Origin of the sequence: Bradyrhizobium sp. dw_78 (assembly GCF_018449525.1) — a bacterium.
In the GTDB taxonomy this organism is placed as follows: Bacteria; Pseudomonadota; Alphaproteobacteria; order Rhizobiales; family Xanthobacteraceae; genus Bradyrhizobium.
Genome location: NZ_JAAVUS010000004.1, coordinates 281,833 through 510,141, shown reverse-complemented (window position 1 = coordinate 510,141; position 228,309 = coordinate 281,833). Strand labels below are relative to the sequence as shown.

Genomic DNA, 228,309 nt, shown 5'->3' with positions numbered 1-228,309 from the left:
ATTTGGCGCGGAGCGCCTTTTCAAACGCGTCGGCGGGGGCGTAGCCGAGGTTCGGAATGCCTTCCGCGATCTGGTACACTTGATGGTTGAGGCCGGCCTGCTTGATCGCCGTCGGTCCGCCGGTGCCGCTGGCATAATAGGTGTACCAGTTGACCTTCAATCCGGCGTCGGCCGCGGCCTTCAGCAGCAGGGAGATGTCCTGTCCCCAGTTTCCGGTGATGACGCTGTCGGCGCCGGAGGCCTTGATCTTCGCGATATAGGGCGCGAAGTCCGTGATCTTCAGCAGCGGATGCTTCTCGTCGCCGACGATCTCGATGTCGGGACGCTTGGCCGCGAGCATCTTGCGCGCGGTGGTGCGGACGGATTCGCCGAACGAATAATCCTGGTTGATCAGGTAGACTTTTTTCACGGCCGGCGCCGTCTTGATGTAGTTGGTCAGCGCCTCCATCTTGATGTCGGAATTGGCATCCCAGCGGAAGTGCCAGAAGCTGCACTTTTCATTGGTGAGGACCGGATCGACGGCGGCGTAATTGAAGTAGAGCACTTCATGGCCGGGATTGCGCTCGTTGTACTTGGTCACGAAATCCGAAAGCGCGGCACCGACGGCCGAGCCGTTGCCCTGCGTCAGGAAGCGCACGCCGGAGTCGATGGCCTTTTGCGCCTGGATCAGGCTTTCCTGGGGGTTGGTCTTGTTGTCGTAAGGGACGATTTCGACCTTCTTGCCGAGAATACCGCCCTTGGCGTTCAGTTCATCGGCCAGAAACTCGTAAGTCTTGAAGCCGACTTCGCCGACGCTCGCGCCGCCGCCCGAGAGCGGATCGATATAGCCGATCTTTACGGTATCCTCGGCCAGGGCGGCGCTGCCGAATAACGGAAACGCAATAGCCGCAGCCAACATCGCCTTACGCATCAGGTTTTCCTCCTTGATATCCCCTACCAACGGCCTTTAGCTATGAGCGGCTGCAAGCGACATGCGTCACCCTTGGCCGTTGGCCTCTTTATGAATTGATTTTGGTCCAACGTGTTACAGGCTGCAAGCCCTTCGTTGGTCGTCCTTCGATTAACATGGCCGACTTTTGATAATGCTTAATTTACGCGCAGCGCTGCCGGCGGGGCAGGAGTTTGTCCTGTTTCCAACACGCGAGGCTGGTATACGGGGCGATCGATAGCCATTGGGCCGCTCGATCTGAAAGGCAAAGACGGTCTTCGTCGCCGGGCACGGGGGATGGTCGATCGTGCCTTGGGCTTTGCAAGCGGATTATCTTCCGATCACTTCTCGACGGTTTTTCGATGTGAGAAAATCTGGCGTCGATGGCGTTCGTCCACCTAGAACAGGCGCGGATCGAGTACGAACGGCTCCACCGAAACAAGAGAGATGCTCGCCGTTGCCTTATGATTGTGGTTGATCAGGACATTTACGTCAGGAGACTGATCAATAGGAACGATGGCGGAGGGAACGCGCAGCAAGGGTGTCGATAGCGAACTATGCCATTTATCCCCACGCTGTTGCGTCCAACCTTCCTGTTGCCGCCAGTCAGCGGGCAGATCATTCAAGGCCAGAATCTCGACGGCAAGATCATCGGGCACGTCGTAACGTACCATCATCAGAGCGGGGAAGAGCGTCGGATCCTCGATATGGACGAGTTTCTCCAAAACGCAAAGAGCAGGGGACGTGCTGCAGTAAGTGACGGGTTGTCCGACCGTATTCCAACGCCCGTCGAAAAGAAGGCCGTAGCCACCGTCGAACGTCCTCGCATGTGCTGTGCCGGACAACCGCCAGAGCAGCATCAGGCGGCGGCGCCCCACGCGATCTTGCCCAGAATGGTCTCGACGACGCGCGCGCCGGTCTCGGTTTGGGTCAACGCCAGCGGCGCTTCGCCATGAAGCTCTGCCAACGGGCGTCGAAGCCACGCATTTGCTTTGTCGATATCTCCGAAGGTATCCTCGGCAAGTGTCTGCACCCGCAGCAGTCGTACCGCCCGATCGGATTCGTCGATGGTGAGAGGTTGCTTTTTCTCGGCGCGATGACGGCGTGTACGTTGGGGAATGACGAACTGTTCAATTTCCTGATCGGTAAGGCCTGCCTTCACCAAACCCTGAAGCGCAGAAAGCGGAAGACGCTTTCGCACCGCGAACGCGAGCTCTGCCTGAGAACGCACAATTCCGCCAAGGACTGTGCGTCCGCCAAGCTTCCTCACCACTATCTCGAGGATGGACAAAAGGGCCTCCCTGAATGGAGCGGCAACATGCCGTATAAATAACGGCAAATTGCCGAATTGCAAGAGCTCTGCGTGGTTATCGTCGGCAAGGAGCCGGAGCGGAGGCCAAGCGTAAAACATCGCGTCCGCTATGTGTGTACTCACAAGTAAAAATGGGCTGGAAGGCGGCCACTTTGCGCCAACAAAATCGTAAACGAGGCGGTTTACGATTATAATCCGCCGGCAAAGTTCCTCAGTCCCTTCAATAGGACATTGGGCAGGCTGACAAAGAAAAAGATAAATGAAATGAATGGCTTAGATCGCCGCTTTTCCGTCGCCCCGATGGCGGACTGGACGGACTCCCGAAAATAATGAAGTGATCTCAGCACTTAGTGCTAGTCAGAATCGTCGTGCAGTACCGATTGCCGTACAGCTGAATTTTTTTTCGTATGTTCGCGCAAGTCAGCGTAGTTTAGCGTGCATCAGAGTATTCCGTCGTCGAATCGCGTACTACGCTAAGCTGCGCGATACCGCGCTTCTCCAGGTCCCGCGACCTACGCTATAAGCACTATCTGCTCTATTGCCGGGATGGCAGGAGGTCTTGCGGGGGCCGTCCGTGAAGCACCGAGTGGGAGTCAGATCCACTAGGGAAGAACGCGAGTGGGCGGCGGGGGTGTTTCTAGAAAAAGAGCCGTCAAGAACTTAGCGTCTCGATAGATCTCACCGGCTTTACCGTCAAACGACAGAAGGCCCTGGAAATACGTTGCGTAGGCCGCATACGTGGCATCTACAATATCATTTCGAATCTTCTCCGGCTTTACATTTTTTGCGCCCCCCACCGACATCCATCCCAATGCGACTAGATATCCAGCCAACGCGTAGCGAAAGATGAACGTATAGGGCAGTTCTCGAGCAAGCGGCAGCCCGGCGAAATTCGGAGAGGCTTCGAACAGGAACGCCGCCATCTCAGGAATATGAGTCTGTATCTTATCGAGTATATCATTGGACATTGGCTCATGCTTCCGCAAAGCCTTAAGCTCAGCTTCACTGAAGTTTTTGGCCATCGCGTCTAGGTTCTCTGCGTAGTGATGTTGATCATCTCTCATCCGCTCGAGATGCACATCAGCCTCGTTACCATTTGCAATGAGTTGACGTTGCAAGGCTCTGTCACCTGCTTTGGCGCGCGCGAGGTGCTCGCACCACTCCGAAAAGCCCGCTGTCTGATCTCGATCGATCATCCGTCGCGTAAATCCGCAACGACGCCCCTTAAGCTGAGCGACAATGCTGGTACTCTTGAGGATAATAACTTGCCTTGGAAATTCGCAGAGAATCTCTGTTGCGCTGACGATGTTTGTCAGAGCGTCGCCTTTGAAAGCTTCCATAGCAGCGTAGTCCGTTAAGACGACGCGGTTCCACCGTGACGCGGCGAGATAGTCCCGAAGCTTTGGCGACTGTAGATAATTCCGGTCAACAACTTTGCGCATGGCGCTGTATTGCACCCCCTGCTATGAAATACTTTTGCGGGATAGGGCATTTCCGGCTTTGATCATTACCGACCGAGTCTGCGGAAGAATAAGACATGGGTATTCTCACCGGCACCCATCACGGTGATGCCGCCACCAAGCTGCTGGGATTTTACCAGGATAGGGCTCATGAGCTCGAGCAGGCCGGTCAATACTTCATGGCCGCCATCGCGCTATCTTTCGCTCTTGAAACAGCCGTCCTCGCCTATCTGCTCGTCGAATTCGGTGAAGAAAACGGCGGCGAGCTGGAGATTCCAGACCGAGTCAATATGGCTGAACTTCTTGAGGCCTGCAATGAGATCGATGTTTTAAGTGCTCCGATCAACGAGCCGTCGCACGCCCGCGAGGACGACCAGCGACCCAAGCATATTGCGAGAGACCTGGTCGATAAAATCAGGAGATTTCGTAACCTGATTCACCCGGCTGTCGCGTTGCGGCAAAACTACGATCCCTCGGCGTTCGATCGGGAAGAGTTGGCGGAGTTCAGAACCATGTATGAGTCCGTCATACACAGCTTGCTTTTCTATATCTAGATGTACGGCACGCGGCCGCGGAGTTCTTAGACTGAAGGGAGCCGACGCGCGATGGGCTCATCGGGAGGGGAAGTCGTTGGTTAAAAATCTCGAACTGGACGACTTCCGCGCCGTGCGCCGAGTGCTGGAGCCCGACGATTTTGCACTGACTGACGGCCAACCTGACCCACCTCCGTCGGATCTGATCGAGGAGCAGGCTTGGTGCCATATCATGACGTTGCCCGACGACGTCGCAATCCGAACTACCAGTTTCCAGGGATCGCGCATATCGCTACTGAGCGAAATCGTCAGCGACTGGATTCAAATATTGCCGGAACCAGGCATCATGGCGTCTGCAATGCTCGATGTTTCCGACGCTTTCTATTCGTCAACATTCAATCAAATGCACGGATTTTACAAAGAGTCGATTTCTGCACTCCGAAGCGCGCTGGAGACGATAATGCTGGCGACGCATTGTTCGTTGACCGCGGATGAGGACAAGTGGCGGCGTTGGATGGAGGGGGAAGAGCTTCGCTTCGGTAACATCTGCGATCAAATTCTCACTTTGCCGAATGTCAGGAGCCAGGACACCCAGGTTCTGCAACGATGTGGCGCTGGCCTTTTTCTTGCAAACGAACCGTCTAATAGAACGGCATGGGCGCGTACGTTGTATCGAAGGTTATGTCGATATAGCCACGCCCGAGGCGATGCTACCAATGCCGAGATGTGGAACAGTACCGGACCGATCTACAGTGCGGAAGGCTTCAGAGCGTCGTACCATTTCTTTCTTGAAGTGCATGCACTCTGTCTCATTCTCGCGAAATACGCCGAGTCGACTTTGCAGATTTCGAAGACTGCGGCACTGGTGCTCCGCCCCGACAGCATCGAGTTATATCTTGAGGAGCCGCATCGGAGTGTGTGTTCCGCGCTCTATTCGGCGCTATGGCCGTGAGGGCAATTAATCGTCAACTTGTGTTGCGGGTTCGGACCCGGTCGAACCGGGAGGACGGCACAACCCACGACTACACGAAATAGCGAAATGAAGTCTCGACAGGGTCATCGTCGCCGTACTCATCGAGTATTCCACCCACTCGCCTTGCGAACGATAGAGATACCGGCCATTTCCCACGGATGTCCGCCGTGTTCCAGTTCATGCGGGTGAGGTTGAGTACATCCTGGGCCGCAACAATAGGGCCTTCAGGACCTAAGCAACGGACTTCGAACGGTTGTGGAACATGGGGACCGGGATAGGTGCCCAGTTCGGGCATGAAGCCAGATGTAAACAGGAAGCTGCGGGCATCGTTGATCGCGCAAACCGTGCCAACCTTCGGTGGATATGCGCCATATCGGAGCAGGCGGAAGAGGCTAGGTACGAGCGTGACCATCGAGACGATCGGGATGTCCTTCAGCGCAGCCTCGAAACCGGCCCGCTCGGCTTGATCGAAATACGAAGTCTTGTGCAGCACCACGCGGAGAGGAGCTCCACCAGTCCGCAGCTCGTACTCGGCTAGAACGTCCTTCGCCAGATCAAAAGCCTGCTCTTCGGACAGGTGGACATTTCGGCCCTGATCGGGCTCGACCGGCACGCCTTGTCCCCTGATGGCGAAGCCTTCACCATCGCTGGAAAATGCCTGCGCCAAACTCGAACGCACGATCGCCCGTTGTGTCGTTCGGAAATGGTGGAAGCTGATTCCCACAAAACAGGTATCGGGACCGGTCGGAGGCAGCCGCCAAGGCACGCCGCCGGCTTTGTAATAAAGGCCCACGGAGAAATTCCATGCGCGCGTAGCCGGATCCTGGTTGCGAGCGGAGTCATCGAGCAGCGCATCAGTCACCAATTGGATCGGCAATCGGTTCCTCAGTGCCCGCGCCTTCAGCGCATGACGCAGATCACGTTTCAGAAAGTCCTCGGTGGTCTGCTCGACCTCATCGAACAGATCAAAAAGATCGAGTTGGCTATTGGTCCTCGCGCGCTCGATCACCTTCGCTCGTTTGCGCTCATCCTCGGTCGCCTTGCGCTCGACCGCACCAACCTTGTCAAAAACATTCTCTGGAATGCACATCAAGACAATATCGGGCCGGTTTAGGTCGCGCGCGGCGAGGCGCGCGTGAGCATCAGCATAAAGATCGACCACGCGTTGGAAAGCGCTGTAAGCGTCACCTTGCAGGGCATGCTCAAGGTCGTCGTTTATGTCAGACGAAAGCGCAATTGACGATTGTTCGGGGGCAATCAGCGCCTTGTGAAACGCATCGGGGAAACCGGGAAATGGCTTCCTGAGCAGACTTGCTTCGCCGAGTTCGGGAATTTCGCCGCTGCAACGTTCGAGCCATCTTCTCGCCGCGGCCACTTGTTCCGCGGGGCCGATGATGCCGACATGGACATGATCCTTTCGTGCGGAACCAAAACGCAGATCAAACGGACCGGCCGCTACCAGCCCAGCCTTGGGATCGCTATGTGCGGCGGCCCCTCCAAACTGCAGGCGTGGTGGCTGCAACTCGGTGATCGAAAGATCAATCGCCATCGTCCGCCCCGTCAGTGTCGAGGGGCTCGTCGTTCGTCTCGTCTTCTTCCGGTTCCAGCGCGAGCTCCTCGAGCTCTGCGTCCAGCTTCAACAAGTCTTCGTCTATCTCCTGGTCACGCTGCGATATTTCGTCGAAGGCCGACACGTTGAAAGAAATCGTCGGCGGGCGCGGCGAAAGCAGGACTGTTGGTGCAAAGCGCGCCAGATCGTTATCCGACCGATGCTCAAGCGCAAAGAGTCCATCCGACTCACCCGACAGGACGGCCAGCCAGAACGAGACGTCCTGTAAAACTGTGGGGTTGAAGTCGCGCGCCGCTCGACGTGTCGAAAGAATATTGGTGCGTTCCCGGTTGATCGGCTTGCGAAGCCCGTCACGAGTGAACGCATAGCCTGGTGAAATCACCAACGCCCAATCATCTGCAAAGCGCATCACCGAGAAACTGAACGCCTTGTGCTCATAGTAGACGATGTCGTCCGAATCTCGCCTGGTCCGGGCTTTCACGACTGTGCGCGTAGCCTTTCGCAGACGGCCCCGATAACTCACCTTCAACTCCGGTTCGTCACCGCGCCCAAAATACGCGCGGCGCCGATCAAATTCGATCTGAAGTCCCTTGGTTTTCAAGTGTTCGAACACCAACTCGTGCAGTAGCTTCAAGGCAGTCGCTTCGCCTCCCGGCAATGCAATAAGTTCCGAGAAGCTCATGGTCTCGATGTCGCCCGCATCAAACGGCGAGACCAACGCGTCGGCAAGCTGATCAAGATTGTAGAACGTGTAGAAGCGTCCATCGTTGACATGCCCGGGCGGGACAGCCAAGTCCCTTACGCTCCGATAGAAGCTCGCGTTCGAACTCGCGCTGGTGCCCGAATGCCAAACCTTGTCGGGCATCGACGTGATCGAAATCAAGTTCGTCGAAAAGCGGACCGTCTCCTCGGCAACGGGCAACGCCGTGTTGGTGATCTCGTCAACCGCCTCCGGCCGAGCTTCGATGGTGACAATAAATTGTCGGTTATCCTCTGACGGGCCAAATGCCACCGAGCCGTTGTTATTTACCGTGGCCAGGACCATGTCCGACAAACCGGACCCGCGCCGATCCATCTGTCCGCCTCCGTAGAACAGATCCGAAATGGCGGGATTGCGATAACCTTTGATCGGACTTCTCCGGCCGGCGATGGCCTCTTGAAATGGCTGGTCGCCCACCTGTGCGGCAATCTCTGCGATCAGTCCTCCTGGGCTTATGACCGTAATCGATCTCGGCTGGACCTCGACTTGAATGGCTTCGTCCCGATCATAGTCGCGGTGGACAATCGCATTGACGATCATCTCCTTGATGGCGATGGCATTGTAAGCGCTGACCGTCCGCGACACTTCGGCCTTCAGCCGAAATTGGAAATTCACCAACGCCAAGAGGTCGATAAGTGTGTCCAGTTGGCTCCAGAGATTGCCGGTAATGGTGCGACGGACGACAAAATCGCCTTCTTGCCCACCAGACTCGAGCTCAGCATCGTTTCCAAAGCGGCTCTGGAGCCAGCTCCCGGGTCCCGACGCGCGGAATTCGACACGCGCTTGCTTAAACTCATTCGACGGATTGCGTGCAAAGAGCAACCATCCGGCAAGGGTCGGGGCTTTCGTCGCTCCGATTGGCCGCACCAAGTCCAATCGGTCTGTCATTTCCTCGATCCACCCGGCATCGATCTGCCCCGGGCGCCACAGATCGGTCTTTTCGGCGTATTGAGACAGCCGCGCTTGAAGGAGAGACTGTTCGAAGCCGGACACATCGAACCCCTCGAGCGGCCGCATATCCGCGGGCATGCCCGCGACACTATGGCCGGAGGGCCGCCGCGTCGGGCGAGCGCCCGCGGCGGTCATGCTGGCGAGCAGGTCCTTTTCAAGCAGGTCGTCGAACCCCTTGATCGGTACGAGTTGGAAGTTCGAGCCAATCTGGTTCGCGAGCTTGGTGACGTGCAAGGGGAAGGGGCCGCCGACATTGTTGTCCAGGACACACCAGTAGACACCATGCAAAAAGCCGCCCGAGCCAGCCTGCGCCAGAAACAGATCGTTCATCACGGAGGCTTCGGCGCCCCGGTAACCGATGACGATGATCGGGTGGTCGCGAAGCAGCGGCTTCAACCGATCGACGAGTTGCCCGTCGAGGGACTGGACTTCATCGGTGAGGTTCTTGTCGGTGTAGTGTTTGACCGAGCCGTGCAGGAATATCAGTTGCGGATCTTGCGGTACCGAGCTGAACATAATGTAGTCCGCCGGCGTGCTGATGCTGACCAGCCGGTGGGGGCGGTTGTGCTGAATCGCCGCCCGTTCGAGGCACTGGTCGAAGTTCGTCGTGAGCACGGTTGAGATCCAGCCCTGGTGGAGAATTTGCGTGAGCGCGACATAGCCGCGCGAGGGCGGGATCTCAGAAGGATTGATGAGCTGTTCGAAAAATTCCCGGCGATCACTCTTTACGCCCAGAAGATTGTCGATCGCGTCGGGGTAAAGCTCGGCGGAGTCCACATTCGACTTGTACCACGGTTGCGCCGTCAGCCATGGCCAATAGTCGGAACGCCTGATCGACATGTCGCTCGGATGCCGACCGTTCTCCTTGCACCATGCCCATCTGGCGACTCGCTCGACGGTCTTGTCGGCCGCCGGAATGCCGGATGTGATCGATGTGCCAGCGCCGAGCAACAAGACCGGCTCATGGCCGCCCATCAGAAGGGAGCGCAATCTGCCGGACGAAGAAATCCGTAAGCTGCCCGACGCCGACCCAGCATCGCTTGAGCTCGGCGACGGTTGGCTCATCTCATCCCCCAAGACACACACCAGTCTCGCGCCTCTGGGGTGTTGCGCTCGCGCCCCATCTCAAATGGTCATCGGTGTGTCGGAAAGGCTGGTCATCGGTGTGTCGGAAAGGCACTCGAATAGCATAACTCCCAGTGATTCGGCCCGACCTGACGGGTACGCCCGCATAGATACCAACAGATGATATTTCGAAGGGCACGGCTGGGTCATGCCTGGGTTCTCTGTTTGTTCTATATCTCGTTCTCTTGCATTCGGCAACCACCAAGGGTGGGAGTGCCTGCCATTCCGAGGGGACTTGCTTCGGGACGCAGGCCGGCTCAACTGTCATCTACCTGGGGGCGAGTAGGCGACATCAATCCTGCCGTACAGCGGGTTGTTACCGCTGTATCAAGTGCCATCCCAAAACCGATTCTGGATTTTGCCTGCCACCGCTCAGTCGGCGGCAACGTTCATCAGCGCCGACTGAGCCAGTGCGATGGACGCAGTTATGCCGCAAGAATAACCGATCGAGGACGATGATGGGAGAGACGTTGGGGCGCGGAATTCTCGGGAGCCTCAGAAAGCAAGTCGCATATGACCTCCGCAACCTCTCCCACGACAATCGCGCCTTGCGCCTAGCGCGCTACTCCGCGCCTCGTCGCTGGATGGGTCACCTGGTCAGCAATCGGTCAATCACCCAGTTTCTTGCGTTCTACGTTATCGTCTTGGTGGGCGCGCTGCTCCTCGAATGGGCCGGAAATCAGTATATCCCGTCGCGGCTTCCCGGATATATCGGACAGGCGCCAAGGGATTTTCTCAAAGACATCGGCAGCTACCTGATCGCGGCACAGATCGGCATTCTGGCCATCGTTTCAGTGGCCGTCGGTGTCGTGACGCTTCTCTCTGAGAGAAATGACGGCTCCTCCGTCAATACCGATATCCGTCTCTACTATGTCGAATCTTATTCATACGAGCTCGCGATCAGCGGCGTCGCCTTGTTGGTAGTGCTGACGTTGCAGTTGTTTTGGCCCTCGCAGCATATCCTCCACGTCTTGGGCCTGGGCGGTCGCGATTACACATTCAAGCTCGCCTTGGCGTCTCTGCACGCGTTGTGGTTCACGTTCAATCTCTTTCTCTTTCTCCAATTCATAACGACAACGCTGCGTTTCGTTGAGCCCAACACCCGAGAGCGATTGCGGGAACGCTATTGCGCCAACGAGGTCATTCCGCGCGATGTCGAGAAGCGGATGATGCGGGCTCTGCTCTATAACGCCCCTCGGCGAATGTTCGGCGAAAAGGCGTTAAGCGAAGGTCCGAACATCGGCTTTGGCCATGGCTTGGGATTGGGGGATGCTCCCACGCCAGAAATAGCAACCGTATTTTCGCGTCCGATGCGTCTCGTCGACGTCCGTCTTAAGCCGCTCCGGTGGGTCCTCCGCCGTTGGCGCGGCCGCGTCCAAAAGATCCCGCCAGGCCGGCGGCGGGTCGGACAGCCCGCGTGGAACGAGCAGCTCACAATCGCCGCGAACTTCGACGAGATCTATGAGGGGCGCTCGGAGTGGGTTTTGCGGCGCGGAACGACACCGCTCACCCCGTTTGAGAGATGGGTCATCAGGCGGTGCCTCCGGTTCAGGCGTGTGCCCTCCCGGGAGCAGGACATGCCGACACCGGAGAATTTCCTGGAGCAACTCATCGACAAGGCTGTCAAGCAGATTGAGGAATCGGCCGAAACCGGTTTCCGGGCTGCGCTCGCCGAAACGGTCCAATACCACCAATTCATCTTGGCTGCCCAAAATACCAGGGACGCGGCAGGCAATGCCTTCAATCTGGCGGAGGTTGGCGGTTTCTTCACTCGACCGGACACCGAATGGGTCAGACAATATCGACGTGCCTTTACAGCGGCCGCTGATAAAATCGGCAGCGATACATATTTTATCGACCGCATGAGTTCGCTCGCTGCGCGTCTCGTGCCAGAAGACGCTTCGAATTTCTCATCTCGCGTTCTGCAAAGCCTGCTCGATCTCGGTATCCAGGAGATTGTCGCCCTGGAAGACTGGATCACCAAGCGTGCGGTCATTGGTCATGCGACCGACGAGGCTGGAGCGTCAACCTCGCTCGGTGGATCTGACAAGAGGGCATATGAGGCGGCGCTGATCGAGTTTGTGGGTGGCTGGGAATCTGCGCTCCAAACACTGGTCCTGTCATACGGACTGGAGCGCCGGCCGGCCTCCAGACCGGCCGATCAATCGTGGCGCGCCTTTCGCGCAAGCTTTTCCGTTCTGCAACATCATTTGCACAATGCTGCATACTTTTTTGCGGCTTCTGTTTGGAATGATGACGCTCTCGGTGCGGATCGACTGCGGGATTTGCTTTTGCGGTGGCCGCAACCGTTCTACGCCAACCTACAATCGTCCTATCTCTTCTCGAACACGTTTTTCTTCACGCCAGATTTGATATCGCAAGACTGGTCGACGGTGCAGGCCTACGTCGCGCACCATGTCCAATTCCAGCAAGAGGAAATTCAGCCAGGGCCAGTCTCCGGCATTTTGCTGTGGGAACTGCATGGTGACGTCGTCTGCATTAGCGGCCTGGTTGCTCTCCATTGGTACGCGACGAAACAGCAGCCATCGGAGACCGCTGCGCGGGCTGCCGTTCAGACATTGAACCGAACGTTGCGGTCGTCCGACGGATCAACGCTGACGGAAATGACGCCGAAGACCACGTTCCGTTTGCTGTTCGAATTCTATATCCGGTATGCCCTGACCCCCCGGTTCACCGAAGGCCGTTATAGCGCCACGCTGGATGGCCTGATTCGGCACCTCACGGAACCAGCCAGTCCGCGCATGGTATCCGGACGGATCTACGGCGCTTTTGGACTCGAAGGCGTCGACACCCTCCGGCCAGCCCTGGTCGGAGCGATGCTGGCGAATCTGCCGGAACAGGGAGACGACGGTGTCGCCGTACCGGTTGATGCCATGAAAGGCGATCCAATTCTCCAGGATGACAGGACCGTCGAAACTCTGATCTGGCCGCTTCAGCAGATTGAAAAATTGTTCAACGATCCCGAGTCAATGCAGATCTCCGAGAGAGCCGCTCGGGTTTTCAAGCCCGACGTCGATTTTCCCGCAGGCGCAGAGCGACTGCGAGCGATGTTTGCTGCCGCCGTTTCCGCTTTCCAAACGCTTAGAAAAAATCGATTGCGAACCGCGCCGCTGGATGAACAACGGATGCAGATCGTTCGGCAGCAAATGACGGAAGCCGCATTGGCTCATGGTCCGGCTGTCGCCTGCTTTCAAGGCTATTCCATCCATCGCCGGCCGGGCGGAGTCGCGCCTCCAAGTGAACACATATTTCAATCGATGGATAAAGGGCTTTTTACTGTTCCTGTGTTGTCTCGTATCGACTTCGATGAGATGCCGTCAATGTTCGTCCTGCAGTCGCAGGTGGCGTTCGCCGATTCACTGTGGCAGGAGCTCTATCAACGCGCAAAACTGGATTTCGTAGTTGACGTATCCGATGGATCAGAGCCGTTTTGGCGCCGGGTGATTGAGCAGGCCGCAAGCGTTGGCCCCACACCGATCGCCATCGTCCCTCATTCCGGATGTGGTCAAGATATTACGGCGGCTGTAATGGGAATGCCGGGTGCGCCACTGAGCGATTTTGACGTATGGCATGTCAGAAATATGCCGAGCGGGGGCGGCGTAGGATACCAAGGAACGATCAACGGCGTTCATGTTTATAGCGCCAACGTCATGGTCAATCAGGCGCTGCTCTGCTCCAGCGAGATTATTCGCTCGATCGACTATGATGTCGTTCATGGAGACGGGGACGTCGTGGATTTCTCCTTCATCGATGGTGAGGACCTGTCCCGCAGCAAGGTTCGGTTGCGGTTTTCCCAACACATCGAATGGGCTGATACGCCTGTTGTGAAATTCATGTGGGCGGTTCCGGACGCCTCTCACGTCTGAAGTCGTCCAGACTGGTCTAGTCGGCTTTGCCAATCATTTCTTTCCGGGCGATCTCGACGCGTCTATCGAGATATGCGGCCAGATCCACAAGATGAACGCCTCTCGCGGCCTTCTGGCTTATCTCGATCCGCACGAGCGGCAATACGATTTCTCCGCAAGATATCTTCTGAATGAGCTTGGTTGTCGTCAGGTGCGGAAAATAATTGTCATTCGGCCTGCAATATTGCCCCCCTAAGCCGGGGGATCGGCGTCCAAAATTGACCCCCTACAGGTTGGTCTGTTGCGCTGCCTGCTTCGTAACAAAGCAGGTGGTGGAGGATGCTGGTCGTGGAGACGATTGCGCGGATTCGGCGCGAGCACTTCATCAAGGGCAAGACGATCAAGGAGATCGCACGTGACCTGAATGTGTCGCGGAACACGGTCCGGAAGGTTCTGAGGTCGGGAGAGACCTCCTTCGAGTATGAGCGGCAAGTGCAGCCGCGGCCAAAGCTCGGACGATGGGCAGTAGAACTTGACGGGCTGCTTGCGGCGAACGTGGCTAAATCCGCTCGTGAACAGCTGACGCTGATCCGGATCTTCGAAGAGCTGCGCGGCCGCGGCTATGAGGGCGGCTACGATGCGGTGCGGCGTTACGCCAGGCGGTGGAGCAAAGAACGCGGGCAATCGACCGCGGCCGCTTATGTCCCGCTGAGTTTTGCGCCGGGCGAAGCCTACCAGTTCGACTGGAGCCACGAGGTGGTCTTGCTGAGCGGCACCACGGTGATGGTGAGGGCCGCCCATGTCCGGCTCTGTCACAGCCGCATGCTGTTCGTGCGGGCCTATCCGCGGGAGACGCAAGAGATGGTGTTCGATACCCACGACCGGGCGTTCGCCCTGTTCAAAGGCACCTGCACCCGCGGCATCTACGACAACATGAAGACCGCCGTAGAGACGATCTTCGTCGGTAAAGGGCGTCTCTACAATCGCCGCTTCCTGCAGATGTGCAGCCACTATCTGGTCGATCCGGTCGCCTGCACGCCAGCGTCCGGCTGGGAGAAGGGGCAGGTCGAGAACCAGGTCGGGCTGGTCAGGGAACGCTTCTTCACGCCGCGGCTGCGGTTCAAAAATCTCGACGAGTTAAACGCCTGGCTGCTCGACAAATGCATCGCTTACGCCAAGGCTCATCGCCATCCGGAGCTGGTCGATCAGACGATCTGGGAAGCGTTCGAAGCTGAACGCCCCAAACTCGTTCCCTATGCTGGCCGCTTCGACGGCTTCCATGCGGTGACGGCATCGGTCTCGAAGACCTGCCTGGTGCGCTTCGACAACAACAAGTACTCGGTCGCAGCCAGCGCAGTCGGACGACCGGTCGAGGTTCAAGCCTATGCCGATCGCATCGTGATCCGTCAGGATGGACGCATCGTTGCCGAGCACCCGCGATCCTTTGCCCGCGGCGATACCGTCTACGACCCCTGGCATTATGTGCCAGTGCTCGCCCGCAAACCCGGCGCCTTGCGCAACGGTGCTCCCTTCAAAGACTGGGTGCTGCCGGCCGCGATTGAGCGGATCCGGCGCAAGCTTGCCAGCACCGACGATGGCAATCGGCAGATGGTCGACATCCTCAACGCGGTGCTGACTGACGGTCTGCCCGCGGTGGAAGCGGCTTGTGCCGAAGCGCTCAGTCACAGCGTCCATTCCGCCGATGTCGTGCTCAATATTTTGGCCCGTCAACGTGAACCCGCCCCACCGGCCAACATCATGACGCCGGCCGCACTGACGCTCCGTCATGCACCGATCGCCGATTGTGCCCGCTACGACAACCTCCGGAGGACCATCTGATGGAACGAACCCAAATCTTCGACCTCATGGGCGAACTCAAGCTCTACGGCATGAAGGCTGCCTTCGACGACATCATGGCAACTGCCGTCAAGCGCCAGCACGAACCTCAGCGCATTGTCGGCGACCTGCTCAACGCCGAGATCAACGAGAAGCAAGCCAGGTCGATCAAATACCAGCTCACCATTGCCAAGCTGCCGCTTGCCAAGGACATCGCCGACTTCCAGTTCGACGGCACGCCGATCAATCAGACTCTCGTCAATGATCTCGCTGGCGGCGGCTTCATCGCCCAACAACGCAACGTCGTGCTGGTTGGCGGCACCGGCACCGGCAAAACCCACCTGGCCATTGCCATCGCCAGAAGCTGCATCCGATCCGGTGCCCGCGGCCGCTTCTTCAACGTAGTCGATCTCGTCAATCGCCTCGAGACCGAGACCCGCAACGGACGGCAAGGACGACTCGCCGAGCATCTGACACGGATGGACTTCATTGTGCTGGATGAACTCGGCTATTTGCCCTTCGCCCAGTCGGGTGGCCAGCTTCTCTTCCACCTCGTCAGCCGGCTCTATGAGCGCGCCTCCGTCATCGTAACCACCAATCTCGCCTTCGGCGAATGGCCGAGCGTGTTCGGCGACGCCAAAATGACCACCGCGCTGCTCGACCGATTGACCCATCACTGCGACATTGTCGAGACCGGCAACGATAGCTGGCGGTTCAAGAGCCGAGACGACGATCACGCCACCCGCGCTCGTCTCGCCTCCGCTATCCCGGCCAGCTCCGACGAGACGAGCGCTACCAGCAAAGCTCGCCGCGCAAAGGGGGCAAAATTGGACGCCGATGAGGGATCAAATTTGCAAGCCGATTGACACCGGGAATCCACAGCCGCAGTCCCAGCGCGATCGCAGCAGCCAGCGTGCCGTTGGCGATGGCGACTGTGCGCGGCGCGCCGCCGAGCAGGATCGGGTCGCTCAGCGAGCGGTGCATGGGCGCGCTGAAGCCGGCGACAGGTTCAGTGGGCTCGGCCATCAGATCACCGCCCCGCCGCCGAATGAGAAGAAGCTCAGGAAGAACGAACTCGCCGCGAACGCGATCGACAGCCCGAACACGATCTGGATGAGGCGACGGAAGCCGCCCGCCGTGTCGCCGAAGGCGAGCGAGAGGCCCGTGGTGATGATGATGATCACCGCGACGATCTTGGAGACCGGGCCTTGCACGGAATCGAGGATCTGTTGCAGCGGCTGCTCCCACGGCATGTTTGAGCCGGCCGCATGGACCGGCGAGGTGGCGAGGACGGCGAGAACGACGATGAGGTTGATGGTCTCGGCGATCAGCGCGCGGGGCACGGTGATCACCGCCTCCTGAATCAGTTGCTCCAGCCGCCGCAGCGCGCCGAGCGCGGAGCCCGCGTGGATCGTGCCCACGCCGCCGGGGTGACCCGTCGCCCAAGCTTTCAATAATTCGAGCGCTTCGGCGCCGCGCACCTCGCCGACCGGGATGCGGTCCGGCCGTAACCGCAATGACGAGCGCACCAGATCGGACAGCGAGGCGACGCCGTCCTTGGTGCGCAGCGCCACCAGGTTCGGCGCCGCGCATTGTAGCTCGCGGGTGTCCTCGATCAGCACGACACGGTCGGAGGTCTTGGCGACCTCGGCGAGCAGCGCGTTGACCAGCGTGGTCTTGCCGGTCGAGGTGCCGCCGGCGACCAGCACGTTGCGGCGCTTCTGCACGGCGAGACGCAGCACGTCGGCCTGCCTGGGGTGCATGATGCCGGCGGCGACATAGTCGTCGAGGGTGAAGACGGCGACCGCGGGCTTGCGGATCGCAAAGGTCGCGGCGGCAACGACCGGCGGGATCAGCCCTTCGAAACGTTCGCCGGTTTCGGGAAGCTCGGCTGATACGCGCGGGGAGGAGGGGTGCACCTCGGCCCCGACGTGATGGGCAACGAGGCGAACGATGCGTTCGCCGTCAGCCGGCGAAAGTCGCTCGCCGGTATCCTCAAGGCCGCCCTTCAGCCGGTCGATCCAGAGCCGACCGTCGGGGTTGAGCATCACCTCGACGATCGAGGCATCCTGAAGAAACGAGGCGATGGCCGGGCCGAGCGCCGTGCGCAACATCCGTGCGCCGCGCGAAGCGGTCTCGTTGTGGCGCTCGGTCCCAGCCATCTCCGTCCCCCAAAGCATCGGCGCGAATGCACCGAACGTCGGGGACGAATAGAAAAGGCATCATTGGCGGATGAGCAACAAGCCAATGATGCCCATCGTAGATTAGCGAAGAGAAACTTGCGATCGGCGATGTTGCTGATCGGCTATCGGCGCAAGCCGTTGCAGAAGGGGGGCGCTCTCGGCGCAAAACTAGCGCTCGATCGGTACTTTGTCGCAACGACGTCATAAGCGAGGGCCTGCGCCGACAAAGGGCGGGCCGTTCGCTGAATTGACTTCAATTTCCAGTTGTTTTTTCCCGATACCCAAATACAGTCCCAAGAATTGAGGTCTCGTGTTGCGTTTGGGTTGGGGGAAATGCGCTGTTCTTGCATTGCTTTAGTGATTTCGTTTGCCTTGTTTGCCAGCGGTTGCACGGTGGTACCCGCTTTGGACCAAGCGACGGGTTCGTCGGATAGCGACATTTTCGTCGGCGATGTGGTGAACCGCATCAAATGCGAACTTGTGTACGCGTTCGGCGACAAATTGGTCTTTGATAGGAAAAGGCAATTAGAATTGCCGCCTGACGACGTCCGCCGAAAGCTGCTTTGGTTGAGCGATTGGACCATCAAAGCCGACCTCACGCTCGAGGCCAACGAGCAGGGCGGCATCGCGCCCTCCGGCTCTTACACGGTAACGCAGCGTAGCGCGGTTAACGCCGCGGCCGGGCCAACGTCGGTGCCGGGAACAACGTTGGGAACCGTAGCCCAGTTCTTCACCCTATCAGCGAACGCCAACGCCGGCGCGCAGGCCGTCCGGGCCGAGGTCATTAGCATTTCCTTTTCCCTCAAAGAACTCAGTGAGTGGAGCAGGAGCTTGGGGAACAGTCTTCCAGACCGGTGTGCGATAGAGCAACAAATGGGGTTGGTTGGTCATTTGGGCTTGCGGGAGTGGATCGACGCCACGCTTTATCCGGTGATCAATGGTGATCTGCATGCCGGTCAACATCCCGCACCCGGCGCCGTGGCAAAGCCGTCTTTGCCCGCGACCATCGCAAAACCATCTCCTCTGCCAACCGGCTCGAACGATGCCGTAAGCCTTTCCCCGCAGACAAATCTGCCGCCGCTGAGCCCGGACCAACTGATAGTTACGAATAAAATGCTCGCCAGCATTCAAAGCGACGTAAACGATACAAGCGACGCTGAAAAATTGGCTGCCTCAAGTCTGGCGGCAACGATGTCCTCGCTCGCCGCGGTCGAAAAGGCCCTTGCGCAGTTGAACGAGACCAAAAACAGATTCCAGTCTGTTGCTACCAAGGAGACAAATCAGCAGTTCAGTGCGACGCGGGATGCGTTGTTAAATAGCATATCGAGCTTGCGCGACGTCCGGGATAAAGCACTAAAAGATCTATGCGGAGCAAAAGCCACCTTTGAAGAGTTCACCAAAAACGGAAAGAAATGCGTCCTGCACCAAGACGAAGAGGAAGGCGCGGAAACGGCGCTTACCATCATCAATGCCACGCAGGCGGCGGCAGACAGCGCAAAGCAGAAGAATGATCTCACAGCTCTCACGAAACTCTTTGATCAGGCGGAAGGTGTTAAACGATCGGCCATTCAGTTTTCGAAACGAGCGGAGGGCGAAGCTGACTATGCACAGAAGCTCGCAGCCGCGGCGCCCACCGCTTCTAGTCCCAATCCTCCGTTCGATTCAATCGGTCATACGGTGGAGTTCGTCGTAGCCTATGGTGGCGGGATTTCGCCAAGTTGGACACTCCTTCAGTGGAAGGGGCCGGGGCTCGGTGGCACCCTCGCATCCGTCACGGTCAATCGCACACATCTTCTTCAACTGGCTCTTGGCGAACCCAGTCAACCCTCAGAGCAGAGCAGGATCATCAACAATCAAGCGATCCTGCTCGGTCGCCAATGAAATGGATGTCTTCTCGCTGAAGCTACCAGAGTTCTTCGTAGATCGGGCCGATCACATGAGCAAAATCCTGTTGGCCGCCGTCGTTTTCTGCGCTGTGATTAATCGGCCTTACGCGGCGATGGCGGAATGCGCCAATTCCAGTGCGACCAATATTGCACAGCTGGAATATCCCCGTGGACAGGCGGACTCCGTCGTAGTCGATACCGGAAATGCCAAGAAGGTCGTCTCGTTCGTGAAAGTGGGAACATTGGCAATCGTCGAGGGCGATATTGTCTTGGGCGATGCGAGAATGTTGAAGGATGCTACCAGAGTGGAAGGAGCTATTCGCCTTTTCGATGGTGCTCCCATTACCGACTCGTCGGGAATGCATCCGTTCGGAAAGGTGCTCAAATCGGTATTAAGCGGACCCGACAGGTGGCTTAACGGGCTCATTCCGTTTGAAATCGACCCCGCGCTGACTCCGGATTCGGTTGCTGCGGTTCGGCAGGCAATGGCCGCTTGGACCAAAGTCACTCCCGTGCGTTTCGCCGAACGCACGTTTGATCTGCGAAGCACATATCCAGATTTCGTTTCATTTACGACGGGCGAGGATGCAAACGCGTGCCTGTCAGATCATATCGGAAGACGGGGCGGACGCCAGTCCGTCCGTCTGGTTCGTGGCTGTGGCGTGGGACAGATCATGCACGAAATCGGTCATGTCATTGGCCTTGGACACGAGCAAAACCGGGAAGACAGAGATCAGCGTGTCCAGATCGTGATGTCGAATATCCCGTTACAGTACGAAGGACAGTTCGAAAAATATACGAGCGATTATATGGACCGAGGCGTCTACGACTTCGATTCGATCATGCACTACGAAGCCAACGCCTTTGCCTGTGATCCTTCAAAGCCCACGATCGTTCCGAAGGGGCCGCTACCTGCGAACGTGAGATTGGGGCAACGGGACCACCTTAGCGCCGGCGACATCGAAGCCGTGAAAGGTATCTACAAGTAGAGGCGTCAAGAGCCGAACGGAGTCCTGCAATGAGAGTGGCCCCCGAATTTCTCCTTCTGCTCCTTCTGTCCTGGCTTCCTGCGCAACGGTGTCTGGCCGATGATAAACCGGAGCGGGCCGTTGTCTACATTCAGGTCGGCTATCGAGAGAGCAACGTGTTCGTACCGGTCGAGGACGGCACGGGCTTCTTGATCAACGATCAGGGATGGGTCGCGACCGCGAATCATCTTTTGGAGGTCCAGATTCCGTCGGATAAACAACGTGAGATTCGAGGCGGTTTGGGATCGATTGACGCTGAAATGCATCAGCTTTTTGCAACGCCTGGCCCGGTGGTCTCGGCAGACATTGCTTTGCTACGATTCTCACCGGCGTTAGCGAGTTCGTGGCCTCATCTGAAGATTCTATCGAACTATGCGTTTACGTACCTGCAACCGATCGTCGCTTACGGTTTTCCTAGCGTTCCACAACGACAGGAGCTGTCTGCTCGTCCCGGAAAAGTAACGGGCTTGCTGGGGCCGCATAACTCCATACAGGTGAACGCTGGACTCGCTCCCGGAATGAGCGGGGGCCCGTGGTCCTGGAAGGTACCAACTGCGTGGTCGCAGTCGTCGCAGGCGGCTTGGATTTTCCAAATTACGATTATATCACACCCGTCCAGTACGCTCGGGCGCTACTTGAAATGCCGCCGGCCGATTTCGTGAGTTCGATATCGCAGTCGGGGTCCGCACTAGATGTCGCGCAACTATTTGATCGGAGCTTTCGGGTTGACGAAACCTACGATTATCACGAGCCGTTTTCACCCTCGTCAAAATCCTATGACCTGCCTTTTTCATCCGAGACGGACGCGACGATTGTCGCAGCTAAACTCGCGGAAGAGTCGGCGGCGGCAGCTTCCGACAAGGGTGTCACGATAAGTGGCGACAGAAAGTCGGCGAACTTCCATTTTCGGCTTCAGAGCGGACCCGTTTACGATCAAACCCGAGGATGGTGGCATGGACAAGTGATTCTTACTGAGCAGCGAACCACTCCATCCAAAGGCCCGAGTTGCTAAGAGCGTATGCGCGACAAAGAAATTCCGGTGCCTAAGTGTCCCAACACGATGTCTGGTGCCCGGCCGACTGCTTGAGCTACCTTTCGTCGAGGCGCTAGTCCCGAAGCGTACAGGATCAGTCTAAACGCGCCGATTGCCGCACGATAGCGCAGTAGGACCAGATCATAATCGACGGTGGCGTCCGATAGGTTCGTTGCCCCGGTCATTGCACGCTATCATACGCGATAGCACGATCGCTGCACAAAAGGGATTGTATCCCGGCGCCTTGCCTGTTTTTCGTTGGGCATACCATTTCTGGTGCGGGGAAAAGCGATGCCATATGTCGATGTGTCGGGAACAAAACTGTATTTTGAGGATCACGGCGTCGGATACGCGGTCATCTTTGTCCACGAATTCGGATCGGACCTCCGCCAATGGGAAGATCAGGTCCGTTATTTTTCACGTGCCTATCGTTGTATCGCCTATAACGCCCGCGGTTACCCGCCGAGCGACGTTCCCACGGACGCAGCGGCCTACGGCTGGGAGCGCTCGGTCGGCGATATCGCGGCTTTGATGGACGCGCTCGATATCCAGCGCGCCCACATCGTTGGTCTGAGCATGGGCGCTTACGGAGCTCTCCAGTTCGGGCTGCGATATCCGCACCGTGCCACCGCGATCGTCTCAGCAGCTGCAGGATCGGGCTCGTCGCCGTCTCACCGTCACGCGTGGCTGAGAGAGACATCCGTCCTGGCGCGCGCGTTCGCCGAACGCGGTGCGGCCGCGATGGCAGGACAGGTCGCAAAGAGCGGAACCCGCATCCAGCTCAAATACAAGGATCCAAAGCGTTGGCAGGAGTTCGCCGATCAGCTCCGCGAACAGTCGGGGCCGGGGCTATCGAACACGATCATTCGTTGCCAGGCGCAGCGGCCTTCTCTGCACGAATTGCGCGAAGAGTTTTCAAAAATGGCAGTCCCGGTCCTCCTGATGGTCGGCGACGAGGACGTCGCCTGCCTTGAAACAAATCTGATGCTGAAGGCTACACTGCCGAATGCCGGTCTCTTTATATCGCCAAATACCGGCCACGCGATTAACTTGGAGGAACCCGCGGCATTCAATGCCCAGGTCGAGACCTTTCTCGCGGCGGTGGAACGGCGAAGCTGGCGGCGGTTCTATACAACACCTGCACTTGGAACGAGTCGCGTGAGCCTCGAACAGAACGGGCAAACTCGGGCGCCGCTCCATACCGGCGACGAGCGAAGCGACAGCAACGTGGTGATTTTGCATCAAGCCAATCGCCCCGCCGACGTTTCCCCGAGCGAGCTTCCACGACAAGTCCCGGTTCGGCGGTCACCCGAACTAATTTCAGCACCTCAAATAGGCCCGGTCTGCGCCTTCGCGATCGAATGAGCCGCGTCATGAAGCGAAAAAGCTGTGTCTACATCAATGAGGATCTCGCGTTACGGCTCGGCGCTGCCGCCGATCAGTTGGGTGTCACGAAATCCGGGCTTGTGGCTGCCGCGCTGCACCGCTTTCTCGACGAGGCCGAGGGGCGGGACGCGGCTCCCTCCTTTGAGCAGGAGCTTGCCGGGATGCGCCGCCAGCTCGACCACCTCGATCACGAGCTCAAGATCGTCGGTGAGACCATTGCGATGCACGCGCGTTTCCACCTCGCGGTGACTCCGCCGGTCCCCGAAGCCGCGCAACGGTCCGCATGCACTGTCGGCGTCGCTCGTTTTGACGAATTCGCTGCGCAGATTGGCCGGCGCGTCCACGACGGCAGGCCGCTCATGCGGGAAACCCTCGAGCGGCTCGTCGCGACGAACCCCAACATCTTCTCATCCGAGGAGGTTATTCCGCTCGGCGACCCGTCGATACGGCACGACCGCGTGCCCCATGGCGCGTTGCGTGATGGGACGACCGACATTCGCCGCGCTTCAGTACGTCCTGCTGCCGTCCGGGAGGGCGGCAGCAACGGAGCCTTTCACGAGGCGCCCATCTATCGGCCGCATTCGACCGTCCAGCGCAAGCAGCCCTGACGTTGCCAAGCGTCCGCCCCTTCTCCGACCACCAGGAGCGCAAGTCCCAGTAGCCGACGATCCTTTCCTCGGAGGGCAAGCGCAAGGCCTCGGTCTTATTCTGCGGGTCTTCCTGCCGTTTGCCGCCGGCTACTATCTGTCTTATCTGTTCAGGACCGTCAGCGCATTGATCGCCGCGCCGCTGACGACCGAATTCGCGCTCGAATCCAGCGCGCTCGGTTTGCTCACGTCTTCGTATTTCCTCACATTCGCCGCAGCCCAACTGCCGATCGGGATTTTGCTCGACCGCTATGGTCCGCGACGTGTGCAAGGCTCGCTGCTTCTGGTGGCGGCGATCGGTGCGGCGCTATTTGCCGTTTCAGATGGCTTCGCTTCGCTTGTGCTTGGTCGTGCCATGATCGGCCTTGGCGTCGCGGCAGCTCTTACAGCCGGCCTAAAGGCGACCGTGCTCTGGTTTCCGGCAGACCGTGTCCCGCTCGTCAACGGTTGGATGGTCATGCTCGGGGCACTCGGGTCTGTCACCGCAACGACACCCTCGGAATGGCTTCTCGCTTTGATCGGCTGGCGCGGTTTGTTCGCGTGGCTTGCGGGGGCGACGCTGTTTGCGGCCGCGGCTATCTATCTTCTCGTTCCGGAAGCACCACGATTGCCTTCGATCGGAAACAGCCAGGTTCTCGCCGGCCTGAAACGGATCTACAGCGATCCGCGCTTTTGGCGCTTGGCGCCGTTGTCGGCGACCATGATCGGAACCGCACGGTCTCTCCAGGGACTGTGGGCCGCGCCGTGGTTCAGCGATGTCGAAGGGCTCAACCGCGCTGCGCTCGTCGATCACCCATTTGGGATGGCTGTGGCGCTGAGCCTCGGCGCGCTACTCCTCGGCATGATCGCCACCCGCCTGCGCAAACGCAACGTCGATCCGCGGGTTCTGTTTGCCGCCGTCGCGGCGCTATTCATCACGGTGCAGGCTGCACTTATTCTGCGATGGCCGCTGCCATCCTATATCCTGTGGTGCTTCGTGGCGGCCGTCGGCGCCACCACCGTGCTGAGCTATGCGTCCGTGGCCGAATACTTCCCGAAAGAACTCGCCGGCCGGGCAAACGCCGCGCTCAACGTCTTCCACATCGGGGGCCTTCCTCCTGCAAGGCCTGACCGGTGTGATCATCGACTATTGGCCGCTCGAAGCCGCCCGCCACCCACTCGTCGCTTACCAGGCCGCTTTCGGCGCCAACGTCATTCTGCAAGCCATAACCTGGCTCTGGTTCGTGTGGTCGTGCGCTTGACAAGACCTTTGGCGCCGAGATCGCCCCGCGGTTCGGTCTGTGCGTCGACGGGCGAAATTATTGATGTTTATCATGGCGTTATATCGGTATTTTTGGACGGGTGCGCCTCGTCATTTTGGCGTATAGATGGTTGAAGGCCGAGGAAACGATCGCCATCTTTTGGGTGTCTGGTGGAGCTATCGCCATGATGTGTGGGAAGCCGGCGTCTTGCGCATCCACGACAAATTGCGGCGCCCAAGGCCGGATCCCCCTTGCCCTCGCTCCAAGGTTGCGTTTGGATGGTTCCCTTGCCGGGAATCTCTTTTCGACAATCGGATTTTTTGGTCGTCGATCGCAATGTTCAATGGATGATTAATGCAAATTTCAGAAGAATCAGGGATAAGCCATGGGGGTAAGAAGGAGCAAGGGTTCTTCGTCATGCGAGATCGGCGTTCTTTTCTTTCCGAGATTGCAGAGCACCCTGCAAATTTTGCCAGGACGATTTATTCCGCTCCGACTCGTGCGCCCGAGAAAGCGAATACGATAACGGTCGTGTTCGATCTCGAATGGCCGGAGGAGCGTGGGAAGCCGATAAACTCGCGGCTGATTTACGAATCGACCAAGCTGAAAGCGATCGGTTCTGAGATCTTCCGCGTTAAGGAATTCCTGGAACGCCGACTGCTTGCGACGTTGGATCTTTTGGACATCCGAGTCGGGTGCATCAGGGTTCGCTATGTAATTCGCGAAGGGGTTGACCGTTTCCTTGTGCGCAGCGCGCTCCGATCGCTTGTAGAGAATAAAGACGCCTACAGCGTGACCAGCGTGTCGGGGAATGTTGAAGGACGGGCGGTAAGACCCTAATGAAGAGGGCGAAGGGGGGAAGGGGTTCCTCTGGCGATAAGCCGGACGATACCAGCATAGCCACGATACTTCTCGTCGTGGCGCTTCCGGAAGAGCGAGGCTACTTCCATCGGGCTCTCACAGAGCGTCCGAAATGGGATCCGACGTCCGAACGTCGAAATTATCTTTGCGCCTACGATTCTCCCTTTGGCAAAGTTCGCGTCGTAATCCAGACTCTAGACGGAATGGGCCAAGTTGAATCGGTGCTCGGCACCACATCTGCAATTGTCTCCTTCACGCCAACCTTGGTCTTGATGGTCGGTATTTCAGGATCACTGCATTCCACAGTCGGCTTGGGAGATGTGGTCGTCTCAAATCAAGTCAAATTATACGCCGGCGACAAAGTCATGTCCCTTGCTGCGACCGGAGGCAAGCCTGCGAAATACCGTCTCTGCGATTCCACACAAACGCGGCCGCCGGGAGCCAATGGCCAGATTCTCGTCGATCAGAGAGACAAACTGTTCGACAATTCGTTTCTTCGCTATGCGCGGCACTTTATTGAATCCCTGCCAACGGACGAAATTTTAGCGGGCGTTGAACCTGCGTTGAGGTCGGTCCGTCTTCAACAGCTAAAGACCACCTCGCTGCCGGCAGCATTCCAAGAGCTGCCTTCGACAAAACGAAGCCGGAAGCTTCACATGGGATGGGTTCTTGGAACCCACCACGTTGTCGACAGCGAAGAATACAAGAAATATTTGCAGGAGAAAAACACGCAGCTTCAATTCGACGTCCATCGCCAAAAGGGTGAACAGGATCGCGTCCCTTGGAAGAACGGCGAGTTACTTGCAGTGGACATGGAGAGTTACGGTTTGGTCCGCTCGGTGGAATTGCTGCGGACAACTCCTGCGCCGCAGGGTGGATGTCCCTCCTTGATCGGTGGCATTGTCGTTCGCGGAATATCCGACCTCTGCGCAGGCAAAGGCGACCTTGATGACGAAACGGGAAGCGAAATCCGCAGATTGGCAATAGAAAATGCCACCAACGTTTGCCTGACGTTGATAGAAAACCTGGATTATCCAAAGATCCTCAACTTCTGACGTTATAGATGCCGCTCAAGAGCGGTGTCTACATGCGATGCGATCGCACACAATCGAACAATGCCTGCATCGATCCGCTCCGAATGCGGTTCGTCTCGATACAAAAGCCAGGGGTCGCCCGCGAGCGAACGATCTGCGACGGTAGTACACCAACACCGGGGCAGCAAAAGTGCTACCGGACTTATTCGTCAAGTGAATGTGCCTTGCGCGGCCGCCCGCCCAGGGCGGCGACCGGTGTTGGAACGCGAGGTGCAGGCGTTGTCACCGAAAATAATTCCTGGCGAGTGCTTGTCCCGCGAGCGCCGGACTGCCGGCCCTTTGTAGACTTGTCTCGCCGTCGCCCATCACGCTTGCGGGCGCGTGATCGTGGGCTGAGAGGTTCAGTCGCAACCGACAGCCAATTCCATTCGGCATATTTATCGCCAGTCTGCCGCAAGTGTGTATATCGCGCGAGACTCTTCCAAGACCGATGACCGGAAGTCGCGGCCACGCGCGGGATGTTCCATCCGATTTCGAATAATCGGGAAACGCCATCATGTCGCAAATCGTGGAAGTGTAGATCGTCGATCAGTAAGAACTGACAGGCGCGTGTGAAGCCGGCACCAATGGCGTCGGTGCTGTAGGGAAATATCTCCGCACACACCTTCGGCATAGAAAGGATGATCTGCAACGCTTGCGGTGGAAGATCGCACCAAATGTCGTTCCCGATCTTCTCGCCAGGATTTTTCATGTCGCGAACCAATACGCGACTCCCCTCTACATCAAGGTCTTTCCAAAAAATGCGCGTGATCTCTTCCTGCCGGCGCGTTGAGAAGATAGCGAATGGAACGATTTTGTGCATCGGAACAGAGGATGGCCGCCGGCGATGACGTTCGGTGAAATGAGCCATCACTTTATCGAGTTCATCCAGGGCAGGGCGACGCTCTCGGTCGCGGCTCTTGCTTGAAATGCCAAGTCGCTTGGCGACAACTTGGGCATCCTCCATCGCCGTCTGATTGAGTTCATATCCCCATGCCGGACGCGCGATCGCAAAAATAGCGCCAAGGTGAGACAGATAGTTTCCGACCGTTTGGGGCGTCACCTTTGCAACACGCTGCTGCGCAAACGCGACGATATCTTCGCTTGTTATTGTAGAGCACCGCTTTTGGGCGATGGGGTACTCCTTTATTGCGCGAAGAACTTGAGCCTTTGTCTTTCCGATCTCCTTGATCGATTCCCTGACATATTGATCAATCACAGTCGCCAAGTCTGGGTCCGCATTGTGGAGACGCTCCAGGGCTCCAGGCTTGGCAAGTTTCTTTTCCCTATTGTCGACCCACGCGGCCGCGGCCTGCCGACGCTCGAAGGTCCGGCTTTCCCGATGTACTATCTTCCCGTCCCGCTTGATCAGGAGCTGTCCCTGGAAGCGGGTGGAACCATCTTTTTGCTTGCGTGCTATAACGGTACCCATGATCGTTTACTTCCTCTTCTGCGGTACTGCACGGGCCGAACGGTACTGCGCCGCAGTACCGGGGCCGGAAGAATGTGAGAAAATGCCGTAAAATAAGGGGGCCTCAGTACGGCTTCCGGCGAGCTAAAAATGACAGAAAATGACGAAAAAATACAATAGAACCAAGGCGATGCGGTTCTCCGTCGCCCCCATGATGGACTGGACCGACCGGCATTGCCGCGTGTTCCATCGTCTGCTGACGCGGCGGGCGCGGCTTTATACGGAGATGCTGACGACGGGCGCCGTCATTCATGGCGACCGGCAGCGTCTGCTTGGCTTCGATGCCAGCGAGCATCCGGTCGCGCTCCAGCTTGGCGGCTCCGATCCGTGCGATCTCGCGACCGCGGCCCGGATCGGCGAGGATTTCGGCTACGATGAAATCAACCTCAATGTCGGCTGTCCGTCGGACCGGGTGCAGGACGGCCGTTTCGGCGCCTGCCTGATGGCGGAGCCGGAACTGGTCGCCGAAGGCGTCGCCGCCATGAAGCGCGCGGTGCGGATCCCGGTCACGGTCAAGTGCCGGATCGGCATCGACGACCAGGATCCGGAAACGGCGCTCGATGTGATGGCGCACGATGTGGTCGCCGCCGGCGGCGACGCCTTGATCGTTCACGCCCGCAAGGCCTGGCTCAAGGGACTATCGCCGAAGGAAAATCGCGACATCCCGCCGCTGGATTACGACAGGGTCTATCGGCTGAAGGCTTCGCTGCCGCAGGTACCTATCATCATCAATGGCGGGATCGCGGGCATCGAGCAGGCCAAACTGCATCTTGGCGATGTCGATGGCGTGATGCTGGGCCGCGCGGCCTATCGGGAGCCTTGGCGGTTGCTGGCGGTCGATTCCGAATTGTTCGGCGAGACGCCGCCGCACGCCTCGATGAAGGATGCCTTCGAGGCGATGTCGCCCTATATCGAGCGCGAACTCGCACATGGCATCCGGCTGCATGCGATCACGCGGCATTTCGTCGGCGCGTTTCATGGCGTGCCCGGCGCACGGGCGTTTCGCCGCCATCTGGCCGAGCGCGGCGTCAGGGCCGATGCCGGTCTTGATGTTCTGCGCGAAGCGATCGCGCTGGTCGAGGATCGCATTGCTGCGCCGATCGCGGCGTAACCGCGGGATCTCGGATCAAAACAGAATCCAGGCTGCGGTTCTGATTCAATCGGAACGAAGCCTAGAGCCTTTTCGGTTCTGATGGAATCAGAACCGAGGCTCTACTCTCTTGTTTTGACGCGTTTTCTTAACGCGAACCGGAAGCCACTTCGCTCGAAAACGCTATAGAGCGCGATAGCTTTAGGCCGAATCGCCATCGCGCTCTATTTTATTGTTTGAGCATGATCTCCGCGCAAACGCGTTCCGCGTTTGTCGCGAGGGAAAACCGGTGTCCACTTTTCCGGATCATGCTCTAGGGATAGCCGTGCAGCATCAGCCGGTCGGCGTGGACCTCCCAGCTTTCCAGCCGATCCAGGAAGCTCATGCCGAGCAGATTGGTTTTCATCTGTCCGCGCGGCACCACCAGCGCCGGCACCGAGCGCTCGACCAGCCTGCCGATGGCGAGACGGTCCAGCGTCAGCCGCGCCGCTTTGGCATGTCCGCCCGCGGTTTCGACGTCGACATCGTAGTCGAGCAGTTCGAGCGGCAGTCCCGCGGCCTTGGCCGTCTCATAGGTCAGGACCACCGAGGTCGCGCCGGTATCGATCACCATCGGGGCGTTGACGCCGTTGATCCTGGCTTGCAGCGCGAATTCGCCGCCCTGTCCGCGCGGGATCTGCACCATGCGCGCCGATGGATTCGACCGCATGTGCAGCAGGCCCGAGACGGTGTGGCCCGCATGCGCGAGCTGTTGCGGATCGCCATAGGCGACCACGGCGCCGGCGGTTGCGGCGAGCACGACCAGCACGAGCAGGATGCGGATCACGGCAGACCTCCGGTGCGGAAGGCTGCGTTCGGAAGGGGTGCGTTGCTCAGTCCGCTTCCGGAGCGGCGGCGGTCCCGAGCCGGACCATTCCGGCCTCGGCCATGCGTCCCGGCAACAGCGCCATCACGGCCTGCCGCTCGGCGCTGTCCATCCGGTGCCAGCGCGCGATCTCCGGAAGCGTGCGGCCGCAACCGAAGCAGAGGCTGGTTTTGGGGTCGATCATGCAAACCGCGATGCACGGCGTTTCTTTGCTCATCGGGGCATAGTGAAATGGTTCTGGTCGCTCGCGCAAGCATCCCGGTTACAATCCTGTGCCGGCGCTCATGATCGGCTTGTTGCGGGGCCTGCGCTTCTCGTCGGCGGCGGTGGTCGGCGCGGTTTCCGGTTGCAGCGGCGGCGCTTCCTCGGCCATCGGCGCCAAGGCCGACATCACGCGCTCCGGCGGGAAGGTCACGATGACCTCGGTGCCGATGCGAAGCTTGGATTTCAGCGTGAAGGTGCCGCCATGCATGTCGATCAGGCTCTTGGCGATCGGCAGCCCCAGGCCGGCGCCTTGCTCGGCGGACTTGATCGAATTGGAGCCCTGGCCGAACGAGGCCAGCACGATCGGGATTTCGTCCTCGGCGATGCCGGAGCCGGTGTCCTTGACGCTGAGATATTGTCCGCCGGAGGCGGTCCAGCCGACCTTGAGCCAGATCTCGCCGCCCTGCGGCGTGAACTTGATGGCGTTGGACAGCAGGTTGAGGACGATCTGGCGGGTCGCGCGCTCATCGCCCCAGATCCGCGGCATGTCCTGCTCGAACACCTCGTGAATGGTGATGTTGCGGCTCGATGCGCGCAGCTTCAGCAGATGATGGCAGTCGGCGACGACATGCACCAGCGACACCGCTTCTTCGTTGAGCTCGTAGCGTCCGGCCTCGATCCGCGACAGGTCGAGGATCTCGTTGATGAGGTTGAGCAAGTGTACGCCGGAATTATGAATATCCGCCGAATATTCCTTGTAGACCGGCACGGCATGGCCGCCGAAGATCTCGCTTTTCATCACCTCGGAGAAGCCGAGGATTGCATTGAGCGGCGTGCGCAATTCGTGGCTCATCTGCGCCAGGAACCGCGACTTGGCGACGTTGGCGGATTCGGCGCGATGCCGCGCTTCGTCGGAGATCGCCTTGGCCTGTTCGAGCTCGCCGATCAGTGCGTCCTTTTCGGCCCGCGCCTCCAGCGTCGCCAGCGTGATGGAGTGCAGGCGGCGCGCCAGCAGCGCGAAATAGCCTTCGGCGGCGAGCGCGAGCAACGCCATGACGTAACTGTCGAACGTGCCGCTGAGCGCGAAATTCAGCGCGATCGCCGCCGTGACCGGAGCGGTGGCCGCGAGTGCGGCGATCGGCAGATTGGCCGCGAGCATGCTCGATACCGCGATCACCAGCAGCATCAGGAACATCATCAGCGTGTTCGAGGTGATGTCGCGGCTGGCGGGATGGACCAGGATCGCCATCCAGCACAGGCCGTAGATCAGATCGAGCGCGACAAACCGCGTTCGCCATTTGCGGGTCGTGGTGAGGGACGCGGGCTCGGCGAGGAACCTGACGCAATTGCGGACGATGACGACATGGATGCAGAGCATGCCGCAGGTCCATGCCGCCGCCGAGAATGGCTGGATCCAGAGCCCGAACAAGAGGCCGGTTGCAACCACCAGCAGCATGACGACATAGGACGCCGAGATCCGGGTCTGGGCGTATTGGCGCAGCAATTCGCGATCGAACGCGGGACGGGTTCCGCTGGTCGACGTTAACCGGTCGCGGGCTTCGCGCACCCGCTGGGCGGCGGCGCGGCGCGTGCTCGCCGGCACGGCCGCCGGCGTTTCGGCCGGAAGCTCAACGACCTCTGGCTTTTCAGCGGGGTTACTCATCGAACAGCACAAATCCTGCCCGCGAACCGCGCGGGCTTTGCATGGTCTATCTGTGGCTCCAAATCATTAAGAGCAGCCTTAAAGAGCGATAGAATCTCGTTAACGGGAGGTTAATTACGCTCCCATGGGGACCAGCCGGGCGGATCGATTCCGGCGTGATCCGCCATCGTCTGCGGCACGTCATTCCGGAGCACCCGAAGCATGGACCTCAGAGGCGCAATTGCGCACCGGGGAATCCATCCTACAGCAGCGTAGGTGGCGGCATAGATTCCGGGGGCGCGCTATTGCGCGCGCCCGAATGACGGAGAACTTTCGCGCCGAAATCAGTGTTCCAGCCGCGCCAGCAGGCTCGACGTGTCCCAGCGCTTGCCGCCGATTTTCTCGACTTCCGCATAGAACGCATCGACCAGCGCCGTGACCGGCAGGCTGGCCCCGTTGCGCCGCGATTCAGCGAGGCAGATCGACAGATCCTTGCGCATCCATTCGACCGCGAAGCCGAAATCATATTTGCCTTCGTTCATGGTCTTGTAGCGGTTCTCCATCTGCCAGGATTGCGCGGCGCCCTTGGCGATGGTGTCGATCACGGCCTGGACGTCGAGCCCCGATTTCTTGGCGAAATGAATGCCTTCCGACAGCCCCTGGACCAGGCCGGCGATGCAGATCTGGTTGACCATCTTGGTGAGCTGTCCGGAGCCCGCGGGGCCGAGCCGCTTGCACATCCGCGCATAGGCGGCGATCACGGGTTCGACGCCGGCATAGGCGTCCTCGCTGCCGCCGCACATCACCGTCAATACGCCGTTTTCGGCGCCGGCCTGACCGCCGGAGACCGGCGCGTCGACGAATTTGAAGCCGCGTTTGGCTGCTTCCGCATCGAGTTCGCGGGCGACTTCGGCGGACGCCGTGGTGTGGTCGACGAAGGTCGCGCCCTTCCTGATCCCGGCAAATGCGCCGTCCGCGCCGATCGTGACCGCGCGCAGATCATTGTCGTTGCCGACGCAGCACATGACGAAATCCTGGCCCTCGGCGGCGGCTTTCGGCGTCGGCGCGGTGCGTCCGCCGAATTGGTCGGCCCATTGCTTCGCCTTGGACGCGGTCCGGTTGTAGACCGTGACCTCGTGGCCTCCCTTTTTCACCAGATGACCTGCCATCGGGAAGCCCATGACGCCGAGACCGATAAAAGCGACTTTAGCCATGTTTACAACCTTGGGGTTTGCCGGCGGCGTTGGTTCGGCCGGCGTTATGCTGGGGCAGGGCGATGGACCGTCCGGTCCTCGAAACAGGCTCGCCCTGCGTTGAGATACGAATGAGCACACAATAAACCCCCTGGCATGGAGGGCAACCATCTCCATCTGACAGGGCAGGGCGCGCGACCGGGAGGCGTTCCCCTCGCGCGAGGCCTGATTGCGCAGGGAGGCGGGTATCCTTTTCCGCCGGATCGCCCTATGTGTCGCGTCGAGAGACAGGCCGGAGGAGATACGCATTGAGCGTGACGCAGCAGCAGGTTCTTGACAGTCTGGCCAAGGTGAAGTCGCCGCGCGGCGTCGGCCTCGCCAATGCCGGGGTGCTCTCGGCCATTTCGGTCAGCGACGGCAAGGTCTTTTTCTCGATCAATGTCGAGGCGTCGGAAGCGCGTGCCTGGGAAAGCGCGCGGGCCGAGGCCGAAGCCGCCGTGCGCGCCATTCCCGGCGTCGCCACCGTCATGGTCGCGCTGACCGCCGAACGCAAGGCCGGAGCCGCGCCGCCACCGCCGCCGCACCGTCATGCGCCGGGCGTGGCGCCCGTGTCATCCCATCAGCCGCCGCAAGGCGCGGGCGGCTCGCCGATGGCGAAGCAGGCGGAAATCCCCGGCATCTCCGCGGTCATCGCGGTCGCCTCCGGCAAGGGCGGCGTCGGAAAGTCGACCACGGCGCTCAATCTCGCGCTCGGCCTGCGCGATCTCGGTCTGCGCGTCGGCCTGCTCGACGCCGACATCTACGGACCTTCGGTGCCGCGGCTGACCGGCATTCACGAGAAGCCGCAACTGAACGACGACAAGAAGATGATTCCGATCGTGCGCTTCGGCCTTGCGATCATGTCGATCGGTTTTCTGGTCGAGGAGGATACCGCGATGATCTGGCGCGGCCCGATGGTGATGTCGGCGATCACCCAGATGCTGCGGGATGTCGCCTGGGGCACCCTCGACGTGCTGGTGGTCGACATGCCGCCCGGCACCGGCGACGCACAGCTCACACTGGCGCAGAACGTGCCGCTCAGGGGCGCGGTCATCGTCTCGACGCCGCAGGATCTTTCCCTGATCGATGCGCGGCGCGGGCTTGCGATGTTCAAGAAGGTCAACGTGCCGGTGTTCGGCATTGTCGAGAACATGAGCTATTTCCAGTGCCCGCATTGCGGCACGCGATCGGATATCTTCGGTCACGGCGGCGCGCGGCACGAGGCCGAGCGGCTCGGCGTGCCGTTCCTCGGCGAAATTCCGCTGCACATGTCGATTCGTGTCACATCCGATTCCGGAACGCCGGTGGTGGACAGCGAACCCGACGGTCCGCATGCCGCGATCTACCGCGCGATCGCCGCCAAGGTTCGCGACCAGCTTCAAGGCAGTATCGCGGCCGCCTGAAATTTCTTTGCAGGAAACGGCCGCGACATATTCAACTTTCGTTTAATTCCTTCTGTCATGGCTTTGTTGCGTTTTCGCGAGGCAGGCTTCCGTGTTAAAGGCCCCCGCCAGGATGCGCGCGGTCGGAGCAAAGACCGCTCCGCCTCAAGTAATTACGCCAGGAAATCTGGGAAACGGCCACTCAAGGAGATGCCTGAATGAAGCGTCGTGATTTTTTGAAAGTTTCAGCCGCCGGAGCCGCCGCCACCGCGATTGCCTCGCCGGCGATTGCGCAGTCCTCGCCCGAGATCAAATGGCGCATGACGTCGAGCTTCCCGAAGTCGCTCGACACCATTTACGACGGCGCGGTGGAATTTGCGAAATACGTCGCTGAAATGACCGACAACAAATTTCAGATTCAGGTGTTCTCGGCGGGCGAAATCGTTCCGGGGTTGCAGGCGCTCGATGCGACCTCCAACGGCACGATCGAGTTGAGCCACACCGTTGCGTATTATTACGTCGGCAAGGATCCGACCTTTGCGATCTACGCGTCGGTACCGTTCGGCCTCAATGCGCGGATGCAGAACTCCTGGTGGTACCAGGGCGGCGGCCGCGAGCTCGGCAACGAGTTCTTCAAGAAATACGGCGTCATCGGCTTTCCCTGCGGCAACACCGGCACCCAGATGGGCGGCTGGTTCCGCAAGGAGATCAAGACCGTCGCCGATCTCTCGGGGTTGAAATTCCGCATCGGCGGCATCGCCGGCCAGGTGCTGCAGAAGGTCGGCGTCGTGCCGCAACAGCTTGCCGGCGGCGACATCTATCCCGCGCTGGAGAAGGGCACGATCGATGCGGCGGAATGGGTCGGACCCTATGACGACGAGAAGCTCGGCTTCTCGAAGGTCGCCAAATATTATTATTATCCGGGCTTCTGGGAAGGCGGTCCGACGGTTCACGCGTTCTGCAATCTCGAGAAGTGGAATTCGCTGCCCAAGAGCTATCAGGCCGTGATCGAGAATGCGGCCGCCAACGCCAACGCCTGGATGGCGGCGCGTTACGACATGCAGAACCCGACCGCGCTGAAGCGTCTCGTCGCCGGCGGCACCCAGCTTCGTCCCTTCACCAATGAAGTGCTGGAAGCCTGCCTGAAGGCGACCAACGAATTGTGGATGGAAATCTCGGCGAACAACCCCGACTTCAAGAAGTCGATCGAGGCGATGCAGGCCTATCGTTCCGACGAATATCTGTGGTGGCAGGTCGCGGAATATACTTTCGACAGCTTCATGATCCGCTCACGCACGCGCGGCTGATTTTTCCCGATCGGCACAACGAAGCCCGGTCTCCGACAGGAGGCCGGGCTTTTTGCGTTGCGGCAGGCCGGTTCGCGATGGCAATCTCGAACCGGATGCTTCATGCTCGATTCCAAGCTTCGAAAAAGAAGCTGCTCATAATCATCGGGAGGGAATAGCATGAAGCGAAGGGACTTTATCAAGGTCACCGGCATCGGCGCCGCTGGCGCCGCGACCATGGCAGCGCCGGCCATCGCGCAATCGATGCCGGAAATCAAATGGCGGATGACGACGAGCTGGCCGAAATCGCTCGATACCCTGCAAGGCGCCGCCGAGCAGATGGCGAAAGCGGTCGCCGAGGCGACCGACAATAAATTCCAGATCCAGACCTTTGCCGCCGGTGAAATCGTCCCGGGCCTGCAGGTGCTCGACGCCGTCCAGAACGGCACCGTCGAACTCGGTCACACCGCGTCCTATTATTATTTCGGCAAGGACCCCACCTTCACCTTTGGCGCGTGCATTCCGTTCGGACCCGACGCGCGGCTGAACCAGGCCTGGTACATGCTGGGTGGCGGCCGGGAAGTCCTGAACGAGTTCTACAAGAACTACAACGTAATCTCGCTGCTCGCGGGCAACACCACCTGCCAGATGGGCGGCTGGTTCCGCAAGGAGATCAATACCGTCGAGGATTTGCAGGGGCTGAAATTCCGTATCGCCGGCTTCGCCGGTCGCGTGATGCAGAAACTCGGCTGCGTGCCGCAGCAGCTCGCCGGCGGCGACATCTATCCGGCGCTCGAAAAAGGCACGATCGACGCGGCGGAATGGGTCGGGCCCTATGACGACGAGAAGCTCGGCCTCTACAAGGTCGCACCTCATTATTATTATCCCGGCTGGTGGGAGGGCGGCCCGATGCTGCTGGTCATGGTCAATCTCGACAAATGGAATGCGCTGCCGAAATTTTATCAAAGCGTTCTCGAACAGGCCGGTCATTTCTCCAACAACTGGATGATGGCCAAATACGACACGGTGAATCCGCTGGCGCTGAAGAAGCTGTTGGCCGGTGGCGCCAAGCTGCACGCGTTCTCGCCGCAAATCATGGAGGCCAGCCTCAAGGCGACCAAGGAGCTCAACAACGAAGTCGCCGCAACCAATGCGAATTTCAAGAAGGTCTACGAATCGCTGATGGCGTTCTCGAGCACCGGCTATCAGTGGTTCCAGGTCGCGGAAGTCGGCTACGACAATTTCATGGCGCGTCACGCCCAGGGCTGAAGCATCGTCCGCTACAAATCGGGTGAAGGGAGCGCGGCACCGACGGGAGACCGTAATCCCTCATCCGGCTGTCGCTCTTGACCCGACAGGAGTGCAGGTTCCCACATGTGTCATATCTGCCGCACTGTGGACGGATTCCTCATGCCTGTGCTGTCTGCCGTACTGTAGACGTATTCCGGCGTTCATGCTCCCAGTGTATCTTTAAGGGACAGGTCAGCAGATTCCGGCCTTGTTTCTTCTAACCTCAAGGAGAATTACCGTGATGAAAGTTATGATGATTGCCGGTGCGACGCTTGCCATGGTGACTGTCGCTGGCGCGGCCGACCTCCCGCACCCGCAGCCCGTCTATCAGCAGGCTCCGCTCGGTAAGGCTCCGATTGGCAAAGCCCCGATCGGGAAGAACCCGGTGGGCAAGGCGCCCGTCTCGGCGCGGTATTGATTCGGGTCTCGTTGAATCCGACCTTTAGAATCTGAATATTGTCGGCGGTTGAAGGGCGAAGCGTGACAACTAAGCCAAAGAAACTGGGACTATGCCTGCTTGCGGGATTCGCATTCGCTGTCTTGTTCCGATGCGAAGTCCAGCCGGCATCTGCGGATGAGAGTGACACGCACGCCGGTTCGGACCGTGTCATTTCCCAGCAGAAGCGGGAGCCCCACAAGCGCATCGCTGACGCGAATGCGCTTGTTTCCAGCGGGGCTTCCACCGAATCCAACCCGGCGCCCTTGCCAACTCGAAAGCCGGTATCGGGATCGGCAAAGGGGCCGTATTACGTCGATTTCAGAGCCAGAACGGCGGCGAGCTGGGGACACGCCTTCGTCTGGTTCGGAAAGACCAGCGAGCGGGAAGTTGAAGTCGCGGGCCTTACCCCCGCGGGAGACACCTTGGCCTATATGCTCGGCTATGTGACGTGGGTGCCATCCGAGACCGGGGCGAGCTATGGCGATCTCGATCCGGAATATCTGACCGCCAGTTACCGGGTTTACTTGAACGAGCCGGATGCGAAACGGGTTTTCGCCTACATCAAGAAATTGCAGGCGAGTTCACCGGTCTGGAGCGCCGAGATATCCAACTGTACGGCCTTCATCGGCGACATCGCAAACTTTATGGGATTGAAAGTCCCTTATCGCTGGCAGCGCCCCGAGGAGTACGTCAACAATCTCAAGGCGATGAATGACGGGCGCCAGATCATCCGGCTGTCGTCGGATCAATAGCCCGCATTCGTCGTTGGACCCTGTAGCGGTTTGATTCGAAGATAAAGTCAGCCCGCTCCGGGCTGCGAAGAGTTTCGCACTCGGATTTGAATGGCCCTCCCGCAGCCGACTGTCTATGGTGCGCTTATGTCGCGCCTTATGTGTCTATCCATTGCTGCCGTGCTCTCGCTGCTGTCGGTCGTCGCGATGGCTGCGCCGCTTCATAAGCGGCCGGCGCCTCGCTGGCATGGCTATGGCTTCCTGCCGGGCTACCATCAGCCGCTAAGCAACAGCCTGCCGCTTTACGACCAGAAAGATGCGATGCGGCGTTTTGCGCGCGGCAACCGGCGTCCTTGGTATATTGACCCGGTCCCCAGTTACTACGGGTATGATGGCGACTGGCACTATTTCGGCCGGCCCGGCTTTTACGGCGGCCACTACAATGGCGGCAGCTTCGGACCGTGCTGGACGCGGACACCGATCGGACCGGTCTGGAATTGCGGCTGATCAGCCTGTCGCTCAAGGGCCGCGCTTCATTGACCTGACGGCCTGCGTCGCCGCTTTAGCGACTTCCAATGCGCGCCATCGATTGACGCAGACCACCTTTTTGGCCCGGAGCCGAAGAAGCGCGAGGTTGCTCGCGAGTCTGCTGCTGGAGGTGGACCGGAATTTCTCTCAAGCGGATCTCAACAGCCGCTCCTGACCCAACGCGGACATCTCGCCCGATGCGATCAGCATTCGCTTTTGCCGCGTCAAGCGCGGTCATTTTACTTCTGAACAATAGTAGCATTCTCTGACGTCCAGTGCAGGAAGCGTTCTTCCCACCCTCGCCAAAACTGGTTTGCTTTCTTCAGCGTTTCATAGTTGGCATCGTTCAATTTGCCCGCTTGGTGAGAGTCTTCAATCCGCTCGTCCGAAAATGAAGAGCTCATCAGGCTTTGGGGGACAAAGTAGGTAATATGAACACCGTCAAAATCGTGCAAACTCAAAGCAACTGAAGATTTGCTTCCGATTTCAACAGCTAGATGCTGACTATCGGACCAGCGCGCTACTGCCGAGCCACCCATATCGATCACAAAAACCTTGGCGCTGTCGCTCCCGCCAGCCTTAGCCAACTCGATATACTGAGTGGCCATAACATCCGGACCGAAATATCGGCAGTAATGTATGACGCTGCGAGCGATGTACTCTGAATCCGGGGATGCTGAATCTGTTCGTTCGTCCCAGCACGATCCCCTGAGTGCCTGGACAATGAAAATTATAACCAGCGCAGGGCAGGCGATGATGACCCATACGGCAATTCGCCAACCTAATCTCTTCTTGGATTGGATAGAGGGCTTGTCCGGCATTTATGTTTGTTGAGCTGTTCGCCCAAATGGCCCTAATGTTATTCTGTTACGCGGATCGGCAGCGAGTACGTTGAGCAGACGGTACTCGTCAACGGGCGTTTTCTCAATGTCTCTTGTTGGCCCTTTTCGGACCTCGCGCGATACCCGACTCGAGTCCGTCGTGCGTCTCAAAGCGGACATCCGCCGGCGCCGTTGAAATTATGGGCTCACGCCCGGAAAAACCCGGAACGATGTTCCTGGGTTTTGTTTATGGCATTTCACGGCAGCCGAATTGTTACTGCTTGGTGGGCGGGCCGAAATCCAGCGGCGGCAGATCCATCTGCGGGACGTCGATCTTGACCTTGTCGAGATCGACATTCACGGGCTTGTCGAGCAGGCCGGTCACGGTGATCGGGAAGGCGATCACCAGAAAGACCATGAACGCCTGCAATCCCACCCAGGGCAGGGCGCCCCAGTAGATGTCGGAGCTCTTGACTTCCTTGGGCGCGACGCCGCGCAGATAGAACAGCGCGAAGCCGAACGGCGGGTGCATGAACGAGGTCTGCATGTTGACGCAGAGCATGACGCCGAACCAGATCAAAGCGGGTTCGGCGCCGACCTCGGGCGCCAGCACTTTCTGCGCGATCGGCGCGATCATCGGCAGGATGATGAAGGCGATCTCGAAGAAGTCGAGGAAGAACGCCAGGAAGAAGATGAAGAGGTTGATGAAGATCAAAAATCCCCAGACGCCGCCGGGCAGGGAGGTCAGCAGGTTCTCCAGCCAGACGCCGCCGGAGACGCCAAGGAACACCACCGAGAAACAGGTCGAGCCGATCAGGATGAAGGTGACCATGGTGGTGATGCGCATGGTGGTCTCGTAGCCTTGCTTGATCAGGTCGCGCAGTTCGGGAATCCGAACCGCCTCGAGGCAGATCCACACCACCGCGAGATAGGTGATGGCAAAGGCGGTCTTGAAGACAATGCCCTCGGTCACGAACATGCCGACGATGGTGCCGATGCCGCCGGCGATGATGCCGGCGATCAGCACCTTCTTGCCGGTCGAGCTGAAATCCTTGCTGTGAATCGCCGCCAGCACGATGGCGCCGACCGCGCCCATGGCGCCGGCTTCGGTCGGGGTCGCAAGACCCATCATCATGGTGCCGAGCACGACGAAGATCAGCACCGCCGAGGGGATGATGCCGAGCAGGCATTTCTTCCACAGCGCCCATCCGGTCAGCGTCAATTCGGTCTTCGGCACCGGCGGCAGATAATCGGGTTTGAAGATGCCGAGCACGAAGGTGTAGCCGGCAAACAGTAGGATCTGGAACAGCGACGGACCCCAGGCGCCGAGATACATGTCGCCGACGGATTTGCCGAGCTGGTCGGCGAGCACGATCAGCACGAGCGACGGCGGCACCAATTGGGTGATGGTGCCCGACGCCGCCAGCACCCCGGTGATGTAGCGGATGTTGTAGCCGTAGCGCATCATCACCGGCATCGAGATCAGCGCCATGGCGATGACCTGCGCCGCCACCGTGCCGGTGATGGCGCCGAGAATGAAGCCGACCAGAATGACCGAATAGCCGAGGCCGCCGCGGATCGGTCCGAACAGCTGGCCCATCGAATCCAGCATGTCTTCGGCAAGGCCGCACCGTTCCAGGACCGCGCCCATGAAGGTGAAGAAGGGGATCGCGAGCAGCAGATCGTTGGACAGCACGCTGCCGAACACACGGCCGGGGATGGCCTGAAGAAAGTTAAGGTCGAAGAATCCGAGGTGGATGGCGAGGAAGCCGAACGACAATCCGACTGCGGCGAGCGTGAACGCCACCGGGAAGCCGATCAGCATGGCGATCACCAGGCCGCCGAACATCATCGGCGGCATCATTCCCAGCGTGATCATTGCGTCGGCCTCTCGTATTTCGCGTCGATCGTCACCTCGCCCTGCAAGGCGGCGATGCGCTTGATCACTTCCGAGACGCCTTGCAACGCCAGCATCACGAAGCCGGACGGAATCACGAATTTGATCGGCCAGCGGATCAGGCCGCCGGCGTTACCCGACATCTCTCCGACGGCGTAGGATTGATAGAAAAACGGCCACGACAGGTAGCTGAGCAGCAGACAGGACGGGATCAGGAACAACAGCGTGCAGACCAGATCGAGCCAGAGCTGGCCGCGCTCCGACAGAAACAGGTAGAAGATCTCGACGCGGACGTGTTCGTTGCGCTTGAACGTATAGGAGGCGCCGAACATCACCAGGATCGCGAACATGTACCATTGCAGTTCGAGCCAGCCGTTCGAGCTGTAGTCGAATGCGTAGCGGATCATGGCATTGCCGGCGCTGACCAGGCAGGCGGCCAGCACCAGCAGGTTGCAGATGTATCCTATTTTTTCATTGATCTGGTCGATCGCCGCGCTGATAGCCAATAATGGCCGCATCGTTCTTTCCCCCCGGCGCTTGCCATCAGGCTGCGCTGATCGTTTCAACCGTCGTTGCGCTGCCCGCGCGCAGCGAACGCGCGGAGCCATGATTCAATCTTGGCGGGCGATTGCAACGTTGGTCCTCCCCCCGGTTTTGCTTCTGCTGTTCTTGGCTGAGCGTCAGGCGCAGCGGCTTGTCCAGCCGGGCTTAGCTTGAAGCGGTCGCACCATTTCAGCGCAGGGGAGCTGCGTCAATTGGAAAATGGGCAAATTGTGGCGGGGGTTACTCTGTCATTCCCGGGGTGCGCGTAAATCCGGAATCTCGAGATTGCGGCGCGAGATTCCGGATTCAGCCCTGCGGGCTGCCCCGGAACGACGAGACTTCTGACGGCGGCGGCATACGGGATAGCTATGGCCAGTTCAGCCGCCGGTGACGCTCATGTGGCGGCTGACGCTCGGCCGGTTGTGCCGGCGATCGATGATGAAATCGTGGCCCTTGGGTTTCAGGCCGATCGCGCGATCGATCGCCGCGCTGAGCAGTTCGTTGTCGGCGGAGGCGCGCAATGGCCTGCGCAGATCGGAGGCGTCTTCGTGGCCGAGGCAGGTGTGCAGCGTGCCGGTACAGGTGATCCGCACCCGGTTGCAGGCCTCGCAGAAATTATGGGTCATCGGCGTGATGAAGCCGAGCTTGCCGCCGGTCTCGCTGACGCGAACATAACGCGCCGGCCCGCCGGTATCGTCGTCGAGGTCGGTCAGGGTATATTGCTGGGCGAGGCGGGCGCGAAGCAGGGACAGCGGCACATACTGGTCGATGCGTCCTTCGCCGATGTCGCCCATCGGCATCACCTCGATCAGCGTCAGCGCCATGCCCTTGCCGTGTACCCATTGCATCAGCGCGGGGATTTCATCCTCGTTCATGTTCTTCAGCGCCACCGCGTTGATCTTCACAGCAAGGCCTGCGGATCGTGCGGCCTCGATGCCGGCCAGAACCTTGTCGAGATCGCCCCAGCGGGTGATGGCCCGGAATTTCGCAGGGTCCAGCGTATCGAGCGAGACGTTGATGCGGCGTACGCCGCAGTCGCGCAACTCGACGGCGAAGCGCGCCAGTTGCGAGCCGTTGGTCGTCAGCGTCAGTTCATCGAGCGCGCCGGTGCCAAGGTGGCGCGAGAGCGAATGCAGCAGCGACATCACGTTGCGCCGGACCAGCGGTTCGCCGCCGGTCAGGCGCAGCTTGCGCACGCCCTTGGCGATGAAGACCGAGCACAGCCGGTCGAGCTCCTCGAGCGTGAGCAGATCGGCCTTGGGCAGGAACGTCATGTCTTCCGACATGCAATAAAAACAGCGCAGGTCGCAGCGGTCGGTCACCGACACCCGCAAATAACGGATCGTCCGGCCGAACGGATCGGTCATCGGCTGGGACAGCAATTCGGGAGGACTTAAGAGGGGTCCGTTCATTCAACCGGCCTTGTCCGGCAACCGTCGCCCTGGCAACGGCCGCCAACTTCATGGCCCCAATCTATGCGTCATCTTAACCGCATACAATCAGGGGCTTGTCCTGAAGTCCGGCTTATTGGCGCGGAGGCGGCGCGGATTGACCGGGATCCGGGAACGTTCCATCGGCCGGAGCCGGGGCCGCGCCGGTCGGCGGCTTTGGACTTCTCGGCCGTATGGCCCTCCTGCGGGACGCCTTGGGCGGCGGGCCGGCCGGCTGAAGTTCCGCGACCACCGGATTGGGGTCGATATTGGTCGAGGCCGGGGTCGAGAAGTCGGCGGGAATATGGACAACCGTCACCGGGACGGTGGCCGGCACGAACTTGTCCATCGAATAGGTGACGGAGAAACCGGTGTCCGGCGGCGAAACGGAGACCGTACACGGGGTTTTGCAGCCCGGTCCCAGCGAGGTCTTGGCGTCGGCGCCTTGCGGCGTCGAATCGAGCTGAACCTGGACCGTCGGTGGCGTCGACTTGAACATGTCCATGGAAAAGGAAGAGCAGCCGGCCAAGCCGAAACCGGCCGCGGCAATCACGATGATTCGACGCATCATAAACCCGTCACTCTCTCTGCGGCCGATTGCCACAATCCCCGTCGCGGACCATAAGAGTGTCCGCACAGCCGCGCAACCGTGCGGACCCTTATCGTTAATTAATGGTTAATTCCGCAGCGTGACCGATAAATAATATGAGTGATATCAATTATTTAATAGGGTCGCGTTGAAGCGTCAGGCTATCCACAGCCCCCGGCAGATCGCGCATGTGACCGATCAGCCGGTCGGGCTTGAGATCGGCGATCGGTATCTCGGTATATCCAAATTCGACACCGATCACCGGAATACCGGCGCGGCGGGCCGCCCCGATATCCGGCCCGGCATCGCCCACCATGATCGCCGTCGCAAGCTCGCCGCCCGCCCGCGCCACCGTTTGCCGCAGGATGGCCGGATCGGGTTTTGAGATCCCGAACGTATCGGCGCCGCAAATCGCGGAAAACCGCCCGCTCAAGCCAAGCCGGTCGAGCAGCCTCTTGGACAGCCACTCCAGCTTGTTGGTGCAGACCGCAAACCGGTATCCGCGCGCGCCGAGCGCGTCGAGCGCGCCGTCCAGCCCCTCGAAGGGTTTTGAGAAATCGGCGATATGGGCCGCATAATGGTCGATGAAATCAGCGGTCAGCCGGGCGATCTCGTCGGCACCGGCGGTGCGGCCCTCGAGCTCCAGGCCGCGCTCGATCAACCGCCGGGCGCCGGCGCCGATCATGGTACGGGCGGAATCGAGCGGAACGGGCGGCAAGCCCTCGCGATCCAGCACGAAATTGAGCGCATTGATCAGGTCGGGCGCGGTGTCCACCAGCGTGCCGTCGAGATCGAAGACAATTGTGCCAATAGTAGCGGTCATTCGAAAGCGCTACCGGTCCCGCGGCCGGCGCGCAAGTAGGGGCTCAAGCAGCGCCTTGGGCTCATCTGGAAGTCATCAATTACGGCTATGACGGGCGCGCATGGCGCTGTTCCTCGCGGTCAAACGACGCTAGATATGCGGCCGCCGGACAGGCCGATCGCCCGATCGGCCGCGGTTTTTGAGGCAAGCCCGAACGTGACCATGGACCAATTGAAACGGCAAGCGGCGGCGCGCGCGCTCGATGAGGTGCGCGACGGCATGAAGCTCGGCCTCGGCACCGGTTCGACGGCCAAGCATTTCGTCGAATTGCTCGGCGAGCGCGTCCGCGCCGGCCTTAACGTTATCGGCGTGCCGACCTCGGAATCGACCCGAACTGATGCGGAGCGCTGCGGCATTCGCCTGACCACGCTGGATGAGGTCGACCGGCTGGATCTGACGGTCGACGGCGCCGACGAAATCGATCCCGCGCTTAATCTGATCAAGGGCGGCGGCGGCGCGCTGCTGCGGGAGAAGATCGTCGCCACCGCGTCCGACCGCATGATCGTGATCGCCGACGATTCCAAATGGGTCGACGCGCTCGGCCGTTTTCCGTTGCCGGTGGAGGTCATTCCGTTCGGGCTGGCGGCGACGCAGCGCGCGATCGGCAGGGCGTTTGCGCAAAGCGGCGTTTCCGGGCAAATGGTGGTCCGCAAGGGCAAAGACGGCCACGTTTTTGTCACCGATGGCGGCCACTGGATTGTCGATGCCCATCTCGGACGAATAGAAGACGCGCCCCGCCTGGCAGGATTGCTGAGCGCCATACCGGGCGTGGTCGAGCACGGCCTGTTTATCGGGATCGCCAGCATCGCCGTGCTGGCCGGTGCCCACGGAATTCGCGTTGTAGAACAGCGGTAAAGCCGCAATCGAGGAGAAGTTGAATGAAGAGCCTTTCGAGGATTTTGTCGGCCGCGGGCCTCGTGCTGGGGCTGGTTCTTGCCGGCGCTCCGGCCCAGGCTCAGACCCAGGCGCAGCCTTCTCCGGCCGCCGTCGCCGCCGCCAAGGAAATCCTGGCGATGAAGCATGCGAGCGCGATGTATGCCGCAGCGGTGCCCAACCTCGTGCAGCAGACCAAGGATCAATTGCTGCAGAGCAACCTGAACTACCAGAAAGACCTCAACGAGGTGGCCGTGATCGTCGCGCAGAAGCTGGCCGGCCGCGAGCAGGAAATCGGCGAGGGGATGGCCAAGGTCTATGCCAGCGAGTTCACCGAACAGGAGCTGAAGGATCTCGTCACCTTCTACAAGTCGCCGCTCGGCCAGAAGCTGTTGGGTTCCGAGCCCAAGGCAATTCAGGAAAGCATGGCCTATATGAACCAGTGGGCGCAGCAGTTCGCGGAAATCGTCAATGGCGAGTTCCGCGCCGAGATGCGCAAGCGCGGGAAGCAGATCTGATTCCCTGAACCGACCACGGGCAGGAGCGGACATGGCTGAATTCGACGTCGATCTTTTCGTGATCGGAGGCGGTTCAGGCGGCGTGCGTGCCGCCCGGATCGCCGCCGGACATGGCGCGCGGGTCATGGTGGCCGAAGAGTACCGGATGGGCGGCACCTGCGTGATCCGCGGCTGCGTCCCAAAGAAGCTGTTCGTTCTCGGCTCGCACGTTCACCAGGAGATCGAGGACGCCGCGGGCTTTGGCTGGTCCATTGCTGCGGCGACCTTCGACTGGCCGACCCTGGTCGCCAACAAGGACAAGGAGATCGCGCGGCTCGAGGGCATCTACACCGCCAATGTCGAGAAGTCCGGCGGCGAGGTGGTCAAGACCCGGGCGGTGCTCGAGGACGCCCACACCATTCGCCTCGGCACCGGCCAGACGGTGAGGGCGGGCACGATCCTGATCGCCACCGGAAGCGCGCCCAATCACGGCGCGATGATTCCCGGAATCGAGCATGTGATCTCGTCGAACGAAGCTTTTCATCTGCCGGAATTGCCCAAACGCGTGGTGATCCAGGGCGGCGGCTATATCGCGCTGGAGTTCGCCGGCATTTTTGCTGGCTTCGGCTCCGACGTGACCGTGATCTATCGCGGCGACAACATCCTGCGCGGCTTCGACGAGGATGTCCGCAGCCACGTCCGGGCCGAGATGGAAAAAGCCGGCATCACCGTTCTCACCGGCTGCACCGTCAGCAAGGTCGACCGGCACGGCAAGGAATTCACCACCCATCTGTCGGGCGGGTCGAGCATCGCTTCCGACCTCGTGATGTTCGCGATCGGGCGGCATCCGAACGTCGCCAATCTCGGGTTGGAGAAGGCGGGTGTCGCGCTCAATCCGGCCAATGGCGGCATCGCGGTCGATGCCTGGTCGCGCACCTCGACACCGAACATCTATGCCATCGGCGACGTCACCCATCGCATCAACCTGACGCCGGTCGCGATCCGCGAAGGCCACGCCTTCGCCGACACGGTATTCGGCAAACGTCCGGTTCAGGTCGATTATGCGACCATTCCGACCGCGGTGTTTTCGCAGCCGGAGGTCGGCACGGTCGGGCTGACCGAGGCCGAGGCCCGCGCGCAGTTCAGCCACGTCGACATCTACAAGACCGATTTCCGGCCGATCAAGGCGACAATGTCCGGCCGCGATACCCGTGTGCTGATGAAACTCGTGGTCGACGGCAGTTCCGACCGCGTGGTCGGCTGCCACATCGTCGGCGATGCCGCCGCCGAAATCGTCCAGGCACTCGCCATCGCCGTCAAGATGAAGGCGACCAAGGCCGATTTCGACGCGACGTTTGCGCTGCATCCGACCGCGGCCGAAGAACTCGTGACCATGCGCACGCCGAGCGCGCGCTATGTGCGCGACGCCGCAGCGGAGTAGGGCAGGACTTTGTAGGGCGGGACTTTATTTGCCGACATGCGCGACCGAGGCGATCTCGACCAGCGCCTCCGGCTTCACCAGCCCGCATTGAATGCAGTAGCGCGCCGGCTTGTCGCCCGGGAAGAACTCGGCATACACCGCGTTGATCGCGGCATAATTGGTCCAATCGGTCAGAAAGATCGAATTGAAGGTCACGTCGTCCATCGTTCCGCCCGCGGTCTCGACCACGGATTTGATGATGGTGAGAACGTGGCGGGTCTGCGCGGCGGCGTCGCCGACATGCACGACATTGGCGTCCTTATCGAGCGGCAGCGTTCCCGATACATAGACCACGCCGTCCGCCTTCACGCCCGGCAGATAGGGCGCCAGCGGCTTGCCTGTTCCGGGCGGCACGATAGCTGTCTTCGGCATTCATTTGCTCCATGGCAAGTTGGGACGTAGGGGGTTATCCGGCGGCGAACGCGCTGTGTTCGGATAGAAAATCCAGCACCGTCTTGTTGAATACATCCATCATCGTGCGGCTGCACGCATGACCGCCGGTTTCCAGCAGATCGAGTTTCGCGTTCGGGATCAGCGAGGCGAGCTCCTTGCTGAAATAGGAGGGTGTCAGCAGATCGTCCTTGGCGCAGATGACCAAGGTCGGAATATCAAGCCTCTTCAGCTCGCTGCGCCGGTCGAACGCCAGGATCGCGTCCAGCCTGCTTTCCTGCACCTCCGGAGCACCGAGCGAGGCGGCGGCGCGGGCCTCTTCGGTCTCGAGCAGGGCTGCGTTCTGGTTGATCCACCACGGCGGATACAGCAGAAGCGAGGTGAATGCGGCGTAGGCCTCCGGTCCGACCCGGGAATGCAGCAGCCTGCGGACCGAGAACAGCTTGCGGCGGTAGGCGTCGCCGCAACTCGTGCTGCTGTTGATGATGAGGCGGCCGATGCGGCCGGGGTAATCCAGCGCCAGCGATACGCCGATCGCGCCTCCGGTCGAATGACCGAGCCAGGCGACATCGCGCAGGCCGAGATGATCGATCAGCGCGGCTGCGTCCGCGGCCATCTGCTCGATGCTGGCGACCCGCGTCCGCGAGCTCTTGCCGGTGCCGCGCTGGTCGTGGCGGATCACCCGGTAGCGCGAAGCGAAAGCGGGGATGTTGGGATTCCAGTAGCCGCCGACGCCGCCGAGGCCGGCCACCATCATCAGGGGCGGACCCTCGCCGCACTCTTCCCACCAGAGATCGCCATCGCTCAGATGAAGATGTGGCATCAGCTTGCGACCTTCGCGCCGAGTTCGCTCCAGATTTGCTTGAAGCAGGCGTTGTAATGGGGATTCTCCCGGATATTGACGGGATCGCGGTCCTCTTGTCCCAATTCGACGTCGTGAACCGCGAGAACGCGCGCCGGGCGGTGAGTCATGACGATGATGCGGTCGGCCATGGTGATGGCCTCGCCGATATCGTGGGTGACGAGGATCGCGCTCTTGTTCTGCTCGCGGATGATCGACATCGTCTCGATCTGCAACAGAAGCCGGGTCTGGAAATCGAGCGCGCTGAAGGGTTCGTCGAGCAGGATGACGTCCGGATCGAGCGCCAGGGTCCGCATGAAGGCGACGCGCTGGCGCATGCCGCCGGACAATTGCGACGGCTTGGCCGCCTCGAAGCCGGCAAGGCCGTAGCTGCGGATCAGGTCTTTCGCTTTCGCTTCCGAAGCCCGCCGCGGCGTGCCGCGGACCTCGAGACCGAGCACGACATTCTCGAGCACCGTGCGCCACGGCAGCAGCAGGTCTTTCTGCAGCATGTAGCCGACGTGGCCCGCCGTATCGCCGACCCGGTTTCCGCCGACGAAGATCGATCCGCTGGTGGGGCGAAGCAGTCCGGCGATGCAATTGAACAGGGTCGATTTTCCGCAGCCTGAGGGACCGACGATCGCCAGCGTTTCGCGCGGCGCAACCGTGAAACTGACGTCGCGAAAAGCCTCGACGGCGTCGGGCGTGCCCGGATTGAACACCATGCCGGCGTTGCGGGCCTCGAGAACCGGAGCTGTTGGGGTCATTGCGTCCATCGCTCTCATTCCCACCGCAGCGTGCGTTCCAGCACGGTGACCGCCCCGTCGAGGACGAGCGCCATCACCATCAACGCAAAGATGCCGAGCCAGACGCTGTTGAGGTCGTAAAGCGTGCCGGCGTAGTACACGAGATAGCCGAGCCCTTCCTTGGCCGCGATGTATTCGCCGACCACGGCGCCGATCAGGGCGAACCCGACATTGAGACGAAGCCCGGCCATGATCCACGGCACGGTGGCCGGCATCACGACTTTCCGGAACGTCTGCCAGCGGTTGGCGCCAAGCGAGCGCATCAGGGTCAGCAAATCGGCGTCGACGCGCGACGTTCCGCTTTGCGCGGTGATCAGCGAGACGATGAAGGTGAGGATTGCCGCGCTCGCGATCTTCGATCCGATATCGATGCCGAACCAGATGATGATCAGCGGCGCCAGCGCGATCTTGGGAACGCCGTTCAGCGCCACGATGATCGGCCGCGCCACCTTGCCCGCCAGCGGCGAGATCCAGAGCGCCAGGCCGGCCGCCGTTCCCAGCACGCCGCCTATCAGGAAGCCTGCCACCGATTCCTCGAACGTCACCCAGCTGTCGCGAAGCAGCGACCCGCTGGCGATGCTGTTGACGGCCTTCAGCCAGATGCCGCTGGGCTGACCGTACAAATACGCCGGCGCGAAGCCGCTGCGGACGGCGGCCTCCCATGCCAAAAGAAGGCCGGCCACGACAGCGCATTGCAGGATGAGGACGCGGGGATCCCAGCGGTTGGCCGGCCATACCTTCTTGAGCGCCGGGCCGTTTTCCGAAGCGGCTGGACCACCGGCACCTGCAAGCGCCGGGCCGGGCGGCGGACTTGCGGCGGAATTGTTCGGCGGCGCAGCCATCTCAGCCCTTCAATCCGAAGGCGTCGGTGGCCTTTTCCGCAAAGCTGTTGTCGACCATCTGTTCGAACGGCAGGCTTTGCTTCAGGCCGGTTCCGAGTTCCATCGTCATCACGCGATCCCAGGATTCTTTCGAGATGATCGGATTGCGCGGCACCACCGAGTGCATGCCCAACAGCCGCTTCGACCCCAGCGCGATCGCTTCCTTCGGCACCGTCGGAAAGGCGGTGGCGCTGGCGGTCTCATAGGCGCCGGGCTCGGTGTGGATGATCTTCATCGCTTCGGCGATCGCGTTGACGAGCCTTTGCGCGGTGTCGGCGTTGGCGTCGAGATATTGCTGGGTGGCGAAAATCGCCGAGGAAGCGTTCGGGCCGATCACGTCGGCGAAGCCGTAAACGACTTCGAGGCCGTATTGGGTGGCGCCGATGCTGGCGTCCCATTCGAACACCACGGCGAGATCGGCGCGGCCATCCTTGACCGCAGCCATCTGCGCGCCCGGCGGCAATTCGAGGAACGAGATCTTGCTCTGGTCCAGATCCAGCTTTCCGATCTGGGTCAGCGCATATTTGGGGGTCGCATTGGTGTTCGACGGAAAGCGAAGCGTCGCGATCGTCTTGCCCTTGAAGTCCTCAAGCGACCTGATGCTGGTTCCTGGCCGCGCCAGAACCAGCAATGACGTACCGCCGGCGATATTGGCGATGCATTTGGTCGCCCCGCCGCCCAGGGTCGCGTTGACCGCAGGCGCGGTGCCCGACAGCGCGAACTGCGCCCGCTTGGACAAAATGATCGGGACCACGGTGGCGATGCCGCCGGCGGTCGAGATCGAGACGTCCAGCCCCTGCCTGGCGAACAGGCCGCGCTGCTGCGCCAGATAGACCGGCGTGTAATTCGCAATCAGCAGCGCCTGGCTGATCTCGACCGGTGTCAGCGTCTGCGCCAAGGCCGGGGTGACGAACGCGGCTGCCGCGCCCGCAAGCAGGCTGCGCCGGGAGATGTCCGAGGTTGTTGATGGCAAGGCCGTGTTCTCCGTCGAAATCATGGGATCGCGCACGCCCGAGCGAAATGCGCGCTCGCGGCGTCGATTGTCTAACCCATCTGGTACCCGGCGCCAGGATGTTGCCATTCCCGCCGCGAGCGGAGTAGATCAATCTTGGCTGGCAAGCGTTGCTGATCCGGCAACGCTTGAATTGTCGACAAAGATATAAGTAATTGAAAAGGTAAATATATTTGGATTTCACGGCGCTGCGCTATTTCCTGGAAACGGCGGAATGCCGATCAATTCGGCAGGCATCCGACCGGCTCCATGTGGCGCCGTCGGCGGTCAGCCGGAAGATCGCGAAGCTCGAGCACGACCTGAAGGCGAAGCTGTTCGAGCGCCGCGCCAAGGGAATGAAGCTCACCGCCGCCGGCCTTGTCCTGGTCGAACAATTGCACGGCACGGTGCGCGACCTGGATCGCGCGCGCTGGCGGATCGCGGAACTGGAAGGGCTGAAACGGGGCGAGGTGATCGTTCACTGCATCGAGGGCGTGGTGGAGAACTGGCTGCCCCGCCACATCGCGCGTTTCAAGACCATCTATCCCGAGATCAACTTCCGCGTTGCCGTGATGAGCACCGACCGCATCATCGAAGCGCTGATGGCCGGCGACAGCGACATCGGCATCGTCTTCATCACCTCGGCGCGTCCGGAAATCCGGGTGCAAAGCTCGCAGGTCGAATCCTTGAGCCTGGTGGTGGCGCCCCAGCATCCGTTGGCCCGTCGCCGGCAGGTCGCGCTCGCCGATGTCGTCCAGCACACGCTGGTCATGCCCGATCAATCGTTCGGCATCCGCCGGATCGTGGATCGCCATCTGAGCGCGGTCAAACTGGTTGCGGCCGATGTGCTGGAGACCAATTCCGTCCAGCTGGTGCGGAGCCTGGTACGGCACGGCGTGGGCTGCACCTTGCTGCCGCATTTTTCGGTCGAACGGGATCTGGCGGCGGGTCTGCTGGTCAGCGTGAAGCTCCGGGACTCCCATCTGCTCGCCACCGGAATTCAGGTTTGCGTGCATCGGCAAAGAGCGCTATCCGCCGCCGCCCAGGCCTTTCTGAACACGATCAGCCCGGCTTCGCCGGCTGCGTTCTGACGCCGCGTCGATTTCGCTTCGTGATCCATTGCGGGATTTCGTGTATGTCAATTGGTGAAGCCACGTTATTCCCCGCGCAAGCACGTAGCGCTTGTCGCTGAGGGCGCGCGTAAAACGCGCGAACCCGGAATCCATCGGGCCACATGCGCCAGCGGCGAAATGGATTCCGGGCTCGCGCCAAAATGGCGCGCCCCGGAATCCGAGGAGGCGGTGGCACGCCCCAAACAGCCCGACGGGCAAATCACCAAAAGTCTGACCAGTCCCTTGCGCGAAAATATTTCCGTTCCGGCCCGACCCAAATCAACTTAACAACCCTCGCCATCCCGCACCCGCAAGAGGGGCGTATCGCGATCGTCACGGACGTTGGGCGCGGGAAGCGGTGGATGCGGCAGCGGCGAGAGACGAACGCCGGTGAACGCGGACGGCGAAGCCGTGTGGTCCTGACGCCCCGACGCTGGCGTCAAGTTGGTGACAATGCTTCGCATTGCACTGATGACGGTGACAATAAAGCCCGGTCACCGGGGAGAGCGCGGAGTAAGCCGTTAAAACCATTGCGCAGGGAAGGCCGGGTTGTCCCGGTATACCTGTGGTGACGAACTCGTGTGCTTATCTATTTTGCACGCGAGGCTGCGGGTGCAACGGGCACCCGGCCTTCCCCGCGCCCTCTCTTGAGGGTCGCCTGCGCCCTCTGTTTTCAGAGGGAGAAGGATTCTTGCAAAAGCTCGGACGCACTCTGCGCCGCGGGAAGGCGGACGTGCGTTTTCCGTCATTCCGGGATGGTGCGTTCGCACCAGGCCTCAGATGCGCAATTGCGCATCGGGGAATCTTGTCATTCCGGGTTCGACGCTTCGCATCGCCCCGGAATGACAATCACAAGTGGCTGTTCGAAAGTTGAATCAGAATCATCCTCGTCGTCCCGGCTAAGCCAACGGGTTCGCGCAAAGCGCGGCCCGATGACAGGCTCCGCGTCCGCGGGGACGACGAGTTGATTGAGTGGAGGCCTCGGCGATTACACCGGCTTGCCCGCATAGGGCATCGAGGCGGTGAGGCCGCCGTCGACCGGGAAAGCCTGGCCGTTGACATAGGACGCCTCGTCGCTGGCCAGGAACAGTCCCATCGCCGCGATCTCGTGCGGCTGGCCGGCGCGCTTCAACGGATTGAGCTGGCCGATCTTGTCCCCGGTGCCGCGTTCTTTCGCCCGCTCGAACACCGGCCTGGTCATGCCGGTCTCGATCAGGCCCGGACAGACCGCGTTGATGCGAACGCCGGTGCCGGACAGCGAATAGGCCGTGGTCTGCACCAGGCTGATGACGCCGGCCTTGCTGGCTGCGTAAGGATGGCCGCTGGCGCCTGACTTCAAGCCGGCGACCGAGGCGGTGCAGACGATCGCGCCGTGCCCCTGTTTGATCATATGCGGCATGGCATGTTTGATCGCGAGGAACGGGCCGATCAGGTTGATGCGCAGGATCTCCTGCCAATGTTCGACGGTCTGCTCGGGGATCGGAACCAGGCCGCCGCTGATGCCGGCATTGGCCCAGATCGCATCGAGTTGACCGTATTTCGACACCGCTCTGGCGATGAAAGCCTTGACGTCCTGCTCCGATCCGGCATCGGCGGTCACCGCTTCGACCGTTCCGCCCGCGGCGCTGACGAGCCCCGCGGTTTCCTTCACGCTGTCGCTGCGGTCGACCGCGATCAGTTTGGCACCTTCCTTGCTGAACAACAGCGATGCTGCGCGGCCGATGCCGCTTCCCGCGCCGGTGATGATGACGGATTTGCCTTCGAGGCGGCCCATGAGGTTTCTCCCTGTTTATCTTTCTACAGCGTTTTCAAGCGAAAGCCTGCCCCGGACTTTGATAGCGGACTTGGATAACGGGGGTGATCCCGGTTCGCGCGAGGAAAACGCATCGAAACGACAAAATAGAGCCCCGGTTCTGATGCACCAGAATCGAAAAGCTCCAGGCGCTTGCGGCCATGCGAAATTCGCGGTCTCCTGAGACGAGGCAAACTCTGACGAACATCAAACAATATTGAAGGGTTTTTCCGATGTCCAATCCAGACAAACCGTTCGTTCACCAGCATGCCGTTCCCTCTGGCGTGGTCGCAACCCGGTGGTGGTGGGTGCGCCACGCGCCGGTGCGCGAGGACGGCGGCTGCATCTACGGGCAGAAGGATATCGCCTGCGACACCAGCGATCGCGACGTCTTCCAGGCGGTCGCAAAAATCCTGCCGCGCACGGCGGTCTGGTTTGCGAGCAATCTGAAGCGCACCCATCAGACGGCGGATGCGATCTGGGCGGCGGGATTTCCCAGACCTGAAAGCATGATGCACGAGGCAGCCTTCGCCGAACAGCATCTCGGCGAATGGCAGGGCCTCAATCGCGCGGCGTTCTTCGCCAGCCGGCCGACCTCGGTCGGCAGCTACTGGTTCGCGCCGATCGACGATCAGGCGCCGGGCGGCGAAAGTTTCATGGATCTCTACAACCGCACCCGCGGCGCGGTCGAACGGATCAGTCAGGAGCATCGCGGCAAGGACATCATCGCGGTGGCGCATGGCGGCACCATCAAGGCCGCGGTCGGGTTGGCGCTCGGCAATCAGCCGGAGCGGGGCCTCGCCTTCACCATCGACAATTGTTCGGTGACGCGGCTCGACCATCTCGCGGGCGACGGCCATAGCGGCTGGCGCATTCCGATGGTCAATCAGCAGCCGTGGCTGGCGGATGCGGCCCATAAGGCCATGCATCAGCCGGCCGGTCCGGAGGCCGCCAGCGCCAGCAAACTGGCCTGAGGGCGAAACAGGGAGTGTTGCGCCGCGCATCGGACGTCATCGTCCGCGAAGGCGGACGATCCGGTAAGCCCTGCGGGCTGCGCCGGAATGACGGTCGATGAGTGCGGAAATATTCGCGCTGGCCGGGGCCCTGCGTCATCAACACGGCGAACAGATGCCTTCCGGCGCAGTTCTCACCGTTACAGCAAGTATTGCTTTACGGTTTGTCCGTTAGGTTAGCGGGTTCTCTTTCAGGAGGCTCCATGACAACCCTGGATTTATCCGTCGTCCGCACCCGGACGCGCCTCCCGATATGGACCAGAATTCTCTGCGCCTTGTTCTTTTTCTCGGGCTTTCCGGCGCTGATTTATCAGCTGACCTGGCAGCGAGAGCTTTTCCGCATCTTTGGCGTCAATTCAGAATCGGTGACCATCGTCGTCACGGCGTTCATGCTTGGGTTGGGACTTGGCAGCCTCGCCGGCGGCTGGGTGTCAAAGCAACGGGGGATCAGCTTACTGCCCTTGCTGGCAGCGATCGAAATAGCCACCGCCGCCTTCGGCCTCGTGTCGCTGAGCGTCTTCGAACAGATCGGTGCGCTAATCGTCAATTGGCCGCTGCCGGCTATGGCCGCTGTAAATCTGGTGCTTGTCATCGTCCCGACGTTGCTGATGGGTGCCACCCTGCCGATCTTGGTTTCACACCTCGTTCGGCGTTCCGGGCAGGTCGGTGGCGCCGTCGGCTTGCTCTATTACGTCAACACGCTCGGCGCGGGTGCCGCCTGCCTGCTCTGCTGCACTGTGCTATTCCCATTTTTCGGCATGCATACAGCGGTCTTTACCGCCGTCGGTATCAACGTCGCGGTCGCCGCTGGCGCAATGGTCGCGCACGCATTTCCATACAGCGAGGCGCGTCCGGCACCTGCGATAACGGTCAATGACGCCCGCCAGTCCATCCTCGGCATGCGACGGGTGCTGCTATTGGCGGCGCTTGGCGGTTTCATCTCCCTATCTTACGAAATATTCTTGTTCCGGACGATCTCTTACGCTTCGGGATCCAGTGCAACGACATTTGCCATTACGTTGTCCTGCTTTCTCGTCGGGATTGCAGGCGGGGCACGAAGTGCAGGAAAAACATGTGAAACCCTGCGGCCGGCCGACGCCATGCGTAAAGCTGCCGATGAACTCGTTTTTGCAAATCTCATTGGTTTGCTGTTTCTCCCGTTAATGGCTCATTTTGCCTGGCTTAGTAACGTTGTTCTCGGTCTTGCCATGCTGATGGTTTATTTGATCGCCCGCCGCTGGGGTTCGTTCTTGCCGTATCTCGCCCAATTCAGCGTCGCCGCCGACGACCACGCCGGAATGCGGACATCGCTGCTTTATTTCTCGAACATCCTCGGGTCGGCGGCGGGAGCCATTGTTACAGGCTTCGTTTTGACGGAATACCTGACCTTGGTGCAAATCGCGCTGGCGCTGGTGGTTGCCGGCACGGTTTGCGCTCTGTCCTTGATCGCCATGCTCGATGTCGAGCGTCCGGAACGGCTAAGACGCATGGCCGATGCCGTCGGCGTGCTGGTTGTTGCGGTGATCGTCATTCCCTTGATGTCTCATCGCGTCCTCGAAAACCTGCTGTTCAGGGGCAATGTCGATCACGCCTTCGCCAGCGTCGTGGAGAATCGCAGCGGCATCATCACCGTCGATACGGACGGCACGGTGTTTGGCAACGGGATGTACGACGGACGATTCAACACTCGACTAAGTAGCGATCGAAACGGAATCATCCGGCCCTACGCGTTGAGCTTGTTTCACGGCGCGCCGCGTGACGTTCTTATGATCGGACTGTCGTCCGGTTCGTGGGCGCAGGTGATCGCCAGCAATCCCGCCGTGACTTCGCTTACGATCGTGGAGATCAATCCGGGGTATCTTGCCCTGATCGCGCAGCAGCCGGAGGTCGCATCGGTGCTGCACAACCCAAAAGTCAATATCATCACCGACGATGGCAGACGCTGGTTGAGTCATCATCCCGAAAAGCGCTTTGACGCAATCGTATCAAATACGACCTGGAATTTTCGCGCCAATATCACAAACTTGCTGTCGACCGAGTTTCTTGAACTCGCACGGCAGCACCTCAATCCACGTGGCATTGTTTTCTACAATACGACCGATTCCGCCCGTGTGCAGCGAACCGCTTGTTTGGCGTTTCCCTACGGGGCACGTTTCACCAACCATATGGTCGTTTCAGAAACTCCAATCGACTGGAATTTTGCCCGCTGGCGTCGAACTCTCGAATCTTACGTCATAGATGGCGAGAAGCAGTTCGATGTCCAACGCGCGGATGACCGCGCGCTGCTCGATTCACTCACGTCGGCCGATCAACGCTCGCAGCCCATGATCGAGGGGTGTCCGGAAGTTCTCGCCCGCACGGCAGGCGCAACGCCTGTTACGGACGACAACATGGGAACGGAGTGGCGTCATTACTTTGGCCTGGAATGACGCCAAACCTGTCACTCCACCGCCGCGTAAACGAGACTTCGCACCATGGTGCGGAAATATTCGCGCTGGCCGGGGCCCTGCGTCATCAACACGGCGAACAGATCCTCCTTCGGATCGATCCAGAAGAAGGTGCCGGCGATCCCGCTCCAGAAGAACTGCCCGGCCGAACCCGCAAACGGCGCCATGCCCTGATGCGTGCGCACCGCGAAACCAAGACCAAAGCCGTGGCCGGCCGGCAGCATGCCGCCCTGGACCTTGACGTGGGGGCCGAGATGATCGGAGGCCATCAGCTCCAGAGTCTTGCGGCCGATGATCCGGGTGCCGTCGAGCGAACCGCCGTTGAGTAGCATCTGGCAGAACCGGGCATAATCCATCGTGGTCGAGACCAGCCCGCCGCCGCCGGATTCCATCGCGGGCTTCTCCAGCATGTTGAAAAGCTGCACCTTCTCGCCGTTCCACGGATCGGCGGGGAATGGCTCGGCCAGACGTCCGGCGTTCTCTTCGCCGGTGTGGAAGGCGGTCTCGGTCATCTGCAATGGCGCGAGGATGCGTTCGGTCAGGAATGCGCCCAGCGTTTTGCCCGAAACGACCTCGATGAGGCGGCCGAGGATGTCGGTGGAGCGGCTGTAATTCCATTCCGCGCCCGGCTGGCAGACCAGCGGCAGGCTCGCGACGATGGCCGCATGTTCGGCATTGGTGATCTTGCGGCTGCGCAGCCGCGACTGCTGATAAAGCTGATGCACCAGGCTGTTGCCGGTGTGGTCGTAGGTGATGCCGGAGGTGTGCCGCAACAGGTCCTGGACCGTCATCGGCCGCTCGACCGGAACGAGATCGAGCTTGCCGTTGTTCTCGACGCCGACCTTCTGATCGGCGAATTCCGGGATGAATTTGGCGACGGGATCGCTGAGCAGGAGGTGACCGTCCTCGAGCAGCATCATGATGCCGGTCGAGACGATCGGCTTGGTCATCGAGAAGATGCGGAAGATCGAATTATGCGCCATCGGCGCAGCGGCGGCCGGGCTTTGCCGGCCGATCGCGTCGAACCAGCCGACCTGGCCGCGGCGCGCGACCAGCACGGTCACGCCGGGGATGTTTCCGGTGTCGATTTCGCGCTTGAAGGCGTCCGACATCTTCTGCAAGCGGATGGAGGAGAGCCCGATCGATTCCGGCTTGGCCTGCGGCAGCGGCGGCGTTTGCGGAGCGGTGGCTGGCCTGGCGGCAGTCTGCGCGTTCATGATCTCTCCCATGTGCTCTTGTCGTATGCCGGATTGGCAATATCCGTTGTTGGGGTGGCGGAAGTCTGGCGCAGAACCCCGGTCTTGAACAGGGCGTTTGCGGCAGGGCGCTGCGGCGGTTTGCAGCCGCGAAGATGTGCCGCGCGGCGGAGGCGCGAAATGGCCGGATCGACGCGGTCAGCCGCTTCGCCCTTGCAATCGGGGCGTCGCTTATGCTTGAAACGGCGCGGATCAGCGGCGACGTTTGGTTCCCGTAGGGGTGTAGCTCAGTTGGTAGAGTACCGGTCTCCAAAACCGGTTGTCGCAGGTTCGAGCCCTGCCGCCCCTGCCAGTTACGCCGTTGATTTTGGCCAATCCGGCCGGCCTCGCGCAGGGAATGTCGATCGCAAGCCTGCCGCTCACGCCACTCAGCCTCAATCAAACTCAGCCTCAATCAAAAAGGACACGCTTCATGCGACATTGGATCTACGCCACCGCAACCGCAGTTTCGCTCGCCTTGCTGGGCGCAGCCGGGCAGGCCAGCGCCATGCCGGTCGATCGCTTTACGCCGGCGGCCATCCCGTCCGATGTGGAACAGACCCAATTCATTTTCGGCGGCCGAAACTATTGCTGGTATGACGATGGCTGGCACGGTCCCGGTTACTATTGGTGCGGCTACGCCATGCGCCGCGGCTTCGGCTGGGGCGGCGGCGAGGGCTGGCGAGGCTGGCACCGCGGCGGGCCGGGCGGCCGGCCGATGGGGCGCCCGGGACGCGGTCCTGGCGGCCATCCGGGTGGGCATGGCGGCCACCCCCATCACTAACCGGGCCATACCATAACCTGAGCAATTGCGGCCCCGGCGCGAAAAACGCCGGGGCCGTTTGTTCGGGGCGCGCGCGCGGCCTCCCGGATACCTTGACCTTTTGCCGTTCCGGCAGTAGATACGCCGCACCTGCTGTCGGCCCGCTTTTGGCGGATATCCGGCGCGGCTTTGAATTCCCCGAACAATCGAGCCCGCTTGCCGGCTCATCCTCAACAGAGGGTTGGGCAAATGTCGGCTGTTCGGATTTCTTAAAACCAGACAATCGTCTCACGACGGACGCGGACCACCAAGAATGGCTTTCAGCCCGTTCAAATTCCTGCAGGAAGTGCGCTCGGAGACCGCCAAGGTCACCTGGCCGACCCGCCGCGAGACGATGATCACCACCATGATGGTGTTCGTCATGGTCGCGCTGGCTTCGATCTTTTTCTTCGCCGCGGACCAGATCATCCGTTATCTCGTTACCTTTTTGCTCGGCATCCACTGATGGCAAGCGCCGGAACTCATATGATGGACAAGCGCTGGTATATCGTTCACGCCTATTCGAACTTTGAAAAGAAGGTCTCGGAATCGATCCGCGAGCAGGCCAAGCAGCGCGGGCTCGAGGATTTGTTCGAGCAGGTGCTGGTGCCGACCGAAAAGGTCACCGAAGTGCGCCGCGGCCGCAAGATCGACGCCGAACGCAAGTTCTTCCCGGGCTATGTGCTGGTGAAGATGCAACTGACCGACGAGGCGTTTCATCTCATCAAGAACACCCCGAAGGTGACGGGCTTCCTCGGCGCGGAAAACAAGCCGATGCCGATTTCGGAGGCCGAAGCGATGCGGATCCTGCACCAGGTGCAGGAAGGCGTCGAACGCCCGAAGGCGTCGGTCTCGTTCGAGATCGGCGAGAATGTGCGCGTCGCCGACGGGCCGTTCGCTTCGTTCTCGGGCGTGGTCGAGGAAATCGACGAGGCGCGCTCGCGCGTGAAGGTCGCGGTGTCGATCTTCGGACGTGCGACGCCGGTCGAACTGGAATTCGGTCAGGTCGAGAAGGTCTGATCGGACTAAGCGCGAAGCGCGTCTTCGCGTAACGTAAGGCCGTGGGAGGAAGAGGGCGGTCGCCAACCGCTCCCGATCCGAACCACGAAACCTGAAACCGCCGGCATCGTCCGGCACAACAGGAGTGATACATGGCAAAGAAAGTGACCGGATACCTGAAGCTTCAGGTCCCGGCGGGAGCTGCGAATCCGTCGCCCCCGATCGGTCCCGCGCTTGGTCAGCGCGGTCTCAACATCATGGAATTCTGCAAGGCGTTCAACGCCCAGACGCAGAAGGAAGAAAAGAACACCCCGATCCCGGTGGTCATCACCATCTATGCGGACCGTTCCTTCACCTTCGAGATGAAGACGCCGCCGATGTCGTTCTTCATCAAGAAGGCGGCCAAGCTGACGTCCGGATCGAAGGCGCCGGGCCGCGACAAGGCCGGTGCGGTGACCAAGGCGCAGGTGCGCGAGATCGCCGAAGCCAAGATGAAGGATCTCAATTGCGACACCATCGAGTCGGCCATGAAGATGGTCGAGGGCTCAGCCCGTTCGATGGGCGTCGAGGTGGCGGGGTAACGATCATGGCAGTCGGAAAGCGTTTGAAGAAGGCCCGCGAGGGCGTCGACCGCGAGAAGCTCTATCCGCTCGCGGATGCCATCAAGATGGTCAAGGAGCGCGCCAAGTCGAAATTCGACGAGACCATCGAGATCGCGATCAATCTCGGCGTCGATCCGCGCCACGCCGACCAGATGGTCCGTGGCGTCGTCACGCTGCCGAACGGCACCGGCCGCACCTTGCGCGTCGGCGTGTTCGCACGCGGCGCCAAGGCTGACGAGGCCAAGGCCGCAGGCGCTGACGTCGTCGGCGCCGAAGACCTGGTCGAGAAGGTGCAGGGCGGCACGATCGATTTCGACCGCTGTATCGCAACCCCGGACATGATGCCTCTGGTCGGCCGCCTCGGTAAGGTGCTCGGCCCGCGCGGCATGATGCCGAACCCGAAGATCGGCACCGTGACGATGGATGTCACCACCGCCGTGAAGGGCGCCAAGGGCGGCTCGGTCGAGTTCCGCGTCGAGAAGGCCGGCATCGTGCAGGCCGGCATCGGCAAGGCGTCGTTCTCGGAAGAAAAGCTGGTGCAGAACGTCAAGGCGCTGGCGGACGCGGTGTCCAAGGCGAAGCCCGCGGGCTCCAAGGGCACCTACATTCAGCGTGTCGCCGTTTCCTCGACGATGGGGCCGGGCGTGAAGGTTGAGCCGGGCACAGTGCTCGGCTAAGGTTCCCGTAACACGAATAAGAACAGGGGTGGGATTGGGCAACCGATTCCACCCCTGTTTCGTTTGGCGAGGCTTTAACCGCGATCGTCATGTCCGGCACAAGGCGGGGCATGGTGGGAAAGAACAACAAGATGCCCGAACAGGTTCTGGTCTATTCGCGGTTTCCCAAGACGTTGATGGCGCGGATCGGCGAGCGATTTGAACTCCTCGACGCCGGCGGCAAGCCGCCGAACGAAACGTTCTCGGCCGACCAGCTCGCCGCCGTTCGCGCCATGATCACGGCGGGCGGCACGCCGCTCGGCGGCGACATGATGGACATGATGCCGAAACTGGGCGCGATCGTCTGCTACGGCACCGGTTACGACGGCGTCGATCTGGTCGCCGCGGCCAAGCGGAAGATCACGGTCGGCCATAGCCCGGGCGCCAATGCCGCGTCGGTCGCCGATATCGCGGTGACGTTGATGCTGGCGGCGACGCGGCGTCTTCTGGTGGCGGACAATTATGTCAGGAGCGGCGACTGGGCGGCGGCGAAGCCGTCGCCGATGATGCGGCCGCAACCGGGCATGCCGGGCCGCCGCGTCGGCATCTACGGCATGGGCGAAATCGGCCGCAAGATCGCCGCCCGGGTCGCGGCGTTCGAGAGCGAGGTCGGCTATTTCAGCCGCAGCCGGCACGACGTCCCGTATCAATATTTCCCGAGCCTTGCGGCGCTCGCCGAATGGGGCAGCGTGCTGATGATCGCGGTTCGTGCCGGCGCCGATACCCATCACGCCGTCGATGCCAATATCCTGAAGAAACTCGGCGAGGACGGCTATGTCGTCAACATCGCGCGCGGCTCGGTGATCGATCAGGACGCGCTGGTCGCCGCGCTGACGGACAAGACCATCGCCGGCGCGGGTCTCGACGTCTATGCCAGGGAGCCGCACGCGCCGGATGCGTTGACCGCCTTGCCGAATGTGGTGCTGAGCCCGCATATCGGCGGCCACACGCTGGAGTCCCACGTCGCGATGCAGGACTGCGTGATCGCCAATTTGAGCGCCTATTTCGCCGGCCAGCAGTTGCCCTATGGGGTGAAGGGCGGCTGAAAGCCGGTTCCCGGTCTGGTTTCGAGGCAGAATCCGCTAAATGACGCATCATTCGCGCCAATTTTGCGTTTCAAAAGTTTGTCCTTGGCAAGCCGGGCAAGACCGGTTAAATAATTTCTTCCGGACGTGCTGGCTCTCGCTGGCGCGTCCGTGTTCGCATTCCGAAAGCCATACGCAGGAGATCATCCCTTTCAGGACATCCGCATGGATTGCTCGAAAGGGAGGGAAGCCCGTCGTTTGGTGGAATGAGAGCAGGGGTGGTCCGGCGTGCCGGATGCCTCGATCCTGTCCAAGACTGCAGGCGCCGGCGGCTAAACGCAAGTTTTTCCAATGGCTTAATCGCATGGCCTGCATAGACGGGTGAAGACCGGATTTCGCATTGCGCAGCCTTATGGGCGGCGCGGGGCTGATTTGGTTCGAACCTCGACACCCCGTGCCATCGGTTCGGGAGGGCAGGCTTTAGATGTCGTCTTGCCCGGTGTGTCCTTTGGACTGGTGTCTTGAGGTCAGGTGTCGGGCGGGACGATGGGTGTAACCCGGCGATCCCCGCCTCTTAAAGGCTGAGATCGCCAACCGGAGAGAGCTTGCTGTGGAAAGAGCGGCAAAAAAGGACGCGGTCGAGGCGCTGAATCAGGTCTTCAAGACCACCAGCGTTGCGGTCGTCGCCCACTATTCCGGCCTTACCGTGGCCCAGATGCAGAAGCTGCGCATGCAGATGAAGCAGGCGGGCGCAACGGTGAAGGTCTCGAAGAACCGTCTCGCCAAAATTGCTCTTGAAGGCACTGACGTCGCAGCCATCGGCTCCCTGTTGAAGGGGCCGACCGTGATCGCAACTTCGAACGATCCGGTCGCGGCGCCAAAGGTTGCCATCGAATTCGCCAAGGCGAACGAGCAGTTCGTCATTCTTGGCGGCTCGATGGGTAAAACCGTCCTGAATGTCGACAGCGTGAAGGCTCTCGCCTCCCTGCCGTCGCTGGACGAACTGCGCGGCAAGATTGTCGGCCTCCTGGTGGCGCCGGCGACCAAGCTTGCTCAGCTCTCCAACGCGCCCGCGGCCAAGCTCGCGCGCGTCGTTCAGGCCTATGCCTCAAAGAGCGAAGCGGCCTGACCCTTCGCAAATCAACCTGGTTCGAACCAAACTGTTTAAGGAAATAGACAATGGCTGACCTACAGAAAATCGTCGACGACCTCTCGAGCCTCACCGTGCTCGAAGCCGCCGAGCTCGCTAAGCTTCTTGAAGAAAAGTGGGGCGTGTCCGCCGCTGCCGCCGTTGCGGTGGCTGGCCCGGCCGCTGCCGCCGCTGCTCCGGCTGAAGAAAAGACCGAGTTCTCGGTCGTTCTCGCCGCCGCGGGCGACAAGAAGATCGAAGTCATCAAGGAAGTCCGCGCCATCACCGGCCTCGGCCTCAAGGAAGCCAAGGACCTCGTCGAAGGCGCGCCCAAGCCGGTCAAGGAAGGCGTCAACAAGGACGAGGCCGACAAGATCAAGGCCCAGCTCGAGAAGGCTGGCGCCAAGGTGGAATTGAAGTAAGCGAAGCTTGCTTCAATCCCATCCCGGACACGCGAAGCGCGATCCGGGGATCTGTGTGCCAAAGAAGTGGATGGCCAGGTATTTGAGCGAAGGCGCCGTTTCGGTCTTTGCCCCGGCTGTGACGAAGAAAAAGAAGACAAAGACGTGGTCCGGAACCGCCCGGACCACGTTGTACACAGGAAAGTGTGTGGATTCGGGAACTTACCCCTCGAATCTCCACGATTGCCATCCCATATCGGGACGGCAGCACGAAAGCACGGTTGGCAGGGGGAGCGGCGGCGTTCCCCGCGCAAGCCGTTGGGAGATTGGCGATTTCGGGCTTTTGCAGTCCGTGACGAAAGAGTTTGAACGGGCGGGAGCGTTCATGCGCCCCGCACGTCGTTTTGCGTTTTGAAGGTCTGGAGAACAAATTCAGGACTTGAACCCTGAAAATGCGCTCCCAGCCCAGCGAAATGGATCGAAATTCAACCCGGGGGCGATGGCAGTCGCGCTCCGGAAGCATCGCCCCTTCAGGGCGACGAAATGAGAGGCCACGATGGCGCAGCAGACATTCACCGGTCGCAAACGCGTTCGCAAGTTCTTCGGACATATCAAGGAAGTCGCGGAAATGCCGAACCTCATCGAGGTTCAGAAGGCGTCCTACGACCAGTTCCTGATGGTCGACGAACCGCCGGGCGGCCGGCTGGACGAGGGGCTGCAGGCGGTGTTCCGTTCGGTGTTCCCGATCTCGGATTTCTCGGGCACCTCGATGCTCGAATTCGTCCGTTATGAATTCGAGCCGCCGAAATACGACGTCGACGAGTGCCGCCAGCGCGGCATGACCTTTGCCGCGCCGCTGAAGGTGACATTGCGCCTGATCGTATTCGATATCGACGAGGAAACCGGCGCGAAGTCGGTCAAGGACATCAAGGAGCAGGACGTCTACATGGGCGACATCCCGCTCATGACCATGAACGGCACTTTCGTCGTCAACGGCACCGAGCGCGTCATCGTTTCCCAGATGCACCGTTCGCCCGGCGTGTTCTTCGACCACGACAAGGGCAAGACTCACTCCTCGGGCAAGCTGCTGTTCGCCGCGCGCGTGATTCCCTATCGCGGTTCCTGGCTCGACATCGAGTTTGACGCCAAGGACATCGTGTTCGCGCGCATCGACCGCCGCCGCAAGATTCCGGTGACGTCGCTGATGTTCGCGCTCGGTCTCGATGGCGAGACCATCCTGAGCACCTTCTACAAGAAGATCATCTACAAGCGCGGCAAGGAAGGCTGGCGCGTGCCGTTCGACGCCACCCGTTTCCGCGGCTACAGCACCATCAACGACCTGATCGACGCCGACACCGGCAAGGTGGTGCTCGAGGCCGGCAAGAAGCTCACCGTGCGCGGCGCGCGCCAGCTTCAGGAAAAGGGCCTCAAGGCGCTGCGGATGTCGGATGAGGAACTGGTCGGCAATTACATCGCCGAGGACCTCGTCAATCCGAAGACCGGCGAGATCTACGCCGAAGCCGGCGAGGAAATCACCGAGAAGCTGCTGAAGGGGCTCAACGAGCAGGGCTACAAGGACCTGCCGCTGCTCGACATCGACCACGTCAATGTCGGCGCCTATATCCGCAACACGCTGCATGCCGACAAGAACATGACGCGCGAGGACGCGCTGTTCGACATCTATCGCGTGATGCGTCCGGGCGAGCCGCCGACGCTGGAATCGGCGCAGGCTATGTTCCAGTCGCTGTTCTTCGATTCCGAGCGCTACGACCTGTCCGCGGTCGGCCGCGTCAAGATGAACATGCGCCTCGAACTCGACGCGCCCGATACCCATCGCACGCTGCGCAAGGAAGACATTCTCGCGGTCATCAAGACGCTGGTCGATCTGCGCGACGGCAAGGGCGAGATCGACGACATCGATCACCTCGGCAACCGCCGGGTGCGTTCGGTCGGCGAACTGATGGAGAACCAGTACCGTATCGGCCTGTTGCGCATGGAGCGTGCGATCAAGGAGCGGATGTCGAGTGTCGACATCGACACGGTGATGCCGCAGGATCTGATCAACGCCAAGCCGGCGGCGGCGGCGGTGCGCGAATTCTTCGGCTCCTCGCAGCTGTCGCAATTCATGGACCAGACCAATCCGTTGTCGGAGATCACCCACAAGCGCCGCCTCTCGGCGCTTGGCCCGGGCGGTCTGACCCGCGAGCGCGCCGGCTTCGAGGTGCGCGACGTGCATCCGACGCATTACGGCCGCATCTGCCCGATCGAGACGCCGGAAGGTCCGAATATCGGCCTGATCAACTCGCTCGCGACGTTCGCGCGCGTGAACAAATACGGCTTCGTCGAAACGCCCTATCGCAAGGTCAAGGACAGCCGCGTCACCGACGAGGTGGTCTACCTCTCGGCGATGGAGGAGGGCCGCTATCGCGTCGCCCAGGCCAACGTGCCGCTGGATGCCAAGGGTCGCTTCACCGAAGACCTGATCGTCTGCCGTCACGCCGGCGAAGTGCTGCCGGTTACGCCGGACAAGGTCGATTACATGGACGTGTCGCCCAAGCAGCTGGTTTCGGTCGCCGCGGCGCTGATCCCGTTCCTTGAGAACGACGACGCCAACCGCGCGCTGATGGGCTCGAACATGCAGCGCCAGGCGGTGCCGCTGGTGCGTGCCGAAGCGCCGTTCGTCGGCACCGGCATGGAAGGCGTGGTCGCCCGCGACTCCGGGGCGGCGATCGCCGCCCGCCGGACCGGCGTGATCGACCAGATCGACGCCACCCGTATCGTCATCCGCGCTACCGAAGATCTCGACCCCACCAAGTCGGGCGTCGATATCTACCGGCTGATGAAGTACCAGCGCTCGAACCAGTCGACCTGCATCAACCAGCGTCCGCTGGTGAAGGTCGGCGACCTCGTGAGCAAGGGCGACATCATTGCCGACGGTCCGTCGACCGATCTCGGCGAACTCGCGCTTGGCCGCAACGTGCTGGTCGCGTTCATGCCGTGGAACGGTTACAACTTCGAAGACTCGATTTTGCTCTCCGAGCGGATCGTGAAGGAAGATGTCTTCACCTCGATCCATATCGAGGAGTTCGAGGTGATGGCCCGCGACACCAAGCTCGGACCTGAGGAAATCACCCGCGACATTCCAAATGTCTCGGAAGAAGCGCTGAAGAACCTCGACGAAGCCGGCATCGTCTATATCGGCGCCGAAGTCCGCGCCGGCGACATCCTGGTCGGCAAGATCACGCCGAAGGGCGAGAGCCCGATGACGCCGGAAGAAAAGCTGCTGCGCGCCATTTTCGGTGAAAAGGCTTCCGACGTCCGCGATACGTCGCTGCGCGTGCCTCCGGGCGTGCAGGGCACGATCGTCGAAGTCCGCGTCTTCAACCGGCACGGCGTCGACAAGGACGAGCGTGCCTTGGCGATCGAGCGGGAAGAGATCGAGCGTCTGGCCAAGGACCGCGACGACGAGCAGGCCATTCTGGACCGCAACGTCTACAACCGTCTGGCGGAGCTTCTGGAAAACCGCCAGGGCATCGCCGGTCCGAAGGGCTTCAAGAAGGACACCAAGATCACGCGTGCCGTGCTCGACGAGCATCCGCGGTCGCAATGGTGGATGTTTGCTTCGCCGAACGACAAGCTGATGGCCGAAATCGAGGCGATGCGGAAGCAGTACGACGAGTCGAAGAAGGGGCTTGAACAGCGCTTCCTCGACAAGGTCGAAAAGCTGCAACGCGGCGATGAATTGCCGCCCGGCGTGATGAAGATGGTCAAGGTCTTCGTCGCGGTGAAGCGCAAGATTCAGCCCGGCGACAAGATGGCCGGCCGTCACGGCAACAAGGGCGTGGTGTCGAAGATCGTTCCGATCGAGGACATGCCGTTCCTGGAGGACGGCACCCATGCGGATATCGTGCTCAATCCGCTGGGTGTGCCGAGCCGCATGAATGTCGGCCAGATTCTCGAGACCCATCTCGGTTGGGCCTGCGCCGGCCTCGGCCGGCGCATCGGCCAGGCTGTCGATGCCTATCTGGCTGGCGCCAAGCAGGACACCAGGCCGCTGAAGGAGACCTTGAAGAAAATCTACGGCGACGACGAGACCATCAAATCACTCAACGACAACGAGTTGATGGAGCTCGGCCGTAATCTCTCCCACGGCGTGCCGATCGCAACCCCGGTGTTCGACGGCGCCAAGGAAGCCGACATCGAGGAGATGCTGAAGCTTGCGGGTCTCGACGCCTCCGGACAGTCGACCGTCTATGACGGCCGGACCGGGGACGCCTTCGATCGCAAGGTGACGGTTGGGTATATCTACATGCTCAAGCTGCACCATCTGGTGGACGACAAGATCCACGCGCGTTCGATCGGACCGTACTCGCTCGTCACCCAGCAGCCGCTGGGCGGCAAGGCGCAGTTCGGCGGCCAGCGTTTCGGCGAAATGGAAGTGTGGGCGCTGGAAGCCTACGGCGCCGCCTACACGTTGCAGGAAATGCTGACCGTGAAGTCGGACGACGTCGCCGGCCGTACCAAGGTGTACGAGGCGATCGTGCGCGGCGACGACACGTTCGAGGCAGGTATTCCTGAATCGTTCAACGTGCTGGTCAAGGAAATGCGCTCGCTCGGCCTCAACGTCGACCTGCACAATTCCAAGGTCGGTCCGACGCCGACGTCCGAGGCGGCCGAGTAAGTCAAGCCTTTGTGCCCGACCCAAAAGCGCGAAGCGCGTCTTCGCTCAGATGGGCCGGGCATCAGCGCGGTGTCCGGGGGCCGGGCAGCGCGCGCCGACCAAGAGATTTTCGAATTTGCTGCCGGCCATGACCGGCACGCGAGGAGAAGACCATGAACCAAGAAATTATGAATCTCTTTAACCCGACGACGCCGGCTCAGGTCTTCGACCAGATCCGGATCTCGATCGCGTCCCCTGAGAAGATTCTGTCGTGGTCCTACGGCGAGATCAAGAAGCCGGAGACCATCAACTACCGTACCTTCAAGCCCGAGCGCGACGGCCTGTTCTGCGCCCGCATCTTCGGGCCGATCAAGGACTATGAGTGCCTGTGCGGCAAGTACAAGCGGATGAAGTACAAGGGCATCATCTGCGAGAAGTGCTCGGTCGAAGTGACGCTGTCGCGGGTCCGGCGCGAGCGCATGGGCCATATCGAACTGGCCGCGCCGGTCGCCCACATCTGGTTCCTGAAGTCGCTGCCGTCCCGTATCGGCCTTCTGCTCGACATGACGCTGAAGGATCTCGAGCGGATTCTGTACTTCGAATATTACGTCGTGCTTGAGCCGGGCCTGACCGCGCTCAAGGACCGCCAGCTGTTGTCGGAAGACGAGTATCTGAAGGCGCAGGACGAATACGGCCAGGACAGCTTCACCGCCATGATCGGCGCCGAGGCGATCCGCGAACTGCTCAAGGGACTCGAGCTCGAGAAGCTTGAGTCGAGCTTGCGCGCCGAGATGCAGGAGACCGACTCCGACATCAAGCACAAGAAGCTCGCCAAGCGCCTGAAGATCGTCGAGGCCTTCCGCTATTCCGGCAACAAGCCGGAATGGATGATCCTCACCGTTGTGCCGGTAATTCCGCCGGACCTGCGTCCGCTGGTGCCACTCGATGGCGGCCGCTTCGCGACCTCCGACCTTAACGATCTCTACCGCCGCGTCATCAACCGCAACAACCGTTTGAAGCGGCTGATGGAGCTGCGCGCGCCTGACATCATCATCCGCAACGAAAAGCGCATGTTGCAGGAGGCCGTCGACGCTCTGTTCGACAACGGCCGCCGCGGCCGCGTCATCACCGGCGCCAACAAGCGTCCGCTGAAGTCGCTCGCCGACATGCTCAAGGGCAAGCAGGGACGCTTCCGGCAGAACCTGCTCGGCAAGCGCGTCGACTATTCCGGCCGTTCGGTGATCGTGGTCGGTCCCGAGCTGCGCCTGCACCAGTGCGGCCTGCCGAAGAAGATGGCGCTCGAGCTGTTCAAGCCGTTCATCTATTCGCGGCTTGACGCCAAGGGCCTGTCGACCACGGTGAAGCAGGCCAAGAAGCTGGTCGAAAAAGAGCGTCCCGAGGTCTGGGACATTCTCGACGAGGTGATCCGCGAGCATCCGGTGCTGCTGAACCGCGCGCCGACGCTGCATCGTCTCGGCATCCAGGCCTTCGAGCCGGTGCTGATCGAGGGCAAGGCGATCCAGCTGCATCCGCTGGTCTGCGCGGCGTTCAACGCCGACTTCGACGGCGACCAGATGGCCGTGCATGTTCCGCTGTCGCTCGAAGCCCAGCTGGAAGCGCGCGTGCTGATGATGTCGACCAACAACATCCTGCATCCGGCCAATGGTCAGCCGATCATCGTGCCGTCGCAGGATATCGTGCTCGGCCTCTATTACGTGTCGATCATGCGGGAAGGCCTGCCCGGCGAGGGCAAGATCTTCGGTGAGATGGCCGAACTCGAGCACGCCCTGCATTCGAAGGTCATCCACCTCCACACCAAGATCAAGTACCGGTGGAACGGCATCGACGAGACCGGCAAGCAGGGCAGGCGCTGGATCGAGACCACCGCGGGCCGCGTGATGCTCGGCAATCTGCTGCCGAAATCACCGAAGATTTCGTACGACATCATCAACAAGCTGATGACCAAGCGCGAAATCTCGGGCGTGATCGACCAAGTCTATCGCCACTGCGGTCAGAAGGAGACGGTGATCTTCTGCGACCGGATCATGGCGCTCGGCTTCTACAACGCGTTCAAGGCCGGCATCTCGTTCGGCAAGGACGACATGGTCGTGCCGCACGGCAAGTGGAAGATCGTCGACACCACGCGCGCGCTCGCAAAGGATTTCGAGCAGCAGTACAATGACGGTCTGATCACCCACGGTGAAAAGTACAACAAGGTGGTCGACGCCTGGTCGAAGGCGACGGAAGAAATCGCCAAGGAGATGATGAAGGAAATCTCCTCGACCAAGAAGAACGCCAAGGGCGCCGACGCCGACATCAACTCGATCTACATGATGGCGCATTCCGGCGCGCGCGGTTCGCCGGCGCAGATGCGTCAGCTGGCCGGCATGCGCGGCCTGATGGCGAAGCCGTCGGGCGAGATCATCGAGACGCCGATCATTTCCAACTTCAAGGAAGGTCTGTCGGTGCTCGAATACTTCAACTCGACCCACGGCGCCCGCAAGGGCCTCGCGGACACCGCGTTGAAGACCGCGAACTCGGGCTATCTGACGCGTCGTCTGGTCGACGTCGCGCAGGATTGCATCATCACGCAGGATGACTGCGGCACCAAGCTCGGCATCAAGATGCGCGCCATCATCGATGCCGGCACGGTGGTCGCATCGCTGGGTTCGCGCATCCTCGGCCGCGTGGCCTGCGATGACGTTCGCGATACCGCGAGCAACAAGGTCATCGTCAAGCGCGGCACGCTGATGGAGGAGAGTCATGTCGACGCCATCCAGCAGGCCGGCGTCCAGGAAGTGAAGATCCGTTCTGCGCTGACCTGCGAACTCGTCAACGGCATCTGCGGCAAGTGCTACGGCCGCGATCTCGCCCGCGGCACGCCGGTCAACCACGGCGAAGCGGTCGGCGTCATCGCGGCGCAGTCGATCGGCGAGCCCGGCACGCAGTTGACGATGCGCACGTTCCACATCGGCGGCGCGGCGCAGCTCAACGAGCAGTCGTTCGTGGAGTCGAACTTCGAAGGCAAGGTCGTCATCAGGAACAAGGCGATCGCCAGGAACAGCGAGGGTCATTTGGCCGCGATGGTCCGCAACATGGTCGTTGCGATCGTCGACTCCGATGGCACCGAGCGTGCGACTCACCGCATCCAGTACGGTTCGCGGATGCATGTCGACGACGGCGATCTGGTCAAGCGCGGCCAGCGTATCGCGGAATGGGATCCGTATTCGCGGCCCGTTCTCACCGAAGTCGAGGGCACGATCGGGTTCGAGGATCTGGTCGAAGGCCAGTCGATCTCGGAGACGCTGGACGAATCCACCGGTATCGCCAAGCGCGTCGTCATCGACTGGCGTTCGACGCGGGGCGGAGCGGATCTGCGTCCGGCGATCGTCGTCAAGGGCAAGGACGGCAAGATCCTCAAGCTCGCGCGTGGCGGCGATGCCCGCTACATGCTGTCGGTCGACGCGATCCTCTCGGTCGACGTCGGCGCCAAGGTGAAGCCGGGCGATATCCTGGCGCGTATCTCGACGGAGAGCGCCAAGACCCGCGACATCACCGGCGGTCTGCCGCGGGTTGCGGAACTGTTCGAGGCCCGCAAGCCAAAGGATGCGGCGATCATCGCGGAAATCGCCGGCACGATTCGTTTCGGCCGCGACTACAAGAACAAGCGCCGCATCTCGATCGAGCCGGTCGAGAAGACCGAGGAGCCGCGCGAGTACCTGATCCCGAAGGGCAAGCACATCCACTTGCAGGACGGCGACATCGTCGAAAAGGGCGATTTCATCGTCGAGGGCAATCCGGCGCCGCACGACATTCTGGCGATCAAGGGCATCGAGGAACTCGCTGCCTATCTGGTCAACGAAATCCAGGAGGTCTACCGGCTCCAGGGCGTGCTCATCAACGACAAGCACATCGAGGTGATTGTCCGTCAGATGCTGCAGAAGGTGGAGATCACCGATCAGGGCGAGACCGACATGATCTCGGGCGAGCAGGTCGACAAGATCGAGTTCGACGTGCTCAACGCCAAGGCCAAGGAAGAGGGCAAGAAGATCGCCACGGGAACGCCGGTGCTGCTCGGCATCACCAAGGCGAGCTTGCAAACCCGCTCGTTCTTCTCGGCGGCCTCGTTCCAGGAGACCACCCGCGTGCTCACCGAAGCCGCCGTCAACGGCAAGGTGGACCCGCTGGAAGGCCTCAAGGAGAATGTCATTGTCGGCCGGCTGATCCCGGCGGGCACCGGTGCCTCGATGGCCAAGATCCGCGAAGTCGCCATGAAGCGCGACAAGCTGATCCTCGACGAACGGGAGAAGCAGGCCGCGATCGTGCCTGCGGCCCCCGAAATCGAACCCCTGGCGCTGCCGCCGGCGGAATAAACCGTCGCAAATTCATCACGTTGCGGAGAAAAGGCCGGCGCAAGCCGGCCTTTTGCTCGTCTGCCCATGTTTTCGGCAGCCTTCGCCGGTTCTGTTCATCTTTCCTTCAGGGTGAAAAGCGCTGTTGTTCATGGGGCTTAAGGCATGATCTCGCCCCGAAGGGCCTGTATTTGCGCAACGCGGGAACCGGTTTTCGGGAAGGATCGTGCCTGAACAAGACGATAAACCACGGGCCGGGCCGCGCTCCTCACCATGAGGGTCTAAGGGAGCCTCATCCTGGGGAGGCGTGAAAGTGCCGTCTCGAAGGATGAAGCCGAGGCCACAGAACTGGAAAATGCGCTGGACCGGGTTGCCCATGCGGGGCGGCCGGAGAACGACGGAACGATGATGTTGGATCTTGCAATCGTTGGTGGCGGCCCCGGCGGCCTGATGAGCGCCTGGTATCTGAAAAAGAAGCTGGGCGAACTGTGCCGCATCACCATCTTCGAGGCGTCCGACCGGCTCGGCGGCAAGATCGTGACGCGCAAATTCGATTCCGCACCGGCGATGTACGAGGCCGGCGTCGCCGAGATCTACGACTACTCGATGACGGGTCCCGATCCGCTGCGCGAACTGATCCAGCATTTCGGCCTGCAGACCATCCCGATGGATGCCGAGCAGGTCCAGCTCGACGGCGAACTCCTGAACGACGTGCCGGGGATGCGCCGCAAATACGGCGCCAAAACCGCGGCCGCGATCGAGGCGTTCCGCAAGCGCTGCACCGAGATGGTTTCGCCGATCGAATATTACGAAGGCGTCGGCGCCCACGACAACGAGCATCCCTGGGCCTACATCACGGCCGAGGAATTGCTCGATCGGGAAGTCGACGATCCGATCGCCAGGCGCTTCTTCAAGGTGATGGCGCGCTCCGATATCGCGACCGAAGCCCACAACACCAACGGGCTGAACGCGCTCAAGAACTTCGTGATGGATGTCGACGGCTATATCGGCCTCTATTCGATCCAGAACGGCAATGAGCAGCTGATCGAGTGCCTGCAGTCGGAGGTCGATGCCGACATCCAGCTCAATCACCGGGTGCTCAAGGTCGGCAAGACCGCGGACGGCCGCTACCAGCTCAACATGATGAACGGCAAGGGGCCGGAGACACGGGATTTCGATCTCGTGCTGATGTGCCTGCCGCACTCCTGGCTCGCGACCATGCGCTGGGATGGCGAGCAGTTGCGCAAGTCGATGGTCAAGCACGTCGCCTATTTCGATCGTCCCGCGCATTATCTGCGGGTCTCGATCCTGTTCGATGAGCCGTTCTGGGGCGGGAAGATTCCAGGCGCGTGGTTCATGTCGGAGGCGTTCGGCGGCTGCTGCGTCTACAACGAAGGCGCGCGTCACGATGTCGGCCGGCACGGGGTGCTGAACTGGCTGATCGCCGGTTCCGACGCGCTGGCATTCGCCAATCTGAGCGACCAGGAATTGATCGACGCCGCCCTGAAGTCGCTGCCGGCCTCGTTCGGCGACGCGCGGGCGCATTTCATGGAAGGCAGGATCCACCGCTGGCTGTCGTCGGTGAATGCGCTGCCCGGCGGCCTGCCGGCGCGCGACGTCATGACCAACCACCGGCCGGAGCCGAAGCAGCATCCGGGCATCGTCGTGGTCGGCGACTATCTGTTCGACTCGACGCTGAACGGGCTGCTGGATTCTTCCGACGCCGCCACCGACATCATCCTGACCGAGATGATGCGGCTGCGCCGCGCGCGCGGCGAGGGCCGTGACAAGGTATCCGACAGGATCGACCGGGATTATTTCGAGAATTACCGCGGGCTCGGGCCCTATAGCGAGGTCTGGAGCCGGTTCACGGATCCCGCCTATCTGACCGACCTCATCAAGATCGTCTGGAACAGGGCCAGGGGCTACAAGCTGCTGGTCGCGGGTTCGGCCAGCGGCGAACTGGTGGGGGCGTTGCGGGCGCGCGGGATCGACGCCTGGGGCATCGAGAACAACCGCTTCATCCATGCCAGGACGCCGAAGGCGCTGAAGAAATTCAACAAGCTCGGCTCGATCGCCGACATGCCGTTCAAGGACGGCGAGTTCGATTTCGTGTTCGAGACCAGCCTGTGCCATGTCTCGGAAAAGCAGGTGGCCCGCGCCGTTCGCGAATTGAACCGCGTGGTGAAGACGGGGCTGGTGTTCGGCTCGGTGACGTCGGACATGGCGCCAGCGGTGATCGACCGCTACGATCTGTTGCGCGGGGTCAAGAAGCTCGGCACCTGGTGGGAATGGTCCGAACTGTTCTTCAACAACGGCTTCGACCTGTCGATGCACCGGCACGACTGCACCGACGCGCTGTGGACCGCGACGCTCGCCGCCAACAAGGGGCCCGGGCAGTGGTACGCGGATTCCGACAGCCTGCGCTATTCGTTTTTCGACAAGGTTGCGGACGAAGATTAGAGCCTGATCGGTTCTGATTGAATCAGAGCCGCGCTTCCGTCTTTTGTTTGGACGCGTTTTCCTGACGCGAGCCGGTGGCCGCCCTGCTATCCAGGTCCGGGTCAGGCTTTCGCCGGAAAACGCTATGGTCTCGTCCTGTTGTTCCGGTTATTTTGCCGGGCCCGCGCGGATCGCATCGGATTGGCGCGGGTGGCGCTGTCGCGCATTTCCCTCAAATTTGCGGTCATGCCGGCCGTACAGCATCGGTTGGTCTCATGGCGCCCAAGCCTTCATCGCCGGATCGTCTGACGGAATCCGGCACCGACGATTCGGCTGCGCCGGAGCTCGACAAGAAGGCGGCCGCCGGCAAGCCGGCTGCGCCTGACGACGATGAGGACGAGGAGAACGAAGACGACGACCTCGATCTGGAGGACGAGGAGGACGACGACCTCCTGGTCTTCACCGCGAAAGAAGCCGCCGGCGCGCTGGCGACGGTCTATGCCTTCGTCAAGCCGTTCCTGAAAAACTACAAGAAGGTTCTGGCGTTTGTCGGCCTCGGCGTTCTGGTCGAGACCCTGTTCAACGTTATCATGCCGCTGAGCCTGAAATTCCTGATCGACGACGCGCTGGGCGAGGAGGATTTCGACGCGCTGGTGCGAATTCTGTCGGTGCTGGGGGCGGCGGGTATTCTGACCTCGATCGTCGCCGTCTGGTACGAGCGATGGGATGCCAGGCTCGCGGCGTCGGTGATTTCGGACGTGCGGGTGAGCCTGTTCGAGCATGTCCAGAATTTGCCGGCGGCTTATTTCGGACGCACCAAGCGCGGCGAGATCCTGTCGCGCTTCTCGATCGATCTGTCCGCCTTCGAGGGTTCGATCAACAGTTTTACCAGTAGCGCGGCGCTGCCGTTCTTTGAATTGATCGCCGGCATCGTCCTGATGCTGTTTCTGAACTGGCAACTCGCCGCGGTGGCGCTGCTGGTGTTTCCGATCACGCTGATCGGGCCGCGCATGCTGACGCCGAAGGCGGTGCAGGCGAATTACGAACAAAAGCTTAACGAATCGGCGTTGCTCGGCATGGTGCAGGAGAACGTCGCGGCGCAGGCGGTGGTCAAGGCGTTCAACCTGCAACGGCGAACGCTCGGCTGGTTCACCTTGCGCAACGACGAGGCGCGGCGGAAGATCGCCTCCGCGGCGTTTCTTTCCACGATGGTCGAGCGCACGGTCACGATCTCGGTGCTGCTGCTGCATCTCGTCGTGCTCGCGCTCGGCGCCTATCTCGCCACCAAGGGCCAGATCACCGTCGGAACCTTCGTGACATTCGAGAGCGCATTCTGGGAGGTGTCCTACAACATCGCCCATGTCATGCATTTCATCCCGGTCTCGATCCAGTCCGCGGCGGCGGTGCGTCACATCCAGGAACTGCTGGACGAGCCGACCCGCGGCGCCGACCGGCCCGGCGCTCCCGACCTGCCGCGCATCACCCACGACATCACCTTCGACCATGTCACCTTCCAGTATGAAGGCAGTCAGACGCCGGTGCTCGACAATCTCAGCCTCAAGCTCAATGTCGGCAAGCGCATCGCCATTGTCGGCCCGAGCGGCTCCGGTAAGAGCACGCTGCTCAACCTGATCCTTCGCCTTTACGTGCCGGACGAAGGGCGCGTGACCATCGACGGCGTCGATATCCGCAAGGTGACGCGCGAGTCGTTGCGCCGGAGCATGGCGGTGGTGTTTCAGGAAAACATGCTGTTCAACATGTCGATCCGCGAGAACATCCGGCTCGGCAAGGAAGGGGCGAGCGACGAAGAGGTGGTGCAGGCGGCGCGCAAGGCCGAGATCCACCGCTACATCATGAGCCTGCCGCAGAAATACGACACCCAGGTCGGCGAGCGCGGCGACACGCTGTCGGGCGGGCAGCGCCAGCGCATCGCGATCGCGCGCGCGATCGTCCGCGATCCTTCGGTTCTGCTGCTGGACGAGGCCACCTCGGCGCTGGACCAGACCACCGAGGCCGCGATCAACCGAACGCTGCTCAAGGTCGCCAAAGGCCGCACCATGATCAGTTCGACCCACCGGCTGACATCGGTGGTCGATATGGACGAAATCATCGTGATATCGGACGGCCGGGCGATCGAGCGCGGTTCACATGCGGAATTGCTCGCCGCCAATGGCGTCTATCGCAAGCTGTGGGACGACCAGAACCACACGCCGCATCATGGGGCCGGTCAGGCCGACGACGACAGCGATGACGACGATGAGGAGGAGGATTGAAGCTGGAGGGCGGGAGCGGCGCCGGAGCGCTGCCGCATCCGCCGCAACAGGCCTTCGCCCCACCACGCAAAGAACCGCGCCCAACGCTGGGCGCTCCAGTACATGCCGGGTTCGATCGACAGCAACCGGAAATTGTGCGCCTTCGCGATCGACCAGGCATCGCAGGCTTGCTTGACCGGATCGTCGTAAAACGCGGCGATCTTGTCTTCGTCCATGCCGTCGGTCGCGAGCCAGGCCGGGATATGGACATTGCACAGCCGCTCGACATCGGTGAACACCTTGTCGGTGCCGGTGCCCGAGACGGGGCAGGTGGTTGCGAAGGCGTCGCCGACCAGCACGATTCCGGCCTGCAGGTAATTCGTGCTGGCATAAAGATCGGCGGGCCTGATCTTGATGTCACCGCGCACCTCGAACTCGCCGGTGAGGCGGCGCAGCCTGGGCAGCGCTGCATTCAATGTGTCGACGGGCGCGTTGCGGATCTGTTGCAGCCACGGATCGTCGATCGGGCGATAGCTGAACAGATTTGCTCGCATCCGGTTTCCGATCGGAAACAGCGTCAGATAGGGGATGCGGTCGCTCGGCCGCTCCGAAAAATAGGTCAGCGCCGGAAAGTCGAACGCCGCGCGGCCCTTTGGGGCGATATCGAATCCGATGGTGATGGAATGGCCGGCGCTGACGACGTGGCGCTCGATGCCGAGGCTGCGGCGCAGGCCGAAATTCAATCCGTTGGCCAGCACCGCAAGCCGCGCCGAGATCACTTCGCCATCGGACAGCGTGATCTTCTGCCGGTTGGTGCTGGTCTGGACGGCAACAACCTTTGCGTGGAGGCGTTCGACGCTGGACGGAATTTCGTCGCGGACGGCGTTGACCAGCGAATCATAGAGGATGCCGAATTGCTGGCTGGGCCGCTTGTCGAGCAGATAGCCGAATCGGGCGACCCAGTTCTCGCCGTCATGGGTGGCCGACCGCAGCACCGGTTCGGCAATGCCGGTTTTGCGGAACCGCTCGATCTGACCGCCGCCGCTCAGTTTTTCAACGCGGAAGTCGGGCGGATAGACCGGATGCGGATCGATCAGGACGGCGGCGATTCCGGCGCGCCCGAGCATGGCGGCCGCAATCGAGCCCGCAAGGCCGCCGCCAATGATCGCAATGTCGGTATATTTCATGGCTGCATTTCCGCTGGAAACACAGATGATTGCGCCGGAAAAGGCAAATAAACCTTTAGCTTCAAGGCGCGTTTTTGTAGAACGAAACGGAGAGCGGGTCAGGCATATAATATCCGGGTAAAATAGGGGCGGTTCGTGGGGGAGGGGCCAGCCCGAGGCTGGCCGCCGGCATGGCTCCGGGTGAGGTGCGGTTCTGGCGAGAGACCGATTCCACAGATACGAGAAGCGCTTCTCCCATGGTGTTTCATCTTGACTTGACTATTTAGCGCCGATACAACGCGCCCACTTAACGACAGGCGGTGAGCGTCGCCAGAGTCGGAACGGGACACCCTGATCGGCCCTTCGGGCGAAAAAGGGCACCAACCTCGACGAATGCCGCTCAAACGCTGTCGGTTATAGCTAGGCAATGCCAGGACGATTTTAGGTCTCTTGAGCGCGTTCTCTCGAGATTGAATTCGGATGCATGACCTCGGTGTCTGAAACCGAACGGCTTTAAGGCCGCTCGGCTTTTGCTCGCGGTCCTCTGTGGCGTCGAAGCGCTTTCCGCTCAGCGATGGGTGGTTGGCGTGATTTCGTTTTGCGTGGATCGTTTTTGTAGAACGGTCAAACGGGACGGTGGTCCCAACGGAATTTGCGGAGCCGATGACCGGCTTCGCGTGAACTAAAGGGTGAAGGCTGACATGCCGACGATCAATCAACTGATCGCAAATCCGCGGGTGGTCCAGAAGTCGCGCAAGAAGGTGCCGGCGCTGCAGCAGTCGCCGCAAAAGCGCGGCGTTTGCACGCGCGTCTACACCACGACCCCGAAGAAGCCGAACTCGGCGCTTCGTAAGGTCGCCAAGGTGCGCCTGACCAACGGCTTCGAAGTGATTGGCTACATCCCGGGTGAGGGCCATAACCTGCAGGAGCACTCGGTGGTCATGATCCGCGGCGGCCGCGTCAAGGACTTGCCCGGCGTGCGCTACCATATCCTCCGCGGCGTGCTGGATACCCAGGGCGTCAAGAACCGTAAGCAGCGTCGTTCGAAGTACGGCGCCAAGCGTCCGAAATAAGCGGGAAATTGATCGATGTCTCGTCGCCATTCTGCTGAAAAGCGTGAAGTGCTTCCGGATCCCAAGTTCGGAAACATCATCATTACGAAATTCATGAACTCGGTGATGTATGCCGGGAAGAAGTCGGTCGCCGAAGGCATCGTCTACGGCGCGCTCGAAATGATCGAGGCCAAGACCAAGCAGGGTCCGTTGCCGATCTTCGAGCAGGCTTTGGAAAATGTGATGCCGACCATCGAGGTGCGTTCCCGCCGCGTCGGCGGCGCCACCTACCAGGTGCCGGTCGAAGTGCGCTCGGTGCGCCGTCAGGCGCTGGGGATTCGCTGGCTGATCTCGGCTGCGCGCGAGCGCAACGAAAAGACGATGACGGAGCGGCTCTCAGCGGAGTTGCTCGATGCGTCAAATAACCGGGGGAACGCTGTCAAGAAGCGTGAAGACGTACACCGGATGGCGGAAGCCAACCGCGCCTTCTCGCATTATCGCTGGTAACGGCGAAACAACGGACCTTTTAAGGAACATCCCATGCCACGCCTCCATGCCATCGAGGACTACCGTAATTTCGGTATTATGGCGCATATCGACGCCGGCAAAACCACGACCACCGAGCGCATCCTCTATTATACCGGCAAGAGCCACAAAATCGGCGAAGTGCATGAAGGTGCCGCGACGATGGACTGGATGGAGCAGGAGCAGGAGCGCGGCATCACCATCACGTCGGCCGCGACCACCGCGTTCTGGAACGGCAAGCGTCTGAACATCATCGACACCCCCGGCCACGTCGACTTCACCATTGAAGTCGAGCGCAGCTTGCGTGTGCTTGATGGTGCGGTGTGCGTGCTGGATTCCAACCAGGGCGTCGAGCCGCAGACCGAAACCGTCTGGCGTCAGGGCGACAAGTACAACGTGCCGCGCATCGTTTTCGCCAACAAGATGGACAAGACCGGCGCCGACTTCTTCAAATGCCTTTCCGATATCGTCGATCGCCTCGGCGCCAAGCCGATTGCGATCCAGCTTCCGATCGGTGCCGAGAACAACTTCAAGGGTCTCGTCGATCTGGTGCTGATGAAGGGCATCGTCTGGAACGACGAATCGCTCGGTGCGAAATTCGACTATGTCGATATTCCCGCCGACCTGGTCGATCAGGCCAAGGAATATCGCGAGAAGATGATCGAGGCTGCCGTCGAGCTCGATGACGACGCCATGGCCGCCTATCTCGACGGCAAGGAGCCGGACGAGGCGACGCTGAAGCGGCTGATCCGCAAGGCGGTGCTGACCGGCGCGTTTTATCCCGTGCTGTGCGGTTCGGCGTTCAAGAACAAGGGCGTGCAGCCGCTGCTCGACGCCGTCGTCGACTATCTGCCGTCGCCGATCGATGTGCCCGCGATCAAGGGTTCCGACGAAGACGGCAACGAAATCGTCCGCAAGGCCGACGACAAGGAGCCGCTGGCGCTGCTCGCGTTCAAGATCATGGACGACCCGTTCGTCGGCACCATCACCTTCTGCCGCATCTATTCCGGCGTGCTGGCCTCCGGCACCGGCGTCGTCAACTCGACCCGCGACAAGAAAGAGCGGATCGGCCGCATGCTTCTGATGCACGCGAATAACCGCGAGGACATCAAGGAAGCCTATGCCGGCGACATCGTCGCGCTGGCGGGTCTGAAGGAAGCGCGCACCGGCGACACGCTGTGCGATCCCGCTCATCCAGTGATCCTGGAACGGATGGAATTCCCGGAGCCGGTGATCGAAATCGCGATCGAGCCGAAGTCGAAGGCCGACCAGGAAAAGCTCGGTGTCGCGCTGGCGAAGCTCGCCGCCGAAGATCCGTCGTTCCGGGTGTCGACCGATCAGGAATCCGGCCAGACCATCCTCAAGGGCATGGGCGAACTGCATCTCGACATCAAGGTCGATATCCTGAAGCGCACCTACAAGGTCGATGCCAATATCGGCGCGCCGCAGGTGGCGTTCCGCGAGCGCGTCACCAAGCGCGCCGAAGTGAAGTACACCCACAAGAAGCAGACCGGCGGTACCGGCCAGTTCGCGGAAGTGTCGATCGTGGTCGAGCCGAACGAGCCCGGCAAGGGCTATGAGTTCGAGTCCAAGATCGTCGGCGGAGCGGTGCCGAAGGAATACATCCCCGGCGTCGAAAAGGGCCTCAACAGCGTCATGAATTCCGGCGTCGTCGCGGGCTTCCCGGTGGTCGACGTCAAGGTGCAGCTGGTCGACGGCAAGTATCACGACGTCGACTCGTCGGCGCTGGCCTTCGAAATCGCATCCCGCGCGGCCTTCCGCGAAGCGCTGCAGAAGGGCAAGTCCGTTCTGCTCGAGCCGATCATGAAGGTCGAAGTGGTGACCCCGGAAGACTACACCGGTTCGGTCATCGGCGACCTGAATTCGCGGCGCGGCCAGATCCAGGGCCAGGACATGCGCGGCAACGCCAACGTCATCAACGCGATGGTGCCGCTCATGAACATGTTCGGCTACGTGAATAACCTGCGCTCGATGAGCCAGGGACGCGCGACCTTTACGATGCAATTCGACCACTACGCTGAAGCGCCGGCGAACGTGTCGGCAGAAGTCCAGAAGAAGTTTGCCTGATTGTCGTTGGCGACAACTAACGACTGAACGGAGAGTCAAATGGCCAAAGCAAAGTTTGAACGTAATAAACCGCACTGCAACATCGGAACCATCGGTCACGTCGACCATGGCAAGACCTCGTTGACCGCAGCGATCACCAAGATCCTGGCGGAAACCGGCGGTGCGACGTTCACGGCGTACGACCAGATCGACAAGGCGCCGGAAGAGAAGGCGCGCGGCATCACGATCTCGACTGCGCACGTCGAATACGAAACCCAGAATCGGCACTACGCCCACGTCGATTGCCCGGGCCACGCCGACTATGTGAAGAACATGATCACCGGCGCCGCGCAGATGGACGGCGCGATCCTGGTGGTGTCGGCCGCCGACGGCCCGATGCCGCAGACCCGCGAACACATCCTGCTGGCCCGTCAGGTCGGCGTGCCCGCGCTGGTCGTGTTCCTGAACAAGTGCGACATGGTCGACGATCCGGAACTGCTTGAGCTGGTCGAACTCGAAGTTCGCGAGCTGCTCTCGAAGTACGACTTCCCGGGCGACAAGATTCCGATCGTCAAGGGGTCGGCGCTCGCCGCCCTCGAAGACACCGACAAGAAGCTCGGCCACGACGCGATCCTCGAGCTGATGAAGAATGTCGACGAGTACATTCCGCAGCCGGAGCGTCCGATCGACCAGCCGTTCCTGATGCCGGTGGAAGACGTGTTCTCGATCTCCGGCCGCGGTACCGTGGTGACCGGCCGTGTCGAGCGCGGCATCATCAAGGTCGGCGAGGAAATCGAAATCGTCGGTCTGCGCGACACGCAGAAGACCATCGTCACCGGCGTCGAGATGTTCCGCAAGCTGCTCGATCAGGGCCAGGCCGGCGACAACATCGGCGCGCTGCTGCGTGGCACCAAGCGCGAGGAAGTCGAGCGCGGCCAGGTGCTGTGCAAGCCGGGTTCGGTCAAGCCGCACACCAAGTTCAAGGCTGAGGCTTACATCCTCACCAAGGAAGAGGGCGGCCGTCACACCCCGTTCTTCACCAACTACCGTCCGCAGTTCTACTTCCGCACCACCGACGTGACCGGCGTCGTGCATCTGCCCGAAGGCACCGAAATGGTGATGCCGGGCGACAACATCGCGATGGAAGTTCATCTGATCGTGCCGATCGCGATGGAAGAAAAGCTGCGCTTCGCCATTCGCGAAGGCGGACGTACCGTCGGTGCCGGCGTCGTCGCCGCCATCATCGAGTAAACAAGCGAATAGGGATTGGCGAGTGGCGAATGGCAGCATTCGCTGTTCGCTACTCGCCACCCAATAAAGAGAGATAGCGGCAATGAACGGCCAGAATATTCGCATCCGACTCAAGGCGTTCGACCATCGAATCCTCGATACGTCGACCCGCGAGATCGTGAATACGGCGAAGCGGACCGGTGCTCAGGTGCGCGGACCCATTCCGCTGCCGACCCGCATCGAGAAGTTCACCGTCAACCGTTCGCCGCACGTTGACAAGAAGAGCCGCGAGCAATTCGAGATGCGCACGCACAAGCGTCTTCTCGATATTGTCGATCCGACCCCGCAGACCGTCGATGCCCTCATGAAGCTCGACCTCGCCGCTGGTGTTGACGTCGAAATCAAGCTCTGAGCACGACCCCGAAGAGTGAGCGCCGGTTTTCGGATCGGGCGAGCTCACAAAGAAGATCAGTTAGTCCCTCGGGACAGAAAGAACAGGAAGCACGCCGATGCGCTCCGGAGTGATCGCACAAAAGGTCGGGATGACGCGGGTCTTTACGGAGGCCGGCGAACATATCCCTGTGACCGTGCTGAAGCTGGGCAATTGCCAGGTGTTGGGTCACCGCACGACCGAGAAGAACGGCTATGTCGCCCTTCAGCTCGGTTCCGGCGCCCGCAAGACCGTTTATCTGCCGAAGGCGGAACGCGGTCAGTTCGCGGTCGCCAAGGTCGAGCCGAAACGCAAGGTCGCCGAGTTTCGCGTCACGGAAGATGCGCTGATCCCGGTCGGTGCCGAGATTCAGGCCGATCATTTCGTGGTCGGACAGTTCGTGGACGTCACGGGCACTTCCGAGGGTAAGGGATTTGCCGGCGGCATGAAGCGCTGGAATTTCGGCGGTCTGCGCGCCACCCACGGCGTGTCGATCTCGCACCGTTCGATCGGTTCGACCGGTGGCCGTCAGGATCCCGGCAAGACGTTCAAGAACAAGAAGATGCCCGGCCATATGGGCGTCGACCGCATCACCACGCTCAATCTGCGTGTGGTGCAGACCGACGTCGAGCGCGGCCTGATCCTGGTCGAGGGCGCCGTTCCCGGCTCCAAGGGCGGATGGATCTCGGTGCGTGACGCCATCAAGAAGCCGTTGCCGAAGGATGCTCCGAAGCCCGGCAAGTTCAAGGTCGCTGGCGGCAGCGAGCAGGCGGCCGAAGCGCCGGCTGAGCAGGAGGGCGCGTGAGATGGAACTGAAAGTCACGACCCTTGAAGGCAAGGACGCTGGTTCGGTCCAGCTCTCGGACGCGATCTTCGGCCTCGAGCCGCGCGCCGACATCATCGCGCGTTGCGTGCAGTGGCAGCTCAACAAGCGCCAGGCCGGAACGCACAAGACGCAGGGCCGCGCCGATGTCTGGCGTACCGGCAAGAAGATGTACAAGCAGAAGGGCACCGGTGGCGCCCGTCACGGTTCTGCCCGCGTGCCTCAGTTCCGCGGCGGCGGCCGTGCTTTCGGTCCGGTGGTGCGTTCCCATGCCACCGACCTGCCGAAGAAGGTGCGCGCGCTGGCGTTGAAGCATGCGCTGTCGGCCAAGGCCAAGGACGGCGGTCTGATCGTGCTCGACAACGCGCAGGTGCAGGATGCCAAGACCAAGGCGCTGGTCGGACATTTCTCCGGCCTCGGCCTGACCAACGCGCTGATTATCGACGGTGCCGAGTTGCACAACGGTTTTGCGGCCGCTGCCCGCAACATTCCGAATATCGACGTGCTGCCGATTCAGGGCATCAACGTCTATGACATTCTCCGCCGCCACAAGCTGGTGTTGACCAAGGCGGCGCTCGATGCGTTGGAGGCGCGCTTCAAATGAAGAATATCGATCCGCGCCATTACGACATCATCGTCGCTCCGGTTGTGACCGAAAAGGCCACCTTGGCCTCCGAGCATAACAAGGTTCTGTTCAAGGTCGCGAGCAAGGCGACCAAGCCGCAGATCAAGGAAGCCGTCGAGAAACTGTTCGACGTCAAGGTCAAGCGCGTGAATACGCTGGTGCGCAAGGGCAAGACCAAGGTGTTCCGCGGCAATTTAGGTTCGCAGTCGGATGTGAAGCGGGCGATCGTGACCCTCGAAGAGGGCCACCGCATCGACGTCACCACCGGGCTATAAGGCGCACAGCGATGGCATTGAAAACATTCAACCCCACGACACCGGGCCAGCGCCAGCTGGTGATGGTCGATCGTTCGGCGCTCTACAAGGGCAAGCCGGTCAAGTCATTGACCGAAGGCAAGCTCGGCAACGGCGGCCGCAACAATACCGGCCGCATCACCGTGCGCTTCCGCGGCGGCGGCCACAAGAAGTCGTACCGCATGGTCGACTTCAAGCGCGACAAGATCGACGTTCCCGCTGTTGTCGAGCGGCTGGAATATGATCCGAACCGTACCGCCTTCATCGCGCTGATCAAGTATCAGGATGGCGAGCAGGCCTATATTCTGGCGCCGCAGCGACTCGCCGTGGGCGATACGGTCGTCGCCGGCAACTATGTCGACGTGAAGCCGGGCAACGTGATGCCGCTCGGCAACATGCCGGTCGGCACCATCGTCCACAATGTCGAGCTGAAGATCGGCAAGGGCGGTCAGCTGGCGCGTTCCGCCGGCACCTACGCCCAGGTCGTCGGCCGCGACCATGACTACGTCATCCTGCGCATGAATTCGGGCGAGCAGCGCCTGGTGCATGGTCGTTGCCGTGGCTCCATCGGCGCGGTCTCCAACCCGGATCACATGAACATCTCGATCGGCAAGGCCGGACGTACCCGCTGGCTGGGCTGGCGCCCGCATAACCGCGGCGTCGTCATGAACCCGATCGACCATCCGCATGGCGGCGGCGAAGGCCGCACCTCGGGCGGCCGTCACCCGGTGACCCCGTGGGGCAAGCCGACCAAGGGCAAGAAGACGCGCTCGAACAAATCGACCAACAGATTCATTCTCATCAGCCGCCACAAGCGGAAGAAGTAAGGAACGCCGGACATGGTTCGTTCAGTCTGGAAAGGCCCGTTCGTTGAAGGCTCCCTGCTCAAGAAGGCAGATGCCGCACGCGCGTCCGGCCGTCATGACGTGATCAAGATTTGGAGCCGCCGCTCGACCATCCTGCCGCAATTCGTCGGTCTGGTGTTCGGCGTCTACAACGGACAGAAGCACGTGCCGGTATCGGTCAATGAGGAAATGGTGGGTCACAAGTTCGGCGAGTTCTCGCCGACCCGGACTTTCCATGGCCATTCGGGCGACAAGAAAGCCAAGAAGGCTTAACGGGTTAGGCTTGAGGATTAAGCGATGAGCAAACCAAAGCGCGAACGGAGCCTCCCGGATAACGAGGCCAAGGCGGTCGCCCGGATGCTGCGGGTGAGCCCGCAGAAGCTCAACCTGGTTGCGCAGTTGATTCGCGGCAGGAAGGCTTCGGCTGCGCTCGCCGATCTGCAGTTCTCGCGCAAGCGGATCGCCGTCGACGTCAAGAAGTGTCTGGAATCGGCAATCGCCAACGCTGAGAACAATCATGATCTCGAAGTCGACGATCTGATCGTGTCGGAAGCGCATGTCGGCAACGGCATCGTGATGAAGCGTTTCGCACCGCGCGGCCGTGGCCGTTCGGGCCGTATCTTTAAACCGTTCTCGCAGCTGACGATCGTGGTTCGTCAGGTCGAGGCCGAGGCGAGCGCTTAAAGCAAGCGCAGGAGAAAACGATGGGTCAAAAGATCAATCCAATCGGACTGCGTCTCGGTATCAACCGGACCTGGGATTCCCGTTGGTTCGCAGGCAAGGCCGAATACGGCAAGCTGCTGCATGAGGATGTGAAGATCCGCGAGATCCTGCACAAGGAGCTCAAGCAGGCCGCTGTCGCCAAGATCGTGATCGAGCGTCCGCACAAGAAGTGCCGCGTCACCATCCACTCGGCGCGTCCGGGCGTGGTGATCGGCAAGAAGGGCGCCGACATCGACAAGCTGCGCAAGCGCGTCGCCGATATCACGGCTTCCGACGTCGTCATCAACATCGTCGAAATCCGCAAGCCCGAACTCGACGCCACCCTGGTCGCCGAATCGATTGCGCAGCAGCTCGAGCGCCGCGTCGCGTTCCGCCGCGCCATGAAGCGGGCGGTGCAGTCGGCGATGCGTCTTGGCGCCGAGGGCATCCGGATCAACTGTTCGGGCCGTCTCGGCGGCGCCGAAATCGCGCGGATGGAATGGTACCGCGAAGGCCGCGTGCCGTTGCACACGCTGCGCGCCGACATCGACTACGGCGTTGCGACCGCGTTCACCACCTTCGGCACCTGCGGCGTCAAGGTCTGGATCTTCAAGGGCGAAATCCTCGAGCACGATCCGATGGCCCAGGACAAGAAAATGGCCGAGGGCGAAACCGCCCGGCCGCGACGCGACGCTGCCTGAGCGAAACGAGAAAAGGTTTGAGGGCGTAAGCCATGATGCAACCAAAGAAAACGAAGTTTCGAAAGGCGCATAAGGGCCGTATCCACGGCGTTGCGACTTCGGGCGCGACGTTGTCGTTCGGCCAGTTCGGCCTGAAGGCGATGGCGCCCGAGCGCGTCACCGCCCGCCAGATCGAAGCCGCGCGCCGGGCGCTGACCCGTCACATGAAGCGCGCCGGCCGGGTCTGGATCCGCGTGTTTCCGGACGTGCCGGTGTCGAAGAAGCCTGCCGAAGTACGCATGGGTTCGGGCAAGGGTACGCCGGAACTGTGGGTGGCGCGGGTCAAGCCGGGCCGGGTGCTGTTCGAGATCGACGGCGTTACCGTGCAGACCGCGAAGGAAGCCCTGACGCTCGCCGCCGCCAAGCTGCCGATCAAGACGCGCTTCGTCGCGCGCATCGCGGAGTAATGATCATGGCCGAGATGAAAACCGCCGACATCCGCGCGATGAGCCCCGACCAGATGGATGACGCCGTCCTCAATCTGAAGAAGGAGCGCTTCAACCTGCGCTTCCAGCGCGCCACCGGGCAGCTCGAGAACACCTCGCGGATGCGTGAAGCCCGCCGCGACATCGCCCGCATCAAGACCGTCGCCGCGCAGCAGCGCGCGAAGAAGAAGTAAGGGGCCCGATATGCCGAAACGTACGCTTCAGGGCGTGGTCGTCAGCGACAAGCAATCCAAGACGGTGGTGGTGCGCGTCGATCGCCGCTTCACCCATCCGATCTACAAGAAGACGATCCGGACGTCGAAGAACTACCACGCGCATGACGAGAACGGCGAGTTCAAGCCGGGCGACATGGTGTGGATCGAGGAAAGCAAGCCGATCTCGAAATTGAAGCGCTGGATCGTGGTCCGGGGCGAGCAGAAGAAAACGGCCTGAAGCTGTCCGGCGTCGCCGGACGAGATTTCGGGAAAATTTTAGGCGCAACATTGCGCATCAGAAAGAGGACGAGGTGCATCAATGATTCAGATGCAGACCAACCTCGACGTGGCCGATAATTCAGGCGCACGCCGTGTCATGTGTATCAAGGTGCTTGGAGGCTCCAAGCGCCGCTATGCCACCGTGGGCGACATTATCGTTGTGTCGATCAAGGACGCGATCCCGCGCGGCAAGGTGAAGAAGGGCGACGTGATGAAGGCTGTCGTGGTGCGGGTCCGCAAGGATATCCGCCGTGCCGACGGTTCGGTGATCCGGTTCGACCGCAACGCCGCGGTGCTGATCAATAACCAGTCGGAGCCGGTCGGCACCCGTATCTTCGGGCCGGTGCCGCGCGAACTGCGCGCCAAGAACCACATGAAGATCATTTCGCTCGCGCCGGAGGTGCTGTGATGGCTGCCAAGATCCGGAAAGGCGACAAGGTCGTCGTGCTGAGCGGCCGCGACAAGGGCCGCACCGGCGAGGTGTTCGAGGTGCGTCCGTCCGAAGGCAAGGCGCTGGTTCGCGGGGTCAATCTGGTGAAGCGTCACCAGAAGCAGACCCAGAACCAGGAAGGCGGCATCATCTCCAAGGAGTCGCCGATCGATTTGTCCAACGTCGCCTATGTCGGCAAGGACGGCAAACCGACCCGTATTGGTTTCAAGATTCAGGCGGACGGCAAGAAAGTACGCATCGCCAAGAGCTCGGGAGCAGAGATCGATGGCTGAGACCGCTTATGTGCCGCGCCTGCGCGCGGAATATGACAGCAGCATCCGCAGCAAGCTGACGGAACAGTTCGGCTATGCCAACGTCATGCAGGTGCCGCGGCTCGATAAGGTCGTGCTCAACATGGGCGTCGGCGAGGCCGTGAACGACCGCAAGAAGGCGGAAATGGCGGCAGGCGATCTTTCGCTGATCGCCGGCCAGAAGGCGGTAGTGACCTATTCGCGGGTTGCGATCGCGACCTTCAAGCTGCGCGAGAACCAGCCGATCGGCTGCAAGGTGACGCTGCGCAAGGCCAAGATGTACGAGTTCATCGACCGGCTCGTGAACGTCGCGTTGCCGCGCGTGCGCGACTTCCGCGGCCTCAATCCGAAGAGCTTCGACGGCCGCGGCAATTACTCGCTCGGTATTAAGGAGCATATCATTTTCCCCGAAATCGACTTCGACAAGACCGGGGAGACATGGGGCATGGACGTCACGGTATGCACCACCGCTGCTACTGACGACGAGGCCCGCGCCCTGTTGACCGCATTCAATTTCCCGTTCCGGCAGTGAGACGCAGATAAAGCCTCTCAAACGCGGAAACCCAGGAGCCAAGCATGGCAAAGAAGAGTTCGATCGAGAAGAATAACCGGCGGATGCGGATGACCAAGAACGCCGCCGCCAAGCGCGCCCGGCTGAAGGCCGTGATCGCCGACAAGCAGAAGCCGATGGAAGAGCGCTTCGCGGCGACGCTGAAGCTGGCCGAAATGCCGCGCAATTCTTCCGCGACCCGGATTCGCAACCGCTGCGAAATCACCGGCCGTCCGCGCTCGGTCTACCGCAAGAACAAGCTCTCCCGCATCGCGCTGCGTGAACTCGGCTCCAAGGGCCTGGTTCCCGGGCTCGTGAAGTCAAGCTGGTAAGGAGGGTCGTCAGATGTCAACGCACGATCCGATCAGCGATCTCATCACCCGCATCCGCAACGCGCAGATGCGTGCCAAGTCCAAGGTCTCGACTCCGGGCTCGAAGATGCGCGCCAGCGTGCTCGAAGTGCTCAAGACCGAAGGCTATATCCGCGGCTACGCCAGCGTCGAACACGCCAGCGGCCGCAGCGAGCTCGAGATCGAGCTGAAATATTTCGACGGCGAGCCGGTCATTCGCGAGATCGAACGGGTGTCGAAGCCGGGACGGCGGGTTTACGCCTCGGTGAAGAACCTGCCGCGGGTGAACAACGGACTCGGCATTTCGGTGTTGTCGACGCCGAAGGGAATCATGGCTGACCACGACGCACGCGAAGCGAATGTGGGCGGCGAAATTCTCTTCACGGTGTTCTGAGAAGGGATAGAACGATGTCACGCATTGGCAAAAGGCCGGTGACGATCCCGTCCGGTGTTACCGCGACGGTCGAGGGTCAGACCGTGAAAATGAAGGGGCCGAAGGGCCAGCTTCAGTTCGTCGTCCATGACGACGTCGAGGTGAAGTTCGAGGACGGCGCGATCAAGGTAGCGCCGCGGGTCAAGACCAACCGCGCGCAGGCGATGTACGGCACGGCGCGGGCGCAGGTCGCCAATCTCGTCGACGGCGTCACCAAGGGCTTTGAAAAGAAGCTCGAGATTACCGGCGTCGGTTACCGCGCCGCGATGCAGGGCAAGAACCTGCAGCTCGCGCTCGGCTACAGCCACGACGTCGTCTATGCGATCCCGGAAGGCATCACCATCACGGTGCCGAAGCCGACCGAGATCACGGTTGCGGGCAACGATTCCCAGCGTGTCGGCCAGGTCGCGGCCGAGATCCGCGCCTATCGTCCGCCGGAGCCCTATAAGGGCAAGGGCGTGAAATACGCCAACGAATTCATCTTCCGCAAGGAAGGCAAGAAGAAGTAACGGAGCCGGTCATGTCACTCAAGGTTACAAATGCCCGGCGCAAGCAACGCGTGAGGCTGTCGTTGCGCCGTATTTCCAACGGACGTCCCCGCCTGTCGGTGTTTCGCTCGTCGAAACACATCTACGCGCAGGTGATCGACGATCTGAAGGGCGAGACGCTGGCCTCGGCCTCGTCGCTGGAAAAGACGATGCGCGACGGCGGCAAGACCGGCGCCGACATCGATGCCGCCAAGGCCGTCGGCAAGCTGGTGGCGGAGCGCGCGGTGAAGAACGGCGTCACCGAAGTGGTGTTCGATCGCGGCGGCTACCTCTATCACGGCCGCGTCAAGGCGCTGGCGGATGCCGCGCGCGAAGGCGGGTTGAGCTTCTAACAGACTGATTTGAACGGATACGGGAACAGAGGCGAAAGCCTCCTAGAGATTGGAAAACACCATGGCAGGTGAACGCGAACGCGGCGGACGCGAACGGAGCAGGGATCGCGAGGAGCGCGACAGCGAGTTCGTCGACAAGCTCGTCCACATCAATCGCGTGGCGAAGGTCGTCAAGGGCGGCAAGCGCTTCGGTTTTGCGGCGCTGGTCGTGATCGGCGACCAGAAGGGCCGGGTCGGATTCGGCCACGGCAAGGCGCGCGAAGTTCCCGAGGCGATCCGCAAGGCGACCGAATCGGCCAAGCGAAATCTGACGCGTGTGGCGCTGCGCGAAGGCCGCACCCTGCATCACGATATCGCCGGCCGTCACGGCGCCGGCCGCGTCTATCTGCGCGCCGCACCGGCCGGCACCGGCATCATCGCCGGCGGCCCGATGCGCGCGGTGTTCGAGACGCTCGGCATCCAGGACGTGGTGGCGAAGTCGATCGGTTCGTCGAACCCCTACAACATGGTTCGCGCTACCTTCGACGCGCTGAAGCACCAGGATTCGCCGCGTTCGGTGGCGGCACGCCGCAACATCAAGGTGTCCACGCTGCAGTCGCGCCGCGTCGGCGGCGACGCTGAAGTGGTGGCGGAATAAACCAGGGCATGATCCGGAAAAGTGGGTACCGGTTTTCCGACAAGATCATGCCAAACTAGGACTTTCGGAGTTATCACGATGGCCAAGGCCGCAAAGATGATCAAGGTCGAGCAGACCGGCAGCGCGATCCGCCGCCACCACTCGCAGCGCGAGACGCTGATCGGCCTCAAGCTCAACAAGATCGGCCGCGTCACCGAGCTGCAGGACACGCCTGCAATTCGCGGTATGATCGCAAAAGTTCAACATCTCGTCCGCATCGTCGGCGAAGGTTAAGAGAAACAGAGGAGAAGGGCGATGAAGCTCAGCGATATCGCCGACAATGCCGGCTCGCGCAAGAAGCGCATGCGCGTCGGCCGTGGCATCGGTTCCGGCAAGGGCAAGACCGCGGGCCGCGGCGGCAAGGGCCAGACCGCGCGTTCCGGCGTGCGCATCAAGGGCTTCGAAGGCGGCCAGATGCCGCTGCATCGGCGCCTGCCGAAGCGCGGCTTCAACAACATCTTCCGGCTCGACTTCGCCGAGATCAATCTCGACCGGTTGCAGCAGGCGATCGACGCCAAGACGATCGACGCCAAGGAAATCATCAACGCCGAATCGCTGGTGAAAGCCCGCGTGCTGCGGCGCGCCAAGGACGGCGTGCGGCTGCTGGGCCGCGGCGAGATCAAGGCCAAGCTCACGATCGAGGTTCACGGCGCGTCGAAATCGGCCATTGCGGCGGTCGAGAAGGCCGGCGGCACGGTGAAGATCCTGGCCCCGGCCAAGACCGAAGCAGGCGAGGCGGCATAACATCTGCGTCATCGCCCGCTTGCTGCGGGCGATCGGCACGATAGGACAATGGACTTATCGGGGCCGAGTGCCAAATAATGTCCGGCGTCTGCCGAATGTCCCCGCCGGGGCGTCGGTGTGAGGGCGGCGGGAGAAAGCCAAACATGGTTTCAGCAGCGGAACAACTGGCGGCAAACCTCAATTTCGGGGCGTTTGCCAAGGCTGACGAACTGAAGAAGCGCATCTGGTTCACGCTGGGTGCGCTGCTTGTTTACCGGCTGGGCACCTATATCCCGCTGCCGGGCATTGATCCCAATATCTGGGAACAGGTGTTCAATACCCAGGCCGGCGGCATCCTCGGCATGTTCAACATGTTCTCCGGCGGTGGCATTCACCGCATGGCGATCTTTGCCTTGAACATCATGCCGTATATTTCGGCCTCGATCATCATCCAGCTTCTAACCACGGTATCGCCGCAGCTCGAGGCCCTGAAGAAGGAAGGCGAGGCCGGCCGCAAGACGCTGAACCAGTACACCCGCTATCTCACCGTGATCCTCGCCGCGTTCCAGTCCTATGGCATCGCGGTCGGCCTGGAGGGCGCCGGCAACGTCGTCAGCGATCCCGGCATGTTCTTCCGCGTCTCGACCGCGATCACGCTGACCGGCGGCACCATGTTCCTGATGTGGCTCGGCGAGCAGATCACCTCGCGCGGCATCGGCAACGGTATTTCGCTGATCATTCTTTCCGGTATTGTCGCCGAATTGCCGTCGGCGCTGGCGAACATGCTGGAACTGGGCCGCCAGGGCGCGCTGTCCACCGGCCTGATCCTGGTCGTGATCGTGATGGCGGTCGCGGTGATCGCTTTCATCGTGTTCATGGAGCGGGCGCAGCGCAGGCTGCTGATCCAGTATCCGAAGCGCCAGGTCGGCAACAAGATGTTCGAGGGCCAGTCCTCGCATCTGCCGCTCAAGCTGAACACTTCGGGCGTGATTCCGCCGATCTTCGCGTCCTCGCTGCTGCTGTTGCCGACGACGGTTGCGAATTTCAACGCCGGCAAGGGGCCGGAATGGTTCCAGTGGATCACGACGCAGCTCGGCCACGGCCGTCCGCTGTTCCTCGTGCTTTATCTGGCGCTGATCGTGTTCTTCGCCTTTTTCTATACCGCGATCGTGTTCAATCCGACCGAGACCGCCGACAACCTCAAGAAGCATGGCGGCTTCATTCCGGGCATCCGGCCGGGCGAGCGCACCGCCGAATATATCGACTATGTGCTCTCGCGCATCACCGTGATCGGTGCGATCTATCTGGCGATCGTCTGCCTGATTCCCGAAATCATGATTTCCTATGCGGCGGTGCCGTTCTATTTTGGCGGAACGTCGCTGTTGATCGTCGTCAGCGTGACCATGGATACGGTCGCGCAGGTTCAGGGCTATTTGCTCGCGCACCAGTACGAGGGACTGATCAGGAAGTCGAAATTGCGAGGGCGTCGCCGCTAAAGGCAACGCCTGGCGTTGATTTGAAATCCAGAACAAAGGGTGCGCGGCCGGTTCGCTCACCGAGCCGGGGGGCGAACATAGATGAGACTGATTCTTCTCGGGCCGCCGGGGGCGGGCAAGGGGACCCAGGCGCAACGGCTGGTCCAGAAATACGGCATCGTTCAGCTTTCGACCGGTGAGATGTTGCGCGCGGCGGTTGCCGCCGAGACCCCGGTCGGTCTTCAGGCCAAGGATATCATGGCCAGCGGCTCGCTGGTGCCGGACGAGATCGTGATCGGGATCATTTCCGATCGGCTCGACCAGCCGGACATGAAGAACGGCTTCATCCTCGACGGCTTTCCGCGCACCGTGCCGCAGGCCGAGGCGCTCGACGAACTGCTCAAGCACAAGCACATCAAGCTGGATGCCGTGATCGAACTGCGGGTCAATGAAAGCGCGCTGCTCGATCGCGTCGAGACGCGCGTGGCCGAGATGCGCGCGCGGGGCGAGGTGGTGCGTGTCGACGACACGCCGGAGGTGCTGTCGAAGCGTCTGGCGAGCTATCGCGCGTTGACCGAACCGCTGATTCACTATTATTCAGAACGGCGCAAGCTGGCGACGGTCGACGGCATGATGACCATCGAGCACGTCACGCGCGAGATCAACCACATCCTCGCCGCCATGGGAGCGGTGGAACCGCAGGAAAAGAAGGCGGCCTCCGCCAAACGGGTCGTGAAGGGGAACACGAAAACGGGCGCTGGATCGCCAGGCAAGGCCGCCAAGGCTGCGGCCCGCAAAGCCCCCAAAAAGGCCGCCAGGACAGCCCGGAAGGTGGCTGCCCGGAAGGCCGGAAAATCGGCGGGCAAGGGAGCCAAAACGGGAACCGGCAAGACTGCCAAGAAATCGGCCCGCCGGGCGGCTGGCGCCCCCAAGGCGACTTCCAAGGCTGGTCTCAAGGCCCGGCGGTTTGGCAAACCCAGCAAGGCAGTGAAGAAAACGGCGAAGAAAGCCGTCAAAAAGGTCACGAAAAAGCGAGCTAAAGCATAGTGGCGGTTGACGAAACCAGGTTGAATCCTTTAATAGAACGGAATCAGGTCGGATAGTTTCCAGACGATGCCGGGCCCCGAGGTAACCGAGGGGGCAGGGCGTCGTGTTCGTGTTTGCAGGATACCTGCCCGAAATAAACCAGAGCATGATCCGGAAAAGCGGGAAGCGGTTTTCCGAAATGTCGTGCTCAAACAAAGAGATGAGATCGCTGTTCGATTTGATCGGATCGTGATCCAGACAACAGCCGGTCCGAGAGCGATTGGCGACAGGAGAGAAGTCCGTGGCCCGTATTGCCGGCGTGAATATTCCGACCAACAAGCGCGTCCTGATCGCGCTTCAGTACATCCATGGCATCGGCCAGAAGAACGCGGCCGATATCCTGGAGAAGGTCAAGATCCCGACCGATCGTCGCGTCAATCAATTGTCCGACCAGGAAGTGTTGCAGATCCGCGAAGTGATCGACCGCGACTATCTGGTCGAGGGCGACCTGCGCCGCGAGACCGGCATGAACATCAAGCGTCTGATGGATCTCGGTTGCTATCGCGGCCTGCGTCATCGTCGCGGGTTGCCGGTGCGCGGTCAGCGCACCCATACCAATGCCCGCACGCGCAAGGGGCCGGCCAAGTCGATCGCCGGCAAGAAGAAGTAACAAGCGAATTGAGAATGGGAAGTGGCGGGTAACGATTGCTCGCCGCTTGCTTTTTTAGGTGTAGCCGCTGGCATTACGGCGGCGTTTGAGATCACAGGAAAGGTTTTGGAATGGGCAAGGAAGCCACCCGCGTACGCCGCCGCGAACGCAAGAACATCGCATCCGGCATCGCGCATGTGAATTCGTCGTTCAACAACACGACCATCACCATCACCGACGCGCAGGGCAACACCATTGCCTGGTCGTCGGCCGGCACGATGGGTTTCAAGGGCTCCCGCAAATCGACCCCCTATGCGGCGCAGGTCGCGGCGGAGGACGTCTCCAAGAAGGCGCAGGAACACGGCATGCGCACGCTGGAGGTTGAGGTGGCTGGTCCCGGTTCGGGCCGTGAATCGGCGCTTCGCGCGCTGCAGGCTGCGGGCTTCACCGTCACATCGATCCGCGACGTGACGACGATCCCGCATAATGGTTGCCGTCCGCGCAAACGCCGGCGGGTTTGATGTTCGATCGCGGGCGGCCGGTCCGCCTGCGATGGTTTTTATATTTTAAAGCCGCGGGCTGATCCGCGATCTCTCCAACGCCGGTTATCTGGTTGGCAAGATAACCGGCCCGTATGGGTGAAACAGTGACGATCCAGAAAAATTGGCAAGAACTTATCCGGCCGAACAAGCTCCAGGTAACTCCCGGCACCGACGCGAGCCGTTTCGCGACGCTGGTCGCGGAGCCGCTGGAGCGCGGCTTCGGTCAAACCCTCGGCAACGCGTTGCGCCGCATCCTGTTGTCGTCGCTGCAAGGCGCGGCGGTGCAGTCGGTGCATATCGACGGCGTGCTGCACGAGTTCTCCTCGATCGCGGGCGTTCGCGAGGACGTCACCGACATCGTGCTGAACATCAAGGACATTTCGATCAAGATGCAGGGCGAAGGCCCCAAGCGCATGGTCGTGAAGAAGCAGGGTCCGGGCGTCGTCACCGCCGGTGACATCCAGACCGTCGGCGATGTCGTCGTGCTCAATCCGGACCTGCAGATCTGCACGCTGGACGAGGGCGCGGAAATCCGCATGGAATTCACGGTCGCCTCCGGCAAGGGCTATGTCGCCGCCGAGCGCAACCGCCCCGAGGATGCGCCGATCGGCCTGATCCCGGTCGACAGTCTGTTCTCGCCGGTGCGCAAGGTCTCGTACAAGGTCGAGAACACCCGCGAGGGCCAGATCCTCGACTACGACAAGCTGACCATGGTGATCGAGACCAACGGCGCGATCAGCCCGGAGGATTCGGTGGCCTATGCCGCCCGCATCCTGCAGGATCAGCTCAACGTGTTCGTCAATTTCGAAGAGCCGCGCAAGGAAGTGGCGCAGGAGATCATCCCCGATCTCGCGTTCAACCCGGCGTTCCTCAAGAAGGTCGACGAACTCGAATTGTCGGTTCGTTCGGCGAACTGCCTGAAGAACGACAACATCGTCTATATCGGCGACCTCGTGCAGAAGTCGGAAGCGGAAATGCTCCGCACCCCGAACTTCGGCCGCAAGTCGCTGAACGAAATCAAGGAAGTGTTGGCCCAGATGGGTCTGCATCTCGGCATGGAAGTGCCGGGCTGGCCGCCGGAGAATATCGACGAACTGGCCAAGCGCTTCGAGGATCATTACTGATTTCGTCATTCCGGGATGGTGCGTCAGCACCAGACCCGGAATCTCGAGATTCCGGATCGCCGCTTCGCGACGTCCGGAATGACTGACCGGGGCGAACGCAGGCGGCCCACCTGAGCAAGATGTCCGACGAACCGTCGTGGCAAACAGAAACGAAGGAATAAAATCATGCGTCACGGCAAGGTTCATCGGAAGCTCAATCGTACCGCCGAGCATCGGCGCGCGATGTTCGCCAATATGTGCGCGGCGCTGATCAAGCACGAGCAGATCGTCACCACGCTGCCGAAGGCCAAGGAATTGCGCCCGATCGTCGAGAAGCTGGTCACGCTCGGCAAGAAGGGCGGTCTTTCGATGCGCCGTCAGGCGATCAGCGAAATGCGCGATCTCGATCAGACCAGGAAATTGTTCGACGTGCTCGCGGTTCGTTACAAGGATCGCCAGGGCGGCTACACCCGTATCATCAAGGCCGGCTTCCGCTATGGCGACAACGCGCCGATGGCCGTGATCGAATTCGTCGATCGCGATGTCGACGCCAAGGGCAAGGATTCCGGTCCGGTACAGGAGAAGGCAGCGGAAGCGGCCTGACGTACCCCAGCCCTATCGGGGCTATCACATCAAAAGCGGCGCTCTGTGCGCCGCTTTTTTATTGGGCATCGCTTCCTGCGCCAACGCGTTCAGCGTTTGTCGCGAGGGAAACCGGTTTCCACTTTTCCGGACCATGCTCCAGCTTGAAAGCGATTGCGGACGGGCGGCCCGCACCCGATATCCAGCGCATCAACGTTGGAGATATCAGTCATGAAAATCGATCTTTCGGGAAAAACCGCACTGGTGACGGGCTCGACCGCCGGCATCGGCCACGCCATCGCCAAGGGGCTTGCCGCGGCGGGTGCCAGTGTCGTGGTCAACGGCCGGACCCAAGCCAAGGTCGATGCGGCGGCTGCCGCGATCACCAAGGCCGTGCCCGGCAGCAAGGTCCGCGGCATCGCCGCCGATGTGTCCACGGGCGCGGGCTGCGACAGCCTGGTCGCGGCGCTGCCGGAGGTCGACATCCTCATCAACAATGCCGGGATCTTCGAGCCCAAGGCGTTCACCGAGATTCCCGACGAAGACTGGAGCCGCTTCTTCGAGACCAACGTGATGTCGGGCGTGCGGCTGTCGCGGGTCTATCTGCCGGGCATGCTGAAGCGCAACTGGGGCCGCGTCGTTTTCATCTCATCGGAATCCGCGCTCAACATCCCGAAGGAGATGATCCATTACGGCATGACCAAGACCGCGCAGCTTGCGATCTCGCGCGGCCTGGCCGAGATGACCCGCGGCACGGCGGTGACCGTCAATTCGGTGCTGCCGGGGCCGACGATGTCGGAGGGCGTGGAAACCTTCGTCAAGGACCTCGCGAAACAGAACGGCCAGTCGGAAGCAGAGGCGGCCGCCAATTTCGTCAAGCAGCATCGCCCGACCTCGCTGCTGCAGCGCTTTGCCAGCGTCGAGGAAGTCGCCAACATGGTGGTCTATGTCAGCTCGAAGCAAGCTTCCGCCACCAATGGCGCGGCGCTGCGGGCCGAGGGCGGCATCGTCCAGACCATCGCATAGCAGAGCCTGTGTCATCGTTGCGGGCGGGCGCCCCGTGAAAAGGCGGCGATGGACACCCTTCGCCGCCTGCGCTGGCCGGAGTTTTTCTTTCCCAGCCGCAGGCGATCGACTAAAAGTTCGCTCATGACGTTCGCCCTTTCGCTCCGCCGCAAACGGTGGATCAGGATCACATCCCGGCAGTGGCAGCGGCGCGGCATCTTCCTCCTTGGCGGCATCGGGGTCGGTGCGGCTGCCGTGGCGCTGGCGCAGCTTGCGGACCTGGCGCAAATCGCCTTTGCGGATTTGCTGTCAATATCCCGCTATATTTCGCTCGTGGTCACGCCGCTCGGTTTTGCGCTGGCGGTGTACCTGACCAATCGCTTCTTTCCGAATGCGCAGGGCAGCGGCATTCCGCAGGCCATCGCCGCGCGTCACCTGACCGACCCGAAGGCCCGCGAGAATCTGGTCTCGCTCCGCATTGCATTCGGGAAGGTCATCCTGACCCTGTTCGGCCTGTTATGCGGTGCTTCGGTGGGACGCGAGGGACCGACGGTTCAGATCGGCGCCTCCATCATGTTCGCGCTGGGCCGTTTCTCGCCCCGGCGTCAGCCTGGCCTGATCCTGGCGGGTGCCGCGGCCGGCGTCGCCGCCGCTTTCAACACGCCTCTTGCGGGAATCGTGTTCGGGATCGAGGAGATGAGCCGTGCCTTCGAGACCCGGACCAGCAGCCTTATCATTGGCGCGGTGGTTGCAGCCGGCCTGACCTCGATCGCGTTGATGGGCAATTATGCTTATTTCGGCAGCAGCGCGATGACGTTGCGTAATGGCATCGACTGGCTTGCGATTCCCGTGTGCGGTGTCGTTGGCGGGCTGGCAGGCGGCCTTTTCAGCCGTATGGTCATCATGATGGCGCGCGGATTTTCGGGCCCGGTCGGGCGCGCGATCAAGCGCTATTCGCTTGGGTTCGCTTTGATCTGCGGTTTTGCCGTCGCGATCTGCGGCATCGTGTCCGGCGATACTGTCTATGGCACGGGCTATTCGCAGGTGAAGTCAGCACTTGAAAGCGGGACGCCGTTGCCGGCGAACTTCGCCATCCTGAAATTCCTGGCGACGACGTTCGCCTCGATTAGCGGGATTCCGGGCGGCATTTTTGCGCCTTCGCTCGCGGTCGGTGCCGGAATCGGCACCAATGTCGCTTCGCTGTTTCCGGGGGCGCCGCTCGCTGCGATCATGCTGCTTGGAATGGTGTCCTATTTTGCCGGCGTGGTTCAGGCGCCGATTACGGCCTTTGTCATCGTGACCGAGATGACGGACAACCACACCATGGTCGTGCCGCTGATGGCCGCCGCCATGATCGCCTACGCCACCTCGCGCTGGGTGTGCAAGGAGGGAATCTATCATGCGCTCGCGCAGGGGTTTATCGCGCGGGCGACGCCGCATCTGCCCGACAACGGCGTGCGGTCCCCGGACTAAGCAGCAGCCGGAGCCCGCACGCCACGCAGCGCGTTTACCAGCCCTCGAGCACGATCTTGCCGCGCGACTTGCCGCTTTCCAACAACGCATGGGCGCGCTTCAGATTGGCGGCGTTGATCGTCCCGAAACTCTGATCGAGCGTGGTGCGCAGCACGCCTTTGTCGATCAGATCGGAAACGTCGTTCAGAAGATCGTGCTGGCCGATCATGTCCGCCGTCTGGAACGACGAGCGGGTGAACATCGATTCCCAGTGGATCGAGATCGCCTTGCCCTTGAAGGCGCTGACGTTGAATTCCTGGGGATCGTCGATCAGGCTGTACTTGCCTTGCGGCGCCATGAAGTCCGCGATCGCCTTGTAGTGCTGCTCGGTGAAGGTGAGGCTTGCGACCAGTTCGACCGGCGGCAGCTTCAGTTTCTCGATCTGCTCCTTCATCGGCTTGCCGTGATCGATGACCGCGTGGGCGCCGAGATCGAGGCACCATTCTCGCGATTCCGGCCGGGTCGCGGTGGCGACCACGGTCAGGCCGGTGAGGCGGCGGGCCAGCTGGATGAGGATCGAGCCGACGCCGCCGGCGCCGCCCGTGATCAGCAGCGTGCGCGGATCGACGCTCTTGCCGGGCGCGACGCCGAGGCGGTCGAACAGCAATTCCCAGGCGGTGATCGAGGTCAGCGGCAGTGCGGCGGCCTGCGCGAAGGAAAGGCTTTTCGGCTTCTTGCCGACGATGCGCTCGTCGACCAGATGAAATTCCGAATTGGTGCCCTGGCGCAGGACCGAGCCGGCATAGAAGACCTCGTCGCCGGACTTGAACAGCGTGACTTCGGGACCGATCGCGTCCACGACGCCGGCGGCGTCGTAGCCGAGGATCTTGGTTTCGCCCGCGGGCGGGGCGGCGCGCTTGCGCACCTTGTAATCGACCGGATTGGCCGAGATCGCCTTCACGGCAACCCGAATGTCGCGGCCGCGCGGCTCCGGCTTGGAGGTCTCGAAATCGATCAACGCCTCCGGATCTTCGATCGGAAGCGACTTTTTATACCCGACAGCCTTCATGTCCGTGGTCTCCATCAGATGGGGCGAGCGTTGTTTTGACGCGTTCTCTTCGCGCGAACCGGCTCCCACTTCGCTCGAAAAAGCTACAACTGTCGCGCTGGCGCTCATTTGGCAAGTACTGTAAATACAGGGATATAGTCCCTGTTTGGATACTATGGGAAAATCGCCGATGAAACGACGGGATTTTGGACACCGGCCCGGCTGCGCGGTCGAAACGACGCTGGATCTGATCGACGGCAAATGGAAGGGCGTCATCCTCTACCACCTGCAAGGCGGCACCCAGCGTTTCGGCGAATTACGTCGGCGGATGCCCGGCATTACCCAGCGCATGCTGACCAAGCAGCTTCGCGCGCTGGAGGAGGACAATCTCGTGGTCCGCAAGGTCTATGCCGAGGTCCCGCCGCGGGTCGAATATCGGCTGTCGGAAATCGGCGAGAGCCTGCGTCCGGTGATCGATATCCTCAAGGCCTGGGGCGAAGGCCATCAGGGCAGATTGTCCTGCGCGGTGCCGGACGTCGTCGAAGCGCCCGATCGCGCCGCTTAATAGCGCTATCGCGTCCCGTTTCCCTTCTTTCCCCGGTCTCTCAAGCCTATATCCAAACGATGACTTCAGGATTCTCCCGCATGATCTCGATCCGCTTTTTGGCCGTGCTGTTCATCGCAACGCTGATTGCCGTACCGGCATCGGCGCAGGAGCGCCGGGTGCCGGCATCGCCGGCGGAGCTACGGTTGTCCTACGCGCCGATCGTGCAGCGCGTTCAGCCGGCGGTGGTCAACGTCTATGCCGCCAAGGTGGTGCAGAACCACAATCCGCTGCTCGACGATCCGATCTTCCGCCGCTTCTTCGGCGTCCCCGGCGGCGATCAGCCCGAGCAGATGCAGCGTTCGCTGGGGTCCGGCGTGATGGTGGACCCTTCCGGCCTGGTCGTCACCAACGTTCACGTCATCGAAGGCGCCGACCAGGTCAAGGTGTCGCTGTCGGACAAGCGCGAATTCGAGGCCGAGATCGTGCTCAAGGATACCCGCAGCGATCTCGCCGTGCTGCGCCTGAAGGATGTCCATGAAAAATTCCCGACGCTCGACTTCGCCAATTCCGACGAGTTGATGGTCGGCGATGTCGTGCTGGCGATCGGAAACCCCTTTGGCGTCGGGCAGACTGTGACGCACGGCATCATTTCCGCGCTGGCGCGCACGCAAGTCGGCATCACCGACTACCAGTTCTTCATCCAGACCGACGCGGCCATCAATCCCGGCAATTCCGGCGGCGCGCTGGTTGACATGACCGGCCGGCTAGCCGGCATCAACACCGCGATCTTCTCGCGCTCCGGCGGCTCGCAGGGCATCGGCTTTGCGATCCCCTCCAACATGGTGCGCGTCGTCGTCGCTTCCGCCAAGAGCGGCGGCAAGGCCGTGAAGCGGCCGTGGCTGGGCGCGCGGCTGCAGGCGGTCACGCCCGAGATCGCGGAGACATTGGGACTGAAGCTTCCCGACGGCGCGCTGGTTTCCAGCGTCGTTCCGAACAGTCCGGCGGAGCGGGCCGGGCTGAAAGTGGCCGATCTGATCGTCGCCATCGACGGTCAAACGATCGAGGATCCGAACGCCTTCGATTATCGTTTCGCCACCCGTCCGCTCGGCGGCTCTGCGGAAATCGATGTGCAGCGCGCCGGAAAGAAGATCAAGCTGGCGGTGCCGCTTGAGTCCGCGCCGGATACCGGCCGCAACGAAATCGTCCTGACCTCGCGCTCGCCGTTCCAGGGCGCCAGGGTTGCGAATATCTCGCCGGCGGTGGCTGACGAACTGCATCTGGATGCGGACACCGAAGGCGTCGTGGTGATCGATCTCGCCGACGGCGGAACGGCCGCCGATGTCGGCTTCCAGAAGGGCGACATTATCGTTTCCGTCAACAACCAGAAGATCAGCAAGACCTCCGATCTCGAAAAGGTGACGCGGGATTCCTCGCGGTTCTGGCGCATCACGCTGTTGCGCGGCGGTCAGCAGATCAACGTCACGCTGGGCGGATGAGCCCGAAACGACCACGCGAAGCCGCAAACCTGTTCGCCGCCGCAGGGATGGAACGCGATGCGCCGCATCCGCTGCCTGACCGGTTGCGTCCGCGCACGCTGTCCGAGGTGGTCGGACAGGACCATATCCTGGGGCCGGACGGCGCGCTGACGCGGATGCTGGAAACCCGCACGCTGGGCTCGCTGATCTTCTGGGGACCGCCCGGTACCGGCAAGACCACCGTGGCGCGGCTATTGGCCGACGCGACCGAACTGCATTTCGAGCAAATCTCGGCGGTGTTCTCCGGCGTCGCCGACCTGAAGAAAGTATTCGACGCGGCCCGCGCCCGGCGCGAGACCGGCAAGGGCACGCTGCTGTTCGTCGACGAGGTGCATCGCTTCAACCGGGCGCAGCAGGATTCGTTCCTGCCGGTCATGGAAGACGGCACCGTGGTGCTGGTCGGCGCCACCACCGAAAATCCGTCCTTCGAGCTGAACGCCGCGTTGCTGTCGCGGGCGCGCGTGCTGGTGTTTCATTCGCTCGACGCCGCCGCGATCGAGAAGCTGTTCGTCCATGCCGAGGCGATCGAGGGCAAGAATCTGCCGCTCGATGCGGAGGCGCGCGCGGTGCTGGTGCGGATGGCCGACGGCGACGGCCGCGCCGCGCTGACGCTGGCCGAAGAGGTCTGGCGCGCCGCGCGGGCCGGCGAGACGTTCAATGCCGTGCAGTTGCAGGACATCCTGCAGCGCCGCGCGCCGATCTACGACAAGTCCGCCGACGGCCATTACAACCTGATCTCGGCGCTGCATAAATCGGTGCGCGGCTCCGATCCGGACGCGGCCCTGTATTATCTCGCGCGCATGCTGGATGCCGGCGAGGATCCGCTGTTCCTGGCCCGCCGGGTGGTGCGGATGGCGGTCGAGGATATCGGCCTTGCCGATCCGCAGGCGCTGGTGATCGCCAACGCCGCCAAGGACGCCTTCGATTTCCTGGGGTCTCCGGAAGGCGAACTCGCGATCGCGCAGGCCGTGATCTATGTCGCCACCGCGCCGAAATCGAACGCCGCCTACACCGCGTTCGGCGCGGCGATGCAGGCGGCCAAGCAGAACGGCTCGCTGCTGCCGCCGAAACATATCCTGAATTCGCCGACCAAGCTGATGAAACAGGAAGGCTATGGCGGCGGTTACCAATACGATCACGACACGCCGGAAGGTTTTTCAGGGCAGGATTATTTCCCGGAGGCGCTGGGACGCCAGACCTTTTACGACCCGCCCGACCGCGGCTTCGAGCGCGAGATCCGCAAGCGGCTCGACTACTGGGCGAAGCTCAGGCGCGAGCGGGGCGGGGCATAGCCGCGCCGCCATCGGCGGGCCGTTTCCCTGCCTTCATGCCTGTCGTCAACGGTGCTGCTATTTGCCGATGGAAGCGGCTTCGGCCGCCGCGCGCTGCATGTTCGTCGACATTTCGCCGGTCACGGTGCTCTGCTCTTCGACCGCGGCCGCGGTGGCGGTGACATATTCACTGACGTTCTGAATTTCCTGCTTGATCTCGTTGAGCGCCGCGACGACCCCGGCGGAAATGCCGTTCATGCCCTCGATCTCGCTGGTAATCTTGTCGGTGGCCTGTTTGGCCTGATTGGCGAGGCTCTTGACCTCAGATGCCACGACAGCAAAACCGCGGCCGGCTTCGCCTGCGCGAGCGGATTCAATGGTCGCGTTGAGGGCGAGCAGATTGATCTGTCCGGTGATGTTTCCGATCAATTCAACGATGCCGCCCATCGACTGGGCGGCCGTGCTCAGGCGTTGAGCCCGTGCATCCGCAGCCTCGACCTTGCCCACGGCCGATACCGCGGTGTTCTTCGACTTGACCATCGCTTCCGAGATTTCGCGTACCGAGGTGTTCAATTCTTCGGCGCCCGCGGCGACGGACTCCATCATTCCGCGCACGCGCTCGCTCTTCATGCGCGCAATCACCTGGGTCGTGGTGTCGGTTGCGTATTTCACGACCTTGAACGGCTTGCCGTTGAGATCGAGGATCGGATTGTAGGAGGCCTGTATCCAGACTTCCTTGCCGCCCTTGCCGATCCGCTTGTATTCCGCCGCCTGATACTGGCCGCGATTGAGGCTCGCCCAGAATTCACGGTATTCGGCGCTGTCGCGTTCCGACGGGTCGACGAACATGCTGTGACGCTTGCCCCTGATTTCATCCAGCGAGTAGCCCAGCGCTTTCAGAAAATTGGCGTTCGCGGTGAGAACGATCCCGTCCATGCTGAACTCGATCACCGCCTGCGACTTGCCGATCGCGGCGAGCTGGCCGGCGGCGTCGGCCGCCTTGAGTTTTTGCTCGGTCACGTCCGTTGCGAACTTGACCACCTTGAACGGCTTGCCCTTCTCGTCGAGGATCGGGTTGTAGGACGCAAGGATCCAGACCTCCTTGCCGCCTTTGCCGATCCGCTTGAACTCGGCCGCCTCGTATTCGCCGCGGTTGAGCTTTGCCCAGAATTCACGATATGCCGCGCTGTCGCGCATCGCGGGCTCGATGAACATGCTGTGGTGCTTGCCCTGAATTTCCGGGAGCGAGTAGCCCAGCGCCTTGAGGAAATTCTCGTTCGCGGTCAGGACGGTTCCGTCCATGCTGAACTCGATCACCGCCTGCGCCCTGCCGATGGCGGCGACCACCGCCGAATATTCCAAATTCTGCAGACGGAGCGCGGCGTCGGCCCATTCGACCGCCACGCCGGCGCGCTTGCCGGTCCCGTCCTTCAACGGCGTCGCAATCAGGTCGAAAGTCCGCCCGCCGACATTGATCGTCGCGCGATGCGTCGTGTTCAGGCTCTCAAGCATCCGGCGCTGGTGATTCGGATTTTTGTGGAACACGCCGATATCGCTGCCGATCAGGTCTGCGACCCTGAAATTCGGCAAGTCTTTCCGGATCTCGGCCTCGGCGCCTTTCAAAAGGTCGACCACCGCCCGGTTCATGTAGACAATTGTCAAATCTGCATCCGCGATCATGACATTGCTGGTGATCGCATCGATTGCAAGGGATCTGGCAAGGTCGTTCTTGTTCCGACGGCGGGCGAACATCAACCATTATACCTTCTATTGGATGCTTAGCCTCGCGACGCCCGAGAACAGATATGACCGGGCGTCAGAACCGCGCAGCAAGTTGACCGAATAATTCAATTAAAAATTGCGCATACATATCAATTCAACTTTTGCGCAATTTATACTCAAAAGATACTTAACAGGCCGGAAGAAATACTTAACGGAGCTCAGGTGCCGATGCGGCTCCCTTATCTCGCGGCTTGCGTATGAGGGCGCGGTCTTGGGCGGATCTGGCACGATCCCGCGGCGAATCCGTCCCGATTAGCCGTGACGGAAAGCTGCTTTTGCGCTACCCAGCGGCGATGAGCCGTCGCTTCAGAAAACCACTGGAAAAATCCGCGTCCTCCGCCGAGCGCAGGGACGGGCGCACCAAGCCGAAATTTCCGCAAGGCGATCGCGGGCAAGGCGAGCGCAAGCCGGGCTTTCGCGGCGAGGCGAGACCGCCCCGCTTTGCGGCCAAGCCCCCCGAGAAGCGAGCCGATGCGGCGCCGGAACCCGCGAAGGCTGTCGCCGAGCCGCCGCCGTTGCCGACCAAGGTTCAAACCGTGGTCGTGACTGCGGACGAGAACAACATGCGGGTCGATCGCTTTCTCGAGGCGCGCTTTCCCGGCCTGTCATTCTCGCATATCCAGCGCATCGTCCGTAAGGGCGAGCTGCGCGTCAACGGCAAGCGCGCCGACAGCAAGGACCGGCTCGAGGAAGGGCAGAACGTCCGAATTCCGCCGCTGAAGCTGGATGCGCCGAAGATCGTCGGCCAGCTTTCGGAAGCGGCGACCAAGACCCTCGACGCGCTCAAGGCGATGACGTTGTACGAGGATGTCGACGTCATGGTGCTGAACAAGCCGGCAGGGCTTGCGGTGCAGGGCGGCTCCGGCACCACGCGCCATGTCGATCAGATGCTGGAAGTGATGCGCGACGCCAAGGGGCAGAAGCCGCGGCTGGTGCATCGGCTCGACAAGGAAACCGCGGGCTGCCTCTTGATCGCCAAGACGCGTTTTGCAGCGACTGCGCTGACCGGATCGTTCCGCCACCGCTCGGCGCGCAAGATCTATTGGGCGCTGGTCGCCGGCGTGCCGAAGCCGAAACAGGGCCGGATCTCGACCTATCTCGCCAAGGAGGAGAGCGAGGACGACACCATCATGCGGATCGCCGCCCATGGCGACGAGGGCGCGAGCCATGCCGTGACCTATTATGCCGTGGTCGAGACATCGGCGCAAAAACTCGCCTGGGTGTCGCTGAAGCCGGTGACCGGCCGGACCCATCAATTGCGCGCGCATATGGCGCATATCGACCACGCCATCGTCGGCGACCCCAAATATTTCAACAAGGAAAACTGGGACCTGCCGGGCGGAATCCAGAACCGGCTGCATCTGCTGGCGCGGCGGATCATGATCCCGCATCCGCGTGGCGGGGTGATCGACGCCACCGCGCCGCTGCCGCCGCATATGCTGCAATCCTGGAACCTGCTGGGTCTCGAGGCCGACCGGTTCGATCCGATCGAGAACGCGCCGGAAGAGTGATCGCCTTGCGGTCGCTTGAGGCAATCACGACATAGAGGCGATGAAACGCCTGTCACTTTCGATTGCCGTCGCCGTCTGGATGTTGGTCTCCGGCGCCGCCTTCGGCCAGCAGATGATCCCGCCGGGCTGGTCTCGATTCAGTCCGCCGCCACCGGCGCCGCCGCCATCGCCCAGGATCGAAGTCCCGGCCATCCCGCACTTCGACGCGCCGCCGCGGCAGCCGCAAATCCGGTCCTCGCGGCGCGGCTCGTTCAGCGACCGGATCAGCCGCTGTCTCGATGACGCCGCCGCAGCCGGGCTTGGCCCAAACGCACGCACGGCCTATTCGCGCGCCTGCGCCAACCGGTGATCGGGAGCGATCGCCTTATTTAGAGCCTTATCGGTTCTGATTGAATCAGAACCGGGCTCTCTCTTTTGGTTTGATACGTTTTCTTTACGCGAACCGGAAACCACTTCGCTCGAAAACGCCATGGTGTGCTCATTTATTATATTCGGCGAGAAACAGCCGCAGTGAATCGTTCGGGCTTTCGACATCGGCGATAACCCAGCCATCGGGGCCGTTGACCACGATGAAATTCAAGGTGACTGCGCGGCCCTTGTTGTCGAAGGCGACCCCGACATAGGTCTTGTCGAACTGCTTGCGCAGGATGGCGATCGAAATGCCGCCGAGCTTCCAGGTCGGACTCTGGACCAGGAAGTCATAGGGCGGGTTCCTCGACGCCGTCCACGCGCCGCGCAGGCTCGGATCGAAGAATTGCCCAGCGGTGGCGGCGTCGTGCGGCAGGCCGTTCGAGAGTTCGGGCGATCCGTTGCCGTAATGGGCATAGACGTTGCGGACCAGCGATTCCGGCGAACGAAACCCGGCCCCGGCCGTCGAGAGGCCAAGGCCGGTCACAAGGCCGGCCAACAGACCGACCAGGTTAGCGAAGATTTTCGCCATCGGCGGCTCGCTTTATGGACGTCAAAGTTTATCATATCCCGTAGCCAATCGATTACCCGCAGACCGATGAAAACCTCATGCGCGAACTGTTCGACGAAGTAACCGGTCATTCGCCGCTCGATCCGGAGGAGGCGGTCCGCCGCACCACGCGCACGCCGCAGCGCCGGCGGTTTTATGTGCAAGCCGCCATCGCCGAAACGCCGGACGGTTTTGCCATCACGCTCGACGGCAAGCCGGTTCGCACGCCGTCGGGGCGTCCGCTGGCGGTGCCGGGGCGGCAGATGGCCGAGGGCATCGTCGCGGAATGGAACGCGCAAGCGGAGACCATCGATCCCCTGACGATGCCGTTGACGCGGCTCGCCAACAGCGTGATCGAGGGCGTGATCGGCCGGGTCGACGCGGTCAGTGAGGACGTGGCGAAATATCTCGGCTCGGATCTGTTGTTTTACCGCGCCGGCCATCCCGAGGCGCTGGTGGCCCGCGAATCCGCGCTGTGGGATCCGGTGTTGTTCTGGGCCGCGGACCGCCTCGGTGCGCATTTCATGATGGCCGAAGGCGTCATGCATGTCGCCCAGCCGGAAACCGCGATCAAGGCGGCGCGGGCCGCGTTCCCGAGCGATCCCTGGTCGGTGGCCGCGTTGCATGTGGTCACCACCATCACCGGCTCGGCGCTGCTGGCGCTGGCGCTCCGGCACGGCGTGCTCGATCCCGATCAGGTCTGGGCCGCTGCCCATGTCGACGAGGACTGGAACAGCGAAAAATGGGGTGTGGACGAGGAGGTCGCGGCGCGCCGCGCGGCCAGGCTGGTCGATTTCAGGGCTGCGGCCGGCATTCTCACGGCGCCGGAATCCTGAACGGGCGGATTTTCGCACCGGTTAACGAGAGGTTCAGGACAGGCGGGGTAGCCTTGGCCGGGAATGATCCGGTGAAGCCAAGCTGAGCCAGGCCTGCATCCATGTCGATTGCCATCAACCCGAGTTTGCCGCTTGTCGCCGTGCAGGGCGCGACGGCGGATGTCGTGTTGCAGCCGGGGACGGTGATCAAGGCCCAGGTGCTGCAAGTCCTCGGTGGCGATCAGGTGCAGATTTCGATTGGTGGCCAGCCGGTCGAGGTGACCTCGCAGGTGCCGCTGCAACCCGGCCAGACCTTGCAGCTTGCGGTGTCGCAGGCGCCCGACGGCAGCATCCAGCTCGCGGTGGTCAACCAGCAGGCCGGCGCGGCGGCAGGGCAGGCCATCGCCGATCTCGCCACCGCGCCGCTCGCCTCCGACATCGTGACGCTGGGGCCGGGCGCGCTCGCCAGTATCGCCGCGCCGCTGACATCGGCGGTTGCCGCGCCGCAAAATCAGCTTTCGCCGCTGGAGACGCTGGCGGTGTCGGCCGCGGCGCAGACCGCGGCGACCCAGCAGACGGGGCTGGCGCCGTTGTTTGCCAATCTCGGCGTCGCCGCCAATGTCAGCGGCCTGCCGCCGCAGGTCCAGCAGGCGGTGGCGCAGGTGCTGGCGCAGCGCACCAGCCTCACACCGGACCTGACCGGTGACGACATCCGGCAGGCGTTCCAGGGCTCCGGCCTGTTCCTGGAGGCCTCACTGGCGTCCGGCTCGGTTTCGCCATCCGCGACGCCGGACCTCAAGGCGGCGCTGATCGTGTTGCGCCAGGTTCTGACGACCTCACTGACGACTTCGCTCACGCCCTCGCTCGGTGGCACGACGCAGGTAGCGAGCCTGCCGACGGCTATGGCGACAACGGTGCCGCAAGCCGCGACGCCCGAAACCCTCGTGACGGGGCAGGGTGCGCAGCCTTCCATACCGATACCCATACCCGTTTCCATTCGCGTTTCATCGTTGCCGGTCACGATCACGTCCGAACCCGCAATGCCCGTGACGACGACCTCACCCGCGCTGGCGCCATCGCTCGCGCCTGAAATCGCCGTGACCGAAGTTTTATCTCAGGGGAGCACGCCGTCGATTCCACCGACGGTTCTCGAATTCAGCGCGTCGAACGCGGCGATGATGGCCGCGGCGGCGCCGGCGGACGAACTCGCGCGCGCGGCCGCCAGCGGCGCCGCCCTCACTTTGTTGCAGGAAGCCGTTCAGGCCGGTCCGCTGGCGGCGGCAAATCCGTTGGGGCTTGCGTCAAGCGACAGCGCCATGCTGTCGCTGCTGCCGGTGGTGGCCGGGATTCGCCTTGCCGGTGCCGATGACGCCGAGTTCACGCGCAGCAATGTGCCGCCGCCACCGCTCAGCGGCGCGTTGCCCGCGGCGCAGCCGGTGATGCCTGCGGCGTTGGTGTCGAACGCATCGCCTGAGACGGTCATGCACCATCTGCTTGCGGACACCGACGGCGCCATCGCGCGGCAGACGCTGTTGCAGGTGGCTTCGCTGCCGGATCAGGTCGACACCCCGGCAAGCCGGATCGATCCGACGATACCGCGATGGAATTTCGAAATCCCGTTCGCGACGCCGCAGGGAACGGCGATGGCGCAGTTCGAGATCTCGCGCGATGGCGGCGGCAACGAGAGCGAGGCGGCCCAGCGGGTCTGGCGCGCGCGGTTCTCGCTCGATGTCGAGCCGGCAGGTCCGGTCCATGCGCTGATCTCGCTGAGCGGCGACCGCACTTCGGTGCGGATGTGGGCGGAGCGGCCCGCGACCGCCGACCAGTTGCGGGCCGGCGTCTCGCAACTCAGCCAGGCCTTGAGCCGGGCTGATTTGCAGCCCGGAGATATCATGATCCGCGACGGCGCGCCGGTGCAGCCAGCGGCGGCGCGGGCCGGGCATTTCCTGGACCGGGCGCTATGAGCGGACAGACCAAAAACCAGCTTGCGGTCGCGCTGCATTATGATCATTCGGGCGCGCCGCGGGTCGTCGCCAAGGGCCGGGGCAGTCTCGGCGAGAAGATCATCGAAGTCGCCAAGGCCAATGGTGTCCCGATCGAGGAGAATGAGGTGCTGGCCGGCGCGCTGTCGCATATCGAACTCGGCGACGAGATTCCGGCCGAACTTTACACCGCGGTGGCGGAAGTGCTGATCTTCGTGCTGCGGCTGTCGGGCCGTGTGCGCTGAGGCTCGTTTACAATCGCGATTGCCAAAGCGATGGTAACAACCATTAAACACGACCGTCATTCCGGGGCGCATCGAAGATGCGAACTACGATGTGCAATTGCACATCGGAGAATCTCGAGATTCCCCGATGCGCAATGCGCATCTGAGGTCTGGTGCTTACGCACCATCCCGGAATGACGAATAATGTTGAATTCGTGGGTCAGCGTAACCCACCCTTGCTTGTGGACTCTTCAACGGATCGGAAGTTCGCCGTGATCAATCGACGTCATGCGCTTGGTCTTGTCGCCGCAGCGGCCATTCGGCCGTCGCGTGTTCTGGCCGATGTGGCGCCCCAGCGCAGCGAGATTCGGCAGGATCTCAGCAAGCGGTTTATCGACGAGGGCACGGCCGGGACCTTCGTCGGCTACAAGGTCGAGGATTACCTGGTCATCGCCAGCGACAGGGATCGCTCCGGGGAGGGCAGGCTGCCGGCGTCGACCTTCAAGGTGCCGAACTCGCTGATCGCGCTGGAGACCGGCGTGGTGCAGGACCCGGACAAGGACGTCTTCAAATGGGACGGCGTGACGCGCCTGATCGAAGCCTGGAATCGCGACCATACCATGCGCTCGGCGATCGCGGCTTCCGCCGTGCCGGTCTATCAGGAAATCGCGCGCCGCATCGGGCAAGAGCGGATGCAGAAATATGTCGACCTGCTCGACTACGGCAATCGCAATATCGGCGGTGGCATCGACCAGTTCTGGCTCACCGGGGATTTGCGGATCGATCCCGTGCAGCAGATCGACTTTCTCGACCGGCTGCGCCGCCGCGTGCTGCCGATCTCGAAACGAAGCCAGGATCTGGTGTGCGACATCCTGCCGGTCACGAAGATCGGCGACTCCATGATCCGCGCCAAGAGCGGCTTGATCGGCGCGGAGACCGGCCAGCCCTCGCTGGGCTGGATGGTCGGCTGGGTCGAAAAGGGCGATACGCCGTCCGTGTTCGCGCTGAACATGGATTGCAAGGAGCCGCGCCATATCGCCGACCGCATGCCGCTGACGCAAGCCTGCCTGCACGATATCGGCGCGATCTGATCCAGCGGGAACGACAGTGAAAACCGCCAAAAGCGGCCACGGAACTTAAGTTGTTCGGCGCCATTGTCGTAAATGCCAAAGGAGGGTCCGATGTCGAACAACAAGAATCCGAACGAGCGGCAACGCGGTGAAAAATCGCCCGGAAAATACCACTTCAACCCCGGCAACATGTCCGGCAAAGAGACCGAAATCGGCAAGGATGAGGCCGAACAGAAAAACAACGTCGACAAGATAGACAGCCGCGGCAAGCCGCCTCATGAGCGATCATAGAGATTAGTGCAGTTGTTTCGGAGCCGCCCTGTCCGGGGCGGCTCCATGCCGACACCGTCCGCTGTGCTGAACCCCCGGCGCGCGCAGATGCCGCGCGCGTGCGAGGCGTCAAGCCGGTTCAAAACGACGTGGCCTTGCCGATCCGGCCGAGATGGGTGAAGCCGAAGCCGGCCGAATATTTCAGGCCATAACCGAGCGCGCGGTCGAAGCCGATATGGGCGAGCCAGATCATCGCGATCGACAGCGTCAGCGGCGAGGCGGTGGCGAAGCCGGTCGTCATCAGGGCCATCGGCGCCATATAGCTGTGGGCCGCGTTATAGATCATGGCGCCGAACTTCGGGCCTGAGAGATAGGCCAGAAAGCTCAGATCGGGCGCGAAGAACAGGATGACATAGACCCACCACGAGCCGCCCCACACCGCATATAGCAGTGTCATCCCGATAAACAGCGTCAGTCCTTCCAGCCGCAGCATGATGCGCAATCCGCCGGTGACGGCGCCGGTCGCCTCGGTCGCGGTTGTCGTCTCGGTCATGGTTTGCCTCCCTCGGATTCCACGGTCATTGTAGCCTGTCTTGCCCGCCTGAATACGATGTCTGTGCCCACAAAGCCGGTTTCCGGTTCGGAAAAGGCCGTGTTAGAAGGCGGTCACAATCGACGGGAAATGCTGACATGAAAGAGATCCTGGATACCCTTGAGGAACGGCGCGCCGGCGCCAAGCTCGGCGGCGGCGAAAAGCGCATCGCTGCGCAGCACGCCCGCGGCAAGCTGACCGCGCGGGAGCGCATCGAACTGCTGCTCGACAAGGGCTCGTTCGAGGAATTCGACATGTTCGTCGAACACCGCTCGACCGAATTCGGGATGGAGAAATCCAGAGTACCGGGCGATGGCGTCGTCACCGGCTGGGGCACCGTCAACGGCCGCAAGACCTTCGTGTTCGCGAAAGACTTCACGGTGTTCGGCGGCTCGTTGTCCGAAACCCATGCGCAGAAGATCGTGAAAATCCAGGACATGGCGATGAAGGCGAGGGCGCCGATCATCGGGCTTTACGACGCGGGCGGCGCGCGGATTCAGGAAGGCGTCGCGGCGCTGGCCGGCTATTCCTATGTATTCCGCCGCAACGTCATCGCCTCCGGCGTGATCCCGCAGATCTCCGTCATCATGGGGCCCTGCGCCGGCGGCGATGTCTATTCGCCGGCGATGACCGACTTCATCTTCATGGTGAAGAACACCAGCTACATGTTCGTCACCGGGCCCGATGTTGTGAAGACCGTCACCAACGAGGTCGTCACGGCGGAGGAACTCGGCGGCGCTTCGGTGCATGCCACGCGCTCCTCGATCGCCGACGGCGCCTTCGAGAACGATGTCGAGACGCTGTTGCAGATGCGCCGGCTGATCGACTTTCTGCCATCCAACAACACCGATGGCGTGCCGGAATGGCCGAGCTTCGACGATATCGGCCGCGTCGAGATGTCGCTGGACACGCTGATCCCCGACAATCCCAACAAGCCCTACGACATGAAGGAGTTGGTCCAGAAAGTCGTGGACGAGGGCGACTTCTTCGAAATCTCCGAGACCTTCGCCAAGAACATCATCACCGGTTTCGGCCGCATCGCCGGCCGCACGGTGGGCTTCGTCGCCAACCAGCCGATGGTGCTGGCCGGCGTGCTCGACTCCGACGCCTCGCGCAAGGCGGCGCGCTTTGTCCGTTTTTGTGACGCCTTCAATATCCCGATCGTCACCTTCGTCGACGTGCCCGGATTTCTGCCGGGCACCGCGCAGGAATATGGCGGGTTGATCAAGCACGGCGCGAAACTGCTGTTCGCCTATTCGCAATGCACGGTGCCGCTGGTCACGATCATCACGCGCAAGGCCTATGGCGGCGCGTTCGACGTGATGGCGTCCAAGGAGATCGGCGCCGACATGAACTACGCCTGGCCGACCGCGCAGATCGCGGTGATGGGCGCCAAGGGGGCGGTCGAGATCATCTTCCGCGGCGACATCGGCGATGCCGACAAGATCGCCGCCCGCACCAAGGAATATGAGGACCGCTTCCTGTCACCCTTCATCGCCGCCGAGCGCGGCTATATCGACGACGTCATCATGCCGCACTCGACCCGCCGCCGCATCGCCCGCGCGCTGGCGATGCTGAAAGACAAGAAGGTGGAGATGCCGGCGAAGAAGCACGACAATCTGCCGCTGTGAGGATGTTTACTCGCGTAATAGTTGTGGCTATCCTTCGATTTAAGTTTTCGAAGGCACAGTCAAAATGGTCAAAGCCCCGCCGATTGATGAACGAAGATTCTTGGAGCTGACTAGAAACTTCAGCAAAGTCAGCAACGACATGAACGCCCTGGGATTTTCCCAGACCTCAGCTGATTTAACTGAGTTCGGTCACCACGTAGGTCTTTGTTGGCTCAAGCTTGCTATCAGACATTTGGCTGATGCCTCGGCCAGCCAGAAGAAGAAAGGCTCCCGGCGTGCTGTGTTTTCTAGGTCCTATTATGCGGTTTATAACGCGTCCAAAGCCGTTCGCTACGTTGTGAATGGAACAGTAAGCTTGCGCGGCGACGATCACCAAAAGGCCGTAGAACTCCCAGACGATTTTCCCAATGTCGACAATTGGTCAGTCGATATAAGTCGATTGCGAGAACATCGGTTGATGGCGGACTATGATGGATGGGAGGCGACCGCTAGTGAGTTTTCACTTACTTCTAAGCAATCACTAAGCCTAGCAAGGTCATTTATCGCGGAAGCTAGAAAATATTTGGAGAACAAATACGGGATCCGTATATGAGTGATCTGTTTTCACAAGACAAAGACGTGGCCGAACTTGAAGCCATTAGAGCGTTTGAGCATCAAATTGGGGCTGGGGGCATTGAAGCGTTTCGGATAGCTGCCGGCAACGAAGAGTTTCTAAAGTTTTGCGTCGGTCGGGATGCGCCTATCTACAGATATGCCATCAGGGAAACTCAGAAAGCTCTTCCTGCTTCCAACCCATTTCGAGGCTCGCTAAGTCTCGAACTTAGACGTCAAGATCGTTTTCCGGAATCTCTAGAGGCCACGGTTCTTCTTAGTTTGCTTGCTCGGTCGACTCGTGCCGTAGCGGAAAACGACCCTGGAACTGGATTTTCTATCCCTTACGTACCATTTCAAAATCACGAAGACTATCAGCTAGCGCAGGCCGCAACTCATGTGGTCGTTGGTCGGCGGGGGGTAGGAAAATCGACTCTAATTCGAAGGGCGACCGAAATACTGCGGGCGTCTCAGAAAGTAGTTGTCGTTATTGATTCCCAACCTTATGCGACAGTGTCAAAAGACGAGGTTTCGCGGGAGCTTTTAGAGGACGTTGTAGAAGGGATTTTGGAGTCTTCAGCGAAAATGGCGCAAACCATGCAGAAGCAAATCGATTTACGAGATTTGCAGCAGATACGTGACGATCTCGCATCGGGGGAGCGAAAGCCAGAACAGTTAGTTCCAAGTATAAAACGTTGTCTGAAGTCAATTACTTCAGGTCTTCAGACCGATGTTTTTGTTTTTTTGGATGATTTTCACGTTGTACAATGGGACGATCAGCCTCGCTTGCTTCATCTGATACATGGTGTCCTAAAGGGCGCGCGTGGGTGGTTGAAGGTGGCTGGGATACGATCGCTATTGAACTACTATTCACCGGCGACTCGTGAGGGTCTTCAGATACCAGGGGATGCCCAGCTTATTTCACTGGATCTCACGCTTGTTAATCCGGTGGCGGCGCAATCGCACCTGCAAGCCATTTTAGAAGGCTTTTTGCAGGCCGTGGGTTACTCCTTGTCGACGTCCGTGATTCCGGATCGTGCATTCCAAAGGTTAGCGTGGGCAAATGCTGGCGTTCCACGGGATTTCCTACAAATGTTTGCTAAGTCGGTCGAACATGCTCGAAGGAACAAACACGCTGCCGTAACCGTCTCCGACGTGAACATTGCGATTGGCGAATCAGGTCAAGGAAAAATGGACGAACTCACTCAGGATGCTAGGAACGCCGAGGGTGACCTGCGGCGGATGCTCACGGCACTTGAGGATTTTTGTTTAGACGAGAAAGGAATTAACGCATTCCTGCTTTCCAGCGAAGAATCTAAGGAACGTAAGCTAACTCACATTCTGAACGATCTTCGGTTGGTTCATCTGATTAGCCAGTCAATCACGCCAGACCGCGCAGGCAAACGATTTGAAGCGTATATTTTGGATTATTCGTTGTTTACGGGGTTCCGAAGGCGGCAAGGGATCAAAGAAATGATTCCGAAGGAAGGGCAATTCAAAGCGTCGGAATTGAGAAGCTTGCCGAAGGTCACCGGTGGATTCTTGGCTGGGCAAGTGGAAGCGCAACAGGTGTAGGGGACTAGCGTACGCATAACCCGCCATTTTCGTTCCACGCGATCGGCAGTTACAGCTTCTGCCTTCTCTCCTTGAATTACCGTGGAAAAATCGCCCGCTCTCCCAGCTTGTATCCATGACCGACGACGAACCGACCGACGAGATTGCAGAAATCGAGCGGCGGATCGAGGCGCTTGCCGAGGCCGCCGAACAATGCCGGAAGTTCATTCTGGCGTCCAAGATAGCCATCGCCAGCGGCGTTGCATTGCTGTTGATTGCAATCCTCGGCCTGTTCGGGGCGAGCCTGTCCGCCTTGCTCGGGTCGATTGCGTTGATACTCGGCGGAATCGTGTCGCTCGGATCGAATGTCAGCACGTTGCGGCAGACCCACGACGCCATCGCCGCCGCCGAGGCGCTTCGGTTGCGCCTGATCGGCAGGATCGACCTTCGCGTGGTTCACGATGCACCGGTGAAGCTGATGTGACAGGCCGCGACGTTCAGGTTGCGAGCCGCGCCGGCGGATTCCACTGACGGTCTTGCGGCGCGCCAACGTGCCGGATGATAATCCCGCCGGGTCCATCAGAAGGTCCATGCGGAGGAAACCATGCCCAGAGCCTATTTCGTGGTGCGCGCCACTGTCACCGATCCCGCCAAGCGCGGGGCTTTCGATAAATGGTATGCGGCCGAGCATTTGCCGGATGCAGCGAAATCCTTCGGCATAAAGAAGGCGTGGCGGTGCTGGAGCCTCACCGATCCCACCCTGCATGAGGCGACGTATGAGTTCGCCGACGAAGCCGCGCTGGAGCGCGCGGTAGACGGCGCGGAGCTGAAGCGGCTGATCGCCGATTTCAACCGCGACTGGCCTGGCGTGACCCGCACGCGCGAGACTTTCGTGCTGGCGGAGGAATTCGGCGCGGCGTGACAGGCTGCATCGTCATTCCGGATTCGGCCCAGCGGGCCGCTCCGGAATGACGGCTATATGACGTCCGTCGAAACCATAAAAGATATTTGAGCCCCTGCTTGCGGTTCAGCGGGCGTTCATATTTTTGCAGCCAAACTCTGTTCGTTCAACCACGTTTGCGCCGTTTGGCGTTACCGGTTTGCAACCATTGTTTGCGTAAATCATTCTGCCGCGTTGCGGCGAAACCAGAGGAAGGGAAATTTCGATGAAAATGCTTGCTGCATCCGCTTTCGCCGTCGGCCTCGGCCTGATGACGGTGTCCGCCCAGGCGATGCCGATCGCCCCGGTCGAGAAGTCGGGCTCCAACGAGATCATCCGCGTGGCGCAGGGCTGCGGCCCCGGCATGCATCGTGGCCCGGCCGGCATGTGCCGTCCGCTCTATACCTGCCCTCCCGGCTGGCACACCGGCCCCTACGGCAAGCGTTGCTTCAGGAACTGATGTCATTGGCAGGGCAGGGACCGCCTACCGGTCCCTGCTTTGCCTTCCCGATGATTTTCCGAGAGAGCCGAGTCCCAAAACCGCCAGGCATGGGCTCGTGAATTTCATCTCATAAATTTCCTGCGGGCAATTCGAGGCGAATTATTCGCTCTTGCCGAACAGCGCCGCGAACCGCTTCTCGCCGTTGCGGGTGAAATTGACGACGCGGCTGCCCGGCGCGGCATCGCGCGCAGCCCATTTCAGTTCCGTGAACCGGTTCAGGATCGCGGCTCCGAGCGTGCCGGCGAGATGATGGCGACGCTCGCTCCAGTCGAGGCAGGCCTTGCATAGCGGCCGGCGCGGATGGGCAAGGGCCTCCGCCGAAATCTGCAAGGCTGTGTTCAGGAAGCGCTGGCCTTCCGCCGTCAGTTCGATGTCCTGCTTCTTCTGCCGTAACAGTTTCTGCTTTTTCATGCTGTCGAGCATCTGTACGCCGAGATCGCCGGCGAGATGATCGTAACAAACCCGCGCGCGCCGCAGCGCCGGGTCTTTCGGCCCGGTGCGCACCCGCAAATGGCCGGCCCGCGCCGCCAGCCCCTCGAGGCCCTCCAGCACGGCGGCGACATCGGGATCGGAGAGGCGGTAATAGCGGTGGCGGCCCTGCTTCTCCTGTTCGATCAGGCCGCCGGCCTCGAGCTTTGAGAGATGCGAACTCGCGGTCTGCGGCGTGACGCCGGCCTGATGCGCCAGTTCGCTTGCGGTCAGCGCGCGGCCGCTCATCAGCGCCGTCAGCATGTTGGCGCGCGCGGGATCGCCGACCAGCGCGGCGACCATCGCGATATCGGGGCCTGCTTTCATAGTTCGACGCTAGACGAAGTATTGATGCCCGGCAAGGCGCTAGCATTCGAAGTGGTCCTAACAATGCCGGAGGTTCCCATGACCGTGACCGTTTTCATCCGCTACCAGATCGACCCGTTCAAGCGCGCGTTGTTCGAGCAATATGCCAGGCGCTGGCTTGCCGTCATTCCGAAGGCCGGCGGCGACCTTCTGGGGTATTGGATGCCGCATGAAGGCACCAACAACATCGCTTTCGCGCTGATCTCGTTCGAAAATCTCGCGGCCTATGAGGGCTATCGCGCGCGGCTTCGCGCCGACAGCGAGGGGGCCGCCAACTTCGATTTCGCCGAAGAGCACAAATTCATCCTGGCGGAAGAACGGACTTTTCTGCGCAAGGTGGCATGATAGGTCATCAGGGCATGGATATATCGATGCCTCAGGGAGCCCCAGAATGATCGCCGTCATCTTCGAAGTCTGGCCGAAGCCGGAACACAAGCAGGACTATCTCGACCTCGCGGCTGGACTGAGGCCGATCCTCGAGACCATCGACGGCTTCATCTCGATCGAAAGATTCGAGAGCCTGACGGAGAAGGGCAAGCTGCTGTCGCTGTCGTTCTTCCGCGACGAAGCCGCCATCGCGGCGTGGCGCAACATATCGGAGCATCGCCGGAGCCAGGCCAAGGGCCGTGCGAACATCTTCGCAAATTACCGGATCCGTATTGCCGGCGTGGTCCGCGACTACGGCATGAACGAGCGCGACGAGGCGCCCAAGGACAGCCTTGCGCTTCACGACGCGCGTTAGGTTGGCGCGACGCCATGCGTGCCGTAACGTTTCGCGGTCAACGGCTAAAAAAGCGCGGCGGGCAGAGGCCCGCCGCGTAAGTTCACGTCACGATCTTAACGGTTGTCGTTGTTCTGGCCGGCCGCCGGATTGGCCGACCGGTCGAGTTCGGAGCCGGTCGGGCCGGGTGGCGGCGTCGGACGGTCGGTTGCGGCGCCCGTGGTCATGCCGGGCTGGCTATTCGGCTGACCATTCGCGTCAGGGTTTGCGTTGCGCATGCCGGGAGCAGGCGCCGCCGGTTGCGTCTGCGCGGTCTGGGCCGCCGGCGTGGTGCTGGCCTGATCGACGTTCGAATTGTTCAAGCCATAGAACACCGCGGCCAGGATTACCGCGACGCCGACCGCAAACAGTGCGATTCGGCCGCCGCTGGACCGGCCCTCGGCAAGCTCGGGATCGGGTTGCAAGTCATTGTCCATTTGCGCCGGGCTGCGAATGTCGTCGCTGTCCAACGCCGGGCGATAAGGATCGTTCGGAATGCGTTCATTGGCCATGAAGGTTGCTCCGTTGGCCCCCAAGGGTTCCTCAGCATTCAGCCCACAAGACAATGGCTGGCGCTTGCCGCGGTTCCCGCAATCCGTTCGTTTCCGGGCCTGTTCAGGATGGAACCTGCTCCAAGCTGGCGGCGCAAGCTTCTTCAGTTTCTGCGCGCCTTCGCGACCTCGCCGGACGTCACCGCGGGCGCGGCATTGCCCCAGGCATTGCGGATATAGGTCGCGATGTCGGCGACCTCCTGATCCGACAATTTGCCGCCATAGGCCGGCATTGATCCGGTATTCGGCGCGCGCGGCGTCGTCACGGTCTCGGCGCCATCGAGGATGATGCGCAGCGTGCTCGAAGGATCGGCCGATTGCAGGTTGGCGTTGCCCGGCAGCGGCGGATAGATCCGCGGCGCGCCGCTGCCGTCGGCCTCGTGGCAGGCGATACAGGCGCCTTTATAGATTTTCTCGCCGTCGGCCATTTGCGCCGGCGGTGGCGGCGAGACGATGGGTTCAGCCATACGGGTTCGCAGATCCTTCAGGTACACGGCCATGGCGTGGACATCGGCGTCGCTCATTTTCGAGGTCGAATGGACGACGATTTCGGCCATCAATCCATCGGCGTGGCTGCGCCCGTTGCGGCCGCTTTGCAGATATTCGACGATGTCGTCGACGCTCCAGGACTTCAATCCGCTGCGTTCCGCGCCGTCGAGCCGTGGCGCGAACCAGCCCTGCACCGCGGCGCCGCTGTAAGCCCGGCCGCGCTTGTTGGCGCCGAACAGGTTTTTCGGCGTATGGCATGCGCTGCAATGCGCCGGGCCCCTGACCAGATAGGCGCCGCGATTCCATTCCGCGCTCTTCTGCGGCTTGGGAACGAAAGTGCGGGGCCGGAAGAACAGCCAGTCCCAGGCCCGCATCAGGACGCGGTGGTTCAAGGGCCAGCGCAACTCCGGCGGCGGCGGCGTGTTCCGGATCGGCGCCAGCGTCGCCAGATAGGCCCGGATCGCCACCACGTCGTCCCGCGTCATCCTGGTGAAGTTGGGATAGGGGAAGGCCGGATAATAGCGCGAGCCGTCGGGCGCCACGCCCTCATGGAGCGCGCGGTAGAAATCATTGTCGCTCCAGGCGCCGAGGCCGGTCTCGCGGTCGGGGGTCAGGTTGGGCGAATAAATCCCGCCGAACGGGGTGTCGATGCGTTTGCCGCCGGCAAACGGCCTGGCGGGGTCGGCGGTATGGCAGCCCGCGCAATCGGCCGTCTCGGTGAGGGCCTTGCCGCGGGCGATGGTCTCCGGCGACGGTTGCGCCTGTAGCGGGTTGCGGGAGAATGCACTGCACAAAAACAGAATCGCAACAAGAACAACAAGAATCGCCCGCATTGTGCAATGCCGTATCCGCACCGATCATCTTCCCCCAGCCTTTATAACGCGAAAACCGGGACAATGCTTACGCCACGGCATTTCGCGGCCGGGCTCTCCCACGACACAAACCGAAAAGACAGGCCGGTATTCCCGCCACGAAATTGCGATCTGCAAAAGCAGGGGTGCAGTCGTCGAGATTTGTGATGCGTTATTCGCGCAAACCGACATAGACTGTTTCTAAATGATTTGAATGACTAGCTAAAAAGAGCCGGATCGCTAAGCGGATTTGGCCGCAAAGAGGGTGGAATGGGAATCAATCAGGGTCTGATCAGTCTCGACCAAAAATACACCCAAGGCTCCGGTCATATCTTCCTGACCGGCATTCAGGCGCTGGTCCGGCTGCCGATGGCGCAGATCCGCCGCGACCGCGCCGCCGGCCTCAACACCGCCGGCTTCATTTCGGGCTATCGCGGTTCGCCGCTCGGCGGTTACGACCAGCAGCTGTTCGCGGCCCGCAAGCACCTCGAACAATACAACATCAAATTCCAGCCCGGCGTGAACGAGGACCTGGCCGCCACCGCGATCTGGGGTTCGCAGCAGCTCAACCTTTCGCCCGGCGCCAAGCATGACGGCGTGGTCGGCATCTGGTACGGCAAGGGCCCCGGCGTCGACCGTTGCGGCGACGTGTTCCGCCACGGCAATGCGGCGGGCTCGGCCAAGAACGGCGGCGTGCTGTGTCTTGCGGGCGACGACCACGGCGCCAAATCCTCCACCGTCCCGCATCAATCCGACCACGCCTTCATCTCCGCGCTGATGCCCTATCTCTATCCGTCCAGCATCCACGAGATGATCGAGATGGGCCTTCTGGGCATCGCGATGTCGCGCTATTCCGGCTGCTGGGTCGGCATGAAGGTGATCACCGAGACCGTGGAGACCACGGCCGAGATCGACCTCACCGACGAGATGAAGCCCTTCATCATTCCTCCCGATTTCGAGATGCCGCCGGGCGGCCTCAATCTGCGCTGGCCCGATGACCGCTACGACCAGGACCGGCGGTTGCAGGACTACAAGGGCTTTGCCGCGATCGCGTTCGCGCGCGCCAACAAGGTCAACCGCATCACCATGGATTCGCCGAACGCCCGCTTCGGCATCATGGCCTCGGGCAAGAGCTATGAGGACATCCGCCAGGCGCTGCGCGAACTCGGCGTCACGCCGGACGTCGCCGCCAAGATCGGCCTGCGGCTTTACAAGATCGGCATGCCGTGGCCGCTGGAGCCGGAAGGCGTGCGGCAATTCGCGGTCGGCCTCGAAGAGATCATGATCGTCGAGGAACGCCGCGAGATCGTCGAGAACCAGGTCAAGCAGGAGCTGTTCAACTGGCGCGACGACGTGCGCCCGCGCATCGTCGGCAAGATGGACGACCACGACAAGCGTTTCCTTCCCTTTGCCGAGGAACTGAGCGTGGCGTCGCTGGCCTCTTCGCTCACCGAGCGGCTGCTGCGGCTTAATCTCAATCCCGAAATCGCCGCGATGCTGCGCGCCAAGGCCGACTGGTTCAACGGCCGGCAGGCGAGCCAGATGCAGCCGGTGGCGCCGATCACGCGCACGCCGTATTTCTGCTCCGGCTGTCCGCACAATACGTCGACCAAAGTGCCGGAAGGTAGCCGTGCGATGGCCGGCATCGGCTGCCATTTCATGGCGCTGTGGATGGATCGCAACACCGAGACCTTCACCCATATGGGCGGCGAGGGCGTGCCCTGGGTCGGCGTGGCGCCGTTCACCAAGGAAGAGCATGTGTTCGCCAATCTCGGCGACGGCACCTATTTCCACTCCGGCAGCCTGGCGATCCGCCAGGCGGTTTCGTCCGGCGCCAACATCACCTACAAGATCCTCTATAATGACGCGACCGCGATGACCGGCGGCCAGCATGTCGACGGCGAATTGTCGCCGCAGCAGATCACCTTCCAGCTTCATGCCGAAGGCATTCGTGCGATCTACCTGGTGTCGGAAAATCCCGACGCCTATCCGGCTTCCGACATCGCGCCCGGCGTCAAGACCGCGCATCGCGATGAACTCGACGCCGTCATGAAGACTTGCCGCACCTTGAAGGGCACCTCGGCCATCGTGTTCGTGCAGACCTGTGCGGCCGAAAAACGCCGCCGCCGCAAGCGCGGTCTGATGGAGGATCCGAAGCGCCGCGTGTTCATCAATCCCGCGGTGTGCGAGGGCTGCGGCGATTGCTCGGTGCAGTCGAACTGCATTTCGGTCGAACCTCTGGAAACCGAGCTCGGGCGCAAGCGCGTCATCAACCAGTCCGCCTGCAACAAGGACTATTCCTGCCTCAAGGGTTTCTGCCCGTCCTTTGTCACGGTCGACGGCGGCAAGCCCCGCAGCCGCGCGCCCGCCGAACTCGGCGCGATCGGCGACCTGCCGGAGCCGGCCTCGCGGCCTTCGCTCGACCGGCCCTATAACGTCGCGGTCGGCGGCGTCGGCGGCACCGGCGTCCTGACCATCGGCGCGCTGCTCGGCATGGCCGCCCATATCGAGGGCAAGGCCAGCATGATCCTCGACATGTCGGGCCTGGCGCAGAAGGGCGGCGCGGTGCTGAGCCATGTCCGGCTGTCGGAGCATACCGCCGACGTCACCTGTTCGCGCATCGTCACCGGCACCGCCGATCTGGTGCTGGCCGCCGACGAGGTCGTCGCGGCATCGAAGGAAACCATTTCGCTGTGCGAATCCGGCCGCACCACCGGTGTCATCAACAGCCACGTGATTCCGACCGCCGATTTCATCCTCAACCGCGATTTCAGTTTCCAGACCCGCAAGGTCAACAACGTGCTGGAAACCGCGCTGCGCAAGGATTCCGCGTTCTTCGATTTCACCAAGCCGGCTGAAGGCCTGCTGGGCGATGCGATCGCGACCAACATCATGATGATGGGCTACGCCTATCAGAAGGGGCTGTTGCCGCTTTCGGCCGAGGCGATCGAGCGCGCGATCGAGGTCAATGGCGTCGCGGTCAAGATGAATACGCAGGCCTTCCAGCTTGGACGTCTGGCGGCTTTCGATCCGGCGCGTTTGGCCGCGATGATGAAGGGCCAGGACGACGTGGTCGCGCCGAAGGCGCTGGAGACGATGTCGCTCGACGAGATCGTCGCGCACCGCAGCGCGCTGCTGACCGACTACCAGAACGCAAAACTCGCCAGGCGTTACCGCGACTTGGTGGCGAAGGTGCGCAACGCGGCGATCGATCGCGGTTTCGGCGAAGAGCTGCCGCGCGCGGTTGCGGTCAACTACGCCAGGCTGCTCGCCTACAAGGACGAGTACGAAGTGGCGCGGCTGTTTACCGACGGCAGGTTCGAGCAGCAGATCCGCGACCAGTTCGACGGCGATTTCAAGATCAGCTTCAATCTGGCGCCGCCGATCCTGGCCAGCGGCACCGACGCGCTGGGTCGGCCGAAAAAGCGCGCGTTCGGCGCGTGGATGATGCCGGTGTTCAAGCTGTTGGCACGCCTGCGTTTCCTGCGCGGCACGCCGTTCGATATTTTCGGACGCAACGCCGACCGCAAGCTGGAACGCGAGCTGATCACGGCCTATGAAAACGATGTCGCTGCCGTGCTCGGCACGCTGTCGCCGATCACGCTCGACACCGCGATCGAATTGTTGTCGCTGCCGGATCGCATCCGCGGCTACGGACCGGTCAAGGAGAAGGCGGCGAAAGAAGCGCAAGCCCGTCACGCGCAGCTGGTCGCCGATCTCGCCAACCCGCCGCCCGCGCCGCGGCAGATCGCGGCGGAGTAGTTTTTTCAAACCGCGGGTGGAGAATGTAGGGTGGTTAGCGAAGCGTAACCCACTACTTCGCTCCCGCCGTGTGGTCCTGCCGGCCTTTATTCGACCTCCGGCATCGGTGATTTCGGTTTTTGAAGTTCCAATGCGACGCCTGCAAGGGTGAGCGCCATGGCCAGCGCCTCGCGAATCCCGAGCGGCTCGCCGAGCAGGATCGCGGCGGCGATGACGCTGATGATGGGGACCGCCAGCGTGCCGATGGCGGCGGTCGCGGCCGGCAGTCGCCGCAAGGCGGCGAACCATGTGAGATAGCAGATGCCCATCGGGCCGACCGCCATATAAATCAGCACCGTCCATCCGTTGGCCGTGATGGCGCCGAGATGTGGGTGCTCGAAGAGCAGCCCGAGAAGGACCATCGGAGAGCAACCCAGCCCGACCTGCCAAGCCACGAGGGCGGTCGGCGCAACCGGCAATGGCGATTTCATCATCACGCCGCCGAGCGCAAACAGCACGGCCGAAGCCAGCGCCAGCGCGACCCCGATCAGCTTGTCCGGCCCCAGCGCAATGCCGTGGGCGCTCAGCAATACGATCAAACCGGAAAGCCCGAGCAAGAGGGCGGCGATATCGCGCAAGTGCGGGCGCTCGCCGAGGATCGGCCACGAGAACAGCGTCGCCCAGATTGGCATCGTGTAGACGAGCAGGATCGCTTCGCTGACCGCAAGATAGTTCAGCGCCATGGTGGAGAAGCTCATCCACGCGAAAACATTGGTGAAGGCTGCAAAAAGCAACGGCACGATCGCGCGCCGGGGAATTCTCAGGCTTTCACCCAACGCGACAGCGACCCCCGCCAGAATGATGGCGGCGGCAACGCCGGCGACGCCGCGCGAGAACAGCGGCGGCCATTCGCGCAGCAGGATTTTGATCGCGGCGTAATTCACCGCCCAACCGATCGAAGTGACAGCAAGGAAGAGAAAGCCGGTCCATCTGGCGGAAAACGAGTCAGGCATCATTCTCAATCGGTGGCGGGTGCTGATCGCGCGCCCGCGCGAGGCAAAAGTCTGCGAAGGACTGACAGACAAGGAGGGCTAATAGACAAAGCGCTCCGCCCCATCAAGCACGCCCACGATGTGGCGCACGGTGGCAGCTACCTGGCGGGCTGGTTTGCGATTCCGATGTTCCGCCCTTCGCCGTCGGGCCGCAAACGCCGCATGGCAACTGCGGACTGAGCGGTGTTTTAAGTCAAACCTACACATGCATGTCACCGAGATTTCCTATCGGTCTTCGCGCACGACTCAAAATTTTTTTGAGAGGCAAGGGGAAAACGATGAGAAATCGAAAGCTGAAAAGCATTCTGCTATCTACGGCTGCGCTGATCGCCGTCGCGGCCACCGTCGCATCAACCGCTTCGATGGCTGGCAAGAGCGCCCCGGTTGTCAGCGGTCCGGACGCGTTGCCGACCAAGACCCCGATCAAGCATCTCGTGGTCGTCTTCAACGAGAACCGCTCGTTCGATCATTACTTTGGCGCCTATCCAAAAGCGTTGAACGTGGACGGCGAACCGGCATTCATACCCGCCAACAATACACCGACCGACATCAACAACCTGCGATCGACCCCGGGCTTGCTCGACAACAATCCCAACCTGAACCCGGCCAACGGCGCGGCGGCCTCCAACCCGTTCCGCCTCGACCGCACCCAGGCCAACACCGCCGACCAGAACCACGGCTACACGCCCGAGCAGCAAGCCTATGACGGCGGCAAGAACGACCTGTTCCCGCTGGACGTGGGCAAGGGCAGCAGCGGCGGCGCCGGCGCCTTCGGCACCAATGCCCAGGTGATGGGCTATTTCGACGGCAACACCGTCACCGCGCTGTGGAACTATGCCCAGAATTACGCGATGAGCGACAACGCCTGGGACGACCATTTCGGTCCGTCGACGCCCGGCGCGCTCAACATGTTCGCCGGCCAGACCAACGGCTTCACGGTTCCCGTCGGTGTCCCTCCCGGTACGCCTGCCTCGGCGGTCGGTCAGCTTCTGCTGCAAGCCGATGCCGGGGTCCCGAACAGCGATGGCAGCTTCACGCTGATCGGCGATATCGATCCCGCCGGTGACGTGTGCTCAAGTCCGAGCGTTCAGGTCCAGATGACGGCCAAGAACATCGGCGACATGCTGAATACGGCGAACATTCCCTGGGGTTCGTTTGTCGGCGGCTTCAACCTGCAAGCCGTCAATGCCAATGGCAGCACCGGTTGTCACCGCAGCTCCGTCAGCCCGGTCACCGGCGGCTCTCCCGGCGACTATGTCCCGCATCATATCTGGTTCCAGTATTACGCGTCGACCTCCAATCCGACCCACGTCCGTCCGGCCTCGACCGCCGCGATCGGCCATACGATGGTGCCGGGCACGCAAAAGGTCGATCCGGCCAACCATGCCTACGACTACAACGATTTCTCCGCCGCGGTCAGAGCGGGCAATTACCCGGCGGTTTCCTTCATCAAGATGCCATCCTACCAGGACTCTCACCCGGGCAACTCCAATCCGCTCGATGAGCAGACCGGACTGGTCAACCTGATCAACTTCCTTCAGCAGCAGCCGGATTGGGACTCCACGGCCGTGATCGTCACCTACGACGACTCGGACGGCTGGTACGACCACGCCGCCGCCCCGATCTCGCGCGGGTCGTTCTCGCCCGCGGATGTGTTGAACGGCACCGGCAATTGCGGCATTCCGGGCCAGACTTCCGAACCCACCGGTCTCAGCGGTCAGCCTGTCGCGGGTCGCTGCGGTCCGGGTACGCGCCTGCCGTTCATGGTGATCTCGCCCTATGCGAAGAAGAACTACGTTAGCCACGTGCAGATCACGCAGGCCTCGATCCCGCGTTTCATCGAGGACAACTGGCTGAATGGTCAGCGTATCGGCGGCGGCTCCTTCGATGCCACGAGCGGTGCGATCGACGACATGTTCAACTTCGACACCGCCAACGCGACGCCGCTGATCCTGGATCCGACTCTCGGTACCGTCGTTACCAAGACCACGAGCAGGAACTGAGCTAAATCAGCATGTTCAATCGCACAATCGTGTGGTTTCTCGGCGCCGGCCTGTTGGCCGGCGCCGTCTTCGCCGCCGAACCGAAAGGTCTGCCCGGCGAAAACCCAAATCCGGTTCATCTCATTCGCCCGCCCGTGCAGCCGTTCTCCGCCATGGCGAAGCTTGGCCGGGAACTGTTTTTCGACAAGAGCCTGTCATCGTCGGGCAAGATGGCCTGCGCGTCATGTCACAGCCCGGACCATGCCTATGGCCCGCCGAACGATGCGCCGGTGATGCTCGGCGGCCCGGACCTGACGGTGCAGGGCGCCCGGGCGGTTCCGTCGCTGACCTATCTGGAGCGGCAGCCGGAGTTCAGTGTCGGCCCCGATGACCTGTCGAGCGAGAACGTCAACGTGGCGCAGCAGGCCGAGCTCGGCAAGACCGCGCTACGCGTGGAGAAGATCGCGACACAGACGGCGCAAAGCGCCAATATCGTTCCGCAGGGAGGGATGTTCTGGGACGGCCGCGCCGACACCCTTCAGATCCAGGCGGCGGGTCCTCTGCTCGATCCGCGCGAGATGGATGGCGGCAGCATGGAGATCGTCGCCGGGAAACTTCGTCAAGCGCCTTATGCCGGGAGGTTCGCGGAATTGTTCGGCCCGAGCATTTTACGGGACTCGAAACTGCTGGCCGCCGAGGCGCTGTTTGCCATCGGGCGCTATCAGATCGAGGAGCCCAGCTTCCATCCCTATACCAGCAAGTATGACTACTGGCTGGAGGGCAAGGTGCGCCTGAGCGAGGCCGAGATGCGCGGGCTTCGCCTGTTCAACGATCCGGAAAAAGCCAATTGCGCCGGTTGCCATACCGCGCAGCCAACCCGGGAAGGCTACCCGCCGCACTTCACCGATTTTCAGTATGAAGCCCTGGGAGCGCCGCGCAACGTTGCGCTCGCCGATACCAGGGACCCGAACTATTTCGACCTCGGCGTTTGCGGACCGATCCGCAAGGACATCGCCGACCAGACGCAATTCTGCGGCATGTTCAAGACGCCGACCTTGCGCAACACCGCCATGCGCCGCGCGTTCTTCCACAACGGGATTTTCCACACCCTGCAGGAGGTGATGGATTTCTACGATTTCCGCGACACCGACCCGGAGAAGGTCTATCCGGCCGGCGCGGACGGCAAGGTGCAGAAATACAACGACATCCCGGCGCAGTATCACGCCAATGTCGATGTCGCCGATCCGCCCCTCAACCGCCATCCCGGCGAGACGCCGGCGATGACGGCGCAGGACGAGGCCGACATCATCGCGTTCCTGCAGACCCTGAACGATGGATACAAGCCCGGGCGGTGAGGCGGACGGTTGTGTGGCTCGCCATCGGATATCCTTGGCCGTAGCGCGTGGATGGGTTTTCTCGCGGTTCCAAAAAGCTTGCCGAACTGTAACTTGATCTCGATATATCGAGATGTATATCGAAAAATATGCACCACAAACAAGACGACGACGCGAGCAGCCCTTTCAGAGGTGATCCTGATGAACCGCGCCGGCATCACCATCACAAGCGCCGAGGTAGCCACGGCGACCGGCATGGCGGGAGGGTCTTCGATTACGGCGATCTTCGCCTTCTTGTGCTCGCCATGACCGCCGAGCAGCCACGCCATGGCTATGAACTGATGCGGGCAATCGAGGAAAGCATGGGGGGCAGCTACAGCCCGAGCCCGGGCGTCATCTATCCGACGCTCTCGTGGCTTGAGGATATGGGCTATGCCCACGTCGAAGCCGAAGGCGGCGGACGTAAACGCTACGCGATCACAGTCGGGGGCCAAGCCTTCCTCACCGCGAACCGCGCGGCAGTCGACAACTTGCTCTCGCGCATGGGATCGATCAGCCAGAGTGGCCGCCATGAAGGCGTTCCCGCACCGGTAACGCGGGGCATGGAAAACCTGAAGCTCGCGCTTAGGCTGCGCCTGAGACGGGGACCCCTCGATCAAACGACCGCAGAGATCATAGCCGCTGCGCTGGATGCGGCGGCCCAAGCCGTGGAGCGTAGCTGATGGATGAGAAGGTTGCGGCGGTACTTGACGCGTACCACCACTTGATCCGGGAAGAACGGCAAAAGCCCCGTGAGATACCACAGGGCGGGCAGGATCGTCGTATGCGCGCCGTAGGGCCGCACACGGGCCAACTCATCAATATCCTGGCTCGGAGTCTGGCAACGCCGACCATTCTCGAACTTGGTACCTCATTCGGTTATTCCGGCATTTGGCTCGGAGAGGCCGCGCGAGCAGCGGGCGGCCGCCTCATCACCATGGAGTTGCACGACTACACATCCGCTTTCGCGCGCGACATGGCCGACAAGGCCGGTCTTGCGGACCATATCGACTTCATGGTGGGCGACGCGGTGCAAATGATCGCCGAGTTGCGAACCGGAGTAGACTTTGTGCTCGTCGATCTGTGGAAGGACCTCTATCTGCCATGCCTGAAGGCTTTCCATTCCAAGCTCAATCCCGGAGCGATCGTCGTCGCGGACAACATCAGTCCAGGCAGGCAGGACGTGCTCGATTACGTGAAGGCCGTCCGCGTCATGCCAGACATGGCGAGTATCTCCGTGCCTGTGGGACAGGGCCTTGAGATCAGCCGCTACAAGGCCAGCCCGAATGAAACTCCGGTGACGCGCCAAGTCACCGGCTAGCGATCTCATGTCGGTTGTAGGAGAAAACGATTGGATAGACGCATGATCCTCGCCCTGACCTCATCCGTCGCCCTGGGTGCGCTCCTCCGTGGCACCGGAAACGGCTTCGCTGCCTCCGCGCGAGCCACGGCCGAAATTCAGACGCAGGCCATCGTTGCTGCCACAATGGCCTTCCTTGACGCGCTCAGCCCCGAGCAGCGTGAGAAAGTGCGGTTTCCCTTCCCCTCGCAGCCAAGGGCGACCGCCGCTCACTTCAAAGGCGGTCTGGACGGCAACATGACCTTTGTCGGAGAGCAGTACGGCCAGGCCATGTGGTCGAATTTCCCGGTCAGCGACGTGCCTCGGCCTGGTCTGCGCTTTGGTGATCTGAGCGAGCCCCAGCGCGACGCCGTTATGCAAATGCTGCGGGTGTTGTTGAGCTCCAAAGGCTATCGGAAGGTTCTCGAGATCATGGGCTCCGATCAGGCTCTGTCCGAGGGCGGCACCAACTTTGCTGCTGGTAGCGCTTACTACACGCTAGGCATCTTCGGGGCTCCGAGCGCTACCACGCCGTGGCTGGTGCAGTTCGGCGGGCATCATCTCGCGCTCAACATCACAATGGCTGGCGCACGCGGCGTGCTTGCGCCGGTCCTCACCGGCGCTCAACCGGCCTTCTACACGTCGAACGGCAAGACGGTGCGCGCGCTCGCTCAAGAGAACGATAAGGCCTTCGCCTTGCTGGATGCGCTGGACGAAAGCCAGCGCAAGCAGGTAATCCTGAACGACTATCCGGGTAATCTGGTGCTCGGTCCGGGGCATGACGGGGAAACGATCCCGCCCGAAGGGTTGAAAGCGTCAGCAATGACTGAGCGGCAACGGACGATGCTGTTCGATCTGATTTCGGAATGGGCCGGCATCGTCAACGATGCCTACGCGGCGCCCCGCATAGCCGAAATCAAGGCCGGTTTGGACGATACCTACTTCGCCTGGAACGGCCCTGCGACGCATGAGCCCGGAAGAAACGGCGCGGCTTACTTCCGGGTTCAGGGCCCAAAGCTCGTTATTGAATTCGCACCCCAGGCGCCCGGGGGAGATCTGACCATGCACGTTCACACGATCTATCGCGATTCCACGAACGCCTATGGACGCGCGTTCTTGGAGCATCCAGTCTAGCTGGATGGCGCTGCGCAGCAGGGTCGGCTGATTTGCCCGGCGGGCTGGTTGGTGATTCCGCTGTCCAGCCCCCGCTGCAAAAATATAACGCTTCGCCGATTGGTAGAAACAGGAATAGGGCGAATGGGTCTCGCGCCCGCAAGAGGGGCGTATCGCGATCGTCACGGACGTTGGGCGCGGGATGTGATGGACGCGGCAGCGCGCGAGAGACGAACGGCGCTGGTTGCGGACGGCGAAGTCGTGTGGTCCTGACGCCCCGACGCTGGCGTCAAATTGGCGATGATGCCTGCGCATCACGTAAGTGATGTCGCCTGCGCATCACGCTGGTGATGGTGACAACAAAGCCCGGTCACCAGGGAGAGCACGAAGGAAACCGTTAAAACCATTGCGCAGGGAATGCCGGATGTTCCGGTACACCTGTAGTGGCTAACTCGTGTGCTTATCTACTTTGCACGCGAGGCTATGGGTGCATCGCGCACTCGGCATTCCCTGCGCCCTCTTTTTTCGAGGGTCGCCTACGCCCTCTATGTTCGAGGGACATCGTTGATGCAGAACTCGGGAAAATCGTGCCGCGGGAACGCTGAGTCACATCTCCTCCGCTGTCATGCCCCCGCCTCGAGCGGGGCATTCCAGAGGCGCCGGGAGTGAGTATTGCCGTCTCTGGAATACTGGATCGCCCGATCAAGTCGGGCGATGACGGAGGAGTGAGCGGCAGCCGCTCAGCGTGAGTCCCCATCGCTCCGTCTCGCCGGACGGAATATTTCCGCGCTTGCCAAGGCAGGCCCGACAGGCGAGAAAACTGCTGGAAAAGAAACGCCAGCGGAGAATGATTTGACCATCAAGGGCAAGGCCTACATTGCCGGGATCTACGAACATCCGACCCGGCACGCACCCGATAAATCCACCGCGCAGCTCCATGCCGAGGTCGCCAGGGGTGCCCTTGAGGATGCCGGCCTCACCAAGCACGATATCGACGGCTATTTCTGCGCCGGAGACGCGCCGGGCGGCCTGTGGCCGATGGTCGATTATCTAGGCCTCGACCTCAACAAGCTGCGCCATGTCGATTCCACCGAGACCGGCGGCTGTTCCTATCTGATCCATCTCGGCCATGCTGCGGAGGCGATCGCGGCCGGCAAGTGCTCGGTCGCGCTGATCACACTGGCCGGCAAGCCGCGCACCGGCCCGATGCCGCCGCGCGTCACCGGCGCCGAGGTGGATTTCGAGGCCGCCTATGGCGCCACCACCCACAATGCCTATGGCATGTGTGCCATGCGCCATATGCACGACTATGGCACCACCAGCGAACAGCTCGCCTGGATCAAGGTCGCGGCCTCGCATCACGCGCAATATAATCCGAACGCGATGCTGAAGGACGTCGTCACCGTCGAGGACGTGCTGAACTCGCCGATGATTTCCGATCCGCTGCACCGGATGGACTGCTGCGTCGTCACCGACGGCGGCGGCGCGCTGATCGTCACCACGCCGGAAATCGCCAAAAGCCTGAAGAAGCCGCTGGTGCGGCTGATCGGCCACGGCGAGGCGATGAAAGGGCCGCGCGGCGGCAAGGATCTCGATCTCACCCATTCGGCGGGCCTGTGGTCCGGGCCGCGCGCGTTCGAAGAGGCAGGCGTGACGCCAAAGGACATCAAATACGCCTCGATCTACGACAGCTTCACCATCACGGTCCTGATGCAGCTCGAGGATCTCGGCTTCTGCAAGAAGGGCGAGGGCGGCAAGTTCGTCGCCGACGGCAATCTGATCTCCGGTGTCGGCAAATTGCCGTTCAACACCGATGGCGGCGGGTTGTGCAGCAACCATCCGGTCAATCGCGGCGGCATGACCAAGATCCTCGAAGCGGTGCGCCAGCTTCGCGGGCAAGCGCATCCGAAGGTCCAGGTGCCGAATTGCGACCTCGCGATCGCCCATGGCACCGGCGGCCTGCTGGGCGTCCGCCATGCCGCCTCAACCTGCATTCTGGAGCGCGTGTGATGACCGAGGCCAAGAAATATCCGACGCCGCAGGGCAATCCCGAAACCAAACCGTTCTGGGACGCCGCCACCGAAGGCAAGTTCATGATCAAGCGCTGCACCGCCTGCGGCGAGCCGCATTACTTTCCGCGCTCGATCTGCCCGTTCTGCTTCTCCGACAAGACGGTGTGGGAACACAGCTCGGGCGAGGCCACGATCTACACCTTCAGCCTGATGCGCAAATCACCGACCGGGCCTTACGCGATCGCCTATGTCACGTTGAAGGAAGGGCCGTCGCTGCAAACCAATATCGTCGATTGCGACATCGACACGCTGAAGATCGGGCAGAAGGTCAAGGTGGTGTTCAAGCCGACCGACGGCGCGCCGCTGCCTTTCTTCACGCCGGCGTAATTTTTTCCCTCTCCCCTTGTGGGGAGGGTGCCTTCGCAAAGCGAAGGCGGGTGAGGGGTCTCCAACCGCGGAGGAGATTTGTTTGTAGCGCAAACCCCTCACCGCAGCGAATGCGTGGCACCACCAGCGTAGCCCTCTCCCACAAGGGGAGAGGGCGCAGCAACGGGCGCCGCTAAAAAGAAAATTCGGGAGGAAGGACAAAAATGCCGATCGACTACGACGCGCTGATGGCCCTGAAAAATCTCGGCCAGCAATACGCCTACACTGATCGCGAGGTGATGCTCTATGCCTATGGCATCGGGCTCGGCGCGGACCCGATGGACGAGAGAGAACTGTCCTTCGTCAATGAAGCCACCGCCACGCCGCGCGCGCTGAAGGTGGTGCCGACCTTTGCGTCTGTCGCGGCCTGGGGTGCGGGCCCCGGCGAGATGAATCTCAACCGCGTGCTGGTGGTTGACGGCGAGCGCGACATTACCTTCCACAAGCCGCTCGCCACCTCAGCCCATATCACCGCAGACTCCACCGTGCTCGACGTCTTCGACAAGGGCAAGGACAAGGGCGCGGTGATCCGGCACCAGACGGTGCTGAAGGATAGTAACGGCGCGAAGCTGGCGACGCTGGTGGCGTCGCGTTTCGCGCGCGGCGACGGCGGTTTCGGCGGGCCCTCGGAAGGCCAGCCCGAACCGCATAAGGTGCCGGCGCGTGCGCCCGACAGGATCGTCGATATTCCGACCCGGCCGGACCAGGCGCTGGTCTATCGCCTCTGCGGCGACCGCAACCCGCTGCATTCCGATCCCGAATTCGCCAAGCGCGCCGGCTTTCCGCGCCCGATCCTGCACGGCATGTGTACCTATGGCATTACCTGCCGTGGCGTGCTGCAGACCTATGCCGATTACGATCCCTCGGCATTCAAACAGCACGCCGCGCGGTTTTCGTCGCCGGTCTATCCGGGCGAGACCGTGACGATGGAGTTGTGGAAGGACGGCAATGTGATTTCGTTCGAGGCCAAGGTGAAGGCGCGCGGCGTCACGGTGATCAAGAGCGGCAGGACGGTGCTGGGTTAGCACCATCGTCATTCCGGGGCGCGCGAAGCGCGAACCCGGAATCCATTTCGCCAGCACGCGAATGGTTAGATGGATTCCGGGTTCAGCCCTGCGGGCTGCCCCGGAATGACGAAGATGAAGGGAGAAACGCCATGGGACTACTCGACGGCAAGGTGGCGCTGATCACCGGCGCGGGCGGCGGGCTCGGCGAAGCCTATGCGAAACTGTTCGCGCGTGAAGGTGCCGCCGTGGTGGTCAACGATCTCGGCGGCCCGCGCGACGGTTCCGGCGCCGACAGGTCGATGGCGCAAAAGGTGGTCGACGCGATCAAGGCCGAAGGCGGCCGGGCGGTGGCCAACGGCGCCGATATCTCGACCCTGGCCGGCGGCCAGTCGGTGTTCGACGACGCGATCCGGAATTTCGGCCGCGCCGATATCCTGGTCAACAATGCCGGCATCCTGCTCGACCAGACCTTCGCCAAGGCGAAGGAGGACGACTGGGACAGGGTCATCAAGGTACACTTGAAAGGCACCTTCTGCTGTACCCAGCCGGTGTTCCGCTGGATGCGCGAGAACGGCGGCGGCGTCATCGTCAATACATCGTCGACCTCCGGGCTGATCGGCAATTTCGGCCAGAGCAATTACGGCGCCGCCAAAGGCGGTATCTGGGGATTGTCGAATGTGCTGGCGATCGAGGGCCGCAAATACAACATCCGGATCTGGACGCTGGCCCCGGGCGCTCTGACCCGCATGACCGCCGATTTGCCGCGCTATATCGAAAATCCCGGCGCGGCGCTGGGACCGGACGGGATTGCGCCGGCCGTGCTATACATGGTCAGCGATTTGTCGGGCGATCAGACCGGCAAGGTGCTCGGCGTTTCCGGCCCGCGCGGGGTTCGGGAGATGCGGATGATGGAAATGGAAGGCTGGAAGCCGCCGCATACCGGTTGGAAGGCGCAGGATATTGTCGAACATGCCAGCGACATCTTCTTCACCGAAGAACAGATCAAGATGGGCGCGCGGCGGTTCTAAGTGTAGTAACCCGTCATTCCGGGATGGTCCGAAGGACCAGACCCGGAATCTCGAGATTCTCAGGTGCGCAATTGCGCACCATAGTTCGATGCTTTGCATCGCCCCGGAATGACGACAGAGAAAGATGAGATACGAATGACAAAACTTACCGCCAAAGCCGCCGGCACCTTTGCCATTGCACCGACGCCGTTTCACGACGATGGCCGGATCGACGAGAAGTCCATCGACCGGCTGACCGACTTCTACACCGAAGTTGGCTGCGACGGCGTGACCGTGCTCGGCATCCTCGGCGAGGCGCCGAAGCTGGACGCCGCCGAGGCCGAACAGGTGGCGGTCCGCTTCGTCAAGCGCGCCAAGAACATGCAGATCATCGTCGGCGTCTCCGCGCCGGGATTTGCCTCGATGCGCTCGCTGGCGCGGGCCTCGATGGATGCCGGCGCCGCCGGCGTCATGATCGCGCCGCCGCCGCATTTGCGCACAGACGACCAGATCGTCAGCTATTTCAAGCAGGCGCAGGAAGCGATCGGCGACGATATTCCCTGGGTGCTGCAGGACTATCCGCTGACATTGACGGTGGTGTTCACGCCCGCGGTGATCCGCAAGATCGTGATGGACAGCCCGTCCTGCGTGATGCTCAAGCACGAGGACTGGCCGGGGCTGGAAAAGATTTCCGCGCTCCGTGCTTTCCAGAAGGATGGCTCGCTGCGGCCGCTGTCGATCTTGTGCGGCAATGGCGGGCTGTTCCTCGATTTCGAGATGGAGCGCGGCGCCGACGGCGCGATGACCGGCTACGCCTTCCCGGAATTGCTGATCGACGTCGTGAAGCTCTCCAAGGAGGGCCGCCGCGACGCCGCGCACGATCTGTTCGATGCCCATCTGCCGCTGATCCGCTATGAGCAGCAGCCCGGCGCGGGCCTGGCGGTGCGCAAATATGTGTTGCAGAAGCGCGGCGTGATCGTCTCGAGCGCGCAGCGCAAGCCGGGCGCGGGCATCACACCGGGCGCGCGGGCGGAAGTGGATTACCTGTTGTCGCGGGTCGCCCGTTTCGACAAGCGCGCCAATTTGCAGCCGCAATCCAGTGCCGCGGGCTGAACTGATGGCTGACATTGTCGCGCCGCGCCCGGCGTCCACGGTCCTGCTGTTGCGTGACAGTGTCGCCGGCGTCGGCGGCAAGGGCCGCGATGCCGACGACAGGGGTCGCGACGCCGACGGCGAGGGCCGCGGCGAGATCGAAGTCTTCATGATGGTGCGGCACCATCAGATCGAGTTCAATTCGGGCGCGCTGGTGTTTCCCGGCGGCAGCGTCGATGCCGCCGACAAGGAGATCATCGCGGAACCCGAACTCTATTCCGGCGCCGGGGGGCTTGATGCGGCGGAGTTGAGTTTCCGTATCGCCGCGATCCGCGAAACCTTTGAGGAGAGCGGTATCCTGCTGGCGCGGCCGCGCGGCTCGAACGCGCTCATCGATGCCGGGCGCGCCGCCGGGATCGAGTCCGCTTATCGTGCGGCCCTATGTGATCGCAAGATCACGTTCGCAACAATCCTTGCCGACAGCGGACTGTCGCTGGCGCTCGACGAACTCGTGCCCTATGCGCACTGGATCACGCCGGAGGGCATGCCGAAGCGGTTTGACACCTGGTTCTTTCTGGCCGCCGCTCCGCCGGAGCAGATCGGCGCCCATGACGGCAAGGAATCCACCGACTCGATCTGGCTATCGCCGCGCGAGGCGCTCGCTGGCGGCGAGAGCGGGCGGTTCAAGCTGCCGTTTCCGACCACGCGCAATTTGATCCGGCTCGGCAAGCAGCCGAACGTGCATGCGGCGCTCGATGACATCAAGGGCAAGCCGATCGTCACGGTGATGCCGGTGATGACAAGGCTCAATGGCGGCCGCCAGCTCCGAATCCCCGCGGAGGCCGGCTACGACGGCGAATTGTTCGAGGTCGGCACGGTTGGCTAGGCCGCTACGGCAAGGGCCTCCTTGCGGAGATCATCTATTCCCGGCATCCTGCGCCCATAAAAACAACCAGGGCGGGATGCATGAGGATCGGGCGCATCGGCGTAATGATCGGCGCGTGGCTGGCTGCTGCTGTGCCCGGGGCCAGTGTCGCACAGCAGAACTTTCCCGATCATCCGATCCGCCTGATCAATCCTTATTCGGTCGGCAGCGTGGCGGACGTGTTCGGGCGGATCGTCGCGCAGAGCATGGCCGAGCAGTGGAAGGGGACGATCCTCATCGAGTCCAGATCCGGCGGCAACGGGTCGATCGCGGCGGCGGAGGTCGCGCATGCCGCGCCCGACGGGTATACATGGCTGCTGGTGACGACGTTCTTTGCCGCCAGCCCCTCATTGAACGTTTCGCTGCATTGGGACCCGGTGCGCGATTTCACGCCGATCGGCCAGATTTGCCGAGCGCCGAATTTCTTCGTCGTCCCGAATGCGCTGCCGGCGAACAACGTGGCCGAGTATGTCGCGCTGGCCAAGGCCATGCCCGGCAAGCTGAACTACAGCCACCCCGGCAAGGGATCGAGCGGACATCTGGGATTCGAATTGTTCAAGCGGCTGGCCGGCATCGACGTCGCCGGCATCGGTTATCGCGGTTATCCGCAGATGGTGGTGGACATTTCGAGCGGGCTGATCACCTCGACCCTTCTTTCCGCCAACCAGGCGCTGGCGCAGATGCAGACCGGCACGATCCGGATCATCGGCGCGGTCAGCGATGGCCGCTCCAAATATTTTCCCGACGTGCCGACCCTGGCGGAGCAGGGCTATGCCGAAGCCCAGGTGATGCCGTGGTTCAGCATCGTCGTCCCCGCCGCAACCCCCGATCCGGTCGCCGACCGGATCAGCAAGGCGCTCGACACCGCGCTGGCGACGCCGGATGTGCAGCACAAGCTCGATCTCGCGGGATGCGAGCCGAAGGCGGCGCCGCGAGCCGAGTTCGCGGGCATCATCAGGGCCGATGTGGCGCTGTGGGCGAAGGTCGTCAAGGACGCCGGAATCCCGCCGGATTGAGGCTGGGCTGGGGGCGTCGCGATCGCCCTCCGGCGTTTGCCGGGCCGGTTCCCCTGGGAGCCGATTCCGGCCTATAAAGCGGGCTGTCTGGAGCTGGTCCGGAAACCCCATGCCTTTTGCCGCCATTGTCCAACGGATACGGTCGTTCCCGCTTTCGATCGGTCAATTGACCTTTGGCGGTTTCCTTTTGGTGCTGGCGGTCATCACCGCGACCAGCCTGGCGAGCGTCATCGCCATCCGCCATATCGACGCGACCTTTGCCGAATTGCAGCGGTTGCAGGACGTCGGCGACCTCGCCGAGGAGATCGACCGGCGCACCAATGAACTGCGCCTTGCCGCGCGCGATTTCGTGACCGATCCGGGCGCGCAATCCGACCGGGTCGCCGCGGCGGCTTCGGAACTGAGCGCGCTCCTGAAGAAGACGCGGCTTGAGCTCGCGCCCGAGCAGCAGGACATGATCGACGGCGTGGTCCAGCGCCTTGCCAATTATCGCGAGGGGATCGAGCGCGTCACCGCGTTGATCGCGCGCCGTTCCGAGCAGATCGCGGCATTGCCGTCATTGCGCGAGCAGTTCGAATCCGCAGTCGCGTCCGCGGCCGATCGGCCGGCGCGCAGGGAGCTGTTTCGGGCCCAGAACCAGATTGCCGAAGCCCTGCTGGCGCGCAATCCGGCGGCGGCCGAGCAGGCCGCCCAGCGCATGCAGGCGATCCCGATCGAAGACGGTGTGCTTCGTACGGCGGTGAATGCCTACACCAATGCGGTCATCGCGGTATCCAGCACCGAGAGCCAGATTGCGGATATCGACAAGGATGTTCTGGGCACCGAAGGCCGGCAGATCGGACGGGTGACAGATCTATTGCGTGACCTCAGCGCCCGCCGCGGCCGCGTGCTGGCCAACGATTTCGCCAGGACGTTGCGCGACGATAAATGGCAAAGCATCATTCTCGGCATCGGAGGCGTGCTGGCCGGACTGCTGGCGTCGGTATTCGTGGTGCGCCGGACCGTTCGTCCCCTCAAGGCGATTGCGAAATCGATCCGCACGCTGGCGGCGGGGGAGAAGCATGCCTCTATCCCCGCGACCGGCGTGCGCAACGAAATCGGTGACATCGCCCGAGCCGCCGAGGTGTTCCGCCGCTCGCTGGTCGATGCCGATACCGCGCGGGAGGCCGCCATTCACGCGTTGGCCGAGCAGCGTCTCGCCGAGGAGAGCTATCGCAAGCTGTTCGAGGGCTCGGTCGACGGGATCTATGTGACGACGCCGGCCGGCGTGCTGCTCAACGCCAATCCGGCACTGGCGCGGATGATGGGGTATGAGACGCCGGAGGATCTGATCAACAGCATCAGCGATATCGCATGCACGATCTACCTGGATCCGGAGGTGCGCGCCGAATATCAGGCGCTGATGCGGCGCGACGGTATGGTCCGCGAGTTCGAATATCAGGTGCGCCGGCGCGGGGGAGCGATCCTGTGGCTCTCCGACAGCGCGACCGCCGTGCGCGACGAAACCGGCGCGGTCGTCCGCTACGAGGGGACGGTCCGCGATATCACCGATCAGAAGCGCGCCGAGGATGCGATCGCCGAGGGCCGGCGGCTGTTACAACAGGTGATCGACACCGTGCCCGCGGTCATCAACGTCAAGGACAGGCAGCTCCGTTATGTGCTGATGAACCACTACATGGCCGGCATTTTCGGGATCGAGCCGGCAGATGCGATCGGCCGCACCACCTCCGACCTGATGTCGCGCTATGGCTCGCAAAAGACCGACGACAACGACAGGCGGGTGCTGGCAACCCGCAAAGGGCTTGGCTTCTACGAGGAGGAATACATGGATTTCTCCGGCCATCAGCGGCAATGGCTGGTGAACAAGCTGCCGCTGCTCGACACCGACGGCGGTGTCGAAAGCATCGTCACCGTCGCGCTCGATATCGGCGAGCGCAAGCGCGGCGAGTTGGAGATGCGCAAGGCCAAGGATTCGGCGGAAGCCGCGTTGCGAAACCTGCGGGAGACCCAGAACTCGCTGATCGAGGCGGAGAAGCTCGCAGCCCTCGGCCGCCTGGTGGCCGGCGTCGCCCATGAGGTCAACAACCCCGTCGGCATCAGCCTGACGGTTGCCTCGGCGCTGGAACGCAAGACCGCGATATTCACCGCCGAGGTGGAGCGGGGCGATCTGCGGCGGTCCCGCCTGAACGAATTCCTGGAAACCAGCCGCGACGCGGCGTCACAGCTGGTGGCCAACCTCAATCGCGCCGCCGAACTGATCCAGTCGTTCAAGCAGGTCGCCGCCGACCGCAATTATTCCGATCAGCGCCTGTTCGATCTTGGCGATCTCACCGAGCAGGTGGTGATGAGCCTGCGGCCCGGCTTGCGGAAGCACCATCTGACGCTGGCCGTCAATTGCCAGCCCAATCTCACCATGAACAGCTACCCCGGTCCGTACGGGCAGGTGCTCACCAACCTCTTCCTCAATGCGGTGGCGCATGCCTTTCCCGACGGCCGGCCCGGCACGGTCGATATTCAGGCCCGTGAATACGGCAAGGACAATGTCGAGATCGTTTTTTCCGACGATGGCTGTGGCATGAGTCTCGATGTGCGGCGCCGGGCGTTCGATCCGTTCTTCACGACGCGGCGCGATCAGGGCGGTACCGGGCTCGGCCTGCATATCGTCTACAGCATCGTCACCACGCGCCTGGGCGGCCGGCTCAATCTGGATTCCGAGCCCGGCAAGGGAACCCGGATCCAGATGATCCTGCCGAGGGTGGCTCCGCTGGAACAGGCGGCCGAATAGCCGTCAGGGACGGACTGTCAGGCCTGCCTGTTCCTGATGCTTCTCAGCGGCGGCGGGCGTCGAGGCTGAAACGGCCGGCGCCGAAGGCAACGACTTGCAGAAGTCCGCCGGTCATCGAGATATTCTTGAAGAAATTGATGAACTGGTTCTGATCGGCGAGATGGTTGTGAAAGGCCAGCGCCGCCACGATCGTGAAGACGGCGAGGATTCCAGCGGCCCATTTGGTTTGATAGCCGGTGATCAACGCGATCGAACCGCCGACCTCGATGATCACGGAGATCGCCAGCGCGACCTGCGGTAGCGGCAATCCGGCGGAGGTGATGTATCCGATGGTCGCTGTGGGCGCCGCCAGCTTCGAAAGGCCCGAAAGCAGGAAGATGACGGCGATCAGAATCCGGCCAACCAGCGATGTCACGTCTGCGGTGGTGTTCGTGCCGGCAAGGGATTGTACCGCATTGGCGTCCGTATATTGAGACATGGTGATTGATATCCTTCTGTGCGGTCATCAGGACCGCTTTCGCGACAAAGGCTACCGGCAGGTCCGGGCATCGAACAGTTGGATAATTTTGGCGATTACATTCGAAATTATCGAACGTCGGGACCGTCGACGCGCGGTGCCGATCGTTTCCGGGACGCATGGTCCGGGCTTGTCTGGTCGCGGAAGCGGGCGATGAGCCAATTCGCGGCCGGCCCCGGCGGCGCGTCGGTCCGGTAAATCGCCTGGAAGCGATAGGTGTCTTCCTTGGCTTCAGGCAGATCGAGTTGGACCAGACGGCCTGAATCGAGGTCTTCCTGCACCATCGGTTTCGGCATATTTCCCCAGCCGATGCCGGCCTTTAGCAGCATGTGCTTCGATCCCATGTCGGCCAGCCGCCAGGTCCGCGGGCTCACGACGGCGAAATCCCTCGATTGCGTGAGCGGCGAGCGGTCGCTCAGCACCAGTTGAATGTGGTCACGAACCTCGCCGATTTTTCGTTTGCCGGGACGCGCCAGCGGATGCATCGGTGAAGCGACCGGCGCCAGCGTCACTTCGCCAACCCCGATCCTCTCGATGCCCTTCATGGCGGCAAGGCCAGTCAGCGGTCCGCTCACGCCGACCGTGGCCACCCGGTTCAGCACGAGCTGGGTGACGGCCCCCAGGGCCTCCACATGCAGGCGAAGGGCGACGGTCGGAAATTCCGATCGGAAGGCGGTGAGTGCGTCCGCGACGCGCTCGGTGGGCAGCATCACGTCGAGCACGAGATGAACTTCGGCCTCCAACCCCTGGAGCAGGCCTTTGACCTTGGCGCGAAGACCGTCGATCCCATCCGACACGTTGCGCGCTTCCGCGACGACCGTACGTCCCGCATCGGTCAATTGCGGCTTTCGGGTCGCTTCCCGGTCGAACAGGGTGACGCCGAGTTGCGTTTCGAGATTGGCGATCGTGTAGCTCACGACCGAGGTGGCGCGATTGAGGTGCCGCGCGGCCGCGGCGAAGCTGCCGGCGTCGACGACCGTCAGGAAAACCCTCAATTGGTCCAGCGTCGGCGTGCCCGGATCGGACGGCATATCGAGTTCCTCGAACGTTCAGGCCCGATATATTGCTGTTTGATCGGCAAGCAAGGTGGCCGGAAGCGATGGCTGTATCAAGATACCGAAACCGACATCTTGATACTCCCGCCCGTGAGGGGACAGGCCGCCTCTAATCGGCGTGGAGGAAACGCAGCGTCGCGGTGAAGATCTGGCTGGCTTTGCCGACCAGCGCGGTTCCGTTCATGACCGCCGCGGTATCGGTGAAGGTGCCGGAAACGCCGATGCCGACCGGTTCCGGGCCCCCAAACAGCGGGTTGACGTCGGGATTGCGGGTATGGCGCTGGACCAGCACCTCGCCCTTGAAGGTGTCGCCCTTCACGAGGTAGCTGCCGACATAAAACAGGTAGGCGTCCCCCCCGAGAATCCTGCCATCCCGGAACATGACCACGCCGCTGCCTTTGCCTGATCGACCATCCTGCAGCGTCACATGGATCGAATACAGACCGTTTTTCATAATGTCCCGATGTCGGTATTCGTCGCCCAACGAACCCCGTAGTTGTCAGTTATTCCAAAGTCGTACGCAGCGTCAACGCGGCAGGTTGACCACAAGCCAACACGGCAGGAGAGGCTGCTCACCCTGCGGAATATAACGGGGAAAGCCAGACCCCGAGGGCCGGCTAACAAAGTCGCCCGGAAGCCGAACGGCAAGGTTGCGGAGACGATCGGCCTTGTGCCGCCGGCGAACCCTCTCAGGCGTATTTCTTGTCCCTCTCGAGCAGCTCGATCGAGATGCCCTGCGGGCCACGGATAAAGCAGATGCGGACGCCCGGCCGGATCGTGGTGGGCTCCTTGGTGAACTCCACGCCCTTGGCCTTGATCTCGGCGGCCACCGCGTCGATGTCCTTTACCGTCAGCCCGAAATGGTCGAGCCCCTGATAGGGAGTCTCCGGAGGGGAGTTGACGCCGTCGCCCGGTGCGACCGGAGCGATGAACACGCTGGCGCCACCGAGATTCACATCAATCCGACCGGGACCGCGGATGATCTCGCCGCCCAGGATGTTTTCGAGCCAGGCGGCCATTGCCTCCGGGTCCGGGGTGCGCAGATGGACATGGTCCCAGGTGACGATCGGCATTGTTGGCTCTCCTTGCTGGTTTCCGCGCCGCCGTGCGTTGGCTTTTGCCCGCGCCTGCTGGCGCCGTAGTTTTAGCGGGTGCATTTCCGGCTGGCCATCCCCTTGCCATTCTCTTGCACTTGGCCGTTCCTACGGGCCGCCGACGCCAACATGTTGCCCATTCCTGCAACTATTTTCAATTTTACGGATTAGGGTGTCGGCGGCGAAGAGCCATAATCGGCAGTCGTTTCTGAAGCCGCAACCGCAACGCGATGGCGTGACCATGAGCACCGGGCTGTATGGCATCGAATGGATCAGGTTCGCCGCATTGGGTAGCCATTTCGCGGACCGGCCGGCGGCCAACTATTTCAGAACCGGGCTGATCGCGCTCATCGCCGTTGTTGCGGCCGGATGCGGAGGGTGGCTGCTGTTGTCAGGCCAAATTGACAGCACGGCCGGCGGCGAACCGGCGCCGGTGGCGATGGTTGCCGAGTCCGAATCCGTTCCGGCTGCGACGGCCTCGCAAGGTGAGCCGGCGGCCGGGCCCGGAATGATACCCGAGCAGGCAACGCCGGTGGATGGACTGAAGATTTCATCGCAACACTGGCGACGGGGAGGGCTAGGATCAAACGCGCTCGTCAGCTTCACGCTCCGCAACACCAATGATTATGCGGTCAAGGATATCGAGATTTCCTGCTCGTTCAGCCGCAGGGATGGCAGCCATCAGACCGACCGGACGCGGATGATTCACGACACGATCGGGAAGAAAAGCCGCAAGACCTTCGCGCGCATGCATATCGGCTTTGTCAATGTTAACGCTGATCGCATTCGGTGCTCGCCAGTTAGCGCAAGCCAAATCTAAGCGGGCTTGATTTGAGTCAAATCGAGCCAGGCAGCACAGGATAGCGTTCACAAAGACGCGATGATCCGTGTTGAACCCTACCGATCCGGCAGGAACCAATTATCTCCCGGCAGGTTTGTGAGTAAAGCCGCGTAATCGCGGGGGCGGAGCACCGCGAAATGCCTGTGGCGCGTTATTTTCTGTTTGTCGGCGGCGCGTTGCTTGCGTTGCTTTTGGTCGTGAGCGCGTTGTCGCCGCAGATGCCGGTTGCCGAGACGGCGAACACCGCCGCCGATTTGCCCGCGATACGGATACACAGCGATCGCAAATGGCCGGAAAAGGTCGTTTTCGATACCAACGCTGCGACGATCGTTCCGATTCAGACCGCGAATACCGATGCCGCCATGGCGGCTCCGGTGAAAGTCGCCGAAACCGCACCAAAGGAAACGGCGCGGGATGCATTTGCGCAGGCCGCAGCTTCTGACCTGAAAACCGCAAGCCTGAAGAAGACGGCGTCGAAGCCGCAGAAGCGCAAGATTGCGAGGCGGCGCGTTGGCCCGCCTGCGATCATGGTGGCGCAACAGCCGCCATTCGGATTTGGATTTTTCGGCAATCGAATCTGGTAGGCCAGCAAATCTGATGGGCTGATTGTCAGGCAGGTTGCCTGACACCGGACGATCCGGTGGATTCCCGGCGATTGGGTTTATGAAGTCCTCAACAGCCGCAGCAGATGCTTCTAGTGGGCGTATCGGGCTATCTGTGGCGCGTTTTCAACGCCGCTTGATCTGCGCGTCGTTGTCGTAGTGTGCGCCGGCGGCCTGTCCACGCTCCCCCCGGGTGGCGAAGGTCGCACCGACGTTTATCGGCGTCAGAAAAATCCAAGGCTGAGATCGACGCCGTAGGTCATCATGAGCAGCGACACCAATAGTCCGGCGCCGCAAAGCAGCGCGATCTGCTTGAGTATTTCGCTTTCGAGCGATGCTTTGGGCAGAGCGCGCGCGAGGACTCGTGCGATGGCGGCCATGCAAGATCTCCAAATCCAGAATCCCCGAAGCGGGACCGGTCCAACATAGATGTAGCTCTGCCGGCGCGCCGCCGATGTGAAGCAGCTCACATTATGGCATTTTCGAATTTTGCGGATCATGCTCTAATAAGCGGACTGCACGATGCAGTTCGAGCACAGCGATACTTCACCTGATTTCAGGGTTGTTTTTTCCAGTTTCACGGTCGCTGGCGACGCGGCGGATGCGTCCGCTGATGCGGCCCGCAGCGTGGCCAGAAGCTGCGCCTCCCAGGACAGGCGATTGATGTGCAGGCGTGGTGAAGGTTCAAACGTGTCGGCACCGAGATTGATGGTGAGATCGTTCGACTTCGCCCAATCAGCCGCGTCATGTCCGGTGATGATGCGAACGTAATTTATGGTCTCTTGCGGCAATTGGCTTTGCCCGGCGAGCCATTTGCGGATCCGATCCGGACCGGCATTGTAGGCGGCCGCCGCCAAACCCAGATTGCCAAAACGATCCTTGAGTTCGCTCAGGAGTTCGGCGGATTTCGGCAAGGCCTCGGATGGATCGAACGGATCTTTCAAACCTCTGTCGCCTGCCGTGGCGGGCATGAATTGGGCAATGCCTTGTGCGCCGGCTGGGCTTATGGAGTCCGGGTTGAATCCGCTCTCTTGCCGGATCAATCGCAGGAAATAATTGACCGGCAGGGTATGCGCCGTGGCGGCGTCCTCGGCCATTTTCTTCAGGGTTGCGGAGGACGTTTCGGAACGGGGATGGAGCGTCGCAGCCGCTTGCCGGCGCTTGACGTAATGCAGCGTGGTTCCAGGCGTCATCTGCGCGATGGAAGTTTCGCTGATTGCGGTTTGCGTCGACGCCGCCGGCAACGGGCTGGACAGGGTGGGCGCTGCAAATCCGATTACCGGGAGCAGGGCGCAAAGCATCGCCAACAATGCGCGCATGGTAAAATGATTTCGCCGCGCATGATTGCGGCCGGACCAGATTGCGCTATCGCCGCCGCCGCCATTTCGTGTAAAGACGCGCCTTACGACGATGCATCTTTCGAACAGAGAGCCGTACGATGAGCACACGAGCATGGATATGGATCGCCGTTGCGACGTCGTCGGCTGCTTTTTCGGATCAAGCGATTTCACAATCTGCACCGTCCGCAACGCTTACCTCGTCAGATGTCTACATTCAGCAGTCCCGCGGCCGCGTCGCACCGGGCGCGACAGCCCAGAAGCCGCCACCCGAAGCGACGAGTGCTCCGATCCAAAATACCGGACCGACGGCTCCGGTAACCTGCAACGCGCAGAATGCATCCTCATCGCAAGCCTGTTACACGGCGACCCAGCAAGCGCGGCCGGCGACGAAATAATTTTTCGGTCCGCGCCTAGCTCTTTTTCGGGGTATCCTGCGAATTGGCTTGAATGAATGTAGCCTTGCGCTGCTTTTCGAGCTCGAGCATGAATGCGTCTCCCGCAGCCTTATCCTTGAACTGCCATAGATTGTTTTTCACGCCTTCGAAAATAAGCGAATAGACGGCGAGCTGTACGCCCTCGCGAACGCCCAGCGTGGCCGGGGAGTTTTTGGTGAAGCCGAGCTCCGCCTGCAGAATCTGATCGACGGCAGCGTACAGGAACGCGGAACCTTGAATCTGCAATGAATAGATCGTCTTGGTGGTCGTGACCGAGGCCAATACACGGCCGCTTTGCACGCTGACGGCCCGCAGCGCGACGGTGATGATGTCTTGGCGATATTGGATGTTCGGGCCAACGCCCAGATAGTTCGCGCCGATCCCGCCGGTGGTCTCGTCGCTGTCGTAGCCGATGATGCCGCCCTCCATCAAAATGCCGGCAAAGCGCAGCGGCGGAAGACTCGGCGCCTTGTCGCCCTCCGCTGCGGTGCGGGTATTCTGGATGATCTGGCGTTCCTGCAGCAGCGGTTGCAGGTCGTTGCGTTCGACGACGTTGAACCAGGCGCCGCCGCCGGCTTTGGTCAATACGTCGATCAGGACAGCGCTGCCGCCTTGCGTAAGGGCTCGCGAAAACTCCGCGAAATTATCGTTCGGTTTGTTCTGTCCGGTCAGATCCGGAAAGTTGTAGACGGTGACATCCAGCTGTCGCCGCGGCGGGGGCAGGTGTTCGAGAACGACACCCGTTTTGGTGTCGGGAACAAGCATGGCTGGATGAGCCATCGGATCGTCGGCCGATCCGGTGATGCAACCGCCCAAGCTGAGAGAGAGCATCGCCATTGCAGCGATGCCCCGGAAAGGTCTGTTCATTGTTCTGAAATCCAGTGAGCTTCGAGGCGGCCGAGGTTCGTGTCTCAGGGGACTGAGTTGCCTAGAAGCCCGTTTGCAGTTGAAGTGCTCGTGAGCGGTTGCGCAGTACGCAAAGCGCGAAGCGAGTTAGTTTGAACCGAGTTAGATTGGACAGTTCCGTTGCTGGCGCTGCCCGAACCGCTGTTGCTGCCCGACCCGTTGGTGCCGTTGGGGGACACGATCGTAGTAGAGCCGAGACCATTCGCCAGGGCAGCGTCGAGGCCGGAGAGATCTGGACCCTGGTTGCCGGACTTGGTGCCTTCGCCCTGACCCTGAGCCGTTGACATCAGGAAACTGCCGTTCAGTGGATTACCGCCGAATGTCGGATTGACCGGGTGATAAACCATTTCGGATGCGAAGGCGGGTGCTGCAACACTGATGCCGATGACGGTGATCGCCGCGATTGCCAAATGATTTTTACTCATGTCACTACCTCGTTTGAATTTTCCGTGGCCCTCATCGCTTGATCAGCAGGTTGCCGTTCGGCAAGCGTGCGATCAGTTCGTTGACAGGCGGCGCGTTGCGTGGCTGCAGCACCCAGACCGAATAGCCCTGCATGTTGACAAGTTGGAGATTCGAAAAGTCCTTGCCGCCCTGCAACACGCCGACATTAGTCGAGTTGCCGCCGATGATGCCGACGTTGGAGTAATTGTTTCCGCCGAATTGACCCTGGTAAACTTGGTTGTTTTTTCCAATCTCAAGCGTTTGGGCAACGTTTCCGTTGTGCGGGGTTGCCATTTCCGGTGTCGGAACGAAAGCCGTTTGGCTCGGCGTGTATTGAGAGACCGGTACCATCGGTGTCGATAGGGAGGTCGTCATCGATTGAAGGCCGGAAGAGCGGGGGGAGACCTGCGTGATATATGCGGACTGCGCGAACGCCGCCGGGCATGCGGCCAGCAACAGTGCGCCGGCCAATCCTGCTCGCAGCGACATGATGCCTTTCATGGCGAAGTGCATGTAAATCTCCCGAGGTCTGATTGAAGTGAAAGTTCGGCGCGGTAGTGCCCTATCGCCGAGCGGTCCAGGATGACGGTCGTCAAAACCTGTTCCGGCGCATTCTGCAAGGCGAACGTTCCGCTCTGCGTATTGTTGCTGCTGCCGGTCGAACTCTGCTTGGCGATGACGAAACTGTATTGTCCGGCAACCGGTGCGTCGGATCGCACCACGGCCTCGAGCCGAAGGAAATCCCTGTCCGGCTGAGCACGAATCACACATTCTATTCCAACGGTTGCAGCTATCGGCATTTGAGTAATTTAGTCCGTTCATCGCGAATGATCGCTTTGCTGTGATCATTCGGTGGAGTCATGAATACGGGCGTATCAATACAGGCGCATCCTTGTCCTTTTTTGACAGTTGGCCGCGCTTATTGATTATTTAACCGAACATCTAGAGAGCCTTCATGACACTTGTGTAACGGTGCGGATCACAACAAAATCGCGTAAGAGCTTGCTTCAGCGGACGTCGTATTTTTCCCGGAACCGTTGCTCGTTCAGCACATGCCGACCATCGCAGATCTCGTGGACCGTGGATCGATTATAAAAATCGACGTCGAGCTTGCGCCTCGCGATCAACCGCTGCGATTGCTTTACGGTACGCCACAATTTATCGGATGGTTGCGGGAGCTTCTTGACGGGGCTCGGCCGCCGCAATTTCTCGGCAATACTTCTCCCGCGGAGCAAATTGACGATCTCTTCCATTCGTTCTTGAGTGGCGAGCCTCTGGTCTTTACAAGGCAATTCCGGGTGGTCCGTGCGGAGGACAACGCGGTCTGGGAGTTGAAGACGCCGGATATCCGTATCTTCGGTTGGTTCATGGCCAAGGATTGTTTCGTTGCGGTGTTTGGCAATTGGGCTGACACAATCAAGGATCATGATCTGTATCGAGGCTATCGCATTGCCATCCGGCGGCTGCGTCGTGAATTGGGTATCGACGCGACGCTGTGTGTAAAGGGGATTATGCCTGATGACGTTCTTTCGGTTTGATATCGATGCACGATCTCGAACCGCCGGCCGATTCATCGGCCGGGTTCGCCGGGAACTGCTCAGGGCCGTCGTGGAACAGAGAGGGGCCGGGCTGACCCAGCAGGAGCTGGCGCGCCGGCTTGAGAGCCGCCGTTCGAACATCAATCGTCAATTGTCGGGAGAGGCCGAGATCACCCTGCGGTCGCTGGCTGATCTCGCCTGGGCGCTCGACCGTGAGATCACGTTTGAATTGCGCCGTCCGGACGATGAGCCGGGACAGAATATCGCACCGGTGACATCGACGATCGGCCACAAGCCGATCAGGATCATCGCACCGAAGACGGCGAAAGAATAATCCGTCGCGTCCCAATCTTTTTTATAGCGTTTCGAGCGTAGTGAGAGATCGGTTCGCGTGAAGAAGACGCGTCAAAAAAGAATCCAGCACATGAATAAATAAAAGAGCAGGCGGCGGGCCATGGCCCGCCGCCTGTCGTTGTTACTTCTGCGAAACGACCGCGGTGTTGTGTACGCCGTACTGCGCGGTGAACGAGGTGTTGGTCACGCTCGCGGCAGTCGACTGGGTAACCGTGGCCGAGTTGCCGTAGCCAACCTGCAGCGCAACCTGCGTGTTGTTGGCGGCGCTCGCCTGCTGACCGGTGGTCTGCGCGGAGTTGACCACGTTGGAGCCGCCGATCTGGCTGATGAACGAGTTGTTGTTTCCGGTCGCGAGCGGCACGGCCACCATCGACTGGGTGACATTCGCCTGGTTGTAGGCGCCGTACTGGGAAGTCACGGCGTTGTTGGCGCCGCTGCCGGTGCCGAAGACCTGGGTCTTCTGGCCGACAATCACGCTGTTGCCGTAGCCGGTCTGGAACGATGCCTGGGTGTTGCCGCCGTTCGTCTGGGTGATTCCGGCGCCGTTGTTCGCGCCGACCTGGCCCACGAACGAGGCGTTGGTCTGCGGGGCAAGAGAAGCGACGTCGTCGCCGATGCTTCCACCCTGCTTGGTCACGGCGATATTGCCGTAGCCGGCCTGGACGGTGGCCGCCTGATTGTAGGCGCCCAATGCTGTTCCGGCCACCGAGTTCTGCGTGGTGGAAGCTTCGTTCTTTTCGCCGAACTGCAACGTGGAGGCCGCGTTGCTATGACCGTTTTCGAACGAACCGAAATCGGAGGTGCCGTCCGCGCTCTTCTGCGAAGTGGCGGCGGTGTTGTTGACGCCAAACTGGCCAGTGAACGAGGTGTTCGCGGCTCCCGCGGACACGCTCGCGTCGGACTGACCGACGACCGACTCGTTGTTCCTGCCGGCCTGGATCGCGCCCTGGGTGTTCTGACCGCCGGTCTGGGTGACCGTGCTGTCGTTCTTGACGCCGTACTGGGCGCTGAACGAGTTGTTGGTGTAGGTCGCCGTCGTGAACTGATCGTTCGGCGGAGTGTTGGTCTGGGCGGTGGTGGCTGTGTTGTGGTTGCCGACCTGGACGTTGCCCGAGGTGTTGTTGCCGGTCGCGAGCTTGCTGACCTGGCTGGTGGTCACGGCGTTGCCCTTGCCGGCCTGGAACGTGGCCTGGCCGTTGTTGCCATTCTTCTGCGAGACGGTCGCGTTGTTGTACGCGCCGACCTGATCGATGAACGACTCGTTTTCGAGCGGGCTGGCGGCGTAGGCAGCCGGTACGCTCGCGAGGACGAGCGCCAAAGCGGTCATCGTTTTCATGGAGAAGCTTCCTTCGTTTTCCAATGCGGGGCTGGCGGGTATCGCCGCCCTCGGCGCGCGTTAAAACATTTTTAACCTAACGATCAGATGACAGTTTTGATTTACTCTTCGTTAAGGTTTATGCGCGCGCGAAAATACGCGCGCAGACAAGCGCGTGTATTCGCGAAAATGCCTCGTGTATTCGCGGAATAATGATGGAGTTACGGAATCAGGCGGCGTGTTCGATGCGGAGCGAGCCGAGACGGATTTCCTGACCGGAGTCGATGACGGCCCGAACACGCATCAGGCCTGAACTGCGCAGCTCGAGCGGCGTGAAGATCAGGCTCGTGGCCGCGACGATAAAGAGCGGCGCGCCGGTATCGGTCTTCAGATTCGCGACCAGTTCGGTCTGGTCGTGATGCTCTGGCGTTTCGACCGGCTCCTCGAAAAATGGTTCCTCGTCGCCGGGCAGGTAGCAACGTACGGCGATTGAACCGAACGGCTGCGAGGCCGGCGATAGAATATGCGTATGCACGCATAATTTCGGAAGCACCAGCGGAAACCGGCCCGAAATGAAAATGACGCCGTTGTAGCAACCGATGAAGCTGAGCTTGCCGCCCGCCTCGTTGCGAATATCGTCACAGAAGATCGAATATCCGTACCGGTTCATTCACCCACGCCGTCGCTTCCATGCAATCCGCTCGACAGAACTGTCTCAAGTGGGTGTTGTCTTGTCTGACGATTGTGACAGCAACATTACAGTGAATTCTTTGTGTTGTTGATAGGATTTCCGCGACCGAACCGATCCTTCGCCGGGAAAACCGGTTGTGAGCGGGAGCACTTCGGCATGGTCGACGTCATGCCTGAGACGATGTCTTGGAGACACTGCAAATGCAGCATGTTTTGCCGGAATTATTGCGGCCTGAACTTTCAGTGATCTTTTGCGGTACGGCCGCCGGAACGGTGTCGGCCAAAGCAGGCGCCTATTATGCCAACCCCCGCAACAAATTCTGGAGCATTCTCCACGAGAGCGGCCTCACGCCGGTCAAGCTCAATCCCCAGGAGTTTGGCCGGCTTCTCGATTACAATATCGGGCTGACCGACCTGGTGAAGGACGCCCACGGCAATGACGGGGTGGTTCGAAGAGCAACGGCCGACGATCGCGAGGCGCTACGGATGAAGATCGAGAGATTCAAGCCATCCTTCCTGGCGTTCACGAGCAAGAATGCCGGCAAGCAATTCCTTGGCAGTTCGATCTCTCTTGGCCCGCAACCGCCGATCAGGGAGACGAAGGTTTTCGTGCTGCCTTCCACGTCGCCCGCGGCGAGATGGCAATGGGACGAGACGTACAAGCACTGGCACATGTTTGCGGAAGAGGTCGCCGGCGCACGGCTGAAGCCTTGAGACCCCATCACCCAAGGCTTCAAAGGCTTCATCCAAGGTTTCGAATCTTTCGCGGATCAGTGGAAAAGGGTCCGGCCCATGAGAGGTTGTCCCGCAGTTTCCCTCGCGCGAAGGGAACACGTCAGAATGTCCAGACAACCCTTTGATTTCATGGAGGGCCCGGATTTTACTGGCGCGCTCGGAGAGATTCGAACTCCCGACCCTCGGAATCGAAATCCGATGCTCTATCCAGCTGAGCTACGAGCGCCTGCGGTTCGATTACCAGACTTGGCGGGGCAGGGCCAGACGCTGCGGTTGATCCCGCAACGTCGGGAAAGGGGCTGAGATTCGGCCCGGAAAGGCGGATTTTCGCCTGGATTCCAGTGCTTAACGGATTCCCAACACAGTGCGGCCAAGGTTGTGCCGTTGGGTCCGGGGGACGGACTTAACGCATCCCTTGGTCTGACAGGGTCTCTCAGGTTTCCGGCCGGTCCATGCGCATCACGCCTCTTGCCCTGCTGCTGTTCGTGTCGCTGGCGGTTACGCCGGCCCGCGCCAGCCTGCATATCACCAACGATCACGGCGGCTATGTCGAGGAGTACAAGGCCAGGTACAAGCGGATCCGCGACAGCCGCGAGCGCGTCATCATCGACGGTGTCTGCAATTCGGCCTGCACGCTGGTATTCGGCATCGTGCCGCTGAACAAGATTTGCGTGACGCCACGGGCCAGCGTCGGTTTTCACCAAGCCTATTACGACAAGGCGTTCACGTTCGGCATCAAGGTCACCAGCGCCGAGGGCACGGCCGACCTGATGTCCTATTATCCCGACACGGTAAAGGACTGGATCCGCCGCAATGGCGGGCTGACCACCGAGATGAAGAAGATCAGGAACGGCGTCGATCTCTGGAAGATCGTCGATCCCTGTCCGGAAGAATTTTAGGGCAAAGGACCAGGCGACGAGTCTGATTCAGCGAAACTGAATCAGACTCAAAGCGCCGGCGGCGTTACTTCGGCTGCGGCACAATCCGCAGATAGGGTTTTGGCGCTTTCCAGCCCTGCGGGTAGATCGTCTTGGCCTCGTCGTCACTGACGGAGCCCGCGATGATGACGTCATCGCCCTGTTTCCAGTCGGCCGGCGTCGCGACGCGGTGCTTGGCGGTCAATTGCAGTGAATCGATCACGCGCAGTATTTCCTGGAAGTTGCGGCCGGTGGTCATCGGATAGACCAGCACCAGCTTGATCTTCTTGTCGGGACCGATGACGAAGACGTTGCGGACGGTCTGGTTGTCGGCCGCGGTGCGGACGTTGGCATCGCCGGAGGTCGCGGCCGGCAGCATGTCGTAGAGCTTGGACACGTTGAAGTCGGTGTCGCCGATCAGCGGATAGTTCGGCGCGGCGCCCTGGGTTTCCTTGATGTCCTCCGACCATTTGGCATGCTTGTCGACAGGATCGACGCTCAGGCCGATCAGCTTGACGCCGCGCTTGTCGAATTCCGGCTTCAGCCTGGCGAGTGCCCCGAGTTCGGTGGTGCAGACCGGGGTAAAATCTTTGGGATGCGAGAACAGAAGCGCCCAGTGATCGCCGATCCAGTCATGGAATTTGATTTTTCCTTCGGTGGTTTCGGCCTCGAAGTCCGGGGCAACAGCGCCAATCTGGAGTGTCATGTTTCGACCTCATGTTATTCTAGTTACAAGGAAATTCGTCTTCAAGGTATAGCGCCCGGCGCGGTTCAAGTGAACGGGGAGCGGTAAAAGGCGATATCCTTCTCCGGCGAAGGCGGACTCCTAGCATTTTCTTTTGATCCTGGGCCTGCGACGGAAAGATCACATATGCTTCAAAAGCCGTTTATTGCCCCGATATCGCCTCTTATGGCTCCCAACACGCTTTGGTGGCCTGCTATAGCCGTGAACCGTGACAGACGTCATCGCGACCAATCAGCAACCATTCGAAAAACTCGTGACGCGAGTTTCGAATCATTAATCACTCGTTTACGCCGGCATGAAATTGCTGGCCCGGAACAAAAACTCAGAAGAGTAACTACCGATGTCCGCCCCGCTTGCTACCCTCGTTGAACCGATCGGCGTGCTGGAACCCTCCGATATTTCCTGCCAGGATAGCGCCGCACAAGCCCTCGCCATCGTGCGCGATGGCGTGATCACCGGCGAGGGACCCACCGCCAAGGGCCGTGTTCATTTTTCCCGCGAGCTCGATGCCGACGACGCCGCCTGGTGCGCGCGCATTTTGACTGCCGCGGCCGTCGAGCATCAGCCGGTCAGCCGCGCCGAAGCCGAAGCCCTGTTTGAAATCGATGAGGCCGCCACCGAGCGCAGCGATTCCGGCCGCTTCGAGGATCTGCTGGCGAAGGCGGTCGTGCATCACGCCGCCTCCGCGTCCGGCCTTTCGGTGCCGCCGCGCACGGTTGCGCTGTCGCCTGAAACTTCGATCGAGAGCTGGGCGCCTGCGCAGGCGGTAGGCGTCAATACCGAAGTGCTGGAGTGGATCGCCAGCCAGATGCGCGGCAAGCGTCGCAGCAATCGCACGCTGACGGCGCTGGCCGCCACCATCGTCGGCGTGGCGGCGCTGCCGCTCGTTCACTTGCCGAATGTGTTCGATATCGGAATGTAGAATTCGCCCGACAGCGGCATTATTGGAGACGGCGGGGGTTATTTCCCCGCCGTTTTTTGTTTGCCGTTGTCCTCATCGAGTCCGACCGTCCGGCCCGGGAAGCCCGCAGCGTCGAAATAACGCTGCGACAGCACGCGCTGGTACTTCACCACGGTCCGGAGCCCGTTTGCAGCGGGCTTGGAGGTGAGGGTGCCGTCGGCCGCCTTGGGGATGATGCCGCCCGGCAGGGCTTCGGATATCACGCGGCCCATCAGGCCGCCGGCGCCGGTCGGGTGCAGATTCATCAGCTCCGCAATGGTCATGCCGACATCGGCATTGCTGACCGGCAGCGGATCGACATAGCCGGTCTTGAAGTCCGGTCCGATCGCCGCCATGAAGTTCATGGTGTCGCCGCGGCCAAAACTGCCGTGCATGCCCTGACCCTGCCGCAGCACGGTATCGGCGACCTCGACCGAGCAATTGGCCGGCTCTTCGCATCCGGTCGTGTAGGAGCGGAAATTGACCACGACCGACGGATTCGGCGTCACCGCCTTGCCCTTGAGCTCGAGCTGCGACATTTCCAGCGTGCCGGGATAGCGTCCGAGCTTGTCGTCGACGAACAGGCCGCTGACGTAATCCTGTTCGAGCAGCGCCTTGACCGTGCGCTCCGCCAGCTTCTTGTCCCGCTTCGGCAAATAGATCAGGTCCGAGCCGCCATTGGTGGCGACGACGAGATCGGGCTTCGCGGGATCGTTGCCGATCAGGCCGTTGCCGGCTTTGGGATGGGCATTGTCTGCCACGCGCGCGTTCTTGTTGTTCGGATCGAACAGCGGCAATTCGAGCGCCTTGGCCAGATCGATGGCGAGAAAGCCCATCGGCAGGAAATCCTTCGGCGTGTCGTCATAGGCGATCTTCGCCGAGGGACTGGTCTTGCTCTCCTTCGAGATCGTCGAGAAGCCGTGATCGGAAGTGACGATGATGTTGGTGCTGGCCGTGAGCCCGAGGTCGTCGAGCGCTTTGCGCAATTGCGCCAGATTGTCGTCGGCGTTCTTGATGCCGGCCATCGAGGTCGGGCCATTGATGCCGGGGGTCACGGCATTGAGGCTGTCGCCGTTGTTATGCTGGCTGCCGTCCGGGTCGCGCGACCAGAACACCAGCACGAACGGCTTGTTGCGCGCCTTGAACATCGGTAGCACCGCCTTGGTGGCGACATCGGCGAAATAGGCCTGCTGTGCGATATTGGCGACCGTGGTGCCCGGCGTCTTGGCGTCGCCGATCTTGCCGTTTTCGCCGCGTGACGGCGCAGCCAGCGGAAGATCGGCCTTGGTCAATGCCGCCTTCATCTCGTCCGAAAGCGGCACGCCATTGTTGCCGCCAGTCGAGTCGTCGACCACGATCGAATGCAGGCCGTTCGCGCCGATCTTGTCGGTATGATCGAAAATCAGGGTCGGGCCGAGCTTGCCGATCGCGGCGGTGCTGTAGCCCTTGGCGCGCGCCATCTTCAGGATGGTTTCTTCATTCAGGTAATCGCCGCCGAAATGCTCGTCGGCGTCGTGCAGCACCGGATCGGCTTCCAGGAACGGCGTCACGGTGCCGTCAGCTCCGCCGACCGGATAGCCGGTATAAATCGTGTTGCTGAAATCGCCGGTATCGCCGAGATAATGGCCGGTCGCCATCGCCGACGCGTTGGCGGTGGTGAAGGTCGGAAACAGCGAGTGCGAATTTTTGAAACTGACGCCCTTGTCGCGGATCTCGGCCATCGCGGGCGCGGTTTGCGGCGAGACGATCCGCCCGCGTAGACCATCCGGCACGAACAGGATGAGATTATGTGGTGCGCTGCTTTGCGCCGACGCGAAGCCCGTGGACAGCATGACCAGACCCGCGGATAGCGGCACGAGTGAGCGGCGCATTGGAATCTCCCGGAAGGCAATTTGGCGGCGCGTCGGCCGCCGCCTTTGTCTAGTTTTGCTCTACGACAGAATTGTTACAGCCGGCCCCGACGTCGTCGGAAGCTTGGGAAAACGGCGGCCATAGCGGTCCAGGCTGACGCGGGGGGCGTCGCGGCTATCAATCGTGGTGACGCGGAAATTCAGACGAGGGTCTTGTTCGTCGCCCGCAGCCGCTCCGCCAGGACCCGCATGACCTTTAATGCAAAGTAGGGGGTCTGGCTGACCAGAAACAGGAATTGCTTTTCGGCGACCGGGACAAGCTCGACGTCGGTGATGGCGATGGCCGTGGCGCTGCGCGGCTCGTTGTCGATCAGCGCCATCTCGCCGAAAATGCTCTCGGCGGAAAGTTCTCTGACCGTGCGGTTGCCGATCTGGATGCGCACCTCGCCGCTCTTGATGACGAAAAGCTCGTGCGCCTCGTCGCCTTCCCGGAAAATGACGCTTCCGGCCTTGAAGGATCGCGTATCGATGGTGTTGCCGGTCAATACGCTAAAGCTGGTATCGTGCTTCATCCTCGGCCCCATCTGACAATAACATGACATGCTAGGGGGCCGGAGGCGGTTCGGCAACTATTGTTCTTGAGGTTTTGGGCGGTTATGACGCCGTCATTCGGACTGTGCCGTCCCGCTTCCGGCATTCGGCCCCGGCAGATTTGGGAGGCTCCGGGCCGACATATACCGTTGCCTTGGGCGCGTTTTGCTGTACGACGGAATTGTTACGTCCGTCCGCCCATGCCAGATTGGAAGGGAGGATCCTGCCCCATAGGCTCGCAAGTAAAAAAGAGCATGTTCAAACGAATTCTGATCGCGAATCGCGGCGAGATTGCCTGCCGGGTCATCAAGACTGCCCGCCGCATGGGAATTGAAACCGTAGCCGTCTACTCCGAGGCCGACCGCGACGCGCTCCATGTCGAGATGGCCGACGAAGCCGTGCTGATCGGGCCGCCGCCCGCCGCCGAAAGCTACCTGCTGATCGACAGGATCGTCGAGGCCTGCCGCAAGACCGGCGCGGAAGCCGTGCATCCCGGTTATGGATTCTTGTCCGAGCGCGAGGCGTTTCCGCGAGCCCTGAGCCAGGCCGGCATCGTCTTCATCGGCCCCAACGCCGGCGCGATCGCCGCGATGGGCGACAAGATCGAATCCAAGAAGGCCGCCGCAAAGGCCAAGGTCTCGACCGTTCCCGGCCATCTCGGCGTCATCGAGGACGAAAAGCATGCGGTAAGGATCGCCGACGAGATCGGCTATCCCGTGATGATCAAGGCTTCCGCCGGTGGCGGCGGCAAGGGCATGCGGATCGCGCATTCGACATCGGAAGTCGCCGAAGGTTTCACCCTCGCCAAGGCCGAAGCCAAATCCTCCTTCGGTGACGATCGTGTCTTCATCGAGAAATTCATCGTCGAGCCCCGCCACATCGAAATCCAGGTGCTGGGGGACAAGCATGGCAACGTGATCTATCTCGGCGAGCGCGAATGCTCGATCCAGCGCCGCAACCAGAAAGTGATCGAGGAGGCGCCGTCGCCGCTGCTCGACGAGACCACCCGCCGCAAGATGGGCGAACAGGCGGTCGCGCTGGCGAAAGCGGTCAAATACGATTCCGCCGGCACGGTCGAATTCGTCGCCGGCCAGGACAAGAGCTTCTATTTCCTCGAAATGAACACGCGGTTGCAGGTCGAGCATCCCGTGACCGAACTGGTCACCGGCATCGATCTGGTCGAGCAGATGATCCGTGTCGCCGCGGGCGAGAAGCTTGCGCTCGCACAGAAGGACGTCACCTTGACCGGATGGGCGGTGGAGTCGCGGGTCTATGCGGAGGATCCGTTCCGCAATTTCCTGCCCTCGATCGGGCGGTTGGTGAAGTATCGTCCGCCGGCGGAAGGCTATGCCGATGGCGTCACCATCCGCAACGATACCGGCGTGCAGGAAGGCGGCGAGATCTCGATCTATTACGATCCGATGATCGCCAAGCTCGTGACCCATGCGCCATCGCGCGCCGCCGCCATCGAGGCGCAGTCGCACGCGCTCGATGCGTTTTATGTCGACGGCATCCGCCACAACATCCCGTTCCTGTCGGCGCTGATGCACCATCCGCGCTGGCGCGAAGGCAATCTGTCGACCGGCTTCATCGCCGAGGAATTTCCCGGCGGATTCATCGCGCGGACGCCGGAGGGCGAGGTCGCGCGAAGGCTCGCCGCGGTCGGTGCCGCGATCGATCATGTGCTGGGCGAACGCAAGCGCCAGATTTCCGGCCAGATGGACGGCCGGCTGGTGCAGCGCGAGCGCCGCCGGGCGGTCTGGTTGGAGCGCAACGAGATCGCACTGGATGTCGCGCGCGAAGCCGACGGGATCGCGGTGCGTTTTATCGGCGCCGACGGCACAGCCGGCCCTGCGCATCGCCTGGTCTCGCCGTGGAAGCCGGGTGAACCGGTCTGGCAGGGCGCCATCGACGGGCAATTGGTGGCCATGCAGGTGCGTCCGATCAACAACGGCGTTCGCCTGGGGTATCAGGGATTTGAAGTCCCGGTCCATGTTTTCACCGAGACCGAGGCGGCCTCGGCGCGCATCATGCCGGTCGTGACCGCGGCCGATACCGGTAAGAAATTGCTGTGCCCGATGCCGGGGCTCGTGATCTCGATCGCGGTGGCGGAAGGGCAGGAGGTCAAGGCCGGCGAGACGCTGGCCGTGATCGAAGCCATGAAGATGCAGAACGTGCTGCGCGCCGAACGCGACGGCACGGTCAAGAAAATCCATGCGGCCGCCGGCGCGACGCTGGCGGTGGACGCGCTGATTCTCGAGTTCGCTTAAGAAAAACAATTTGTCATTGCGAGGAGCGAAGCGACGAAGCAGTCCAGGCTATTGCCGCGGTCGCATCTCTGGATTGCTTCGCGGAGCCTATCATCGGGTGCGCATTCGCGCGACCCGTTGGCTTGCAATGACGGTGGAGGAAAGCCATGGCCTTCGGTCAACGTCGAGAGAAATTACGCGCGATCCTGTCGGGATCGTCCTGCGTTCATCCCGGATCGGTCTATGATGCGACCTCGGTCCGCATTGCCCAGGATATCGGTTTCGAGGTCGGCATGTTCGGCGGATCGGTGGCGTCGCTTGCGGTGCTCGGCGATCCCGATATCGCCCTCATCACGCTGACCGAACTGGCCGAACAGATGCGGCGAATGTCGCGCGCGGCGTCGCTGCCGGTGCTGGTCGATGCCGACCACGGCTACGGCAATGCGTTGAATGTGCGCCGCACCGTGCAGGAACTGGAAGCGGCCGGCGCCGCCGGCCTCACCATCGAAGACACCCTGCTGCCGCAGGTCTTCGGCGCGGCGAAGGCGCAACTGATCTCGATCGAGGAGGGCGTCGGCAAGATGAAAGCGGCGCTCGACGGGCGCAGCGAACCTTCGCTGGTGATCGTCGGACGCACCGGCGCCGCATCGATCACCTCGCTCGACGACGCGATCGACCGTGCCAGGGCCTACGAAGCCGCCGGCGTCGATGCGCTGTTCTTCACCGGCATCAAAAGCCGCGCGGAACTGGAGGCCATCGCTGCGGCGACACGGCTGCCGATCGTGCTCGGCGGCGCGCCCGAGGAGATGAACTTGCTCGATGATCTCGCGGGCCAGCGGGTGCGCATCGCGTTACAGAGTCACGCGCCGTTCGCGGCCGCAACGCAGGCCGTTTACGAGACGCTCAAGGCGCTGCGCGAAGGCCATTCATCGAAAAGCCTGAAGGGCCTCGCATCGCCGGAATTGACGGGCCGGCTGACGCGCGAGGCGGATGTGAAGGCGCGCATCACTGAATTCCTCGGCTTGAAGCGATAGGCGCCGGATGAGCGCCGCGATCCGCCGGGTGATGATCTGCGGCCGGGTGCAGGGCGTCGGCTACCGGGCCTGGGTCGAGCGCGAGGCGATGATGAGGCGCGGTCTCGAAGGCTGGGTGCGCAACCGCCGCGACGGCGGCGTGGAGGCGTTGTTTTACGGGCCGGCGGATATCGTGTCGGAGATGGTTGCGCTGTGCCGGCGAGGACCATCCTCGGCGCGCGTCGATGATGTGACCGATGAGCCGGCCGGTCCAGACAGCTTGAATCTGCGGCACGCAGGCGAGGGGTTTTCGGTGCTGCCGACTGTGTAGAGCATGATAGAGCGGGAATCGGTCTTCCCTCGCGGTAGACGCGAAGCACTCGCGCGGTTCGCACTTCGCTTGAAACGTGATCGCATTACCGCGGCAGCTTCGCGATCGCCTGGCTCAATTGGTGGATTTCATAGGGCTTGCGCAGGATAGGGAAATCGCCGCGCGCGTTCACCGCCGCGTCGCTATAGCCGGTCGCCAGCAGGACGGGCAGGTTGGGGCGGAGTTCTCTTAGGCGATGCGCGAGGCCGAGACCGTCCATCTTTCCGGGCATGACGATGTCGGAAAAAACCAGATCGACGGCGCTGCGTTCGATTTCGCGCAACGCCGTCTCCGCGTCGGATACTTTGCGGACGGTGTAGCCGAGCTGTTCAAGCAGGCTCGTGCTGACCGAGGCGACATCCGGATTGTCTTCCACCAGCAGCACCGTTCCGCTTCCCCTGGTATCCGTGGAGCGATGGCGCGGAGCCTGCGGTTTGCTTTTGGCGCGCGGCAGCAGGATCATGATCCTGGTGCCCTTGCCGAGTTCGCTTTCGACCCGGACCGTACCGCCGGCCTGGTGCGTGAAACCGTGAACCTGCGACAGGCCGAGGCCGGTACCCTTGCCGACAGGTTTGGTCGTGAAAAAAGGGTCGAATATCCTGCTCATCACGTCCGGGGGAATGCCGACGCCGGTGTCCTCGACGCTGATGACGACGTAATCGCCGGAATCCGGTTGATCGGCGGGCGCATGGTTGTGCGCGCGGACGGTGATCGTTCCGCCGTTCGGCATGGCGTCGCGGGCGTTGATGACGAGGTTGACCAACGCGGTCTCGAATTCGGAGATGTCGATGGTGACCGGCCAGACGTCGCGATCAATGTCGAACGCCAGCGTGACCGCGCCGCTGACGCCGGTACCCAGAACCTCGCGCACGGATTCGATTCGCTCGGCGAGATCGACGGGCTGCGGATTGACGCTTTGCCGCCGCGCGAATGTCAGGAGCTGGCTAGTCAGGGCCGCGCCGCGCTTTGCCGCCGCCTCGATCGCGGATACCGCGCGCTGAAGTCTGGCATCGTCGGCCATGCCCTTTTTCAAGGTATGGAGGCTGCCGCTGATGATCATCAGCAGGTTGTTGAAGTCGTGGGCCACGCCGCCGGTAAGCTGGCCGAGCGCATCGAGCTTCTGCGCTTCCGAGAGCTGTTTTTGTATTTGCTCGAGCCGGAGCTGGGTTTCGCGCCGCTCGGTGATGTCGCGGGTGATCTTGGCAAAGCCGACCACCCTGCCGTCCTCGCGGATCGCGTCGATGACGACGCTGGCCCAGAAGAAGCTGCCGTCCTTGCGGACCCGCCAGCTCTCCTCTTCGTAGCGGCCCTGTTCCGCCGCGATTCTGAGCGCGCGAGCAGGCTTGCCGCTGGCGCGGTCGCCCTCGGTGTAAAATCGGGAAAAGTGCTGCCCGATGATCTCATCGGCAGCATAGCCCTTGATCCGTTGGCCCCCGATATTCCAGCTGGTCACGATGCCGGTGGAATCCAGCATGTAGAGAGCGTAATCGGCGACGTTTTCGACGAGAAGGCGGAAGCTGCGTTCGCTTTCCTGTAAATCCTTCTGTTGCCTGTCTTTTTGAGCCATCAGGACCCCGCCTCAACGTACCCAAACGCGCGGTGGCCGAATTTGTTCCGGTAGGTATGGAACTTTTGTGCCGTATCATCCTGGATGGGCCGGTCGGACCGTGCGGCGTGACTAGGTCATCGTTTCCGGCAGGCTGGCCCTGGTCGGGCCGAACACCTCGGCGAAGGCCTGCCGGAGCGCGATATCGACATCGGCCAGGGAGGCGGGATGGCCGAGGTCGGCGAGGCTGGTGACGCCGTAGCGCGGGTCCACCACGCCGCAGGGCACAATCGCTTTGAAATGCGAAAGGTCCGGCTCGACATTGAGGGAGATGCCGTGGAACGTGACCCAGCGCCGCAACCGCACACCGATCGCCCCGATCTTGTCCTCGAAGCCCGCCCCCTTGTCGGGGCGCTTCACCCAGACCCCGACGCGATCCTCGCGCCGCTCGCCGCGTACGTTGAACGCCGCCAGCGTGCCGATGATCCAGGCCTCCAGGCTCGCCACATAGGCCCGCACGTCCGGGCGGCGCCGTTTCAGGTCGAGCATGACATAGGCCACCCGCTGGCCAGGTCCGTGGTAGGTGAGCTGGCCGCCACGCCCGGTTGCGAATAACGGGAAACGGTCCTCGAGCAGGTCGTCCGTTTTGCCGCTGGTGCCGGACGTATAGAGCGGGGGATGTTCCAGCAGCCAGACCAGTTCGGGGGCCTCGCCGGCTGCGATGGCCGCGACCCGTGATTCCATCAGCGCGACCGCTTCAGGATAGGGCACCAGCGCGTCGGATATCCGCCATTCGACCGTGCTATCGGCCGAAAACTGGGAAAAATTCGTCAAATCGAGGTTTTCGCGGTCATTAACCATTGGCTAACCATAACGTGGTGATCTGGAACCGTGCAATTCCGCATTCGTCAGTTCGGGTTCCAGTGGCAACGATTGATAAAGTCACCGTCGATCTCATGGTCGTCCTCGGGACAACGACCATGCCCATCCATCAGGTAATGCGTCTGAGCCGCGGTGCCATCATCGAATTGGATGCCACCGAGGCGGACGAGGTCAAGATCCTCGCCAACAACCTGCCGATCGCCAGCGGCGTGGTGCTCGTCGATCGCAACCGTATCGCGGTCGAAGTCAAGCAGATGCTGCCGAAATCACCCGGCGTCCGCTAAGCCCCGCGCTTGCGGGACTTTTGAGGGCAGGGCGATGAAGCCAAACCATCCACCGGCAGGCCTTGTCGACCCATTGCTGATTTGTTACATCGCGCCGTCAATCCGGTCGGCATGATCTCTCGCCGATCCCATAAAGCGCTCGTGGCGGAATTGGTAGACGCGCTGCCTTGAGGTGGCAGTGAGTAAAATCGTGGGGGTTCGAGTCCCTCCGAGCGCACCACCGTTTAATCTTGAAATCGCTAGCTTTTTTGAATGTTATTCAAGGTGGCAACCGCTGCTGCCTCGTTGGCGACGAAATCATCGACTGACACGCTCTGGTCGAACGCGACAACCTTGTCCATGCCGCTAAAGCCGAGCTTCTTACGGTTGGTTTGCGCGATATAGAGCAACGGCATCTTCGGATCGATCCATCCGAACATCGGCATCATCTGGCTCTCGGTGAAGTCGGCATGAGCGGCGACCTCGGCACGCGCTTTAGCGTTCGTTGCTGGAGACGTACCAGGACGCGACCCGACGGATATTTTGGACCAGGCACATCATGGGAATCGAGCCGATGGATCATCCGAGCGATGACGGGGTCTCCGCCGTCGCCGGATACCGCCTCTGCTTTTCCGCGCCGAGTTCCGTGTCGACGCCGCTGGCATGGCGGCAAACCCTCATTGCGCGGCCTGAAGCACCTCCGTGGAGGTGTGTCGGATCAGATAATCAAACGCCGAGAGCGAGGCCTTGGCACCTTCTCCCATGGCCACGATGATCTGCTTGTAGGGTACGGTCGTGGCATCACCGGCGGCGAACACGCCGGATACCGTGGTCAGGCCCCGCATATCGATTTCGATCTCGCCGCGTGGGTTCATTGCAACAGTGCCTTTCAGCCAGTCGGTGTTGGGCACGAGACCGATCTGAACGAACACGCCGTCGAGATCCAGACGATGCGACTGGTCACTGTTGCGCCTGACATAAGATAGGCCCGTGACCTTCTGGCCGTCGCCGTGAATTTCCGATGTCCGGGTCGAGGTGATGACGGTCACGTTGTGCAGCGAATAGAGCTTGCTCTGCAGCACGGCATCGGCGCGCAGGTTGGCATCAAATTCGATCAGGGTGACATGCGCAACGATGCCCGCCAGATCAATCGCAGCTTCCACTCCGGAATTGCCGCCGCCGACTACAGCCACGCGCTTGCCCTTGAATAGGGGGCCGTCGCAATGCGGGCAATAGGCGACTCCCTTGTTGCGGTACTCGTCCTCACCCGGAACGTTCAACTGACGCCAGCTTGCGCCGGGCGACAGGATGACCGTGCGCGACCTCAGCACCGCGCCGTTTGCCAGTTCGACCTGCATCGGATCGCCGGGTCCGGCAGCCGGAATCAGACGCACGGCGGTCTGCGCCCCCATGATATCGACGTCATGGGATTTCACCTGCTGCTCCAGTGACGCGGCGAGCTTCGGTCCTTCGGTGTGCGGGACCGAGATCAGATTCTCGATCGCCATCGTATCCAGCACTTGCCCGCCCAGACGTTCGGCGACGATGCCAGTGCGGATTCCCTTGCGCGCGGCATAGATGGCGGCCGCGGCGCCCGCGGGGCCGCCGCCGACGACGAGGACATCGAATGCGGCCTTCCCGGCGATCTTATGGGCCGTGCGCTCGCCACTGCGGGTGTCGAGCTTCGCCACGATCTCCTCGAGACTCATGCGCCCCTGCGCGAAGGGTTCGCCGTTGAGGAAGACTGAGGGCACGGCCATGATCTGGCGTTTCTCGACCTCGTCCTGGAAGAGCGCCCCGTCGATCGCGACGTGCTTGATCCTCGAGTTCAATACGCTCATCACATTGAGCGCCTGCACGACGTCAGGGCAGTTCTGGCACGACAGGGAGAAATACGTTTCGAAATTGAAGTCGCCGTCGAGCCCCCTGATCGTCTCGACGAGTTCGGGCGCTTCCTTTGGCGGATGACCGCCGGCCTGCAGCAAAGCCAGAATCAGCGAGTTGAATTCGTGCCCCATCGGTAATCCGGCGAAGCGTACGCCGATGTCCGTCCCGATCCGATGGATGGCGAACGACGGTGTGTGGTTGTCGTGCTGATCGGGGGCCAGGGTGATCTTGTCCGAAAGCGACGCGAGTTCCTCAAGCAGGCTTCGCAGTTCGCCCGATTTCGCGCCATCATCGAGAGAGGGAACGAGCTCGATCGGCAGCGTAATCCGTTCGAAGTAGGCCCGGACCTGATTCTTCAACGATGCGTCCAACATGTAGCGACTCCAAGGAAAGTTCTGAAAGCTCCTGACGTCATCCGACCGGATGAGCGACTCAGGAAGGAACGTGACGCACATGGGCACCACGCCTGTTTCGTTTCGGGCTGGCCTGTCGGCCAGCCCGAATTCCTGGACTGGAGGAAAAATCCGCTCCCGTCAGATCTTGCCGACGAGCTCCAGCGACGGCGCGAGAGTCTGTTCACCCTCCTGCCACTTCGCCGGGCAGACCTCGCCCGGGTGCGCCGCGACGTACTGGGCGGCCTTGATCTTCCGAAGGAGCTCCTGTGCATCGCGGCCGATGCCGCCGGCCGTGATTTCGACGATCTGGATCTTGCCGTGGGGGTCGACCACAAACGTGCCGCGGTCGGCAAGACCGACCTCTTCGATCATGACTTCGAAGTTGCGGGAGATCGTGCCGGTCGGATCTCCGACCATCGGGTATTGGATCTTTTGGATCGCCGGCGAGGTGTCGTGCCAGGCCTTGTGGGAAAAATGTGTGTCGGTGGAGACGCTGTAGATCTCAACGCCCAGTTTCTTGAATACCGTGTAGTTGTCGGCGAGGTCTTCGAGTTCCGTCGGGCAGACGAAGGTGAAGTCGGCTGGATAGAAAAAGACTACCGACCACTTGCCCTTGAGCGTTGCTTCGGTGATTTCGATGAACTTGCCGTTCTGGTAAGCCGTTGCCTTGAATGGCTTAATTTCCTTGTCGATCAAAGACATGCATTTTTCCTTTCGCACCTGCGAATGTGACCACCGTGGTCACGCGGCAACTTTTCCGCACATGCGGTTCGCAATTGCACAATCATACCTAAACCGCTTCGCTGATCTGTTAAAGGACAAAATATCCATTGTAGTGATCGATTATTCCGATAATTGTCCCTGCATGCAGATGCCCGCTCCCACATTCCGCCAGCTTCGTTTTCTGGTTGCAGTCACCGACCGCCGCCATTTCGGCCAAGCGGCGCGGGACTGCCTTGTAACGCAATCGACACTGAGCGCCGGCATCCAGGAACTGGAAGATCTGCTCGGCGTCCGCCTGCTGGAGCGCACGCGCAGGTCGGTGGTTCCCACGTCCATCGGGAAAGAGATCGCCGAACGGGCGCGCGACGTTCTCAGGCATGTCGAGGATCTGACCCATGCCGCCAGGGCGGCCCAGGCTCCCATGTCCGGACCATTGATGCTTGGGGTGATTCCGACGATCGGCCCCTTTTTAGTCCCGCGTGTCATGCCTCGCTTGCGCGAGGCCTTTCCAAGACTGAAGCTCTATCTCAAAGAGGAGCAGACAGCGCGACTTTTGGCGCAGCTCGACACGGGCGAAATCGACGCGGTAATCCTCGCGCTGCCTTACCCTGTCGATGGCGTGGAGATCGCGGAAATCGGACAGGATCGTTTTTGGGTGGTGTGCCCGTCCGGCCATCGGCTGGTACCGGCGGGCGTCGTCGGCTTGGGCGACATCGCCGCGGAGGATCTGCTTCTGCTGGAGGAAGGACATTGCATGCGTGACCACGCGCTGGCAGCCTGCTCGCTGGAGGGCGCGCGTAGGAACGTCGCCTTCCAGGGCACCAGCCTTTATACCCTTGTGCAGATGGTTGCGAACGGACTTGGCGTCACCCTTCTGCCCCAGATGGCGCTCGATGCCGGCATCCTGAATGGCCTCTCGCTTTCGGCTCTGCCGTTCGAAGGAGATATGCCGTTTCGGCAGATCTGCTTGGTCTGGCGCCGTACGGCAGGACGCAACGAAACATTCCGGAGTCTGGCCGAGATCCTGGAAGACTGCCTGTCCCCGGCCGCGGTTCGTGGCCTCCACGGACAGCAATCGTAGGCGACCGATCTTTCTCAATCTCGCGAATGGCGTCACGAGCAGGGAAGATCCGCCGCGGCATCTGAAAGCGCCTCGCGCGTCATGTCTCGAAGATCGAGGACCGGTTGATCGCGCGTCTTGATCCAACGCTTGCTATTGAACTTCGCCGCCCATGTCTTCTTCATCGGCGGTACTACGCAGGTGATCGATCCCAAGGCGGTGTGCCGCCAAAGCTTGCGATGAGATGATCGACGAAGCTGCGTAGTTTCAGCGAGACATGCCGCTTTGTCGGGTAAACGGCCTGTATGGTGAGTTCGGATGTTTTGTAGTGAGGTAAAAGAGCGACCAGCTCGCCGGCTGCAATGGATTCGCCGAAGACAAAACTGGGACCATAAGCCACACCGGCGCCGGCGAGTGCGGCAGTAAGCAGCATCTGAGTATTGTTCGCGGCCATGAGGACCGGCCCGTCGATCACGTGAGCTTGGCCGTCCGCATCTGTTAGCGTCCAATCTCCCGATGAAACGGCCTCGCTGAAGGCCAGTCGAGGAGCCTGACGAAGATCCTCCACATTGCTCAAAGCACCATGCCGTTCCAGAAATTTTGGAGACGCGCAGATCAACATGCGGCAAGGCGCAAGGCGTCGGGCCACGAGGTCGGAGTCGAGCAAGCGCCCGATCCGAATCGCGACGTCGATCCCCTCGGTCAGAAGATCGACGTATCGATCGTTGAGCATGATCTCCAACGCCACGCCAGGGTGACGATCCAGATAGCCGGCCACCACGTCACCGAGATGCATGGCGCCGAAAGTCACCGGCGCGGCGACACGCAAAACTCCGCGAATGGAATGTTGCGCGTCGCCTGCTTCCCTGTTGGCGTCCTCGTATTCCTCCAGGATGCGCTTGCAGCGGGTATAATATGCCTGGCCTACATCAGTCAGACTTAGCTTGCGCGTGGTGCGTTGCATGAGGCGGACGTTTAGTTCTTCCTCGATCGCAGAGACGTGCTTTCCGGCCATCGAAACCGACAAGCCAAAGCGCCGCGCCGCGCCGCTAAGACTTCCTTCCTCCACCGCCGCGACGAATACCGCCATGCTTGTCAACCGATCCATAGCCACCTAACTCGATAATCTGTTTATCGACTAATGATACTGAGATGGAGATTATAGATCCATAATAGATAATCTACCTACGCTCCAAGCCTGATCGGACACGACTTGGTTAGGAGCGAAGGAACATGAAAATCGCATCGAACGGAATTCGGATCCATGTCGAGGAGCGGGGGAGCGGAGACCTTCCGCTCGTCTTTCTGCACTATTGGGGCGGCTCATCGCGTACCTGGAGCCATGTCGCGGAAATCCTGTCGAAGTTTCATCGAACCTTCGCGACCGACCATCGCGGCTGGGGCGAGTCCGACGCGCCTCCAAGCGGCTATGGCCTAACCGATCTCGCCGCCGACGCACAAGGCGTCATCGACGCGTTGAACCTACAGCACTACGTGCTGGTCGGTCATTCGATGGGCGGCAAGGTCGCCCAGCTGATGGCCTCGCGCCAGCCGTCGGGCCTCGACGGCCTCGTTCTGGTCGCGCCTTCGCCGCCTCAGCCTATGAGCATGTCTGCGGAAGCGCGGGAGATGATGGCGAAAGCCTACGCTACTCGTGAAGCAGTTGAGATTACGATCGACAAGGTGCTGACGGCGAAGCCGCTTAGCGCCGCCGACAGAAAACAGGTCATCGAAGACAGCCTGCGGGGCTCGCCGCAAGCGAAGGCGGCATGGCCGAGAGCGACGAGTTTGGAAGACATCGCGAACGAGGTCACGGCCATCACGGCCCCCACGCTCGTCATTGCCGGCGAAGAGGACCGTGTCGATAGCGTCGACTTGCTGAAGGCGGAACTGCTCTCGCGTGTTCCACACGCTGTTTTGCGCGTGTTGCCGGCGACCGGGCACCTTTCGATGCTCGAGTCCCCTGAAGAGCTTGCTCAGATCATCGCTGATTTCACGGCCGTCTTGCGAATGCCGACAAACTCCATCGCGGCGGCATAATCGCGACTGAATTGCCCATCAACTTAAAGGAGAACTTCCATGTCTGAACTTCTTGCCGAATCCGAGTGCAAGGCCACTATCAACGCCCCGATTGAGACTCTGGACCTTACCACGTGGGTTTTCACGCTCGCCGACGAAGAATATCAACGATGCTCGAAGGCGCACATCGCGGCAGGTGCGAGCACGGATCCATCGGGTAAACGTGTCTCGATCAACGTGGAAAAGGTTGGGAATCTGATCATCTCCCACTACAATGAAGACGTGTCGGAAAGAGATCATTGCCGGGTCGTCTCGATCAGCGATGTCTTGACTCCGCAGGGCGGACGCACGACGTCCCGCATTACTTGGGAGTTGAAGGCGATCGCTTCAGAAGATGGACGTTGCGTGTTTCTCAACCGAGTAGCAGTGCATGCGACGCCTGAATTCTACAAATTCCTTGCGGAAAACAAGGTTGGTATCGAACAGGCAAAAGCCGCGATGGTGAAAGACCTCGAAGCCCACAACGCCGAAGAAACGCCTCTGTTCGCCAAAAGCATCGAACGAATGGTGCGTCACGGATAAGCACAACGGCTGCTGACAAAGATAGAAATCCATAAAAGGCACCTTTAGGACTGATAAGTGCCTTAGATTACGGGCGCTTGGATAGGCCATTGAAGTCGCAGCAAATGTGACCGCCCTCCGAGCGCACCATTTGACGTATAAGAATTTGAAATTACCGTAGTTTTTATGGTCTTATCTCGGTAGGTAAGACCTCATACATTCGTGAAACGTTCGTGCTTTGAGCCTCGTCATCGATTGGGCGGCGGCGTCACCCGGCGGATGACATCAGCCTGGGTGAAGCTGTCTGCTCGGTGGCTCATTCGAGCACAAGCTCGCGCGGAGATAGTTCGCCGGAGTATGACTGGTACTCAGGACACCAACAGCCCCCCACCCAGTGGACACGATAGGCGTACCAGGCTTGTTAGGTCCAATGGCCCGGCCGATCAGAAGTGCGCGATGAAGCAAATCGCGGGCGCCACGATTATCCTCGCCGTGAAATCGAAGTTCGCCCACATCAACTTTTGCGACGATGTCCGCGTAGGCTTCGGCAGCTAAGCGCGACCGCCGAGGGGAGGGTGCATCGTCATCGCTCTGAAAATGCTCGTCCCAGCGTTGTCGTATCAACGGCCTGCCTTGTCACTGCGCTGAATCTGAACCGAAATCGCCTCTGTTCGGGCCAGCAACGCCCGCACGATGGTCATTTCGGCCTGGTCCATGGCCAGGAGCGCGATCTCGACCGCAACGGCCGCGCAGCGTTCACAACGATCGGCGCGCGCGTGCAACTGATCGCTTTGCCGCTTCTGTTTCCATTCGGCGAGCGTTTCGGCCGATTCGTTGCTCTCCTCGTCCATCCAGCGTTCTAACTCGCTGTGTGCGGCGATGGTTCGCGCGCGGTTTTGCTCTGCGGCATCCTCTATTTGGCTCAATCGCTCGCGCAGTTGCGCCTCGTCGTTGCTTTCGCTCTCATAGATCAGAAAATTGAAGCGATCGAAGCTTGCTGCAATCCCGGAAACGTTCAGCCAGAGATCCTCGCGAAGTTTTTCGATATTGCCGTTCATGGCCTATCCGCCTTCGGTGTGCGTCTTCCGCACGGCAGTCTCGATCATTGCGGCAGTCCCGCCGAATAAATCGCGCCAAATCGTTGCAAAGGCCGTCGCATTTCGGTCCAAGCACGCGGCAATTGCGCAGCCGTAGAGGTTCGAGCTTGCGGCCAGGCTGGCTGCTCGGTTGCTGCCAGCAATGAGACGATCTGCTCTCTCTTAGAGAGCCCATTGCGGCCGGAAGCATGGTTCAGCAGCATTTGGGGCGATTTGGCGATCTTTGGCTGGCTTAACTCGAAGCGATGCATTCCGGATTGTAGCAAGGCAATGGCAAGCGGCGAATTGGGGACATATGAGCGGCATTGAGGTGTTCGTCGGCCTGCTCCAATCCGAGAGTTTGCCGCTCTGGGCCGGACGCCCGCCCGGTCCCAGTTGACGGGTATTGAAGCTTCTTGTGTTTCGTTGGAACCGAAGAGCAACCGGATGATCAGTAATACCTTCCAGAAGATCGCGTTCGATTCAGTCGCAGAAGCGCTCCCGTTTGCTGTCGACCCCACAAAAATCACCGTCGAACCCGGTCTGTCCTATACGATCAGTCCGATCAAGGCGCATGATTTTGCAGCCGGCGTCATGGCTGTTTTTGGCTCCGTAGTCGAGTACATCGGCATCCTGCGCGGTCTGCCGGCGCAAACGATGAAACTGAACCGTCGTCGGTGTGGGCTGCTTCTCAACTCAGGCCAGCTGCAATTCCTAAACGGCTATGGATGCCTGATGGACACTTGGCCCGTGGGGCCGGACAACGGAACCTATCGCGCCAAAGACGGCCGGTATGTCACGGTTATCGGACTCCATCCGCATTTGCGCGACGCCTTGCTAGAATATTTTCAATGTCCGAACTCGGCACGCGCGTTGCAATCTGCCGTCGAGAAAAAGCCGGCGCAGCAAATCGAAGACGAGATGGCGGCGCTCCGGCTTCCGGCAGGAGTCGTGCGCAGCCCGGACGAGTGGCTGGCGCATCCGCAAGGTACGGCGACGGCGAAGCATCCCATGATCGATATCGAGCAACGTGGAAACGCGGGCAATCGACGCCTCGGCAAGGCGAAGCGCCGGCCGCTCGAGGGCGTTCGTGTGGTCGAACTCGCGCATCTCGTCGCCGGTCCCACGGTTGGACGCCTGCTGGCCGAGCAGGGTGCGGACGTGATCAAGGTACAACCCCCGATCGGCGACTGGGTGCTTCCGCTGTGGCTTGATGTCAACTGGGGCAAGAAGAGCATTCTGCTGGATATCAAGAGCCGTCGAGGTAAATCACGCCTGATCGAGCTGCTCAGTGGTGCCGACGTGTTGGTCAACAGCAATTCGCCGGGCGCTCTGGAACGCATTGGTCTGGACGAAGCGGCGCTACGCCAGATCAACCCCGGCTTGATCTATGCCAATGCGTCGTATGCCTCCGCCTCGACACCCTGGCACGAGCGAAAAGGGTTTGAACAGATTGCTCAGGCCGTTTCCGGCTTGATGCACGCCAATTCTGAGGACATGCCCGCGCCGACGCTGATTTCCGTGCTGATTAACGACTATATGACCGGATATCTCGCCGCCACCGGCGCGATTGCTGCACTCGCCGAGCGAGAAGAGAAGGGCGGCTACTGGAATGTGGGCGCTTCACTGACGCGCTGCGCCATGATGGCCACTACCCTTGTCGAGCCGCGCGACGGCGAACCCTACGCGCCGGTGTCGGTACAGGATATGATCGATCACGGCGTGGATCAGGTGACGCCGCTGGGGACGTTCACCCGGCTCGCAGCGGCTGTCGAATTCAGCCACACGCCTTCGATGGCGACGCTGCCCACGGGCATTCCCGGGAGCCATCCGGATACAACGACTTGGTCGGAAGCCACTGACGGCGATGCGCCGGGTGACCTACCGCATCACCCGTCTCGTATCGCCCGGCTCGGAGCCATCAGAAATCTGGTGCCAGGACACGGCATCGAGGATCGCGGCGACGGTGGAGGTGGGCTTAGCCTAGCCTCCAAACGGTTGTTCGAAATTGTTGCGGCGAGCCGGGCCTGAAGGGGGCTGTGACTGCCATGAGAAACACGGGCGTTCAGTTTTCTCAGCACAGCCCGATCCGCTTTATGCCCTCATTCTCTTGCCCATCGTGCGAGGAGCCCCCTCGCTCGCTGTAGGTCGGTGGTGTCGAATCCTTCAGTGAATTTCGCGTAGACGCAAGCAAGCAAGTCCCGGGCATCACCCAAACGGCCTTGGGCATGATACAAGCCGCCGAGGCTCATGGCTCCTCGCAGTTCCCAGAACAGAGCGCCTTGCTGCTTTGACAGATCGAGCGAGCGATGAAAGCAATCTTCGATCGTGGCTGTTTCGGCACATCTCGAAGCAAGTAGGATTTCTCCCTTGATCCGCAATGCCTCGGGTTTCCACCACAAGACGTCATTGCGCTCGGTTCGTAAAATGGCATCTTCAGCGATCGCAAGGCCTTCCTCAAAACGGCCTTGGGCGGCCAGGATCCCCGCAAGGCCCCCCAAGAATGGCGTGTAATGGACTTCGAACTGGGCTTCTTTCAATCCGGCTAAGCCACCACGAAGCTGTCGCTCGGCCGATACAAGGTCGCCGAGTTTCGCCGATAGCCAGCCCTCATACGCCAGGGTGCAGGCTCGATAGCTTGGCAGGTCGTGCTTTTCGGACCAGTCCTTGAGCAAGGCGATCGAATGCTTGGAACTCACCAGGTCTCCGGCCCTTAGCGAAATCGCACAGCCGCCCCAGGCCAGCGCAAAACATAGTGTCATGGCGTGGCCGCCAGCCTCCGCGTCGTCAACGATTACTCGGGTAGCCTGGACGGCTTGATCCTCCAGACCTGCAGCCAGAGGATATTGGCGAAGACAACGCGAGCCTGGATTCCACGGTCCATTCCGGAACGCAGGACCGGAGTCGGCCGTTGCACCGACTTCATCCGCGTAAAGGCCTGTTTCGCATAATTCATGGAGCGGGCATACTCACCGAGATAGACCAGTGCGCCGCTGAGCAGGAATTCCGCCGTCGAGACCTGGACTGGGTCCGCCATGGAGTTCGCAACCGGCTCGGCGCGTTGAGCCAAGGACAACGCTCCCCGGAAGTCTTCGAGGCGAAGACAAAGATTGGTCAGCCCGGCGAGCGCGCGCAAGAGATAACCGACATCTCCAAGGCTTTCGGCGAGCTCGCTTGCCCGCATGAGCGCCGCGCGCGCGGGAGCGCTGACGCCGAGCGTATACATGAGGGCGAGGCCGAATTCCATTTGCAGGACCATTTCCAAGCGGCTTCCACGATCTGCCTCCTCCAGAAGGTCGAGTGCCTTCCCGGTCCACGAATGACATTCAGCAAGCAACGACATTTCAAGCAGGAGTGGTGCTGACGCGGCGGCCAGAGCCACCGCAATCGACGGGTCACCTTCGCGCGTGAACGCCCAGCCGAGTGCAGCACGTACATTATCGATCTCCGGCTTTCCGGCAGCCATGGCCGAGCGAATGTCGACGCCCCGCGCGGATTCAAGAAGATCCCGATAGCAGGCGGCGTGCCGCCGACGAAGAGCGTCGATCCTGTCACTCTCCAGCTCCAGGAGTTTTCCGAAGGCGTAAGCCCGAGTGGCTACGAGCAGGTGAAAGCGAATCCCGCCTTCGCCGATTCCCGCCGTGACCAATGACTTTGTCACCAGGCTGGCGACAGTATCAGCGATATCGGGTGATGATCCGCCCGTGTCCGCGACAACCGCTCGCGCGGCTTCCAGCGTGAAGCTGCCGACGAAGATCGCGAGCCGCCGGAACACTTTCTGTTCATCGGGATCGAGCAGGCGATAACTCCAGTCGAGCGCTGCGGAGATCGTATGATGCCGCGGCATCGCTCCGCGATGGCCACCGCCCAACGCCGGCAAGCGATCGTCGAGCCGCGCCGCGAGACCGTTGACGCCGAAAATATCGACGCGCGGGGCCGCGAATTCGATAGCCAGCGGAATGCCATCGAGCGTGCGACAGATGTAAGCCGCGCTCGAAGCGTCCGAGTCAGCAAGCTGAAAGTCGTTCATCGCCGCAGCCGCACGTTCAACAAACAGTTGAACCGCGGAAAAGCCGAGGGCTTCGTCCGCGCTCAGTTCCCGCGATTCGGGGGGACTTTGGAGCGGCGATAGACGGCAGACCTGCTCACCGTCAATCCGCAGCGGCTCTCGGCTGGTTGCAAGGATACGAACGCCGCCCGCGCCCCTCAGGATAGCCGCCGCAACGGCGGAGGCCTCTTCGATCAGGTGCTCGCAATTGTCGAATATGAGCAGCATCTGCTTATCGCTCAGGGCACCGACCATGCTCGGCAGCGGATTGTCCGACCTTATCTCCAGCTTCAGCGAGGATGCCAGAACCGTCTGCACGAATAGAGGATTGTCCAATGGCGCGAGATCGACCAGCCAAATGCCATGTTCGAACGTGCCGATCAGACGTTCGCCCACCTCAAGTGCGACAGCGGTTTTGCCGATGCCCGCAGGTCCAGCGAGCGTTAGCAGCCGAGCCGTCGATAGACGATCCACAAGGTCGTCCACGATATCCGCCCGTCCAATCAGCCGGGTAAGTTGGATCGGCAGATTGTGCCGGCGTGCCGGCGCATCTCGGCTGAGAGTGGCCGTTTCCGGTTCTTCGGCGAATGTGACAGACGCGATAAAGCGATATCCGCGGCCCGGAACATTGACGATATAGCGGTTGCCGTGCTGTCCGTCGCCGAGTGCGCGCCGCAGAGCCGCGACGTGAACGGTGAGATTGGCCTCTACAACGACCGTGTCGGGCCAAACAACGCGGATGAGTTCCCGCTTGTTCACCAGTTCGCCCGCGCGCTCTACCAGAGCGATCAGAATGTCGAGGGCACGGCTGCCCAAACGAACAGGTTTGTCCCCCTCCAACAATACACGTTCTACCGGCAGCAAGCGGAATGGGCCGAATAAGAAGTCGCGATCTCCCGGAAGGAAAGTCCGCTCAGCCACGTATCATCTCGACGGTTAAACCGTAAAACCACGACAATATGCGTCCGAAGCGGGCGTGTCCATGCTGTCGAGGAGCCGACGCGCCGGACAAGGCGTCATATCGAGGAAGACGAAAATAGCGCCACGCAGCCGCGCTTTTCGTTTCTCATGCGATTAGGTTTGCCATGCCGCTGTTTGCAACATTTTGCTGCGCTTTGGCGCCCTTGACTCGGAGCGTCGGTCGCTCCGCTGTAGCACAATAAGTGTACCTGGTATCAGTAAGGGCAGCGCCGACGGTGACCACGATTTCCACAAGCAGGAGGGCGCTCGCAGCAAGCTCGGCGGCCCGGCTTCGGGTCCAGCTATCGCATCCGACGCCGTGAAATTGCCGTGAGGCCAGCCGCGATGCCGCGCGTGGGCTCGAGGTGGGGAATAGTCGTACTCGCTTGTTCTTTCATCGCAGGCTGCGCATCTCTCAATTATCCTGTCAATACGCCACTTTCGGTCGAGCATGGTGCAGGGCTGCCGTCGATTCCTGACGTCGGCGGTGAAACTGCGATAGCACTCTCGTTCTCCGGCGGAGGTACGCGTGCTGCGGCCTTCGCCTTCGGCGTGCTTCGCGGGCTCGACGAAATGCCGGTGGCGGGCGGCAGCAAGCGCCTCGACCAAATCGCCTTCGTTTCGGGCGTATCCGGCGGTTCGGTGACGGCAGCCTATTTCGGGCTCAAAGGCAGGGCAGCGCTTGCCGACTTCCGCGAGCGCTTCCTGGTTCGGAACGCTGAAGAGGGCTTGAGAACGAATATTGACTTGAACAATCTCGCCGCAGGATTTGGCGGTGGCGTCAACGACGCGAGCAGATTTCCGGCCTGGCTCGACGCCAACCTGTTCGATAAAGCGACGATGGGCGACCTGATGCGGTTCGGCAAGCCGATTGTCTGGATCAATGCGTCCGACCTTTTCAATAGAACGCCGTTCGTATTCTCGCAGACGACGTTCTCGGCGCTGTGCAGCGATCTCCGGACTTTCCCGTTGTCGCAGGCCGTGGCGGCTTCCGCTGCTGTGCCTGTCGCTTTCGTCCCAATCGTGATCGAAAGTTTTCCGGAAGCCTGCAGCCCGGCTCCCTCGGCATGGGCCGGTCGCGTGCTGGCCGATCGAAATAGCGGAGCGCAGGTGCGGGCCTTCGCCCAAGCGCTGGCACGTTACCGCAATCCCGATCAAATGCGCTACCTGAAGCTCGCCGACGGCGGCATCACCGACAATTTCGGCCTGTCGGGGCTCGTCATCGCCCGCGCGGCGGCTTCTCAACCCTATATGCCGCTGACAGCGGACAAGGCTGTGCAATTGCGGCGCGTCATATTCATGGTCGTCAACGCAGGCCAGGCTCCGAACGGCAATTGGTCAGGCACCCTCGAGGGTCCTTCCGGTACGGACCTGCTCGACGCCGTGACGGACACGGCGATCAGCTCCGCGGTTCGCAGCGGCTTTGATGCCTTTCGCCTGAGTATCCGCGAATGGGAGGCGGCGACACGAAAATGGCGGTGCGCGCTTCCGCACGCCGAGGCGCGCCGGCTCGGCGCGCCGCTCAACTGGCGCTGCAGCGATATCAGCTTCGAGATCACCGAGCTCTCGTTCGACCGGCTCGAGCCCAAACTGGCTGCCAGGCTATCGGCTGTGGAGACGCGCTTCAAATTGCCTGCCGAAGAGGTCGATCTGGTGAGCCAGGCGGGGTTCGAGGAGGTTCTCGACGATCCGATCCTCGCTGCCGCCCGACCGCGTCCGCGCCAAAGCCGTTGAAATCACGGGACCTTTGGAATGATTTATTGAAATTTGTAGCTCTTGATTCAGACCGAGGCTCCGCGCGCAGTAGACCAAAAAAAGCGAAGGCAGTGTTGAGCGGGCGGCGTCATGACAGTAAGAAATATCGGGCTTGGCATTTCGATTGGCATGCTGTTGTGCGCAACGGCGGCTCATGCCGACGAGGGGCTGGTCGGGTTTGGTCGTCTCGCCGGCGAAACGCCTGCTCAACCTCGGAAGTCGCCGGCGACACCTCGCAAAACCAGGAAGCCCACGGTGTCTTCCGGCAAGACTGTCCCGGCTGCGGCGGACCCGTTTGGGCCGGTCCCGACGGACAAGATATCGTTGGCGAACGTGGCGCCTGGCCTGATCGCTTATTTCAACAATGGGCCTGTTTTCGGGTTGCCGGGAACGGTCACGGGCGACATCTGGAATCGCACGCAACTGCTTGGTGATTGGGGTGGTGTACGAACGGATTTGGCGCGCAACGGCTTTTTCTTCGACATCTACTCGACGAGCTACTATCAGGATGTCACGTCCGGTGGCCTCAAGACCGGCGGCGCGTTCGTCCAGAGTACCCAGGTTTCAGTCAATGTTGACACCGGCCGTGCAGGCCTCTGGTCCGGCGGATTGATCCATTTCACGGCGCAGGCCCGCACCGGCGATAACCTGCCGAATACATTTACGGCCGGTACGGTCGTGCCTCAATACGCGGGCCTGGTGTTGCCCGACCCGACGCTCGGCAACAGCATTCTTCCATCCGAATATTTTCTGGTCCAGGCGTTGAGCAAGCAATTCAGCGTCGTATTGGGAAAAATCAGCGACGTTTTCATTCCGGATCAAACGGCATTCGGGAACAGCTACAAATATTATTTCTCTAATTTCAATTTCAATAAAAACCCGATGACGACCAATTTCTACGATCCGACAGCGCTCGCCGCGCTTGGGGTTTGGGCCTTTAGTCCGAAATTCGCGATCGCCGGCGGCGTACTCGATCCCAACAGCAAGGCCGACAATCTCGCGTCGAATGCATTTGACCGGGTCAACCTGTATTTGACTTCGGTCATGTCCTACGACGTTGGGGGATTGCCTGGTCAATTCTCCCCGGCGGTCAACTGGTCCAACAAGCCAAAGTTGGATCTGGAAATGCCATTGGGGCGCTTGACGTCCGTGTCGGCGGTGACCCAGGCCGTCGGCGGACTGCTCGGGGCGAATTCACTCGATGGCCTGCCCACTTACTACAGGAGCGAGAGCTGGTTCGCGATCGCCAACGTCTCGCAGTATCTTTTTGTAAAAGACGATCCGGCAACCGTCGCGGCAAAGTTGAAGAGCGGCCAGGTGGTCAACGGCATCGGCGTCTTTGCGCGGGTCGGATACGCCCCCGAAGAAACCAACACGATTACGCGCGATGCAAGTATCGCGCTGTTTGCGCACGGAATGTTTGACGTGCGGCCATACGACAGCTTCGGCGTCGGTGTTTACTACAATCAGATCAGCAGTGAATTCAAGACAGATATTGTGCAGCTTACCAACGGGACATCATCCGCGAACGACGAGACCGGGATGGAAGTTTTCTACGATTTCGCCATTACCCCGGCGGTCCGACTGATCCCGAGCTATCAGCACATTTGGCATCCGCTGAACGCTGAAGTCGCCGAGCATCACACCAGCTCCGATATTGTCCAGACTCGCCTTACCGTGGCGTGGTGATCCTGCGGATCATCACGAACGACTCTGCAGATACTTGTAAAGGAGATCAGGATGAAACGAGCGGTAATTGTCATGACCGCGTGCGTCGCGCTGGCGCTTCCGATCGTCGCGAAGGCTCAGGTCGCGGGCTCGACCCTCATCGGGGTCGCCGCAGCCGAATTGCGCGCCGTCGCACTCGGATGGAGCGCGAAGCGTCAAGTGCTTGGCCAATCGGTCTTCAACGAGAAGGCCGAGCGCGTTGGTGCAATTGACGATATCCTGATTTCTCCCGACAGGGCGGTGTCCTACGCCATCATCAACGCCGGCGGGTTTCTCGGCGTCGCAAAGCACGATGTCGCCGTTCCCGTGGATCAGCTCAAGTTGGTCGGCCACAAGCTGATACTGGCGGGCGCCACGCGCGACGCGCTCAAGGAGACGCCGCCCTTCGAATATTCCGTGAAATAAGTCCCGCTAGCGCGTCCTGCATGGTGCGCAAGTCATCCCGACGTTCATCAGACAGGAGAGATCGATGGCCTTCGTCAATCCAATTCTCGGGACTATGCAACGAGCGGTAAGAGAGGCGCTGGGCGCGCACTGGAAACTGTTTATGTTTCAGGGCGGGGCGATGATCGTACTGGGAATCCTCGCCATCGCCGCTCCTGTGGCGGCTACGGTCGCAGTCGATCTTTACGTCGGATGGCTGTTCCTGATCAGCGGACTGTTCGGCTTGATCGCGCTTTTCTCGATCAAGGATGTGCCGGCGTTTCTCTGGAGTCTGCTTACGGCCGCATTGTCCCTCGTGGTGGGGATATTGTTGATTGGCAAGCCGGCGAGCGGGGCGCTGTCGCTTACGATAGTCCTCACGGCGTTCTTTGCCGCCGAGGGTGTCTTTCAGATCGCGACCTCGATCGCTTACCGCCATATCATTGTCGGCTCGTGGATCTGGATGCTGATCAGCGGCCTGGCCGATCTCGCGTTGGCCGGGGTCATCATCGCGGCATGGCCGGTGAGTGCGGCCTGGACGCTGGGGCTTCTGGCCGGCATCAATCTGATCACGTCGGGCTACGCGATCTTCATGGTCGGGTTGGCTGGGCGAAGCTTCGCCCGTGAGGCGCTCCCGGGCGTTGCGGCGGCAGGCTGATGCGCATTGCGGCCACGCTCCCCGCAAAGGGCCGAGACCTCCGCCTCGACCTTTTTCGCGGATTGGCCAATTGGGGGATTTTCCTCGACCACATCCCCAACAACGTGGCCAACTGGATAACGACACGTAATTACGGGTTCAGCGACGCTGCGGATCTGTTCATCTTTATATCCGGCTATACGGTGGCGTTCGTGTTTGCTAGGACGATGATCGAGCGCGGGTTTATCGTCGGAGCGTCGAGGCTGATCAAGCGCGTCTGGCAGATCTATGTCGCTCATGTTTTCTTGTTCGTGTTCTATCTCGCGGAGATAGGTTATCTCGCGCAAAAATACGGGAAAGCCAGCTTCGCCGATGAGTTCAACATCCGGGGCTTCCTGAGCAATCCCGCTCAAACCTTGTTCGAGGGGCTGATCCTCAGGTTCAAGCCCGTCAACATGGACGTATTGCCGCTGTACATCGTTTTGATGGGAATATTTCCGCCCGTTCTTTGGGTGATGCTGCGAAAGCCGAATCTGACGCTGCTGATCTCCGCGCTGCTTTATGTTTTGGCGCGCCAGTTCGGCTGGAACCTTCCTGCCTATCCGACCGGCGTCTGGTATTTCAATCCTTTCGCCTGGCAATTCCTGTTCGTGTTCGGGGCCTGGTTCGCGCTCGGAGGCGCCGGCTCGTCGATGCGTCTTATCCGTTCGAAGTCTCTTCTTGTGCTCGGTGCGGGCTATCTGCTGTTTGCGCTGATCATCACGATGGCGGCGCGGTATCCGGGGCTCAGGGACCTGATTCCGGCCAACGCCTACGGCTTCTTCATTCCCAACGACAAGACGAACCTCGCGCCGTATCGGCTGATACATTTCGTGGTCTTCGCATTCCTGGTCGTCCGGCTGCTGCCACGCGACTGGGCGGGTCTCGAATGGCCGCTATTCCAGCCTGCAATCAAGTGTGGCCAGCAATCCCTGGAGGTTTTTTGCGTTGGAATTTATCTTTCATTTATCGCGCACTTCGTTCTGGTGGAAGTGTCCGGCGCAATATGGATGCAGCTCTTGGTCAGTGTTGCCGGCATCGCGGCCATGACGGCGGTGGCGTATTATCGGTCGTGGTCGAAAAATCTCGACAAGGTTTCGAGGACGGTACCGGCAACGTCGTCGTCTGTCGCGGGATGATGCAGGCATTTGCGGCGATTTGGAACGTTTAATTGGGGTTGACGCAACAGCTCTGCCAAGTTGCCGCACAGGGCAACCAACAGCAGCGGGAAATAGACGTTATGGACGAAGTAAAACCGTCGCAGGTGATTTCTGCTTCCGGGAGCGAATTTGACGTCAGCGGCGCGCTCGATCGATTCCTGGACGGAATTGGTCTGGCCTCCGCCAACACCGGGGGAGCTATCGAGTTCATCGGCGCCGATCCGATCTACGAAAGCCGCCATCGCATTGGCGCCTGCATGGCCATCCCGATGATGGGGGCAGCCGTCGGCGCAGCGACGGTCTGGGAAATGCGGACCGGACGCGGTCAGGACCTGTCGCTTGATTTGCGAAAGGCGATCCACGGCGTCAATCCTCTTTACAGGTTCAAGCCGACGGTCAACGGCTACGCCTATCAAATGCCCTACAGCCAGGGCAACCATATGATGTTCGACCTGTATCTCACCAAGGACGGACGCTGGGTGCTGCCGACCGGTATCTATCCGCACATGACGAACGAATGGTGCGCGTTGCTTCGCTGTTCACACGAGAAAAACAGCGTCGCCAACGCGATCCTGAAATGGGACGCGCTCGACCTGGACGACGCGGCGGCCGAAAACAACATGATCTTCGCGGTCTGCCGCTCCGAGGACGAATGGGCCCGCCATCCGCAAGGCGAATTGCTGGCGTCCAAGCCGCTGATCGAGATCGAAAAGATAGCTGACAGCGATCCAGAGCCTTTTGCTCCGGCCGATCGTCCTTTTTCCGGGCTGCGCGTATTGTCGGCGACGCACGTCATCGCTGGCAATGTCGTCTCGCGGACTTTGGCCGAACAGGGCGCCGAGGTCCTGCAAATTGCGCGTCCGCAGGAGTTCGAACACGAGGTCCTGGCGATCGACCCGACGGCCGGGCACCGGTCGGCATGGCTCGATCTCAAGTCTCCCGAGGGGAACAAAAGAGGCCATGCGTTGGCTGCCGCGACGGATGTGTTCGTCGACAGCTATCGCGGGCGAAGCCTGAGCAATCTCGGTTTCTCGCCGCAGGAACTGGCTGCGAGGCGTCCGGGCATCATTTATTGTTCGGTCCGCTGTTACGGCTATGAGGGGCCGTGGGCCAATCGCGGTGGCTTCGATATGGAAGCGTTGTGCGTGAGCGGTTTCACCTTCAATGAGGGTACTCCCGACCGGCCCAAGATGCCGCCGACCTTTGTGATGAACGATTATATTGCCGGCTATATGGGGGCGGCTGGCGTGACGGCGGCGCTGATCCGCCGCGCCCGTGAGGGCGGCAGCTATCACGTCAAGATTTGTCTGACCCGCAATTCGATGTGGTATCCGACTCTTGGCCTGCTGGAGCGTGGCGATCACGACTTCACAGGCGAGCAGCACAAATTGCTGGCGCCGGACGCGATCACGCGGCAGACGCCGTATGGCGAGATCGTTCGATTGGCACCTGCAGTGCAGTTCTCGGAAACGCCGGGCGGCTGGAATGATCCAATCGTGACGGTGCGTGGCTCGTGCAGGCCCGAATGGTTGCCTGTCCGATAAGCCAACATAAGGAATCCTGTCGTAACCTCGGCCGTTCATTCCTCAAGCAGGGAAGGGGTTCTGGCAGAATACTTCAGACGGGTGGGCGCGCACGCTACGATCCGGCTCGGCGCGTGCTAGGCCCATTCGTCGAGAAGGAATTTGGCCGATTGGAGATCCGCGTTTCCGAAGCCCTCGGTAAATCTGCGATAGATGGAGCGTAGCAGATCGCGCGCGTCGCCAACGCGCCCTTGAGACCGCCGCAAGCGCGCGAGCCGCATGGCGGTTTGCAACTCCCACCACAAATTCCCTTGACTGTGTGCCATTTCCAGCGACCGAAGAAACTGATCCTCTGCAATGGCCATGTCCGCTCGCTCTAAGAAAATCTCGCCCTTGATCCGCATCGCGTCGGGCACCCACCCGAAAGCATGGTTGCGCCCGGTTTGCTCGATTGCCTCGTTGATGGCAGCAAGGCCGTCGTCGAGACGATTAGCTTTCGTGAGAATCTCGGCCAGGCTGCCGAGGAACGCGGCGTAGAGAACTTCGTATTGGGTCTGGCGAAGCCCATCGAGGCTGGCAAGCAGCAGCCGTTCTCCATCCGCGAGCGCGCCTCGTTTGGCCGCCAATTGTCCCTCGAATCCGAGCGCGCAGGCATAATAGCTGCGGAAGCCATGCACTTCGGCCAGCTCTTTGAGGTGCATGATCGAATATTCGGCCGTCTCGATATCGCCGCGGCCAAGCGAAACGATGCAGCCACCCCAAACCAGCGAGAAACACAACGAGACCGGATGGCTGCGGGCCCGTGCGTCGGCCAGAACGGTGCGCGTTAACTTGGCCGACTGATCGAGCAAGCCCTGGTACCAAAGAGCGTGGGCCAAGACGCAGCCGGCCTGTACCGATTGGTCAATGCCGAGACGCGCGATTTGAGCCCGGCGTATGAGGGGGGAACTGCGGTCGCGCGCCCGCTTGGCATGGAGCACGGTTCCGGCGCAGTCGCCCAGGGCAAGAAGCGTGGAACTCAGCATGCAATCCGCTGTCGAAAGCGCAACCGGATCGGCAAGGGTATGGGCAATCGCCTCGGATCGACGCGCGAGCGCGAGCGCGGCCTGGGTATCTCCCAGACGAATACGAAAGAGAGTGAGACCATTGAGCGCGCGGAGTTGATAGTCGGGATTCTGATGCCTTTCCGCAAGCTCGCTTGCCCGCGTCAGCGCGGCGCGCGCGGCAGTGCTCATACCCTGAGCGAACATGAGTGAAATGCCAAAGACGGTTTGCAGTACCATCTCCTGGGGAGTTCCCCGGTCCGCGTCATCGAACGCGTCAATGGCCTTCCCCATCCAGTCGTGACATTCCGTCAGCAATGACATGTCGAGCCAGATGGGCGCCGAAGCTGCCGCCATCGCCACGGCGAGCGATCTGTCGCCGTTCGGTGCGAATGCCCAATCGAGCGCGGCACGAACGTTGTCTATTTCAATCTCAAAGCGGGCAAGGCCGGCTTCCGGATCGCCACTTCCGGCCGTTTCGAGCAGGTCTCGGTAGTACTTCGCGTGGCGACGGGAAACCGCGTTTCGCTCGCCGCTTTGCTCGAGCTTTGAAAGGGCATAGACCCGCGTGATTTCAAACAGCCGGAAGCGGACCGTTCCTGAACCGACGTCGGTTGCGATCAGGGATTTCGTGACCAGGCTCGCTATTCTGTCCGCGATATCCGAGGCGATCCAGTCCGTGTCGGCCGCTACCGCAAGTGCGGCATCGAGCGTGAAACCGCCGACAAAAATCGAAAGCCGCAGGAACAGCATCTGCTCTTCCTCGCCGAGCAGGTGGTAGCTCCAGTCGAGCGCTGCGCTGATGGTTTGGTGCCTCGATGCGGTAGCGCGACGGCTTCCCGTCAGCAGCTGCAATCGGTCATCGAGGAGAGCGGCCAATCCGCGAACGCCGAAAGTATCGACCCGGGCGGCTGCGAACTCGATGGCCAGCGGGATCCCGTCCAGCTTGCGACAGATGTCGATGGCGCTGGCGACGTCGTCGTCAATCAACTCAAAGTTGTTCATCGTCGCTGCGGCGCGTTCAACGAAGAGCTGAATAGCCGGAAACGCCAGAGCCTCGCCGGCGCCAAGCAGGGCAGATGGAGATGGGCTCTCCAGTGCGGATAGTCGATATACCTGCTCACCTTCGACGCGCAGAGGCTCGCGGCTGGTCGCCAGAATCTTCAGGCCGCGCGCGCCTTGCAGAATTTCCATGGTGAGAATGGCGGACGCCTCGATCAAATGCTCGCAATTGTCGAGCACGAGCAGCATCTGCTTGTGCTTCAAGGCCGTGATCAGGCCGGGGTAGGGGTTGTCAGACCGGATCTCGAGTCCGAGGGCAGATGCCAGGGCGGTTGGCACGAGGCGGGGCTCGGTTATCCTCGCCAGATCTATCAGCCAGACTCCGTGCTCGTAATCCGGTATCAGTTTCTCCGCGACATCGAGGGCGACAGCGGTTTTGCCGATGCCGGCTGGGCCGGTGACGGAGATCAGGCGGTTTAGGGAAAGCCTGGCGTCGATCGAACCGAGCACATCGGATCGGCCGATAAGCGGGGTCAGGCAAGCAGGTAAATTGTGCTGGTTGTTCGACGCCGGGGGGGCGGCGGCGGGGGCTTGTAAGACGGTGACCGGCGCCACGAAGCGGTAACCCCGGCCCGGGATGTTGACCAGATATCTGTTGCCCGCGCGGCCATCGCTGAGCGCTCGTCGCAAAGCGGCAATATGGACCGTAAGGTTGGCAGGCTCCACGTTGGTGTCGGGCCAGACCCGAGCCATCAGTTCGTTCTTGCTGATGAGTTCACCCGCGGCCTCGACGAGGACGATCAGGATATCCAGAGCTCGACTGCCGAGACGGACCGGTTTGTCGCCTTCCAGAAGCAGTCCTTGCTTGGTGAACAGCCGGAAGGGGCCGAACAAAAGCGCAAAATCACCATTGAGGTTCTCAGGTGTGAGTGTTTCTGTCAGATTCACAGGCAAGTTGTATCCATTGGATTTTGAACGAACGGTGGATTTGTTTGCGGAGACGACCATGGTCCATCCATAGTCCAGGTAGCTCACACCAGTTGTGTGGGGAGGACGATGCTGACCCGCATCAGGTCATGCTTTATCTTCCTCGACGGCGGCTGAGGCGATGCGCTCCGGGTGGATGTCGCCATGAGAAGCAGGCAATCTGCGCTCCGTCGTCTCCCGATGCTGAAGGGGCGCATCGCTCCAAAGAAGCCTTGGACCGGAAATTTTGCAACACCCTTGATGCCCGCAAGATGCTGTCCAATGAGAGCTATACCGGACGCTCGTTAGATTGACTGCGGCAAACGAGTCATGATCGAAAACAATCACCATCTGGGGTTCCACGCCATTCTTGTCTATTCGTCTCACCGTTTGATCGATCGGCTCACGATCGACCGTTGCGACATCACCCCGGGCGGCTGGAGATATGACATTGTGCATTACCGTTCGACCATGCTGATCTGAATTCGGAATTTATGGGAAAAAAGCTATCGTTACTTCGATCGCCATCAGTTTTGGCAAAGCGCCGTTGCTTCGCAAGGCCGGATCGCCTTGACGAGGTTAGATCGATCACGTCGGTGACTTTCCCTCGGGGCGAGGTTTCGGTTGGGCAGTACCACGTCGGAACGAATCTTCAGTTGCAGCTCGGAGGCTAGTGCGGCGGGCATGAGCGACGAGCTGACGACCGGCGCCAGATCGATAAACCAGACTCCATGATCATAGGCAGGGAGCAACTCCTCGGCCGCGGTGAGGGCGACCGCGGTCTTCCCGATGCCGGCCGTGCCGGTCAGGGTGAGCAGTCGCTGCGTCGAAAGCCGATGCGTAACCTCTTTCAGAATCGTGGCTCGGCCGATCAGGCGTGTCAGTTGCACGGGCAGGTTATTTGGCGCCGCCGTCACTTGCAGCTCGGCTGGCGCCGGTGCATCGGAAAATGTGATGGGGCGACGAACCGATAGCCTCGACCGGCGCCGTTGACGATGTACCGGGCGGCGGCCCGTCCGTCGCCAAGCGTGCGACGCAAGGCGGCGATGTGCATGGTAAGGTTGGCTTCCACCACCAGCGTATCGGGCCAGACGATGTTCACGAGGTCGCGTTTGCTGACCAGATCACCGGCCCGATCTGTCAGCGCGACCAACAGGTCCAGCGTCCTGCCGCCGAGGCGTACGGGCTTGTCGCCTTCGAACAGCAACCTTTCGGAGGCAAACAAGCGAAATGGCCCAAGCAGGAGAGCACGTCCCTCGGGAGCCGCAGCTCGGTCGCTAACGCCTGCCTCGCTCTCGGTATGTCCAAGTCGCGTGGTTTCTGCAGGCGTTCCTCGCGCGGGCTGGGTGAACCGCAAGGTCATGGGCATCTCCGATGGCGCATCGGTAGCGACCGTCCCTGCTTGGGTCTTTTACGATTCGAGCCGATTTTGTTCAGGATTGATCAATAGGGGAGACATTCGAGCGATCCGCGCTGGGGCTATAACAAGCTGTAGGCACCAGGGGATCTCGGTCAGGAGCGGCGCAGGCGCCGCCATTCGCCGGGCGGTATATGGACATTAGCGGCAAATACTTTTGTAAAATGGCTTTGGTCCGAAAAGCCGCAGCGGCCCGCGATCTCCGCGAGCGGCAAATCAGAATTCAAGAGCATGTCTTTGGCCCGCTCAATGCGCTGCTCCACAAGCCAGCGGTGAGGCGGGCGACCTGTTGTCTTGCGAAACGCACGGGCAAAATGGCCGCGTGAGAGCTGACACTCGTCTGCAAGCGCCTCCAGCGTGATCTCGCCATCGAGATGCGCCATAAGCATTTCCTTTGCTCGGCGCACTTGCCACGGCGCGAGCCCCCCGCGCACCATCATGGGCGCCGTAGCCGATCCTCCATAAGCCTGCACCATGTGTGCGAGTAAGGCCGCAGCGATATGGTCCATGAACAGCCTGTTGGCTCGCTCCGGGTGTTCAAACGCGGGTAGAAGGCAGCGGCCCAGACTCCGGACGACGACGTCGTTATATGCATTTAAAAAATCCAAGTCGAGCGTGTCTATTTCGCGCGCTCCCTGTTCCACCGCGATCGCGTTAAGAGCCGCGCGGGTGAAGTACATATGCATGCTGTCGAACGGGACTTTCATCTCGGCAACCAATTCGACATTGAAGTTGACGAAGGTAAAGTTATCCGCATTGGTCCGGGGCTTGAGATGGTGGCGTCCGTTGAGCCATATATTGAACTCTGGGAGGGGTTGCAGTTCCAAGGCTACGAGGAAAGCATCCGTGATTGGGTTGGGCACAGTCCCGTTATCGGTACGTTGCGAAGTAATTCTCGAAAACTCTACCAGCGATTTTCGCAACGGGCGCGCCTTGATCGTAGGCGATGCTTCAATCTCCATAGATTCGCAAATCCGTTCGGCATAACTACGCTCCACCATTTGTAACCCCGTCTCATTCTCAATGCTGCGTCGCGGCTTGAATTATTGAAACTGCCGGCGCGCACCAAACGCCCGACCTGCCAAATCTGATTGCGTTATATGGTACACCATAGCCGTGCTACCGACAGCCGTATCTCGCTGCTGCGCGGCAGACCTCGTCAGCCTGCAGGTTTTGCTTCTTGATTAAGTTTTGAGCAGGCTTGCAACCGTCATCGCATTCGGATGACCATAACCCCATCAGGCGTCGCGCGATCCTATCTGTGCGCCACAACACCGGCGTTCTGCGCGCCGCAGATGGATAGCGACGTCGCTCTCGCAGTTATCGGCGGATCATTTCGGTTTGGCCCCGAAGACCGCCTTGCAATCGGGGTTGAGGTGGGCCGCGTTGCGCTGAAGGCAAGCGGTGATCGCCGCATGATCTGGAATGAATTGCTGGCAAAGGCGAAACACATCGGGCTCGCAGGCATGGCGCTGCGCCAATGTGCCTTCCTCGGCTAGCAGCGTTGCACTCGTGGCGAAGAGAATAATGGCGGCCGAAAAGCAGCAAATCGAAGCCGCGCGTGACGGTCTGGCGTGCGATTTCATGGAATGTCTTCTCGTTGATGGAATCAGCCAACACAGCGTGCGGACGAAACGTGAGCGTGATGGTTTGTCCGATTGCCGGTCTGCCCTGTACAGTGACAATGCTCCCCGGCGACCGATACGGCCAATAAATCCCGGCAAAGTACTGCTAATCCTTACGAACGGCCGGAATCCGCCGGCGGTGAAGCTCCAGAGCCGGACCGCTCAGGGGCGACTTTTGCCCAGTGGGCAGACAGGCCGCGCCGGCCTCGGCGCGCTAGTGGAAGGTCGCCGGGATTTCAACAGCGGATATATGCTATTTCTCCGGAAGACCGGCTTTACGCAGACCGTCTAGAAAGCGTTCACGGTCGGTCGGGCGGCGAAACGGCCGTATCAGGCGCTCATCTCCCAGCGTCAGCCCGGGCATCAGACGCATGAATTCGTCGAGACCGGCACGCGCGTCGGCTTCGTTCCCCAGGTGAGCCGAGGCCGCAGCAAACGTGCCGTGGGCGTCTGGAAACGCCGGATTGCAGTCGATCGCGCGATTCCCACACTCCGCCGCTTGTTCGAATTTGCCGGCGCTCAAATACGCCCAGGCGCTTACGGTGAACCACACGACCATCAGGAAATCGCGTGGGCTAAGTCGTATGGCCTCCTGCAGATTTTGAATCGCTGGATCGCATTCCCCGGCAAATGCGTAAGCGGTACCCAGGTATCCGCGCGCGAAGGTCGAGTTCGGCTCGAGGTCGATCGCCCGCAGCAACCGCCGCATGGCGTTGTCGTGCTGGCCCGAGAACAGCTCATGAATGCCGAGCGACGTATGAGCCGCCGCGTTCTGTTCGTCGGATGCTACGGCGCGGCGCGCCGTCTCGCTCATCCGCGTCCTAGCTTCAGCGGGGGAATCCGTCCATCCGAAGAGTGCGGCGAAGTGCAGCGAAAAGGCGAGATCGGCGAGTGCCAACGCGTGTTCGGGCTGCTGCCGTAGCAATTCGTCGAGCAAGCCAATCGCCTCTTTGGAGTCGTCGCGTGTAAACCGCCGGATATGCCAATGGGCGCGCATCAGGCGCTCCCATTGGCCGAGTTCAGCCGTTTCCTTGCCTTGCGAACGCTGGATTTCGGCGGCCAGGATACCCGGCGCGATAGCGCCGATGATGCTGTGGGTGATCTCGTCCTGAACCGCGAAAACGTCTTCGAGGGCACGGTCGTATCGCTCTGCCCACAAATGAGTCCCGGTGGCGGCCTCAATAAGCTGTCCGGTGACGCGAAGGCGATTGCCGGCCTTTCGGACGCTACCTTCGAGCACATAACGCACTCCGAGTTCACAGCCGACCTGCTTGATATCGACGGCGTGGCCCTTGTAGGTGAAGCTGGAATTCCGAGCGATCACGAAGAGCCAACGCGATTTGGAAAGCGCAGTGATGATGTCCTCGGAAATCCCATCGGCAAAGTATTCCTGCTCGACGTCACCACTCATGTTCTGAAATGCAAGAACAGCAATCGAAGGTTTATCGGGAAGGGCGAGAGCTTGAACTGGTGCCGCGAAAGAATCCAATGGAAGCAGTGAACCGGCGTCACTTCCAAGCTGCATACGCCAGGCGCGCATTGGCTCGATGATGTTTTTCAGTGCCTGCAGGCCCATATCATTGTAGGAGAAATCGACCTTGCCGCGGATTTGCCGGTGTGCGTCATCCGAGATGCAGACGCAGCCCGGCTCCGCGATTCCCTCGAGGCGGGCTGCGATGTTGACGCCGTCGCCGAAAATATCATCGTCATCGATGATGATGTCGCCGACATGAACGCCGATACGAAATTCGATCCGGGTGTCTTGGGGCACATCGATATTTTGCAGGGCCATATCGCGCTGAATCTCGACCGCGCACCTCGCTGCGTCCACCGCGCTGGCGAATTCAACCAGCATGCCATCGCCCGTGGTCTTGACGACGCGACCTCGATGCTCAACGATCTTGGGATCGACGAGCGCTTTTCTGAGTGCTTTCAACTTGCTGAGGGTACCCTCTTCATCGGCGCCCATGAGCCGACTATAACCGGCGACATCCGTTGCCATTACGGCGGCCAGCCGCCTTTCCACCCGCCTGTCGATCAAAGGGTTCTCCAAATCTTGAACTTTCAAGCCAAAATCTATCAAAGCATCCAGACTGCGCGCGGGCTCGACCAATGTTGGAATTGGGTCCAGGTAGCTGGTGACAATGCTTCCCGGTGACCGACGCGGCCAATAAATCCCAGCAAAGTATTGCTAATCCTTACAAACGGCTGGGAGCCGTCGCCGGCGTGAAGCTGCGGAGCCTACCTGACGCTGACCGGCGCGGGATCGAATATGTCGATGCGGGCTATCACATTTCGGAGTGACGAAATGCACGCATCGGTCCGCCGATATCGAGCTGGGCGACGCGGCAAGCCTGGTCCGAACGGCTCACCCGCAGGGATATCGAACTGTTCGCGATCATGTCGGGAGACGTCAATTCGACCCATCTGGACAATATGTTTGCCAGAAGCGACATGTTTCACAAGGTGGTGGCGCATGGCATATGGGGCAGTGCGGTGCGCTGCTGATCTCGATCGTGCTGGGAACCCAGCTGCCCCGCACCGATCATCGTCGTTTCTTGCCAAGTGTGGGAAGGATATCACCGCAGCCGTGCTGCGGCTGCGTTGGCCGTGATGCCTGGTAGCTAGAGCGGGATGACTTTTCTTCGAATCGTCATCCCTCTCTGGCTTTTTGTTTGGGCATGATCTTCCTGCGCAAGCACGTTCCGCGTTTGTCGCGAGGGAAAGCCGGTTTCCACTTTGCGCTGACGCGGCCCTTCGGGTCCGAATCGTGCTCTAGCGCATGATGTCTCCCGCCTTGGCGCGCTCGAAATCGTTCTCCCAAAGCGCGACGACGATGGTACCAAGACTGTTGCCGATCACGTTGATAAGTGCGCGTGGCGGGTTCACGAAGCGGTCCACGCCAAGCAGCAGAACGATACCGGCGAGCGGGATCGTGTTCATTGTCGCAAGCGTCGCCGCCAGCGTGACGAAGCCCGCGCCGGCGACCCCGGCCGAGCCCTTGGAGGTGAGCATCAGCACCAGCAGGATGACAATTTCCTGCGTATAGGTCAGCGACGTGCCGGTGGCCTGTGCGATGAACAGGGCGGCAAGCGAGAGATAGATCGCGGTGCCGTCCGCGTTGAAGGTAATGCCCGCCGGAACGACAAGCCCGACGATGGAGCGTGGACACCCGATTGCCTCGAGCTTCTCCATAACTTGCGGTAGCACCGCCTCGGACGACGAGGTGCTGAACACGATCAGCAGTTCCTCGCGCAGATAGCGAAGGAGAGAGAACAGCCTGACGCCGACGGCGCGCGCCACAAGACCGAGCACGACAATGACGAACAGTGCGGACGCCGCGTAACAGCAGAGCACGAACTCGCCGAGCGCCACGACGCTGCCGAGACCGTATTTGCCGATGGTGAAGGCCATGCCGCCGAAAGCCGCGATCGGTGCAAGATACATGACGACACGCACGACACCGAACAGTGCGATCATGAGTTGGTCGAAGATGTTCAGCAGCGGCTGCACTTTCTGCTGGATCTGCGACAAAACGATGCCGAACAACACGGCGAAAACGATGATTTGCAGCATGTTGTTCTGCGCGAAGGCCTGGGTGATGCTGGAGGGAATGAGGTTGAGCAGGAAGCTCTGCAAGGTCATCTGTTCCGCCGAATGCGCGTAGCCTGCGACCAGATCCGCGTTGAGCGAGTGCGGGTCGACATGTAATCCGGCCCCCGGCTTCACGATCTCCGCTGCAAGCACACCAATGACGAGCGAGACCGTGGACAGAACCTCGAAATAGATGATCGCCTTGATGCCGACGCGCCCGACCTCGCGCAAATTGCCCATGCGCGCGATGCCGACGACGACGGTGAGGAAGATAACCGGCGCGAGAAGCATCCGGATAAGCTTTACAAAACCCTCTGCCAGAAATGCGGTTTCTGCGGCAGCCTGTGGAGCGACGACGCCGAATACGATACCGAGAATGGCGCCGATGAGAACCTGCAGCCAGAGCGGGCCGAGGATGGGTTTGCGCGCCACTGCGTTTTCAACTGGTATCGCCGACATGGCGTTTCCTTCCTGTGATTTGGTATTTTTATGAGCGGACGTGGGAGCCGGCGCCGCGGAATGCGGCGCCGGGATATTATGAAGCGTATGTTTCAGGCGCTGAGTTCGGACATCACCTTATAGAGATCGGCTTTGCCCTCGAAGCCGATGCCGGGCAGCGGCGGTAAGGTGACGTGGCCGTTCTCCACCCGGACGCTGTCCGGGAAGCCGCCAAAGGGTTGGAACAGGTCGGGATAGGATTCGTTGCCGCCGAGGCCGAGTCCGGCTGCAATCGCGAGCGACATCTGATGTCCGCCATGCGGGATGCAGCGCGACGCCGACCAGCCATAGGAATCGAGCATCTTGAGCGTGCGGAGATATTCGACCAGCCCGTAGCTCAAGGCGCAATCAAACTGCAGCCAGTCGATGTCCTTGCGCATGCCGCCGTAGCGGATGAGATTGCGGGCATCCTGATGGCTGAACAAGTTTTCGCCCGTCGCCATCGGCTTTGCGTAATGCTGCGCGAGCTCGGCTTGCAATTCGTAATCGAGCGGATCGCCGGCTTCTTCGTACCAGAACAGATCGTAAGCCGAAAGCGCCTTGGCGTAGTCGATGGCGGTCTTGGTGTCGAACCGGCCGTTGGCGTCCACCGCCAGCCTGCAGCCGGCGGGCAGCATGCCGAGCACGGCTTCGATACGGCCAAGATCGTCCTTCAGCGGCACGCCGCCGATTTTCATCTTCACCACCGTATAGCCGCGGTCGAGGTAACCCTTCATCTCGTCCTTGAGCTTGGTGTTGTCCTTGCCGGGGTAGTAGTAGCCGCCGGCGGCGTAGACGAAGACCCTGGGGTTGGCCGTGCGGCCATGTGTATCGGCCAAATATTGGAACAGCGGCTGGCCGGCGATCTTCGCCGTCGCATCCCATACCGCCATGTCGATCGTGCCGATTGCCACCGAACGCTCGCCATGGCCGCCCGGTTTCTCGTTGCGAAACATGGTGGCCCAGATCTTGTGCGGGTCCAGATTGCTGCCGGCGTCGTTCAGAAGGCTCGCCGGCTCGGCCTCCATGAGCCGGGGGATGAAGCGCTCGCGCATCAGCGCGCCCTGGCCGTAGCGGCCGTTGGAGTTAAAGCCGTACCCTACTACCGGCTTGCCATCCCGGATGACATCCGTGACGATCGCCACAAGACTCAGCGTCATCTTGCTGAAATCGATGTAGGCATTGGCGATGGGCGAGGCGATGGGGTAAGTCCGTTCACGGATTTCAACGATACGCAAGGTGACCCTCCAAATTTGGGATGCGGATGTGGCGCCCGATCCGCAAGCGATGCCAATGCCGATTTCGTATCATCCAAGGCGTAAACGGCATGGGCTTTGTCATGTGCTTGGGAACGGACCATGGAACTGATCTGGCTTGAGGATTATCTTGAGCTGTGCCGCACCGGGAATTTCTCACGCGCCGCCGAGGTCCGAAATCTCACGCAGCCAGCCTTCAGCCGCCGCATCCGCGCGCTGGAGAAGTGGGCCGGGGTCACGTTGTTTGATCGCGCCGCACAGCCTGTCCAGTTAACAGCGGCCGGGCGGGAATTTCAGCCGCTGGCGGCGATGCTGATCCGGCGTATCGCCGATGCACGCGCACATATACGGGAGGTTGCGGCGGCGGAGGTGGCGACGATCCGAATTGCGGCAACGCATGCGCTCTCGCTGATCTTTTTTCCCGGCTGGCTGAAGCGGCTGGAGGCCGATGGACTCATCTGCTGCGTACACCTCGCTTCTGACACGCTAAACGCAGTCGAAACGCTGCTGTTGGACGGGCGGGCGCATTTCCTGCTCTGCCATGTGCATGACGAGATTCCGCTCCGTCTGCCGACCACCGAGTTTGAATCTACTCTGGTCGCGAAAGACCGGCTGATTCCGTGCGTCGCACCGAGCCTGATGGCAACGCAGGCCGCGCTGCTCGCGGAGGCGCCGCTGCTCGCCTATGGCAGCGGCTCGGGACTCGGACGTATCCTGCGCGGCGTGATCGGCGCGCGACTGCCTCGGCTGCTTACCGCGCCGGTACTGACGGCGGATCTGGCAGGCTCGCTGCGGGCGTTGTGTCTGGACGGGCGTGGTGTGGCTTGGCTCCCCGCGACGCTGGTTGAGGACGATCTGATTTCCGGCCGGCTCCTGCCTTTTGCAGATGCGTCCTGGGAGGTGCCGATCGAAGTGCAGCTATTCAGGCCGCAGATGCGGCTCACGCCGAAGGCGGAGGAGATGTGGAGGCTCGCGCAGCGGCGGGGCAGCTGACCCGTACCAAATGCGATCGCGCTCCGAACGCACCATTCGCCCATGGTCTGCCGAAGTCGAACAAGTTCGAAGGTGGTGGGGTAGGGGGCTGCTGCCTGTTGTGCTATGGCTCGGCGTCTCTCTGCGCTCGGTCAGGTCTATTATAGGTTGCGGCTGTGGCCGCTGCGCTACAGGCATATGGCCGGGAGTCACGCTATATGCAGCGGTCCGTCGGACAAGGCGCACCCGCCGATGGTCTAAGCTTTAGCGGGGCGCGCGGCAGGGGAATTAGATGAAGAAAAATTTTTTGCTTGTTGCGCTCGGCGGGATGACGCTGGGACTTTCGATGCCGGCCAGCGCGGCCGACTTGGCCGCGCGGCCCTATACCAAGGCGCCGGCGCTAGTTCAGGCCGCGTATGATTGGAGTGGTTTCTACATCGGTATCAATGGCGGCGGCGGCACCAGCCACACGTCTTGGGATCTCGCCGGCTTTGGTTCGGAAGGCAGCCATGACGCGACCGGCGGGACCGTTGGTGGCCAGATCGGCTATCGCTGGCAGTCGGCCAATTTTGTGTTCGGCCTCGAAGGCCAGGGCAACTGGGCCGACTTTTCCGGCAGCAACACTACCCCGATTGGTGGCAATCCGCTCGGCGGCCTGACCGACCGTACCCGTATCGATGCGTTTGGGCTTATCACCGGACAGGTCGGCTATGCCTGGAACAACGTCCTCGTTTATGTGAAGGGCGGTGCCGCAGTCGTGGACGACAAGTATGACGCATATGACCCACTCGCCGGTACGACCTTTGGGTCCGCCACTGAAGCGCGCTGGGGTGCGACGGTCGGGGCTGGTCTTGAAGTTGGCTTCGCGCCGAACTGGTCGATTGGCGCCGAATATAACCATATCTTCTTGGATAACCACGACGCTACGTTGAACGACGCCTTTGGCGGCATCGCGGATACCGTTCGTGTTCATCAGGATGTCGATATCGGCTTGGTCCGCCTGAACTATCGTTGGGGTGGCCCGGTGATTGCCAAATACTGAGTAATTCGGAACAGCACGCTGCAAGGGCCGGCTCTTTGAGTCGGCCCTTTTTTGTTCGGGCTTCCTTTGCAGCGTCGACGAGATGGGTAAGAATCACCCTCGCAGGCGCGATCCAATCCCTAGATTGCATGATTCGCTTGAGAGGCTGTCAACCAGACTGCTCTCGGATCAGATCTTGGGGCTGATGAAATGACTTCGTGTTTGATCACGAATGGCGGCGCTTGCGTCGGCGGCAGGCGGGAATCCTATAACGATGAGCTGGAGCAGGCGCAGTGCCGGGCGATCTGCCTCGCCAAAGAATGTGACCTCGACAAGGGCACTGCGCTGATCGAACGCGACAACGGGTGCAAGCCTGCGCACTGACGCGGCCGTTCTTCCGTCGTCAGCAGAAGCCTGGTCATCGCGCCCAGATTTTCTCGTGCAACAAGATCGACATCGCCAGGACAGGGCACAGGATCAGCCGGAGCGCTGCTTTTGCTCGATTCCAGTCGCGTCATTAAGATGTTTGAACTCAACTTCCGTTACGGTCCCCTTGAGGATTCCTGGCGGTACCCCAAGGAGACTTCATGACGTTGTTCCCGCAGATGCCGAACTTCCCGGCTTTGCCCCGCCATAGGCGGGGCCCAGCAAGAGGTTGGTCAGGCGGGATCAGGCTCATGCATAACGCGCGGAGTTTGTTTGACGACGGTATCCGAGAAAACCAAGTCCGAGGAAACCGAGGATCATCATCGCCCACGTCGAAGCTTCGGGAACCGCGGAAATCGTGCCGACACCGAGAGTTTCCTCAAAAGAGCCGAATGGTCCAGCGTTAGGATCCGAAGTCAGCATCGCATTGTTGAGGCCGTAAAACGAGTCACTGAACAGGTTGTACACATAGTCCGACGGGCCAGCGGTAATGGCGAGGCCGTCGCCGGTCCACTGCAATACACCGCCGACATTGCTGATGACGTTATCAAAGGAGAAAGTGTTGCCAGACGTCTGGACATTGCCGGCGGTGCCGGTGACGCCAAGAAGTCCGTCGACCGTATAGGTGTTAGCGCCGGACAGCACCGTGCCACTGACATTGGTGATGTCGTAGTCAACGCCGTTCGCGTCGAGCGTCGCATTGGCAACCAAGTCCAACGTCACGTTGCTCGAAGTGTAGGTGATGTCGAAAACCGAAGCCTCGGCTTTCGACGCTAGCGTGCCGACGGAAAGAGCGGCGGCAACAGCAATTCCAAAAAACTTAACAGACATTAGAGCTCCAAGTTTGTTAGAGGCCCGCGCGACTTTTGACCAATGCTCGCCCGATTGAGCGATACCAAGTCAACTCACCATGCGTTTTGCTGACTCCTTTGCGGGCCATCAACGTATTGTTAAGGATGTTTCAAGACCGTGTTGCGACATCGACTTGTCGGCAGCGTGACGACGGTGGAATTGATAATGCTGTCACTACACGCGAGGTGTGAAGCCAGACCGCCGACGCGCCGGAAGTCTCACTTCAACGGCACAGCTCTCGAGTCCTTTGCCGGGTCAACCCAGACGTCGCTGTGTTTCACCATCTCCATAAGTTGGGCCGGATCGAATTTTCGCAAACTCCCGGGAATCATGAACGCGCTATCGGGCTGCGGCGCCTCTTGCACATTTATCAATTCGGTCGTGCTGCCATCATAGGCCTCGATCCGCACTACGTATCGGAGTCGCGGGTCGATCCAACTTGAATAGCGCCTGCCGCGCGGCGAGGTCATATCGTATTTCACGATGGTACGGCCATCGTGCGTCTCGGCGCCGATGCGATCGCATCGCCACGCCGCACCGCCAGCTGCACTCCCCGAGACCTGGGCCATCTCCTGCCATTGCAGACACGGTGCATCCGGGTCGATCGGCACCAGAAGTTCGGTCAAAACGCTGGATTGCCGCGCATCCATGAAGACCCGTCGGTCCGGCTGCACAAAATAAGAAGTCTTGGCATCGGTACGGACGAGGAAAAAGCCGGTTTGCAGGTCGGGCGCCTCGATGCGGATCTTGTCGTCCGCGACCAACAGCCGTCCCTTGCCGATCTGGCCGTCGGCGTCCCGCCGCGAGAGTTCCGCGGAAAATTGCTGCGCTGATGCAACGTTCGCGACCAGCACGGCGACGAACATTGCGGTGGTCAGACTGATAGCCGTCGAAGTCGTTCTCGATATGCGGCTGCGAGACTTGTGAATTGAAATCATGCACGTCTACCTTGATCAATTTCGGTCGCTCACGCAGTCGGCGCTGGGTCATGCCGTAAGGCTTGACCCAGCGCCGTAGCGTTGGTGTCGTCGGGACCGTTTCAATGATCCCGACGATATGTCGGTAATGTCCGCTTACGGCAGATAGTTCGGCACCGTCGGCGGAACGTTGAAGTTGAACGCATCGAACAAGTCGTCAATGGCCGGCATGTTGGTGGGCACGTACGGATTGGCCGGAGTGCTCACCGGGTTCGGCAGGTTGTCACGGCTACGGTTGGTCACCGGCGTCATGTACCAGTTGCGCTCGATGAACTTCATCAGCGATACATGATCACCGTAGGCGTGGTGGACAATGCCGCCGGCCGAATAGGGCGACAGGATCAGCAACGGAATGCGAGATCCGTCGCCGAAGAAGTCGATCGGCTGCACGAAGCCCGAGTCGTATTCGGCACCAGCTTCATCCCAGGTGATGAACACGGCAGTTTCCGCCAGCATGCGCGGGTTCTTCTGAAGTTCGGCGAGAATGTTCTGCACATAGACTTCGAACAGATCGATCTTCGACGATTGCGGGTGACCGTCCAAATAGCCGTCCGGCTTGCCGAATGACACCGAGGGCAACGTGTTGGTCTGGATACCGGTGATCAGATCACGAGTGTCCTTCATGTGTGCGGCCCGTTGCGCCGGGTCGCTCATGACTGAACTCAGGTACTGGAACGGATTACAGATCGCGCAATAGACTTGGCCCCACGCATGCGCAGGATCGGTATAAGGCTGCTCGTTCAAGTCCGCCGCCGCGGCGGCGTCCTTCAAGCCCGCACCGAACCAGGCCCAGGTGAGGTTATGCTCGTTCAGTTCGTCACCGATGCTGCGCAACGGCGACGGCGGAACACTGCCGCTTAGGGTGCCGTTCGCATTATACCCTGGGTTGGAGTTGTTCATCAGGTAGTAGTGACCAGCTTCGCAATTCGATTTTACGCGGTACGGCAAGCTCGTCAGATAATTGACGATCGGTGCCACACCCGGCTGGGTGGTGTCGGCGCAGTTCACCAAGTTCTGGTCGCTGATGAAGTTATTGATCGCAAACGCATCTGTTGGTTTCGACTGCGGATTCGGATTGGCGACCAAGCTCGGATCCGGAGTCGTCGCATTGCCTTTGCCATCGGTCCAGTAGAGCGCGTCGCCGGTGACGAGCATCATGTGGTTCGGGTAGGTGCCGCCGAGGAACGACTGATGAAAATTGTCGCTCAGCGTAAAGCGGTCGGCGAGGCTCTTGAAGTATGGCACTTGCCCTTGAGCCATGTTGAAGAAGCCCATCGGGTTGCCCAGAGCCCAGGTCTGGTCCGTCGCGAGCTCCGTGAACGGGAACAGGTCGTTCAGACAGCCGGTGGGGTTGGCGGCGGTGGCATTCTCCATGCTGCAATCCTGCTGCTGAGCAGCCTGGAAGAAGCGGTGAGTCATGTCGCCAGCGTAGTCATGCTCGCTGATGTTCGGTCCCTGGAGGGGGAAAGGTCCAGAGAGCGAGCCTGCGCCGGGGATGCGGGTGTCGAGTACGCCTTGGGGCAGGTTGGTCGCCCCCTCGCTCAGCAAATTAAACTGGCTGGCCTTGATGTCGGGATCCTCCGAGGAGACCAGCTGCGCTTCGAGGTTCCAATTCGAATCCTGGTCCGGTCCATAGAACGGCGCGGAGTATCCCACTCCGTAAGGATAAAAGGCGTTCGGACCTGAGGGCGCGCCGCCAGTGGTCGGCTGCGGCATCGGGTTGGAGGAATTGTTGTACGGGGTCTTGGCGATATTCGGCGCACCGAAATAGTAAGTCGGCTGCGGCGCGACCGAATATTGTTGGGCGAGCGAGTAGTTCGGGCCCGGGCTGCCGTCAGCGTTGACGATGCCTTTCGACAGCAGGTTGCTGATGGTCTGCCCCTGGCCCTTGGGCGTGTAGGTGGCGAAGGTGTGGTCAAAGCCACGGTTCTCGCCGACCAGGATGATGACGCGCTTGATCGGAGTTGCGGTGTTCACCGCCGCGACCGAATCAACTGCGCCGCCCATGGCGGCAGGTGCGATGCAAAGCAACGATCCCGTCAACACCGACGTGCAGAGGGTAGTAGTCAGCTGCCAGTTTTGGCGGCGACCTAAATTCAAGAGGTTCATGTTATTTTATCCCTGCGAAAAAAATTTTCGACAGTGACCTCATTGCAGGTCAATATGACGCAGGCCCTTGGTTTTTGTAAAATTTGGAAGACGAATTTATTTTGTTGGGGAAATTCTAAAACTGCAGCTTAGTCACAGTGACTTTCGTTTCTTTTTTTGCGTTCTTTCTTAGATCCGTCCTCCGACTAGTGGGTCGTTGCCCTGCGATCGTTCGAAACGCGGCTTTCCACATGGCAAGAGCAAAGCCGTTCGCGACGAGTGACAATCCTGCGCTGCGCAGTACGGATCGCATTCATCAGTGCGTGTAAATATGATTCGGCCCGCCAATCGCTTGGGTGGGAATCATGCTCAAGCCGAGAGTCGCAGCGCGATAACTGAAGCGCGATGGGGTCGCGATAGGACCAGGAGAATAATTATCGCACTTCAGCTGATTGAGCATGATCTCCGCGCAAACGTGTTCCGCGTTTGTCGCGAGGGAAACCCGCTGCACTCTTCTCCGGACCATGCTCCAATTATCTCGGCCTCAACGCGCTTGGAGCGTTTTCGAGCGAAAACCTGCCCCAGACTTGGATAGCGGGGTGGATATCGGTTCGCGTCAGGAAAACGCGCCAAAAAACATTGGGGCTTCGGCTCTGATTCCGTCAGAACGGGAAGGCTCCGGTGCCGTGCCGACCAGTGATCGGCCTGAGCCGAGCCTATTTGGTCGTGGTTTCGGTCGCTGCATTGGCCGGCACAGCCGAAACTTGCGTCGGCTTTTGGGTTTGCCGGAGTCTTTGCCACAGTGCCGTGTAGTGTGCCCTGTGAACCGCCGGATTGAAGAGCGACCATTGTTGAGCGGTCGCCAGCAGTGTCGGCAAGGCAATGACGGACAGCTGACGATAGACATTATATTCCGCTTCCGCTTCGTCGAAACGACCCGCCGCTGCCGCAATCCCGATGTGCCGGAATCGGATCACCACATCCTTCAGCACCGCGCGCGCGGCGAGGCGCTCCTTCAAACCATCGGTTACGGTCGGGTCTCGGCGATCCGGGAATTTCTCGGTCAGATCGCGGAGCTCCTGGCCAATGGTGCTGACCGCGAGATCGATGACGGCGGAATCGTGGGCCGGAATGGCGAAATCGAGCACGGAAGCAAAGTCATTGATCTCCTTGAGCTGTCCCGTCACGCCCTCGCGGTCGAAGGGCACCACGCCGTCACCAACGGCCGTGATATAGGCGATGAGGTCGGAACGATCCTGTGGCGTCAGCCCGAGTTCGAATAGCCGATCGAAATGCGCTACCGCCTGATCCAATCTGTCATAGCGTGCATCGTGAAAGTATGGCCCGTTAAAATCGGCGTTCAGCAGCGTTGGCGTCTTGAACAGACCTCCAGAGCCGACATCGTGCTGCTTGTGATCGACGAATCCTGCTGATGGGATGTGGCACGTAGCGCAGCTCATGCTCGCGTCTCGCGGAAATGGCCGGGAAAAAATCGCCTCACCGCGCCGCTCAGCCGCGTTCGATTGTGCCGTCAGCCGGCCGTTGGAGTCGAGGCTCGGGTTCTTCAGGAAATCTATATCCTCGATATAAGCGACTAAAGCATCGAGAATCGTCGGGGATGGTTCGGGACCGGAGAACTCGTTGACGATGACGTTGCGGACGAAGTCGCGTAGCGAGGCGATGCGTCCGTCATTGCCGTAAGGGGCGAGAAAGCGCTCGCCACGCAGGCTAGGGATGCGGACCGGATCAAGCACACCGTTGTGCGCTTTGGGATTGAACAGCGGACCGGTTGTGTCGAAATTTCCCGGCCGGGTCGACATGCCAGGAATAAATAACCTCGGATTGCCGGCACCATTGACGTGACAGGTACCGCAGCTCATCCCCGCCCGCGCCGCAGTGCCGCCCAATATATCCGGTGAGTTGAACGCCAGATCGCCGAGATCGATCATGTAGGATTTGAAGCCGCCGCGCGTCTCGGAGTGGAATACTTCAGACGGGCGTAAGAACGAGTCCTCGGCGAGTTCGGTCCCCGCCGGCAAGATGGTCTGATCGCCGCTAAGCGGGAAAGCGCCGATCTCGCCGGGCTGCAGTGCCATGAACACTATCGCAATCGCCCAAAACCCTCGCCGTATCATCACCGAACCTGCCCTTGAATCACGTTATTCCTACTGCGTCGGAGGTGCCGCGCGACGGCGTGGCGCCTCTGGAGCCGGGTGACTTTTCTTCGTATCGTCATCCATCTCTGTTTTTGTTTGAGCATGATCTCCGCGCTAGCGCGGCCCTCCCGGTCTGGATCATGCTGTAGCTCACCGCCGAGCAAGACCGGCCTATTGAAGTTCGAGCGTCGGCCGAGCCAGAGCGATCGCGGGAGCTGTCATTTGCAACGTGAGAACGAGCTCCTCGCTAAGTGCGCGCAGCCTTTCCTGGTCTATTTTCCGAAGGTCACGCTCGGCCAGCATGGTTTTCAGCTCGGTGATCAGGTGCAGAACTTGAGCGTGGTGATCCCAGTCGCGACTTTCAATCGCGGGGGCGAAGATCATGCTGTAGGCCAGTTCAATGCCGTCGACATTGTGGCGCATGTCGTCAATCGAGGTTCCGCTAAGGTACGACTCACCACCATCGAGTTTGCTTTCGCCAACTTCGTAAGCCAGCCGGGTCAAGCCGTCGAACAACCCTTGGGAGGTCAGTGTGATGTTGCGGGCTGTCGCTGCCATGTCCGACAAGTTGTGTAGCAATGCGTCGACCTCGCTCTCAACGTCGGTCCGGCCGGTGCCAAATAGCTTGGTTTCGATCGCGTGAAAGCCGGTGGCGCCGTTTGGCCAGGCATCGATTTCGCGGTCGAGTTCGGGGGCAAAGCCGCTGGTGAAGACCTCGGAGCGCTCCCAGCCGGCTCGGGCATCGATCCAAGCCTGTTTTGCCGCGACGACGTCACCGCTCGAAACGTTGTCGCGCAGCTTCTTCACGCTTGCAATGCTTTTGTCGATGTCCTCGACAAGCCGCGAACGATAGAGCTCAATCGCAGTGTCGAACGTCGCCGTGGGGATGGTGTCGGCCTTGGCGCCGATTGGTCCGAGCCCGACGAGTGCTGCGCATAACGTAGCCGCCAATGCGATCGAAAGCGCAATTGCCCATCGAGCCGAATCACGGCGATGACGGTGCGTCATCAACATACCTAGTTGCCCCGAATGCCGCTTGCCGGCACTCATGGCACCGTTGCGAAAGTTTCTAAACTTGCAGCAAGCTACTGCATCGATCCTAACGGTAATATGTCAGCTTTAATTTGTGTCCCGTCGAATGGCGCAACGCGGCGTCTGCGCGGTACTAGAGCTCGGTTCTGATGGAATCCGAACGGGGCTCACCTCGTTGTTTTGACGCTTTTTCTTCACGCGAACCGGAATCCACTTCGCTCGAAAACGCTATAGTGGCCGTTTCAACCCGCTTCGCTTCCGCAAGGTGCCACCGTTAGGCAGATGTTGTGGAGGACGGAAGTCCTTGGCTGACGCTGGGTTGCCGATAGCCGGCTCTGAAACGCGAAGTCACAGATCGAGCGCTAGCAATGCCGGTCTCAGGAAGGCTGCGCGCCTCGCATCATGACATGACCAGAATCATTGGAGCCATCATCGTCATCATCGATGCGATGAGGATGATCAACTGATTTTCTTATGTGAGTAGCCCGGACGTTATCTTCCTCATCCGACGTCATATTTCGGATCGATGAGCGGCCCCAAGTAATCCGCGATCTATATTTCCAGTCACGCTGGGCTGTTGCGCCAGCGGACGCGCCATGTCTCGGTCAGCATGGGCGATGTGTCTGGCAGAAAATTCATGGCGCGCTTTGCGCGCATCTTGTGCGGGCGCTGGTCGGACGAAGCGGCCCGAATGCGCCGGCGTTCTGGTCTGGTTTTTGCTGGGCAAGGTCCGGCACCAGCGGTCGGGCTGCGAGAGGCTCGCGCGGTGGCCGTAAAATCCAGGGGAGACAAGCGCTTGCCGCTCTACAGCTACCATTGTGCGAAATGCGACAAGGATTTCGAGCTCCTTGTCCAGTCCGGCGACACGCCGCTCTGTCCCACCTGTGGAGGCAACAAGCTCGACCGCCTGATGTCGCGCGTGGCGGCGCCGGGAACCAGCCGCGATCTTGCCAGGGCGGCCCGCGCCCAAGCCGGCAGCGAAGGGCATCTGAGCAACTTCAGCCGCTCTGAGCGCCGGCGCTGAACTGCCGCTCAGTCAGGCCCCTTGTTCTCGGGCCCCTTGTTCAAGGAAATGCACGCCGAATTTTTCCCGCTCGCCTGCGCGATGTAACGCGCTGGCAGCTTCGGATCGGCCCAGCCGAACATCACGCTCGACCTTGGCTATGAGAGCCCGGCAGTTTCGTCACCATATCAATAAAGTCTTGGGCAAGCCGCCGAGCCGCTAGCTTCGAAGCGAGGCCTGAAGCCGGCCTTTGAGACGGCAATCAGAAGTTCGCTTTTCCGATCTGGCCATGGTCTGCCACTCTGGTGGGGCGGTGTTGAGAGCCTTATCGGCTTCAATTGTATCAGAACCCCGAATGCCTCGGGAATTCCTTGAATAGAAACAGCATTGATCCAGATCAATGAACGCATCGCGCTTCGATATATTCGATGACATACGCCGAGACGCGACGATGTTTGTCGGTAATGGCTGTGAGAAGATACTCAGCCTGAGCAGGAGAAGTTTAAGATGGCGAAGGAAGTATTGGCTCGGATTCAGCCCGTTGAAGACGACGTGGAGCGGCAGAATCCCGCGGTGGTAGACGAGGTGCTCGTGCATGTCCGCTTCCATCCGAATGCCGAGATTTCTTCGATCGGCGAAAAGCCCGGCAATTTGAGCGAGAACGAGTGGTTCAAACGTTTGCTCGATGGAGCGTCGGCGCATTATCAAGTGCTTGCCGGCGGACGCGGCTTCTTCCGTATTCCGCGTGCGAGCTTTGAGACGATCTTAGAGGGCGTGCAGGGCTGACGCGAAGGTGAACAGAAGCGGCTTCAGGGATTTGCATGCGATGTTCGTCCGCATTCTGGCGGAGAACCCGAGATCGCCGTACACATTCGAAATGCTGATCGACTACGTATTCGAGTTGTTCGAGGCGAATATCGGCCTGCAAACCCAGCATCTGCCGCCGCTAGCCTGTCAAAAAGGATGCCCCTCCTGCTGTAGTTTGCGGGTGACGGTTACCGCGCCGGAAATCTTCCTGTTGGCGGATTACGTGCGGCAAATCGATGCCGCGCCAAGTGGCGCGGCGATCGGACTTGGACGGCGTATCGCCCACGTAAACCGCTCCACGCGTGGATTAAGCGAGACCGAAAGGTTGGCGCTGCGCAAGCCTTGTCCCTTCATTGTCCGTGGTGTCTGCATCGTTCATCCGGTTCGTCCGCTTGCCTGTCGCGGGCTTGCCTCCTTCGACCGCCAAGCCTGCGCCCGCGCTGTAGCGGGCAGGGACGTCGAGGTCCCGCTTTCCGAACCGCATCTGGCGCTGCGGGGATTGATGCAGAGCGCGCTGCAATCGGCCTTGCGGAGCGCTGGGCTTTCCTGGGGCCTTTATGAGATGAATCATGGTCTTGCGCTCGCTCTCGACCGCAAGGGCCGCGACGCGGCGTGGCTCGTCGGCAGCGATAGCCTCGCTCAGGCCGCGATCGAGTTCGACTGGACGGGAGCGGGGGATCAATTTGATGCCCTGCTCGCAACGTAGGTTTACGTAACGTAGGTTTACCTGCAGCATCGTGCGTTGTGATATCTGGTTTTGGCGCCGCGCCAAATTGTCACCATTCAGAACAAAGCCGGAAAGCCCGACGGCCGCGGCATGGACCGCCGTCGTTCTGAAGGCTGGTCAAGCCCCCAGCGGATAAGGTGCTATCCCGTGAATTTGGGATAGAATGCCGCGGTCGGATTTCCGCAATGACGGTGCAGCCGCGGCTTGCTCGCAGGCGAGCGTTTCTCCGGGACGAACGCAGACCGGTGTCACATAACGTTCACAAGGCGTTTTTATCGAGGCGCAGCGGCGTTTGCCAGGCCACTGGATCGAAATCATGATCAGCGTTGACGTCAGATCGGTGACCAAGACGTGGGGTGAAACGCTCGCAGTCGATGACGTCTCGTTCGCCGTCAGGAAGGGCGATCTCGTCGTCTTGCTCGGGCCGTCCGGATGCGGCAAGTCGACCATGCTGCGCCTGATCGCCGGGCTTGAGGAGCCGGCGGCCGGCTCGATCGAGATCGAAGGCCGCGATGTTCGCGGCCTGACCGGTTCCGCGCGCGGCGTCGCCATGGTGTTTCAGTCCTATGCGCTGTTCCCGCATCTTGATGTCGCCGACAACATCACCTTCGGTCTGTCGGTGCGTGGCATTCCGAGGCAGGAGATGGCACGGCGGCTTGACAAGATCGCGGCGCTGCTCGGGCTGGAAGCGTTGTTGCGGCGCAAGCCTGCTCAGCTTTCCGGCGGGCAGCAGCAACGCGTCGCGCTTGGCCGGGCGCTGATTGCCGAGGCGCCGGTCTGCCTGCTCGACGAGCCGTTGTCCAATCTGGACGCCCAGTTGCGGCAGGAGTTGCGCCGCGAGATTCGCGCTCTACAGCAACGGCTCGGTATCACCATGATCTACGTGACGCATGACCAGACCGAAGCCATGAGCATGGCCGACCGCGTCATCCTGATGCGGGCCGGCCGCATCGAGCAGAACGGCACGCCGGCCGACCTCTACGAGCGGCCGGCGACTTTGTTCACCGCCCGTTTCGTCGGCGCCGCGCCGATGAGCTTGCTCGATCTCGATGACGGTCCCTCTGGCGCGGTGGTTGCCGGCACCACGGGACCCGCGCTTTTCCTAGGCTCCGGGCGTGGCCGCGTGCTCGGGCTGCGGCCGGAAGACGTGACGGTGGATATCGCGAACCGGCCCGGCCGATTTCATGTGGCTGTCACGGCGGTCGAATATCTCGGCGCCGAAGCCCTTGTCACCTGCATGATCGGGGAGCGACCGATCATGGCCCGAACGCGGGGCGGCAGTGCTCCGGCGGTAGGCGCCACGGTAGGTCTCGTTTGGGATGCTTCGGCTGGGCATGTGTTCGATGCCGCGAGCGGGGCGCGCCTTGCCATCGAAACTGGCGCGGGACCGCTGTCGACGCGTCTGCACACAACTGCAAATCAGGGGAGCACTCGCGCATGAACATATTGACCCGGCTGACGATCGCCGCGACGCTGGCAGTTACGGCTCTCGGTGCCTCGGACGCATCCGCGACCGACATCACCTTCTATTATCCGATCGCCGTCGGCGGCCCGATCACGAAAGTCGTCGACGATTATGTCGCCGAGTTCAGCAAGACCCATCCCGATATCACCGTGAAGCCGGTCTATACCGGCAGCTATCAGGACTCGATCGTCAAGGCGATGACCGCCGCCAAGGCCGGCAACGCCCCCGACGTGGCGGTGTTGCTGTCGACCGACATGTTCACGCTGATCGACGATGAACTAATCGAGCCTTATGACGCGATCGCCAAGTCGGAGAGCGACCAGGCCTGGATCAAGTCCTTTTACCCGGCGTTCATGGAGAACAGCCAGGCCGACGGCCATACCTGGGGCATTCCGTTCCAGCGTTCGACGATTGTGCAATACTGGAACAAGGATGCCTTCAAGGCCGCCGGCCTCGACCCGGAAAAGCCACCGGCCAACTGGGACGAAATGGTCGCGTTCGGAAAGAAGCTGACCAAGCGCGATGCGTCCGGCGCGGTTACCCAATGGGGCCTGGAAATCCCGTCCTCCGGTTTCCCCTATTGGCTGTTTCAGGCGTTGACCACCCAGAACGGCGCCATTCTCGCCAATCAGGACGGCACCAAGGTCGCCTACAACGATCCCAAGGTGGTCGAGGCTTTGCAATTCTTCGCCGACCTCAGTCAGAAACATGAAGTGATGCCGAAGGGCGTCATCGATTGGGGAACGACCCCGAAGGATTTCTTCGAGGGCAAAACCGCGATGATGTGGACCACCACCGGCAACCTGACCAATGTCCGCAGCAACGCCAAGTTCGCGTTCGGCGTGGCGGCATTGCCGTCGAAAGTACGCGGCGGCTCACCCACCGGCGGCGGCAACATCTATATCTTCAAGAGCGGCGACAAGGCCAGACAGGCGGCGGCGCTGGAATTTGCCCGCTTCCTCTCCACGCCGGAGCGCGCGGCCGATTGGGGCATCGCGACCGGTTACGTTGCGACGCGGCCGGATGCGTGGCAGACCGACGCGATGAAGAAATATGTCTCCGGGTTCGCGTCGGCCGCAGTGGCGCGCGACCAGCTCAAGGAGGCGGTCGCCGAATTGTCGACGCACGACAATCAGCGTGTCACCAAGGCGCTCAACGATGCCTTGCAGGCCGTTCTGACCGGCGTGAAGCCAGCCAAGCCCGCGCTCGATGAGGCTCAGGCGGAAGCCACCCGCATCCTCGCCCGCTATCAGCCCTAGCCGGCGCTCCAGCCGGGGGCTATCACCCGGCTGGATGTGTCCCCCGCGATGCCGGAACGGCGCAGACCGCAACTGAACGTCCATGTGCAAGGCTGGCTGCTGGCGCTGCCGGCTGTCGTGCTGTTGGCGGCGTTCACGCATGTGCCTGCGGTCGCAACCGTCATCGATAGTTTCTTCTCGACCCCGCATGGGCGTCGGCCGGCTGCCTTTGTCGGCCTCGATCAGTACCGCACCATGATGGCTGATCCGATCTTCCGGCTGGCTCTCAAGAACAACCTGCTCTATGCGCTGATCACGGTGCCGGTCTCGATCGGCCTGGCGCTGGCGATGGCGCTCTGGGTCAAGGGCAGCATCCAGGGCCGCACCGCGCTGCGGCTTGCGTTCTTCACGCCGACCATCCTGCCGATGGTCGCGGCCGCCAATATCTGGCTGTTCTTCTACACACCGGATTACGGCCTGCTCAATCAGGTCCTCCGCGCCCTCGGCTTCAGCAGCGTCAATTGGCTCGGCAGCCCCGCAACCGCGTTGCCGGCGCTGATGGCGCTGACGATCTGGAAGGAGGCCGGCTTTTTCATGGTCTTCTTCCTGGCGGCGCTGCAACAGGTGTCGCCGGTGCTTTACGAAGCGGCGCGCATGGAAAACGCCAGCGGTTGGCTCGTCTTTCGCCGCATTACCTGGCCGCTGGTGATGCCGACAACGCTGTTCGTCGCGATCAACGCGCTCATCAACGCCTTTCGCGTCGTCGATCAGGTGATCGCGATGACCGGCGGCGGCCCGAACAACGCAACGACATTGCTGCTGTATTACGTGTTTCAGGTCGCCTTCAATTTCTGGGATAGTGCCTACGCAGCCGCTCTGTCGACCGTGCTTCTGTTGGTGCTTGCGATCGTCGCGTTCCTGCAATTCTTTCTGCTCGATCGCAAGATTCACTATCGCTGAGGGAACAGGACATCGATGCTCAACCGACTGGGAGAGTTCGCATCGACCGTCATTGCCTGGCTGTTCGGGCTGATCTGGGCGTTGCCGCTTCTGTATGCGATATGGGCCGCGGTTCATCCATCCGCATTCGCAACCCGTTTCGATCTTCTCGCACCGCTCACCCTGCAGAACTTCGGGCGCGCCTGGGCCGCGGCACCCTTCGCCCGCTATTTCCTCAATACCGCCCTGCTTGTGCTCGGCGTCATGGCCGCGCAGTTCGTGATTTGCACGCTGGCTGCCTTCGGGCTGGCGCGCTGGAAGTTCTTCGGCAGCGGAGTCCTTTTCGCGCTGATCCTGGTGCAGCTAATGGTCACGCCGGACGTGCTCATCATGGAGAATTACCGGACGCTGCAGAAGCTCGGGTTGATCGATACGCTGACCGGAGTCGGTCTGCCCTATGTCGCTTCGGCTTTCGGCATCTTCCTTCTGCGCCAGAGTTTCAAGTCGATTCCGAAAGAGCTCGACGACGCGGCCCGAATGGAAGGTGCCAGCACGTTGCAGACGATCCGGCGCGTCTATCTTCCCTTGGCCCGCCCGGTCTACGTGGCCTATGGCCTCGTCTCGGTCAGCTATCACTGGAATAATTTCCTGTGGCCGCTGATCGTAACCAATTCCGTCGAGACCCGGCCGCTGACGGTCGGCTTGCAGGTTTTCGCTTCGGTCGATCAGGGGATCGACTGGTCGGTGATTTGCGCCGCCGCGCTGATGACCTCGGCGCCGCTGATGATCGCGTTCCTGTTGTTTCAGCGCGCCTTTATCCAGAGCTTCCTGCGCGCCGGCATCCGTTAGTGCATGATCCGGAGAAGGGGGGGGCCAGGTTTTCCTGGCCGGCGTAACGCCATGCATTCTATAAGTTAGTACAATGCGTCGATTGAACTATACTTTACGTCGGAATTGACTCGCAAATCATGCAATTCGGATTTGCAATCACCATTTTAACCGATACAAATAAGAAAAAATACGCCGGATTGAACCAGCGTGATCGCTTAGACCCTTGCGAGGGCGATAAGCGAACCGCGCAGACGAGCCGGCCCGAGAAAAACAAAAGAGCCCTCAACCAGAGGGCGGAGTCCAAGGGGAGGAATATCATGCAGGCCACCGGCAGCATTGACGTTGAGAATTTCATAGACGAGCAGCCCATCTCGCCTGTGCAGTGGTTTTTGTTCGGGCTTTGCTTCACGGCGATCCTGCTGGACGGTTTCGACACCGCGGTGATCGGCTATATCGCTCCGTCCCTGATATCCGAATGGAACGTGTCGCGACCGGATCTGGCGCCGGTGCTCAGCGCCGCGTTATTCGGACTTGCAGCCGGTGCTCTTGTCGCCGGGCCGATAGCGGATCGATTTGGCCGCAAGACCATGCTCATTGCCTCTGTAACAGTGATGGGCATCGCGACGCTCGCGTCGTCCTTCTCTGGCAGTCTGGATCAACTCGTCATTTGGCGGTTTGTCAGCGGACTCGGGCTCGGCGCGGCAATGCCAAGCTCTGTGACATTGATGAGCGAGTTATGTCCGGCGTCGCGTCGCGCAACCCTGACCAACGCGTCGTTCTGCGGCTTTCCGGTCGGGGCTGCGTTCGGCGGCTTCCTGGCCGCATGGATGATTCCCGCGTTCGGCTGGCGCAGTGTTCTCGTTCTCGGCGGCGTCGTGCCGCTTGCCCTGGCTGTGTTGATGTTCCTGGCCCCGGAATCACCGCGCTATATGGTGGCGAGGAGATTTCCGGTCGAGCGCATTCGTGCGGTGTTACGCCGTATATCCTCGACGCTCTCCCCCTCGGCATCGATCACGATGACGGAGGCGCGGGCGGAAACGGCTGGCGGCGGTCTTCGTCTGGTGCTTTCTCCTCGCTACATCGTCGGTTCGATGATGCTGCTATTGGCTTATTTTTTCGCGCTGATCGTCTTCTATGCCGTCGTGAACTGGATGCCGACCTTGTTCAAGGATGCTGGCATCAGCGGCAGCACCGCAGCCCTCATATCCAGCCTGTTCACATTGGGCGGATGCGGTGCCGTGCTATCGGGATGGCTCATGGACAGGGTCAATGCCAAACTGGTCATTGCCGCCGGATTTGTTCTGGCTGCGATCGGAATCTATGCGATCGGGCATAGCGTCGATAATCTTGGCCTGCTGACGGCTTCGGTCTTCATCGGCGGAGCATTTTTGACGACCTCCCTGACGTCGCTTCCGGCGCTTGCGGCATCGTTCTACCCGACGGCAGGGCGCACCACAGGGGTCGCGTGGATGCTCGGGTTTGGCAGATTCGGAGGTGTGGCGGGATCGTATCTCGTCGCTGAATTGAGTCGACGGCACATGACCTTCGCCGATACCTTCCTCATCGTGGCCATCGCCAGCTTGGCCTCGGCCGCTTCTGTCATCGTAATGCAACTGGTGTATTCGGACTCCAAGCGCGCGGTTGAGGCGACCGCCGCAAGCGAGGCGGTTGCGCATTAGATCAGCTGGCGCGCCGATTGGGTGAGGCGCGCCATCGCTTCGAACAAGGAAAGTCGAATGTACGATTTGGTTGTGGTCGGTCACGGAGCCGCGGGTCTGTCTGCGGCCATAGCGGCCGCCGAAATAGCTAAAGATTCCTGTATTCTGGTTCTGGAGCATCTGTCCGAGCAAGACGGTGGCGGCAACACGAAATGGAGTCCCGCCAACACAAGGATGAAGTCGGTCGATGAAATGCCGGCCGGCTTCGAGCGGGACATGATGGCGACGACAGGCGGCCGGGGTGATCCCGCCTATTTTGCCAGATTGACGCGTGAAGCTCCCGACACGATGCGATGGCTGGAAAAACAAGGCGTCAAATTCGAATCCCTGGACTACCTCTTGAGCGCCGAGCACAAACGCATTCATCCGGTGGGTGGCGGAGCCGCTATCGTCCAGTCGCTGTCATCACAGGCAAAAAGATTGGGCGTGTCGATTCTTTATGATGCGAGAGCGGTACGGCTTTATCTTGGTCAAGAGGCGCATGGTGTTGAACTTGCCGACGGGCGACGGTTCGAGGCCAGGAGCATCGTTCTCGCGAGCGGCGGATTCGAGGGAAGTCCGGCGCTGCTACGCGAGCATTTTGGCCCGCGGGGCGAAACCCTCCGGCCCATCTCGCCTGGATCAGGCAGCAACGCCGGCGACGGCATAAGAATGGCGATCGAAGCCGGCGCAAGCATGAGCGGCGATTGGTCGGGAATGCACAGCGAACCGGTCGACCCGCGGAGCGATCGCGCGGCAGCGCTCATTCTGATTTACCCATATGGGATTGTTGTCGATACGCAAGGCAATCGCTTTTTTGATGAAGGCGCCGGGCTCGTCCACGACACGTGGGAGCGTTTTTCGCGGGCCGTTCATTTTGACACCCCGGACAGTTCGGGCTGGATTGTTTCAGACGCCAGGCTGTGGGATTTGCCCGGGACCAGGAACGCGATCCGGACCGATGCGCCGCCGATACAGGCGCCGACGCTCTCCGAACTGGCAAAAGCGATGAATGTTGATCCGAAGGCATTCGCGTACACGGTTGATAAGTACAATGCAGCTTGCGGGAATGACCTTTCGGGGTTTGACCCGGGGCGTCTTGATGGCCTCGCCACCGCCGACGGCTTGTTTCCGCGAAAATCGAATTGGGCGCGTCCTTTGGAGAAGCCGCCATTTGTCGCTTTTCCTGTCGTCTGCGGGATTGTCTACACGTTCGGCGGGATAGCCACCGACGCCGACGCGCGGGTGATCGGACAAAACGGTCCGATTGAACGCCTTTTCGCGGCTGGGGAAATGACGGGGCATTTCTACGGGACGGCTCCCAATTCGGTGGCGGTGATGCGGTCGCTCGTTTTTGGACGCATTGCAGGGCAGGGGGCCGCTGCTCACTTTTGAGCGTTCAGCCTTTCGGCGGCGGTCACCGACGGCGCCGGAAGGCGCTGACCAAACGGAATACAGCGACCAAAGCGCATCGATGCTGCGTGCCCCTTGTCGATTTGCGCCCGTCCTGCCAGCCTGTGGTCCAAAAAGGGATGCGGCAATCGCCAGTCGCGACGCCGCTGTCGATTCCCTGAGGCAAACGGATTCGATTTAGATTAGGGTGCCCAGGGGCTGAATTCTTCGTTGTCTTGCTGTAACAGCATTGGCGTAGGTCGGCGGACGCTACATTCAGGTCCGGTGCATCGATCTTGCCGCCGGATCGCTTTGGATCGAGCGGGATAGAATGACTGGCTGGCGGATGATCGATCGGAGCGGGGCATGAGATTTCTGGGCTTTGCCTATCGATTCCTGTCCAATTTCGTTTTTCTGGTCGTGGTCTATTACAGCCTGAACTTCATGGATAAATATCCGCAGCGCGCCACGCTTGCGATCCTGGTGCTGATCCATTCGCTGATGCGCGCGGTGTCGTCGTTTCATTCGTTTTTTTTCTTCCGGCGCATCGAGCGTCTTGAGGCCGAGTCGCGCCGTCTGACGGCCATGGTCGGAGACGGTCCCGCCGCGACGGGCGCGCGCAAGCAACTCGTCAATGATGTCGCCGCTCTGCGGCGCGACGGCGAGATGAAGGTCTATATCGACCTGTTATTTCTCGTGCTGGTCGTGTTGCTGTGTATTTCGAAGATCATGACGGATTGAGTCGGTCACACGTTCCTTCGCTTGGCCTGGACCAGATGCTTGAGCCGGACCGGGCGGGCATGCGCCGTGGCCGGCGTTCCGCGCGGAGGCTTTTGAGACGAAGGCGCCTGGGACGAAGGCTCCTGAGTTGAAGGCTCCGGGGATGAAAGCTCCTGCGATGCGGTCAGTCGCTTGCCGCGGCCGGATTTGCCGCGGATGGCGCGTCGGGAGTTGCCGCCGTTTGCGGCCGCGGGCGGCGATTTGGGCTCGGGCAGGGGCGTCGGTTCCGAACGGGGCGCCAGCAGGGCGACCGTCTCGGCGGTCGGATGCGGCAGTTCCGGAATCTCGAAAACGGTCAGTGCCGGAACGGGCAGGGTAGCGGCGGCGCTATCGGTGAAAAGTGGCGCTGCCGGCCACGGCGTAGCCCGGGACAGCGGGCGGTGGCTTGAACGATCGAAGGGTTCGGCCAGCGGCACCAGTTCTCCGCCTTTGCCGGTGAAATCGGACAGCGCGGGTGCGGCCAGCGCGTCAGCGTCGGCAACAGCGAAATTGGGCACTTTGGGCCAATGCGAGATCGCCACGGTTTCCAGCGGCGGATGCATCAGCCATTGCTGCGGCTCGGTCGGCGTGGCCGGTCGGTCCGGCGTCGCCGCCACCACATGGACGATGTGATAACCGCGCGCCTTCAGGGTCGCCAGGATTCTCGGCAATGCCGCGACGGTCCGAGCCTGGATGTCGTGAAGCAGGAGAATCCCCTTTCCCTTGGCCTCGATCCGCTGGATCGCGAGATCGTAAACCCGCTGCGACGAAATATGCCGCCAGTCGTCGGCCGGAAAATCGGCGCTCCAGGTCTGGATGCCCTGCGAGGCGAGATAATCCTCGACGGCGGTGGCGCGCTCCAGGCCGGGGATCCGGAAGAACGGCGCGAGCGTTTTGTCGGCGTCATCCCCAAGCGCGGCCTTGACCGAAGCGATGCCATCGTCGATTTCCGCCTTGGCTCGCTCGATCGGCATTCTGTTCATGGTGAGCGGATGATTTTGGGTATGGGTGCCGATGGTGTGGCCGGCGTCGCGGAGTTTGCGGATGCCTTCCGGATAGACCCGGGCCATCTGGCCGATGGCAAAAAAATTCGCCTTGATGCACTGCGCGGCGAGGATGGCCAGAATCTGATTGCTGTTGCGCGGCAGCGGGCCATCATCGAATGACAGCACCACCTCATGGTCCCGCAGCGGCAGGGTTTCGGCATATTGCATGGTGCCGATCCGGGGATGCTGCCGGGGATCGACCACGATCGTCCGCGAGGTGCCGAGCGCGTCAGGATTGCCGGGGCAATCGGCGGCGGACACGGCCTGCGCGGCGATGCAGGTAAACAGCGCCAACGACAGCGCCGCGCTTGAAACGGCCCATTGCCGCATCCGGGGGCCGACGAGAGCCTTGCGGATCATGAAGTACCGTCACTTTCGTTTATGAAATCGTCATACAGGCCGCGCCGTGAACGGAAGCTTAATCGTTCGATCTTCATTGGCGGCTTTGGGGGTCAGGGCAGGCGGGCGATGCCGGTCGGGGGAACTGCCGGCACCAGATGGACCACGCGGTAGTGGTTTTCCTTGAGGTAGCGCAAGAAAGCCGGCAGCATCGCGGCGGTATGCGCCTTCGGATCGTGCAGCAGGATGATGCCCCTGCCGGCGGCTTCCAGCCGGCCGGTGAGCAGCTTCAGCTCTTCCGCGGGGGTCATCGGATTCCAGTCGCTGGCCCAAAGGTCGGCGCCGAACACGACGATACCGCGCGACTGCAGCAGGTCGAGCGTCGCTGGCGTGCTCTCGAAGCCTGGAAAGCGAAAAAACGGTGTGCTCGGCTTGGTGGTGGCCACGCCATGCAGCACCCTTTCCACTGCCGAGATGCCGTGATCGATTTGCGCGACGGCTTGGTCCGGCTTGATTTGGGCGAGGCTGGGATGCGTCCAGCTATGGGTTCCGATCGTATGACCTTCGGCCGCGATCCTTCGCACCAGATCCGGGTGTTCCGATGCGGGCTTGCCGATCAGAAAGAACGTCGCATGCACGCATTCATGGGCCAGCGCCGCCAGCACTTTCGGCGTGGTGGCGGGCCAGGGGCCATCGTCGAAGGTCAGCACCACCTCGTGATCTTCCAGCGGCAGGGTCTGCGGAAAGCTTTTGAGGCCGACCCGCGGCGTCGTGACGGCATCGACGGCGAGAATGCGTGAGGTGCCGAGCGCGTCCTTGTTGGAACACTCCGCCGCCTGAGCCGTTGCGATCAACGCCATCGAGACCGCGACCGCAAGGCCGGCGCCCAGCGCGTGCGCGAGCCTGAAAGTCCGTTTTCGCCAGAGCATGTTTTTCATTGCGCTCGGTATAGCCCATTGGGTAATGCGTGAAGCCGTAGCTCAGACGAATTCAGTAATCCAGTCAAACCGGTGAGGCACGGCATGGCCGAAGACATGGACATCGCCAGACCCGCCGATGCGATCCTCGGCCACCTTCCGATGCGCGACGAAAATGGCGAAATTCGCCCGGAATTCGTCGCTGAAATCACGCGCGCCATTCATGAGGCGGACACGGCGCCGCTGCGCGAAATCGTGGCCGAATTACATGAGGCCGATCTCGGCGATCTGGTCGCGGCGCTCGCCCCCGACGACCGCGTCAGCCTCGTGGAACTGACCGGCGCGGATTTCGACTTCTCGGCGCTCAACGAGGTCGATGACGCGGTCCGCGAGGAAATCCTCGAGGAGCTCGAACCGGAGACGGTTGCAGAGGGCGTTCGCGAACTGGAATCCGATGACGCCGTCGAACTGCTCGAGGCGCTGGACGAGAAGGATCAGGAAGAGATCCTGGAGAAGCTGCCGCAGGAAGAGCGCGACACGCTTGAGCGCAGCCTGCTTTACCCGGAGAATTCCGCCGGCCGCCGGATGCAGTCCGAGTTCATCACCGTGCCGCCGGACTGGAACGTGGGGCAGGCGATCGACTACATGCGCAACACGCCGGACCTGCCGCATCGCTTCTATGAAATCTACGCGGTCGATAAGGCGCAGCACTGGCAGGGCGCCATATCGCTCGACGCGCTGCTGCGTTCGCGCCGGCCGGTGCCGCTCGCCGATTTAATTGACGAAGACCGCCGCCGCGTCTCGGCCCTGGACGACCAGGAAGAGGTGGCGCGGATGTTCGGCAAATATAATCTGGTCGCCGCACCCGTCGTCGATACCACCAACCGGCTGGTCGGCGTCATCACCATCGACGACGTGGTCGACGTGATCGAGGAAGAGGCCGACGAGGACCTGAAGGCGCTGGGTGGCGTGACCAGCGACGAAGAACTGTCCGACAGCGTCCTCACCACCGCCAAAGGCCGTTTCAACTGGCTTCTGGTCAATCTCGCCACCGCTTTCCTGGCGTCTTCGGTGCTGGGCCTGTTTGAAGGTCAGCTCGAAAAGATGGTGGCGCTCGCGGTGCTGGCGCCGATCGTGGCGAGCCAGGGCGGCAATGCCGCGACCCAGACCATGACGGTCGCGGTGCGCGCGCTGGCGACCCGTGAGCTTGGTTCGAACAATGCATTCCGCGTGGTGGTGCGCGAGGCCCTGGTCGGCCTCGTCAACGGCGTTGCGTTCGCCCTCATCACCGGCGTTGCCGCGGTCGCCTGGTTCAAGATTCCCGGACTGGGAATTGTCATCGGCCTCGCCATCATCTGCAATCTTGTGGCCGGGGCGCTCGGCGGCATCCTGATCCCGATCGTGCTGGAACGGGTGCGGGCCGACCCGGCGGTGGCGTCAGGCACCTTCGTCACGACGATTACCGATGTTGTCGGTTTCTTCTCGTTTCTCGGGATCGCGACGCTGTGGTTCGGGCTGAACTAGGCCGGCTCCAAGGACCGGCTTATCGTTAATCCGAACTTAATGTGCATGGCTGATACTGTCTCAAGCGTGGGGTGGAACATGCAACGCTTGCGGTTAAAGGCGGACGGACGGATCGTCGAATTGCGGGACGGGCAGGAGTTTCCGCTCGCCCCGGTGGCGCCTTTCGTCGCACCGCTGCCGACATCGACCGCTCCGCGGGAGACGGTGCCGCCGGCCGGTGTTCGCGACCTTCGCCGCCGGGCCAGGCTGACCCAGCTTGAATTTGCCGCGCGGCTCGGCGTCCCCGTCGAGACCATTCGCAATTGGGAGCAGGGCAAGCGCATGCCGCGCGGACCGGCGCGGGCTTTGTTGGCCGTGATTGCGCACGCGCCCGATACCGTTTTTGCCGCGCTGGCGACGGAGCCGTCGGCGGTCTGAGTTGGCAGCGCGGGCTCCAAGTATCATAATGGGACTCGATCGAGTATCCGCCCATGCAATTCGTCGAGGCCAATGACGCAAAAATCCCGGCAATCGGACTGGGCACCTGGGAGTTGCGCGGGCGAATCTGCGCGCGCCTGGTCGAGCAGGCGTTGCGGCTCGGCTATCGCCATATCGACACCGCGCAGATCTATGAGAACGAACGCGAGGTCGGCGAGGGGCTGCGCGCGTCCGGGGTGAAGCGCGACGAGGTGTTCGTGACCACCAAGGTCTGGACCACCCATTTCGCGCCGATCGATCTCGAACGCTCCACCAAGGAAAGCCTGAGCAAGCTGCATCTTTCCGAAGTCGATCTGCTGCTGCTGCACTGGCCCAATCCGCGGGTGCCGCTGCAGGAGACCCTGGGCGGGCTCGCCCATGTCAAGAAACTCGGTTTGACGCGGCACATCGGCGTCTCGAATTTCACCGTGGCTCTGATCGAAGAGGCGGTCGCGGCCTGTCCGGAGCCGCTGGTATGCGATCAGGTCGAATTCCATCCCTATCTCGATCAGGCCAAGGTACGGGATGCCTGTGCCCGAAACGGCCTCGCCGTCGTTGCCTATAGCCCGGTCGCCAAGGGCCGGATCAAGAACGACCAGATGCTGGCCCGGATCGGGCAGGGCCACGGCAAGACCGCAGCCCAGGTCTGCCTGCGCTGGCTGGTGCAACAGAATGTTGCCGCGATACCGCGGACCTCGCGGATCGAGCGGCTGTCGGAAAACATCGATATTTTCGACTTCGAACTGTCGGAGGCGGAGATGCGGCGGATATCTGCGATGGGGACGCCAAAGGGACGGCTCACCGATTTCGGTTTCGCGCCGAAATGGGATTGAGATATGCTCGCCGCGGCTGGGACGAGCGTGTGATCGGGTACGGTGGACTTTCGGCGGATTATAGGCTCAGGCATCGCGGCATCGGCGATTGTGCATCTGTCGTTTCTGATGCTGGTGATCTTCTTTACCGAGGTTCGTCCTCTCGGTTCGGTCACGGCTGAGCCGATCGCGGTCGACATCGTTGCGCCCGATGAGGTGAAACCCGACCCGCCGCCGACGCCAAAAGACGCCAGCGCCTTCGATATTCCCGGGAAGTCGGTCGATTCCAGTCCGCCGTCGGCCGCCGCGGCACCGGCCGCCCCGTCACAGGCCGCTTCATCACAGGCTGCACAGGCTGCTTCGCCACAGGCCGCCACGCCGCAACAACAACAGGCCGCAGTGGAGCAGGCCATGCCATCCCCGCCCGAGCCGGATCCCGCACCCAATGCGGCACAAAGCCCGGTACCGGAGCCGGTGACGAGTCCCAGTCCTCCGCAGCAGGCTGCGGCGCAACCGTCGGCGCCGGCTTCGCCACAGCAGGCCTATGTTCCGGCGCAACCCGATCTTTCCATCAAATATCATGTGATGCTGGGGTTGCCGCAGGACAAGCCCGGCGACGGCTTCGACACCGTGGCGATCCAGAAGGCCGACGTCGCATCCGGTCCCGTCGCGGAGTTTCGGCGGCATCTGAAGACCTGTTCGACGTTGCCCAAATCGGTGACGCCGTCAGACAAGGTCGCGATCAAATTACGCGTGTTCATGACGCCCAATGGAAGGCTCGCCGCGCCGCCGCTTCTGATCGAGGCCAGCGCGTCCGCCAAGGGGCCGGCCTTGATGCAGAGCGCCATCAGCGCCCTGCAGGCGTGCCAGCCCTATGAGATGCTGCCGGCCGACAAATATGGCGAGTGGAAAGTGCTCGATCTCAGCTTCACCCCGGAAGACTTCACCGGCGCATCCTGACGTCCCGCCGCGGCCGGCTCATGTTTGGCCCGGTTGAGTTTGGCGGGTTGAGCGCGTTCCGGGCGATGTGGCATGATGGCGGGCAATCAATGCAAGGATTTCCACGCATGGCGCTGAAGCTTGTCGTCGGCAACAAGAACTATTCGTCGTGGTCGATGCGGCCCTGGCTCGCGCTGCGGGCCAGCAACATTGCTTTCGACGAGGTGTTCATCCCGATTTACAACGGCGAAGCCGACAAGAAGCGGATCCTTGGCTTCACGCGTTCGGGCAAGGTGCCGGTGCTGGTCGATGGCGACATCACGGTCTGGGATTCGCTCGCTATCATCGAATATGCCGCGGAGAGGTTTCCAGAAGCGCATCTGTGGCCGGAGGATCGCGCCAGCCGCGCCCAGGCGCGTTCGATTTCGGCGGAAATGCATTCGGGTTTCATGGCGTTACGCAACGAATGCGGGATGAATCTGCACCGCCCGGTCGGAGCGATTCCGCTGTCGGACGACGCGCGCGCCAACATCGCCCGCATCCAGGATATCTGGATCGGATGCCGGGAACGCCACGCCAAAGCGGGGCCCTTCCTGTTCGGCACCTTCAGCGGCGCGGATGCGATGTACGCGCCGGTGGTACACCGTTTTCGCACCTACGCGATCAAGCTGGCGCCCGAGGCGGAAGACTACATGGCTGCGATGATGGCGCTGCCGGCCTTTCAGGAATGGACGCGCGCAGGCCTGGCCGAGACGCTCGTGATCGAGAAGTTCGAAACGGTATGATGCCCCTGCCACGGCCTTTGCTCACGTCATGATAACTTGACGGGTCGCGGGTAAAGCGTCTCAATCTCGAACCCGATTAACGCGAAAGGCTTTTGATCATGGGAATTCTTGATTCACTGGAAAATTCGCCGGCGTTCAGGGGCGCGCTTGGCCAGCTCGGAAGTGCCGTGCTTCCGGTCGTCTTGAGCGAAGTTCTCGGCAATGGCAGCCAGGGCGGCCTTTCCGCTGTCGTCGCCAAGTTGCAGCAAGCGGGTTTGGGCGATCAGGTCAAATCCTGGCTTGGCAACGGCCAGAACCTGCCGATCACGGCCGAGCAGCTCCAGGAAGTGCTGGGCAGCGATACGGTCAAGCAGCTGGCTGCGCGGTTCAACATTCCTGTGGACCAATTGTCCCAGATTTTGGCGCAGGAACTTCCGAAATCGGTCGACGGCGCCAGCCCGAACGGTCATCTGCCGGCCTCGGCCTGACCGGGCTGATTTGACGGTTCCGGAGCTCGGCTCCCGGATTTCCGGAAAACCGGCAGAAAATCACTTATCGCACTGAAAAACCTGCAAAATCCGCGCACTTGCCATGCCCGGATGATGCTGGCCAAAGAGACTTGCGCTGTGCTAGATTTTATTAAGGATTTTCGGATGGCCGTTGCTGCGGGGACCGCGAGCATGGCCTGTGTTCAGAGTACAGGGAGAAGGGCGTTGAAGCATAAATTCAGCGTTGGAGAGACCGTTTATTTCACCGCCAGCAACGTTGCCCGTCCGGCCGCCAGTGGCACCTATGAAGTGATTCGTCTGCTTCCGACCGATGGCGATGACTGTCAGTATCGGATCAAAAGTTCGACCGAGGCGTTCGAGCGCGTGGCCAAGGAAAGCCAGCTCGCCATTTCCTGAACGACCACGCGCCTGATCGCGTGAAACGGCAAGGGAACCGTTTCAACCGTCGTCAAAAGGCCCCGTTCCCAACAGCATTTTGCACAGACTGAAGCAAGAATCGTGTTCACCTTCGGTGAAGGCGTTCTATGCTGCGTCGAAGGACA

Annotated in this window: 218 protein-coding genes, 3 tRNA genes and 3 pseudogenes (1 of these 224 only partly in view); 148 read left to right on the top strand and 76 right to left on the bottom strand. The window is 61.2% G+C overall.

The features are described 5' to 3' along the window. The 4 genes from HB630_RS14325 to HB630_RS14310 form a co-directional block, all read right to left on the bottom strand. A protein-coding gene (locus HB630_RS14325; protein ID WP_213772883.1) for a branched-chain amino acid ABC transporter substrate-binding protein crosses the window boundary here: on the bottom strand, positions 1-910 show its 5' portion. It extends 323 nt beyond the left edge of the window; only the first 910 of its 1,233 coding nucleotides appear in the window; it begins with the start codon at positions 908-910; its stop codon lies beyond the left edge, outside the window. 416 nt (positions 911-1,326) lie between these two features. Next, on the bottom strand, positions 1,327-1,788 hold the full coding sequence (locus HB630_RS14320) for an RES family NAD+ phosphorylase (RefSeq protein ID WP_213772882.1): 462 nt from the start codon (positions 1,786-1,788) through the stop codon (positions 1,327-1,329). Beyond that, the gene (locus tag HB630_RS14315) at positions 1,788-2,219 is read right to left on the bottom strand and encodes an antitoxin Xre/MbcA/ParS toxin-binding domain-containing protein (RefSeq protein WP_249780849.1); all 432 of its coding nucleotides are present in this window, start codon (positions 2,217-2,219) and stop codon (positions 1,788-1,790) included. Before HB630_RS14315 ends, HB630_RS14320 begins: the two co-directional genes overlap by 1 nt. A 623-nt stretch (positions 2,220-2,842) precedes the next feature. Further along, positions 2,843-3,682 carry a hypothetical protein gene (locus HB630_RS14310; RefSeq protein WP_213772880.1) on the bottom strand — a complete coding sequence of 280 codons (840 nt, stop codon included), beginning with the start codon at positions 3,680-3,682 and terminating at the stop codon, positions 2,843-2,845. Between the two features lie 95 nt (positions 3,683-3,777). Between HB630_RS14310 and HB630_RS14305 the strand changes: the two genes are divergently transcribed. Both HB630_RS14305 and HB630_RS14300 read left to right on the top strand, forming a co-directional pair. Then, positions 3,778-4,254 carry a hypothetical protein gene (locus HB630_RS14305; RefSeq protein ID WP_213772879.1) on the top strand — a complete coding sequence of 159 codons (477 nt, stop codon included), beginning with the start codon at positions 3,778-3,780 and terminating at the stop codon, positions 4,252-4,254. A gap of 76 nt (positions 4,255-4,330) precedes the next feature. Further along, complete coding sequence (locus HB630_RS14300) at positions 4,331-5,185, top strand: hypothetical protein (protein ID WP_213772878.1); 855 nt, start codon at positions 4,331-4,333, stop codon at positions 5,183-5,185. A gap of 70 nt (positions 5,186-5,255) precedes the next feature. Here the strand turns inward: HB630_RS14300 and HB630_RS14295 are convergent, their stop codons facing one another. Next, on the bottom strand, positions 5,256-6,755 hold the full coding sequence (locus HB630_RS14295) for a hypothetical protein (protein WP_213772877.1): 1,500 nt from the start codon (positions 6,753-6,755) through the stop codon (positions 5,256-5,258). Further along, positions 6,745-9,552: an SIR2 family protein gene (locus HB630_RS14290; protein ID WP_213772876.1), complete on the bottom strand. Its 2,808-nt coding sequence runs from the start codon at positions 9,550-9,552 to the stop codon at positions 6,745-6,747. Before HB630_RS14290 ends, HB630_RS14295 begins: the two co-directional genes overlap by 11 nt. Positions 9,553-10,070: 518 nt before the next feature. On the opposite strand from HB630_RS14290, the gene HB630_RS14285 reads away from it, so the two are divergent. After that, positions 10,071-13,499: a hypothetical protein gene (locus tag HB630_RS14285; protein ID WP_213772875.1), complete on the top strand. Its 3,429-nt coding sequence runs from the start codon at positions 10,071-10,073 to the stop codon at positions 13,497-13,499. 16 nt (positions 13,500-13,515) lie between these two features. Here the strand turns inward: HB630_RS14285 and HB630_RS14280 are convergent. Next, positions 13,516-13,695 (bottom strand): annotated as a pseudogene (locus tag HB630_RS14280) (pyocin activator PrtN family protein); the annotation flags it as partial. Positions 13,696-13,817: 122 nt separating this feature from the next. Here HB630_RS14280 and istA point away from each other — a divergent pair. Together istA and istB are read left to right on the top strand one after the other, a co-directional pair. Beyond that, positions 13,818-15,308, top strand: a pseudogene (gene istA, locus HB630_RS14275) (IS21 family transposase); the annotation flags it as partial. An 8-nt stretch (positions 15,309-15,316) separates the two neighbouring features. Beyond that, positions 15,317-16,180: an IS21-like element helper ATPase IstB gene (gene istB / locus HB630_RS14270; RefSeq protein ID WP_213772873.1), complete on the top strand. Its 864-nt coding sequence runs from the start codon at positions 15,317-15,319 to the stop codon at positions 16,178-16,180. On the opposite strand, the pseudogene HB630_RS28380 reads toward istB, so the two are convergent. Further along, a pseudogene (locus HB630_RS28380) lies at positions 16,179-16,340 on the bottom strand (conjugal transfer protein); the annotation flags it as partial. The gene istB and the pseudogene HB630_RS28380 overlap by 2 nt on opposite strands. Further along, a complete protein-coding gene (gene trbB / locus HB630_RS14265) occupies positions 16,340-17,476 on the bottom strand; it encodes a P-type conjugative transfer ATPase TrbB (protein WP_213772872.1) in 1,137 nt (378 codons plus the stop codon). The pseudogene HB630_RS28380 and the gene trbB, both read right to left, overlap by 1 nt. Before the next feature lie 378 nt (positions 17,477-17,854). Here trbB and HB630_RS14260 point away from each other — a divergent pair, with 378 nt between their 5' ends. The 8 genes from HB630_RS14260 to HB630_RS14230 all read left to right on the top strand — a co-directional run bounded on the left by HB630_RS14260 (position 17,855) and on the right by HB630_RS14230 (position 26,634). After that, positions 17,855-19,378: a hypothetical protein gene (locus HB630_RS14260; protein WP_213772871.1), complete on the top strand. Its 1,524-nt coding sequence runs from the start codon at positions 17,855-17,857 to the stop codon at positions 19,376-19,378. A 1-nt stretch (position 19,379) separates the two neighbouring features. After that, a complete protein-coding gene (locus HB630_RS14255; protein ID WP_213772870.1) occupies positions 19,380-20,372 on the top strand; it encodes a M12 family metallopeptidase in 993 nt (330 codons plus the stop codon). A gap of 29 nt (positions 20,373-20,401) precedes the next feature. Further along, entirely contained in the window at positions 20,402-21,073 is a 672-nt protein-coding gene (locus HB630_RS14250; protein ID WP_213772869.1) for a serine protease, read from the top strand. Between the two features lie 662 nt (positions 21,074-21,735). Beyond that, on the top strand, positions 21,736-22,809 hold the full coding sequence (locus tag HB630_RS14245; protein WP_213772868.1) for an alpha/beta hydrolase: 1,074 nt from the start codon (positions 21,736-21,738) through the stop codon (positions 22,807-22,809). Positions 22,810-22,817: 8 nt separating this feature from the next. Then, positions 22,818-23,438, top strand: a complete 621-nt coding sequence (locus tag HB630_RS28375) for a hypothetical protein (RefSeq protein ID WP_249780848.1) — start codon at positions 22,818-22,820, stop codon at positions 23,436-23,438. A gap of 166 nt (positions 23,439-23,604) precedes the next feature. Beyond that, the gene (locus HB630_RS14240; RefSeq protein WP_249780847.1) at positions 23,605-24,852 is read left to right on the top strand and encodes an MFS transporter; all 1,248 of its coding nucleotides are present in this window, start codon (positions 23,605-23,607) and stop codon (positions 24,850-24,852) included. A 220-nt stretch (positions 24,853-25,072) separates the two neighbouring features. After that, entirely contained in the window at positions 25,073-25,558 is a 486-nt protein-coding gene (locus HB630_RS14235; protein ID WP_213772867.1) for a hypothetical protein, read from the top strand. Continuing rightward, on the top strand, positions 25,558-26,634 hold the full coding sequence (locus tag HB630_RS14230) for a hypothetical protein (RefSeq protein ID WP_213772866.1): 1,077 nt from the start codon (positions 25,558-25,560) through the stop codon (positions 26,632-26,634). The genes HB630_RS14235 and HB630_RS14230 overlap by 1 nt, the downstream gene beginning before the upstream one ends. 181 nt (positions 26,635-26,815) lie before the next feature. Here the strand turns inward: HB630_RS14230 and HB630_RS14225 are convergent, their stop codons facing one another. Further along, the gene (locus tag HB630_RS14225) at positions 26,816-28,084 is read right to left on the bottom strand and encodes a tyrosine-type recombinase/integrase (protein ID WP_213772865.1); all 1,269 of its coding nucleotides are present in this window, start codon (positions 28,082-28,084) and stop codon (positions 26,816-26,818) included. A 139-nt stretch (positions 28,085-28,223) separates the two neighbouring features. Between HB630_RS14225 and dusA the strand changes: the two genes are divergently transcribed. Further along, positions 28,224-29,234: a tRNA dihydrouridine(20/20a) synthase DusA gene (dusA, locus tag HB630_RS14220; RefSeq protein ID WP_213772864.1), complete on the top strand. Its 1,011-nt coding sequence runs from the start codon at positions 28,224-28,226 to the stop codon at positions 29,232-29,234. A gap of 292 nt (positions 29,235-29,526) precedes the next feature. Here the strand turns inward: dusA and HB630_RS14215 are convergent, their stop codons facing one another. The 4 genes from HB630_RS14215 to HB630_RS14200 form a co-directional block, all read right to left on the bottom strand. After that, positions 29,527-30,039: a TIGR02281 family clan AA aspartic protease gene (locus HB630_RS14215; RefSeq protein ID WP_213772863.1), complete on the bottom strand. Its 513-nt coding sequence runs from the start codon at positions 30,037-30,039 to the stop codon at positions 29,527-29,529. Between the two features lie 46 nt (positions 30,040-30,085). After that, entirely contained in the window at positions 30,086-30,295 is a 210-nt protein-coding gene (locus tag HB630_RS14210) for a DUF1289 domain-containing protein (RefSeq protein ID WP_213772862.1), read from the bottom strand. Positions 30,296-30,340: 45 nt separating this feature from the next. Continuing rightward, a complete protein-coding gene (locus HB630_RS14205) occupies positions 30,341-31,945 on the bottom strand; it encodes a HAMP domain-containing sensor histidine kinase (protein ID WP_213772861.1) in 1,605 nt (534 codons plus the stop codon). Positions 31,946-32,268: 323 nt separating this feature from the next. Continuing rightward, positions 32,269-33,138 (bottom strand): NAD(P)-dependent oxidoreductase, encoded by an 870-nt coding sequence (locus tag HB630_RS14200; RefSeq protein WP_213772860.1) that lies wholly within the window; start codon positions 33,136-33,138, stop codon positions 32,269-32,271. Positions 33,139-33,425: 287 nt separating this feature from the next. Here HB630_RS14200 and HB630_RS14195 point away from each other — a divergent pair, with 287 nt between their 5' ends. From HB630_RS14195 to HB630_RS14170, 6 genes are all read left to right on the top strand, one after another. Next, complete coding sequence (locus HB630_RS14195) at positions 33,426-34,559, top strand: Mrp/NBP35 family ATP-binding protein (protein ID WP_213772859.1); 1,134 nt, start codon at positions 33,426-33,428, stop codon at positions 34,557-34,559. A gap of 197 nt (positions 34,560-34,756) precedes the next feature. Beyond that, positions 34,757-35,845, top strand: coding sequence for a TRAP transporter substrate-binding protein (locus tag HB630_RS14190; protein ID WP_213772858.1), 1,089 nt, complete (start codon positions 34,757-34,759; stop codon positions 35,843-35,845). 159 nt (positions 35,846-36,004) lie between these two features. After that, positions 36,005-37,093 (top strand): TRAP transporter substrate-binding protein DctP, encoded by a 1,089-nt coding sequence (gene dctP, locus HB630_RS14185; RefSeq protein ID WP_213772857.1) that lies wholly within the window; start codon positions 36,005-36,007, stop codon positions 37,091-37,093. A 259-nt stretch (positions 37,094-37,352) separates the two neighbouring features. Next, positions 37,353-37,532 carry a hypothetical protein gene (locus HB630_RS14180; protein ID WP_213772939.1) on the top strand — a complete coding sequence of 60 codons (180 nt, stop codon included), beginning with the start codon at positions 37,353-37,355 and terminating at the stop codon, positions 37,530-37,532. Positions 37,533-37,594: 62 nt separating this feature from the next. After that, complete coding sequence (locus HB630_RS14175; protein ID WP_213772856.1) at positions 37,595-38,305, top strand: hypothetical protein; 711 nt, start codon at positions 37,595-37,597, stop codon at positions 38,303-38,305. Positions 38,306-38,431: 126 nt separating this feature from the next. Beyond that, positions 38,432-38,791 carry a hypothetical protein gene (locus HB630_RS14170; RefSeq protein WP_249780846.1) on the top strand — a complete coding sequence of 120 codons (360 nt, stop codon included), beginning with the start codon at positions 38,432-38,434 and terminating at the stop codon, positions 38,789-38,791. Positions 38,792-39,051: 260 nt separating this feature from the next. On the opposite strand, the gene HB630_RS14165 is transcribed toward HB630_RS14170, so the two are convergent. From HB630_RS14165 to gph, 6 genes are all read right to left on the bottom strand, one after another. After that, on the bottom strand, positions 39,052-39,633 hold the full coding sequence (locus HB630_RS14165) for a hypothetical protein (protein WP_213772854.1): 582 nt from the start codon (positions 39,631-39,633) through the stop codon (positions 39,052-39,054). Positions 39,634-39,907: 274 nt separating this feature from the next. Continuing rightward, the gene (locus HB630_RS14160) at positions 39,908-41,512 is read right to left on the bottom strand and encodes a TRAP transporter large permease subunit (RefSeq protein WP_213772853.1); all 1,605 of its coding nucleotides are present in this window, start codon (positions 41,510-41,512) and stop codon (positions 39,908-39,910) included. Beyond that, positions 41,509-42,048: a TRAP transporter small permease subunit gene (locus HB630_RS14155; RefSeq protein ID WP_213772852.1), complete on the bottom strand. Its 540-nt coding sequence runs from the start codon at positions 42,046-42,048 to the stop codon at positions 41,509-41,511. The genes HB630_RS14160 and HB630_RS14155 overlap by 4 nt, the downstream gene beginning before the upstream one ends. Positions 42,049-42,450: 402 nt before the next feature. Next, entirely contained in the window at positions 42,451-43,485 is a 1,035-nt protein-coding gene (gene moaA / locus HB630_RS14150; protein WP_213772851.1) for a GTP 3',8-cyclase MoaA, read from the bottom strand. A gap of 112 nt (positions 43,486-43,597) precedes the next feature. Next, positions 43,598-44,071 (bottom strand): hypothetical protein, encoded by a 474-nt coding sequence (locus HB630_RS14145; RefSeq protein WP_213772931.1) that lies wholly within the window; start codon positions 44,069-44,071, stop codon positions 43,598-43,600. A gap of 151 nt (positions 44,072-44,222) precedes the next feature. Then, positions 44,223-44,915: a phosphoglycolate phosphatase gene (gene gph / locus HB630_RS14140; RefSeq protein WP_213772850.1), complete on the bottom strand. Its 693-nt coding sequence runs from the start codon at positions 44,913-44,915 to the stop codon at positions 44,223-44,225. 195 nt (positions 44,916-45,110) lie between these two features. Here gph and rpiA point away from each other — a divergent pair, with 195 nt between their 5' ends. From rpiA to gor, 3 genes are read left to right on the top strand one after another with little or no spacing between them, the layout of a single operon-like run. Beyond that, the gene (gene rpiA, locus HB630_RS14135) at positions 45,111-45,809 is read left to right on the top strand and encodes a ribose-5-phosphate isomerase RpiA (protein ID WP_213772849.1); all 699 of its coding nucleotides are present in this window, start codon (positions 45,111-45,113) and stop codon (positions 45,807-45,809) included. 23 nt (positions 45,810-45,832) lie between these two features. Then, positions 45,833-46,345, top strand: a complete 513-nt coding sequence (locus HB630_RS14130; protein ID WP_213772848.1) for a DUF2059 domain-containing protein — start codon at positions 45,833-45,835, stop codon at positions 46,343-46,345. Between the two features lie 31 nt (positions 46,346-46,376). Continuing rightward, positions 46,377-47,765, top strand: coding sequence for a glutathione-disulfide reductase (gene gor, locus HB630_RS14125; protein WP_213772847.1), 1,389 nt, complete (start codon positions 46,377-46,379; stop codon positions 47,763-47,765). A gap of 24 nt (positions 47,766-47,789) precedes the next feature. On the opposite strand, the gene rutC is transcribed toward gor, so the two are convergent. From rutC to HB630_RS14100, 5 genes are read right to left on the bottom strand one after another with little or no spacing between them, the layout of a single operon-like run. Beyond that, a complete protein-coding gene (rutC, locus tag HB630_RS14120) occupies positions 47,790-48,176 on the bottom strand; it encodes a pyrimidine utilization protein C (RefSeq protein ID WP_213772846.1) in 387 nt (128 codons plus the stop codon). A gap of 34 nt (positions 48,177-48,210) precedes the next feature. Beyond that, complete coding sequence (locus tag HB630_RS14115; RefSeq protein WP_213772845.1) at positions 48,211-49,017, bottom strand: alpha/beta hydrolase; 807 nt, start codon at positions 49,015-49,017, stop codon at positions 48,211-48,213. Next, positions 49,017-49,811, bottom strand: a complete 795-nt coding sequence (locus HB630_RS14110) for an ABC transporter ATP-binding protein (protein WP_249780845.1) — start codon at positions 49,809-49,811, stop codon at positions 49,017-49,019. Before HB630_RS14110 ends, HB630_RS14115 begins: the two co-directional genes overlap by 1 nt. 5 nt (positions 49,812-49,816) lie before the next feature. Beyond that, a complete protein-coding gene (locus tag HB630_RS14105) occupies positions 49,817-50,683 on the bottom strand; it encodes an ABC transporter permease (RefSeq protein ID WP_213772843.1) in 867 nt (288 codons plus the stop codon). Position 50,684: 1 nt separating this feature from the next. Then, a complete protein-coding gene (locus tag HB630_RS14100) occupies positions 50,685-51,695 on the bottom strand; it encodes an ABC transporter substrate-binding protein (protein ID WP_249780844.1) in 1,011 nt (336 codons plus the stop codon). A gap of 212 nt (positions 51,696-51,907) precedes the next feature. Here HB630_RS14100 and HB630_RS14095 point away from each other — a divergent pair, with 212 nt between their 5' ends. Next, positions 51,908-52,804 carry a LysR family transcriptional regulator gene (locus HB630_RS14095; RefSeq protein WP_213772841.1) on the top strand — a complete coding sequence of 299 codons (897 nt, stop codon included), beginning with the start codon at positions 51,908-51,910 and terminating at the stop codon, positions 52,802-52,804. Between the two features lie 1,009 nt (positions 52,805-53,813). Here the strand turns inward: HB630_RS14095 and HB630_RS14090 are convergent. Then, complete coding sequence (locus HB630_RS14090; protein ID WP_213772840.1) at positions 53,814-54,599, bottom strand: SDR family oxidoreductase; 786 nt, start codon at positions 54,597-54,599, stop codon at positions 53,814-53,816. 251 nt (positions 54,600-54,850) lie between these two features. Between HB630_RS14090 and HB630_RS14085 the strand changes: the two genes are divergently transcribed. Both HB630_RS14085 and HB630_RS14080 read left to right on the top strand, forming a co-directional pair. After that, positions 54,851-55,591 carry a histidine phosphatase family protein gene (locus HB630_RS14085; RefSeq protein WP_213772839.1) on the top strand — a complete coding sequence of 247 codons (741 nt, stop codon included), beginning with the start codon at positions 54,851-54,853 and terminating at the stop codon, positions 55,589-55,591. Between the two features lie 242 nt (positions 55,592-55,833). Next, positions 55,834-58,059, top strand: coding sequence for a fused MFS/spermidine synthase (locus tag HB630_RS14080; protein ID WP_213772838.1), 2,226 nt, complete (start codon positions 55,834-55,836; stop codon positions 58,057-58,059). 11 nt (positions 58,060-58,070) lie between these two features. On the opposite strand, the gene HB630_RS14075 is transcribed toward HB630_RS14080, so the two are convergent. Next, positions 58,071-59,294 (bottom strand): serine hydrolase domain-containing protein, encoded by a 1,224-nt coding sequence (locus tag HB630_RS14075; protein WP_213772837.1) that lies wholly within the window; start codon positions 59,292-59,294, stop codon positions 58,071-58,073. 255 nt (positions 59,295-59,549) lie between these two features. Here HB630_RS14075 and HB630_RS14070 point away from each other — a divergent pair. The 13 genes from HB630_RS14070 (at position 59,550) to HB630_RS14010 (ending at position 78,713) form a co-directional block, all read left to right on the top strand. Then, positions 59,550-59,625, top strand: a tRNA-Trp gene (locus tag HB630_RS14070). A 120-nt stretch (positions 59,626-59,745) separates the two neighbouring features. Then, entirely contained in the window at positions 59,746-60,096 is a 351-nt protein-coding gene (locus HB630_RS14065; RefSeq protein ID WP_249780843.1) for a hypothetical protein, read from the top strand. 292 nt (positions 60,097-60,388) lie between these two features. Beyond that, positions 60,389-60,580, top strand: a complete 192-nt coding sequence (gene secE / locus HB630_RS14060; protein WP_213772836.1) for a preprotein translocase subunit SecE — start codon at positions 60,389-60,391, stop codon at positions 60,578-60,580. A gap of 23 nt (positions 60,581-60,603) precedes the next feature. Next, a complete protein-coding gene (gene nusG / locus HB630_RS14055; protein ID WP_100386935.1) occupies positions 60,604-61,134 on the top strand; it encodes a transcription termination/antitermination protein NusG in 531 nt (176 codons plus the stop codon). A gap of 131 nt (positions 61,135-61,265) precedes the next feature. Beyond that, the gene (rplK, locus tag HB630_RS14050) at positions 61,266-61,694 is read left to right on the top strand and encodes a 50S ribosomal protein L11 (RefSeq protein WP_213772835.1); all 429 of its coding nucleotides are present in this window, start codon (positions 61,266-61,268) and stop codon (positions 61,692-61,694) included. Between the two features lie 5 nt (positions 61,695-61,699). Beyond that, positions 61,700-62,392 carry a 50S ribosomal protein L1 gene (gene rplA / locus HB630_RS14045; RefSeq protein ID WP_213772834.1) on the top strand — a complete coding sequence of 231 codons (693 nt, stop codon included), beginning with the start codon at positions 61,700-61,702 and terminating at the stop codon, positions 62,390-62,392. A gap of 131 nt (positions 62,393-62,523) precedes the next feature. Further along, positions 62,524-63,477 carry a 2-hydroxyacid dehydrogenase gene (locus HB630_RS14040; protein WP_213772930.1) on the top strand — a complete coding sequence of 318 codons (954 nt, stop codon included), beginning with the start codon at positions 62,524-62,526 and terminating at the stop codon, positions 63,475-63,477. Positions 63,478-64,066: 589 nt separating this feature from the next. Continuing rightward, positions 64,067-64,585 (top strand): 50S ribosomal protein L10, encoded by a 519-nt coding sequence (rplJ, locus tag HB630_RS14035; RefSeq protein ID WP_213772833.1) that lies wholly within the window; start codon positions 64,067-64,069, stop codon positions 64,583-64,585. 50 nt (positions 64,586-64,635) lie between these two features. Next, complete coding sequence (gene rplL / locus HB630_RS14030) at positions 64,636-65,007, top strand: 50S ribosomal protein L7/L12 (protein WP_213772832.1); 372 nt, start codon at positions 64,636-64,638, stop codon at positions 65,005-65,007. 535 nt (positions 65,008-65,542) lie between these two features. Further along, positions 65,543-69,667 (top strand): DNA-directed RNA polymerase subunit beta, encoded by a 4,125-nt coding sequence (gene rpoB, locus HB630_RS14025; RefSeq protein WP_213772831.1) that lies wholly within the window; start codon positions 65,543-65,545, stop codon positions 69,665-69,667. Between the two features lie 152 nt (positions 69,668-69,819). Then, positions 69,820-74,019 carry a DNA-directed RNA polymerase subunit beta' gene (gene rpoC, locus HB630_RS14020; RefSeq protein WP_213772830.1) on the top strand — a complete coding sequence of 1,400 codons (4,200 nt, stop codon included), beginning with the start codon at positions 69,820-69,822 and terminating at the stop codon, positions 74,017-74,019. A gap of 387 nt (positions 74,020-74,406) precedes the next feature. Beyond that, positions 74,407-76,461, top strand: a complete 2,055-nt coding sequence (locus HB630_RS14015; RefSeq protein ID WP_213772829.1) for an FAD-dependent oxidoreductase — start codon at positions 74,407-74,409, stop codon at positions 76,459-76,461. 254 nt (positions 76,462-76,715) lie between these two features. Continuing rightward, positions 76,716-78,713: an ABC transporter ATP-binding protein gene (locus HB630_RS14010; RefSeq protein WP_213772828.1), complete on the top strand. Its 1,998-nt coding sequence runs from the start codon at positions 76,716-76,718 to the stop codon at positions 78,711-78,713. On the opposite strand, the gene HB630_RS14005 is transcribed toward HB630_RS14010, so the two are convergent. Beyond that, positions 78,668-79,879: an NAD(P)/FAD-dependent oxidoreductase gene (locus HB630_RS14005; protein ID WP_213772827.1), complete on the bottom strand. Its 1,212-nt coding sequence runs from the start codon at positions 79,877-79,879 to the stop codon at positions 78,668-78,670. The two genes, HB630_RS14010 and HB630_RS14005, sit on opposite strands and share 46 nt — an antisense overlap. Positions 79,880-80,559: 680 nt before the next feature. Between HB630_RS14005 and rpsL the strand changes: the two genes are divergently transcribed. The 33 genes from rpsL to HB630_RS13840 all read left to right on the top strand — a co-directional run bounded on the left by rpsL (position 80,560) and on the right by HB630_RS13840 (position 102,317). Next, positions 80,560-80,931, top strand: coding sequence for a 30S ribosomal protein S12 (rpsL, locus tag HB630_RS14000; RefSeq protein ID WP_008969396.1), 372 nt, complete (start codon positions 80,560-80,562; stop codon positions 80,929-80,931). A 15-nt stretch (positions 80,932-80,946) separates the two neighbouring features. Beyond that, on the top strand, positions 80,947-81,417 hold the full coding sequence (gene rpsG, locus HB630_RS13995) for a 30S ribosomal protein S7 (protein ID WP_213772826.1): 471 nt from the start codon (positions 80,947-80,949) through the stop codon (positions 81,415-81,417). Positions 81,418-81,450: 33 nt separating this feature from the next. After that, positions 81,451-83,523 (top strand): elongation factor G, encoded by a 2,073-nt coding sequence (gene fusA, locus HB630_RS13990; protein ID WP_213772825.1) that lies wholly within the window; start codon positions 81,451-81,453, stop codon positions 83,521-83,523. A gap of 39 nt (positions 83,524-83,562) precedes the next feature. Further along, positions 83,563-84,753, top strand: coding sequence for an elongation factor Tu (tuf, locus tag HB630_RS13985; RefSeq protein WP_213772824.1), 1,191 nt, complete (start codon positions 83,563-83,565; stop codon positions 84,751-84,753). A gap of 82 nt (positions 84,754-84,835) precedes the next feature. Next, complete coding sequence (gene rpsJ / locus HB630_RS13980) at positions 84,836-85,144, top strand: 30S ribosomal protein S10 (RefSeq protein ID WP_002712302.1); 309 nt, start codon at positions 84,836-84,838, stop codon at positions 85,142-85,144. Positions 85,145-85,241: 97 nt separating this feature from the next. Then, positions 85,242-85,967, top strand: a complete 726-nt coding sequence (rplC, locus tag HB630_RS13975) for a 50S ribosomal protein L3 (RefSeq protein WP_213772823.1) — start codon at positions 85,242-85,244, stop codon at positions 85,965-85,967. Position 85,968: 1 nt separating this feature from the next. Continuing rightward, positions 85,969-86,589, top strand: coding sequence for a 50S ribosomal protein L4 (gene rplD, locus HB630_RS13970; RefSeq protein ID WP_213772822.1), 621 nt, complete (start codon positions 85,969-85,971; stop codon positions 86,587-86,589). Then, positions 86,586-86,885 (top strand): 50S ribosomal protein L23, encoded by a 300-nt coding sequence (locus tag HB630_RS13965; RefSeq protein WP_213772821.1) that lies wholly within the window; start codon positions 86,586-86,588, stop codon positions 86,883-86,885. Before rplD ends, HB630_RS13965 begins: the two co-directional genes overlap by 4 nt. A gap of 11 nt (positions 86,886-86,896) precedes the next feature. Continuing rightward, positions 86,897-87,730 carry a 50S ribosomal protein L2 gene (gene rplB, locus HB630_RS13960; RefSeq protein ID WP_213772820.1) on the top strand — a complete coding sequence of 278 codons (834 nt, stop codon included), beginning with the start codon at positions 86,897-86,899 and terminating at the stop codon, positions 87,728-87,730. 12 nt (positions 87,731-87,742) lie between these two features. Then, positions 87,743-88,021 (top strand): 30S ribosomal protein S19, encoded by a 279-nt coding sequence (gene rpsS, locus HB630_RS13955; protein WP_027536815.1) that lies wholly within the window; start codon positions 87,743-87,745, stop codon positions 88,019-88,021. A gap of 24 nt (positions 88,022-88,045) precedes the next feature. Beyond that, a complete protein-coding gene (gene rplV, locus HB630_RS13950) occupies positions 88,046-88,432 on the top strand; it encodes a 50S ribosomal protein L22 (RefSeq protein ID WP_213772819.1) in 387 nt (128 codons plus the stop codon). A 20-nt stretch (positions 88,433-88,452) separates the two neighbouring features. Then, positions 88,453-89,151: a 30S ribosomal protein S3 gene (gene rpsC, locus HB630_RS13945; protein WP_213772818.1), complete on the top strand. Its 699-nt coding sequence runs from the start codon at positions 88,453-88,455 to the stop codon at positions 89,149-89,151. 32 nt (positions 89,152-89,183) lie between these two features. Then, positions 89,184-89,597: a 50S ribosomal protein L16 gene (gene rplP / locus HB630_RS13940; RefSeq protein ID WP_213772817.1), complete on the top strand. Its 414-nt coding sequence runs from the start codon at positions 89,184-89,186 to the stop codon at positions 89,595-89,597. 5 nt (positions 89,598-89,602) lie between these two features. After that, on the top strand, positions 89,603-89,809 hold the full coding sequence (gene rpmC, locus HB630_RS13935) for a 50S ribosomal protein L29 (RefSeq protein WP_213772816.1): 207 nt from the start codon (positions 89,603-89,605) through the stop codon (positions 89,807-89,809). Between the two features lie 10 nt (positions 89,810-89,819). Next, positions 89,820-90,068: a 30S ribosomal protein S17 gene (rpsQ, locus tag HB630_RS13930; RefSeq protein ID WP_213772815.1), complete on the top strand. Its 249-nt coding sequence runs from the start codon at positions 89,820-89,822 to the stop codon at positions 90,066-90,068. Positions 90,069-90,149: 81 nt separating this feature from the next. Further along, the gene (gene rplN / locus HB630_RS13925) at positions 90,150-90,518 is read left to right on the top strand and encodes a 50S ribosomal protein L14 (protein ID WP_213772814.1); all 369 of its coding nucleotides are present in this window, start codon (positions 90,150-90,152) and stop codon (positions 90,516-90,518) included. Next, a complete protein-coding gene (rplX, locus tag HB630_RS13920; protein ID WP_213772813.1) occupies positions 90,518-90,832 on the top strand; it encodes a 50S ribosomal protein L24 in 315 nt (104 codons plus the stop codon). The genes rplN and rplX overlap by 1 nt, the downstream gene beginning before the upstream one ends. Then, positions 90,825-91,382 (top strand): 50S ribosomal protein L5, encoded by a 558-nt coding sequence (gene rplE, locus HB630_RS13915; RefSeq protein ID WP_213772812.1) that lies wholly within the window; start codon positions 90,825-90,827, stop codon positions 91,380-91,382. The genes rplX and rplE overlap by 8 nt, the downstream gene beginning before the upstream one ends. 44 nt (positions 91,383-91,426) lie before the next feature. After that, entirely contained in the window at positions 91,427-91,732 is a 306-nt protein-coding gene (rpsN, locus tag HB630_RS13910) for a 30S ribosomal protein S14 (RefSeq protein WP_213772811.1), read from the top strand. A 13-nt stretch (positions 91,733-91,745) separates the two neighbouring features. Then, entirely contained in the window at positions 91,746-92,144 is a 399-nt protein-coding gene (gene rpsH, locus HB630_RS13905; protein ID WP_213772810.1) for a 30S ribosomal protein S8, read from the top strand. Between the two features lie 14 nt (positions 92,145-92,158). Beyond that, entirely contained in the window at positions 92,159-92,692 is a 534-nt protein-coding gene (rplF, locus tag HB630_RS13900) for a 50S ribosomal protein L6 (protein ID WP_213772809.1), read from the top strand. Between the two features lie 11 nt (positions 92,693-92,703). Then, entirely contained in the window at positions 92,704-93,063 is a 360-nt protein-coding gene (gene rplR, locus HB630_RS13895; protein ID WP_213772808.1) for a 50S ribosomal protein L18, read from the top strand. Positions 93,064-93,124: 61 nt separating this feature from the next. After that, positions 93,125-93,700: a 30S ribosomal protein S5 gene (rpsE, locus tag HB630_RS13890; RefSeq protein ID WP_028349043.1), complete on the top strand. Its 576-nt coding sequence runs from the start codon at positions 93,125-93,127 to the stop codon at positions 93,698-93,700. 78 nt (positions 93,701-93,778) lie between these two features. After that, positions 93,779-93,973, top strand: coding sequence for a 50S ribosomal protein L30 (rpmD, locus tag HB630_RS13885; protein WP_213772807.1), 195 nt, complete (start codon positions 93,779-93,781; stop codon positions 93,971-93,973). 21 nt (positions 93,974-93,994) lie between these two features. Continuing rightward, positions 93,995-94,483, top strand: coding sequence for a 50S ribosomal protein L15 (rplO, locus tag HB630_RS13880; protein WP_213772806.1), 489 nt, complete (start codon positions 93,995-93,997; stop codon positions 94,481-94,483). 143 nt (positions 94,484-94,626) lie between these two features. Continuing rightward, positions 94,627-95,958, top strand: coding sequence for a preprotein translocase subunit SecY (secY, locus tag HB630_RS13875; RefSeq protein WP_213772805.1), 1,332 nt, complete (start codon positions 94,627-94,629; stop codon positions 95,956-95,958). Positions 95,959-96,039: 81 nt separating this feature from the next. Beyond that, complete coding sequence (locus HB630_RS13870) at positions 96,040-96,984, top strand: adenylate kinase (protein ID WP_213772804.1); 945 nt, start codon at positions 96,040-96,042, stop codon at positions 96,982-96,984. Positions 96,985-97,264: 280 nt separating this feature from the next. After that, positions 97,265-97,633 carry a 30S ribosomal protein S13 gene (rpsM, locus tag HB630_RS13865; protein WP_213772803.1) on the top strand — a complete coding sequence of 123 codons (369 nt, stop codon included), beginning with the start codon at positions 97,265-97,267 and terminating at the stop codon, positions 97,631-97,633. Positions 97,634-97,743: 110 nt separating this feature from the next. Continuing rightward, positions 97,744-98,133 carry a 30S ribosomal protein S11 gene (rpsK, locus tag HB630_RS13860; protein WP_006021048.1) on the top strand — a complete coding sequence of 130 codons (390 nt, stop codon included), beginning with the start codon at positions 97,744-97,746 and terminating at the stop codon, positions 98,131-98,133. A 113-nt stretch (positions 98,134-98,246) separates the two neighbouring features. Further along, positions 98,247-99,278 (top strand): DNA-directed RNA polymerase subunit alpha, encoded by a 1,032-nt coding sequence (locus HB630_RS13855; RefSeq protein WP_213772802.1) that lies wholly within the window; start codon positions 98,247-98,249, stop codon positions 99,276-99,278. Positions 99,279-99,443: 165 nt separating this feature from the next. After that, positions 99,444-99,860, top strand: a complete 417-nt coding sequence (gene rplQ / locus HB630_RS13850; RefSeq protein WP_213772801.1) for a 50S ribosomal protein L17 — start codon at positions 99,444-99,446, stop codon at positions 99,858-99,860. Positions 99,861-100,070: 210 nt separating this feature from the next. Then, positions 100,071-100,865 carry an SDR family oxidoreductase gene (locus tag HB630_RS13845; protein ID WP_213772800.1) on the top strand — a complete coding sequence of 265 codons (795 nt, stop codon included), beginning with the start codon at positions 100,071-100,073 and terminating at the stop codon, positions 100,863-100,865. Positions 100,866-100,988: 123 nt separating this feature from the next. Further along, a complete protein-coding gene (locus HB630_RS13840; protein ID WP_213772799.1) occupies positions 100,989-102,317 on the top strand; it encodes a chloride channel protein in 1,329 nt (442 codons plus the stop codon). Between the two features lie 34 nt (positions 102,318-102,351). On the opposite strand, the gene HB630_RS13835 is transcribed toward HB630_RS13840, so the two are convergent. Further along, positions 102,352-103,365 (bottom strand): zinc-binding alcohol dehydrogenase family protein, encoded by a 1,014-nt coding sequence (locus HB630_RS13835; protein ID WP_213772798.1) that lies wholly within the window; start codon positions 103,363-103,365, stop codon positions 102,352-102,354. 169 nt (positions 103,366-103,534) lie between these two features. Here HB630_RS13835 and HB630_RS13830 point away from each other — a divergent pair, with 169 nt between their 5' ends. From HB630_RS13830 to HB630_RS13820, 3 genes are all read left to right on the top strand, one after another. Then, positions 103,535-103,909, top strand: a complete 375-nt coding sequence (locus tag HB630_RS13830) for a helix-turn-helix domain-containing protein (protein WP_213772797.1) — start codon at positions 103,535-103,537, stop codon at positions 103,907-103,909. Positions 103,910-103,989: 80 nt separating this feature from the next. Continuing rightward, positions 103,990-105,387 (top strand): DegQ family serine endoprotease, encoded by a 1,398-nt coding sequence (locus HB630_RS13825; protein WP_213772796.1) that lies wholly within the window; start codon positions 103,990-103,992, stop codon positions 105,385-105,387. Continuing rightward, the gene (locus HB630_RS13820) at positions 105,384-106,718 is read left to right on the top strand and encodes a replication-associated recombination protein A (protein ID WP_213772795.1); all 1,335 of its coding nucleotides are present in this window, start codon (positions 105,384-105,386) and stop codon (positions 106,716-106,718) included. The genes HB630_RS13825 and HB630_RS13820 overlap by 4 nt, the downstream gene beginning before the upstream one ends. A gap of 57 nt (positions 106,719-106,775) precedes the next feature. Here the strand turns inward: HB630_RS13820 and HB630_RS13815 are convergent, their stop codons facing one another. Continuing rightward, a complete protein-coding gene (locus tag HB630_RS13815; RefSeq protein WP_213772794.1) occupies positions 106,776-108,449 on the bottom strand; it encodes a PAS domain-containing methyl-accepting chemotaxis protein in 1,674 nt (557 codons plus the stop codon). A gap of 323 nt (positions 108,450-108,772) precedes the next feature. On the opposite strand from HB630_RS13815, the gene HB630_RS13810 reads away from it, so the two are divergent. Beyond that, entirely contained in the window at positions 108,773-109,990 is a 1,218-nt protein-coding gene (locus HB630_RS13810) for an RluA family pseudouridine synthase (protein WP_213772929.1), read from the top strand. A 40-nt stretch (positions 109,991-110,030) separates the two neighbouring features. Beyond that, positions 110,031-110,339, top strand: a complete 309-nt coding sequence (locus tag HB630_RS13805; RefSeq protein WP_213772793.1) for a hypothetical protein — start codon at positions 110,031-110,033, stop codon at positions 110,337-110,339. 129 nt (positions 110,340-110,468) lie between these two features. On the opposite strand, the gene HB630_RS13800 is transcribed toward HB630_RS13805, so the two are convergent. Next, positions 110,469-110,930, bottom strand: coding sequence for a hypothetical protein (locus HB630_RS13800; protein WP_213772792.1), 462 nt, complete (start codon positions 110,928-110,930; stop codon positions 110,469-110,471). 77 nt (positions 110,931-111,007) lie between these two features. Here HB630_RS13800 and HB630_RS13795 point away from each other — a divergent pair, with 77 nt between their 5' ends. The 5 genes from HB630_RS13795 (at position 111,008) to HB630_RS13775 (ending at position 115,330) form a co-directional block, all read left to right on the top strand. Next, entirely contained in the window at positions 111,008-111,784 is a 777-nt protein-coding gene (locus HB630_RS13795; protein WP_213772791.1) for an ATP12 family protein, read from the top strand. A gap of 101 nt (positions 111,785-111,885) precedes the next feature. Next, positions 111,886-113,727, top strand: coding sequence for a flagellar hook-length control protein FliK (locus HB630_RS13790; protein WP_213772790.1), 1,842 nt, complete (start codon positions 111,886-111,888; stop codon positions 113,725-113,727). After that, a complete protein-coding gene (locus HB630_RS13785) occupies positions 113,724-113,990 on the top strand; it encodes an EscU/YscU/HrcU family type III secretion system export apparatus switch protein (RefSeq protein ID WP_213772789.1) in 267 nt (88 codons plus the stop codon). Before HB630_RS13790 ends, HB630_RS13785 begins: the two co-directional genes overlap by 4 nt. 251 nt (positions 113,991-114,241) lie before the next feature. Continuing rightward, complete coding sequence (locus HB630_RS13780) at positions 114,242-115,060, top strand: penicillin-binding transpeptidase domain-containing protein (protein WP_213772788.1); 819 nt, start codon at positions 114,242-114,244, stop codon at positions 115,058-115,060. Positions 115,061-115,150: 90 nt separating this feature from the next. Continuing rightward, positions 115,151-115,330 carry a hypothetical protein gene (locus tag HB630_RS13775; RefSeq protein ID WP_213772787.1) on the top strand — a complete coding sequence of 60 codons (180 nt, stop codon included), beginning with the start codon at positions 115,151-115,153 and terminating at the stop codon, positions 115,328-115,330. A gap of 118 nt (positions 115,331-115,448) precedes the next feature. Here HB630_RS13775 and HB630_RS13770 read toward each other — a convergent pair whose 3' ends face one another. Beyond that, positions 115,449-115,862, bottom strand: coding sequence for a DUF4260 domain-containing protein (locus tag HB630_RS13770; RefSeq protein ID WP_213772786.1), 414 nt, complete (start codon positions 115,860-115,862; stop codon positions 115,449-115,451). Positions 115,863-115,999: 137 nt separating this feature from the next. Here HB630_RS13770 and HB630_RS13765 point away from each other — a divergent pair, with 137 nt between their 5' ends. The 6 genes from HB630_RS13765 (at position 116,000) to HB630_RS13740 (ending at position 121,077) form a co-directional block, all read left to right on the top strand. Continuing rightward, positions 116,000-117,532: an acyl-CoA carboxylase subunit beta gene (locus HB630_RS13765; protein ID WP_213772785.1), complete on the top strand. Its 1,533-nt coding sequence runs from the start codon at positions 116,000-116,002 to the stop codon at positions 117,530-117,532. Between the two features lie 64 nt (positions 117,533-117,596). Next, positions 117,597-118,124 (top strand): HEPN domain-containing protein, encoded by a 528-nt coding sequence (locus HB630_RS13760; protein ID WP_213772784.1) that lies wholly within the window; start codon positions 117,597-117,599, stop codon positions 118,122-118,124. After that, the gene (locus HB630_RS13755; RefSeq protein WP_213772783.1) at positions 118,121-119,698 is read left to right on the top strand and encodes an ATP-binding protein; all 1,578 of its coding nucleotides are present in this window, start codon (positions 118,121-118,123) and stop codon (positions 119,696-119,698) included. The genes HB630_RS13760 and HB630_RS13755 overlap by 4 nt, the downstream gene beginning before the upstream one ends. A 115-nt stretch (positions 119,699-119,813) precedes the next feature. Beyond that, positions 119,814-120,161: a hypothetical protein gene (locus HB630_RS13750; RefSeq protein WP_213772782.1), complete on the top strand. Its 348-nt coding sequence runs from the start codon at positions 119,814-119,816 to the stop codon at positions 120,159-120,161. Between the two features lie 120 nt (positions 120,162-120,281). Further along, positions 120,282-120,599: a hypothetical protein gene (locus HB630_RS13745; RefSeq protein ID WP_213772781.1), complete on the top strand. Its 318-nt coding sequence runs from the start codon at positions 120,282-120,284 to the stop codon at positions 120,597-120,599. Between the two features lie 244 nt (positions 120,600-120,843). Next, the gene (locus HB630_RS13740) at positions 120,844-121,077 is read left to right on the top strand and encodes a hypothetical protein (RefSeq protein WP_213772780.1); all 234 of its coding nucleotides are present in this window, start codon (positions 120,844-120,846) and stop codon (positions 121,075-121,077) included. Positions 121,078-121,218: 141 nt separating this feature from the next. On the opposite strand, the gene HB630_RS13735 is transcribed toward HB630_RS13740, so the two are convergent. Continuing rightward, positions 121,219-121,914, bottom strand: coding sequence for a winged helix-turn-helix domain-containing protein (locus HB630_RS13735; RefSeq protein ID WP_213772779.1), 696 nt, complete (start codon positions 121,912-121,914; stop codon positions 121,219-121,221). A 78-nt stretch (positions 121,915-121,992) separates the two neighbouring features. On the opposite strand from HB630_RS13735, the gene HB630_RS13730 reads away from it, so the two are divergent. Then, entirely contained in the window at positions 121,993-122,298 is a 306-nt protein-coding gene (locus HB630_RS13730; protein ID WP_213772778.1) for an NIPSNAP family protein, read from the top strand. 46 nt (positions 122,299-122,344) lie between these two features. Then, positions 122,345-122,695, top strand: coding sequence for an antibiotic biosynthesis monooxygenase (locus tag HB630_RS13725; protein ID WP_213772777.1), 351 nt, complete (start codon positions 122,345-122,347; stop codon positions 122,693-122,695). 95 nt (positions 122,696-122,790) lie between these two features. Here HB630_RS13725 and HB630_RS13720 read toward each other — a convergent pair whose 3' ends face one another. Together HB630_RS13720 and HB630_RS13715 are read right to left on the bottom strand one after the other, a co-directional pair. Then, entirely contained in the window at positions 122,791-123,225 is a 435-nt protein-coding gene (locus HB630_RS13720) for a hypothetical protein (RefSeq protein ID WP_213772776.1), read from the bottom strand. A 143-nt stretch (positions 123,226-123,368) separates the two neighbouring features. After that, positions 123,369-124,586 carry a c-type cytochrome gene (locus HB630_RS13715; protein ID WP_213772775.1) on the bottom strand — a complete coding sequence of 406 codons (1,218 nt, stop codon included), beginning with the start codon at positions 124,584-124,586 and terminating at the stop codon, positions 123,369-123,371. Between the two features lie 288 nt (positions 124,587-124,874). Between HB630_RS13715 and HB630_RS13710 the strand changes: the two genes are divergently transcribed. Next, positions 124,875-128,366 (top strand): indolepyruvate ferredoxin oxidoreductase family protein, encoded by a 3,492-nt coding sequence (locus tag HB630_RS13710; RefSeq protein WP_213772774.1) that lies wholly within the window; start codon positions 124,875-124,877, stop codon positions 128,364-128,366. Positions 128,367-128,452: 86 nt separating this feature from the next. Here the strand turns inward: HB630_RS13710 and HB630_RS13705 are convergent, their stop codons facing one another. Continuing rightward, complete coding sequence (locus HB630_RS13705; protein ID WP_249780842.1) at positions 128,453-129,361, bottom strand: DMT family transporter; 909 nt, start codon at positions 129,359-129,361, stop codon at positions 128,453-128,455. A gap of 314 nt (positions 129,362-129,675) precedes the next feature. On the opposite strand from HB630_RS13705, the gene HB630_RS13700 reads away from it, so the two are divergent. The 13 genes from HB630_RS13700 (at position 129,676) to HB630_RS13640 (ending at position 145,474) form a co-directional block, all read left to right on the top strand. Continuing rightward, complete coding sequence (locus tag HB630_RS13700; protein ID WP_213772773.1) at positions 129,676-131,400, top strand: alkaline phosphatase family protein; 1,725 nt, start codon at positions 129,676-129,678, stop codon at positions 131,398-131,400. Between the two features lie 11 nt (positions 131,401-131,411). Continuing rightward, on the top strand, positions 131,412-132,734 hold the full coding sequence (locus tag HB630_RS13695) for a cytochrome c peroxidase (protein ID WP_213772772.1): 1,323 nt from the start codon (positions 131,412-131,414) through the stop codon (positions 132,732-132,734). A 128-nt stretch (positions 132,735-132,862) separates the two neighbouring features. Next, positions 132,863-133,435, top strand: coding sequence for a PadR family transcriptional regulator (locus HB630_RS13690; protein ID WP_213772771.1), 573 nt, complete (start codon positions 132,863-132,865; stop codon positions 133,433-133,435). Further along, positions 133,435-134,073 (top strand): DUF1442 domain-containing protein, encoded by a 639-nt coding sequence (locus tag HB630_RS13685; protein ID WP_213772770.1) that lies wholly within the window; start codon positions 133,435-133,437, stop codon positions 134,071-134,073. Before HB630_RS13690 ends, HB630_RS13685 begins: the two co-directional genes overlap by 1 nt. A 42-nt stretch (positions 134,074-134,115) precedes the next feature. Further along, positions 134,116-135,225, top strand: coding sequence for a DUF3500 domain-containing protein (locus tag HB630_RS13680; protein ID WP_213772769.1), 1,110 nt, complete (start codon positions 134,116-134,118; stop codon positions 135,223-135,225). A gap of 831 nt (positions 135,226-136,056) precedes the next feature. Next, positions 136,057-137,214: a thiolase domain-containing protein gene (locus HB630_RS13675; protein WP_213772768.1), complete on the top strand. Its 1,158-nt coding sequence runs from the start codon at positions 136,057-136,059 to the stop codon at positions 137,212-137,214. Next, positions 137,214-137,603: an OB-fold domain-containing protein gene (locus HB630_RS13670; protein ID WP_213772767.1), complete on the top strand. Its 390-nt coding sequence runs from the start codon at positions 137,214-137,216 to the stop codon at positions 137,601-137,603. The genes HB630_RS13675 and HB630_RS13670 overlap by 1 nt, the downstream gene beginning before the upstream one ends. Positions 137,604-137,806: 203 nt before the next feature. Next, positions 137,807-138,667 (top strand): MaoC/PaaZ C-terminal domain-containing protein, encoded by an 861-nt coding sequence (locus HB630_RS13665; RefSeq protein ID WP_213772766.1) that lies wholly within the window; start codon positions 137,807-137,809, stop codon positions 138,665-138,667. 131 nt (positions 138,668-138,798) lie between these two features. Further along, on the top strand, positions 138,799-139,677 hold the full coding sequence (locus HB630_RS13660) for an SDR family oxidoreductase (protein WP_213772765.1): 879 nt from the start codon (positions 138,799-138,801) through the stop codon (positions 139,675-139,677). A 135-nt stretch (positions 139,678-139,812) separates the two neighbouring features. Then, complete coding sequence (locus HB630_RS13655) at positions 139,813-140,769, top strand: dihydrodipicolinate synthase family protein (protein ID WP_213772764.1); 957 nt, start codon at positions 139,813-139,815, stop codon at positions 140,767-140,769. A gap of 4 nt (positions 140,770-140,773) precedes the next feature. Continuing rightward, a complete protein-coding gene (locus tag HB630_RS13650) occupies positions 140,774-141,634 on the top strand; it encodes an NUDIX hydrolase (protein ID WP_213772763.1) in 861 nt (286 codons plus the stop codon). Between the two features lie 80 nt (positions 141,635-141,714). After that, complete coding sequence (locus HB630_RS13645) at positions 141,715-142,689, top strand: tripartite tricarboxylate transporter substrate-binding protein (RefSeq protein ID WP_213772762.1); 975 nt, start codon at positions 141,715-141,717, stop codon at positions 142,687-142,689. Between the two features lie 109 nt (positions 142,690-142,798). Then, on the top strand, positions 142,799-145,474 hold the full coding sequence (locus tag HB630_RS13640; protein WP_213772761.1) for a PAS domain S-box protein: 2,676 nt from the start codon (positions 142,799-142,801) through the stop codon (positions 145,472-145,474). A 43-nt stretch (positions 145,475-145,517) separates the two neighbouring features. On the opposite strand, the gene HB630_RS13635 is transcribed toward HB630_RS13640, so the two are convergent. From HB630_RS13635 to HB630_RS13620, 4 genes are all read right to left on the bottom strand, one after another. Next, on the bottom strand, positions 145,518-145,952 hold the full coding sequence (locus HB630_RS13635) for a DoxX family protein (RefSeq protein WP_213772760.1): 435 nt from the start codon (positions 145,950-145,952) through the stop codon (positions 145,518-145,520). A 107-nt stretch (positions 145,953-146,059) separates the two neighbouring features. Continuing rightward, positions 146,060-147,022: a LysR family transcriptional regulator gene (locus tag HB630_RS13630; RefSeq protein WP_213772759.1), complete on the bottom strand. Its 963-nt coding sequence runs from the start codon at positions 147,020-147,022 to the stop codon at positions 146,060-146,062. A 133-nt stretch (positions 147,023-147,155) separates the two neighbouring features. Continuing rightward, positions 147,156-147,500 (bottom strand): GrlR family regulatory protein, encoded by a 345-nt coding sequence (locus tag HB630_RS13625; RefSeq protein ID WP_213772758.1) that lies wholly within the window; start codon positions 147,498-147,500, stop codon positions 147,156-147,158. Positions 147,501-147,735: 235 nt separating this feature from the next. After that, positions 147,736-148,119, bottom strand: a complete 384-nt coding sequence (locus HB630_RS13620) for a VOC family protein (RefSeq protein ID WP_213772757.1) — start codon at positions 148,117-148,119, stop codon at positions 147,736-147,738. Here HB630_RS13620 and HB630_RS13615 point away from each other — a divergent pair. Then, a complete protein-coding gene (locus tag HB630_RS13615) occupies positions 148,106-148,960 on the top strand; it encodes a hypothetical protein (protein WP_249780841.1) in 855 nt (284 codons plus the stop codon). The two genes, HB630_RS13620 and HB630_RS13615, sit on opposite strands and share 14 nt — an antisense overlap. Before the next feature lie 158 nt (positions 148,961-149,118). Next, positions 149,119-149,565, top strand: coding sequence for a hypothetical protein (locus tag HB630_RS13610; RefSeq protein WP_213772756.1), 447 nt, complete (start codon positions 149,119-149,121; stop codon positions 149,563-149,565). A gap of 242 nt (positions 149,566-149,807) precedes the next feature. Here HB630_RS13610 and HB630_RS13605 read toward each other — a convergent pair whose 3' ends face one another. The 6 genes from HB630_RS13605 to csgH form a co-directional block, all read right to left on the bottom strand. Then, positions 149,808-149,963 (bottom strand): hypothetical protein, encoded by a 156-nt coding sequence (locus HB630_RS13605; RefSeq protein WP_213772755.1) that lies wholly within the window; start codon positions 149,961-149,963, stop codon positions 149,808-149,810. 123 nt (positions 149,964-150,086) lie between these two features. Next, on the bottom strand, positions 150,087-150,902 hold the full coding sequence (locus HB630_RS13600) for a lytic transglycosylase domain-containing protein (RefSeq protein ID WP_249780840.1): 816 nt from the start codon (positions 150,900-150,902) through the stop codon (positions 150,087-150,089). 431 nt (positions 150,903-151,333) lie between these two features. Continuing rightward, entirely contained in the window at positions 151,334-152,224 is an 891-nt protein-coding gene (locus tag HB630_RS13595) for a CsgG/HfaB family protein (protein ID WP_213772754.1), read from the bottom strand. Between the two features lie 44 nt (positions 152,225-152,268). Then, on the bottom strand, positions 152,269-152,688 hold the full coding sequence (locus HB630_RS13590) for a curli assembly protein CsgF (RefSeq protein ID WP_213772753.1): 420 nt from the start codon (positions 152,686-152,688) through the stop codon (positions 152,269-152,271). A gap of 31 nt (positions 152,689-152,719) precedes the next feature. After that, positions 152,720-153,220, bottom strand: coding sequence for a hypothetical protein (locus HB630_RS13585; RefSeq protein ID WP_213772752.1), 501 nt, complete (start codon positions 153,218-153,220; stop codon positions 152,720-152,722). Then, positions 153,205-153,474 (bottom strand): curli-like amyloid fiber formation chaperone CsgH, encoded by a 270-nt coding sequence (gene csgH / locus HB630_RS13580; protein WP_213772751.1) that lies wholly within the window; start codon positions 153,472-153,474, stop codon positions 153,205-153,207. The genes HB630_RS13585 and csgH overlap by 16 nt, the downstream gene beginning before the upstream one ends. A gap of 285 nt (positions 153,475-153,759) precedes the next feature. On the opposite strand from csgH, the gene HB630_RS13575 reads away from it, so the two are divergent. Further along, complete coding sequence (locus tag HB630_RS13575) at positions 153,760-154,245, top strand: hypothetical protein (RefSeq protein ID WP_213772750.1); 486 nt, start codon at positions 153,760-153,762, stop codon at positions 154,243-154,245. Then, positions 154,226-154,579, top strand: coding sequence for a helix-turn-helix transcriptional regulator (locus HB630_RS13570; RefSeq protein WP_213772749.1), 354 nt, complete (start codon positions 154,226-154,228; stop codon positions 154,577-154,579). The genes HB630_RS13575 and HB630_RS13570 overlap by 20 nt, the downstream gene beginning before the upstream one ends. A gap of 141 nt (positions 154,580-154,720) precedes the next feature. Here HB630_RS13570 and HB630_RS13565 read toward each other — a convergent pair whose 3' ends face one another. Beyond that, entirely contained in the window at positions 154,721-155,935 is a 1,215-nt protein-coding gene (locus HB630_RS13565; protein WP_213772748.1) for a hypothetical protein, read from the bottom strand. 208 nt (positions 155,936-156,143) lie between these two features. Then, entirely contained in the window at positions 156,144-156,584 is a 441-nt protein-coding gene (locus tag HB630_RS13560; protein ID WP_213772747.1) for a hypothetical protein, read from the bottom strand. A gap of 221 nt (positions 156,585-156,805) precedes the next feature. Here HB630_RS13560 and HB630_RS13555 point away from each other — a divergent pair, with 221 nt between their 5' ends. Beyond that, a complete protein-coding gene (locus HB630_RS13555) occupies positions 156,806-157,318 on the top strand; it encodes a mismatch-specific DNA-glycosylase (protein ID WP_213772746.1) in 513 nt (170 codons plus the stop codon). A 170-nt stretch (positions 157,319-157,488) separates the two neighbouring features. Here HB630_RS13555 and HB630_RS13550 read toward each other — a convergent pair. Beyond that, positions 157,489-157,565, bottom strand: a tRNA-Arg gene (locus tag HB630_RS13550). Positions 157,566-157,791: 226 nt separating this feature from the next. Between HB630_RS13550 and HB630_RS13545 the strand changes: the two genes are divergently transcribed. Beyond that, the gene (locus tag HB630_RS13545) at positions 157,792-158,238 is read left to right on the top strand and encodes a hypothetical protein (RefSeq protein ID WP_213772745.1); all 447 of its coding nucleotides are present in this window, start codon (positions 157,792-157,794) and stop codon (positions 158,236-158,238) included. Between the two features lie 64 nt (positions 158,239-158,302). Here HB630_RS13545 and HB630_RS13540 read toward each other — a convergent pair whose 3' ends face one another. Then, positions 158,303-158,962 carry a peroxiredoxin gene (locus HB630_RS13540; protein ID WP_213772744.1) on the bottom strand — a complete coding sequence of 220 codons (660 nt, stop codon included), beginning with the start codon at positions 158,960-158,962 and terminating at the stop codon, positions 158,303-158,305. 379 nt (positions 158,963-159,341) lie between these two features. On the opposite strand from HB630_RS13540, the gene HB630_RS13535 reads away from it, so the two are divergent. Continuing rightward, positions 159,342-159,923 (top strand): hypothetical protein, encoded by a 582-nt coding sequence (locus HB630_RS13535; protein WP_213772743.1) that lies wholly within the window; start codon positions 159,342-159,344, stop codon positions 159,921-159,923. 38 nt (positions 159,924-159,961) lie between these two features. On the opposite strand, the gene HB630_RS13530 is transcribed toward HB630_RS13535, so the two are convergent. Then, complete coding sequence (locus HB630_RS13530) at positions 159,962-161,812, bottom strand: alkaline phosphatase family protein (protein WP_213772742.1); 1,851 nt, start codon at positions 161,810-161,812, stop codon at positions 159,962-159,964. Between the two features lie 179 nt (positions 161,813-161,991). Beyond that, entirely contained in the window at positions 161,992-162,363 is a 372-nt protein-coding gene (locus tag HB630_RS13525) for a cyclic nucleotide-binding domain-containing protein (RefSeq protein WP_249780839.1), read from the bottom strand. 273 nt (positions 162,364-162,636) lie between these two features. Between HB630_RS13525 and HB630_RS13520 the strand changes: the two genes are divergently transcribed. The 3 genes from HB630_RS13520 (at position 162,637) to HB630_RS13510 (ending at position 165,975) form a co-directional block, all read left to right on the top strand. After that, positions 162,637-164,652 (top strand): acetyl/propionyl/methylcrotonyl-CoA carboxylase subunit alpha, encoded by a 2,016-nt coding sequence (locus HB630_RS13520; RefSeq protein ID WP_213772740.1) that lies wholly within the window; start codon positions 162,637-162,639, stop codon positions 164,650-164,652. Positions 164,653-164,798: 146 nt separating this feature from the next. Then, on the top strand, positions 164,799-165,665 hold the full coding sequence (locus HB630_RS13515) for an isocitrate lyase/PEP mutase family protein (RefSeq protein ID WP_213772739.1): 867 nt from the start codon (positions 164,799-164,801) through the stop codon (positions 165,663-165,665). A gap of 7 nt (positions 165,666-165,672) precedes the next feature. Further along, a complete protein-coding gene (locus tag HB630_RS13510) occupies positions 165,673-165,975 on the top strand; it encodes an acylphosphatase (protein ID WP_213772738.1) in 303 nt (100 codons plus the stop codon). 85 nt (positions 165,976-166,060) lie between these two features. On the opposite strand, the gene HB630_RS13505 is transcribed toward HB630_RS13510, so the two are convergent. Further along, on the bottom strand, positions 166,061-167,581 hold the full coding sequence (locus HB630_RS13505; protein WP_213772737.1) for a PAS domain-containing sensor histidine kinase: 1,521 nt from the start codon (positions 167,579-167,581) through the stop codon (positions 166,061-166,063). A gap of 111 nt (positions 167,582-167,692) precedes the next feature. Next, positions 167,693-168,421 carry a lipoyl(octanoyl) transferase LipB gene (gene lipB / locus HB630_RS13500; protein WP_213772736.1) on the bottom strand — a complete coding sequence of 243 codons (729 nt, stop codon included), beginning with the start codon at positions 168,419-168,421 and terminating at the stop codon, positions 167,693-167,695. Positions 168,422-168,483: 62 nt separating this feature from the next. On the opposite strand from lipB, the gene HB630_RS13495 reads away from it, so the two are divergent. Both HB630_RS13495 and HB630_RS13490 read left to right on the top strand, forming a co-directional pair. After that, entirely contained in the window at positions 168,484-168,726 is a 243-nt protein-coding gene (locus HB630_RS13495) for a FliM/FliN family flagellar motor switch protein (RefSeq protein ID WP_213772925.1), read from the top strand. Between the two features lie 135 nt (positions 168,727-168,861). After that, positions 168,862-168,946: transfer RNA gene (locus HB630_RS13490), tRNA-Leu, on the top strand. Positions 168,947-168,965: 19 nt separating this feature from the next. Here the strand turns inward: HB630_RS13490 and HB630_RS13485 are convergent. The 3 genes from HB630_RS13485 to ahpC all read right to left on the bottom strand — a co-directional run bounded on the left by HB630_RS13485 (position 168,966) and on the right by ahpC (position 171,689). Beyond that, positions 168,966-169,154, bottom strand: a complete 189-nt coding sequence (locus HB630_RS13485; protein ID WP_213772735.1) for a hypothetical protein — start codon at positions 169,152-169,154, stop codon at positions 168,966-168,968. Between the two features lie 228 nt (positions 169,155-169,382). Beyond that, a complete protein-coding gene (gene ahpF, locus HB630_RS13480) occupies positions 169,383-171,047 on the bottom strand; it encodes an alkyl hydroperoxide reductase subunit F (protein ID WP_346656089.1) in 1,665 nt (554 codons plus the stop codon). A 78-nt stretch (positions 171,048-171,125) separates the two neighbouring features. Further along, positions 171,126-171,689, bottom strand: a complete 564-nt coding sequence (gene ahpC / locus HB630_RS13475; protein ID WP_213772734.1) for an alkyl hydroperoxide reductase subunit C — start codon at positions 171,687-171,689, stop codon at positions 171,126-171,128. Between ahpC and HB630_RS13470 the strand changes: the two genes are divergently transcribed. Next, positions 171,673-172,791 (top strand): hydrogen peroxide-inducible genes activator, encoded by a 1,119-nt coding sequence (locus HB630_RS13470; protein ID WP_249780838.1) that lies wholly within the window; start codon positions 171,673-171,675, stop codon positions 172,789-172,791. The genes ahpC and HB630_RS13470 overlap by 17 nt on opposite strands. A gap of 172 nt (positions 172,792-172,963) precedes the next feature. Here the strand turns inward: HB630_RS13470 and HB630_RS13465 are convergent, their stop codons facing one another. Further along, the gene (locus HB630_RS13465) at positions 172,964-173,860 is read right to left on the bottom strand and encodes a LysR family transcriptional regulator (protein WP_249780837.1); all 897 of its coding nucleotides are present in this window, start codon (positions 173,858-173,860) and stop codon (positions 172,964-172,966) included. Positions 173,861-174,003: 143 nt separating this feature from the next. On the opposite strand from HB630_RS13465, the gene HB630_RS13460 reads away from it, so the two are divergent. Together HB630_RS13460 and HB630_RS13455 are read left to right on the top strand one after the other, a co-directional pair. Next, positions 174,004-174,810: an alpha/beta hydrolase gene (locus HB630_RS13460; RefSeq protein ID WP_213772732.1), complete on the top strand. Its 807-nt coding sequence runs from the start codon at positions 174,004-174,006 to the stop codon at positions 174,808-174,810. 39 nt (positions 174,811-174,849) lie between these two features. Then, positions 174,850-175,371 carry a hypothetical protein gene (locus HB630_RS13455; protein ID WP_213772731.1) on the top strand — a complete coding sequence of 174 codons (522 nt, stop codon included), beginning with the start codon at positions 174,850-174,852 and terminating at the stop codon, positions 175,369-175,371. 599 nt (positions 175,372-175,970) lie between these two features. Here the strand turns inward: HB630_RS13455 and HB630_RS13450 are convergent. Beyond that, positions 175,971-176,408, bottom strand: a complete 438-nt coding sequence (locus HB630_RS13450) for a hypothetical protein (RefSeq protein ID WP_213772730.1) — start codon at positions 176,406-176,408, stop codon at positions 175,971-175,973. A gap of 465 nt (positions 176,409-176,873) precedes the next feature. Between HB630_RS13450 and HB630_RS13445 the strand changes: the two genes are divergently transcribed. Further along, positions 176,874-178,457 (top strand): CoA transferase, encoded by a 1,584-nt coding sequence (locus tag HB630_RS13445; protein ID WP_213772729.1) that lies wholly within the window; start codon positions 176,874-176,876, stop codon positions 178,455-178,457. A gap of 71 nt (positions 178,458-178,528) precedes the next feature. Here the strand turns inward: HB630_RS13445 and HB630_RS13440 are convergent, their stop codons facing one another. After that, complete coding sequence (locus HB630_RS13440) at positions 178,529-179,125, bottom strand: hypothetical protein (RefSeq protein WP_213772728.1); 597 nt, start codon at positions 179,123-179,125, stop codon at positions 178,529-178,531. A 95-nt stretch (positions 179,126-179,220) separates the two neighbouring features. After that, complete coding sequence (locus tag HB630_RS13435) at positions 179,221-181,395, bottom strand: winged helix-turn-helix domain-containing protein (RefSeq protein ID WP_213772727.1); 2,175 nt, start codon at positions 181,393-181,395, stop codon at positions 179,221-179,223. 384 nt (positions 181,396-181,779) lie between these two features. Here HB630_RS13435 and HB630_RS13430 point away from each other — a divergent pair, with 384 nt between their 5' ends. The 6 genes from HB630_RS13430 (at position 181,780) to HB630_RS13405 (ending at position 188,720) form a co-directional block, all read left to right on the top strand. After that, a complete protein-coding gene (locus HB630_RS13430) occupies positions 181,780-183,168 on the top strand; it encodes a patatin-like phospholipase family protein (RefSeq protein WP_213772726.1) in 1,389 nt (462 codons plus the stop codon). Positions 183,169-183,279: 111 nt separating this feature from the next. Further along, positions 183,280-184,878 (top strand): carbohydrate porin, encoded by a 1,599-nt coding sequence (locus HB630_RS13425; RefSeq protein WP_213772725.1) that lies wholly within the window; start codon positions 183,280-183,282, stop codon positions 184,876-184,878. Positions 184,879-184,929: 51 nt separating this feature from the next. After that, a complete protein-coding gene (locus tag HB630_RS13420; protein ID WP_213772724.1) occupies positions 184,930-185,322 on the top strand; it encodes a PRC-barrel domain-containing protein in 393 nt (130 codons plus the stop codon). Positions 185,323-185,386: 64 nt separating this feature from the next. Next, a complete protein-coding gene (locus tag HB630_RS13415) occupies positions 185,387-185,998 on the top strand; it encodes a DUF308 domain-containing protein (protein WP_213772723.1) in 612 nt (203 codons plus the stop codon). Continuing rightward, positions 185,998-187,155 (top strand): OpgC domain-containing protein, encoded by a 1,158-nt coding sequence (locus HB630_RS13410; RefSeq protein ID WP_213772722.1) that lies wholly within the window; start codon positions 185,998-186,000, stop codon positions 187,153-187,155. Before HB630_RS13415 ends, HB630_RS13410 begins: the two co-directional genes overlap by 1 nt. 101 nt (positions 187,156-187,256) lie before the next feature. Beyond that, positions 187,257-188,720: a CoA transferase gene (locus HB630_RS13405; protein WP_213772721.1), complete on the top strand. Its 1,464-nt coding sequence runs from the start codon at positions 187,257-187,259 to the stop codon at positions 188,718-188,720. Between the two features lie 116 nt (positions 188,721-188,836). Here HB630_RS13405 and HB630_RS13400 read toward each other — a convergent pair whose 3' ends face one another. Beyond that, positions 188,837-191,752, bottom strand: coding sequence for a winged helix-turn-helix domain-containing protein (locus tag HB630_RS13400; protein WP_213772720.1), 2,916 nt, complete (start codon positions 191,750-191,752; stop codon positions 188,837-188,839). Between the two features lie 288 nt (positions 191,753-192,040). On the opposite strand from HB630_RS13400, the gene HB630_RS13395 reads away from it, so the two are divergent. Further along, positions 192,041-192,193: a hypothetical protein gene (locus HB630_RS13395; RefSeq protein ID WP_213772719.1), complete on the top strand. Its 153-nt coding sequence runs from the start codon at positions 192,041-192,043 to the stop codon at positions 192,191-192,193. A gap of 44 nt (positions 192,194-192,237) precedes the next feature. Here HB630_RS13395 and HB630_RS13390 read toward each other — a convergent pair whose 3' ends face one another. The 5 genes from HB630_RS13390 to HB630_RS13370 form a co-directional block, all read right to left on the bottom strand. Continuing rightward, complete coding sequence (locus HB630_RS13390) at positions 192,238-192,627, bottom strand: hypothetical protein (RefSeq protein WP_213772718.1); 390 nt, start codon at positions 192,625-192,627, stop codon at positions 192,238-192,240. After that, on the bottom strand, positions 192,624-192,917 hold the full coding sequence (locus tag HB630_RS13385) for a winged helix-turn-helix domain-containing protein (protein ID WP_213772717.1): 294 nt from the start codon (positions 192,915-192,917) through the stop codon (positions 192,624-192,626). Before HB630_RS13385 ends, HB630_RS13390 begins: the two co-directional genes overlap by 4 nt. A 305-nt stretch (positions 192,918-193,222) precedes the next feature. Then, positions 193,223-194,128, bottom strand: coding sequence for an AraC family transcriptional regulator (locus HB630_RS13380; RefSeq protein ID WP_213772716.1), 906 nt, complete (start codon positions 194,126-194,128; stop codon positions 193,223-193,225). Between the two features lie 330 nt (positions 194,129-194,458). Further along, on the bottom strand, positions 194,459-194,713 hold the full coding sequence (locus tag HB630_RS13375; protein ID WP_213772715.1) for a hypothetical protein: 255 nt from the start codon (positions 194,711-194,713) through the stop codon (positions 194,459-194,461). A 292-nt stretch (positions 194,714-195,005) separates the two neighbouring features. Further along, positions 195,006-196,865: an adenylate/guanylate cyclase domain-containing protein gene (locus HB630_RS13370; RefSeq protein ID WP_213772714.1), complete on the bottom strand. Its 1,860-nt coding sequence runs from the start codon at positions 196,863-196,865 to the stop codon at positions 195,006-195,008. Positions 196,866-197,152: 287 nt separating this feature from the next. On the opposite strand from HB630_RS13370, the gene HB630_RS28370 reads away from it, so the two are divergent. Continuing rightward, positions 197,153-197,260 carry a MaoC/PaaZ C-terminal domain-containing protein gene (locus HB630_RS28370; RefSeq protein ID WP_249780836.1) on the top strand — a complete coding sequence of 36 codons (108 nt, stop codon included), beginning with the start codon at positions 197,153-197,155 and terminating at the stop codon, positions 197,258-197,260. Positions 197,261-197,527: 267 nt separating this feature from the next. On the opposite strand, the gene dctA is transcribed toward HB630_RS28370, so the two are convergent. Together dctA and HB630_RS13355 are read right to left on the bottom strand one after the other, a co-directional pair. After that, entirely contained in the window at positions 197,528-198,805 is a 1,278-nt protein-coding gene (gene dctA / locus HB630_RS13360; protein ID WP_213772713.1) for a C4-dicarboxylate transporter DctA, read from the bottom strand. 92 nt (positions 198,806-198,897) lie between these two features. Beyond that, positions 198,898-200,061 carry a mandelate racemase/muconate lactonizing enzyme family protein gene (locus HB630_RS13355; RefSeq protein WP_213772712.1) on the bottom strand — a complete coding sequence of 388 codons (1,164 nt, stop codon included), beginning with the start codon at positions 200,059-200,061 and terminating at the stop codon, positions 198,898-198,900. Positions 200,062-200,181: 120 nt separating this feature from the next. Between HB630_RS13355 and HB630_RS13350 the strand changes: the two genes are divergently transcribed. The 3 genes from HB630_RS13350 to HB630_RS13340 all read left to right on the top strand — a co-directional run bounded on the left by HB630_RS13350 (position 200,182) and on the right by HB630_RS13340 (position 202,456). Next, positions 200,182-201,072, top strand: coding sequence for a LysR substrate-binding domain-containing protein (locus HB630_RS13350; protein WP_213772711.1), 891 nt, complete (start codon positions 200,182-200,184; stop codon positions 201,070-201,072). Between the two features lie 271 nt (positions 201,073-201,343). Further along, positions 201,344-202,093 carry an outer membrane beta-barrel protein gene (locus HB630_RS13345; RefSeq protein ID WP_213772710.1) on the top strand — a complete coding sequence of 250 codons (750 nt, stop codon included), beginning with the start codon at positions 201,344-201,346 and terminating at the stop codon, positions 202,091-202,093. A gap of 189 nt (positions 202,094-202,282) precedes the next feature. Continuing rightward, entirely contained in the window at positions 202,283-202,456 is a 174-nt protein-coding gene (locus HB630_RS13340) for a hypothetical protein (protein WP_213772709.1), read from the top strand. A gap of 291 nt (positions 202,457-202,747) precedes the next feature. On the opposite strand, the gene HB630_RS13335 is transcribed toward HB630_RS13340, so the two are convergent. From HB630_RS13335 to HB630_RS13315, 5 genes are all read right to left on the bottom strand, one after another. Then, positions 202,748-203,329 (bottom strand): PEP-CTERM sorting domain-containing protein, encoded by a 582-nt coding sequence (locus HB630_RS13335; RefSeq protein WP_213772708.1) that lies wholly within the window; start codon positions 203,327-203,329, stop codon positions 202,748-202,750. A 239-nt stretch (positions 203,330-203,568) separates the two neighbouring features. Then, a complete protein-coding gene (locus HB630_RS13330; RefSeq protein ID WP_213772707.1) occupies positions 203,569-204,114 on the bottom strand; it encodes a hypothetical protein in 546 nt (181 codons plus the stop codon). A gap of 309 nt (positions 204,115-204,423) precedes the next feature. Beyond that, the gene (locus HB630_RS13325) at positions 204,424-206,436 is read right to left on the bottom strand and encodes an alkaline phosphatase family protein (protein ID WP_213772706.1); all 2,013 of its coding nucleotides are present in this window, start codon (positions 206,434-206,436) and stop codon (positions 204,424-204,426) included. 695 nt (positions 206,437-207,131) lie between these two features. Then, positions 207,132-208,454, bottom strand: a complete 1,323-nt coding sequence (locus tag HB630_RS13320; RefSeq protein WP_249780835.1) for a cytochrome c peroxidase — start codon at positions 208,452-208,454, stop codon at positions 207,132-207,134. A 288-nt stretch (positions 208,455-208,742) separates the two neighbouring features. Further along, positions 208,743-209,621, bottom strand: a complete 879-nt coding sequence (locus HB630_RS13315; RefSeq protein WP_213772705.1) for an EfeM/EfeO family lipoprotein — start codon at positions 209,619-209,621, stop codon at positions 208,743-208,745. A 778-nt stretch (positions 209,622-210,399) separates the two neighbouring features. Between HB630_RS13315 and HB630_RS13310 the strand changes: the two genes are divergently transcribed. From HB630_RS13310 to HB630_RS13265, 10 genes are all read left to right on the top strand, one after another. Beyond that, the gene (locus tag HB630_RS13310) at positions 210,400-210,627 is read left to right on the top strand and encodes a zinc ribbon domain-containing protein (RefSeq protein ID WP_213772921.1); all 228 of its coding nucleotides are present in this window, start codon (positions 210,400-210,402) and stop codon (positions 210,625-210,627) included. 486 nt (positions 210,628-211,113) lie between these two features. Continuing rightward, a complete protein-coding gene (locus HB630_RS13305; protein WP_213772704.1) occupies positions 211,114-211,392 on the top strand; it encodes a hypothetical protein in 279 nt (92 codons plus the stop codon). Positions 211,393-211,432: 40 nt separating this feature from the next. Beyond that, the gene (locus HB630_RS13300; RefSeq protein ID WP_213772703.1) at positions 211,433-212,119 is read left to right on the top strand and encodes a hypothetical protein; all 687 of its coding nucleotides are present in this window, start codon (positions 211,433-211,435) and stop codon (positions 212,117-212,119) included. Positions 212,120-212,456: 337 nt separating this feature from the next. Then, positions 212,457-213,581 carry an ABC transporter ATP-binding protein gene (locus HB630_RS13295; protein ID WP_213772702.1) on the top strand — a complete coding sequence of 375 codons (1,125 nt, stop codon included), beginning with the start codon at positions 212,457-212,459 and terminating at the stop codon, positions 213,579-213,581. Further along, positions 213,578-214,864, top strand: a complete 1,287-nt coding sequence (locus HB630_RS13290; protein WP_213772701.1) for an ABC transporter substrate-binding protein — start codon at positions 213,578-213,580, stop codon at positions 214,862-214,864. Before HB630_RS13295 ends, HB630_RS13290 begins: the two co-directional genes overlap by 4 nt. Before the next feature lie 48 nt (positions 214,865-214,912). Beyond that, the gene (locus tag HB630_RS13285) at positions 214,913-215,803 is read left to right on the top strand and encodes a sugar ABC transporter permease (RefSeq protein WP_213772700.1); all 891 of its coding nucleotides are present in this window, start codon (positions 214,913-214,915) and stop codon (positions 215,801-215,803) included. A gap of 15 nt (positions 215,804-215,818) precedes the next feature. Then, complete coding sequence (locus HB630_RS13280) at positions 215,819-216,631, top strand: carbohydrate ABC transporter permease (protein ID WP_213772699.1); 813 nt, start codon at positions 215,819-215,821, stop codon at positions 216,629-216,631. A gap of 119 nt (positions 216,632-216,750) precedes the next feature. Further along, on the top strand, positions 216,751-218,292 hold the full coding sequence (locus HB630_RS13275) for an MFS transporter (protein ID WP_249780834.1): 1,542 nt from the start codon (positions 216,751-216,753) through the stop codon (positions 218,290-218,292). Between the two features lie 57 nt (positions 218,293-218,349). After that, positions 218,350-219,705: an FAD-binding protein gene (locus HB630_RS13270; protein WP_213772698.1), complete on the top strand. Its 1,356-nt coding sequence runs from the start codon at positions 218,350-218,352 to the stop codon at positions 219,703-219,705. A 363-nt stretch (positions 219,706-220,068) separates the two neighbouring features. Continuing rightward, positions 220,069-220,443, top strand: coding sequence for a hypothetical protein (locus HB630_RS13265; RefSeq protein WP_213772697.1), 375 nt, complete (start codon positions 220,069-220,071; stop codon positions 220,441-220,443). 5 nt (positions 220,444-220,448) lie between these two features. Here the strand turns inward: HB630_RS13265 and HB630_RS13260 are convergent, their stop codons facing one another. Both HB630_RS13260 and HB630_RS13255 read right to left on the bottom strand, forming a co-directional pair. Next, a complete protein-coding gene (locus HB630_RS13260; RefSeq protein WP_249780833.1) occupies positions 220,449-221,867 on the bottom strand; it encodes a polysaccharide deacetylase family protein in 1,419 nt (472 codons plus the stop codon). Positions 221,868-221,959: 92 nt separating this feature from the next. Further along, positions 221,960-222,784 carry a polysaccharide deacetylase family protein gene (locus tag HB630_RS13255; protein WP_213772696.1) on the bottom strand — a complete coding sequence of 275 codons (825 nt, stop codon included), beginning with the start codon at positions 222,782-222,784 and terminating at the stop codon, positions 221,960-221,962. Between the two features lie 84 nt (positions 222,785-222,868). Here HB630_RS13255 and mgtE point away from each other — a divergent pair, with 84 nt between their 5' ends. The 7 genes from mgtE (at position 222,869) to HB630_RS13220 (ending at position 228,163) form a co-directional block, all read left to right on the top strand. Continuing rightward, complete coding sequence (mgtE, locus tag HB630_RS13250) at positions 222,869-224,287, top strand: magnesium transporter (RefSeq protein WP_213772695.1); 1,419 nt, start codon at positions 222,869-222,871, stop codon at positions 224,285-224,287. 78 nt (positions 224,288-224,365) lie between these two features. Next, complete coding sequence (locus tag HB630_RS13245) at positions 224,366-224,704, top strand: helix-turn-helix domain-containing protein (RefSeq protein WP_213772918.1); 339 nt, start codon at positions 224,366-224,368, stop codon at positions 224,702-224,704. 53 nt (positions 224,705-224,757) lie between these two features. Then, a complete protein-coding gene (locus tag HB630_RS13240; protein WP_213772694.1) occupies positions 224,758-225,576 on the top strand; it encodes an aldo/keto reductase in 819 nt (272 codons plus the stop codon). Positions 225,577-225,618: 42 nt separating this feature from the next. Next, the gene (locus HB630_RS13235; protein WP_213772693.1) at positions 225,619-226,515 is read left to right on the top strand and encodes a hypothetical protein; all 897 of its coding nucleotides are present in this window, start codon (positions 225,619-225,621) and stop codon (positions 226,513-226,515) included. Between the two features lie 107 nt (positions 226,516-226,622). After that, positions 226,623-227,279 carry a glutathione S-transferase family protein gene (locus HB630_RS13230; RefSeq protein WP_213772692.1) on the top strand — a complete coding sequence of 219 codons (657 nt, stop codon included), beginning with the start codon at positions 226,623-226,625 and terminating at the stop codon, positions 227,277-227,279. A 98-nt stretch (positions 227,280-227,377) separates the two neighbouring features. Beyond that, positions 227,378-227,746, top strand: a complete 369-nt coding sequence (locus HB630_RS13225; protein ID WP_213772691.1) for a YidB family protein — start codon at positions 227,378-227,380, stop codon at positions 227,744-227,746. Between the two features lie 225 nt (positions 227,747-227,971). Next, positions 227,972-228,163 (top strand): hypothetical protein, encoded by a 192-nt coding sequence (locus HB630_RS13220; protein WP_213772690.1) that lies wholly within the window; start codon positions 227,972-227,974, stop codon positions 228,161-228,163. The last annotated feature ends 146 nt before the right edge of the window (positions 228,164-228,309 follow it).

What these genes read in the sequence shown, in the direction of transcription:
- HB630_RS14320 (WP_213772882.1), bottom strand. Translation starts at nt 1,788, where the DNA reads ATGCTGCTCTGGCGGTTGTCCGGCACAGCACATGCGAGGACGTTCGAC.
- HB630_RS14310 (WP_213772880.1), bottom strand. Translation starts at nt 3,682, where the DNA reads ATGCGCAAAGTTGTTGACCGGAATTATCTACAGTCGCCAAAGCTTCGG.
- HB630_RS14305 (WP_213772879.1), top strand. Translation starts at nt 3,778, where the DNA reads ATGGGTATTCTCACCGGCACCCATCACGGTGATGCCGCCACCAAGCTG.
- HB630_RS14295 (WP_213772877.1), bottom strand. Translation starts at nt 6,755, where the DNA reads ATGGCGATTGATCTTTCGATCACCGAGTTGCAGCCACCACGCCTGCAG.
- HB630_RS14290 (WP_213772876.1), bottom strand. Translation starts at nt 9,552, where the DNA reads ATGAGCCAACCGTCGCCGAGCTCAAGCGATGCTGGGTCGGCGTCGGGC.
- HB630_RS14285 (WP_213772875.1), top strand. Translation starts at nt 10,071, where the DNA reads ATGGGAGAGACGTTGGGGCGCGGAATTCTCGGGAGCCTCAGAAAGCAA.
- istB (WP_213772873.1), top strand. Translation starts at nt 15,317, where the DNA reads ATGGAACGAACCCAAATCTTCGACCTCATGGGCGAACTCAAGCTCTAC.
- trbB (WP_213772872.1), bottom strand. Translation starts at nt 17,476, where the DNA reads ATGGCTGGGACCGAGCGCCACAACGAGACCGCTTCGCGCGGCGCACGG.
- HB630_RS14255 (WP_213772870.1), top strand. Translation starts at nt 19,380, where the DNA reads ATGGATGTCTTCTCGCTGAAGCTACCAGAGTTCTTCGTAGATCGGGCC.
- HB630_RS14250 (WP_213772869.1), top strand. Translation starts at nt 20,402, where the DNA reads ATGAGAGTGGCCCCCGAATTTCTCCTTCTGCTCCTTCTGTCCTGGCTT.
- HB630_RS14245 (WP_213772868.1), top strand. Translation starts at nt 21,736, where the DNA reads ATGCCATATGTCGATGTGTCGGGAACAAAACTGTATTTTGAGGATCAC.
- HB630_RS28375 (WP_249780848.1), top strand. Translation starts at nt 22,818, where the DNA reads ATGAAGCGAAAAAGCTGTGTCTACATCAATGAGGATCTCGCGTTACGG.
- HB630_RS14235 (WP_213772867.1), top strand. Translation starts at nt 25,073, where the DNA reads ATGCAAATTTCAGAAGAATCAGGGATAAGCCATGGGGGTAAGAAGGAG.
- HB630_RS14230 (WP_213772866.1), top strand. Translation starts at nt 25,558, where the DNA reads ATGAAGAGGGCGAAGGGGGGAAGGGGTTCCTCTGGCGATAAGCCGGAC.
- HB630_RS14225 (WP_213772865.1), bottom strand. Translation starts at nt 28,084, where the DNA reads ATGGGTACCGTTATAGCACGCAAGCAAAAAGATGGTTCCACCCGCTTC.
- dusA (WP_213772864.1), top strand. Translation starts at nt 28,224, where the DNA reads ATGACGAAAAAATACAATAGAACCAAGGCGATGCGGTTCTCCGTCGCC.
- HB630_RS14210 (WP_213772862.1), bottom strand. Translation starts at nt 30,295, where the DNA reads ATGAGCAAAGAAACGCCGTGCATCGCGGTTTGCATGATCGACCCCAAA.
- HB630_RS14205 (WP_213772861.1), bottom strand. Translation starts at nt 31,945, where the DNA reads ATGAGTAACCCCGCTGAAAAGCCAGAGGTCGTTGAGCTTCCGGCCGAA.
- HB630_RS14200 (WP_213772860.1), bottom strand. Translation starts at nt 33,138, where the DNA reads ATGGCTAAAGTCGCTTTTATCGGTCTCGGCGTCATGGGCTTCCCGATG.
- HB630_RS14190 (WP_213772858.1), top strand. Translation starts at nt 34,757, where the DNA reads ATGAAGCGTCGTGATTTTTTGAAAGTTTCAGCCGCCGGAGCCGCCGCC.
- dctP (WP_213772857.1), top strand. Translation starts at nt 36,005, where the DNA reads ATGAAGCGAAGGGACTTTATCAAGGTCACCGGCATCGGCGCCGCTGGC.
- HB630_RS14170 (WP_249780846.1), top strand. Translation starts at nt 38,432, where the DNA reads ATGTCGCGCCTTATGTGTCTATCCATTGCTGCCGTGCTCTCGCTGCTG.
- HB630_RS14165 (WP_213772854.1), bottom strand. Translation starts at nt 39,633, where the DNA reads ATGCCGGACAAGCCCTCTATCCAATCCAAGAAGAGATTAGGTTGGCGA.
- HB630_RS14160 (WP_213772853.1), bottom strand. Translation starts at nt 41,512, where the DNA reads ATGATCACGCTGGGAATGATGCCGCCGATGATGTTCGGCGGCCTGGTG.
- HB630_RS14155 (WP_213772852.1), bottom strand. Translation starts at nt 42,048, where the DNA reads ATGCGGCCATTATTGGCTATCAGCGCGGCGATCGACCAGATCAATGAA.
- moaA (WP_213772851.1), bottom strand. Translation starts at nt 43,485, where the DNA reads ATGAACGGACCCCTCTTAAGTCCTCCCGAATTGCTGTCCCAGCCGATG.
- HB630_RS14145 (WP_213772931.1), bottom strand. Translation starts at nt 44,071, where the DNA reads ATGCGTCGAATCATCGTGATTGCCGCGGCCGGTTTCGGCTTGGCCGGC.
- gph (WP_213772850.1), bottom strand. Translation starts at nt 44,915, where the DNA reads ATGACCGCTACTATTGGCACAATTGTCTTCGATCTCGACGGCACGCTG.
- HB630_RS14130 (WP_213772848.1), top strand. Translation starts at nt 45,833, where the DNA reads ATGAAGAGCCTTTCGAGGATTTTGTCGGCCGCGGGCCTCGTGCTGGGG.
- gor (WP_213772847.1), top strand. Translation starts at nt 46,377, where the DNA reads ATGGCTGAATTCGACGTCGATCTTTTCGTGATCGGAGGCGGTTCAGGC.
- rutC (WP_213772846.1), bottom strand. Translation starts at nt 48,176, where the DNA reads ATGCCGAAGACAGCTATCGTGCCGCCCGGAACAGGCAAGCCGCTGGCG.
- HB630_RS14115 (WP_213772845.1), bottom strand. Translation starts at nt 49,017, where the DNA reads ATGCCACATCTTCATCTGAGCGATGGCGATCTCTGGTGGGAAGAGTGC.
- HB630_RS14110 (WP_249780845.1), bottom strand. Translation starts at nt 49,811, where the DNA reads ATGGACGCAATGACCCCAACAGCTCCGGTTCTCGAGGCCCGCAACGCC.
- HB630_RS14105 (WP_213772843.1), bottom strand. Translation starts at nt 50,683, where the DNA reads ATGGCTGCGCCGCCGAACAATTCCGCCGCAAGTCCGCCGCCCGGCCCG.
- HB630_RS14090 (WP_213772840.1), bottom strand. Translation starts at nt 54,599, where the DNA reads ATGGGCCGCCTCGAAGGCAAATCCGTCATCATCACCGGCGCGGGAAGC.
- HB630_RS14085 (WP_213772839.1), top strand. Translation starts at nt 54,851, where the DNA reads ATGTCCAATCCAGACAAACCGTTCGTTCACCAGCATGCCGTTCCCTCT.
- HB630_RS14080 (WP_213772838.1), top strand. Translation starts at nt 55,834, where the DNA reads ATGACAACCCTGGATTTATCCGTCGTCCGCACCCGGACGCGCCTCCCG.
- HB630_RS14075 (WP_213772837.1), bottom strand. Translation starts at nt 59,294, where the DNA reads ATGAACGCGCAGACTGCCGCCAGGCCAGCCACCGCTCCGCAAACGCCG.
- HB630_RS14065 (WP_249780843.1), top strand. Translation starts at nt 59,746, where the DNA reads ATGCGACATTGGATCTACGCCACCGCAACCGCAGTTTCGCTCGCCTTG.
- secE (WP_213772836.1), top strand. Translation starts at nt 60,389, where the DNA reads ATGGCTTTCAGCCCGTTCAAATTCCTGCAGGAAGTGCGCTCGGAGACC.
- nusG (WP_100386935.1), top strand. Translation starts at nt 60,604, where the DNA reads ATGGACAAGCGCTGGTATATCGTTCACGCCTATTCGAACTTTGAAAAG.
- rplK (WP_213772835.1), top strand. Translation starts at nt 61,266, where the DNA reads ATGGCAAAGAAAGTGACCGGATACCTGAAGCTTCAGGTCCCGGCGGGA.
- rplA (WP_213772834.1), top strand. Translation starts at nt 61,700, where the DNA reads ATGGCAGTCGGAAAGCGTTTGAAGAAGGCCCGCGAGGGCGTCGACCGC.
- HB630_RS14040 (WP_213772930.1), top strand. Translation starts at nt 62,524, where the DNA reads ATGCCCGAACAGGTTCTGGTCTATTCGCGGTTTCCCAAGACGTTGATG.
- rplL (WP_213772832.1), top strand. Translation starts at nt 64,636, where the DNA reads ATGGCTGACCTACAGAAAATCGTCGACGACCTCTCGAGCCTCACCGTG.
- rpoB (WP_213772831.1), top strand. Translation starts at nt 65,543, where the DNA reads ATGGCGCAGCAGACATTCACCGGTCGCAAACGCGTTCGCAAGTTCTTC.
- rpoC (WP_213772830.1), top strand. Translation starts at nt 69,820, where the DNA reads ATGAACCAAGAAATTATGAATCTCTTTAACCCGACGACGCCGGCTCAG.
- HB630_RS14015 (WP_213772829.1), top strand. Translation starts at nt 74,407, where the DNA reads ATGTTGGATCTTGCAATCGTTGGTGGCGGCCCCGGCGGCCTGATGAGC.
- HB630_RS14010 (WP_213772828.1), top strand. Translation starts at nt 76,716, where the DNA reads ATGGCGCCCAAGCCTTCATCGCCGGATCGTCTGACGGAATCCGGCACC.
- HB630_RS14005 (WP_213772827.1), bottom strand. Translation starts at nt 79,879, where the DNA reads ATGAAATATACCGACATTGCGATCATTGGCGGCGGCCTTGCGGGCTCG.
- rpsL (WP_008969396.1), top strand. Translation starts at nt 80,560, where the DNA reads ATGCCGACGATCAATCAACTGATCGCAAATCCGCGGGTGGTCCAGAAG.
- rpsG (WP_213772826.1), top strand. Translation starts at nt 80,947, where the DNA reads ATGTCTCGTCGCCATTCTGCTGAAAAGCGTGAAGTGCTTCCGGATCCC.
- fusA (WP_213772825.1), top strand. Translation starts at nt 81,451, where the DNA reads ATGCCACGCCTCCATGCCATCGAGGACTACCGTAATTTCGGTATTATG.
- tuf (WP_213772824.1), top strand. Translation starts at nt 83,563, where the DNA reads ATGGCCAAAGCAAAGTTTGAACGTAATAAACCGCACTGCAACATCGGA.
- rpsJ (WP_002712302.1), top strand. Translation starts at nt 84,836, where the DNA reads ATGAACGGCCAGAATATTCGCATCCGACTCAAGGCGTTCGACCATCGA.
- rplC (WP_213772823.1), top strand. Translation starts at nt 85,242, where the DNA reads ATGCGCTCCGGAGTGATCGCACAAAAGGTCGGGATGACGCGGGTCTTT.
- rplD (WP_213772822.1), top strand. Translation starts at nt 85,969, where the DNA reads ATGGAACTGAAAGTCACGACCCTTGAAGGCAAGGACGCTGGTTCGGTC.
- HB630_RS13965 (WP_213772821.1), top strand. Translation starts at nt 86,586, where the DNA reads ATGAAGAATATCGATCCGCGCCATTACGACATCATCGTCGCTCCGGTT.
- rplB (WP_213772820.1), top strand. Translation starts at nt 86,897, where the DNA reads ATGGCATTGAAAACATTCAACCCCACGACACCGGGCCAGCGCCAGCTG.
- rpsS (WP_027536815.1), top strand. Translation starts at nt 87,743, where the DNA reads ATGGTTCGTTCAGTCTGGAAAGGCCCGTTCGTTGAAGGCTCCCTGCTC.
- rplV (WP_213772819.1), top strand. Translation starts at nt 88,046, where the DNA reads ATGAGCAAACCAAAGCGCGAACGGAGCCTCCCGGATAACGAGGCCAAG.
- rpsC (WP_213772818.1), top strand. Translation starts at nt 88,453, where the DNA reads ATGGGTCAAAAGATCAATCCAATCGGACTGCGTCTCGGTATCAACCGG.
- rplP (WP_213772817.1), top strand. Translation starts at nt 89,184, where the DNA reads ATGATGCAACCAAAGAAAACGAAGTTTCGAAAGGCGCATAAGGGCCGT.
- rpmC (WP_213772816.1), top strand. Translation starts at nt 89,603, where the DNA reads ATGGCCGAGATGAAAACCGCCGACATCCGCGCGATGAGCCCCGACCAG.
- rpsQ (WP_213772815.1), top strand. Translation starts at nt 89,820, where the DNA reads ATGCCGAAACGTACGCTTCAGGGCGTGGTCGTCAGCGACAAGCAATCC.
- rplN (WP_213772814.1), top strand. Translation starts at nt 90,150, where the DNA reads ATGATTCAGATGCAGACCAACCTCGACGTGGCCGATAATTCAGGCGCA.
- rplX (WP_213772813.1), top strand. Translation starts at nt 90,518, where the DNA reads ATGGCTGCCAAGATCCGGAAAGGCGACAAGGTCGTCGTGCTGAGCGGC.
- rplE (WP_213772812.1), top strand. Translation starts at nt 90,825, where the DNA reads ATGGCTGAGACCGCTTATGTGCCGCGCCTGCGCGCGGAATATGACAGC.
- rpsN (WP_213772811.1), top strand. Translation starts at nt 91,427, where the DNA reads ATGGCAAAGAAGAGTTCGATCGAGAAGAATAACCGGCGGATGCGGATG.
- rpsH (WP_213772810.1), top strand. Translation starts at nt 91,746, where the DNA reads ATGTCAACGCACGATCCGATCAGCGATCTCATCACCCGCATCCGCAAC.
- rplF (WP_213772809.1), top strand. Translation starts at nt 92,159, where the DNA reads ATGTCACGCATTGGCAAAAGGCCGGTGACGATCCCGTCCGGTGTTACC.
- rplR (WP_213772808.1), top strand. Translation starts at nt 92,704, where the DNA reads ATGTCACTCAAGGTTACAAATGCCCGGCGCAAGCAACGCGTGAGGCTG.
- rpsE (WP_028349043.1), top strand. Translation starts at nt 93,125, where the DNA reads ATGGCAGGTGAACGCGAACGCGGCGGACGCGAACGGAGCAGGGATCGC.
- rpmD (WP_213772807.1), top strand. Translation starts at nt 93,779, where the DNA reads ATGGCCAAGGCCGCAAAGATGATCAAGGTCGAGCAGACCGGCAGCGCG.
- rplO (WP_213772806.1), top strand. Translation starts at nt 93,995, where the DNA reads ATGAAGCTCAGCGATATCGCCGACAATGCCGGCTCGCGCAAGAAGCGC.
- secY (WP_213772805.1), top strand. Translation starts at nt 94,627, where the DNA reads ATGGTTTCAGCAGCGGAACAACTGGCGGCAAACCTCAATTTCGGGGCG.
- HB630_RS13870 (WP_213772804.1), top strand. Translation starts at nt 96,040, where the DNA reads ATGAGACTGATTCTTCTCGGGCCGCCGGGGGCGGGCAAGGGGACCCAG.
- rpsK (WP_006021048.1), top strand. Translation starts at nt 97,744, where the DNA reads ATGGGCAAGGAAGCCACCCGCGTACGCCGCCGCGAACGCAAGAACATC.
- HB630_RS13855 (WP_213772802.1), top strand. Translation starts at nt 98,247, where the DNA reads ATGGGTGAAACAGTGACGATCCAGAAAAATTGGCAAGAACTTATCCGG.
- rplQ (WP_213772801.1), top strand. Translation starts at nt 99,444, where the DNA reads ATGCGTCACGGCAAGGTTCATCGGAAGCTCAATCGTACCGCCGAGCAT.
- HB630_RS13845 (WP_213772800.1), top strand. Translation starts at nt 100,071, where the DNA reads ATGAAAATCGATCTTTCGGGAAAAACCGCACTGGTGACGGGCTCGACC.
- HB630_RS13840 (WP_213772799.1), top strand. Translation starts at nt 100,989, where the DNA reads ATGACGTTCGCCCTTTCGCTCCGCCGCAAACGGTGGATCAGGATCACA.
- HB630_RS13835 (WP_213772798.1), bottom strand. Translation starts at nt 103,365, where the DNA reads ATGAAGGCTGTCGGGTATAAAAAGTCGCTTCCGATCGAAGATCCGGAG.
- HB630_RS13830 (WP_213772797.1), top strand. Translation starts at nt 103,535, where the DNA reads ATGAAACGACGGGATTTTGGACACCGGCCCGGCTGCGCGGTCGAAACG.
- HB630_RS13825 (WP_213772796.1), top strand. Translation starts at nt 103,990, where the DNA reads ATGATCTCGATCCGCTTTTTGGCCGTGCTGTTCATCGCAACGCTGATT.
- HB630_RS13820 (WP_213772795.1), top strand. Translation starts at nt 105,384, where the DNA reads ATGAGCCCGAAACGACCACGCGAAGCCGCAAACCTGTTCGCCGCCGCA.
- HB630_RS13815 (WP_213772794.1), bottom strand. Translation starts at nt 108,449, where the DNA reads ATGTTCGCCCGCCGTCGGAACAAGAACGACCTTGCCAGATCCCTTGCA.
- HB630_RS13810 (WP_213772929.1), top strand. Translation starts at nt 108,773, where the DNA reads ATGAGCCGTCGCTTCAGAAAACCACTGGAAAAATCCGCGTCCTCCGCC.
- HB630_RS13805 (WP_213772793.1), top strand. Translation starts at nt 110,031, where the DNA reads ATGAAACGCCTGTCACTTTCGATTGCCGTCGCCGTCTGGATGTTGGTC.
- HB630_RS13800 (WP_213772792.1), bottom strand. Translation starts at nt 110,930, where the DNA reads ATGGCGAAAATCTTCGCTAACCTGGTCGGTCTGTTGGCCGGCCTTGTG.
- HB630_RS13795 (WP_213772791.1), top strand. Translation starts at nt 111,008, where the DNA reads ATGCGCGAACTGTTCGACGAAGTAACCGGTCATTCGCCGCTCGATCCG.
- HB630_RS13790 (WP_213772790.1), top strand. Translation starts at nt 111,886, where the DNA reads ATGTCGATTGCCATCAACCCGAGTTTGCCGCTTGTCGCCGTGCAGGGC.
- HB630_RS13785 (WP_213772789.1), top strand. Translation starts at nt 113,724, where the DNA reads ATGAGCGGACAGACCAAAAACCAGCTTGCGGTCGCGCTGCATTATGAT.
- HB630_RS13775 (WP_213772787.1), top strand. Translation starts at nt 115,151, where the DNA reads ATGTCGAACAACAAGAATCCGAACGAGCGGCAACGCGGTGAAAAATCG.
- HB630_RS13770 (WP_213772786.1), bottom strand. Translation starts at nt 115,862, where the DNA reads ATGACCGAGACGACAACCGCGACCGAGGCGACCGGCGCCGTCACCGGC.
- HB630_RS13765 (WP_213772785.1), top strand. Translation starts at nt 116,000, where the DNA reads ATGAAAGAGATCCTGGATACCCTTGAGGAACGGCGCGCCGGCGCCAAG.
- HB630_RS13760 (WP_213772784.1), top strand. Translation starts at nt 117,597, where the DNA reads ATGGTCAAAGCCCCGCCGATTGATGAACGAAGATTCTTGGAGCTGACT.
- HB630_RS13755 (WP_213772783.1), top strand. Translation starts at nt 118,121, where the DNA reads ATGAGTGATCTGTTTTCACAAGACAAAGACGTGGCCGAACTTGAAGCC.
- HB630_RS13750 (WP_213772782.1), top strand. Translation starts at nt 119,814, where the DNA reads ATGACCGACGACGAACCGACCGACGAGATTGCAGAAATCGAGCGGCGG.
- HB630_RS13745 (WP_213772781.1), top strand. Translation starts at nt 120,282, where the DNA reads ATGCCCAGAGCCTATTTCGTGGTGCGCGCCACTGTCACCGATCCCGCC.
- HB630_RS13740 (WP_213772780.1), top strand. Translation starts at nt 120,844, where the DNA reads ATGAAAATGCTTGCTGCATCCGCTTTCGCCGTCGGCCTCGGCCTGATG.
- HB630_RS13735 (WP_213772779.1), bottom strand. Translation starts at nt 121,914, where the DNA reads ATGAAAGCAGGCCCCGATATCGCGATGGTCGCCGCGCTGGTCGGCGAT.
- HB630_RS13730 (WP_213772778.1), top strand. Translation starts at nt 121,993, where the DNA reads ATGACCGTGACCGTTTTCATCCGCTACCAGATCGACCCGTTCAAGCGC.
- HB630_RS13725 (WP_213772777.1), top strand. Translation starts at nt 122,345, where the DNA reads ATGATCGCCGTCATCTTCGAAGTCTGGCCGAAGCCGGAACACAAGCAG.
- HB630_RS13720 (WP_213772776.1), bottom strand. Translation starts at nt 123,225, where the DNA reads ATGGCCAATGAACGCATTCCGAACGATCCTTATCGCCCGGCGTTGGAC.
- HB630_RS13715 (WP_213772775.1), bottom strand. Translation starts at nt 124,586, where the DNA reads ATGCGGGCGATTCTTGTTGTTCTTGTTGCGATTCTGTTTTTGTGCAGT.
- HB630_RS13710 (WP_213772774.1), top strand. Translation starts at nt 124,875, where the DNA reads ATGGGAATCAATCAGGGTCTGATCAGTCTCGACCAAAAATACACCCAA.
- HB630_RS13705 (WP_249780842.1), bottom strand. Translation starts at nt 129,361, where the DNA reads ATGATGCCTGACTCGTTTTCCGCCAGATGGACCGGCTTTCTCTTCCTT.
- HB630_RS13700 (WP_213772773.1), top strand. Translation starts at nt 129,676, where the DNA reads ATGAGAAATCGAAAGCTGAAAAGCATTCTGCTATCTACGGCTGCGCTG.
- HB630_RS13695 (WP_213772772.1), top strand. Translation starts at nt 131,412, where the DNA reads ATGTTCAATCGCACAATCGTGTGGTTTCTCGGCGCCGGCCTGTTGGCC.
- HB630_RS13690 (WP_213772771.1), top strand. Translation starts at nt 132,863, where the DNA reads ATGCACCACAAACAAGACGACGACGCGAGCAGCCCTTTCAGAGGTGAT.
- HB630_RS13685 (WP_213772770.1), top strand. Translation starts at nt 133,435, where the DNA reads ATGGATGAGAAGGTTGCGGCGGTACTTGACGCGTACCACCACTTGATC.
- HB630_RS13680 (WP_213772769.1), top strand. Translation starts at nt 134,116, where the DNA reads ATGATCCTCGCCCTGACCTCATCCGTCGCCCTGGGTGCGCTCCTCCGT.
- HB630_RS13670 (WP_213772767.1), top strand. Translation starts at nt 137,214, where the DNA reads ATGACCGAGGCCAAGAAATATCCGACGCCGCAGGGCAATCCCGAAACC.
- HB630_RS13665 (WP_213772766.1), top strand. Translation starts at nt 137,807, where the DNA reads ATGCCGATCGACTACGACGCGCTGATGGCCCTGAAAAATCTCGGCCAG.
- HB630_RS13660 (WP_213772765.1), top strand. Translation starts at nt 138,799, where the DNA reads ATGGGACTACTCGACGGCAAGGTGGCGCTGATCACCGGCGCGGGCGGC.
- HB630_RS13655 (WP_213772764.1), top strand. Translation starts at nt 139,813, where the DNA reads ATGACAAAACTTACCGCCAAAGCCGCCGGCACCTTTGCCATTGCACCG.
- HB630_RS13650 (WP_213772763.1), top strand. Translation starts at nt 140,774, where the DNA reads ATGGCTGACATTGTCGCGCCGCGCCCGGCGTCCACGGTCCTGCTGTTG.
- HB630_RS13645 (WP_213772762.1), top strand. Translation starts at nt 141,715, where the DNA reads ATGAGGATCGGGCGCATCGGCGTAATGATCGGCGCGTGGCTGGCTGCT.
- HB630_RS13640 (WP_213772761.1), top strand. Translation starts at nt 142,799, where the DNA reads ATGCCTTTTGCCGCCATTGTCCAACGGATACGGTCGTTCCCGCTTTCG.
- HB630_RS13635 (WP_213772760.1), bottom strand. Translation starts at nt 145,952, where the DNA reads ATGTCTCAATATACGGACGCCAATGCGGTACAATCCCTTGCCGGCACG.
- HB630_RS13630 (WP_213772759.1), bottom strand. Translation starts at nt 147,022, where the DNA reads ATGCCGTCCGATCCGGGCACGCCGACGCTGGACCAATTGAGGGTTTTC.
- HB630_RS13625 (WP_213772758.1), bottom strand. Translation starts at nt 147,500, where the DNA reads ATGAAAAACGGTCTGTATTCGATCCATGTGACGCTGCAGGATGGTCGA.
- HB630_RS13620 (WP_213772757.1), bottom strand. Translation starts at nt 148,119, where the DNA reads ATGCCGATCGTCACCTGGGACCATGTCCATCTGCGCACCCCGGACCCG.
- HB630_RS13610 (WP_213772756.1), top strand. Translation starts at nt 149,119, where the DNA reads ATGCCTGTGGCGCGTTATTTTCTGTTTGTCGGCGGCGCGTTGCTTGCG.
- HB630_RS13605 (WP_213772755.1), bottom strand. Translation starts at nt 149,963, where the DNA reads ATGGCCGCCATCGCACGAGTCCTCGCGCGCGCTCTGCCCAAAGCATCG.
- HB630_RS13600 (WP_249780840.1), bottom strand. Translation starts at nt 150,902, where the DNA reads ATGCGCGCATTGTTGGCGATGCTTTGCGCCCTGCTCCCGGTAATCGGA.
- HB630_RS13595 (WP_213772754.1), bottom strand. Translation starts at nt 152,224, where the DNA reads ATGAACAGACCTTTCCGGGGCATCGCTGCAATGGCGATGCTCTCTCTC.
- HB630_RS13590 (WP_213772753.1), bottom strand. Translation starts at nt 152,688, where the DNA reads ATGAGTAAAAATCATTTGGCAATCGCGGCGATCACCGTCATCGGCATC.
- HB630_RS13585 (WP_213772752.1), bottom strand. Translation starts at nt 153,220, where the DNA reads ATGCACTTCGCCATGAAAGGCATCATGTCGCTGCGAGCAGGATTGGCC.
- HB630_RS13575 (WP_213772750.1), top strand. Translation starts at nt 153,760, where the DNA reads ATGCCGACCATCGCAGATCTCGTGGACCGTGGATCGATTATAAAAATC.
- HB630_RS13570 (WP_213772749.1), top strand. Translation starts at nt 154,226, where the DNA reads ATGACGTTCTTTCGGTTTGATATCGATGCACGATCTCGAACCGCCGGC.
- HB630_RS13565 (WP_213772748.1), bottom strand. Translation starts at nt 155,935, where the DNA reads ATGAAAACGATGACCGCTTTGGCGCTCGTCCTCGCGAGCGTACCGGCT.
- HB630_RS13560 (WP_213772747.1), bottom strand. Translation starts at nt 156,584, where the DNA reads ATGAACCGGTACGGATATTCGATCTTCTGTGACGATATTCGCAACGAG.
- HB630_RS13555 (WP_213772746.1), top strand. Translation starts at nt 156,806, where the DNA reads ATGCAGCATGTTTTGCCGGAATTATTGCGGCCTGAACTTTCAGTGATC.
- HB630_RS13545 (WP_213772745.1), top strand. Translation starts at nt 157,792, where the DNA reads ATGCGCATCACGCCTCTTGCCCTGCTGCTGTTCGTGTCGCTGGCGGTT.
- HB630_RS13540 (WP_213772744.1), bottom strand. Translation starts at nt 158,962, where the DNA reads ATGACACTCCAGATTGGCGCTGTTGCCCCGGACTTCGAGGCCGAAACC.
- HB630_RS13535 (WP_213772743.1), top strand. Translation starts at nt 159,342, where the DNA reads ATGTCCGCCCCGCTTGCTACCCTCGTTGAACCGATCGGCGTGCTGGAA.
- HB630_RS13530 (WP_213772742.1), bottom strand. Translation starts at nt 161,812, where the DNA reads ATGCGCCGCTCACTCGTGCCGCTATCCGCGGGTCTGGTCATGCTGTCC.
- HB630_RS13525 (WP_249780839.1), bottom strand. Translation starts at nt 162,363, where the DNA reads ATGAAGCACGATACCAGCTTTAGCGTATTGACCGGCAACACCATCGAT.
- HB630_RS13520 (WP_213772740.1), top strand. Translation starts at nt 162,637, where the DNA reads ATGTTCAAACGAATTCTGATCGCGAATCGCGGCGAGATTGCCTGCCGG.
- HB630_RS13515 (WP_213772739.1), top strand. Translation starts at nt 164,799, where the DNA reads ATGGCCTTCGGTCAACGTCGAGAGAAATTACGCGCGATCCTGTCGGGA.
- HB630_RS13510 (WP_213772738.1), top strand. Translation starts at nt 165,673, where the DNA reads ATGAGCGCCGCGATCCGCCGGGTGATGATCTGCGGCCGGGTGCAGGGC.
- HB630_RS13505 (WP_213772737.1), bottom strand. Translation starts at nt 167,581, where the DNA reads ATGGCTCAAAAAGACAGGCAACAGAAGGATTTACAGGAAAGCGAACGC.
- lipB (WP_213772736.1), bottom strand. Translation starts at nt 168,421, where the DNA reads ATGGTTAATGACCGCGAAAACCTCGATTTGACGAATTTTTCCCAGTTT.
- HB630_RS13485 (WP_213772735.1), bottom strand. Translation starts at nt 169,154, where the DNA reads ATGATGCCGATGTTCGGATGGATCGATCCGAAGATGCCGTTGCTCTAT.
- ahpF (WP_346656089.1), bottom strand. Translation starts at nt 171,047, where the DNA reads ATGTGCGTCACGTTCCTTCCTGAGTCGCTCATCCGGTCGGATGACGTC.
- ahpC (WP_213772734.1), bottom strand. Translation starts at nt 171,689, where the DNA reads ATGTCTTTGATCGACAAGGAAATTAAGCCATTCAAGGCAACGGCTTAC.
- HB630_RS13465 (WP_249780837.1), bottom strand. Translation starts at nt 173,860, where the DNA reads ATGGCGGTATTCGTCGCGGCGGTGGAGGAAGGAAGTCTTAGCGGCGCG.
- HB630_RS13460 (WP_213772732.1), top strand. Translation starts at nt 174,004, where the DNA reads ATGAAAATCGCATCGAACGGAATTCGGATCCATGTCGAGGAGCGGGGG.
- HB630_RS13455 (WP_213772731.1), top strand. Translation starts at nt 174,850, where the DNA reads ATGTCTGAACTTCTTGCCGAATCCGAGTGCAAGGCCACTATCAACGCC.
- HB630_RS13450 (WP_213772730.1), bottom strand. Translation starts at nt 176,408, where the DNA reads ATGAACGGCAATATCGAAAAACTTCGCGAGGATCTCTGGCTGAACGTT.
- HB630_RS13445 (WP_213772729.1), top strand. Translation starts at nt 176,874, where the DNA reads ATGATCAGTAATACCTTCCAGAAGATCGCGTTCGATTCAGTCGCAGAA.
- HB630_RS13430 (WP_213772726.1), top strand. Translation starts at nt 181,780, where the DNA reads ATGCCGCGCGTGGGCTCGAGGTGGGGAATAGTCGTACTCGCTTGTTCT.
- HB630_RS13425 (WP_213772725.1), top strand. Translation starts at nt 183,280, where the DNA reads ATGACAGTAAGAAATATCGGGCTTGGCATTTCGATTGGCATGCTGTTG.
- HB630_RS13420 (WP_213772724.1), top strand. Translation starts at nt 184,930, where the DNA reads ATGAAACGAGCGGTAATTGTCATGACCGCGTGCGTCGCGCTGGCGCTT.
- HB630_RS13415 (WP_213772723.1), top strand. Translation starts at nt 185,387, where the DNA reads ATGGCCTTCGTCAATCCAATTCTCGGGACTATGCAACGAGCGGTAAGA.
- HB630_RS13410 (WP_213772722.1), top strand. Translation starts at nt 185,998, where the DNA reads ATGCGCATTGCGGCCACGCTCCCCGCAAAGGGCCGAGACCTCCGCCTC.
- HB630_RS13405 (WP_213772721.1), top strand. Translation starts at nt 187,257, where the DNA reads ATGGACGAAGTAAAACCGTCGCAGGTGATTTCTGCTTCCGGGAGCGAA.
- HB630_RS13400 (WP_213772720.1), bottom strand. Translation starts at nt 191,752, where the DNA reads ATGGTCGTCTCCGCAAACAAATCCACCGTTCGTTCAAAATCCAATGGA.
- HB630_RS13395 (WP_213772719.1), top strand. Translation starts at nt 192,041, where the DNA reads ATGATCGAAAACAATCACCATCTGGGGTTCCACGCCATTCTTGTCTAT.
- HB630_RS13380 (WP_213772716.1), bottom strand. Translation starts at nt 194,128, where the DNA reads ATGGTGGAGCGTAGTTATGCCGAACGGATTTGCGAATCTATGGAGATT.
- HB630_RS13375 (WP_213772715.1), bottom strand. Translation starts at nt 194,713, where the DNA reads ATGAAATCGCACGCCAGACCGTCACGCGCGGCTTCGATTTGCTGCTTT.
- HB630_RS28370 (WP_249780836.1), top strand. Translation starts at nt 197,153, where the DNA reads ATGTCGGGAGACGTCAATTCGACCCATCTGGACAATATGTTTGCCAGA.
- dctA (WP_213772713.1), bottom strand. Translation starts at nt 198,805, where the DNA reads ATGTCGGCGATACCAGTTGAAAACGCAGTGGCGCGCAAACCCATCCTC.
- HB630_RS13350 (WP_213772711.1), top strand. Translation starts at nt 200,182, where the DNA reads ATGGAACTGATCTGGCTTGAGGATTATCTTGAGCTGTGCCGCACCGGG.
- HB630_RS13345 (WP_213772710.1), top strand. Translation starts at nt 201,344, where the DNA reads ATGAAGAAAAATTTTTTGCTTGTTGCGCTCGGCGGGATGACGCTGGGA.
- HB630_RS13340 (WP_213772709.1), top strand. Translation starts at nt 202,283, where the DNA reads ATGACTTCGTGTTTGATCACGAATGGCGGCGCTTGCGTCGGCGGCAGG.
- HB630_RS13335 (WP_213772708.1), bottom strand. Translation starts at nt 203,329, where the DNA reads ATGTCTGTTAAGTTTTTTGGAATTGCTGTTGCCGCCGCTCTTTCCGTC.
- HB630_RS13325 (WP_213772706.1), bottom strand. Translation starts at nt 206,436, where the DNA reads ATGAACCTCTTGAATTTAGGTCGCCGCCAAAACTGGCAGCTGACTACT.
- HB630_RS13315 (WP_213772705.1), bottom strand. Translation starts at nt 209,621, where the DNA reads ATGAGTGCCGGCAAGCGGCATTCGGGGCAACTAGGTATGTTGATGACG.
- HB630_RS13305 (WP_213772704.1), top strand. Translation starts at nt 211,114, where the DNA reads ATGGCGAAGGAAGTATTGGCTCGGATTCAGCCCGTTGAAGACGACGTG.
- HB630_RS13300 (WP_213772703.1), top strand. Translation starts at nt 211,433, where the DNA reads ATGTTCGTCCGCATTCTGGCGGAGAACCCGAGATCGCCGTACACATTC.
- HB630_RS13295 (WP_213772702.1), top strand. Translation starts at nt 212,457, where the DNA reads ATGATCAGCGTTGACGTCAGATCGGTGACCAAGACGTGGGGTGAAACG.
- HB630_RS13290 (WP_213772701.1), top strand. Translation starts at nt 213,578, where the DNA reads ATGAACATATTGACCCGGCTGACGATCGCCGCGACGCTGGCAGTTACG.
- HB630_RS13285 (WP_213772700.1), top strand. Translation starts at nt 214,913, where the DNA reads ATGCCGGAACGGCGCAGACCGCAACTGAACGTCCATGTGCAAGGCTGG.
- HB630_RS13280 (WP_213772699.1), top strand. Translation starts at nt 215,819, where the DNA reads ATGCTCAACCGACTGGGAGAGTTCGCATCGACCGTCATTGCCTGGCTG.
- HB630_RS13275 (WP_249780834.1), top strand. Translation starts at nt 216,751, where the DNA reads ATGCAATTCGGATTTGCAATCACCATTTTAACCGATACAAATAAGAAA.
- HB630_RS13270 (WP_213772698.1), top strand. Translation starts at nt 218,350, where the DNA reads ATGTACGATTTGGTTGTGGTCGGTCACGGAGCCGCGGGTCTGTCTGCG.
- HB630_RS13265 (WP_213772697.1), top strand. Translation starts at nt 220,069, where the DNA reads ATGAGATTTCTGGGCTTTGCCTATCGATTCCTGTCCAATTTCGTTTTT.
- HB630_RS13260 (WP_249780833.1), bottom strand. Translation starts at nt 221,867, where the DNA reads ATGATCCGCAAGGCTCTCGTCGGCCCCCGGATGCGGCAATGGGCCGTT.
- HB630_RS13255 (WP_213772696.1), bottom strand. Translation starts at nt 222,784, where the DNA reads ATGAAAAACATGCTCTGGCGAAAACGGACTTTCAGGCTCGCGCACGCG.
- mgtE (WP_213772695.1), top strand. Translation starts at nt 222,869, where the DNA reads ATGGCCGAAGACATGGACATCGCCAGACCCGCCGATGCGATCCTCGGC.
- HB630_RS13245 (WP_213772918.1), top strand. Translation starts at nt 224,366, where the DNA reads ATGCAACGCTTGCGGTTAAAGGCGGACGGACGGATCGTCGAATTGCGG.
- HB630_RS13240 (WP_213772694.1), top strand. Translation starts at nt 224,758, where the DNA reads ATGCAATTCGTCGAGGCCAATGACGCAAAAATCCCGGCAATCGGACTG.
- HB630_RS13230 (WP_213772692.1), top strand. Translation starts at nt 226,623, where the DNA reads ATGGCGCTGAAGCTTGTCGTCGGCAACAAGAACTATTCGTCGTGGTCG.
- HB630_RS13225 (WP_213772691.1), top strand. Translation starts at nt 227,378, where the DNA reads ATGGGAATTCTTGATTCACTGGAAAATTCGCCGGCGTTCAGGGGCGCG.